The following is a 230686-nucleotide window of genomic DNA, read 5'->3' as shown; positions in this document are numbered from 1 at the left end:
CGGCTTTCCCCGGATTTTTGAATAAAAAGTTTGAGGTGGCCAGTGGTCTTCCAAATCTTAACATATACCAGCAGGAAAATGAAGACTACCTTATCCCATTTACCCCCAGCAGTCATTTCTATTGTAAAAGTGACAGCATATTTCTTTTCCAATCATTAAAAAAGGTGGTCGGATACGCCCATAGGACTAACGATTACTGGTCGTATTTCCGGCTAAATAATACCCTATACCATCTGAAAAAAGACGGGACAATTACCAGATTTGACAAAAAAAGGAAGTGGACAGGAAAACTCCCCTTTTCATTGGGCTCATCTTATAGAATTTATTGGAGTAATGCAACGAATCAGGCATTTGTTTATAGCAATCGCATCCTCTATTATCTCCGAGCCGATTCAAAATCAGGCTTGACAGGCCAAGCCATTTTATCCGATCTGGAGTTGGCTAACATAACCATCAATTCGATATATTATGACGAAAAATCGGAGCAGATTTTTATCGGTAGCAGTGCAAAAGGTTTGTTCGTCTATACGGCAAAAATTTTCCAGGTAGCCCTGGACTCCTCCAAAAATGCAGATAATATCTATTATGGTCAGATCGCCATAAAACCTAATCGTATTCTTACCAGTCAGGGGAATCTATTCACAATACAAAAGGATGGATCATGGACCAATCAATATCTACCCCGTATCAAAAGTGATTTCCGTTATGATAAGTATGCGATAATCAACGACCATAAAGGGAGAATCTGGAGGAAAGAAAGCGATTTGCTCTATGTCTATGATTCTACCGGACAAACCTGCTTAAAGAAAATGAAATTAGCCGATCATATTTCCCAGTTTTATAAGGATACCGATGGTAGAATCTGGCTGGGGATGCTTAGAATAGGACTACACTATATTGATCCTCAAAAGGATAATTTTCACCTCAAAATATTTATTGGTCCTCCATTGACTAAAATTTCATTTATGAGTCAGGACAGCGATTCTACCATGTGGGTAGGTACGGGTGCAGGGCTATTTAAAATTCATTTAAAAAACAAAATTGTCGAGCGATATAAACAATTCGACGGCATATATGTTCGAGGCATGTATACTCCTAATCCAAACGAAATATGGGTCAGCACCTATGAAAATGGATTATTCCTTATTCGGAATGGCTTGGTCACCAAATACCCTGTCGATGAGCGTGGCTATCTGGCCCATGCACATTGCATTACGGAAGACCTGTATGGATTTTTATGGGTACCCACCAACAATGGAATTTTTCAATTTAAAAAACAACAAATGATTGCCTTACAAGAAGGTGATCGACTGCCCTATTATAAATTCTATAACAAATCGAAAGGATTGAGTACCAACGAATTCAATGGAGGATGCCAGTCTTGCAGCCTTACCCTAAGTAATGGTATGCTCTCCTTCCCTTCTATGGATGGATTGGTTTTTTATGAGCCCCGTGCATTCACCAACCATAAAGGAGCTAATAAAATAAGAATTGACCAAATCCGGATCAATGATCGAATCAGTTCCTTTAAGAATGATAGTTTGATACTTACTGATCGACCTGAGCAAATTACCATTAATTATAGTCAGCCCGAATTTAGTAATCAGTTAAATCAACGCTTTTATTATAGTATTTCATCCCAGCAATTTTCTAATGCAGGCTGGTATGAGCAAAAAAGAGGCGATTTCAATATAGTCCTTACTCGACCCAATCCAGGCAATTATACGATACAGATAAAGAGTATTTCAGGTTTTAATAAAAGCCAGGAAGTTATAAAAAGTCTCTATATAAAGATCCCTCCCAAATGGTATGAAACCTGGTGGGCCCTGTCTACTTTGATGATTCTGTTATTATTGCTAACCTACACCATTCTCCAGTCGAGACTCAATAGAGCCCTTCGCCTGAATAGAATATTAGAAGTAAAAGTCAGAAATAAGACACTTACACTGTTACAGACGGTTAGAGAACTAGAGATTAGTCAATCTCAGCTACAAAGACAAAATCAATTAAGTCACTTTATTATAGCCTCACTGACGCACGATATACGATCTCCATTACGCTTTATTAACGAATGGGTACTGAGTATATCCACGGCAAGACGGTTAACTGACCTTCAGACCAACAGTCCAATCATTTATAATACCATTCAAAAAATGCTCCATCTCACGGAGCATATCACAAGCTTTTTGAAAATTCTTAGTAAAGGTTCAAATACCGATCAGCAGCAGCTAAACCTAAGAGATCTGGTGATACAGAATGTGGATTTACTAAGAAGCTTGGATATTGCAGGCACGGACAAGGTACATATTTCTATTGACTCCAAATCAAACATATACACCAACAAGGGGTTATTCGGAATGGTTATTCACAATCTAGTGGATAATGCTATCAAAAATAATGAAGTGGGGGCAGTCCAGATTACTTCTCAGACCAGCCAAGATTACGAAGAGCTTTCTATTAAAAATAATGGAATAGAAATGCCTGCCTATCTAGTAGAATGGATGAACGATCGTTCGGAAAAAGCAGCCCAGCGGCCACCAGAGGACTATAATGGTCTTGGACTCATTATGATCAAAAGAATATGCGAAATGCTGCATGTTGATCTCCAATATCGAGTAAGTTCAGGAACAGAGGTTTTTCTTCGATTACCTAAATTACCACGAAATAATGACTGACCGTTTCTAAACAAAATATTGCAGGGAAATTTTCAACGGTGACAGACCTTTCATGGGTGGTAAGCTTATCAAGGTAAATCAAAAAAAATCCGGTCGTAAATAGGATTCACGACCGGACTGCTAATCAATAATCCCTCAAGGATCTATTTTAGATGTACAAATTTCAGGGTCTGAACTGCCCCATTATGGTAATTAATTCTGAGTATATAGGAACCTTCCACAAAACCTTTAATATTAATAGATTTGCTTCTGGAGGCAATATCCTTATAGACCTGCTTGCCATCAATATGATTGAGCTCAACGGTACTCACCTTAGACCAATCGGGAACATTTAAATTCAAAAATTCCCTGACAGGATTTGGATAAATGCTTATTTCGAAGGCCGCATCCATCTGAACCTGAACCATTCTACTGTAGGCTTGGCTACCATCTTGGTCGATCATTTTTAATCTATAGATATTCCCGCCCTGAAGTGGCTGAAGATCGGCAAATGAATAGTATTGAGTAACAGCGCTGTTCCCGGCGGCCTGGACTAATCCGAGCGATTCCCAGCGTTTACCATTGGCACTCCGTAGTATTTCAAATCGATCCGCACGGGTTTCATCGGCAGTACTCCATTCTAATAACACCCTGTGCTCATTAGCTTTGGCAGAGAAGCCAATGAGGGTCACTGGCAAGGGTGCTCCCCAGCGAATCGTATAATCGACAGGAGCGGAAATAGCTCCTGCCTCATCGACATAGGAGTAACGGTAGGTAGTGCTTGAGTATCCCGATCCAGTAAGCTCAATAGCCGTTTTGGATGGATCGTAATTCTTGATCTGTTGACCGGCAAACACCTGCTGTCCATCATAATAAAGGACACCGTTATCAGGCAAAGTATTAATGATGACGACACGGTTCTTGTTAGAGCCATCCAAGGCACCATCTTCAGAATCAGTCCCCGTCATCTGGTTTGGAGAAGTAGTACCGGCCCCAACTGATACATGCGTCCCATCCAGGGGTACTAGCTGTCCCGTAGTGGGCTGGTCGATCAAATACTCCTTAGGATCTGCTACCGGAGGTTGTTGAATTCCAAAATTAGCATTTATAATATCAAAAGTACTAACCTGAACTGCCGTTAGAACCCCATTAATGGCAGCATCGTTTCCATTGCCCAGTCCCAAATTTTCTCCAGTGTTTAACCAGCCCTCGGGTAAACTAGGTGTTGCTGTCGATGCAGCCCCCTGATGTAAAACAAGATTGTAATGTCCTGGCTCGGTGAGTCCAAAATTATACCCAGCATCGCTGCCGACAGGTACGGTTCTGAGAACGTTCCCATTTTGATCTACCAAAGTTACAAACAAGTTATCTGGTATTGGCAGTGCCGAGCTCATATTCACCTGTGCATCCTTAAGTCCGTTGGCATCATGAAATATATTTCCTGATAAAGCAACTGGGGGCAAACAGGTTTGCGCACTTTTGATAGTCACCGCAACGTTCTTGACCACCTGACATTTACTAGTATTGTCTGTAACCGTTACCTGATAATTCCTACTACTCCCTGTACTCACAGTAGGATTAGCAACATAGGCATTGGATAGTCCCGTGGACGGACTCCAGACATACTGATAGTCGCCGGCAGGGGTCACAGAAAGTGGCAAACTAGTCGCCTCATTAGCGCAGATTTCCAAATTTGAAGAGGTCGCCTGTATATTATTAGGACTTACTACCACTACTACCTCCTTGAAATTGCTACAGCCTGTGCTTCGGTTGGTTTGCGTTAGCCGGTAGGTACCGGTAGCAGCGGGAGTAACAGTCGTGGAAGTGCTATTAGGAGCAGACAATCCTGCAGTGGGGCTCCATTGCCAGGCCGTATTGGGTGCTGCAACCCCTACCAATCCTAGGGTAGTAGTAGAACCTTCGCAAATAGAAGTGTTACCGGCAATGCTGAAATCGGACATAGAATTTACACGTACTTGTACCTGGTCGCTGGTCGTGCAGCCATCCAAGGTTACTGATACGGTATAAGTAGTGGTGTTGGCAGGGTTTACCCTAGGCTGAGCCGTATTAGCTCCGCTTACGATAGGACCTCCAGACCACGAATAGATAGCACCTTCGAGCGCCTCTTTTCCAATGACTGTGGTCTCGCCCGGACAAATTTCCACATCTGATCCTGCATCGGCGGAAGGACGAACCCTTACTTCATCTGTATAGATACAACCACTGGCTAGAGTAACCCGAACCGTATATACTGTTTCCGCAGACACGGTAGCAAGAGGATTGGCCACAGTAGTACTGTTCAGTCCGGCAGAAGGGCTCCAAAGATAAGTAGCTCCGTCGGGGGCAGTAGGATTTCCCGCCGCCCCGTATCCAATGGCTAGGGGACCTGCCGGACATACGACTTGGTCCTTAAGATCTAATTCAGGAAATTCATTAACTGTAACGGCAACAATATCGCTCAATGGGGTACTACAACCAGGATAACTAACCTGAACCACATAATTGTTGGATTCAACAGGATTTGTCAGGGTCGGATTGGCTACTGTATTACTACTTAGCCCCACCGCTGGTGTAACACCATCGGCCATAAACCATTGATATTGTGCATAGGGCTCCGCATTACGGCCCAAGGTCACTGCGACTCCTTCACAGGTTGTTTGAGCTGCTCCCGCATATTCCCCGGCCGTAACGGTATTGCTTAGCACCACCTGATCGGTAGCCGTACAACCCGAAAGAGGATCTGTTACCGTCAGGATAAAGGTCTGAGGCGTCGTAAATGCAAACTCTAGTTGCGGTTGAGCGTCGGTATGAGTGGTCCCGTTGGTCCAGGGCGCCCCTGAAGGTGACCAGGAATACTGCCAATTTGTGCCCGTCGGAGCCGGAGTGCCCAGAGTTACAGTAGCTCCATTACAAATGGCACGGTCGTTGCCAGCGCTTGCTTCAGGTGCCGAAACATTTACCAGTACATTTTCCTTCGTTTTACACCCACTGCTTGTCTCCAAAATCTCGACTGAATAGGTACGCGAGCTAGAAATGGAAGCTGTAGGGTTCGATAAGTTGGGGTTATTCAGACCTTCATAAGGCATCCAGGAATAAGCAAAACCCGCATTGGCTGGATTACCTATTTGTATAGGTTGACCGGGGCAAGTATAACGATCCTGGGCATCAAAGACCGGTAAAGCCCATCCCGGACGATTCACTACGATCGATTTGGTACAGGCTATACCGGGATCATATTTATTGGTTATAGTCAGGCTAATTGTCGCCTCCCGTTCCGAATTAATGGTAACCTCCGCCGCTGAGGGATTATCTACCAGCTGGGCCGGGCTCCATGAAAAATTATAACTTGCTGGGTCTGAAACCGTGGTACCCAGTTGAAGGACCATAGACCCGAATACCTTAGGGCAACCCTGTTCAGATCTGGTTACAATTTCAAAATCACACGCGGGGGCTCCACCGCTACAAGCATCAATAAACACATCTGCCGAACATGAAACTCCATTCAGGGTTACCGATCGACGAAATTGAGTGATGCCGGAGTTGCTCTTCAGATAAGCCCGTTCCCCTCCATTCACCTGATTCAATATAGACCCATTTCCACTAACCACTTCCCAGGAATATGTCGCCTGGGCACAATTCGCCTCTTCAAATTGACCTACCCAAAGAGGGCCACATTTCGTTTCATTCTGGTAGTTTATGGCAGGATTAACCACTGAAACCTTTACCTCATCCGTAAAAACACAACCGCTCTTTTGAGCGCTTACAAGATAATTAATTGCACAATTTGCCACTGACGCCGTCCCAGCGTTAAATATTGGATTGGCGATTTGCGCATTGGAAAGATATTGGCCCGTTGTCCAGGTGTATTGGAAACTAGCATCGTTGGCTTCTCCCAGCGTTACCGTCGTATTTTTACAAATGGTCTTATCCGTTCCTGCAAAAGTTAAGGACCCATTAGGAGCAGATATAGGTGAAACAGTCACCTCATCTGTACTATTGCAGGTGGTACCATCCTTTTGAGTTACGGTTACCATCAGGCGGTAAACCGTTGCTACCGTAGGATTAGCTATGGGCTGAGCACAATTTGTGCAACTTAGACTGCTAACAGGGCTCCCTGAAACACTGGTCCAAGAGTAGTTAACTTGCGGACTAGCCACAGGAGCAGTCCCAATCTGTACACCGTTCCCCCCTTGACAGAGAGATTGATCCTCCCCCGCTTTAGCTATGGCAGGCACCACTGTTACCTGGTCTATATCTACACAGCCAGCCGTATCGGTGACCTTCAAAGTAAAGGTGGTAGCTTCTGTCACGGCAGGAGTAGTCAAATCTGCCGTTTCAACCAGGGCCGTACCAGAACTGGAACTACCTCTATACCACTGGAACCCGTAGCTGCCCGAACCACCACTTGCTGTACCATTCAACATTACAGTGTTATTACCTGGCCCGCAAACATACCATTGAGGTCCATCTGCCTGGGCAATGGGGGAAACACTACTGTTAATATTTACAGTGGCAACCTGAGAACTATCTACGGCTTCCAACATACAATTCTCTCCCAACACCTTGACCAAGCGGCGATAATACATGGTGGAATTGGAAGCTAGAGGCTGCAAATCCTTAAACACTTCTCCTACCAAATCACTCCAGGGACCTGAGAGTTGGCTGGACTGTTGCCATTGGTAGAATATCTTCGAATTATTTCCTTCAGGATAGCTGACCCCTACTGCATTCCCAATAATATTATTGGGAATGCCCAAAATACAAGCATCTTGACTCAAAGGAGCTAGACTACTGGCTGTCACCTTAAATCCGCTCGGTATAGAGCCTACATTAAATTTTGCAAGAACCATATCGGAGCTTCCTGATATGGTTTGTTGATGAGTTCCGGGTGTAGAAAGACCAGAGTTCGAAGTAGTAAGACCCAAACCTACCGATTGATTCGGCAGTAATGCTAAGGTACGCCGGGCCGGCAATTGCCCATAAGAACCACCGCCCGTTAGCCCTACCGTTTCATTGCCGGAAACGCCATAATAAGTTCCCCAAGATCTTTGACCGCTTGCAATATCAAATTTGTTCAAGAACACATCCCAACCACCTGCCGTATTGGGCTGATAGGCGCATTCTGTAGCCAGTTCACTTCCAGTCGTATTGGACTGCCCCAGAATTATAATATTCCCTTGCCCATCTAGCTTGCTGTCTGTAGCCATAGTAGTACCACTCAGTCCTCCCAGGTAAGTGCCTTTTTGATAATGTCCGCCAAGATCAAGGGTCATCCAGTATCCATCACGGGCAGAACCTAAGCTCGATTTATATGAACCCGCAGAAGCAATACCAGCGCTAGCCCTGGTATCTCCCACAATATGAAGGGAGTTATTAGCTTCATCTATACTAACCGAGGCGACAGCTCCATCGATAAACCGTCCCCATATTAGAGTGCCATTCGCACCCGAAATTTTACCCACATATCCATTCTGAACAGTCGTACCTTCACCTACATTCTTTGCCCAATTCACATCATCGGTAGGGTCGGAACCCTGTCCAGATACGTACACATCGCCCGAGGAATCTATTGCTAAATCAAATGCCGCTTCTGTGAATAGTTTCCTAGAATTTTTACCTACCAGAAACGTTCCCCACACTCGCTCCCCAGATGCATTGAATTTCACTAAAAACGAAGTAGAACTTCCTCCGGACGTACGGAAGGTTCCCGGCGTAGCGATATCTCCAGATTGGTCAGGTTGAGAAGGGAATAAATTCAATTCGCTCCCACCTATGGCGAATATATTCCCATCCTTGTCGATGGCTATTTTTTGAAAAAAACCTGCGTGATCCAAGTTTTCAGTCTGGGATGTACGGTTGCCTCCATAATACGTCGCCCACTCAAGCATCCCGGAGGCAGCATTGAAGCGGGCAACAAGGGCCGTTTGCTGATTGGCTATGGTCTGGTGTGCCCCAGCCGTGGCCATATCTGGGCTCTCTGCCGAGGCAGCCAGATATATCTTTCCACTATGGTAGGTCACCCCTAACCCTTGGTCATTATCGGCACCCCCATAATATGTCCCCCAGATTCTTTGCCCGGTAGGACTAAATTTAGCAATGAAAATATCACGGTCATTTGCTTGATTGGGGGTGCCAAAGGTTCCATCATAAGCTCCTGAACTAGCAATATTGGTCGTACTCGTCGTCGAGCCCGTCACATACATGTTCCCTTCCGAATCCGAATCAACTCCGTACACTATTTCAGAATTAGTACCACCATAATAAGTAGCCCATTCCAGATTAGGTGTGGGGTCAATTACCAGTGTCTTACTACGATCATATTCCGGAACTTTAAAGCCAAAGGTATTTTGGCTCAAATGAGCATAGGTGACGGCCAAGGATTCCTTTGTCTGAGTTAGCCAGCTAGCAGGAATATGTTCGCTCAGTTGGCCTTGATTTAACTTCATCACGATACTATCACCATTAAGTCCGATGGAATGAGCCCCATTATATTGAAGACGGATTAAGGATGGATCGGCTCCAGGATGAATGATAAAGTTATACTCTACCAACTTATCATGATTAGGATGAGCAAGAAATTCTAGGTCTATCCCCGGATATATGTTCTGATAAAGAACCTCCTTATATTGATAAACTGATTTGTAGGAAATATCTGATCGAATAAAATTATCCCTCCCTGGCATCTTCTCCTGAGCAATTATTTTAGCATGCGGATTGGCACCCAACAATTCGATATCTATGCGGTGAAAACGTAGAGGTGAACCTCCTTCCTGTACATAGGTATCGTAACTAAATCCTGTTTTGCGAAGTTGTACATTCAAACCTTGCGCCTGCAAGAGGTACTGCACCAAGTTATTCGCCCTGCCGTTTAAATCCCGGATCTGACCTCTATTTTCGATAAAACCGCCAGCATCCACTTTCTTATCTCCATGGGGAGTCCGACTGAGTCCCTCGCTTTTCCTCTGGTCATTGGAAGTAATTATTTTTCTTTCATTCTGTGTAAATGGTGGGAGTCCTGCACCACGACTCCATAAACTGGTTATCGGTGTTAGACTACACATCACTAATAACGTAAGAACACGTACATTTTGTAACATTTGGATCATTAGGGTTAAGTGTGTAAAAAAAAATCAAACTATTCTGGCATCATAGGCAATCGGAAATTGGTTTATAATTAATATATTAAAAGAGTGTCATCTACCCAGTCAGGCATGAGGTTATCGAAACCAGACCAGTACGGCCAATAAAATGAATTTGGGCCAGCTATTAGTTAATTGTAGCAACTGCAAATATATTCTAGGCGAATCGATATAATTATAGATTGGTTTTTACTAATACATTCGTATTATTTCCCTGATAAAACCCTATTTTAATGTTAATTATTACCCTAATTCTTAATTCAAGGAATGCATTATAGTTAGAATATATACAGTAAATAAATAATAGTCAACTCAATACAAAAGGCGCCATCCACTGGGGATAGCGCCTTGTACAGAACCCTAAGTTTTCGATTAGCAAGGGTTTAATGTATCGAACTGATGGTTATTAGAAAGTCAGGATCACTATTAATTTTGAAAATTAATTATTCAGACGCTCAATAAAAATAAATCCCCTTATACATTCCATAGGCTCTGAGGATTGATTGTTCAAGCTTAAGAATATCTTGTCATTGGGTTCATACTCGGAAACAACCGAGAAGGTGCGCATAAAAGAAGTGTTTAGCTTGACGGTTATATTATCTGAAGGATAGTAATAGGCCTCATTTAATACAATAATCCCCTCTTGGTTGGCATTCACGGTGCCCCTGCAACGCATACCGCCCGTTATACGATACATTCCTGCGGCAGGTACAGAAACCGTCCAATCAGAAGAGTTATACCCTGTCCCCAATTTAGTATTCAAAGGAACGGTTCCTACTGTATTACGGTTGATCCATCTGACAGTATTAAAACTTCCGTAATAAACAGGACTCGTAGATTCTTTCCAGGTACCTTTACCATTTGCATCGGAGGTGAAAATCCGCCCATCTCCTTGAGAACCATCCTGAATAGTGACCTTTCCATTAGTCTTGTTAACACTTGTTTTCATACCATTGCTCGCTTCCACCTCCAGACTGTGACTAGGATCGATAATGGTAGGATTAGCACCTATTTTCACCTGAGCGAATAGGGGTCCCGAAAGCATATACATGCATCCAGTTAAGATCGAAATTTTTAAAGTAATCTTGTTCATAGAAATTATAGTTGGGTATAGTTAAACAGTTAAGATTTACTGGAACTAATCTTGTCTGCACATAATCCTTCTACCCCATCCGGAAAATCGGATAAAGTTAAGCAGCAAGTAGACTAACGCATATCAATATACGCCAAGCATCATTTACCTCATCTTGTACCTTTTATGCGACCTCGCAAATCCTTCAATTTAATTATATAATTGAATGAAGGCGCTGATGTTAAGCGCCTGATTTAAAAGTATAGGCCCCTTTCGGAAGCGATACTTCATCTGCCTGACAAAAATAAGTGCAAGGATTTAAGCAGCCATAGTATTATGCTTTCAAATAAATAGAACTAATTCTAATACATATACTATTTTAATAGGATCACACAGAACAAATGATATAATATTTCGAGCCTGTCACTTACGCCTCTTCTAATGCAGAGACTTTTTTGGATAGTTCTAGTATGTTCTCCACTTCAAGTTTCTCAAAAATTCTCGCCTTATGAGTGCTTACAGTTGAAAATTTAATACCTAGGGCATCTGATATTTCTTTCGTCCATTTTCCTTGGAGCATTAATTGCACAATCTCTTTTTCCCGGGGAGAGAGTGACTCTAAGGGATTTACCGGACAAGGGACACCTTCTGCAAAGCGGTTAAGGATACTACGTTGCAGAGAAGGACTTACATAACGCTGGTCATGAATAACCGTATACACGGCCCGCTCCACTTCGTGACTAGACGCTAATTTACTGATAAAACCATTTGCTCCCTTTTGAATATAAATGGGTGCATTTAAATCTTCATTCCTTCCGGTACATATCAGTATGCGGACTCCGCCCTGCACTTTGCGGAGTTCGGTAATCATGGCAGAACCTCGCCCTCCTGGCATATTCAGATCTAATATTACCAAGTCCATCGGCTGCTCCTTAACTTTCAGCAAGGCTTCATTAAAATTTTTACAAAAATGAAAATTACTTTCTCTGAGTACATTTTTTACGATTAACTCCATTCCCAACCAAGTGACTGGCTGATCGTCTACTATCAAAATATGGCTCATACTACGACTAAGTTTACAAGGTATTGAAGAAGGATATTGGAACTCAAACTTAATACATATTGTAGCCTTTACCATGTAGAAACATTTCTAATACCCTTCTCGAAAGAACCAGTAATATTTTAGCATAAAACATAATTATAAGAAAATCATGAGACTTGTTTCCAGAAAAAGTAACTGATTCTGGTAAGAGGCAAAAGACGGGCAAATGATATATGATCAAAAGGACAGCTACTATTCTAACCGTCTGATGAAGTTTCATTTTTTTTTCATAGCTACTTCGGAGACAAAAAACAGCCACTTATCTCAAAATAGAGCATATAATATCAAAATCACCTATTAAATATTTACCTAAGGCAATGAACGAATCTACTACCCGTCAAATTTGACTTGTGACAAATTTGAATTTTACATCTGCCACTCAGTCGATTATACTCTGTAACAAGCCTGGCAACTATTTAGCATAGGGAGCACTTTTTAGCTGAATTTAATTAATAGTCCGCAACTTCCAAGCAAGGGCTACCTTTAAGCATTTAAAATACAAAAAAATTCAAACAGAATTATTACTAATTTCACCCAAATAAATTTGAGATTTTTGCATCTTTTCATTCCGAGAAAAAGACCGTATCCTTAGTATGATTTGCGAGCCTAAAAACTGAGAAGACAATTAAAACCATAACCTTTTTGAACCTATTTTTTTTAATGCCGTACCCTTACATATTCTTGCAGAATTGTTTAAAATCTATTATAATAATTGTTATCTACCTGTCCATCCAGATCCCATCTTATTCTCAGACTACTGATCTGACACAAAACTCATACCATATAGAACAGTACACCGATGAAAATGGACTACCCCAGAACAGCATAAAAAAAATTGTCCAGGATGCCGCCGGATTTCTATGGTTAGGAACTGATGCCGGATTGGCTCGTTTCGATGGACAGCGATTTATCAATTATGATCAATTCAACTCTATCCGGGGAATTCACTCCTTCGAAAGAGGGATACAAGGCGACACGATTTTTGCTGTAAGTGATCAGTTAGACCGAATGGCCATTCATTTTGGAAAGGCTTTTCTTTCACAGGCCGGCATTAACGAAACAAAAACCGCTCTGGATGGAATGAGCAAACCGAGGGACGTCTATAAATCCAGAGGCCTCCCCGACCAGGCCGAAACGCAGATTACTCCTACCAAGATTGAATTCCGCGGAAATGTAGGCAAAACCTTTCTATACCAAACCGACCAAATTCAATATTTCGAGCCGGGAAAAGGCGTAAAAACGATTCCGTTTAAGGGAGCGAATCCATGGCGATTCTTTATCTTAAAAGGCAAGCTCTGTCACTTGAATGCGAATGGGAAAGTCACTCTGATCAGGTCGGATCAAGCAGGAATCCATACCGTTTCGGTACATAATATGCCGACATGGGGACAACAGGTACCCCAGATTTTTTGGAATAATGTCAACAATCAGGTATTTTTTTATCTCAATGACCAACTGTATCATATATCCGAAGAAGGGAATCAAATATATGCCGAAAAAATACTTAGCGGATTTAAGCTAAAAGAAAACCAAATCAGGACCGTTTATTATGACCAGCCCAACGCAAAAGTATTTTTAGGTAGTCTTACCAGAGGTCTTTTTATTGCCCATCAAAAGCCTTTTAGAGTTCTTTTAAATCCAGATCGCTATTCTGACAAGGTATATTATGGTCAGGCATTGCTCAATGACAGCACCATTATGACCAGCCAGGGAGATATATTCAGCCTAGATTCCGATGGAAGAAGCCGACACCGTTTATCCACTTTGTTACAAAAAAATTATGGAATCGATAAATACATGCTTGTCAAAGATCAATCAGGAAATATTTGGAGTAAAAGTGACAAAACCCTGTATCGATATGATAAAAATTTATCTAAGTTGACGGCAAAAATAAAATTAAAGGAAGATATTGCCTGGCTCCACCCTGGAAGAAATAACAGGATGTGGGTCGGAATGCTCTATTCCGGATTGTACTATATTTCCCTTGAGGACAAGGACCTTATCCCTAAAAAATTTATCGGAGCTCCTCTAAAAAATATAACCTGGATTGAGGAGGTTTCAGACAAGCTTATGTGGATAGGAACAGATTCCGGATTATTCACAATCAATCCACAAACGAAAAAAGTCTCCCAAATTAAACAGTTACAAGGAAAATTTATCAGAAGTTTATATATCTCATCCACCCAGGAAATATGGATCACTACGTACAGGAATGGCATTTATTTATTGAAAGATAACCGCCTTATTAAAATACCCATTGACGATAAAAGATACCTGGCTCATGCACATTGCATCATAGAGGACCAGTCTGGTTTCCTTTGGATCAATACCAATCACGGGATCTTTCAGTTTAAGAAACAGGCCCTGTTAAAGTCCGTGATGGAGGGTTCGACCCGCCCTTATTATCGATATTTTAATAAGTCTCAGGGCTTTAATATCAATGAATTTAATGGAGGCTGCCAGCCCTGTGCTGTCGAAGTAGCAAACCGGTTTATTTCATTTCCTTCTATGGAAGGGTTGGTTTTTTTTAGGCCTGAGTATTTCAAAACAGCGCCTGCAAAAACACCATTTGTACTCGACCAGGTACTAATAGACAATGTAAAAGCAACCCCCAAAGGTGATAGTCTTCTACTGGATCACGAGTTCGATCTACTCGAAATTGATTTTAGAAAAGCCTATTTTGGAAACCCCAATAACCAACAAGTATATTATTCTATTATAAACGAAAATAATTCATCCTATGTATTCCATAAACTTCAAGATAATCATTATAGTATTGGAATCCCTAGTCTTAAACCAGGTAATTATATATTGACGATCAAAAGTATCAATGGTTTTGAAGAGAATAATTTCACAGAAAAAAAATTATATATTTCAGTGAAGGAGCCATGGTTTCAGAGTGGGTGGTTTTTGAGCCTAATATTAATAATTTTAGTATTTATATTTATTCTCTTATTTAGATTTCGATTACACCATTTATTGAGGAAAAATGAAATTTTAGAAAGTATAATTAGAGAAAGGACTTTGAATCTTCAAGACACGGTGAAGGATTTGAAAATTTCACAATCGAGATTATTAAGGCAAAACATGTTGAATACCCATATACTGGCCTCTATTTCCCATGATTTCCGGTCTCCTCTCAAACTCGTACATTCTTGGGTAAAAGACATACCTCAAAATATAATTCAAAATGACTTCAAATCACTAAGTGCAAATAGTGAAGTAGTAGAAAAAACGTTAGCGAATATGATGTATCTTACCGATAATATGACCGATTATATGAAGGCCATAAACAGAGGAGCTCAAACTAATCTAGAGAGTCATAATTTGGCCCAATTGATCATGGAAAAAACAGCTATTTTTGATAACATCTTGTGGGTCAAAAAGGGGGTCATCACAATTGAGGTAGAATCTTCATTAATGGTTCGTACTAATTCAAATTTACTTGGCATATTGATAAATAATCTAATTGACAATGCAATCAAAGTTAATTATTCCGGACAAGTTCTGGTACGAGCAAAAACTATTAACATACGAGACTCCTCTGCCGTTCTTCTCATCATTATGGACAACGGTCCCGGAATGCCGTTAGAGCTTATAAGGTGGCTCAACAGCCCGAAACATTTGCATACTAATCCTCCTAAATCTTATCATGGACTTGGACTCGCTATGGTTAAAAGCATAAGTGAACTACTTAACATCACTCTTCAAGTAACGGTAGATCAGGGAACTTCGGTCCAGCTGACACTGCGGTAAACTGATCTAAAATTAGCCTGAACCTTACAAAGGCAACTTATCTACCAAATACGCACTGATAGGATAGCCATAAACATTCCCTCCCAACTTGGCTATAGATCAACATCTTGAAAATCCCAAGCAGGGCACCAATATTTGATTTGATCCAGAATTACTGCGTTCTGTTAGGAGTATAAAGTTTAATGTTCACCAATCAAACGTCTCCACAAGGATCCTATTATTCCAAATTGAAGCTCCTCTCGACTACTCCTCGTTTATTTAGATGCACCCAGAGCAAAAACCAAATTGGAACTGTTTTATTTTCAGTTCAATTACCCCCATTCTAGTAAAATAACCTCTACCCTTTTAGTGCCTATATTCTCCGCAAAGCCATCATTCAAATAGGTAATGAAATAAACCTCCCATCATTTCGAGCATTTCTTAGTAATATTTCTATACATCATTGGACACAGCACCAATGCATACAATTTAATACCAAACTATATTTGATTCATGTTAAAAAAATCAACATCGTGCTATACACACAATAATATCAACCAAAGTATTTTTAAGTATCTATTCACAAAAATCAATTAAACTATAAATCAATTTTACTATGAAAATGAACAGATTATTTACCACTGCAATTGTACTTTGTTTTATCACAGGCACCACGTTATTTGCTCAAGTAAAAATTGGAGCTAATCCTAGCACCATTAACCCAGCAAATAATTTGGAAATCGAAGCTTCTACTGCCGGCCGAGCCGTAGCCGTTGACAAAACTACCGGCAAAGTCACTATAAAGGATGGTTCGGAAGGAAATGAAAAAGTATTGACTAGCGATGCGAATGGGGTGGCTACATGGCAAGTGAATGGAAATGCGTGCTCCTCATTTGAAGCATCGAGATCTACCTCCCAAAATGTTGTTATATCAGGTGGTGTTACTACATTAATTGCAGATACTGAATCGTATGACCCAAATAATGCGTATGATCCTAGTACTGGGCAATACACCATACCCTCTGATGGATTTTATATTTTCAATACACTTGCCAGCAATATATTATCTAGCACCACTGCCAGAACAACAACGATGGATATACACTCTGCTAACAGAGGAGTTTTAACCAATATGTCGGAGCCCGACGTGCCTTATACCTTCACCAATGTATCATCACCTATATCCGCAAATTATTTATTAGCAGGTGATAAAATTTCTATCAGAATTTCCATCACACACGTTGCTGCCAGTGGCACCAAACCAGCTGTAACCATTCCAGTTTCGAATATTAGATTTACAGGTACCCGTGTTGACTGTAACAAGAATTAAATTGTTGGGGCAGTCCACCGAACATTGCAATGCCTCAATAACCAAAAAGGTTGACACAAATGAAGATGGGGCGGCCTTTTCTATTATGGAATCCCTAACTGCTGCCCCAACAAAACCTTCGGTTCCACATTTAATTACCTACTCACTAGCTTATAGTATTCTCAAAATTAAAGTCTAGTGATGGCAGGCTCAAGCAGCTTATTATCAGTTAACTTTTGAACAAACTAAAACCCCTTCTGTCCATTTTTACTCAAAATATTGCCTATGGATTGTATGAAGAGATCTTTAAATTAAGACACTAAAAATATCATCTTATCTTTCCCATCAGACCCTAGTAATATTCTTTATAAACTAGATCATAACACCAAAGCTTACGAAAAATATTTAATGTACATTTTAAGCATCATATCAAGAATATGGTCATTTCGAATATATAAACATTTTAATATTCAGCTTATTAAACGAAGGATATATAAAGCAAATTACCAGTTGAATTTTAATATCTGTCCTATCTAAACATAAATTTAAACATGCTTATGAACCGTTTATCCCCAATGGAAAATTAAGCCAGAACACAGTTTTGTTATTTTAATAAATGGTGCAATGATGATTGAGGGCAGAAGGTCAGAACACACTTACTAAGGGCGCATTGATCTCATTTGGCCCCTTCAGTATCCAATTAGATATAGGCTATACACTGTAAAAAAAAAATGGTGAATCGATTGGTTAATAGTACATAAAGGTAGCTTATACCAGCAATAATTTATTTGTAACCGGTATAATAAATACGATAAATATTGACACTACTAATAAACCAATAAGAAAAGTAATTTATACATGAAAAGAAAAAACAATTCATTCATTAAAAAAACACAATAATGGACAAATTATATTCAGATTCGACCTATACTGGCAAACGGGAGTGGGTAAGTCTTGTAATGCTGACCGCATTAATGATGTTGGCTTATATGGCACGTGCCCAGGAAGGCTCTCAGGGCAACACCACCATTTTCGGCGGAGCTCAGATGACATTTTTTAACAACCACGATTTTGTAGCACCTACAGGTGGCACCCAGCCAGGCGTCATCCTGACGGAACGGGCGGCAGGTAATTTTGGCATCCTTAATTTTGCAGGAGATAATCTTACATCCACAGGTGCGTCAGACGCAAACTATGTAGACGGTTACGTGCGCAAATACGGTACTGGCCAGTTTATATTTCCCGTAGGGGATAACAACAATCTTGGTCAATTTGCTGCTTCAGCAGATGGCACCATGGGGGCCTATTTCCATGCAAACCCGGCAACTGCAGTCACTAGCAATCTTTTTACTGGCGGCAACTATCCAGCACTCCCTACCGGAGGGCCGTTTCCAACAACATCTAAAAGCACTGCAGTAGCAACCGTAAGTACCATTGAGTATTGGGACATTGACGGAGCCAACGCAACACCAATTACACTTACCTGGGATGCTAACAGTACGGTTTCAACTATGACCAATGCTAAATTAGTTTATCTGTCTATTGTCGGATGGGACGGAGCTCAGTGGGTTCGGATACCTTCTCAAGTCGATGCAACTTCGGTTTTAGGTGGCACGAGCGATTTGACAATCGGATCTATTACTACCACGAACTCAATTGTTCCCGATACCTATACTGCCTATACTTTGGCAAGTATTACTGCTCCTGATCTCACCCCTTTCCTTACCATTTCGCCAAATGTAATGGCCGGCCCAACAGTTTTTGATACACGTATAAGAATATTGAACTTGAATACATCAACAGATACTGAAACCTCCGGCACTATTACCGTGAGAATTTTAAAGAATAACACCAGATGGAGCTTTGTATGGGATGGAACACAAACCTCGAACACCTTAGGGCCATTGAGTAACTCGGTTTGGACGTACAGCAGTACAAACCCACTTTATCATATCTGGACCACAACGGATATTCTTGCCAAAGGAAGCTCCAGGTATATTGGTTTTACCAGTACATTTTTACCAGGACAAACTACAGGAAGTCTCCCTATCACTGTTACCATCGACTTTCCAAGCGGTCAGGAGATTTACAACCTGAATCAGACCGACGTTGAAGTAGCGACCTTTTATCCTTGATCTTAATTAAGTTTTAACTTTCAAAAAATTGTAGTATGAAAAATATAATTTTAACCTTTTTATTAAGTTTGCTGGCGTTTGCAAGTATAGCTCAAACAAACCCCACCGTAACAAATGCTGCTGTATCTCCAGATCCTATTCCAGGAAATCAGCCCTATGCTACTCTTGAGTTTCTTTTCGCAAATCTGGGTCCTGATCCAATCAGCCACTTGGATGTGGATGCGTTTCCCGACCCAATAGTATTGACCATTTCTTTACAGAATGGCACATACGATGATGTAAACTTTGCGGACCCAATTGCCGCTATCAGCGGAAGCTATGCCAACTATTTTGACTGGGTTTATAACCCTATTACGGCAACTTACTCAGGCACTCAAAATCAACCTATTGCTGGTTTTGATGGTGGAAATATAAGTATTGGATATAAAGCGACAATTGCCACCCCTCAAGCCACTCCCAATAATGGATTTACGGTCAATTTAACAAGTAATGGTAATGCACCAAACGGACCAGGCACCAACGATACAAACGACGACAACACAGCTGGAACAACTTATATAGACGGTCCACTTCCAGTAACCCTTACAGCATTCACTCTCTCCCTAGAAGGACAGACTGCCTTGCTCAACTGGGCTACCACTGAAGAAACCAATAGTGACCACTTCGACATCGAGCACAGTGTAACGGGAAAGGAATGGGCGAAAGTAGGAGAAGTAGCATCCCATGGGGAAAGTCAAGTAGAGAGAAAATATGACTTTACACATGCTTCACCAGTGAACGGCGAGAACTTGTATCGGCTAAAAATGGTCGATAAAGATCAGACTTTTGCTTACAGTCGAATCCGGAATGTGCAATTTTTAGGATTGGAAGAAAACGACCTGTCGGTATACCCAAACCCAGTTTCGGATGTGTTAAAAATTAGAGATTACAGCCAGATAACAAAAGTCTCGATCAACGACTTGAACGGAAGAACGATATTGGAATCAGGCAAAACCACAACTGGCGAGATCAACGTTCGAAATCTTACAGCAGGTATGTACCTAGTACGGATCATCCGCTCAAACGGACTTACGTCTACACAGAAGGTGGTAATTGGAAAATAATTTCCAGTACCAATCATAATCTGCATTATTCATTTCTATCATACAAAGCCCGTAATAGTCGTTTGTTATGGGCTTTGTATTAAACAGCAACCCTTATCCCTCAGGGCCATGATGCATGCCTTACGCAAACATTTGATTTTTAGTGCCGTCGCAATTTGCTGCGTGGCTCTGCAAATATGCGAAGGAGCATCTGAACCGGCAAAAGCGGGATTGATATATTCGACACCTTGCTTATTGCGAACAATGCCTCCATACATGTACATGGGAATGTATATCTGAAACATGACCATGTTTTAGGAAAAGGAAGGCTGACCATTCAAGGCAATCGCCATATAATATCAATTGGAAATGGACTATGCATCCCATTTGACCTTAGACAAAATTTAGGCTCGAACGGTGTTGAAGCACATCCACCTTTATGTTGCTAAATAAAGGATTCCATCATTGCCCCAAATCAATCATTTTGAAGACGAAGTTACCACCAACTCATCATTATATGTCCACATAAGTTTGACAAGCTCCATAAAGTTATCAACATGAAGCTTCTCCAATATCCTTACCTTGTGAGAACTGACAGTGGACATATTTAGACCTATCAATTCTGCCGTTTCTTTAACAGTATGGCCTTTTAATAATAACATAACAATTTCTCTTTCCCTGACTGTTAGGGTGTGAATCGGATTAAAAACATACTGTTTATTTTCTACCATCGAAAATAAAATCTGGCTTTTAATCTCCTGATTTAAATAAACATCACCCTTTAAAACCTTTGTGATGGCTATGATGATTTGTTTCTCATCACTGAGCTTGGAGATATATCCATTGGCACCCTGATTGATATAATAGGGGGCATGAATCCTCTCATCTCTTCCACTATAAATGAGAATGCAAACTTTGTCCTGTATCCTACGGAATGAGGCAATCATATCTACTTCCTTTCCGTTAGGAATACTCAGATCGAGAATGATTAGATCCATTGATTGCTCGCTTAGGATTTCTTGTGCCTCGAAAAAGTCGCTAGCCTCCTTGAGGGCTACCTGAAAAAGTAAATTACGAATCGTATTCCCTAAGGCAACTCTAAGCAATGGATGATCATCAACTACTAAAATATGTTTCATATATATAGATTGCTATCGTGTTAAACGCTATCACTAATGTAACAATTAAAAGCATTCAGATGCTTCCGAAATCTTTCTACCACCCATTGGCTATATATCCAGAATCACTCTATTTGCTCTCTACGTTAGAATACTACTTATCAATACGATACAGTTATCTATTCTTGGAATAAATTATTTATCGAGCCTAGGAATAGAAATCAGCAAACCATTTACAACAGCCTATTCCATTATTGCCGCATTTTTACTGCCATAGAAAGGGATTCTAAGGTCCCAGCTTTGAGTACCCACATTCACCTTGACGAGCACACCTTCTGCCGTCTCTTCCATGATGTTCGTCTTCACTTCTGGCAATTCTTTTTCGAAGGGGAGCAAAACCCAGACCAGAGTTGTGTCCGAATTAATTTTGGATTCATAACTTCCTGCTGTATTCGGACCGAAAACATTATATTCGGGGCTGTACCAGCCTTGTAGCTCCGGAGTTTCCTGTCCATTGATGAGCCTGGGCGTCCCTTGCATTTTGCCCACCGGAATAACTGCTAGATTGCCACTTTCATTTACCGTTTGTATTCGTCCATCCTGTACACTTACTTTACAATCGGGATGCCAATGCCAAAGTGCCTGCACGCTGCGGGGCCGGTCAGTAGACAGACGGTCAACCACTACCCAGAATTCTCCGCGAACATAAAATAGCGCACGGTGATGTGTAAATGTTCCTTTTATCCCCTTAAAGGAATCCATAGATCCAACGGCAAAATCGTAGGCTTCCGTCACTTTATAATCAGACGTCGACAAGGCTTCCTTAGCCAGCAGAGGTCCGGCCCCTTGTCCTTTTCCATCTATCAACAAAACATTATGCCCTTCACTACCCCTGGCATAGGGCCTGAATTTTTCTGCCACTGCTCCTGTATAGGCGAAACGACCGGCATCCACCAGTAAATCCCTGCCGTAGGCGGCAATGGATAGATGTAATTTATCGTTATGCTGATGACCACTTCCCCAAGGCCCCAGATCGAAAAATGACCAATGCGCTTTCGCGTCATAACCGCTGCGTGAAATTAACTGCCCCGCCCAGGGGAAAAAATAAGATGGGCCCTTTACAGGACGACTCCCTTTACTGCCATTCGCTGCTAAATAGGCCCATTCTGGTTGGTTATATTTTTCTGCAGCCTGTAGTAAAAGCTCTCGATCACTGCCGCGGTCCCCATCGTTATTGAGAATCCGGTGCCCATCGGGCCGAATGGCCCTTGCAATATAATCATACATATCTACTAATGTCTGGTTATAAAAATCAGGTAAACTCTTTCCAGCTCTTAAACAAATATCTTTGAAAAGCTCAAAATTGGCCAAGGATACATTATGGTAGTGGGAGGTTAATTCCGTTTGTACTCCATCGGGGTATATCTGCCCTTTCATACTTTGTACCATCGCATTTACACTGTAATCGAGCCAAGACTCCGATTCTTTATATTCAGGAAAGTTGGTAGCGACAGTAGCCAAAGCAGATATTTCCATGGTTAACCAGTTATTACCTCCATGGAAATTACGATTGTAATGGGCATGATGGGAAAAACTGTGGAGCATTAATAGGCGTGTGGCATCACTGAAGTCCTTACTCGCTAAAAGGGCGTAAAACACCCTGGACCATACCTTCGCACGGGCAGCCACTTCCAGGCCTCTCCATATAGACCCTTCACCTTTGGCCGACGGATAAGGAAGGCTCTTGAGAATGAAGTCTTTCAAAAATGAATCTATATATCGGACATAAATGGGATTGCCAGTTTGAAAGTAAATATCCAAAAGCTGATTGAGTTGGGTATGCCTATTGGACAACCAGGCCCATTCCCGATCCTTATTTGGCCCCTTGTAAAACCAATCTCTATGACCGTCGCTTCCTATTGGAAGTTTTCCACGAACATTTTGAATCTCGAAAATATTCTCTAATAATGTATCTCCCGCTGCTACTCTGCGATCGCTAGAGTCGGGCAATTCTTTTATAAGAAACCCGGCATGATTACCCTCCCTATAGTAATCTAGCAAAGATGTGCAGGCCTGCTCCAACTTTCCTGCTTTCTGGGCAGCATGAACCCTCTCCAACCCTGGGCGGGACAGGTCCAGATCATTGAGTAAGGAATGCATCAGGTGGGGACGCGCAGTAGTAATGTCTTCTACCGAGGTCCAGTTCTGCCACTGACCCTGGCCTAAACCCAAGCCAGGAAGGATCAATAACAAAAGAAGGGTTTGAAAAACAGAGACAATAATTCGCATAATAATGATCAGAATAGGATGGTGTTGATTAGTACCTTTATCTGAATAAGCCCCGAATGGGGCCATATTTACTGCAATTAATTGTCTTTAATTCTCCGATCAGCCCGAATTTAATCCCCCTTTTCGGTCATTGCCTAATCTGTTAACATTGGAGAGGTTATCATTAATTCGTTCTCATAAACTTCAACTTTTTTGGCTAGTTCCATAATATTCTCCACATTCAGCTTTTCGCAGATCCTGAGCTTATGAGTGCTAACCGTAGACATTTTAAGGTCTAGTCGGGCCGCCGTCTCCTTTACGGATATCCCTTTCAATAAGAGTTGCATAATCTCCTTCTCCCTTACAGTAAGGTGGTGAATTGGATTAAACATCATTTGATTATTCTCAACAATAGATGAAAGTATCAAATTTTTTATTTCTTTCCTTAAAAATCGATGTCCATTGAGCACGGTTAAGATAGCCAAAGAAATTTCCGATTCCTCACTCATTTTAGAGACAAAACCATTCGCGCCCTTATTCATATAAAATGGAGCATGTACCCTTTCGTCCCTTCCACTCAGTATCAAAATAGGCACTTCAACTTGAATTTCTCTAATTCCCCTGATCATCTCCGCGTCGCGTCCCTCTGGAATACTCAGGTCCAAGATCACCATTTTCATTGGATGGATTCTGAGCATTTCCTGAGCCTGGGAGTAGCTACCGGCCTCATGAATAACCCCGGTAAAGGGAATTTCTTTAATCAATTTTTTGACCATAACCCGTACCAGGGGATGATCGTCCACCACTAAAATATGCTCCATTAAACTTGAAATTAGACTCTAAAAAAGTAAGATCGAAGTAAACATATATAATCTATTATCACAATCGAAATTTTTCTACAATCAACAAGTCATAAATCTAAAGGTCTTCGGAGCACTCCCCTTACTTTTGATATGATCAACATCCAGTAACATAAACCAAAACCATCCTCGTAAAACTGCTGGGCTATTCCAAATTCAGACTATTACCCATAAAAATAATTTTGATTAAATGAATTAGTTCACATTACCACAAAATTATGGAAACCTACTTAAACTCATCTTAAAACGATCCTGACAGGTTGATGTAAGATAGAACAACCTGGAATCTATCATTTGACAAATACATACACAACAAATCATGTAATATTATGGACTTATCTACTTTTAAAATCCAATATAAACAGGGTTCTTCTTGGACCAAAATGTCAATTTTGCTCCTGACCATTCTCTTGCCGCTTGCATCCTATGCGGCGAACATTACAGTTTCGGTATGGAACGATGGGAATGGAAACGGGCAAAAATCCAATGCGGAAGGAATTGTAGCGGGAAACAGCACTCCCTTATGGATAAATCTGGTAGACCCAGCCACAAGTCAGGTGGTGGGCCAGGCTGCTATCAATAACTCTGGAGTGGCCACCATTACGGGTGCTATCAATAGCGCTAGCTATAGGCTTATTATGACAAGTGTTAAACCAGTTCTGGGATCGACACTCACGGAATCGAGCACCCCAACCAACTTTGTTCACACAGGCATTAACCTTACCTCAGGATCTACCGGAGCGGGGGATACCAATAATAAAACCGGAATAATAGCCATTAATATGCCGGCCAGTGGCAACCTAAACAATATTGCTTTTGGAATAGAACAGCTACCGGCGGCTCTTTCCATTACAGCAGCTCCCCAGCAAAATCCCAATGGCAATTACAAAGTGCCTGTCATCTCCCCCAATGCTTTGGATGCGGAAGATGGAAATATATGGAATACCGGGACGGGGACAGTAGTAATAGAAACCTTACCAGACCAGGGAACACTGTACTATAATGGCACAGCGGTAATAGCAGAACAGATCATCCCTAACTTTAATCGAACCCTGCTTCTAATTGACCCCAATGACGGCCCTGTCTCTGTTGCTTTTGACTATTCCGTAATTGACAAAGCAAATCGACCCAGCCCGAGTACAGGAACCATCACAATGCCATTCGTTGAACCCATTGCCTTTGCCTGTGATTCTTATTTGTATCAGGTAATAGTTCCAGATAATAATTCCTCTAGTATTTTATATCGGTATAATCCATTTACTGGAAATAGAACTGTAATTAAAAACCTGAGCTCTAAATATAATGCGATTGGGTATAACTTAAAAGATAATATGATCTGGGGTTCAGACAACGAATCAAGTCGCCTAGTAAGACTAGACAGCGAAGGCAATGAATTATTTTATAATGTGCCTAACCTACCTAATCTGAGCTATAATGTGGGTGATATCACCAATGATGGTTATTTAACATTATACAATTCTACCGGTTCCAAGTACTATGTTGTTGATTTAAACGTGGAGAGCCATAATTTTATGCAACTAGTGGATCCCAAACTTAACTATTCCTTAGATACTGCCCCTTATGGAAATGATGTAGTAGCTGGTTTAGCTATCTCGGATATGGCTTATAATCCTAGAGATAATAAATTCTATGGGATTATTTCTGCTAATAGATCCAATTCATTTAAGATCATTACAATTAACCCTATTGACTTCTCTTATTCTCTCTCGTCTGTAGCCGTTTCTGGTGGAGGCATTCAAGGTGAAACAAATGGAGCAGGTGCGGTATTCTTCGATCAAAATGGATCTTTCTATATTTTCAATAATAGTCAGGGAAGTTACTATCGGATAAACTTAGATACCTATAAGGCTTCATTATTGTCCACCCGTCAACCCAATTCATCGCATTTACCTGCGACTCTTATTTGTATCAGGTAATCGCTAGCAGCTCCACAGCCAACAGTGTTTTGTATAGATACAACCCCTTTACCGGCACCAGGACTGCAACCAAAACATTAAGTGCCGCTTATAATGCCATAGGTTATAATGTTAAGGATAATATGATATGGGGTTCTGACAATAACTTTAATAGAATAGTTCGAATTGATGCTGAAGGAAATGAAACTCATTTTAGCATTCCCAACCTTCCAAATGAGTCATTCAACGTGGGTGATATTACAGAGGATGGCTATCTCTACCTATATAGAGTTATAGAAAATAAGTTTTATATAATAGATTTAAATGAAAGCAACTCCACCTATTTACAACTAGTTGATCCAGAACTTAGCTACGCACTTGACACGGCCCCTTATGGCAGAGCAACCTACCCGTTTCATATTAATGACATGGCCTATAACCCCAAGGATAAGAAATTTTACAGCATCATCAACACCTCGGGTACCAATGCATTTAAGATACTAGCCATTGACCCTATCGATTTGTCATATAAAGTAGCATCTACTGCCGTATCGGGCGGAGGAATTCAGGGCGAAAGCAGCGGATCTGGGGCCGTATTTTTCGACCAAAATGGCTTCTTTTATACCTTCAGTAATATGTTAGGAAAGTATTATAGAATAAACTTGCAGACGAACACGGCCACTTTGTTATCTACAAACTCGATCGCATTTACCTGCGACTCTTATTTGTATCAAGTAATCGCTCCCAATAATAGTTCAAACAGCACTTTATACAAATATAACCCCTTTACTGGAAGCAGGATGGCAGTTAAACTATTAGAACGTAATTATAATGCCATTGGATACAATCAATTAGATAACATGATTTACGGGGCCGATGTTAACTCATCCGATTTGGTTAGAATAGATTCTGAAGGAAATGAGAGGATTTACACGGTGCCAAATTTACCAATGGGTCCATATAATGTGGCAGATATAACAGACGAAGGTTACTTATATATATATTCAGGATTAGGCACTACATATTTTATTATTGATGTGAATCAGTCACGTCCAACATATATGCAATTAGTTGATCCAAGAATAGCTTATGCAATTGATACCGCTCCATATGGTGTCCCAGTGATTGGCTATGCCATTAGCGATATGGCTTATAATCCCGTTGACAAAATGTTCTATAGTATCATTGTTCCAGGACGAGCAAATTCTTTCAAAATTTTAAAAATCAATCCAGTTGATTTATCGTTTACCCTAAGTACTAGTACAGTAACAGGAGGAGGAATTCAAGGAGAAACAGGTGGGGCCGGTGCGGTATTCTTCGATAAAGACGAATCATTCTATTTATTCAATAATTCTCAAGGTCGATATTACAGAGTAGACCTAGCCACAAATCAAGCTACTTTACTTTCTACATACACCCCAAATGGCTCCAACGATGGTGCATCCTGCCCTATAGCCCCGTCCTTCCAGATCGACCTGGGCGATGCCCCAGATACTTATAAAACTTTGCTTAACAGTGAAGGGCCCTCGCATGTTTTAAGTTCTAACCTGCTTCTGGGACAATATGTAGATGCTGAAGATGATGGTCAACCCACCACCAATGCAGACGGGGATAATCTGTCGGATACACCGAATGACGAGGATGCGCTGGCGGCAGTCCCTGCTCTGGGCACTACCTATACCAGCTATGAGCTCGATGTGAAGGTCACCAACAATACCGGCGCCGATGCTACCCTGAGCGGCTGGGTGGACTTTAATAGAAATGGGGTATTCAACACAGGAGAAAGGGCGCAGGCAACTGTCCCTAACGGTGCCACGTCCGTAAAATTAAACTGGACCGGACTTAGCGGCTTATCGGCCGGACAGAGTTATATCCGCCTAAGAATCGCCTCTGTCCCATCCGAAGTAGCCAACCCCAGTGGAGACGCAGGAGCTGCAGGAGATGGGGAAGTGGAGGACTATTCGGTCAATATCTTCCTGGTTCCACCGCCAACCGCAGTACCCGATGAGCTAACCACCAATTGTGATGCCGGCACAATCGATATTCTCGCTAATGACCTGCCAGGTGGGGCGCCCATCGTAACAGCAAATACCAGATTGCTTAACCCAGCCGACAGCAGCCGAGTGGTATCGGTCATGATCCCAGCAGAAGGCACTTTCCTGCTGAATCCCACAACTGGTATCGTCACTTTCACTCCCGAAGCTGCCTTCCAGGGAACTTCTTCTCTTCGCTATGTCATCGTCGACGAAAATAACCTGGAGTCCATTGCGGCTATCAACGTCACCGTCGACTGCCCACTTCCGGTAAAACTCCTGAACTTCGACCTGAGCATGGAACAGAACATCGTTCAGCTCAACTGGGCTACCACCTCTGAAACCAACAGCGACTACTTCCAAATTGAAAGGAGTCAGAATGCTAAAGATTGGATCACCATAGGTAGCGTGAATGCCCAGGGAGAGAGTGCCCAGCTTAAACAGTACCGATATACAGACGCTATGCCCCTGGCAGGAGAAAACCTATATCGCCTTAAAATGATAGATCAGGATATGACCTTCGCCTATAGCAGAATTCGTAGTTTGAATATCGACTCAGAAGTTGACAGGCTAAGCATTTATCCCAACCCTGCTACCGATTATATTCGTATTCAAGCCCCTGAGCAAGTGGTATCCGTCCATTTGATCGACAAGGCAGGTAAACGAGTACTACCTCATTCGGCTAAAATAGACCAGCTGGGCAAACTAAAGGTCTCAGGTTTAGAGCCTGGTGTTTACATCCTAAATCTGCTTCGCAAGGATGGTACCACAACAAGCCATAAATTGATAATTGACGAAAAATAAGTAAGCAAGTAAGCCTTTACAGCAGTAACAAAAAAGACCTGGAGCTAGAAAGCTCCAGGTCTTTTTTATAGGAGTTGGGGACATAATGATCATTTCTGAAGCAAACCGAATGGCTGTCAGCTTCATTATGGATATATGATGTGCAATTTCCTTCTCCGAGATTACCCAATATCCACTAATCTAATTTCTGCTCAGATTTCAGATTACATAAACCCATACTAATTCTTTCCAATTCCATATACCAAAAACATTCTATATGATATGAGCTACAGATTTAAAACTCCCCTGCCTTACAATAGCTATTTTTGAGTCAGTTACATTAAAAGCGATAACTGCGCTCCACCCTTTAGAGCATATAACTGAGCTTAGTTGATAAGAATCATAGAATTAAATAGGAACTATTAAATATATTTTTCTACAAATAGCTATCTAAATGAATTATAAAATAGACAGTTCCTAGAGCAAAATTAACCTGTAAAAGTTCCGACCTACACACTTTAAAAACATATTCAAGCACACCTTACAATAGCTATTTTTGAGTCAGTTACATCAAGATCAACAGCAACTTACAATCGGCAAAACATAAAATCTCCACTTAGCTCTAATTCATCGAGCCACTGGTAATCAATAGATATTTTTTTACGTAAATCTCATATCCATGAAGCAGCCATCAGACACATCTTAGGGTGAACCTTATATCTGGGAAACACCGAACTACTTTTCTATTAATCAACCTATACGTTTACATCCTAAATCTGCTTCGCAAGGATGGCACCACAACAAGCCATAAATTGATAATTAGTCATTGAAATTCATAAAAACTTAGCACTACTCGAGCCGTCATGTTCAAGCATGGCGGCTTTTTTATAATATATGGTTAAGGAAAACCATTTATCTCAAGCCCTACCGAAACCATTTATATTAGAATGCCGCACAAAATACAAAATCAAACAGTCAAATACTACACATCCATAGCGTTTATTCTTCGTAATATATCCACTCTAAGGAGGCCATATTACTATACATTACAGATCCCTATTTCAATATATTTGTCTGGACTAATCATATTAGTTTTATATCGTGCGAATTAAAACAGGAGATTGAAAGAAATATTTACCCATCTTCCTCATTTGCCCCAAAATTAGGATGTAGAAAAAGGAACTATTATCGTCCGAAGAATGAAGACTAACCCTCATCTCCGAATCGCTCATCTGACTGCTATTATCGCACCTAAGAGGAGAAAGTGTCTTCAAGTAGTAAAATTAGCCCTGTTAAAGCCTATACACCATCTAACCCCATATATGCATGAGAAAAAGGAAGATTCTACAGTTATAAACTGGAAGTAAGTTCAAATTATTTCATTAATCATCAAATTATCATTTACATGACCATTTTTACAAAACCTTTTGAATCCATACGAAAAAGTATAGGATCATATGAAGTCAGATTAATGTCACTGATATTGCTAATGGGGCCCGCGGGCTATTCGCAACAGTCTAGCCAAGGCAATACCACCATTTTCAGTGGGGCCCAGATGACCTTCTTTGGAAATCATGATTTTGCCACCGGCGGATCAGGTACGCAACCGGGCATTATAGGCACCGTTCGTTCGGCCACATATGGTGTACTCAACTATAGTTCGTCTAGCTTAATTGTTACCGGAGCTAATAATGCGAACCATGTTGATGGATATGTCCGAAATTTAGGGGGAGGCAATTTTATTTATCCCGTTGGAGATAATGGAGCCTATCGTCCCTTCGCCGCTGATGGAGCTGGAACAACAGGAGCCTATTTTGGAGTGGATCCCAACTCGTCGGTAACAAGTAATCTGGGAGGCGGCAATTACCCTGTTCTGCCTCCAGGCGCTCCTTTCCCCACTGCCGATAAGCAAACCGCAATACAGTCTGTCAGTACTAAAGAGTATTGGGACATTGACGGAACCAACTCATCTTTGATCACCCTAACCTGGAATGCCAACAGTGATGTGGCCGCCCTTACTGGAAGTAAGCTTCCCTTGCTCACCATTGTAGGCTGGAACCCCTCCACCCTACAATGGGAGGAAATCCCCTCCACCATCGACGCTGTAGGAATACTTGGTGGAGCCAGTACACTCAGTTCAGGTTCCATAACCACCGACCTTGCAGGTACCCCTGGCAATTATACCGTTTATACCCTTGCTGGCAAAACAGATCCTTTACCAGTAACTCTGGCTCAGTTCCAGGCTACCAAGGAAAACAGAAACACTTTGTTGAATTGGGTCACTACCTCAGAAACCAATAGTTCTCATTTCGACATAGAACGTAGTGCAAATGGTAAAATTTGGAATCAAATTGGACGAATCTTTTCTAATCAGGAAACTGCAGTCGAGCAACATTACCATTTTTTAGATAAAAGTCCTCTAAGTGGTGAAAATCTTTACCGCCTGAAGATGGTCGATCGCGATAAGACCTACTCTTATAGCCGGATTAGAAACATAAATTTTGAGACCAGCGAATCTCCATTAGCCATCTACCCTAATCCTGCCAATGAATTTGTTCGGATTGCCGAGCCTGATCAGGTAAGTGGCCTATCGCTAGTAGATGCAAAAGGGGTCCATTTATGGCCCCATACCTCCAAGCTCGATTCGGAGGGCCAGATCAGTGTAGCGAATTTGAATCCTGGAGTCTATACTCTACTGGTTGTTAGGAAAGATGGTTCGAAAAAGAGTCATAAGCTGTTGATTGCACGTTAAATAAGCAAAGGTATCGGTTATTATATGGGGGAGCGCCACGTGGCAACTCCCCCTTTTTTTATGGTTTCCGCGCCCCCTGACCGACCGTATCCTATACATCCCAATGCCTGTCTTAAAATCGGTGACTTCTGCAGCTAGGTTCCTTGTATCAATACTTCCAGTCCTAAGCTATCCGCCCCTCACTGATCCATCAGAACGAATACTTTATAAAAACCCTGTTAATTTCAACCTGGCTGATCGATTTTTTCAGTAGCAGATATTCTAGGAAATAATATTTAGTAATAGCTTTCATCCTACTAATCCTACTGTTCAAAACATGCATCAAGGATCATTCATGATTACTATCCAGTAAAATACTGATCAATATCATTTATTGTACCTACTAGTATATACGGAATAAATTACTAATTTGCAGTCCTACAAATTCGATTGCAGTACGAGTTTCCCTGATCCAAATTATCAAAGTAAAAATGACGCACTGCGAATCGAATTATAGTATAAATCCAGCTACCAAATACCATACTCATCAACATTCTTACCCATTTTGACCCCGTACCAATGAGATTTTTCATATACCCGGTCCGATCGAAGAAACAGCTTCATACTTTATTAATTTTACTTCTTAACTTAATTGCCTGTACAGCACCCCATTCCTGGGCGCAACAAACTATAAAAGAGATAAAACATCGGCGTTTTCATATTCAGCACTTTACTGACGAGGAGGGCTTACCTCAAAACAGTGTCAAAAAAATAGCAGCTGACCGCCATGGTTATATCTGGCTAGGTACCGATGCGGGACTAACCCGTTTTGATGGACAGCATTTTAATCATTATGATGAATTTGCCTCCATTCGAGGAATACATTCAATGGAGCCTGCAGAGACCGAGGATCCGGGCTTTTTCTATGCAATTACTGATCAATATGACCGGATCAGGATTCAAGACGGTTTCGCCAAACTCATCAATACAGATCAGGCAACAAAAAAAAAGAATAAATTAGACTCCTATTTACCCTACCCAGACAGCCTGATAACCAGGGGCTTGCCCGAACCTTATCATGACATTATTTTCCCTCATCATTTAATCATTTCCTTTCCTCCTTCCCAAAGTATCATTTGTTCTGATTCCGCCATATCTATTGTCAATAAAGGGACGACCATAAGTAATTATTTACCCCTAGGAGTTAACAAATGGCGGTATTTTCGAATTGGCAACACGCTCTGCTATTTAAAAAACGACGGAACCCTTATAAGACTGGATCTGTCGAACCCTTCTGCCAAAGGAATTGAACAAAATCTTTCTAATATCAGCGGAGCTAAGCAGGAAGACATTCATCTATTTTGGAGCAATAGTATGGACCAGGCTATGATTGCAAAAGGCCTTGAATTATATATCCTGGAAAAAGAAAAAACCGGAACCATCGCTGCAAGGAAAATCCTGTCTGACTTCGACATCAATGCCAATAAAATAATTTCAATGTATTACGATAAGTTGCATAAAAGATTATTTTTAGGGAGTTCAACGGAAGGGCTTTTTGTAATTACGGAGAAAGAGTTTCTAACCTTAGAAGCTGCAAAAGGCAGCAATATCAATCATAATGTGTATTACGGCCAGATGCTCCTTAACCCTCAGTCCGTTCTTACCACACAAGGCGAAATATTCGAGTGGAAAAATAACTCCACCATTCTAAATTCGGAAAACCTTCTATTAAAGAAACACTTTAATGGGGACAAGTACAGTATACTAAGAGATTCTGATGGGCATATTTGGACAAAGAATTTCGACTATCTGTATAAATATAACAGTCAGGGGACCCAAATGCTGGGCAAACAACATTTTAAAGAAGGGATGACCTGGCTGTATGAAGGCCGGAATAAAACCTTATGGATTGGATTTCGATTTGCTGGCCTTTATCAACTCAATTTGAAAACGGGTGAAATGGTACCAGAAAAATTTATAGGCCCACCCTTGGAAAATATCTCCTGGATGCACCAAGATAGGGATGATCAACTTTGGGTGGGTAACGACAAAGGCCTCTTTCAAATCGATTTAAAAACCAAAAAAGTCTCGAAGATAAAGCAATTAGACGGGCTGTTTATTAGAAGTATCTATAGTCCTGCTCCTAATGAAATGTGGATTACTACATACAAGAATGGGTTTTTCCTTATCCAAAACGGAAAAATTATCAAATTCCCTTTGGATCAGAAACATTATTTGGCCAGAGCACATTGCCTGATCGAAGACAGCCAGGGGTATATGTGGATTACGACCAATAACGGACTTTTTCAGATCAAAAAATCTGCCCTGCTGCGCTATGCTTCAACCAAAACCATGCCCTATTACCGACACTTTGATAAGACCAACGGCTTTCAGATTAACGAATTTAATGGAGGTTGTCAGCCCTGCGGGCTTATTATGCCGAATGGCTATATCTCTTTTCCTTCCATGAACGGGCTTGTATGGTTTCAGCCTAGTCAAATTACTAACATCAAACATTCCACTCCGATCACTATCGATAATATTTTCGTAGACAATAATGAAGTGAGACTGGTTCATGATAGTATAAGCATCAATCATGACTTTAACCGCTTACGACTAAATATTAGTAAGGCCTATTTCGAGCCCCTAAATAACTTACAGTTACAATACGCTCTTACTCCCCGGGGCAGCTCTACCAAACAGTGGTATAAAATTGAGGATAAAGACTTTAAAATAACAATTTCTCTGCTTCAACCAGGCGAATATCAGCTTACGATTCGTGCAGTGGATGGATTTGAAAAAAGCAATGAAATAGAAAGGAAAATCACGATTATGGTGGGTAAACCATGGTATCGCACCTGGTGGGCTTACTCTTTAGGACTTCTGCTACTGGGCACTACCCTCTATCTGGCCCTGGCTCTACGACTAAAAAAGGCATTACGACGAAATGAAATATTGGAAGAAAAAGTGAGAGAACGAACGCTCACCTTAAGAGAAACCATTTTGAATATGAAGTCCTCGCAAAATCAATTGATCAACCAAAACCGTTTACACAGCCATATCATTGCATCCATATCTCATGATGTTCGTTCCCCATTAAAGTTCATTTATGATTGGCTAGAAACCGTTCCCACCAGTCTACAGAAAAATGACAGTAAGACAGTCTCAACTTCAAGCATTATCGTAAAAAAATCGGTGGCTAATATGATGCGACTTACCGACGATATGACACAATATCTTAAGGCCCGCACTTCCGGAGATCAGGATGGATTGAGCAAAACCCATTTGAAAGCACTGGTTGACAAAAAAACTGAACTTTTCAAGAACCTTTCCTGGCTAAATAAAGGCACTATCAGTAATGAAATCGAGGAAGATTTACAGGTATTCACCAACGGTAATCTACTGGGAATTGTCATTCATAATTTACTAGATAATGCGCTGAAGGCCAATCCCACGGGTCAGGTACGTATTCTGACAGACTGGAAACGGATGAATGGGGCCGAATATCTTCACCTTCTCGTTATTGATAATGGTCCTGGCCTGCCCCCACGGTTAACAGAATGGCTGAACTCCCCTACAGGAGATAATACAATTCCTCCCAAAGACTACCAGGGACTAGGTCTGGCCTTAATCAAGAACATTTGCGATATGCTACACATCACTATTCGTGTAACTGTTCGCAATGGAACAAAATTTGAACTAAACTTCCCCAATCCAGATAAACAAAAACATCAAATAGTTTCTACAGACGAGAAGTCATATTCCTAGTATATAAAGAATTACAAAGGTTATATTTGTCGATATATTTACGAGTAGATAAATAAAACGAAAATTACTCGCTCTGATAGATCACTATACACACCTTTATAATAAATATGGTAGGAGGGTACACCTTAATTCAATGCCAGTTTAGGGATACTGATCCAAAACAATAGGACTGAGGCCGTCGGCCTCAGTCCTATTGTTTTGGATGGTCTCTACCCTATCCCAGATCGATAGTGCTAAATCATCAGTTACAGGTGCGAATTTCCAGAAAGCAACGACGTCAACTATCTAGTTTCTCAGATTATATGCTAACTCGATCTGGAATAAACCAGATAGTTTTTCTTCGTGCTCAATTTTCCCGTTCTGCGAATCAATCAATATGCTCCTTCAAACATTTCGACCCGTTTGGAAAGTTCGAGTATATTATCAACCTCCATTTTTTCGAATATCCTGGACTTATGCGTACTCACAGTGGAGAATTTTATCCCTAAAATATCAGAAATTTCTTTTGTCCATTTGCCTTTCAAGAGCAACTCCATAATTTCCTTTTCACGAGGAGAGAGCTGTTCTACCGGATTAAGCGGATAGGTTTTGCCGTCTACAAAGCGTTCTAGAATATGTCGTTGCACATGAGGACTTACATAGCGTTTATCGCTTAACACCATGCGAATTGCCTCTTCTACCTCGTCGTTGGAGGCCGTTTTATTAACAAAGCCATTGGCCCCTTTCTGGATAAAAACGGGAGCATTAGTACTTTCTTCTCTTCCGGTGCAGATCAGAATTCGGACGTCTTTCTGTACTCCTCTCAGTTGACTTATCATTTCGACGCCTTGCCCTCCTGGCAGATTCAAATCCAACATTACTAAATCCATTTTGGTATCGGAGAGTAGTTGAAGTGCATCTGGAAAGGTTGGAGCGAAATAAAAAGCTGCATCTGCAATCACTTTTTTTGCTAAATTCTCCATCCCTATCCAGGTCAATGGTTGATCGTCTACGAGTAGGATATTTTTCATGAGCTTTATTTTGATAGATTCGGCTGAAACGTGATATACTCTCAAATCTAATACTTATTAGAAGACTTACACAATAGAAATTCTTCGATAAATATTTAGGATTTTTATCAGGCTGCCCATATTACCGCAGGTTAGAACCGCCTAATATCCTGTAACCCATTTAAATACTCTAAGTAAATATTCATAGTCCAGCCCATACATGGTCTACCTCATCTGAGCTCCTGGTTTTTCTCCTAATTTAATCTGTCCCTCCTAATACAGCTTATAGAAGCTTATCCTGGCAAATGGAATTTTGTGTAAGACCCGCGTGAAAGTGAAGTAGTCATTTGCCGTCAGACAATACTTTCGGACGGTGATTCCAGGGGAGGGAGAATAAAGACAAAAAAATCCCTCCGACCAAGCAGTCAGAGGGATTCCATCTGTAAAAACCCGTATAATTTTAGTAACCTTTATTTTGGGTTAACTTCTTATTATTTCTGATCTCGGACGTGGGGATGGGGAATAACAACTCACGTTCCTTTATAACGGGCCCATAGGAGAATTTATGTCCCACATAATCTTCAAATTGCTTGGTGTTTACGTTAAATGCCTTCCTCCACCGCACCATATCGAACCAGGTACGATTTTCGAAACTAAGCTCATAGATTCGTTCTTTCATTACGGCAGTACGGAAAGTCTGCTGATTTAGTCCCGTTAACGGAGCTAGTTCCGCTCTTTTTCTAACCAAATTTACCGCTTCATAAGCTGCTTCATTGGGCCCCTGTGCCTCATTGGACGCTTCGGCGAAGATAAGAAGCACGTCTGCATACCGTATAAGCGACCAGTTGAGGTCGGAGCTGGTAGTCGTCAGATGCGCCGCCGTGTCAAAATGCTTATAAATATAGTAGCCTCCCAGATCTACTGTCTTACTCCGATCTGAGCTTAGCGTATAAGTCTTATAATAAAATTCCTTTTCTTTTACCCTTTTATCTCCCGTCTCATAAGATTCCACAAACTCTTTGTTTGCAAATATGGCTCCTGTTTCATCTGAATAAGCTGAAATACCCTGGTTATAAGGTATAATAGAACTCTGCCAGCCGGAGGGTTGGAGAAAAGCCGCAAATTGCACCATAAAGATATTCTCCCCTATATTTTTCTTAGCGGGATCGTGAAGGTCATTATAGCTGGTAAACAAGCTATACTGCTTGGAATCGATCACTTCCTTGGCTTTATCCGCAGCATTCTTATAATATTCAGCACCTTTCTGTAAGGGATAACCGGCCATGGTCAGATAGACATCTGCCAGCACGGACTTGACAGCAGCCATATTAACCCGACCAGTTTTGTCGGTCCAGGGAAGTCCGGATGCCTCAGCCGCTTTTAAGTCGGCAACTATCTGGTTATAAATGGCCTCCACTTCTGCTTGTTCTGGATATAGCGCTTCCGACGTCAACTCAATGGATGTTGTGATCAAGGGCACTTTACCGAAAATACGGACGAGGTTATAGTAATACCAAGCTCTCAGGAAATGTGCCTGACCCATAAACTTTGCTTTGGCTGTCTCATCCATAGTGATTCCAGGAATCTTCTCAATGGCTAAGTTGGCATTGCCTATTCCACGATAAGCACTCTGCCAATAGGTTACGCCATAACCATTATCTGAGTTATTAACCAGGTTCCGTACAAAGATGCTATTTTGTGCCTGCCCTAACTCCGTATTGGCCAGTCCTGTGGCAAATTCGAGCATCATCCAAGGGGCCCCACCAAAGCCCCCGCCTGTGGTGGACTTTAGGGCATCATATATGGAGTTCACTGCACTTTCAGCGTGTGCAGGTTTTGTAAAATAGTTTTCCTTGGTAAAATTTGAGGGATCTGTCTCATCCAGGAAGTCATTGCATCCCGTGGCCCAGAGCATCATAACACTGCAAAGGGCGATCCGGCCAGTAGATTTTAATATATGTTTCATAGTCATATTCGCTTAAGAATTACAGTCCGATATTTAATCCAAACATAAAGACACGAGGCTTAGGGTAGTCGTACAAGGCCACACCCTGGTCGAAAGCACTTCCTGAAGTAGACACCTCAGGATCGTAGCCTTCATATTGTGTAGCCACGAAGAAATTCTGTACGGAAGCATACATACGTAGTCGATTCAGCTTTAGTTTTTCAACCACATCGGGTGAGAAAGTGTAGGCTAGCAAGAGATTTCGTCCGCGCAAGAAAGAGGCCTCACGTACCCGATCGGTATCGTTATTGGTGTTATAACCCGCCGAAACCGGCCGCAACTGAGCAATATTGGTATTCTGGTTCTCTGGAGTCCAGGCATTCAGTACCGTTGCAAAACTATTGGCAATCCCCTGACGATCTTCAGCTGAGTGCTTACTGCGGAACAAAACGTCGTTTCCATACATAAACTGCAAATCGACAGTAAGCTCAAAATTACGGTGGCGGAAGCTATTTAATAAGGTACCAAAACCATCTGGAATACCCTTACCTATAACTACGCGGTCGTTATCATTAATTACTCCGTCCTCATTTACGTCCTTGTATTTAATATCGCCTGGTTTCTTCAGATATTTGGCAGCCAGAGATTCTTCGGCGGTGCTCCAGGTACCTTGGTGAACAAAGCCGAAGAATGATCCTACAGGCTCACCTTCCCGGACAACGGTAGATCCCAGGAATATATCCGCACCTCCCGTGAGTGCCTTTACCTTATTTTTGTTAATGGATACGTTGAAAGTGGTATTCCATCCAAAATTCTCCGTATTTATATTCACGGTATTTATGCCCAGCTCTATACCTTTATTTTCCATGCTTCCCACATTCTGAGATACCTCAGTGAACCCACTGCTCATAGGCACCGGAGCACTTAAGAGCATGTCTGTAGTCAGTTTTCTATATACATCAAATTCTACCGAAAGTCGATTTTGGAACAATCCTAATTCTAGACCAGCGTCAACCTGATGTGTTTTCTCCCATCGTAAATCAGGGTTAGCAAGCCGATTGATACCAATACCTATGGCACGTCCTCCGTTAAATATTACCGAGTAGTTACCCATGCCAGCAAGGGCCTGGTAAGCTGTTATTTCCGAGTTACCTGTTACCCCGTAGCTCGCACGAACCTTCAGATTGGAAATGGCCGGTATATTACGGACAAAGTCCTCTTCAGACAGACGCCATGCCAAGGCGGCAGAAGGGAAAAAAGCGAAGCGGTTAGCAGAGCCAAATTTCGAAGATCCATCAGCACGTCCGGTGAATGTAATCAGATATTTATCTTTCAAGTTATAGTTGACCCTTCCAAAATAAGAGTTTAGCCCATATGCACTCGCTCCTGAGGTAGGTGCCACGGCGGTAGCACCTGCTCCAAGGTTATTATACGCAAAATAATCATCCTGAAAATTCTGTGACCGAGCCTGAGCATAAAACTGGTCGACATGTTGCCATGAAAGACCGAGCAGTGCATTTATATTATGGTCTGTTCCTATCTTCTTATTATAGGTTAGATAATTTTCAAATTGCCAGGAGTTATAGCGATCATTTCTAACATAGGCATCCCCTCCCTGATTCCGGGAAATGTAGTTGAGCGTACGTCCTCCGTAATAATCATTCCGCTGATTGATGATATTCGTACCTAGCGATGTCCGCAACTGTAAATCCTTTCCGAAGGAAATATTCGAATATACATTCCCTAACAGGGTCTGAGTTTTAAGGTAAAACAAGCGCTCCTTGAGTACATTGACTGGGTTACCGCCTCCTTCCATACCCGGATAATCCTCATTACCTCCCCATCGTCCATCCGGATACTTAACAGGAATAATAGGAAGGGCTTCCAATACCTGGCGCATGGCAATAATACCACCTCCACCGAGGGGGTCAATCTGACTTTCATTCTGATCGTTATAACCCATGCTTCCCCCAACTTTCAACCAGGGTTTAATCTGACTATCGAAAACAAAACGGCCAGAATAACGCTTTAACCAGGATTCCCGGATGATTCCATTTTCATTACGATAACCCAGGTACACACCATAACTATCCTTCTGATTTCCGCCAGAAAATGACAATTGATGATTTTGGGTCAAAGCCTTTTGGCTGGCCTCTTTTTGCCAATCGGTATCATAGAGCGGTTTCCCATTTTGGTCAAAAAGCAAAGGGTTATTTCGTTTCGTTTTCGGATCGACATATTTACCACCTGCCCATCCAACCGGATCATATTTGGCAGCATTCCCGTAGGCTATTTCTTCCGTTCTTAAAAATTCTTCCGAATTAAGAAGCTCTATTTTCTTAGCCATTACGCCCACACTCACATCGGCATCATAGTTGATTTGTCCTCCGCGATTAGAGCCTCGCTTGGTAGTTACCAAAATAACACCATTTGCTCCCCTTGCACCATAAATAGCAGTGGCAGATGCATCCTTCAACACTTCAATTGAGGCGATATCGTTAGGACTGATATAATCGATGGGAGTGCTACCATTGGAAAGGCCGGTAGCATTCAAAATAACACCATCGATAACATAGAGCGGATTATTAGCAACACTTACTGATGTGTTACCGCGAATTCGGATATTGGCTCGCCCACCGGGACGACCAGAGTTTACCGAAACATTCACCCCCGTCATTCTCCCTGCCAGTGCTTGATTGAGTGAAGCAGCAGGACGCTCTTGAAGGGTTTCCCCCTTCACCGTACTCACCGCACCGGTCAGATCCGACTTCCGGGCCGTACCATATCCTACTACTACGATTTCATCTAGTGCATTCGTGTCCTGTTCCAGGTCAAGTTCCAGGTTTACCCGGGTTCCCACTGCCACCTCTTTAGGCTTATAACCCACAAAGCTCAATACCAGCACGGCATTATTACCCAGATTATCGGGAAGATCGAGCTGAAAGGTACCATCAGTATTCGTTGAGGTACCCCTTTGTGTTCCTTTCACCACCACACTAACTCCCGGCAGCCCCATTCCCGACTCATCTTTCACGATCCCTTTAATAGTACGATCTACGATGCTCTCCGCCGGAAAGCTATTTCTGAGCACGCTGGTTTCTGCTGTATCAGAAGCTTGATTCTTAACCGGCCTCTGTTCCACGATCACATAGGTATTCGAACGGGTCTTCTTAAACATAAGACCATTTTGTTGAAGCAGTCGTTGCAGATTTTTTTCAACCGGAAGCTTATAGTCCAATTTAGTGGCCCTAACGTTTACCGCACCCACCAGCCTGTCTTCGAAAACTATTTCAACTCCGTAATGTTTTTGCAGATCCAGCAAAACGCTTTTCAGCTTCATTTCCTGATAACCCGTACCGGCATGGGTCGTAGCGGTTAACCTGGCAGCAAAGGCCATGTCCTGGGCACTGACTTGTGGGTTCTGTTGCATGAGGAGCACCACCCCCAACACGGCAACCTGCCTTGCAGATAGTTTTAGAAACATATTATTTAAAATGTTAAGGAATTTAGAAATGAGTAATCAGTATAGTATCTTGATTTATGGGCTCTATCTTTAGATTGAGTACCTCTGAAATGGTCTTTAATAGCTCTTCCACGTCCTGGGTTTTAAAGTTACCCGTAATCTTTCTGCTGAGTATTTCTGGACTCGCCGTGATGACTACCCCAAAATTATCCTCCACCACTTGGGTGACCTCCAGAATTGAAGTTCCGTTAAACACATAACGCTGCTCCTTCCAGGCGGCAAAGGCTTCCGGAAATTGCTGTTGTTGTAGCCTTACTCCTCCCCCCTCTTCCAAAGTGGCCACTTGCCCCGGCTTCATAAGCATCTGCCGGCGACTGTCCTTTTCTGTATAATCGATGCATACACTTCCCGACTTTAAGGCGACTTCTGTAGCCCGCGGTCTGGCCAGCACAGAAAATTGTGTCCCCAGCACTTCCACCTGGAAGGTATCTGAGGTTTCTACGACAAATCGTTTATTATCGCTGGTATGACTGATGCTAAACTCCGCTTCTCCGTGAAGATGTACCCGGCGCACTCCCCCCAAAAAACCTAATCGGGGCACCTGTAACTTAGAGTTTGCATTCAGGGCCACCCGGCTCCCATCTTCCAGATACACTGTGGTGGTCTGTCCGAAATTGGTACAGTAACTTTTATAATAAATATCTTTTCGGAACCAATATCCCACTCCGAACATTACCAGAACTGCGGCCGCTATCTGCCATGTCTGGGAACCGATACGGGGCCAGTACAGCCTTCGGGCCCGGGGGGTATCTATGAATAATTCCTCCCTAGGCTTATCATCCTCAAGCTTACTCTGCAGCAGCGAAAATGCTTTACTGGAATCGGGAACAAATTGAGGATTTTGAATTTCCCATTCTAATATCCACTGATAATAGCGCTCGGCATGATCGGCTTGCTGTATCCATTCCTCCACCCGCTTTCGTTCGAGGGGGTTGGCACGGCCCGCGAGGTATTCAAAAAAAGTATTTTTAGAAATTGACGATTTCATATTAACAATAGGTAGTCGTGATGAAGCACTTGCAGACTAATAAAGCCCAAACAGAGATAGAAGGAAGGTTCCAGAAATCAACCATTCTCCACTCAGGGCTGAGCGTAAGTAGCGCAATGCCTTGGAAACATGAACCTCCACCGTTTTAGGAGATATATTTAGTTCCTGGGCAATTTCATGATACTTTTTATTTTCAAAGCGACTCATTAAAAACACCCGCTGACACTGGCTCGGAAGTTGTCCGATTACTTCATTGATCTTAATACTTAAATGATTGAAGTGTATCTCTGCATCGGGCTGAGGATGACTGCTGGATAGATGCAGATCCTCTGACGCCGATAAAGTGTCGGTTTTATTACACTCCTTTTTCATATAAGTATAACATTCGTTACGTACCGACCTAAATAGATAGCTGGTGTAGGAGCTATTGATGTTTTCGTAAGAACGACTGCGATAAAACTGAAAGAAAACCTCACTTACCAAATCCTCAGCGATCTGACGGGAGTACACGAAGCGCACAGCATGGCTGCAAAGCGGACCATAGAATCTACGAAATAATAGCTCGAGCCCCTTACTGGGACAAGTCTCGAAGGTCGATTTTATAAAGTATGTAGAATCCAATTCTACCCCTGCAGCATCCGCTTCAGATTTTTCAGCAACGAAGGGAGGCTGTAACGGCTTATTTTCGGTAGGATATAGATGGTTCATACGAAACTATATTTTTTGTAACAATAGTAAGACTTTTTTGCACCATCTTTCCCTTAGTCAATAGAACAAATTAACTAAAAAATATTCCTGATCTCAGCCAGATACCTTTTGTTACTACCATTAGCCCTCTGTAAATCCCCCCTCCCAGCCTGCTGCCATCCAATCAGCCCAGCGCATAGAGCCGTAATGCTCCGATATAAAAATCAAATTCTCTGAAGGTCATCCATCATATGTCCTCTTCCTGAGAAAGAAATTTTTTCCGTATTCCGGAGAAATATTAAAATAATACAATTATTAAGAATAAAAACGACAGAAAAATAACTAGTGTCTTATCAATCAGTTATTGTACTTTTGAAATAATCATATAACTATTCCAATATCACTATGCGTCCTTTAAAGAAGTTTCGCATTTCACAATCCTGCCTATTGACTTTATAATAGGTTATTGACTTACTTTGACCTGTCGAAAGAGAAAAAGCAGATAACCTAAAAGTCATTTCAAATCAATTTCGACACTTAAAGTAGAAAAATACAAATCATCAAAATATTCACTCCAAATTTCTATCATTATGAAAAAGTTAATTTTTAGCCTTGCCATTTTATTAAGTCTTTCCGTTACTAACATTTCTTTTGCAAAAGAGAAAGAAGACAACGCAGCAGCCAAAGTAGAACTATCTACCATGGGTGGCCTAAAGTTCAAATTGTCACTTTCAACAGTAGAGAGCAATTCTACTATTGCTATTAAGGACAACTTTGGTGAGGTATTATACCGCGCCAACCTGCCTAAGTCAGAGAATTATACTAAAATATTCGACTTTTCGACACTGACTGATGGTAGCTATATCTTCGTGATCAACAATGGTGGAAGTATCGTAGAAAAGCCTATCTCTATTGAGACGCACGTAACCCGAGTTGCAACTCCAGCTTCTCTATAAGTAAAATTTTAAGCGCATAAAAAAAGGACTGGAATTTTTGATTCCAGTCCTTTTTTTATGTATCTCAATCCTTATAAGTTCTTAGCTTTCATCTGTTTTACGGCATAATCCACCGATCTTGCAGAAAAGGCCATATAGGTCAGGGAAGGATTTTGAGTGGAAGTAGAAGTCATAGCCGCTCCATCGGTAACAAATACATTCTTCACATTATGAAGCTGATTCCATTTATTCAACAAGGAGGTTTTAGGGTCTTTACCCATTCGCACACCGCCCATTTCATGGATATCGTTCCCAGGAATTCTATGGCTATCATGAGTACGGATATTGGTAAACCCAGCCTGGGTATACATTTCCGTCATTTGCTCCATATAGTCCTTCACCATTTTCTCATCGTTATCGTCGTACGCTACATGTATACGTAGTTTAGGCATACCATAAGCATCTTTCTCCGCACCATCCAGGGCTACAAAATTGCTTTCTTTAGGAATGGTCTCTCCCATCATATGAGAGCCTACATGCCAGCCACCATATTTGGTTTCCATCAGGCCGGCTTTCAGATCTTCTCCCATATCGGAACGATCGTTATAACTTACCCTGTTCGCACCAAAGCCAGCGGCATAGCCACGCAGGAAATCAGTTTCTTGTTTATAAACATTTCTAAATCGAGGAATATACCCACTGTTAGGTCGACGCCCATCGGTGGTTGAGTCCAGGAACCCGTCATAATCGGCCGACACCGTTGCCCGATAATTATGAAAGGCTACATATTTCCCCATCAAACCGTTATCGTTCCCCAGACCATTGGGGAAGCGGGTGGAAATGGAGTTCAATAAAATCAAATTGGTATTAAGTGCCGAGGCGTTAACAAAGATAATACGGGCATAAAACTCCATCATCTCTTTGGTAAGGCTATCGACCACTCTTACACCCACGGCTTTCCCTAATTTCTCATCATAAATCAGGGAGTGCACAACCGAATCTGGACGTAGGGTTAGGTTCCCGGTTTTCAGGGCCCAGGGAATCGTCGACGCATTGCTGCTAAAATACCCGCCAAATGGACAACCTCTTTCACACATCGTACGATGCTGACAAGCCGCCCGACCCTGATCAAAATGAATTTGTTTGGCATCGGTAATATGTGCGGCCCGGCCTATTATAATATGTCGGTCTTTATATTGTCTGGCTACTTGTTGCTTAAAATACTTCTCCACACAATTCAAATCATGTGGCTTAAGAAAGTCTCCGTCGGGAAGTGTATCCAACCCATCCTTATTCCCTGTAATACCTGCAAAACGCTCTACATGGGTATACCAGGGCGCCAGCTCCTTATAGCTAATGGGCCACTCTACGGCAAACTGATCCCGAGCAGGGCCATCAAAATCGAACTGACTCCATCGCTGGGTTTGCCGAGCCCATAGCAGAGACTTACCACCTACCTGATAACCTCTTATCCACTGAAACGGCTTTTCCTGTATATAGGGATGTTCATCATCTTTTACAAAAAAATGCGCAGACGATTCCTTGAAATTATAACAGCTGGATGCTATAGGATTTGCATCTACCACCTCTTTGGGCATACGCTCCCGATGGGCAAACTCCCAGGGCATCATATTAGTAGTAGGATAATCTTTGATATGCTCTACATTCCTACCACGCTCCAAAAGTAGGGTCTTCATACCCTTTTCCGTCAACTCTTTGGCCGACCAGCCACCGCTAATCCCAGATCCTATGACGATGGCGTCATACGTCCTATCCTTTTTACTATCTATATTAAAATTCGCCATTCTCAATTTTTTCTAAATAACCTAACTAAAAACCAGATACTGATCCGGCACATTTATCCTTTCACTGGCACACATCCATGATAGCGTGCGGGTACCATCTCATAATGGGTAAGATTGGTCATTACATACTCCGAACTCATATATCCCTGAATGGTTAAGTTTTTAAGCAGGTTAAGAAAGGATTTCTCTTCAGAATTTTCACTTTTCTCCAGCCCTTTCAGTAATTGTAATTTCTCTGGCTGAGGTAGCTTAGAAAAGGAAGTTCCCTGGGCCTTGGCCAATGCCTGTATACGCTCCAGCCCCATTTTGAAGCGATCTTGAGTAGGCTGATCATAACAGTCAACAATCATGAGCTGTACAAAGTCTGCCACGCCAAGTTCTCCCGCCCCGGGGGTATCGGTTTTAGGAATAATAACCTCCACAACCTCTTTTAATAACTGACTAGCCTCTACAGATAAATAATTGGTCGCCTGCAGTTCCGACTGTTTCCAGCTCTGAGCCCAAGTAGGAAGACTGATCATGGCCCCGGCAGCCAGGGCTATATTTTTTAATGCACTCCTTCTTTCCATATTCTTTCTAAGTATCGATTCAGTTAACTCTATGCCGTTTTCAGTAACGCGACTGTCATAAAAATAGGTCAAATTTAACTTTCTTTCACAACATTAACAGCTAATTAACAAAAATGCCGAATTTCCTTCAATAAAACGGTTTACCTCTACATTAATTTTCAATTAAAACTAAGATCTTCCAAGGGAGGCCTTCTGATTACTTTCAATTCTTAATCTTGAGATCAGTTCAGATTCTCAATTATTTTTCCAGAAAATTCAAATCTCTTCCATGCGTTTCGGGAATGGTAAGAATAGAATAGTATCCAATCACAAAACAAATAAGGCCTACCAGAGCTCCAGCGTCCAGAACACTGAACGACTGCTTAAACAAGCCAAATAGGGTGGTCATTCCGATGACCGTACCCCGAACCATATTCGGGATGGTCGTCGCGGCAGTAGCACGGAGGTTGGTGCCAAATTGTTCCGCACCAATGGTGACAAACATCGCCCAGTAACCTATTCCCAGACCGAGCAAAAGCGCTACGGCATAAAGATGTCTGGCTTGCTGAATCCCCCCATAAAGATAGACACTGGAGGCAATCAGTGTGAGTGACATCAGGATAAAAACAGCTTTCTTCCTGGAGGCCAGAAAATGGCTTAAAAAACCACTGGCAAAATCACCTGCAGAGAGTCCTACATAGCACCACATAATGGTTAGTCCGGGCTGAATAGCTTCTTCGATACCCAGGGCCCTTCCAAATTCATCGCTGAAAGTGGCCAAAATACCTATGGCAAACCAGGTAGGAAGGCCCATTCCTATACACTTTAGGTAGCGGCTCAGACGATCACGGTTCGTAAAAAGCATAAAAAAATTACCCTTGGATACCGCACTTTGGTTTTTCATATCTGCAAATACACCAGATTCAAACACTCCTACGCGCAGGAGCAGAAGGCTGATGCCCATCCCCCCACCTACGAAATAAGCAATACGCCAATCGAAAAACTGCACCGTAAAGAACCCTACCACGGCCCCCATAAGGCCTACTCCCGCCACCAGAGATGTCCCGATGGCCCGAAGATGTTTTGGTAAAATCTCGGAAACCAGGGTAATACCAGCTCCTAATTCTCCGGCAAGACCAACCCCCGCAATAAAACGAAGGATCTTATACGTTCCAGGGTCTTGGACGAATCCGCAGGCGATATTGGCTAACGAATAGGTTATAATCGATCCAAAAAGAACAGACAACCGTCCTTTTTTATCGCCCAGAACACCCCACAAAATTCCGCCCACCAATAGCCCCCCCATCTGCCAATTAAGGATGCTGGCTCCTATTTCCGAAATCTCCAATTTAGAAAGGCCCATGGATTCCAGGCTCGGAATTCGGACAATACCGAAAAGCAATAAGTCGTATATATCCACGAAATAGCCCAGAGCAGCCACGATTACCGGGGCGCTAAATAGATGTGAAATATCAGAGCGGCCTTTTATAGGTTGATCCATTTAAAGTAAATAAATTCTGTGCAACGATACAGAAATAGCCGGAAAAATATCCGGCTATTTCTCATTTTTATTAATCAAAGCAAAGTTATATCGCTTTTTGCAGAATAAAAACAGGTTGTTTGACAATTCATCAAACTTTAATTCTGCTAAGGCTCATACACCAATCTTTGCTTCCCTTTTTTCAACTGTGCTTCCAGCCGCTCATAAGGCAGGTCCTGTACGGCCACACCCTCATCAATTGACAACACCGCAGCAGCAGCAGCACTCTGCCCCAGAATCATAAATACCGGTTCCATACGGATAGAACCAAATGCTATATGCGAACTGGACATACATACAGGCACTAGTAAATTTTGACACTCTGCCTTCTTGGGTATCAGAGATTGATAGGAAATACTATATGGTTGCTTGGGATGCACCCCAATGTCCCCTTCATTCTGCACATAACCATCGGCCTTAATATACCGCTGGGCATTATGAGCGTCTAGAGAATATGAACCCATACCCACTGAATTTTTCACGGGGATGCTACCCAGGGTATGCCCTTCTGTCATCACCTCTTCCCCTACCATGCGGCGGGCCTCCCGAACATATATCTGATGGGGCCAGCCTCCGTTATCTTTAAACTCATCCTTGGGAAGTCCCCAACGCTGCATTTCTTGGTGTACATCTGCAGGAACAGACGGATCGTTCGCTAAAAAATACATCAAACCCTTTTGATACAGTTCATGCTCCTTAATAATTTCCTTCCGACGCTCGTAACTAGCATCGGGATAATCATAATTTTGGCCTATAAAATCTGTGCTAAAAGGTCCATGATTATTGGTGTCCGTTTTCTTGTTTGGTATGGGGTCATACTTCTGAAAGGTTTCGTCCCAGCCTGCTCTATATACCCGGGCCAGCAATTCATATTTAGGAGAATCATACCCGGCCGGTTTAGCAAACGGAATACGGTTGTCCGGATTGGCAGATAAGCACATTCTAAAACAATAGGCCTGAATTTTATTGTCACCTGCCCCTTTTTCAGCAATAGGCTCATCGGAAACATAGGCCAAAAGACCGCTGGAAGGATCCCCTTCTACCACATAAGGGCTAATATTTTTCTTAAAATGGTGGCCATGCTGGAATACTTCAGGTTGAACACCATTCCATGTTTCGCCATAAACCGAATTGGCTTCACGACCTACATGGTACGAAACTCCGGCAGCGGCCATCAAATCACCCTCATAGGTAGCGTCAATAAACATTTTAGCAGAAAAAGTCTTACCGGAAAGTGTGGTGATGCTCTCAATTCGACCATCCTTCATCACCACTCCCTTTTCCCGATCCAGCCATTCATCTCGAAGCACCTCAATTTTATTTTCCCCGACGAAATCCTCGAATACTTTCTCGGCAACATGAGGCTCAAAGATCCACATGGTACGTTCGGCACCATCCATGGCTTTTGTACCCTGTCCTTTGTTTCCATACTCCTCCTTCTTCTGCCATTGCCAGGCTTCCGGACTGTCATAATGGTTATATATCCGCTGGTAAAACTCCCTTGCCAATCCACCTATAACCGACTTATTACCGGTGTCGGTATATCCAAGTCCTCCAGAAGATAGTCCTCCCAAATGCTTATCGGGCGAAACTATTAGGACTGTCTTTCCCGACCTGACCACTTCAACTGCTGCCGTGACAGCCGCAGACGTACCACCATAAATGACCACATCAGCCTGCTGAACATTTTTCTTCTCCTCCCCCGAAGAACATGCAGAAACCGTAAGCACGGCCATGGTTAACAAGATACTTCTAAAAATTTGTTTCAAAACTATAAAATTTAAGGGTTAAAATTAATTAGGAATAAAAAGCAACGCATCGGCCATGACGGTACCACCCTTGCCCTCTCTCGGTGCATGTACCTTAATCATAAAGTCCTCCCCGGAGGCCAGGTCATATTCTCCCAAATGATACCATTCCCCAGAGGTCTGTCCCACCACTTCAATATCAGCCTTCCTGATGGTAAGCTGTGTTGATTTGCCTTTTGCTCGGATTGTAACGTTTAGGGTATCCAGCATTTGATGTACCTGGGGGATATAAAGATAGGCGGCGTATTTTCCAGCCCCTTCGATACGCGGTTTATAACCCACCCATGCTTCCTGCTTCGTTGGTGACTCACTGGCTAAGAAATCTGGACCATAACCGCCTTTGCTTTTTTTCACCCATTCGCCTACTACCTCCACCTGACTTTCATCATGATTGTCAACCAATATTTCCGGCGATCGACCGTCGGAAAAAGGATTCGTTTCAAGCTGCTTTTGTAGCTGGGCAACGTCCAAGTCCTGCAGCGCCCGATTGCCGTCGATAGCCATGACAGCCGCCATGGCCGCCGACTGTGCCAAGACCATAAATACGGGTTCCATTCGGATGGAACCGAAAGCAATATGCGTTGCAGACAAACATACCGGTACCAGAAGATTATCACATTCTTCTTTCACTGGGATTATGGAACGGTAAGCAATCGGGTATGGACCAAAACCACCAACCTCGACATTACCTTCGTTTTTAGCCATCCCATCGACGACTATACGCTGGGTATTATGTGAATCCATGGTATATGCTGCCATACCTATTCCATCCTTAACGATAGTCTTACCTTGACAATTAGCCTGGGTCATCACGTACATCCCCTTCATGCGGCGGGCCTCACGGATGTAAAGCTGTGGAGACCAGTTCCCTGTTTCGGTATATTCATCCTTAGGATATCCCCATTGACGCATTTGCGCCCGAAGTACCGCCGGCACACGGGCATCGTTACCAAAGAAATATAGTAAGCCTTTGGTATAATCCTCATGATCTTTCACAATACGCTCCCGAACCTCCCAACTGGCCTCAGGATAGGCATAATTCATACCGATCATGTCGGTAGAAAAGCCATTCCGATTATTAATATCCGTTTTTTGATTGGGCATGATACTCCATATAAAGTAGTCAGCCAATCGGGTTTTCTCAGGCTGTAGTGCGATAAGTCTTGCCAATAACTCGTAGCGCTGAGGATCGTAATTTTCGGGCTTTGAGATAGGAATCATATTCTCAGGACGGTTGGTCAGACAAATCCTGAAATTATATGCCTGAACCAGCGAATCCCCACTTCCCTGAGGCTCGAGCTTTCCGGGCTGAATGCCCCACAGGAGTCCTGAAGATGGCTTTCCTACTTCTTTATAGGGGTCAATTCCGTCGGGCAGTTGGTGCCCTTCCAGCAGTTGAACCCCATTATAATCCTCACCATATTCAGAATTGGCCTCCCGACCCACATGATAAGAGACGCCTGCCGCTGCCATTAAATCCCCTTCATAGGTACAATCTATATACATCCTGGCTTTGACATCCAGCGTTTTACGGTCAGGCTTCCGACCGGTAAAACGTAGGGATCGAATATTGCTTCCTGTCTTACTAACATCCGTTAGCTCCATCTGGTAAACTACCCCCACCTTTGCTTCGTCCAAATACTGCTGCAAATAGTTTTTGGCTACATGCGGCTCAAAGGTCCATTGTTCCAGTCGGCCATAATGCTTACCTATACGCCGGTAAAAGTCTCTGGCCAGTCCTGTAATAGCATATTTATTTCCGATGTCGGTATACCCCAAACCTCCTGTGGTAAGCCCTCCTAAATGGGTGCCGGGGTCTATCAATAGCACCGATTTACCATTTTTTGCAGCGGTGTATGCTGCCATTACACCAGCAGATGTGGCCCCGTAAACTACAATATCATAGGTGGCCGCAGTTTGCCCCTTGACGACCGTCTGCGTAGTAATACTGCTCAGCCACAGTCCTATCAAAAAGATTACTTTCGACTTCTTTATAAACAAAACATTCATCGTTCGTGAATTAATAGCCAGGATTTTGATCCTCAGCGGTGATGGCTTTATTATATAATATCTCGGAATTTGGAATGGGCCACAACATATGTTTTTCGGCTACCTCTATATTTTTAACCTCTTTGATTCGCTGTTTCGCAATCCCCAAACGTTTTAAGTCCAGCCAGCGCTTGCCTTCATACATGGTTTCATATCCCCTTTCCTGCACCACTTTATTTATAAAGGTTTCCAAGTTAAAATCACTAGGCTTAAAGTCTACAGGGGAAGTAGCTTCAGCTGCAAAACCATAGGCCCGTCTATGGACCTTATTAAGACTTTCTACCGCCGCCGCTGTTGGAGCCCCCTGAGCTCGAGCCTCGGCTTCAGCATGGAACAAAAGAAGGTCGGCATACCGATACCAGGGATAGTCGTTCCCCGCGCCTGCAGTAGCATCCGGGTCTCTAAACTTTCTGAACAGACAAGAGTTGGGCCCTAAGCCTATATCTACATTATACAGAATATGTGATTTCCGTAGATCCTTACCATCCCAGTTTTTTATAAAGGAATTAGATACGGAATCGGTATACTGCGCATATACCCCTCCAGGACCATAATAATTATACTGGCTGGTTTTGCGGTGAGCGTAACTGACCAAACCGAATCCCTGCTGGCGATTGTATTTGAAATAGAATATCTCTTCTGGGGTATTGACCACCTCCGGACCGAATATTTTTTGAAAATCCTCAGCTACTGCTGTGGAAACCAATGAGAATTTTCCCGAGGCTATCACTTCTCTGGCCTTGGCGCTCGCCTGATCCCAATCTTCTAAATATAGGTACACCTCAGATAAAAGCGTTTTTGCGGCCCAGTTGGTTGGGCGCCCTATCGCCGCCGGCGTTTCCGGAAGCCCTTTTTCGGCTTCCAATGCATCGGCAACTATTAGCTGATAGACCTCGGAGACGGAGGAACGGGGTAAATCAGCTACGGTCATATTCGCCTCGGTCCGTATAGGAACAGCATCCCAGTTACGTACCAATGCAAAATACAGCAAAGCACGAAGATATTTGGCTTCCGCGACATATTTCACCTTGCTCGCTTCGGAAATATCTACTCCTTTGGGTACATTTTGGATCACCAGATTTGCATTGCGGATAGACTGGTAAAAATTATCCCAAATAACCCCTACCCGATTGGCATTCGTATTGTCTAATCCCTGGTAAAGACTAACGGGTGTTTGGCTCCCTCGGGAATTTCCGTAATCGGCCAGCCCTTCCAGTTGGGCAGGATAATTAATCCCTAGTCCGTTATTGCTTCGCATCGGGCCGTAGATGGCATTTACGGCTGCCTCGGCTTCAGCATCAGTATTATAAAAATTCTCTGAGGCCAGTGACTTAGGCTCCTCAACTAACAAATCACTACAGGAGGCTCCTAAAAGGCAAATTAATATATATATACAGTACTTTTTCATAATCAAAGTCATGGTTAAAATTGAATTATAAACCGATTCGCAGTCCTATGGTACTGGTTTTAGCCACAGGATATACATAATGATCTATCCCCTGTAGAATCGAGTTGCTTCCCCCATAGGAGTTGATCTCTGGATCATACCAAGAGTATTTCGTAATGGTGAACAGGTTTTGAGCACTAATATATATCTGAGCATTTCGCAACCAGGAAAGGTTTAGAGAAGAAACAGGGAGATTATAGCTCAGCTGAATATTTTTCACCCGCAGATAAGACCCGTCTTCCACGAATCGATCGGAAACCTGTGGCTGAGAATTGGTTTTGATAACCGGATATTTGGCATTGGTGTTGGTAGGTGTCCAGTGATCCTTGAATACTTCTACAGGCATATTAAGAGCCTGTCCGTAATCATTGGTTTGATTGACGGCACTCAGATTGAAAATATCATTACCCTTGCTACCTTGGACAAATATGGATAATTCGAAATTCTTAAATTGCATATTAGAATTAAATCCATAAATAAACTTAGGGTTTGGATTGCCAATAATTCTTTTGTCCTCCGAATCCCGGACTCCATTTTCATTAAAATCCATATATTTAGGATAACCATTCTCATCATATCCATTGGAAACATATCCATAGAAGGCACCTAGAGCTTCTCCTTCACGTAGTATATTAATATTGTCATTGACAACAGAAATATTGATAGCATTCCCTAAGATGTCATTGCCTCCATAAAGCTTAACGACCTTATTTTGATTAAAGGAAATATTTCCTGAAAGATCCCACTTAAATCCACCTTCCAACACTTTCCCGGAGGCCGAAAATTCAAAACCCTTGTTCTGTATTTTTCCAATATTCTGAATGGTATAAGTAAAGCCCAGGGAAGAAGGCAGGGCTACATTATTCAACAAATCTCTGGTATTCTTGACATAGTAATCGGCGGTAAAATTCACCCGATTATTAAACAAGCTAATATCGATTCCAGCATCGGTTTGGGCAGTGGTTTCCCAGCGTAACGGTCCAGCCAGGCGGGTACCGGGGGCATAGTAAGTGGTCAGCGCATCTCCAAATACCACTTGATCGGAACTCAATAGATTTAATGTCTGATAGGGACTGATAGCGGTATTGCCTGTTTCGCCATATCCGATACGAACTTTCAGATCGGAAATGGCAGGTATATCTTTTACCCACTGTTCTTCAGAGAGCCTGTAGGCTATAGCAGCAGATGGAAAATAGCCAAACTTCTGGCCCTCACTATAGCGGGACGACCCGTCGGCACGTAGACTTGCAGTAACCAGAATTCTATTGTTAAAACTATAATTAATCCGAGCCAAATAGGAAAGCAGGCTCCATTTCGAGTAATACGAGGATGGTACGGACTGTGTAGCCGCTGCGCCAATATCGTAAGACTGCTGCGTATTACTAATAAATCCAGTTCCCGATGCAGACAACCCCGTGTTGACATAGTCCTGATAAGTAAATCCTGCCACAGCAGAAATACTCTGTTTGCCAAATTCCTTGTTATAGCTTACCGTATTCTCGCTGAGAATACTGCTGATGCGATTGGTGCTATAATCCGCTCTACCTTTGGAATTAACAAATTTATTGGTTGTGTAGCCATTAGTAACATCGTCGGTACTCTCAATCCCGGCCATAGACTTTATGATTAGTCCGGGCAAGGGCTGATATGATAGCGCCAAATTGGCCAGCACCTTATTAGACTTCAACCGGTCGGTCTGCTGATAAAGAAAATTTAAAGGATTCACGATAGCGTTGGACCCCCAGGCATAAGCTTCTCCCAAATTTGAATAGCTACCGTCTGCCTGCGTAGCCGGTATGGTGGGATATCCAGACAAGAGAGCAGAGATCAATGAACTACCCCGGTTTCCCTTGCCAGAATTTTTCCGATCCGTATCAAATTGACTTAATACAGAATTAAGGTCCAGTTTGAAGTTCTTCCCCAAATCCGAATTCAGGTTAAACCTCAGGGAGTTTCGTTTATAATTGCTCCCAATAATAATCCCGTCCTGACTAAAGTTACTCCCAGAAACAGAGAATCGGGTCCGCTCGTTGCCCCCACTTACCGAAATGGAATGATTTTGAATCGGTGCCCTCTGAAATACAAGGTCTTGCCAGTCAGTTCCTTTTCCGAAGCCGGCGATTTGATCTGGGGTAAAATGAGGACTAAGTCCATCATTAGCTGCCTGCTCGTTATAAAACTGCGCATACTGTGTGGCATCCATCATTTCTAATTTCTTACGAATGCTTTGAACTCCGAAGTAACCTTCATAATCGACATTGACCCTCCCCGATTTCCCCCTTTTGGTGGTTATAAGCACAACTCCATTTGCACCTCTTGATCCATAAATAGCGGTAGCCGAAGCATCTTTAAGTACCTCCATCGATTCGATATCGGCATTATTAAGCAAAGTAGGATTTCCTGAATAAGGAAAACCGTCAACGACATACAGGGGTTCATTACTTCCCTGAATAGAATTAGCTCCCCGCACACGAACGCTAATTGCAGCGCCCGGTGCACCCGTAGTCTGAGAGACATACACACCGGCGGCTCTACCGGCCATGGACTGGACCAGGTTGGTCGCCGGATAAGCATTGATCTCAGATGACTTGATAGAGGCAACAGATCCTGTCAAATCACTTTTCTTTACTTGTCCATATCCGATCACCACGATCTCTTGTAACGACCTGTCTTCCAGCTCCATACTCACCTGCAAATCCATTTTATCTCCGAGCAAAATCTCCTGAGTCTTATAGCCAACGAAACTAAATACTAGGATAGCCCTAGATATTTGGCTTGATGCAAGAGATAGCTGAAATTTTCCGCTGGCATCAGTCTGAGTGCCGGACTGCGTACCCTTTATAACCACACTTACACCTGGCAGGCTTTCTCCATTTTCATCCAATATGGTTCCTGTAATGTTTTTATCCTGGTTCTGAATAGAGGCCCCGGGTTTGATAGTTCCGCTGGACCTTTTTATAATTATAATTTTACCAGAAACCTCATAGGTTAGATCTAAGGGATCCAAAACCAGCTCCAATACTTCCTGAAGAGGCTTATTCACGACTTTAGCATCCACCTTTCGTTTGGATTGAATGATTCTGGAACTGAATACGAATTGGGCATCTACCTGTTTTTCAAGTAGACTTAGTACCTCCTTAATGGATAGGCCATTGGCCTCTAAGGATAATTTCTGACTTAATACCGACTGCGCTTTACTCGTATGCGCATAGGTGGTACCCAGAAATAAAATGGCAAATAGTAGCTGGGTAGCGGTTATTCTCATAGTCCAAAGTATTAGCCGATGGAATTGTACCGGTTTTTTCATAGATTTGAATGTTTTGTTAAGTTAACTGTTTGGCAAAACGATCCCGTGCTCCTTTCCAGGAGCTAATGGCGACAACCATTCGGGAACCTTAATTTAGGAGTCGGCAATGCGGGAACATTGTCGACTCTTTCTTATATATGGTTTGTAATCAAATGATATAGGTTTAAGGTGATACATGATTAATATCCTAGCATAAGTTATTGGCAGCCTTTCGAGTGAATAATCACTTGACCTTCCACTATTTCATAGCGCGACTCTACTGCCTTACAGATAATATCCAGCTTCTCATGGAGATTTTGCGATTCCAATACAGCCGTCAAAGGACAGTTGCGAAGCAGTTTCTCATCATATTGTATTTCAATGCCGTAAGCGGCTGCAAGTCGATCAAATACTTCGTTTACCGGTGTCTCTTCGAAGCTAAAGGAAATGGTACCTCGCTGCGACGGAATAAGACTTGGTTCAGCCACCAACGTCTTGACAAGCTTTGCGTCATTCCTGTAGAAAATTATTTGTTGGTTAGGCAAAAGCACATTTCCGCTTAACGCGTTGCCATCCATTTTTTTCTTAAACTCCGGATCTTTCTTTCCTACTACCAGTACCTTGCCGGTTTTTACAGAAATCGTAACATCCTCGGCAGTATCTTCCGCTTCCACCGTAAAGCTGGTACCCAGCACCTTGGTGACCAGGTCTCGGGTATACACCATAAAAGGTCTTGCCGTATCGCGATTTATTTCAAAAAACCCTGTACCCACCAAATAAATAGTCCTATGGTCGTCCGCAAATCCATCCTGATAAGTCAATTTTCCCCCTGGCTGCAGTAATACCCGGCTCCCGTCTGAAAGCGAATAGGATCGTGCTTGCTTCGATTGGTTAAAAATTTCTATGGATGAATTAACAGGTAATGCTTCAGCTGGACCATTTTCCAAAACCAATTCTACGGTATTCTTCCATTGCCCGACACCCCAGACCAATCCTGAAATCAAGAGGATGGCAGCAGCTATTCTCACAAAAAGATCCCGACGCCTGAAATAAACGCTTCCCTGTCTTTTGCGAGAGTCCAGGGTCTGAAGTCGATCCATGGTATTCCGCACCCGTTCCTCTACCTTCTCCGCTGTTAGTTCAGGTTCGTCTACCTGCAGTGCAAGGACAATATTACGTGCCGCAGTCACCCTACGCAAGCGCTCTGGATGGTCCTGTACCCACTCCTGCCAGAGGCGATCACTTTCGCTGGTTGGAGACAATACCCACTGCCGAAAGAAACGATCCCAAACAAAGTCGTTGGTTCGGAAATTTTCATATCTATTCATGATTCAATCTAATACCAACTACCGATAGACTGTTTCCTAGAATACATACCATCTTTTTTTCATATTTTTTTTATGAAAAGGATTAAAATGATCCGTACGCAAGTCAAGAAACTGGAAAAAGGACTATTCATACCACTGAATATCAGAAACCTATATCGATGGGTAGAAGGTTTTATGGTATTTAGCTGGAAACGAGTTCGACGAAATTTTATCCTTTTCGAGTCCTACTAAAACGAATCATATATAATGATGGTAATTCTTTAAAGTTTTAGAAACCCAACGGGCTGGTCTCAGCTAGGTAGCATGCCACTTTCTATTTGGATTAAGAAGCGTAGTTCAAAAGTAGATTTTAAGATTCAATACTCAGGCCTATTTTTATGAATGCAGCAGGACCAGGAAGCAGAATTAACAATTATAATAGTCGCATTCAACCAGCAAAAACTTCTTCAGCATCGCCCAGAAAGCACATTTACGACTTTTACAGTACATATTTTTGTCCTGAACAATAATCAGTAAGACACATACTTGAGCAATTTTTTAAGATAATATTCTATTCAGATTTTACTCCTGATGCTCGACCTTTTTGTCCATCCGCTTAAATTTGCTATACTATCATTCACTTTTTCAATTTTTACTTTCGTTTAGTTTTGCTTGCTCGTGAATCAGACTTATTAATTCTTCTGTCGGTATGTTCTGGTCAAATTTTATCTGAAAGGTTTTCTTCCCTGTTTTAAATCCTTTACCTTCCAATGTTTTACGCATTTCATCTGTAAGAGAGTCTATGCCAAAACTCACATGTTTTTTGGCTAACGAAAATCCAGCCAGGATACCCTTATACTTATAGATAGGCACATTCCAGCTTATACCACCTTCGGCTTTGGGTTCAGCTTCTTCAATCATATTTTTAAGCTTAGTCATAACCTCTCTGGCAACCTCTGGTGATAAATTGATATAGTCATCAACTGTTTTGGGTTTTATGTCTGTCATGCTGATTAGGATATTTTTTCTATTCGTTTCTCTCTCTTTTTAATAACAAACCATTACTAGTCTGGAAATCATGATGGGATTGCGACTACAATTTAATACCCCGGCCTCAAAATTCGAAATGAATGCTTCGGATAATGTAATGAGAAATCCAGTATAAGCCCAATTTCGCAATAGAGGAAAATTAGGACCGAAAATAGTAATAGCACATGCTATTCTACCAGTTCCAAAATACATAACAATTGCAATTTAAAGTTCGGAGGGCAAATAACCGGTATGAAGTTTAATAGCATTAGTAAAATGAGAATGATCGTAATACCCACAATCAAAAGCGATGTCCAACAATGCCTTATATTTCCTTTGTGTTTTTATTAAGCCTAAAGCGTTTTGTAGCCTAATGACATTGGAGTATTCTTTTGGTGTCAATCCTATAGAGTCCTTGAACAGTCTTTCTAATTGCCTTATTGAAATACCGTTTTGTGAAGAAAGCTTATCTATAGTCAAGAGACCCTTCGAAGCCTGTATGGCATCTACAATCCTACTTAACCTCATCGTTTTATCGCTTTTCCTATCAATGAAAAACTGGTTTAAATAGTCGATGTAGTTACTCTTTAAAAATCGATCTTTATCAAGAGACAGTTTTTTATCAAAAAGAATGGTGTTATTTTTTATCTCGCTCAGAGAAGCATATGAGAAAAAAGATACGAAAGCGGCAGGTTTTAGACATATGCCTACCAGATGTGTATTTTCATTTATATAACTTTCCTTAAAAGTGGTCATAGCCCCTACCACATAGGTTTTGCCATGCTCCATTATTACGGCACCCTGATCAGTAATACATTCATCACCAAGATTTATAACTAATCCTGGGCATCCATCAGGAAAAATGCGTTCCCAATGATTGCTTGATGGGTTACCTTTTAATTCCCAATAACTATGAATTCTATTTTGTAAAAGATGACTTGGATTTATTTCTTTATAATTCATAAACACGGCAGTAAACGGCGTAATCTACATCTTAATACCTAATCAACCTACCGCTGGTTAATTGTTCTGAACGCGTATTTAAAATCAAAAAGCATTCGAATCTTACTTTAAAAATATAGAAAAAGCAATATTTAAGGTTTTCCTGTGCCCAGTTCAAATAAGAAAATGTAGAATAAAAAGTGTGAGTAGCTCGACTTTGAAGTATTTCTTTAGCTGCCCCAAGGCCTTTTGCAATAGATTGGAGACGGTCTGGGGAGAAATGCCCATCACCTCCGAAATTTGAGAGCGGTCTAGGTTTTGAAAATATTTTAGATAGATAACCTCTTTCTGCCGTGCGGGAAGCATTTCGAGCGATTGCTGGATTTTCTGAAGGCTATAGCGCGCAGCTTCTTGCTCAATATAGCCCTGTTCTACCGAAAAAGTTAATCCAAATCCTTGTTCCAGCAGATCCAATGACTCCTGAGGCAACCGATTCTGCTGTTTGGTAGTGCGGTGCATCGCCCGTCTTAAACAAGCCATTAGGTAAGCTTTAGCCGGTATGTTTCCGTTAATGGCAGCTCTTTTCTCCCATATACCCAGAAATAAATCTTGGATCGCATCTTCGACAAAACGTTCATCTTTAGAAAATTTGGACCCATAATAGTATAAATCTCTATAATACAGGCCCATAACGCCGGCAAGGGCTTGCATATCTCCCTCCAAAAATTGCTGCCAAAGCAGATCAGCGTCTTGCATGATGTTGAAACATAGATGTTCCTTTCTAAGAAAAGCGTAAAATGAAATTGAATTAACACAAAAAATCAGAAGAAATCAATGAAAATATCAAAAAATAGCCTACTAGGATACAATTTAGATGGTTGCTAATAAACTGCCACCCGTAAACTACGGGGCCATCCCCGATAGATAAAGGTTAGCACATACATGCCGGGCGAAATATTGAATTCCGGATAAAGTAATATTTCCTTGGCTGCTCCTCTTCCATAGGTGCTGGAAACAATCATCCCCCCCTTTGTAAATAAGCGATAATCCGATCCACCTTCTCCATCGTAAATCTGAATTACTCTGCCCTCCGTGGGATTACTGTATACAAAGGGCATTTGCTCTTTTAGATGGCGAAAGACAGTTTTGGTCCCCGAGACTTCCATTAATTTCCCTTCTGCAGTCAGCGCTACAACCCGGTAAAAATAAGCACCTCCGACGTCATCCTGCCCATTATCTATATATTGATAAGCCTCGTCTCCCTGTCCATGACTGTCCAGCATTCCTATTGTCAAAAAATCCTTGCCGTCTGTACTTCTTTGAATCTGATAAATATCAGGTTGCTGAGAACCCCTCCACTGTATTTGCACACTCGACCCAACCAGACTGACAGCAAAGTCGGTAAGATAAACCGGCAAAACCCCATTGATATCCCTAATCAGGATATAGTCCACCCCTAAGGTTCCGAATCCGTCTCGAAAACGGATTTCAAAATTGGTAAGTTTCGAAGGTGAATAGGGATTAGGAGTGCCCGACCCTGGGAGAGGATACCCGGTAGCCTCATCTACTAACAGCATACCATTCACCCAGAGATCGTAACGATAGGGCATCACTTTATAATTGGCCACCGCTGCCGTCTCCGGAAATTTATAAACCTGCCCCCAGGCCGAATTATTCAATACCCAGGTTAGCGTAAACGTTGTATTAGGGGCGATTGGGGCACTATTTACATTTTTCTGGAAATCGTGAACGACTACCCCCGCCCCCGTAAAATTCAAACTAAAACGGGCAAACATCAGGAGATTTCCTGGAATAGTATTGTCATTGGGATTAAAATTTTCCCCTACATAAAAATACACGGCGTTGGATGTAACGGTACTGATATCTTTAACAGACAAGGTTAGTTGAATGTAGAGGGTCTCTGGGGTAGGTAAAAATGCGGAGCTTCGAACCGCCTTAACTATCCCTGAGGTTCCCTTGGGATCTGGATTCTGGCTACGAGTCATTTCCAAGGCACTGTTGGCAAATTGAAAGGAAGAGGTATTCGTTTTCACAATTTTATCGAACTGACCCGATCCAGGCACCCCTGACTCAAATGGACCTGAACCATCGAAGCCCTGTTCGAAATAAGTAATTTGGCTAAAGACTGGTGACCAGCCTAGCAGGCCGAAAATAAATACCCTTAACAAGCTCCTTCCTAGCGCCTCCATCCTTCCTAATTTTAAGTATTCATACCAAAATCTTTACTAAAATAAACATTTTATAAGACATTAATACATAAATATTTTATAGTATAATAATTAATGCCCGAGATCCTGTAAGAATTGCTGATGGTAGAGGGTAAAGCGTAAGTACTAGCTATGGGATTTTTAAATAATATCTAAAGCGGGGATATGATCAGGATCATTTGTGGAACCGCGTAAATCGGTAAATTGCTGCAGAATTATTTACTGATTTCAGGCCTTTCTATAGTCCACTGGGCTGTTCTCAATAATACCGCAATGTAAGAATTGACTGAGACAGACCACTTTTACAAATATTACACTGTCATTTTGACACTTTTTACTGTATTTACCGTAATAAACAAGACATAATTGCAGACTTTGGTAATTAGGAATAAGATTTTTGCAAGCTCTATTATTCAACGAAACTAAATTAGCCCATGAATTTTAACCAATATACCATAAAGGCCCAGGAGGTGATTCAACACGCAGCTCAAATGGCTCAATCGAATCAGCAACAGGCCATAGAAACAGGCCATGTGCTTAAATCTATCTTAGAGGAAGACCCCAATACTTCGGCCTATTTACTAAAAAAACTCAATATCAGCGAATCCATCCTAAATACCAGACTGGCTCAAATTATTGATCAGTACCCTAAGGTATCAGGTGGACAACCTTATTTGGGTAATGATTTGGCAGCAGCCACAGCAAATGCACAAAAATCTTTAAAAGAATTTGGAGATGAATACATTAGCATAGAATTGCTGTTGCTAGGTATAAGTGTCGGAAAAGATAAGACAGCCCTCCTGATGAAGGAGGTAGGATTCAAGGAGAAAGAGTTAATTAATGCCATCAAAGAACTTAGAGGAAAAAACAATCCCGTGAAAGATCAAAATGCAGAGGCTAAATACCAGTCCTTGGAAAGGTTTAGCAAAAACTTAAATGAAATGTCTAAGGCCGGAAAAATAGATCCGGTAATAGGACGAGACGAAGAGATCAGAAGGGTACTTCAGATATTAAGTCGACGCACCAAAAACAACCCGATCTTAATTGGCGAACCTGGAGTAGGAAAAACGGCCATCGTAGAAGGTTTGGCCCAGCGCATTGTGCAAGGGGATGTACCTGAGAACTTAAAATCAAAGATCATCGTATCTCTGGATATGGGACTGCTGATTGCGGGCGCTAAATACAAAGGAGAATTCGAAGAGCGTTTAAAAGCGGTGATCAAAGAAGTTACCGACTCAGATGGGGAAATAATCTTGTTTATTGACGAAATCCATACGCTCATTGGAGCGGGAGGAGGAGGAGAAAGTGCTATGGATGCAGCCAACCTCCTGAAGCCTGCCCTAGCCAGAGGTGAATTGCATGCCATAGGAGCCACCACCCTGAAGGAGTATCAAAAATATGTTGAAAAGGATAAGGCTCTGGAGCGTCGGTTCCAGACTGTAGTAGTAGACGAACCTGATATCCTGGATGCGATAAGTATTCTGAGGGGCATAAAAGAGAAATATGAACTCCACCATGGGGTACGTATTCAGGACGATGCGGTTATCTCGGCAGTAGAACTCTCCAATCGTTATATCAGCGATCGTTTCCTGCCCGACAAAGCCATCGATTTAATGGATGAGGCGGCATCTAAGCTTCGTCTGGAAATGGATAGTGTTCCTGAAGAACTTGACGAGCTAAATCGGAAGATTATGCAGCTAGAAATCGAAAGAGAGGCCATACGCAGGGAAAATAATAAGGACAAAGAGGCCATATTAAAAAAGGATATTGAAGACCTGAGTTCGGTAAGGAACACCCTGAAGGCCCAATGGGAAAATGAAAAGGGGAAGCTAAACGAAATCAGAACGCTAAAAGAAAGCACAGAGCACCTTCGCCTCGAGGCCGAGCAGGCCGAAAGATCTGGGGACCTGGCACGTGTAGCCGAAATACGCTATGGCCGCCTACCAGAAGTGCAGAAAAAACTGGCCGAGCTGGAGGCTGGAGAAATAGAAGGAAGTTTGGTAAAAGAGGAAATCACACCGGAAGATATCGCCGAAGTTGTAGCCAAATGGACGGGAATTCCTGTCAGTAAAATGTTACAAAGCGACCGGGAGAAACTCCTACATCTGGAGGCCCACCTTCACCAACGTGTAGCCGGACAAAATGAAGCAATTGAAGTCGTATCCGATGCAGTAAGACGCAGCAGGGCAGGCCTTCAGGACGCCAGAAAACCCTTAGGTAGCTTTCTCTTTCTAGGCCCTACAGGGGTGGGAAAAACGGAGCTAGCTAAAACCTTGGCGGAATATCTTTTTAATGACGAAAATGCCTTGGTTCGAATCGATATGAGCGAATACCAAGAACGTCACGCTGTAAGCCGACTGGTTGGAGCACCTCCGGGATATGTAGGCTACGACGAAGGGGGACAACTTACTGAAGCCGTACGCCGTAAGCCCTACAGTGTAATCCTGCTCGATGAGATTGAAAAGGCACACCCCGATGTATGGAATATACTTCTCCAGGTTCTGGACGAAGGTAGACTGACTGATAATAAGGGTAGAGTGGCCAATTTCAAAAACACCATTATTATCATGACTTCGAATATGGGTAGCCACATCATCCAGGAAAAATTCGCAGAAGATGAAGGGTGGAACCATAGTCTGGTTATGGAAGAAACAAAAAAGGCGGTGCTTGATTTGTTAAAGGCATCAGTAAGGCCTGAATTCCTGAACCGAATCGATGAGATCGTGCTATTTGAACCATTGAGCATGAAAAACATTCGTAAGATCGTGGATATTCAATTTAAGGGAATCCGTCAGATGTTGCTCGAACAAGGTATTACTTTAGATGCTTCTGAGGAAGCACTTACCAAACTAGGGGAAGAAGGTTTCGATCCGGCGTTTGGAGCACGCCCCCTTAAAAGGGTTTTCCAAAGAAAAATTCTGAATGAATTATCGAAGGGTATTCTAAGCGGAAAGGTAGCTAAAGATGCAGTCATTATGATGGAGCTAAACGCAGATGGGGAACTAGTCTTCGAAAATGTAGAAATTTAGCTACAGAACCAGCAATAAAAAAACAAAGGCGGACGTCAGACCCAGGTCGAGCATCCGCCTTTTTTTGGCTCTGCTTCCTCAATAAGTCCTATATTTCTTGGCTTGTATATGCCTGCTCTGATATTCAGCATGATTTTTGTAACATAAAATTGTTCTAAATCTACCTTTAATATAAATAGAAAAGTATGGAAAAGTCATCGAACTCGATTCATATAGCCATTCTGGTTGCCGATGGCTTCGAAAGGCTTGAACTCGCCTGTCCCCATAATAGCTTAACGCAAGCTGGCGCCGACGTGCATGTAATTTCTGCCAACAAAGACGAAGTAAAAAGTTGGCATCAAGTGGACTGGGGCGACGCATACAAGGTAGATGTCCCATTAACCATGGCCCGGCCCGACTACTACCAGGCATTATTGATTCCCGGTGGCCTCATGAGTCTTACAGAACTTCGAGTAGATCAGCACGCTTTGGACTTTGTAAAACATTTTGTTGAGCAGGAGAAGCCTATTGGAGCAATAGGAACCGGCCAACAATTGCTTATCAGCGCCAATGCATGCCCCGGAAGAAGAATGACCTCAGCCAGGTCTTTACAGATAGACCTAGAAAACGCGGGTGCCACTTGGATAGACCAATCCGTGGTCACCGACAAAGGACTGGTAACCTGTAGAGGGACAGACGATCTGCCGGCATTCATGGAAGAATTGTTGAAGTCAGTTAACCTTCCTCAGATAGCCGAAGTTCAGGTAGAAAATGAATGTCTTCAATAATACGCCCCTTCAATGTATGATAATGACAATGGGGGCCGAAGCCCCCAACCGTCTATTTCCAATCATCCATCGATTATTTCAGATAAACACCCGCCTGTTGGGAATCACTCAAAATTACCTCAACATGCTCACTAATGGTAGTACTCAACGAGTAACCAACATAGTCGGCATGAATGGGGAATAAGTGATGGCTGCGATCTACAATCACCGCTACTTGCACTTTTTTCATTCGCACTTTTAAAAATGGTTCGAGGGCGAAAGCCAGGGTACGACCCGTATTAAGGACATCGTCGACAACCACTGCCACCATATCCTTGACGTCGAAGCCTGGCTCATCGAAGACCACAGGGCTCTGTTGCTTTGTATTTTTATCAAATAAAAGTTGTAATAATTTTACTTTAAGCGGAGAAATATCTTGCAACTCTATCATAAGTCGTTTGGCAAAAGCATATCCTTCACCCGCAATTCCCGCCAGCACAATCTCTGTCTCCTGAAAATTCTGCTCATAAATCTCGAATGCTATTCTGCGTATTTTCTGGCTAGTTTCTAGTGAAGTTAAAATTTGCCGCCGTGTATTGCTTTCTATTTTCGTCATAATATTAAAACTGTAATGAACAGAAGTCGAAATTTAACTAATCGCATCGATTTCTGGAAGGGAAATCATTAATTGGTCTGATTCTCCAGACCATCAATTTCGAATAAAGGTTGCCCTAACAGGGAATCACAATTCTAATATAATTCTCCTTGAACAAAATTTTTGACCCAATTGGCAAAAGTAAGTTCATGAGTAGGCAGTTCCAGACTGGCCAGTCCCTTCAATACAGTGGGCTCTCCCATTCTGTCCACTCTGGCCTGGATCAAAGCTGCATCATATTCTTTTGTAAACTCTGGATGGGCCTGAATACTTAACATATTCTCCCCAATTTGAAACATAGCATGCGGGCAATCGGGGCTTCTGGCCAACAGTAAAGCATCTGTCGGGAGCGTAAGAACCTGATCCTGGCACATCATCAGCAGGTTAAAATTCTCTCGCATGGGTTGCATCCAGGCCTGATGATGGAGTAAAGAAAAAGGATGCACCCCTACACACCACCCTCTTTCCGACTTCTGAACTCTTCCGCCGAGAGCCTCTCCCAATAGCTGGTGTCCGAAGCAAACGCCAATATATTTTCGGTCTGAAAGGGCTATAACCCTGATAAACTCTTTGACCTTACCGATCCATTCCTGCGTATCATAAACCGAATACCTAGATCCTGTGCAAATATAGGCGTCGCACTCAGCTACATCTACAGGGAAATGTCCATTGACCACATCATAGTAAGAGAATTCCCAATGAGGAGCTACTTTTAAGAAGAGCCTGGGAAACATCTCCCGATAATCGCCGGCGATATATTGTAGATCTTCACCAACGTGATCACATTCCAACAATCCGATTTTCATAACCTGCTCAGGTAATTTTTAAATGGAAGGACTTCGGCCTGGTCAACGCTTCATATCCCAGACTTGACAAGGTACATCCCCGGCCAGAATTTTTCACTCCTGTCCAGGCAAGAGCCGGGTCAAGATAGTCGCAGCGATTCATAAACAAGGTACCCGTTTCAATCTGGTCCCCTATGGTTAAGGCGGCCTCCATATCGGTGGTCCATACAGATGCAGTAAGCCCATAGGGGCTGTCATTCATTAAAGTGATAGCCTCTTCATCGCTGTTCACAGCCATAATGCCTACCACCGGGCCAAAAGTCTCCTCCTTCATGATGCGCATGCTGTGATCGACATCCACTAATATCTGCGGACCCATATACGGCGTACCGGCTTGGTCGGCAGGAAAGGTGTCAGGATCCAGGAGAGCTTTAGCCCCATTCTCCAGAGCTTCTGAGATCTGCTTCCGAACAAAATCTGCCGCTCCTGTCCTTACCATGGGACCAATAGTAGTAGCCTCCTCCAGTGGATTTCCCAATTTATAAGTGCTGGTCAGTTCTACAAAACCTCTTACGAAGGGCTCATACACCGATTTGTGAACGTATATTCGCTCCACTCCACAACAAGACTGTCCCGAATTAAAAAAGGCTCCATCCACCAAATTTTCTATAGCTTCTTCCAGGTTTGCATCGCTTCGCACATAGGCAGGATCTTTTCCGCCAAGCTCCAGACCAGCCACTATAAAGCGCTCACCTATGGCACGCTGCACGGCCTTTCCCCCTTCTACCGAGCCTGTAAAAGCCACAAAGTCAACCCTCGAATCGCCAATTACCTGGGCAACCTGCTCATGACTTAGATGTAAAAATTGAAAAACACCCTCGGGTAGTCCAGCATGAGCAAAAGCCTGCGCATAGCGCTCTGCGCAAAGTGGTGTTTGCTGTGCATGCTTGAGAATCACGGCATTGCCTGCCATAATAGCCGGTATCACCGAGTTCACCGAGGTAAGGTATGGATAATTCCAGGGCGCTACCACGAAAACGGTCCCTAGTGGTTCGCGGGTAATAAAACATTCAAAACCGGGCATTTCCTCTACGTCTATATCGGCAAGTGCATCTTCGGCAATGCCGATCATATATTCGGCACGGTCTTTAAAACCCTTTTTAATCTCATTGGCCGTATAGCGAATGGGTCGACCCATTTGCCAGGTAAGCTCCAACCCAATCTCTTCGGCATGGTCAAGAAAATACCCCACCGCCTTCCGACAGATTTCGGCCCGTTCAGCCAAGGTGGTATTTTTCCAGAAAGCCTGAGCAACCTTGGCTTTGACCAATGCCGACTCTAAAGTAAAGTCATCTGCTAATTCTCTTTCCACATACACTGAGCCATCTATGGGGCTTATTGTCCTTTGTATTGCCATCCTATTGATATTTGCTTGATGTAATATACAGGTTTCCCTTGCCAAAATAAAGCAATTCCTTTTGATCGATGTCTAATCTCCCTCCTCCCGATCAGAGTGGAGTTACATAGGCCGCAGTTATTCCGCCATCTACCAGAAAATCGGTACCCGTAACATAGGTAGACTCATCTGATGCCAGGAAAAGTACGGCAGAGGCCATTTCTTTGGCCTCTCCAAAGCGCCCCATGGGAACATGAACAAGCCTCCGTTGTTTCTTTTCCTCTGTGTTCAAAAATTTCATTAATAATTCGGTGCGCAGCGGCCCTGGGCAGAGGGCATTCACGCGGATATTTTCTCGGGCATGAATCACCGCTAGCTCCCGGGTCAATGCCAGGACTGCCCCCTTGCTGGCAGTATATGCGATTTGAGGAGTAGCCGCACCTAGAATTGCGACAAATGAGGCGGTATTAATAACAGATCCACCTCCCGCTCTTTGAAGCGCCGGAATCCCATATTTACAACCCAGAAATACTCCTTTCGCATTGATATTCATAGTAAGATCCCACACCGACTCCTCTGTAGTCATTGCGTTGTCGTCGTCGCTATGCATGATGCCGGCATTATTGAAGAGAATATTCAGTTTGCCAAACTTTTCTTCGGTGAAAGCTACCATCGCCTTACAGTCGGCATCCTTTGAGACATCGGAATAAATAAAATAGGCTTCTCCTCCTTGCTCGACAATCATATCGGCTGTCTGTTGACCCATTTCCTGGTTGACATCCGAAACTACTATCTGTGCACCTTCACGGGCAAATAACAAGGCAGTCTCACGCCCGATCCCGCCGCTTCCGCCGGTGATCAGGGCAACTTTATTTTTTAGGCGCATTTTATGATGGTGTTAAGGTACTAATACTTTTTGGATACTATTATAAGGGTATTAAAGGCTATTTGCAAAATAATATTTCCAATAATACCTCACGATTAAAATAAGCACAAATCACCTTATTGCAACCAGGGTCATAAAATTTCTATATTCGTCCTGCCTTCTCCCGCATAACTTATCAGAAATCTAAAGGATATTGTCCATACCCTGTTTATTGTTTAAGCCCTTGAAAAGAATTACTGGAATTGGAACAGACCTGCACCTGAAAATCTTGTGAATCAGAAACAAATTCCTCGCAAAACACGGTTTAAATGTATGACAATCGAAGGACTCCCCTACAGGTATTAAATCTACTGAGTATTTTACTCCGATCCAATTGAGGGCCCGAATGGGAATCGATTAGAACTTTAGGATAAGCTATGTTTTTACATTTTTATTTTTTGAAAAGAAGAGAGATATCACTTAATAATTTATATCAGGTTTAGAAGCCATACAATAAACATTCCTAATCCGGGGATGGGGAATTGACACAAACCCGTTTTTCAAAAACATCATAAAAAAATGAGGCCCAATCCGATCAGGCCTCATTGTGCTATTAACCGCAATTTTCCGCTAGGGAATCAGCTTATATACCGCACCCTTGGCATCGCCCAGTATGCGCACCAATACATAGAGCTCTCCATCAAGGTCTTCTCCAAAACTGTAAACATGCCAATAGCCAGTACTCTTAGATATCTCCATTTTCTCGCTGGTCCATTTTTTATCCGCACCCTGGCTTAGCTTCCAAATGGGGCCCGACATATCGCCATAGATATAACTCCCTGCTAAATGAGGTATCGACTTTCCACGATAAACATACCCTCCTGTAATACTGATACCTTCCGAATGTGGATATTCAAAAATAGGGTCAATTGGATTTTTGGGCTGGGGGTCCTTGTCGTTAAAGACCTGAAATCCTTCTAGTGCTCTCCAACCATAATTTCCCCCCTTTTCAATAATATCAATCTCCTCATACTTATTCTGACCCACATCTCCCGCAAATAGCCGCTGATCGGCCTTGTCAAAACTAAATCTCCAGGGATTTCGCAAACCATAGGCATATATTTCCGGACGTACATTCTTCTCACTTACAAAGGGGTTGTCACTGGGGATACCATAAGGTTTTTGATTTACATCGATACGAAGGATTTTCCCCAAAAGATTGCTGCGATCCTGAGCATTTCCAATAGTGCCGTGTTTATCACCGGCACCACCCCCATCACCTACCCCAATATAGAGGAAGCCATCATTCCCAAACTTCAACTCTCCTCCATTATGGTTCCCTTCAGGTTGATCGAATTCCAGGACTACACGCTTGGAAGCCTTGTCGGCTACAAGTGGGTTACCGGCTTGCACCTTATACTCCCGAACTTCAGACCGGTGATTAGCACCCTTCGCTTCAACACTACAATAGACATAAAACAAACCATTCGAAGCGTAGTTAGGGTGAAAGGCAAGGCCCAACAAACCCCGCTCGTCATAACCGTCCTTTTTTAACACCTCATTGGTAATATCCAGAAATGGTGCCTGTCTTAACTGCCCATCCTGAATCACTCGGATTCGCCCTTCCTGCTCGGTAACAAATAAAAGCTCCGGTGAGTGGCTGGTTACAGCAAAGGCTGTGGGAAGCGTAAGTTCATCGGTAATCAGCTGAAGGCCTACACCTTTCCCTGACGAAACCTCCTCCTTCTTCTGCTCTGTTTGCGATTGGCAGGACAGATTCAAAAAGAATACAATCGCAAGGGCTAATGGTCCAAATTTTTTCATTTTATAGTTGATTAATGTCTAGTAAAACAATAACGATCAAAAAACTTCAGTACTCTAAAGCTACCGCTGCGTTTATGGCTACAAAACCGTTCCATTAACATCGGATGCGAGGAATAAATAAAATATGGGATTAAAGATACCGAATTATATTCGCTCAAAATACCTTTTGCGCTCCCAGTCCGTCACCGATTCATTATATGCTTTCTGCTCTTGTTTAAAAAAATGTGTGTAATGTTTCACCACCTCCTCGCCGAAAGCTTCGCTGGCGAAAGTACTATTTTCGAAGAGAGGGATGGCCTCTGCCAGGGTATAAGGCACCCTGGGAAGGTGCGCAGCGGCATAGATATCTCCTTCGAATATGGCCGGCGGCTCAATTTTATTCTTAATCCCCGCCAATCCAGATGCCAAGGAAGCCGCAAAGGCCAAGTAAGGATTACAATCGGCCCCAGGAATGCGGCATTCGATGCGCAAACTAGCTCCTGAACCTACCACCCTAAAACCCGCCGTGCGGTTGTCGTAGCTCCATGCCAACCGAGTAGGCGCCCACGAACCGTCTACGAAGCGCTTATAGGAATTTACGGTAGGCGCATAAAAAGGCATCACATCGGGCACATACTTGATCCATCCACCCAGAAACCAGCGAAATAGATCCGAACCTTTTACAGGCCCAAACACCTGATCTCCTATAAAGGCATTCTTCCCATCTTTCCACAGACTCATATGGATATGACTGCTGGACCCTGCCTGGTCAGTGGAATATTTTGCCATAAAAGTGACACTAAGGCCCATTGCGTCAGCTACCTCCTTTAAACACTGTTTATAAACTACGTGATTATCAGCCATGGGTAAGATTTCGGCATAACGCACGTTCAATTCATGCTGCCCCAGGCCCCATTCCCCCTTGGAAGTCTCCACCGGAACCCCTGATTTTTTGAGATGACGACGCACTTTAGAAGTAAAATGCTCATTGCGTGTACCCTGCATGATATGGTAATCTTCCAAATAATATCCAGCGGGTTTAAGATCCTGGTAGTTTTTATCAAAAGCCTCACGGTAATTATTTTCTAAAAGATAATATTCCAGTTCTGAAGCGGCAAAACAGGCTAGCTCATCCTGTGCCACTGCCTCCAACTGCTTTTTTAATATGGATCGTGGGGCGACAATATCTAAAGAATGATTTTTTTCATCTACCAAATCACAAAGGACCATTGCCGTTTTGTCCAGCCAGTCGGCAATTCTCAGCGTGCTCAAGTCGGGTACCATATGAAAATCGCCATAGCCAAGCTCCCAGTTGGCATAAGTGTACCCGGGAACCGGATTCATTTCCATATCCGTCGTAAGCAGATAGTTGCAACCATGAGTACCATCGCGAACCACGCTATCCATAAAATAGTCGGCGTCCACACGCTTGCCCAGCAGCCTGCCATAATGGTCGGTAAAGGCTACAACAATGGTGTCCACACGTTCTTCTTCTATTAATACTGCTAGGTTTTCAAGGGTAATCATAGAATGTAGGTTTTAGGTTTATCTTAATTTATCTACTTGTGCATGGAGGGGGAATTTTAGAACTACTTTTTTTCCAGATGCCTTTTCAAGCATTGGAATCAATATTTTCCGAGCATTTTCACGGGTTTGATCTAAAATTCCCATATCAAGCGCGGAGGTCTGAATTTGTTTTTCTGCCTGGCGATAGGCCTCATCAATCAGTTTTGACTCCTCCATAAAGGCATACTCCAAATTGTATATTTTGGATTTGGTATGATCGATTTTAAAATTACAAAGCTCTGGATCAGGCAGATTGACTACCAGAACCTCTTCTTCGGAACTGATATCCGCTATCACCACCTGGGTAAGGTCGATGCAACCTATGGCTTCCCCCTGCACAATCAATATTGCTTTGGCATTGGGAAGCCAGGTCTTCACGATCTGCTGCTCGACCACATCCTTGAAATTATACTTCACCAATTCTAACTTCCCCATGGCCGTAATTTCCTGTAACAAAACATGATGGGTCGTTTCTTCAGTTTCCTTTCCCGACCACCAACCGGGAAGTCCTTCCCCATTGCTCCATAACAAATACACACTGCGCAGGCCTAAAATCAGCAGGGCAAACACAATCAATCTTACGATCCAGTTGATTAAACGCATAATTTAACAAATTCAAAGCTGTTGTTTTAATCTTAGTTTTTCGGCCATTCTCTGGGCAAGCATACTGGTCATAATCAGCTGCAAGGCATGATAAGTCATAATAGGCAGAAGCATTAAACCGGCTTGAGGGCCCACGAATAACACCCTGGCCATCACGGCACCTTGTACCAATGATTTTTTGGATCCACAAAACACGGCTGTAACCTTATCTTCCCGGTTAAACCTCAGAAATCCGGCTACCATAGTTAAGAGTAAATACATGAACCAGAATAATAATAGCATGCCCGCTGCTAATAACAAAAGTTCGGACATCCCCATTCCACTAAATAAACGCTCGGCGAAAGAGGCACAAAAAGAAGTGTAAACGATCAACAGGATCGATGACTGATCGAGTAACTTAATTCTCTGACGATGGCGATACGCCCACTCACCCCAGCGTCTGTTCATCATAAAGCCCAGTGTCACTGGTAAAAGTACTTGAAAGGCCAGTTTTCCGACTATTGGCCCAAGATCAAAAGACAGGCTGGAGTTACCTAAAACCAGCCCCATCCACAAAGGGGTGAGAAACACCCCCAACAGACTAGAAATACTGGCATTAAAAATAGCCGCGGGTATATTTCCCTGGGCTAATGACACCATGACAACCGATGAAGAAACGGTTGAAGGCAAAGCCGCCAGAAAAAAGATAGAGAGCCATAAGGCATCTTGGCCGGCCTGTTGAAATAGGGGTCTGATCATAAAAACCAGAATAGGGAATAATAGAAATGTGGCTGCATGAACTAAGATATGCAACTTCCAATTTCGGAGGCCTTCCCTTAAACTACTGGGATTTAATTTTAATCCATAAAAGAAAAAAATTAAGGAAACGGCATACATCGACACCACGGGTAGGTGCAGCGGACTCTGCTCGGTTCCTGGATATGGCCACAAATAAGCCAGGCCAATAATGGCGAACAAGGAAAACATAAATCCGTCGAGGCCCACCCTGCGGGCCCCTGTTGCAAGCATACTCCATTTTATCCGGTCTTTAATCATAGCCCCAAAATAAGGGATTGCAGCCTAAGTAAGTCATTAAATATCTATAATTATAAAAAGCGGCCCTTATTAGCGCGGTTCAAGGACAGATGTGAAAGAGGTTGTACCTGCTTTCCCCGAAAAAATCTGTAATTTTGCGGACTTTAATTGATTCGAGCCATATACCCAATTTGTTTAATGCTAACTGTCAACAGCTGTTAGCGCATAATAGATTATGAAATACAATGCCTATAAAAATCTGAGCTACCCACAGGTGGGTGACGAGGTATTAAAATTCTGGAAGGAACAACAAATCTTTGAGGCCTCCGTCTCCTTACGGGAAGGCTCTCCAGGCTTCACTTTTTTTGAAGGTCCACCCTCGGCCAATGGAGCCCCAGGCATTCATCATGTCATGGCTCGCACCATCAAAGATATCTTCTGCCGCTATAAGACCTTACAAGGCTTTCAGGTAAAGCGTAAGGGAGGCTGGGATACGCACGGTCTTCCCGTAGAGTTGCAGGTAGAAAAAGAATTGGGAATCACCAAGGAAGACATTGGAAAGACGATCTCCGTAGCCGAATACAACGAAAGATGTAAGCAAACGGTTATGAAGTTTACCGATCAATGGAACGACCTGACCGAAAAAATGGGCTACTGGGTAGACCTGGACGATCCCTACATCACCTATAAAAGTGACTATATAGAAAGCTTGTGGAGCCTTTTAAAGAAGCTTTACGACAAAGGGCTGCTATATAAAGGTTATACCATTCAGCCCTACTCTCCCGCTGCCGGCACAGGACTCTCCTCTCACGAGCTCAACATGCCTGGCACCTACCAGGATGTGAAGGATACGACCATTGTGGCTATGTTCAAAGTTAAGGAGGCTGCCTCTCAAGCAATTTTTTCCGACTATGCTCAAGAGGACATTCGTATTCTAGCCTGGACCACTACCCCTTGGACACTCCCTGCCAACACGGCCCTGACCGTAGGAGCGGGCATTAATTATGTTCTGGTTAAGACTTTTAATCCATATACGCATAGCCCTGTTTCGGTAGTTTTGGCCAAAGATCTGGTAGGAAAGTATTTCTCTGAAAAAGGGAAAGATGCGGACTTCGACAACTACCAGGCCAGTGATAAAAAGGTACTTCCCTGGACCATCCTAAGCGAATTTAAGGGAAAACAAATGGAAGGCATCCGCTACGAGCAATTGATGCCTTATGTGATTCCCGACAAAGGGCCTACTGGCAAAGAGGCCTTTCAGGTGATCCTTGGCGACTTCGTTACTACTGAAGATGGTACCGGTATCGTCCATACCTCCCCTACCTTTGGGGCCGATGACTTCCGTGTCGCACAGGCCAATGGCATTCCGGCCATAATGGTTCGGGATGAGAGCGGAAAGGAGGTACCCATTGTCGACCGGCAGGGAAGGTTTGTGAAAGAAATAGGCCCCTACGCCGGGCGGTTTGTGAAACCGGAATACTACTCCGCCGAAGATCAGGCAGACCCCGCATTTAAGCCTACGGATGTGCTAATCGCTATTCAGCTGAAAGAAGAGGGTAAAGCCTTTAGGGTAGAAAAATACGAGCACCCTTACCCACACTGCTGGCGTACCGACAAGCCCGTTTTGTACTACCCGCTCGATAGCTGGTTTATCAAAACTACAGCCATGAAAGATCGGTTAGTGGAACTCAATAAGTCCATCAACTGGAAGCCCGAAAGCACTGGGAGCGGACGCTTCGGCAACTGGCTGGAAAACCTGGTAGACTGGAATCTCAGCCGTTCTCGATACTGGGGTACACCCCTGCCTATCTGGAGAAACGACCACGGCGATGAGCTTTGTATTGGTTCTATAGAGGAACTAAAGCATCACCTAGAAGAAACCATTGTTTCAGAGCACCTCACCCGGGAGCAGGCGCTTCACAACTCCGAATATCTCGCTAAGCTGCAGAGTGGAGAATTTGACCTGCACCGGCCTTATGTAGACACCATCTGTCTGGTATCTAAAAATGGCCATCTGATGTTCCGCGAACCCGATCTGATCGACGTCTGGTTCGATTCCGGAGCCATGCCCTATGCCCAGTGGCACTACCCATTCGAAAACCAAGAGATTTTTAATGAAAGCTACCCCGCCGACTTTATATCTGAAGGTGTGGATCAAACCCGTGGCTGGTTTTTCACCCTCCATGCGATATCGGTTATGCTTTTCGACTCTGTTGCCTTCAAAAATGTTGTATCTACTGGACTGGTACTCGACAAAGCGGGCAATAAGATGTCCAAGCGCCTTGGCAATGCGGTAGACCCATTTGAAACCATTGGTCAATATGGCCCTGATGCTACCCGCTGGTATATGATCACCAATGCGGAGCCTTGGGACAACCTTAAATTCAATATTGAAGGAATTGGCGAGGTGCAACGAAAATTTTTTGGCACCTTGTTTAATACTTATAATTTCTTCGCCTTATACGCCAATCTGGATGGGTATGTATTTGACGAGACAAAATCTGTCTCCATGGCCAAGCGCACGGAATTGGATCGCTGGATCCTTTCCAAGCTCAATACCTTGATCGATCAGGTGACGGCTCAGTATGAAGATTATAATCCTACCAAAGCCGGGCGCCTCATTCAGGATTTTGTTACCGACCAACTTTCAAACTGGTATATACGCCTCAACCGCCGCCGTTTCTGGAATCCTTCGCAAGAGCAGGGCGCTGGCCTCACCGACGACAAGGTGGCCGCTTACGAAACCTTGCAGCACTGCCTGGTAACCGTATCCCAGCTGATGTCGCCCATCGCACCTTTCTTTGGAGAATGGCTATACAAGAACCTAACTGACGGATTAAGGGAAACGGCTAAGGCCAATAACAGCCCATTCCGCTTCGAGTCGGTACACCTTACCTTGTTTAGCGAGATTAAAAGGGATGAAATTGACCAGGATCTTGAGAAATCTATGGAGCTAGCCCAATCCATCAGCTCTTTGGTGCATTCTATCCGTAAAGGCAATAAACTCAAAGTTCGTCAGCCTCTATCCAAGATATTGATCCCGGTGTTAAATGCCGATACGCAACGGCAAATCGAGCAGGTGAAAAGTATCATCCTCACCGAGGTGAACGTTAAGGACGTGGAATTTGTGAAAGACGATAGCGGTGTGATCAAGAAAAAGATTAAACCTAATTTTAAGACGCTAGGACCCAAATTCGGGCCTAAGATGAAAGAAGTGGCAGCAGCTATTTCTGCTCTAAAGGAAGAGGATATCAAGAGTCTGGAAAAACATGGCAATATCGAACTTATCGGGCAGTCAGGAATGCTGGAGATCGCCCTCTCCGATGTCGAGATTGTGGCAGAGGACGTACCCGGATGGCTGGTTGCCAGTGCAGACGGGCTCACCGTGGCCCTGGACATCACCGTTACCGACGCCCTACGTAAGGAGGGCATCGCCCGTGACTTTGTCAACAGGGTACAGAACCTGCGCAAAGACAGTGGCTTTGATGTGGTTGATAAGATCAAAATCAATCTACAAGATTCTGACGCACTGCTTTCTGAGGCCATTATGGATAATTCAGCCTATATCCAGCAGGAAGTACAGGCACAAGAGCTAAATATTGTGGCGGACCTGAATGGTGAGGCTACCGAAATTGAAATGGACGAATTCCTGCTTAAACTCAAAATTGAGGTAATAGCCTAGTTCATCCTCGCAATTTTATTTGAAACCGTGTTGATTTCTTTGTCAACACGGTTTTTTTATAACCTTCCGATTCCATCCAATGAATAAGTACCTCGATTATTTTTACTCAAAAAACCATATTTTAACTATATTGAACCCAAATTTATTAGCAATAACCTATGCATCTACGAAATTCGAATGTACTGATAACAGGGGGAGCTTCTGGTCTGGGAGAGGCTACCGCCCGACTCGCCTTGCACCACGGGGCAAAGGTTTGCATTATTGACTTACATGAACTGGCAAAAAAAACGATTGAACACAAATTCCATGACCGGTTTCTGTCCCTCTTGGCCGACGTAACTGTCCCAAAAGATATCGAGACGGCGATAGGAAAAATGATCGAGGTATTCGGCTCTGTGGATGTGGTGGTCAATTGTGCTGGTATCGCTCCCGTAGGCAAGACGGTGGGAAAGTTCGAAGGAGAATACGGACCACACGATCTGGCCCTGTTTGAGAAAACGGTTAAGATCAATCTGGTTGGAAGCTTTAACGTAGCCCGTCTCGCCGCTTTTGCCATGGAAAGAAACCAGCCCAATGAAGTGGGAGAAAGGGGTTTGATCATCAATACCGCCTCTATTGCTGCCTACGACGGGCAGATGGGCCAAGTAGCCTATGCCGCAAGCAAGGGAGGGGTAGCCAGTATGACCCTGCCCATGGCCCGCGATCTCTCCCGGGCAGGCATACGGGTAATGACCATCGCCCCCGGACTTTTCGAAACCCCGATGATGGCAGGCCTACCACAGGAAGCCCAGGGCTCCTTGGGCGAACAAGTTCCCTTTCCACCGCGGTTGGGTAAACCGGCAGAGTATGCGCAGCTGGTAAAATCCATCGTTGAAAACCCCATGCTAAATGGGGAGGTCATCCGCCTGGATGGAGCGCTGCGGATGGGGCCCCGATAAGAGTTAGAGTAGTTTTATTCCTAAATTTTTATACTTCTCAAACAGAACCATATCGCCTATCTGATCGGTCACGATGCTGTGAAGCTCGTCGGCCGGACAGATATAATAGGACTCTGCCGTGTCCATTTTCTCCGTGGACGACAGGGCGACAACTTTTTTGGACACCTGAACCATCGCCGCCTTCACTTGACTTTCCTCGAAATCGGGACCCGTTACACCGTAATCACGATGAATACTGCAGATCCCTAAAAAGCAGATATCCGGACGGAACTTCCGGAAGAAATCAATGGTATCCGCTCCTACGGTAACGAAGGAGCTCTTCATCAGTTGCCCGCCAGCAAAAAGTACCTCTACCCCTTGGTGCTCTTCGAGCACTGAGGCGATGGGAAAACTGTTGGTAATGACCGTTAAACTGATATCCGCAGGTAATAAAGTAGCCAGCAGCAAGGTAGAGGTTCCCCCATCAAGTATTATTACCTGTCCATCTTTGAGTAGCCCTACTGCTTTTTGAGCAATCAGCTTTTTTTGCTCATTACCATAGGTCATTCTATCTTTAAACTGGTGTGGTACCGGGGAAGGAGGTACCGCTCCGCCACGCACAGCCTGCAAGAGACCTTGATCAGAAAGGGCCTTGATATCTCTTCTTACTGTATCCTCGGAGACACCGAGCAGGGCGCTCAGTTCGGTGAGCAGCACCCGATTGTTCTGACCCAGCTGATCGAGGATGACTTGAAATCGTTCTTGTTTTAACATATCAGGAAAATAACCGGCCGGCACAGTGCAAGGAAATGCCCTCCGACCAATAGGCATCGTAGTTCCGAAGTAATCTTAAATTCAAAATTATGGATTTATTTTGGGAGGAGGTAGAAATGTTTTTTAAATGTCTAAAAAAGAGGCATTCCGCAACCTGCCTCCAATGCCCACATCAAAGACAATTGCTCAGCCCATATATAGCTGCTTTGCAAACAGCATATAAAAAAAACTAGCAAGATATTACCATCATATACCAGCCGCACTCTTTATCCAGCGCAGATAAAGTCAATTTATTTTTCCAAAGGATACCATATTATCCGAAAAAGGCCGGTTTATTGCGAGAGAAAAAGGATCAGATCCGCCCCAAGTTGCAATATTTTGCAAATTATAGTCAATGAATTAAATTTATTTGCATAATATTGCATTATTAATCATCATTATCAGTTTATTGATATGAAAAAAAGCATCGCCATCGACATGGACAACGTTTTGGTCGATATAGAACTTAACTGGATCAATTGGTATGAAAAGGCATTTGGACTGCGGGTAGAAAGAGAGGCTATGAGAGGTATCCCTGAAGATGCCGCCTTCCCCGATCCTATAGCTGCCAGAAGTCTGCTATACCAGCCGGGCTTCTTCCTCAACGCCCCTATTATTGAAGGTGCCGCAGAGGCCTTGCAGAGTTTGAAGGAGCATTATGACCTATATATTGTCTCGGCTGCCATGGAGTTCCCTAATTCTCTGATCGAAAAACATGATTGGCTGGCCAGATATCTGCCCTTTATTTCCTGGAGAAATATCGTACTCTGTGGGGATAAAAGTATTATCGGCACCGATATTCTGATCGATGACCATACCAAAAACCTCGATCCGTTTAAGGGAGAAACTATATTATTTACGGCTGGTCATAACATAAATGTGGAGCGTCACACCCGGGTCAATAATTGGGCTGAAGCGTTGGATTTGCTACTCGTAGAAGAGCGCCTTGCACCATAAAGATATTAGGATAAATGGCCATACCCACTGCCGGCATGGCCATTTACCCTATTTTTCTGCTACCCGTTCTTTCAGCTGCAACAGTTCATCCCTAAGGCGGGCTGCTTCCAGAAAATCCATATCCTTGGCAGCGAGTTCCATTTTACGTTGGGTTTCCGCTATGAGTTTTTTAAGCTCGTCTTTGCCCATAAATTGTACAACAGGATCGGCCACAACCTTGAGCTCCTGAGGTTCTACATAAATTTTCCGCACCTTCGAATCGGCGACTGAAGTCTGTTCCATTATAGCCTCTTTCGATTTCAAGATCGTAGTAGGCGTAATACCGTGCAAAGTATTATATTCTATCTGGGCACTGCGGCGACGGTTGGTTTCATCAATGGCCTGGCTCATGGAACCTGTCATTACATCGGCATACATCAACACCTTTCCGTTCTGGTTCCGGGCCGCCCTACCAATAGTCTGAATCATAGATCGTGAATCTCTTAGGAATCCTTCCTTATCGGCATCCATAATGGCGACCAACGAAACTTCGGGTAAGTCCAGCCCCTCTCGGAGCAAGTTGACCCCCACCAATACATCGAATACACCCAGTCGCAACTCCCGTAGAATCTCTACCCGGTCCAGTGTTTTGACCTCGGAGTGGATATAACGACATTTTATACCAACCTTATCCAGATATTTACTTAGTTCCTCTGCCATCCGTTTGGTGAGCGTAGTAATCAGCACCCGCTCCTCTACCTTAATCCGCTCGGTAATTTCCTCCAGCAGGTCATCGATCTGGTTTAGGCTAGGCCGCACCTCGATAATGGGGTCCAACAGTCCGGTGGGGCGTATGATCTGCTCTACCACCACCCCTTCCGATCTTCTTAGCTCATAATCAGCCGGGGTAGCGCTCACGAAAATACTTTGGGATGTAAGCCCTTCAAATTCCTGAAAGGTAAGTGGACGATTATCCATGGCGGAAGGTAGGCGGAAGCCATAATCGACCAAGGATTCTTTTCGGGAACGGTCTCCCCCCCACATGGCCCTAATCTGAGGCATGGTGACATGACTCTCATCGACCACCATCAGAAAGTCATCCGGAAAATAGTCTAGCAGACAGAAGGGCCGCTGTCCAGGACTCCGCCTATCGAAATAGCGGGAATAATTCTCGATACCCGAACAATAACCCAGTTCGCGCATCATCTCGATATCAAATTCGGTTCGCTCTTTAATACGCTCGGCTTCGGCATGACGACCTTGTTCGGTAAAGTACTTGATTTGTCCCACCAAATCGTCTTGAATCTCCTTGATAGACTGCTGAAGCACATCTCTGCCGGTTACGAATAGATTGGCCGGAAATAATGCTACAGCCTTTTCCGAAGAGATTTTTTTTCCAGAATCCGGTTCTATTCGCTGTATTTCTTCTATTTCATCCCCAAAAAAGATGATCCTGTAGGCAAAGTCAGCATACCCAGGAAATATATCTACCGTATCGCCTTTCACTCGAAAAGTACCGCGGGAAAATTCTAGTTCAGTACGGCTGTACAGAATTTCCACCAATCGAAAAAGAAATTGATTCCGGCTGACAATATCCCCCAGCTTTACGCTGACGATACTTTTCTTGTACTCATGTGGGTTACCTGCTCCATAAATGCAGGACACGGAAGCAACCACGAGGACGTCGCGTCGCCCACTCATCAGCGAAGAAACTGAAGCGAGTCTGAGCTTATCGATTTCTTCATTAATCTGCAGGTCTTTTTCTATATAGGTATTACTGCTGGCAATAAATGCTTCAGGCTGATAATAATCGTAATAGCTAATGAAGTATTCTACTGCATTCTCTGGAAAGAATTGCTTGAATTCTCCATAGAGCTGTGCAGCAAGGGTTTTATTATGACTCAACACCAAAGTAGGCCTGTTTACCTGGGCTACCACGTTGGCCACTGTAAAAGTCTTTCCCGACCCGGTTACCCCCAACAAGGTTTGAGCCGGTTCCCCGGCTCTCAATCCTTGTACAAGTTGCTTTATCGCTTCAGGCTGATCGCCTGTCGGCACATATTCTGAAATCAGTTTAAAATCCATAAAAGGGCTTCGTTTAATGTTTAAGCTAACAGCATAACTCCCTTTCCGGTTTCCTTATGACGCAGACCTGGTCCTTATCCTACCATGGTCGATTGCGCATTTTCTACAGCTTTCCGTTCCTTCCAATGCTGCCATTTAAGGCCCAGAAGTGAAGTCATACCACGATCTACAAAGGTATGCCTTACCAAATTCATGCCACCTTGTAGAGCCGTAAATACTGAATTATTGGCACGTAATGCAAGACTGAAACCACCGTCAACATATTTAATATGATGCCACCATAAAGAAGGAATAAAAATGGTTTCTCCATGACCTAAAATGGTTTCATGGCCCACTGCATCCTTCAGTGCCGGGAAACGCTCGTAATCAGGATTCAATGGGTCCACCTTGCTCATTACTGTAAATGGATGGTGATATAGCTTTTTACTTTCTTCAGGAGAAAATAAAATAACCTGTTTGCGGGTCTGGAACTGCGTCAGGAAAACATTAGAGCAATCCATATCATAATGCAAACTGGTGATGGCGTCCTGTCCACCAAAAAAGACGAACTTATAGGATTTGAGGAACCCATCCATAATCGTCGGAAAACGAATATCATCGGCAAGCTCAGGCACTTTCTTGAAAATATCAAATAAGAAGATACGCAAATCGGTAGGCCCTTTTTCAATCATTGAAAGGTATTCTCCAAACTTCATAGTCTTAGCAATCTGAAAATACTTATCTGCATCATGCATATGCTTGTCGACCAAGGGAACATCTAAATCTCCATGGTTCTCACGAAGCCAGTCGAAGGTCCATTTCTGCACGGCCGGCCAGTCCTTAGCCAAATCCGTAAATACGACGGGCTTACTGGGCTTTAGGTAATTTTCAATAAATTCCTCGCGTGTTAGGCCACTACGCTTCTCTATTTGCAATAATTCCATAATAGAAACTAAAAATTTAATACGTTGTACTTTGAATCAAAACATCGGTATTCGACTTTATTGCCTTATCCGAATAAGACAATCTAAATCAAAGTTGCCCCTATCAACAAACGAATGATGATATTTAGTTCTTACTCAGCGTGCAATTTCTGATTCAGTACGTAAAAGTAATTAAGAGATTCCAGATGTGACAGTCTTAGGTTGTATAATATTAAGTATCCGGTTTGCTATTTCCCTAAATAATGAGCAATATCATCATTATGGACTATTTCATATCTTTCACTAAGCCTTAATTTTACTAATATTAAGACCAAAACTCGTTCCGGCAGCTGACCGAGGCCATATTCGGTAAATGGCCGAATGAATAATATTCGCAACAAAAACATTACCAGCTATGATTAACTACCATGAGCGACGATTTACACCTTTATCTAATTCTGAAAATGGCGAATTAGAAGCGGACACTATTTTCGTATATAGACAAACAGATAACATTGTCACCTGTACCTACAAGGGAAAGCATGTACGGCATGGTCAATTACTTGCACTGGTTTTGGATGATGGATCCCTAGAGATGCGTTACCAGCAAATTAATTTCGAGGGAGCGTTACGGACGGGTATATGTCATTCCACTCCTGAACTACTACCCGATGGCCGAATACGTTTATATGAGCGCTGGCAGTGGACCAGTGGGGACCGAAGCTCGGGAAGCTCGGTCTTAGAGGAGATACCGAAATAATATAACTTAAGTAAAATCTGAATTGACCGACCTACTAGAAGATCACCCTGGCCATTTCCTGTCAGAAACCTCTGTTTGGAAATAGCCAGGGGAGAAACCAATTGCATCTGGGAATTCCGGCCTATCTCCTTATCTTTCAAGAATTTCCTTGAGATTAGCCAGTCCCTGATCAAAATCTTTCCCTATAGAATTCTCAATATCCATAAAGGGCATCATTACATTCATAGGAATAGGCATGCTGCCTTCGAAACCCCAGGTTACCTTGGTTTGAGCGGAATCCAGGGCCATTGTCTCCAAATAAGCTTGAGAAACGGATTCGAAGGGCTCTTGAAAGCGAAGTTCATAATCTATTCTTACCCCCTCCTTCATACTTACTATTTCCTGCTCACCTGCTCCTACATCTTTCTCGTCGCTTCTCCATCGGTACACCCTTCCTACCTGGCCTTCGTCGCCCCTATACTCTTTGAACATATTGGGATCCATTTTGGACCATACGCTCCACTTTTCCTGATTTTCGAGGGATCGAAGATATTCATAAACAGCGTCCCTGGGTTGATTCACCACAATGCTTCTGGTGACTTCGTAATCTTTGGGCATTACAAGCCCGGCTACCACCACGGCCGCAATCAATCCAAAAATCACTAGAATGACAGTTTTCATAGTCCATTTTGATTTAGGTGTGTATTTATATTTTAATCTAATCTCATCCTGTAGATCAAATTGATTCTCGAGCTGCATTCCGGCTTTTTCTAATACTCTGATCGATGCTAAATTTCGATTATCTACAAATGCTATTACGGAAGCAACAGGAACATTGGCCAGGGCCAGATGCAGGAGTTCTCTGGCCAACAAGGTGGCCAGCCCCTTTCCCCAGTAGTCCCATATCAGGCGATATCCAATCTCGGCACTGTCTTCATAGGCTTCCAATTTAGCAGAACCAATCAATTCAGCATTCGACTTCAGACTTACGAAGTATCTTCCAAAAATGGGGTGATCCTGCGAAGATTCTACAAACTCTTTCAACATGCGATCCGACTCCTCCCTGGACAAGGCCTTGCCAGTGATATACTGCATGACGCGCTCATCGGTGCATAATGCATGGTATTTTTGCCCATCTTCCAGAGTCATTTTAGAAAGTCTGAAATGGGTCGTTTCCAAAACAACCTTCATATAAATTGCCTCGTGGGGCTTAGTAATGCTGTCCACCTAGGGTACCTAGCGGACATAAAATACACAAGTAATCTAGAAAAATTTAAACATTAATACAAAAACCTTAACAAAAATAATGTTAACACTCATTAACAATGCATAAAATTTGGCTTTTTCGCTCTTATTCTTATATTTGTTAGAATGCGATAATGTATTACTATTCCATTACAATAATATTAACGCATCTTGTTTAGGTTATAAAAGTATGAATTTTTCAATGCCTTGGCCACTCTTAACCCTATGACAAAAAGATTATTCATATTGTTTTTAAGTTTGTTGTCTTTTCTAGCAACAGCTTCCTTATCCTTTCAGGGCGAGGCTATAAAGACAATGGGGGGGATCGATGCCAGGGAAAAACAAGCGACTGAAGCAATAGAATTTGACCATACTTACGATGACAATAATGCAATATTACAAGCAGATGTTTCGGAGTGGAGAGAAAATCTCAACGAACTACTAAGGCATAGAGGTACCTCCTTCCGTTTTATCGGCATCGAACAACTAGCGGTTAACGCCCTTTACTTTGGCTATGCTGGTCCGGGGAACATTGTGGCACTAGGTCGCCAAATCTACGGATACCGGTCAAGTATTTTATCCGATTATTACTGCTTCTTACATCGACTCTGTCCATTCTGACAGGTTCATCTACCAAAATGAATGCTCGGTAAAGGTTTTCGCCCTTTACAATTTCCTATTTTTAATTCCCTTAATTGGCACCTTTCATCGATGGGCCGATCGATACATTATCGACCGTCTGCATTGGAGGTAACGTGCCCGCTACCCAATTTTATCACTACATTTAAAATGAAAAAAATTATCTGGCCTACCCTGATGTTGGCCCTCACGGCATTTTTATCGGCATGTTCTACACAGAGCGAGACAGTTTCCGACAATAAGGACACGGTATTAACCATCCCTGTAGCTCGGTTGTTCCCCCAGCAGACAGAGCTTCACCGGGAATATGTTGGGTCTATCCATGCCCTCAAAAATGTTGAAATTTATGCCCGGGTAAAAGGATACCTAGAAGAAGTATATGTAGATGAAGGGAAACCAGTAAAAAAGGGGCAAGTACTTTTCCGTATCAATAATGAAGAATATTCTGCCGAACTAGCCAAGGCAAAAGCTAACCAGCAAAGCGCCATGGCTCAGGCGAAAGCTGCAGAACTAGAAGTCAAACGGGTAAAGTTGCTCGTGGATAAAGATATTATTTCCAAAACGGAGCTTGAAGTGGCTCAGGCTAATTATTCGGCAGTGAAAGCCAAAATAGAAGAAGCAAATTCTGCCGTCACCAATGCGAGCATTCAATTAGCGCATACCCGGATTCGTGCTCCTTTCAACGGAGTGATCAACAGAATCCCTCTGAAAATTGGTAGTCTTATTAACGAAGGAACCCTGCTTACTTCTATTTCGGACAATACCAATGTAAACGTCTATTTTAATGTCTCTGAGAATGAGTATTTGGAATATGTAAAAGCTCGACGTGAAACAGAGCAAAATGAGAACCTGATTGATCTGGAGCTAGCCGATGGGACCTACTTCCCTGAAAAAGGAAAAATAGAAACCATGGAAGGTCAATTTGATGAGAGTACAGGATCCATTGCCTTTCGGGCACGCTTTGCCAATCCCCAGGGCATACTCAAACATGGTTCGACAGGAACGGTACGTCTTACCAATATGGTAGACGAAGTGTTGCTGGTACCCCAAAAGGCAGTCTTCGATATTCAGGATAAAAGTTTTGTCTATTTGGTAGGAGAAGACAATACCGTAAAATCCAAGATATTCGAGCCTAAGCTAAGAATCGGGGACTATTATATCGTCAAATCGGGATTGGAAACGGGAGACCGCATCGTTTACGAAGGCATCCAGGTGCTAAAAGATGGAATGACTATCAAACCCAAGTTGATTTCCCTTCAGGGCAAGCAGGTGAAGAAAAAAGATAGCAAGACCATCACTTCTTTATAAGCCAGATTAATAGATCCTACTACCTTTCTAAAGCGCAGTCATGTTTCAAAAATTTATAGAGCGACCGGTACTCTCACTGGTCATCTCAATATTCATTACTTTACTTGGAATACTGGCCTTTTTTGGCCTTCCTGTTTCTCAGTTCCCCGATATTGTCCCCCCCTCCGTAGTGGTAACGGCTACCTATACGGGAGCCAACGCCGAAGTTTGTGTCGATGCCGTGGCAGTTCCCCTGGAAAGGGCGATTAACGGGGTTCCCGGTATGACTTATATGTCAACTGTTTCGGGTAACGATGGGGTAACCACCATTACCATTTCCTTTAACGTGGGCATAGACCCTGACCTAGCCGCAGTAAACGTCCAGAACCGAGTCCAGACCGTTATCGATGAGCTACCCGAAGAGGTTATCAAGGCCGGAGTCACTACAGAAAAAGAAGTAAACAGTATGCTGATGTATCTGGACATTATGAGTTCCGATACGGCAGTAGCTGAAGACTTTGTTTACAATTTCGCCGATATCAATATCCTAAAGGAGTTGAAAAGAATTGATGGGGTGGGTAGAGCAGTAATCATGGGTAGTCGTGATTACTCCATGCGGATTTGGTTAAAGCCCGATCGTATGAGCAGTTATAATGTCTCGGCCAATGACGTGGTGGCCGCCATTCGTCAGCAAAGTGTTGTTGCTGCCCCTGGGAAAACCGGAATTAGCTCAGGAAAAGATGTTCAGATGCTTCAGTATGTATTAAAATATACTGGAAAGCTCTTTGAACCCGAGCAGTATGAAAATATCGTTTTAAGAGCTAACCCTGATGGGTCCATGCTCAAGTTAAGGGATGTAGCCGAAGTAGAATTTGGCTCTCTGGAATATGATATGACTTCCATGTCCAATGGAAAACCCTCTGCTTCTATCATGCTTAAGCAGCGGCCGGGTTCTAATGCCCAGGAGGTTATCGAGAATGTAAAAAAGCGGGTAGCGGAACTAAAGGAGACTTCGTTCCCTGCCGGAATGGACTATGCTATTTCCTATGACGTTTCCCGTTTCCTTGATGCTTCCATAGACGAAGTAGTCCGTACCTTGATCGAGGCCTTCATTCTGGTAATCATCATCGTATTTATTTTCCTTCAGGATTTCCGATCTACGGTTATTCCTGCATTGGCCGTACCGGTAGCCCTGGTAGGAACCTTCGCCTTTATGCAGCTATTCGGCTTTTCCATTAACCTACTAACCTTATTTGCACTGGTACTCGCCATCGGTATTGTCGTCGACAATGCCATTGTCGTAGTGGAAGCGGTACACGCTAAAATGGCTGAGAAACATCTGGATGCCCGGGAGGCAACCATAGAGTCGATGAAGGAAATGAGTGGGGCTATTATTGCTATTACTCTGGTAATGTCCGCCGTGTTTGTTCCAGTGGCATTTATGTCTGGACCAGTTGGTATATTCTACCGCCAGTTTTCTATTACTTTAGCTATATCCATCGTAATCTCGGGTATCAATGCCCTAACCCTAACGCCAGCCCTTTGCGCATTGATGCTCAAAAATACCCATGGACAGCCCTCGAAAAACACGCCTTTAGATCGATTCTTCAGGGGGTTCAATAATGGATATGAAGCCGTATCAGGGAAATATCGGAAATTACTCTCCCTCATTATCAATCGCCGGGTAATTACGGTAGGACTCTTAATTGCGTTCTGTATTGGCACCTATGGCATTAATACTATTCTCCCTACCGGATTTATACCTACTGAAGATCAGGGCGTATTAAATGTAAATGTGACGACCCCTCCGGGTGCTACGGTAGAGCGGACTGAAAAAGTATTAAATGAAATTCAGAAAGTCGCTGAAACTCTGGGCCCTGTGGAGTCGGTATCGACCCTGTCGGGCTATAGTTTAATGACAGAATCGGCTGGAGCGTCCTATGGTATGGCCATGATTAACCTGAAGCCCTGGCATGACCGGACAGAGTCGGTCAAGGATGTCATTGTAGAGATGCAACGGCTTACCCGCCATATTACCGATGCCGAAATTCAATATTTCCCTCCTCCTACCGTGCCTGGGTTTGGTAACTCCAGCGGTTTCGAACTTCGGGTTCAGGATCGTACGGGAAGTGATGATCTGCAAAAAACGGCTGAGATCACCAACCAGTTCGTCAAAGAGCTCGCCGCAGCTCCGGAGATTGCCTCGGCCTTTAGTAGTTTCGATGCCAGTTTCCCGCAATATCTCATCCATGTCGATCCCGATATTGCCGCCAAGAAAGGGGTGTCAGTGGATGAGGCCATGAGCACACTACAAACGCTTGTCGGTAGTTTATACGCGTCCAACTTTATACGCTTTGGGCAGATGTACAAGGTAATGGTACAAGCCGATCCTCAGTACCGGAAAAATCCTGAAGATATTCTAAAGCTCTATGTAAAGAATAACCGGGGAGATATGGTACCCTACTCCACCTTTATCAAAATGGAAAGGGTGTACGGACCAGAACTTCTTACCAGATACAATATGTACACCTCGGCTATGATCAACGGGGATGCTGCTCCCGGATATAGTAGTGGAGATGCCATTAAAGCCGTGGAACGGGTCGCAGCTACGAGCCTACCCAAAGGTTTTACCTACGACTGGTCGGGGATGACCCGCGAAGAGATTCTATCGGGTAATCAGGCTATTTTCATCTTTGGAATCTGTCTGCTTTTTGTATACCTACTTCTTGCGGCTCAGTATGAAAGCTTCTTGCTTCCCTTACCAGTTATACTTTCCCTACCGACAGGAATTTTCGGAGCCTTCCTTTCACTTAAATTATTAGGATTGGAGAACAATATCTATGCCCAGGTTTCTCTGGTGATGCTGATTGGTCTGCTCGGAAAGAATGCTATTCTAATTGTAGAATATGCCATCATACGTCAGAAAGAGGGACGATCGGTGGTGGACGCTGCGCTGGAAGGGGCCACAGAACGACTCCGACCTATTTTGATGACTTCCTTCGCTTTTATAGCAGGACTTATCCCGCTGGTTATGGCCTCTGGAGCTGGAGCTATCGGTAACAGATCCATTGGTACTGCCGCCGCCGGGGGCATGCTGATTGGAACCCTGTTTGGCGTCGTGATTATTCCTGGTCTTTATGTGCTATTCGCCAGCTTTGGCACCAAATCGCAGCCCACGCCTCAGGCTAATACTGAGCCAGAATATCTGGCTGACAGCAAAGAAATATAACTTATGTTTCCGCCGGTATCCCAGCCGGCGGAAAATACCCATACGATTTTTATTTATCATGAAGTTAAAAAATACCCTTGCCCCTCTCGTTCTTATGGCGACCCTTTCAGGAGGGCTGACGAGTTGTAAACTAACCGAACCTATTTTACACCAAAAAGCCATGAAAACGCCTGAAGCATTCCAGGCATTTTCCGATTCAACAGGAATAGGCGACCTGAAATGGGATTCCTTATTCAGAGATAAAAAGCTGCTAGCCCTAATCGACACGGCCCTGAGTAATAATCTGGAACTTCAAAGGGCAGTGCAACGAATAGAAATGGCCCGTACCGATGTGCTCCTCCGCAGAGGAGCCCTGTTCCCTACTGTACAGGGAGAGGTGTCGGCAGGGGCCCGAAAATTCGGTAATTATACCATGGATGGAGTTGGAAATTATGATACCAACTTCTCCCCTAATCTTGATGATGATCGTCTGCTCCCCGAGCCAGTATTACCCGATTATTTTTTAGGACTTAAAAGTAGCTGGGAAGTAGATATATGGGGCAAACTCAAAACGCAACGGAAGAGTGCATATTACCGCTTGTTAGCCACTGAAAAAGCGCAGCAGACCATTACCACCGAGCTCGTTGCCGAGGTGGCAAGGCTCTACTATGATTTAGTTTTTCTGGACACAGAGTTGGATATTATACGGAAAAATATCCGTCTACAGGAAACGGCTGTCGAAACCATCAATATTCAGAAAGAAGGTGGCCGGGCTAATGAACTTGGAGTAAGACAATTTATGGCACAATTGCTTAATACCAAGAGCCTGGAGGTACAGTTTCTTCAAGAGATCAACCAAACAGAAAATCGCCTGAACGTACTGTTGGGCCGTTTTCCTCAAAAGATTAATAGAAGTACTAGTCTGGAACAAACAATACCACTTCAGGCCAGTGCAGGAATTCCTGCCACCATGCTTGCCCGAAGACCGGATGTTCAGGAGTCCTTATTAATGCTTTCAGCCTACTACGCTGACCAGCAGGCTGCTCAGCTTTCCTTGTTGCCATCTTTGAATATCACGGCCATGCTGGGTTTCAATGCATTTAAAAGTAAGTTATTATTCTCACCAGGATCCCTGGCATATGGGGCAGCAGGAGGACTCGCTGCGCCACTTATCAATCGTACCGCTTTAAAAGCAGGACTAAAAAGATCTGAAGCCCAGAGCCGGGAAGCTCTTTTAGCTTATAACCAGGTCATCTTACAGAGCTTTCAGGAAGTGAGTACCAACCTTAAAAGAATCGAATATACCCAGCGTATAACAGACTTTAAAAAACAGGAGGTGGAGGTTCTTCAACAAGCCGTGGCTACCTCACAGGATCTGTTTCTAGGCGGATATGCTACGTATTTGGAAATCATAATGGCCCAAAAAAGTGTAATTGAAGCCGAACTTACCCTGGCAGACATTCAAAAGCAACAATACCTGGCCCTTATAGACCTGTTTCGGTCCCTGGGTGGAGGATGGGAATAAAAGATATGGATCATTCAAAACTAAATAGATCCGCAATACTTAACGCCTGCATAATTTTTTATAGAAAGTGATTTATGACTGCCAGTTGGACCAATTCTTCTGCGGTCATTCTCAAACCAGACAAAGGCTCGTTCAACGATCCACCTTGTATGAGTTTATATTCCTTTTCAGATATATCTGTCCTTAATACAACTTGAATAATATTGCCGAAGCTCTTTTATAACTTCGGCAATTATTTTGCCTCGATAACCTTTATCAGCTAATATAACTCTGACTTCACCAAGCATTGATTGTGGAAGCCATCCCTTACCTTCCGTGTTATATCTCCAAGTATAGACCACGGCCAACCTATAGGTAGCTCAAATATTTTGTTGTCTTTACTGGTCTTATATTTTTTCCAATAACTTTATATTTAAAAATTCATGAGCTTCAGTGATTTTGCAGGAAAAATCAGGTCCTAATAACTCTAGCATATCACCTAAAAAATCTGGATCTGATATCTTCTTTCCCTGTTTTCTATGAATTCTATTTGCGACACACTGTTATCTTCTTGCTTCATATAGAATTTCCAAGCTTCACCAATTCTAGTTGAATCAACGTCAGACTGCGTAATGGCAAATCACATATCAAATAAGTCTCTTCCTTTTCGGCTCTGGTACAGGGCATGCATTTGAGTTCCTAACAACTCGGCTAATTCATAGGTAGGTATAAAACTTCACTCGTATACCATTCCGATTGCAAATCTTGATTTACATCCTAAATACCCAAAATAGTATGGTGTTCCCGGCCATTAACCTCAACCTTTAATCTCAATGGAACTCCGCCTTCTGAATCAATGCGGTATACCAATGTATTGTTATGTTGTTTCTGTTTACGAATCGGTTTGACGCCCAGAAACGATAACACCTCTCGAAGTCTATCCATAATTGGTCCCAATGGCTCTGCGGTAATTTGCACTTAATCGATGTCCTCAGAATATCTTGCGGCTGGTGCCAAGTATAATTTGTGTAATGCAGTTGAAGCGCAGTAATAGGAGAATACCGTTTTGCTAGGTCCAGCATTTTATGAGCATCTATGCTCTCGCAGAGTTCTTCTAGCACTGTTGCAACTCTGTTAAGACCACCCGCTTTTTCAAAATAATTCACCAAATCTAAAGCGGGTAACTCCGGAGAGGATACATTATATAACCCGTACCAACCATTTTTTGAACTATATCACTATTTGCCCATTCCTTCTTTATGAAGAAATTTATTTTCAAGTTATCAATGTCAATATTTCTTAAGGTTGATTTCATTGTAATTACCGAGAAGACTGGGGATGTTGGTGTGCGGCTCCATAATAAGCGGCTGCATTTAACAGACTTACGTAATAATCTTACTTTAAAAATTTCATCAGCTTTGAAACAAATAAGGAGGGTGGAAGGATGCCTTTCTTCCTTTGATTTAGACTTCTATAGTTTTTTGCCACAATATGGAAGATTGTGGGTAATCGAATATGAGTTGGGCTATATTTAATTAGATTCATATCCTCACTTCAGTTTAAATAGCATCCTATAATTTGTTTTATCAAATTTCTATTGTTGGAAATTGTGGAAGAACATAACGCCCAAGCTCTTCAACAACCTGCTGTGCGGGACGATGACTGTATTTCAGGCTTAACATCACATGGTTCACGCCAATCTTTTCCAGGACTTCAAGCAGCTTAATCAACTGATTTCTTCCCAGTCGGTAACCCAAATGGATTGGCTGTATTTGAGCATCAGGATCTTTGAGCAGATCAATGTAAAGAGACTGACTAAATGGTTTAAAGACACCTCCGCAATGTTTTCGAACCTCATTATGCCAGTTTTCGATTACAATTTGTTGTTGGTGTGGTGCGCGGGGGTAACTGATCCAGCCATGACCATGCTCGGCAATCCATTCTTGTGACTGCTGACTTCCGCCTGTAATCAATAAAGGAATTTCCTCTGCTACTGGTTTGGGCACCATATCAGCGCCTGAAAGAATTCCCCCACTCCATTTCAATGGTTCATAACTTGTTTTTTGAAGCTGCCGGAATACTTCAATATACTCACGGAATATTTCTCCGCGTCGATCTGATTCCACTCCAAATGCCGGAAATTCTACTGGTCGGTCTCCTGAGGCCACACCCAGCAACAAACGTCCAGAACTGAGTTGGTCTATGCTTGTCGCTGATTTTGCAAGATGCAAAGGATTACGGATAGGCACAACGATAGCGGCTGTACCCAAGGCAATATGGGAAGTTCGTGCTGCGAGGTAGCCCAGATAGACCCAGGGATCAAAAATCTGACCCAGATCGCCAAAATTTGGATCACGAAGAGGCACATCACGTATCCACAGTGCAGCGAAACCAGCAGTTTCGGCTTGTTGAGCTATTTCTATATGTCCAAGCATCGTTGGGGCATCTCCTGAATAGGCCTCAATCGGGTAAAAAAGGCCTAGTGTTAACTTGTTCATCGCATAAGTTCGGGCAAAGCCGGGCTGCGATCTATAAGGTATTTTCGATGGAGTAAGCATAATATAGTTAGAAAAATGCGGCAAAGCCAAGCCGCTTTGTTTAATAATTTTAAATGAAAAAAGTCCGGTTGTAGCTGGTAAGTCGTGATTCTGGGAATCGGACATTGTAATTATCCTTCGACCAATTCCCATTTCAACCGAAAATGTGCAGAGTAATTCCTTTGGGTAAGCTTCTAATCCCTGATCCAGGATATGTAAATAAAATCTCTACATGAGTTATATCAGTACAGAGCTTGGCAGCTCCGGGCAAAAGAATACGCAGTGTTAGATAAGTTTGCATTTACTGTCATGCGGTTCGTCCATTAAAACTTAATAGTTCAGACTAGTAAAATATATGCTGCCCTTCCAGTCACTTTCTTTTGATTCCAAATCTATAAAGCGATGGTCTACGGTAAGCATTGACTTCAAGTGATTATCGGTAATTGATATACGTGTACAAAGTGCAACTACGTGCATAGCATTTAAAAAATGTGTCTCGTTTTGCTGTAAAGCCTTCCGTTACTCTTATCTTTTAATGCCTTCAATTCCCTGAAAGCATGGCGTCATTATATTCTGTAACGAATATTCCTTCATTGGGACCTGGGTTATTGCGGAATGTTTTAACACGTTCAACTAATATCTCCTCATTATCTGCTGCAAGCAGTTCAAATACTTCATTTATAAATTCATCAAATGGCATTGCATTTGGCGCATTGTTACTATTCAGCAAGTCCGTCCGAACCCAGGGAGGTGTGAGTTCTAGAACCTGCACGGAACTATTTTTCAACTGATACCGAAGTGTCAACGTGTAGGAATGAACTGCTGCCTTGGTAGCAGAATATACGGATGCCATACCAAAAGGCACAAATCCCATCCCGGAAGACACATTGATGACCGTGGAGGAATCCTGTTCCTTTAAGTGACCAATTAGCGCAGAGGTCATACGTATCGGACCCGCAAAATTGATTGCCATGCTTGAAATGAGCATTTCTTCATGTATGGTATTTGCGGCATCGTCCAGTTGCATCACACCTGCATTATTAATAAGCACATTGAGCTTTGGATAATCTTTGATTAATTTCTGACTAACTGCTGCAATACTGGCAGGGTCACTTACATCCAATTCAAGGGATTGCATACCCGGATTGGCCAATGTTACCTGATCCAGCTTCGCTTTTCTTCGCCCGGAAATGATAACCTGGTTGCCCAGTCTATGGAATGATTCTGCTAAACCACGGCCGATGCCTGAACCACCGCCAGTGATAAAGATAGTATTTCCTGTTAATTTCATTTTATGATTTAATTAGAGACTGGTAATAAAAATAATTTTAGAATAAAGACTTCATTACCTGAATTAACTCAGGTGACTTCCCCATTTTGGATGCTGATTAACCCGTCGGGTGATATCTTTAAGCACACGTAGCGTACGTTCCAGTTTGTTATAGGCATCTCCGCCTTCGTCCCATCCCGTATAGCCCAGATAACCCTGATATCCCAGTCTGTTGAGCAAGGCCACGATGGCAAAATTATCCATTTCGCCCATGTCAAGAGGTTCGATAGTCCCTACCTGAAAGAAACCCAAAGGTGTACGCCTGCTACCTGAAAGATTGACCTGCTTAAGGTAGGGCATCGCCCTGCGAAGCGTATGGCCAAGACCACTTCCCTCACCCATATACCAGTTGCCACTGCTAAATACTAGGCCCAGGTTTGGATGTGCGATCTTCTCGCAAATGCGAATTGCATCCGTGTGCTTATCTATCCAGTGCGTAATATGGGTATAAAGCAATATCCGGATATTACGGATCTCCGCAATTGCAAGGGCCTGTTTTAACCATGCAGCAACCGGTTTATCTCCGGCCGGATCCGACGGTTTCATTCCGGGTACTACCGATTTTATAGCCAACTCAACTGTGGATCCTTCCATCATAGTTTCAAGCATTTTTAGAATGCCACTATTCCTGATATCACGCTCACCGAGTGACAGATCCAGCACAATATATACCCCAGCCACATCGAGTCCAAAGCGGTCCTTTACCGTTTCTAGCTGCTGAGCTAATGCCCAATTGCGGCCATCCCAAATTGACATATGCATCGCATCGTAGCCAATTTCCTTAATTATTTCACATCGGTCCTCAAAATTATATACGCCCATAGTGCTGTAAAAAGGCATGTCCATTGCATAATATTTTTGGGGTAAATTATTTACCGGAATCGTATCAGTTTGCCCCCCCTCAGAAGAGGCCCGCATTTGTATCTCCATAATAATTGTTATTAAAATTTGTTTTCTAAGAAAGAACCAGATCAGGAGCGATCTTTCGATATGGCAAAATTATACCTTTAATTCGTCCACATAGTGGTACGGATTTGCCAATAACAGGTATCTTTGTATACTATGAAACAAAATCTTTATTACCCATTCGAAATAATATACAAAGAGGCAGAGCACTATGATGAGCTTAGTCAGGGACAGAATTTCTTTGAACTGGTTTACATTTTGGAAGGCAGCGGCAAACAATATATAAATGGGAATTCATTTGATTACAAGGATGGTCATTTGTTTCTGGTTACTCCAAAGGATTTAAATACGTTTGATATTCAGACCCGGACCAAGTTTCTTTTTATCTGTTTTAACGAGATTTACCTTAAATCAGACTTATTGAAAAATGGATCAAAAGAACAATCTGTCTGGCTTCAGAAGCTTGAATTTATCCTCCATAACGCAACGCACGCGCCTGGCTGTATCCTGAAAACGAATCAGGATAAGGAATTGGTAAAGTCTGTTGTTACAAGCATGGTTAATGAACAGCACAAAAGCGACTTATATAGCAAAGAATTGATCCAGCAGTTAATGAATAGCCTTATTGTTTTGGTGGCACGTTCAATTGCCAAGATCCTCCCAGAAAATCTTTCGGACACTACCGACGAAAAAGTGCAGGGTATTTTTCAGTACATACAACTTAATATCTACGAACCCGACAAGCTGCGAACAAGCGTTATCTGTAGCCATTTCAATGTATCACCCAATTACCTGGGCAAGTTTTTTAAGCACCATGCCGAGGATACTCTTCAGCAGTTTATTATAAAATGTAAACTAAAAATTATTGAAACACGTCTTTTGCATAGTAATAGCAGAATCAGTGAGATTGTGGATGAATTACGATTTACAGACATCAGTCACTTAAATAGATTTTTCAAAAAACATAAGGGGATAAGTCCATCATTATTTAGAAAAAAAAATTTTAGTGAACTGAATGAGGAAACAATGCTGCTGCGGATCTGAATCAATTCGTCAATGGTGGGGATAAGGATAGATGGATCGGTGCTATGGACCTTTCCATGTTTTAAGCACCCTTGTTCTTATCCAAGCTGCCCAAAAACACTAGAGGCCGTCTGCAGATCGCAGACGGCCTCTAGCTATTTGGTGCGCATCGCCGCAGTCGACAACGGGCAGCGTTTTATTTCTTTTTAGTACCTGCCAAACTAGGCTCCTTGGTAATCTGGATAAAATCTACCAGCATTCTTCCAGTCTCAGTGATATATATATCTTTTTTCTTTTTAGCCTTGTCTTCCTTAGGAGTTTCAGGAGCACCTTCTTCTAGATCTTCTTCATCGTCTTCTCCTATGGCTTTTAGCGCTAAACGCTTTTTCTCTGCTTCCTCCCTTTCCACTTTCCTCTTGGACTCCTGTAAGGAAACCACTTTATCCTCTCTGGCCTTTTTAAAGTCATCAAGGGTGTTGACGAGGGTCTTCAGGTCTTCATCAGTAGTAAGTCGCTGATTATATTTCTCTTTCACCTTAGTCAATATCTGATCATTGATCATATTGACCGGTTGGAAATTAGAAGAGGCAATTTTATCCCAAGGTAATGCACTAGGCTCCGATCCTTCTCCATACTCATTGGTTTTAAAAGCAGTAGGGAGCTCAAGGTCGGGAGACACCCCTTTTAACTGCGTACTGCTTCCGTTAACTCTATAGAATTTAGCTACTGTAAGCTTTAATTGTCCCAGCTGAGCAGACTCCTGAGGATCCCATTGATTAAGCTCCACCAAGGTCTGAACGGTTCCTTTGCCGTAGGTCTGCTCCCCTACTATAAGGCCACGCTTATAGTCCTGAATAGCCCCGGCGAAAATTTCAGAGGCGGAGGCACTAAAGCGATTCACCATCACGGCCAAAGGACCATCATAGGCAATGGATGGATCAAGGTCGGACTGCACCTCTACCTCACCCTGACTCTCTTTAACCTGCACAACGGGACCTTTATTAATAAACAACCCGGTTAACGAAACAGCCTCGGTCAGTGATCCACCCCCATTATTGCGGAGATCAATTACAATTCCGTCCACATTTTCCGTCTTTAGCTCGGCAATTAGCTTCTTAACATCTCGGGTGGTGCTCGTAAATTCCTTTTCCCTATGCTGTGCTCCTTCGAAATCTCGATAGAAGAGGGGAATGTCAATCACCCCTACTTTATAATCTTTATTACCCGATTTGATGGAAACAATTTCCTTCTTAGCTCGCTGTTCCTCTAATTTTATCTTTTCTCGAACGATCCTGTATTCTTTCGGCGCTGTTCCCGCCAAGGCATCTGCCGATAGCACCTGAAGTCGTACGACGGTGCCCTTAGGGCCTTTAATCAGTTTTACTGCATCATCGACAAACCAACCCACAATATCAACGATTTTACCATCATCACCCTGGGCCACTCCGATGATCTTATCCTCCTTTTTAAGCTGCTTGCCTTTGAAAGCAGGTCCACCGGGGATAACCTCTACGATCTTAATATAATTATCTTCTTCGCGCAGCACGGCACCAATCCCTTCTAAAGATTGACTCATATCCTGCTTAAAACGATCGGCAGAAGTAGGAGCCAGATAATTGGTATGCGGATCCAGGGATTCGGCATAGGCATTCATAAACATTTGAAAAACCTGCTCTGTGCGAATGCGTGCCAAAGCCCTGTCCCGATACTTATAGCGATCGCTTAGGGTGGACAAATAGGATGAATCCGCCTTGCCCGAGAGCTTTAGGTCGAGTGCTTCACTCTTCAGATACCTCCTCCAGGTATCATTCAGCTCCTCCGTATTTTTGGCCCATACCGCCTTCTCTCGATCCGTATTAATGGACTCATTCTCCGAAAAATCGAAAGGCTTTTTTTCTTCTAATAGCGTATGGATATAATCGCTTCGCTCCTGATATCGTTTTCTAAAGACGTTATAGATCTTAAATGGCACGTCCAATTCTCGCTTCAACAGATAATCATCGAAAGCATAGCGATATTGTTCAAATGCCTCAAGGTCTGAGGCCTGATAATACAATTTGCTGGGATCAATACTGTTGATATACCGATCGAACATGGCCGATGAAAGCGAATCATTCAGAGGTATTTTTCTATAATGTGCATTTCCTAAAAGCCTGGTGGCTATTCCCTCGGCCTTGAACTGGGCAGCAATGGGCTTAATATCCTCCGACAAGGAAGTATCGGCAGGTAAAGATATCCCGGTCTCCCTTTCAGGGCCACTTTGCCATCCCAATAATACCACCGGGATAAGCGTTATAAGGTATTTTTTCATTTTCAAGATAATATGAGTGATCGCAGTAGATTAAACTGCTTTTCGAAAATGGCTTACCCACGTTGGCAAACCGACTAACCACCAGGTAATACAACCCTTTCATGGCATTCCCATAAAAATACTAAAACTATGCCATAATATTTGGACATTAACCTCTGAAAGGGTTGTAAAAATTACAATTTAACTACTTTTAACATTTATTAATTGGAAGGAGCAGCAGCCGGCTCCGTCTTTGGAGTCGTTATTTCTAATAGTTCTACCTCAAAAATAAGAGTAGAATACCCCGGAATCTGTGGGCCAGCCTGACGTTCGCCATAGGCTAAATCATAGGGAATAAATAATTTCCATTTAGAGCCAACTGGCATGAGTTGCAAAGCTTCGGTCCACCCTTTTATTACCCCATTGACAGGAAACTCGACGGGCTCCCCTCTTTCTACCGAGCTGTCGAACACGGTACCATCGATCAGTGTACCATGATAGTGGGTCTTTACCTTGTCTGTAGCTAAGGGCTTGGCTCCCGTACCCATCGTGATCACTTGATACTGTAGCCCCGATTCGGTAGTTTGAACACTATCCTTTTTGCCATTTTCTGCTAAGAAATCGGCTCCAATTTTTTTCATGGCGGCCCCTTTCTCTTCCATTTTATTCTGGAAGTATGTTCCTATAAAACTATTAGCCGTTTCAGAAGTAAAAGCCGTGGGCTTTCCTGCCATTGCCGACTTAATGGTTTGCAACAGAACATCAACATTCAAATCTTCAATACCCTGAGAACTAAGTGAGTTAGAAAAACTTACGCCTATTGCGGCAGACAAAGAATCAGAGGTATTTTTGAGTACATTTACTGCTGGCGCCGCTTTGGCAGGAGCTGGAGCCGCCTTTTTTGCGGCAGGAGCTGCAGCAGGAGCCTTCTTGGCAGTTTGTGCAGTGGAGGGTGTAACGGCAAGCGCAGCCATCAGGGCTGCAGCTAAAATGGATTTCTCTAATTTGTACATTCGAATTTTAAAAAAGATCGGATAAGTAGTAATGCAAGGTGCTAAGTTAATTAGGATTGCCTTTTCAACAAAAACACAATAACAATCTAAAAAAGTTTTGAAAAACGTGTGATTAATGAAGATTAACGCCGTAATTTTAAAATAATTATTTGAAAAAATCAGAAACTTGGAAAAGTATAATTTTATATCTAATGTTTTGGGACGAAACTGATTAATTTATAAAATAAAATCCTACCTTTGCGGCTGATTTCAATATCTTACTACTATACTCTAAATTAGTCAATTATACTATGGTATCTGTTAGACCGGACGAAGTGTCGGCAATCCTGCGCGAACAACTTGCAGGCGCTAAATCGGAAGCCGAACTTGAAGAAGTAGGAACAGTTCTTCAGATCGGTGATGGCGTAGCGCGTATTTACGGCCTTTCACAAGTACAAGCGGGTGAGCTTCTTGTATTCGAAAATGGCCTGAAAGCACTTGCCCTTAACCTCGAAGAAGACAATGTTGGAGCCGTATTATTAGGCGACGCCAGTGACATCAAAGAAGGTGCAACCGTTAAGCGAACCAAAGAGATCGCCTCGGTAAAAGTAGGTGAAGGCATTATTGGCCGCGTGGTGAATACCCTTGCCGAACCCATCGATGGTCATGGACCGATCGTTGGTGAAACTTTCGAGATGCCTTTGGAGCGCAAAGCCCCTGGGGTAATCTACCGTCAGCCAGTAACGGAACCTCTTCAAACTGGTATCAAATCCATCGATGCCATGATTCCTATTGGACGTGGACAACGTGAGTTGATCATTGGTGACCGTCAGACAGGTAAAACTGCTGTGGCCATTGATACCATCATCAATCAAAGAGAATACTTCGAAAAAGGCGAGCCTGTTTTCTGTATCTACGTAGCTTGTGGGCAGAAAGCCTCCACTATCAAGAGCATCGAAGCGACGCTACGTCGTTATGGTGCTATGGATTATACGGTTATTGTAGCCGCAGGAGCTTCGGATCCTTCTCCTATGCAGTTTTATGCGCCATTTACCGGTGCTGCTATCGGTGAGTATTTCCGCGATACTGGTCGCCCTGCTTTGGTTGTTTATGATGACCTTTCCAAACAAGCGGTATCTTACCGTGAAGTTTCTCTCTTGCTTCGTCGTCCTCCAGGTCGGGAAGCATACCCTGGTGATGTATTCTATCTTCACAGCCGTCTTTTGGAGCGTGCTGCCAAGATTATCGCCGATGATGGAATCGCCAGGACAATGAACGACTTGCCTCCTTCCCTGAAAGATAAGGTAAAAGGCGGTGGTTCGCTTACAGCCCTTCCAATTATCGAAACTCAGGCTGGTGACGTTTCTGCCTATATCCCGACTAACGTAATTTCGATTACGGATGGTCAGATTTTCCTTGAATCGAACTTATTTAACTCTGGTATCCGTCCCGCAATTAACGTAGGTATCTCGGTATCACGTGTAGGAGGTAATGCTCAGATCAAGTCGATGAAGAAAGTGTCGGGTACTCTGAAGTTGGATCAGGCCCAGTTCCGTGAACTGGAAGCCTTTGCCAAGTTCGGCTCCGACCTAGATGCTGCTACTAAGCTAGCCATCGACCGGGGACGTCGTAACCAGGAGGTTTTGAAACAACCTCAATATGCACCGGTGCCTGTAGCACAACAGGTAGCCATGGTTTATGCTTCCACTAAGGGTCTTCTGGACAAAGTAGATGAAAACCGCGTGAAGGATTTCGAAACAGATTTCTTAAACGTGATGTCTACTCAGTATAGCGATACCCTTGCTGGACTGGCAGCTGGCAAACTTGACAATAGCGTTACGGACGTTTTGGAAAAAGTAGCCAAGCAAATAGCTGATAAATACAAAGCAATTTAATAGCGTTATATGCCGTCACCAAAGCCGGGAATACCGGAACCTGGTGACGGTCTATAATTTTTAACTTACCTCAAATGGCAAGCTTAAAAGAAGTACGTAACCGCATCACCTCGGTAAATTCGACACAGCAGATCACCAAAGCCATGAAGATGGTAGCGGCAGCTAAGTTGAGAAGGGCTCAGGATAATATTATCCAGATGCGCCCCTATGCTCAGAAACTTAATGAAATGCTGGCTACCGTTTCGGCAGGATCCGAAAGTACCCTGGACAGCCCGCTGAAAGCAGCGCGTCCGGTGGAACGTGTGCTCATCGTGGTCGTAACCTCCGACCGTGGACTTTGCGGCGCATTCAATACCAATATTATCAAAGCAGCATTACAACTTATCGAAAGTAAATATCCGGTTCAGGCAAAAAAAGGCCAGGTCGAAATATTTTCTATAGGAAAGAAAGGACTTGAGGCATTTACACGTAGAGGATTTAAAGTACATGCTGCTTATACGGATACCTTCTCCAGACTTAGCTTTCTTACGGTGAAAGATGCTGCAGAAGAGATAATGACCGGATTTACTAATGGAAAGTTTGACGCTGTAGAACTTGTATTTAACGAGTTTAAAAATGTAGCTACTCAAATTATTCATACCGACCCTTATCTGCCTATCGCAGCCGAGTCGGAGGATCGCCCAGGTAAAAGAACTGAAACTAATTATTCGTTCGAGCCCTCAGAAGAAGAAATTCTTACCGAGCTGATTCCAAAATCATTAAAAATACAATTGTACCGGGCTGTGTTGGAATCCAATGCATCGGAACAAGGTGCCCGTATGACAGCCATGGACAAGGCTACGGAAAATGCACAAGAACTCCTGAAGGAACTGAAGTTGGTATACAACAGAACCCGCCAGGCAGCTATTACTACCGAAATCCTCGAGATTGTTGGTGGAGCAGAGGCACTTAAGAATTAATTTTGGCACCAATATTGATCAAGAGCGGGCAGTTTACTGTTCCGCTCTTTTTTATTTTCTAAGTCCAGCTGATAAATAACTATCGGGAATCTCCATCCCAAATTCGCTACTCAGGACTTGCCGGGCCCTCTCCTCCTCTTCCTGATATATATCCCCGTTAAACAGGGCCCCATGCCCCGATCCTTGGCTGCTGGCCCATCCATGCGTAGCCATGCCCTCATAATCCATATGCTTTGGGTAATAACCCCGTGCAAGCATATCCCGGAACCATTGTACCCCCGTTTCAAACTGAAATAATCCTATAGGTCTGGCCTGACCGTATGGCCAAACTAAGGGCCGGGCCATTTTTAAATTAATCAAAGTGATAAATTCGTTTAGGCGGCATTCCGGTAAAGGCCATGAAGGTTCTTTTTGATTGCAAAAAGCCTGATGTATTAGCGCCCTTGCCTCTAAAGGTGGATACTTAGCAAATAATTCGTCCCGCTCATTCTGGTCGGGTCTGAACTTGAGATACTGAGCCCCCTCACATTTTTGAGCCTTATAAGCCGAACAATTCCAGCACTGCCCAATCTTTCCAATTCCTATATGTCCGCCGATCTGGTCTAAATAGCTTCCTACTATGTCCCCACTGATATACATGTCATTATGGATCAATAAAAGGAAATCTTTGTCACTCTTTTCCCAACCATACTGATACCGAATAGAGTGTCGAAATACAGGAAGTGTGAACAAATATCTCCACTCCAACTGATTTCTATAAAACCACCAGACTTTTGGACGATAATATACGAGCCTGGATCCCAAATGCGCCTTTATGAATTCGAAGCTTTCCCCATGGGGTTGCTTATACTCCTCCACAAAGTAAATCTTATCGATCCACTGTCCAGAGTGCTTTAATAAGCTCTTTAAGGTCACTGCCGTCTGATACGGTTTACCGTACACGCTGATGACTACATCTACAAGGTTGGTAGCTTTCATTTCCCAATACATTTAAACAATTACCATCAACAGGCATTACCCCCAATGTCAATTATTGAGGATATAAACTTTATTAAATGTGTGGGTTAACTCTATACAAAAATAGAAAGAAACCTTATAGACACAAAAAATACTCATCAAGATTTATCTATACGCAAATCAATTAGGCAAAGACAGCCCGGAGTCATCAATTCTTTTTTTTCCAATTCCGGGAATTAATCAGGATATTTAAATGTATATACATTATATGTATGTACAATCAAATAAATATTAATTATGGCTACTAACACAACCTGGGTTATTGACCCTACCCATTCCGAAATTCAGTTCAAAGTAAAACACTTGGTAATTTCCACAGTAACCGGCTCTTTCAAGGAGTTCGAAGGGACAATACAGAGCACAGATGGTGCGTTTGAAGGCGCCTCAGTTAGTTTCAGTGCGGAAACTTCCAGCATAGACACCAATCAAGTGCAGCGTGATGAGCATTTAAAATCGGCTGATTTCTTCGATTCGGTCGCACACCCTAAACTCACCTTCACCAATGGAAAGCTTGTAAAGAAAAGTGGAGACAGCTATTCTTTGGAGGGTTTACTTACCATCAAAGGAGTTAGTAAATCGGTGGTTCTTGACGTCGATTTTGGTGGAAATATGACTGACTTCTATGGGAATGTCAAGTCTGGTTTTGAAGTAACAGGAAAAATAAACAGAAAGGACTTTGGCCTTACCTGGGGAGCTGTGACGGAAGCAGGTGGAGTGGTTGTAGGCGACGAGGTAAAGTTAATAGCCAATATACAGGTAATAAAGCAATAAACAGATTAGCCAGAAATGGGTTGGATTATAAGAATGTTCACAGGCTCAAAGTAGGCTCGGCATTCTTTGAGTCCAACCTACTTTTACTATTTATTTAATACTGTTTATCTTAAAATTTTAGCCATTTGCCTACCTTTGGCAAGTTCATCGACCAGTTTGTCCAACATGCGAATTTGTTGGGTAAGTGGATTCTCGATTTCTTCTATACGATACCCGCAGATCACTCCTCTTATGAGATGAGCGTTGGGGTGTAAATGTGCTTCTTTGAAAAAGAGCTCAAAGGTGACATTGGCTTCAATCAGTGACAAAATCTTCTCTTCGTCGAAACTGGTCAACCAACTTATAACCTGATGCAATTCCTGCAAGGTCCTTCCCTTTTTTTGAATTTTTGCGACATAATGAGGATAGACTGAAGCAAAAGTCAGTTTGGCTATTTTTCGGTGATGCTCCTCCGATGCTTTCATATTGCGAAAAGTTTAATAATACCACAATATCAATTGACTCTAAATACGTAATAACCATCATTCCTTCGAAATCATTAATTGAAGAGTAAATCCTCCGTTATAAATGAATAGTATTTTTATGAGATGTACAAATTAAATGTTTGCATACCAAGAGGAACACCCAACTTATTTTCTTCCAGGAATCACAATGTCCAGGAGCTCTACCCCCTAAATTTTAGACTTCATGAGCCTTGAGAATGATTTTTTTGATAAAAATTAAAATCAACCCATAGATTATCTGGCAAACATGCTTTATCATTACATCTGACAATCAAAATACTGTTACATTGATTATTGAAACACGAGCCTATGCCCGGGCAGGACTTTTAGGCAATCCTTCAGATGGTTTCTTTGGAAAAACCATTTCTATTTCAGTACGAAATTTTGGGGCCTCTATTTCACTTTATGAGTCTCCGGAGTTACAAATAGTTCCTGAACCCCAGGACGGAAGCACCTTTAAAAGTGTCTTTCACTTACGCGATTCGGTCAGTATGCTGGGCTACAATGGAGGAATACCATTAATTAAAGCCGGTATCAAAAAGTTTGGTGACTATTGCGAGCATAACCAGATCAGACTGCCAAACCGAAACTTTACAGTTCGGTACCGCTCTTCTATCCCTCGTCAGGTAGGCATGTCTGGCTCCAGTGCCATTTTGGTAGCCTTATTCAGAGCTTTAATGCAGTTTTATAAGGTGGAAATCCCCCTACCTCTACTTCCACAGCTGGTGATGGAGAGTGAGACAGAGGAGCTCGGCATCGCCGCCGGACTTCAAGACCGGGTGATCCAGTGTTATGAAGGCTGTGTTTATATGGACTTCGATCAGGAAATGATCAAATCCGCTGGTCATGGACGTTACGAGCGCATTGATCCCGCCTCCCTCCCAAAGCTATATGTGGCTTATAATACCAATCTAAGTAAGGTCTCAGGCAAGGTACACAGTGATGTACGGGCACGTTTTGACAGAGGAGAGCCCGAGGTCATCAAGGTTCTAGGCCAGATCGCTGACAAAGCACGACAGGGTTTTGAGGCCCTTAAGGAAGGGCGATCTGATGATCTCCATGGCTTAATGAACGAAAATTTCGATCTGCGTTGCCAGATCTACAATGTCCCGGAGTCCAATAAAAAACTCATCAATGCCGCCCGAAGCTGCGGTGCCTCTGCCAAATTTGCTGGTTCAGGAGGTACGATAATTGGACTCTATCAAGACGATGATATGCTGAATCAATTATTCATTAAGCTCAAGCAATTCAATGCTAGGGTCATCCGTCCCTTTGTCGTCTAACTGAGTAAGCGTATGAGCGCTGATGCTATTTAATTTTTAAAATAATATACCTATAAATCCGACCATTCCAAAGCGCTAATTACGCTCTAACTGGTCTCATGCCTATAATCCATATGATTCGTAAAGCCGTCATTCCTGCCGCCGGACTCGGCACTCGCTTTTTGCCTGCCACCAAGTCCATGCCCAAGGAGATGCTCCCCATTATCGATATCCCTACCATTCAATATGTGGTACAGGAGGCCGTTGACTCGGGAATAGAAGATATACTCATTATTTCTGGAAAGGGTAAACGCGCCATTGAAGACCATTTCGACAGGAATGTTGAGCTGGAAAGCCGTTTGGAAGAAAAAGAAGACCTAATCTGGTTTAACGAAATGCGACGCCTGGCCGATATGGCCAACGTTCATTTTGTACGCCAGAAAGAAGCCAATGGTCTGGGTGATGCTATTAACTATGCCCGTCATCATGTGGGCAATGAGCCCTTCGCCGTCCTACTGGGTGATACCATTATGGACTCCGTAATTCCCGTAACGCAACAACTGATGGACACCTATGAGCAATATGGGGGATCGGTGATAGCCGTCGAACAAGTTCCCAGCAATAAGGTAGATCGATATGGTATTGTGGGGGGTAATGCTTTAAGTGATACCATCCTGGAGCTAACCACCCTTATAGAAAAACCTGCGCTCGATATGGCACCTTCCAATCTGGCCATTGCGGGTCGCTATATTCTAAGTCCAGAGATTTTCCAAGCCATTGATCAGACTCCTAAGGGAAAAAACAACGAGATTCAACTGACAGATTCCCTGCTCCTGTTATTGAAGAGAGAAAGTATTTTTGCCCATCATATCGAAGGCAAACGCCACGATATTGGCAATAAATTAGATTATCTGAAAACCACCGTCGAATTTGCCCTCAAAAGAAAAGAATTTGCCGCACCTTTCCGCAAATTTCTAGAAGAGATACTAGCGCAATAGTCCCTATGCCCGTCCATATTCAGCTAAAACTGAATATGAACGGGCATATCTACACTTAATTCTATCGAAAATCCCAGCATCTGTAAGGCATTTACTTCGTGTGTTGTATTTTTTAAAATTTTTTAATTAAATTTAAAAAAAGAGAATCAATCCACGATACCATTGTCCAGTAATATGCCTACTTCAAAGGATAATCCTGACATTGAAAAGGTCTGGGAACAATTTCGCTTTGGCAATAAAGAGGCTATGGAACAACTAGCAGCACTCTTCTACCGGAGCTTGTATAACTATGGCCTAAAACTAAGCCAAGATTCCGAAATGGTTCAGGATGGTATTCAGGAATTGTTTCTGGAATTATGGACGCGAGGCCGGAAGTTACCCAACACACCTTTCGTAAAGACCTACTTGTTACGTGCCTTGCGCAATAAAATAGTTAAGGAGAGTCTGAGGCTGAAGCGCATTCGAGAGGCAGAGGACCTGGCCTTCTACGCCCGTCATGAACCCTCTATCGAAAGCAAATGGATGGAAAATGAATCGGAACGGGAACAAATAGAACGACTAAAATTACTAATCTCCGGTCTCGCCAAGCGCCAGCAGGAAGTAATTTATCTGAGATTTTACCAAAATCAGAGTCAGGAGGAGATAGCACATATAATGAACCTAAACAAGCAAAGTGTTGCCAATCTACTTCATAGAACCTTGTCGGACCTTCGCAACAGATGGCCTCAGGTAATATTCGCTCTCTGGAGCTGGAGTCAGCTGAAGCTTCATCCAACCACTCTTTAAATTTTTTCAATTTCTTTTTCTTTTTTATGGGTATCAGTCCAGGCTTTTGAGAACTATAGTAAAAAGACAAGATGGTTTCCATCAGAGTCATCCCTTTACGCATAGCAGACCATGGATGAAAAGGCCCTTATAGAAGCAGAAGATCTGATTTTGGTTCCTCAATTTCAGCAACATATTCGTAGCGCCACGGCCGAGTCAGAACGATACTGGCAAGCCTGGCGAGAGCATTCTGCGCTACATGAGAACCAATACAGCAAAGCCCGACTATTACTGTTAGCCTTGGACGAACAATACCGTGACGACCTTTCCGAGGAAGATTTGAACCGAAGTCTGCAAATTTTGTCCGAGAAGGCTTTAAATTTTGAATCCAGAAGCCCCTCTTTGAAAATCCCATTTACCTGGTGGAAAGTAGCAGCCCTACTCATTTTCGGTATGGGCCTCGGCTATTGGTGGTATCGTAATACCGAGACGATGGCCCCGCAAAACCAAATGGCGGAAGTTACCGATATAAATGCTTCAGGCGAAAAAATTATACGCAACCTATCGGATTCCGCACAAACTACCTTATTGGACGATGGGTCGGTCGTCATACTTTCTGCCAATAGCTCAATGAAGATTGGCACCGATTATGACTTGAAAGATCGGAGGGTACAGATTTGGGGAGAGGCCTACTTTGAAGTATTTCCTAATCCTAACAAACCCTTCGTAGTGCTCCTGGGGCAAACCATGACCAGGGTACTGGGCACGAAATTTACCCTAAGCACTCAGAAAGATCGGAATTCTGTGCACTTATCAGTGCATTCCGGAAAAGTGGCTTTTTATAAGTCCGATGAAAACGCTTCTTTCGAAAAGTCTATTGGCTTAATTCTGACTGCGAATCAGCAAGCCCTTTACCGGGCTCAAGATCAGAGCATGCAACGGTTACGGGTCCCAACGAAGGCGCCGGAATCCTTGCAGGAATACATATACGACGACACACCCGTGGCTGTAGTGCTTATGCAACTGGAGCAACAATATGGAATGGAGATTATTTTCGAGAAAGAGATATTTTCTGACTGTCCGATTACCACTTCCTTTACCAAGGAGTCCCTGCTGGAGCGTATCGATATTATTTGCCAGGCCGTTGCTGCACATTATGAAATCGAAAATGGCAAAATTCGCATTAGCGGACCGGGCTGCCCAGCTCACTAAAACTAGTAACTATTCCTAAACCTATATAATTATTTTAAATTCCTAACCCTTAATTTTCTTACAGCTAAACCACCTGCCTATGAGAGACAATACCTAATAAATGATGGGTGATGTTGACAGCATCACCCACCCAATATCCCTAAACATTTCAATGTGCTTCACAACTTTTTGACAGAAAGTTGAACGGGATACTATTGCCCTATACCGAAACTGTATCAAACAATAATCAAATTTATGGAAAAACTTAGACAAGTGCTTCGGCTCCTGCGTGTTGTTATGAAAATATCATTACCACAATTCCTACTGATCGCCTTATTTGCAGGGATATGCCTGGCCAAACCGGTAGAGGCCCAGACTTCTCTGGATCAGAAAATAAGTATTCATACCGGCAACGTTTACCTAAAACAGGCCTTAAATGAAATACAGAAAAAGGCCAATATAAGATTCACTTACAGCTCGGCTATCATACCGGCTCGGCAGAAGGTTACTCTGGATATGGACGACAAACCACTTTCAGAAGTGCTCCATCATCTTTTCTCCCCCCTGCATGTCAATTATAGTGTTAAGGGCAACCAAATCATCCTTCGTCAGAAGGAGTCTGTACCCAGTAAGGTAGAACCTTTGACGGTAGTCCGAAAAATGGCAGAACGACTGGTGAAAGGCACCGTAAAGGACGCGCAAGGAGAACCACTGCCCGGTGTCAGTGTCAAACTGATGGGCTCATTGCTTGGAACGATCACAGATCCCGAAGGAGCGTTTCAGCTTTTAGTGCCCGAGAAAGACGGTACCCTGCTCTTTAGCTTTGTAGGATTCGAGGCCAAAGAGATTCCATTCAGTAATCAATCGATTCTGGAGGTGGTACTGCAGGCCGACATAAAGGCTTTGAACGAGGTTGTGGTAATAGGATATGGCACCCAGAAAAAAGGCAATGTCACCGGGGCCGTTACGACTGTAAAGATGGATGAGATAGTAGGAGATCGGCCAACTAATAATACAGCTCAGGCATTACAAGGGGCTATTCCCGGACTTCAAATTGCACCCAGCACAGGGAAACCCGGAGATACCGCAGGTTTACAAATCCGCGGATTCGAATCCATAAACGGTGGTAACCCTCTTGTGCTGGTTGATAATGTTCCTATGAATATTAACGACATCAATCCCAGAGATATAGAAACCGTAACCGTGCTGAAAGATGCGGCCGCCTCGGCCATATATGGAGGACGTGCAGCATTCGGGGTGGTATTGATCACGACCAAACAAGGAAAGAGAAATCAGCCTATCAAATTTGATTATTCCACAAATATTGCTGTCAGCAGTGCGGTATCGCTGCCAGAAAAGGTCTCTGCGTTACAGTTTGCCCAAACCCTTCAAGATTATGGACAGACCAGGTATTATACGGGGCAGGTTCTTACCGACTGGGTAGGCTATTTGAACGATTATAAGGTCAATCCATCCAAATATCCTAATGGGATAGCCGTAGATGCCAATAACCAGGAATATCCCTTAAGAGAACACGATCTTGTTAAGGATTTTATGGGTAAGGGGTTCGAACAGCTTCATAACCTTTCCTTCTCAGGAGGCTCAGAAAATTCGAGCTACCGAGTTTCCATGGGCTATTCCAATGAAGATGGTATCATGGTAACGGACAAGGACAACTTTAAGAAATTCAACGTAAATGCCTTGCTCAATACCCAGTTGACTAGAAAGCTGGAAAGCAGTATCAATGTATTTTATAAGAATCAGCAGCAGCAGACGCCATATGGGACGCAAAATATATTCCGCATTGCTTCAACTTATGGAAATTTCAATGGTCAGGGCTATAGGGAAATGTCAGATGGGCGCAGCATCCCCTACTACACCCCTTATAATTTGCTACAGTTAGAGCCTGCTATTAAAAATTTCGGTGACAATCTCCGGCTATTTGGTAAGCTAACTTATGAGCCCATTGCCAACTTAAAAATTAACGGGGAATATACCTTTAGTAAAACGGGCAATAATACCCGGGAATACAACGCCAATAACGCTTATATTTCTGCTCCCATAGAGGTGTACCAGTTCAACACCCGTACCCGCTATTTCCGCTCAACAGCCAACACGGATTATCATGCTGTGAACCTATACGGAAATTATCAGAAATCGTTTGGCCCACATATTCTAGACTTCACTGCCGGTACCAATTACGAAAACAGCAGATATGAAACCTTCAGCGCCGCCCGCCTGGACGTATTCAGTGCACAAGTACCCTCCTTAAGCACCGCTGATAATGCTAATATGACCAACGGAGACGGATTTAGCGAGTATGCCATTATGGGGGCTTTTGGGCGGGTAGCCTACAACTATCAAGACAAATATCTTTTCGAAGCCAATGGCCGTTACGATGGCTCGTCCCGTTTTGCCAAAACCAATCGATATGGATTTTTCCCTTCCTTCTCAGCAGGCTGGGTACTAAGTGAAGAGTCCTTTATGAAGCCTTTACAACCTATCGTCTCCAACCTGAAAATCAGGGCCTCCTGGGGTGAAATAGGGAATCAGGTAGTGGGAAATGATTACCCATATATTCCGGGGATGAACAGTACCCAGGCGAGCTGGATCAATTACGATACGAACTTACGCCCCATTACCCTATCTCCTCCTTCTCTGGTGAGTGCCAATTTCACCTGGGAAACGGTACGCTCCGCCAATTTAGGCTTGGATGTAACCTTGCTAAAGGGGAAAATGAACACCTCGATCGATCTGTTTAAACGACAAACCCTTAATATGCTTCGTCAGGGAGTCGAACTCCCCGCAGTATTGGGCACTTCTGCTCCTCTGCAGAATGTCGCCGATCTGGAATCCAAGGGCTGGGAATGGAATGTGAGCTGGAAGGAGCGTCATGGAGACTTCTCTTATTCGGTAGGCTTCAACCTGTCTGACAATAAAGCCTTCATAACTAAAATACAAAATGAATCGGGAAATATTAATGATCCCTATTATAATGGGTATCAAATAGGCCAAATATGGGGATATGAAACGGACGGTTTCTATACTGCTAACGATTTTAATGAAGGGACTCTTGATGACCGATTGATGATTAAAACCCTTGCCAATCATTTAAAAGATGGCTTACCAAGGGTAGAAGGAGTATTTCATAATCCTGGTGATGTGCGCTATGTCGACCTGAATGGGGACGGGATTATCAATCCTGGTAATAACACGCTGGAAAATCCGGGAGACCGGAAGATAATAGGAAATAGCAATAGAAGATTCCAATATGGGTTGAATGCTCATCTGGCCTATAAGGGATTCGATCTTAGCCTTTTCGCTCAAGGCGTTGGTAAGAGAGACTTATGGATTAGCAATAGTTTGTTCTGGCCTGGAGCAGGTTTTGACATGGTTTACAAACATCAGCTCGACTATTGGACTCCACAGACTCCAGATGCCTATTTCGCCCGGACCTATACCGATGGAGGAAATAATACCGCTGTCAACCGAAGAGTACAATCGAAATACCTGACCAACGGAGCCTATCTTCGCCTTAAAAATATACAATTCGGTTATAATATCCCGGCCTCTTTACTGGAGCCTATTTTCGTCAAAAGACTTCGGCTTTTCTTTTCTGGTGAAAACCTGCTCACCCTGGATCATCTACCCAATGGTATGGAGGCCGATTTGGCAGTGATAAACAGTGGTTTTTCCTACCCATTTTTGAAGAAGTATAGCTTCGGTGTTAACATCTCCTTTTGACCATTAAATTGACCATTATGAAATATATAGCAATTATCTCTTCCGGAATTCTCCTCTTACTTGGGCTTCTCGGTTGTAATAACGATTCTCTGGATTTACTTCCTAAAGATCAGTTGACAGAGAAATCAGTTTTTGCCAATTATGAAAATACCAAAAGTTATACCTGGCAGTTCTACAATGTATTGGATGGTTATACGGGTGAAAGCAACCAAAATGCAGAATGGAACGGAGACCTGGGTTTTCGCAGCGAAGAATCCTATACCAATCCCTGGATCTGGCAGACCGTCATCGTCCCGAATGCCGATGAGGTTTATAATGCGGCCTTTGTAAATATCAGGAGTATCAATATTATGCTGGACAACCTGGAGCAGACCGGAAGTAGTCTTTCTGCAGCTGAAAAAGACCATTTCAGAAGCATTGGTTATTTCTTTAAGGCCTATAATTACATGAATCTCCTCAACAGATACGGGGATATTACCTGGGTGGAGAATGCCCTGACAGATGGGGATCAGGAAACTTTATTTGGACCACGAATGCCTCGCGACCAGGTGGCAAAGAAAATTCTGGACATGTTGATATTCGCTAAAGATCATATTAAGCCCAACGGGGATGGACCCAATACCATCAATAAGCATACCGTGCTAGCCCTAATTTCCCGGTTTGGTCTTCGAGAAGGCACCTGGAGAAAATATCATCAGTTATCGGAATCAGAATCCTATTTACAAGCCAGCTGGGAAGCCTCATCCAGCCTTATCCAGGCCTTTCCAAGCTTACATCCTCATTATGATGAACTCTTTAACAGCGAGTCACTGAGAGGGATTCCGGGCATGATCCTCTTTAAAGAGTATAATACATCCATACTTACACATCGATTGGCTACCTGGGCGCGAAGCTCCTCGGGCAGGCACGATCTCACCAAGAAGGCTGCCGATATGTATCTGATGACGGATGGGCAAACGCGCTGGACCAGCCCCCTATTCCAAGGAGATAAAACACCAAATTCCGAAATGCGGCAACGGGACAAACGGATGTTATATACTATAGGAGTACCCTATAAAGTAAAGACTCCTACCAGCAGTACCTGGGCCCATACCGGAGTGGCAGCCGATGCTGAATATTTTGAGTATATGTCCAGCATTTCCGACGACAAACACAAAACTCTGCCCGCTCTAAACTGGGGGGGACAAGTGTTACCCCAGGAACCCAACTTTCTTAAAAACAGTGTAAAACCATACTCTATTACGATGACGGGTTACAGGCTCACCAAGTTCTCTAACAAGTCCAATACAGGGATCTCCTCTCAGGACATTACGGATGCACCTATTTTCCGTATGGGGGAGGTGCTGGTCAATCATGCAGAAGCGGCCTATGAGCTCAACAAACTGGATCAAACCGTTTTAGATCAGACCATTAATAAACTCCGTCAGCGGGGAGCCGTGGCGTCCCTTCAGCTCCTTTCCATTCCCAACGATCCGACTCGTGATCAGACGGTGGCACCCGTATTATGGGAAATACGCCGCGAGAGGGCTATAGAGCTCATGTATGAAGGTTTCCGATTCGACGATTTACGACGCTGGAAAAAACTTGCTTACATTACCGAGGAGTCTCTAGGACGCTGGGTTAAAAATGCGGATTATGCCAATAAGTTAAAAATTCAGAATGGCGCACCTGAAGGATATATTTCTGAAAGAGGAATCCCCCCACAGACCGTCCTGGAGCACTATTACTTATTTCCCATGCCCCTAGGGCAATTGATCCTGAATCCGAAACTTACCCAGAATCCCGGATGGAAGTAAAGATGCAGTAAATTATTTAATTAGGTTTGATAACGAATAGGCTTTTAGAAGCCTATTCGTTAAACGTCTCCCTATGAATCCAAAATTTCTCAAAAAAAGTTACAGTACTCTGGCTATCTTCCTGATAGCCTGCTCCACCTGGGCGCAGCCAGTGACCAAGCCTCTCCAAATTATCCTGATTGTAGCCGACGATCTAGGTTGGAAGGATCTGGGCTTTATGGGTTCTCAGTACTACAAAACACCCAACCTGGATAAGCTGGCTAGTCAATCCACATTTTTTACACAGGCCTATGCCAACTCTTCTAACTGTGCTCCTAGCAGGGCAAGTTTACTTACAGGTAGCCTTACGCCTCGCCATGGGATCTATACAGTGGGAAGCTCGGAGCGTGGCAGAAGTGAAACCCGCAAGCTCATCCCTACGCCCAATCGAGACGATCTGGATACGGCTACAGTAACTTTTGGAGAAATATTTCAAAAGAATGGTTTCAAAACCGCTGCTTTTGGCAAATGGCACCTGGGGGAACATCCTTCCCTGCACGGTTTCGATGAGCACAAAGGTGGTGGACCGGCTGGCCATCCCAAGACCTATTTCAGTCCCTATAACCTTAAATACTTGGCCAACGGCCCCCAAGGAGAAGAACTCACAGATCGGCTTACAACAGAAGCCCTGGATTATATTCAGCAAAATAAAGAGAATCCATTTTTGTTATATCTACCTTACTTTGCTATCCATACCCCACTGGAAGGGAAGTCAGATCTGATGGAGAAATATCGCCATAAAAAACCATCTGATGGCCAAGGAGAACATCCTGCCTATGCCGCTTTGATTGAAAATATGGATCAAAACATAGGGCGCATCATGGCGCAGATAGAGAAGTTGGGACTCGAAAATGTCCTGCTCCTTTTTACCTCCGACAATGGAGGTATAGCCAAGCTCTCCAGACAATGGCCCCTACGAGCCGGAAAAGGATCTTATTATGAAGGGGGAACCCGCGTGCCCCTACTTATCTATGATAGTCAGCATAGGGCAAAAGGAAATACAGCAGTAGAAGTCCCAGTTCAACTCGTGGACTTGCTGCCAACCATGGTAGAGCGGGCTAACCTGGAATTGCCTGGCCAGGCTCCTTTTGATGGCCGGAGTTTACTGCCCTTGCTACGAGGAGAAATTGCTCCTTCCTGGGCCGCCAGATCCTTATTCTGGCATTTCCCCATTTATCTGGAGGCCTATCAAAAAGGTGGTGACGACAGCCAGGATTCACTGTTTCGCACCCGGCCGGGAAGCTCCCTGCGAGCAGGACAATGGAAAATTATACAGTACTTCGAAGACAATCAACTGGAATTATACGATCTGCTAAACGATCCGGGAGAACGAATCAATCTGGCAAATATTCAAGTAGAAGAAACCAAAAGGATGCTGATGATGCTTCAGCAAAAACAGAAGGAGTTAAATGCTCCTATTCCCCATCAGCTTAATCCTCAATACAAATCCACCAACCAGGTCGAATAACACCTTGTAATTCAATACCTGTTATATTTATCACTATTCCTAACCTATCCAACATGCGAATACTACTTTTCTGTTGTTACTTTCTGTCCTTATTCACTAACCACGTCACGGCTCAAAATAAGCAGAACAAAAAATCAAAACTACCTAATATCATTTACATCTATGCAGATGACCTCGGCTATGGAGAGCTGGGGAGCTATGGGCAAAAGAAAATCAAGACCCCGCACCTCGATCGCATGGCTAAGGAAGGAATGCGATTTACAGAGCATTACACCGGAACGCCTGTATGTGCCCCCGCTCGGGCGATGCTTATGCTAGGCCTTCATGGAGGCCATGTGCCTATCCGAGGAAATTACGAACTGGGAGGCTTTAAGGATGAAGAGGAACGAGGCCAGAAACCCCTGCCCGACCAGGCCTTCACGGTGGCTGAGTTATTAAAGAAAAAAGGCTATGCCACGGCCCTTACGGGCAAGTGGGGATTGGGTATGGGTGACACGGAAGGCACACCCACCAACCAGGGTTTTGACTATTATTATGGCTACCTCGACCAGAAACAGGCTCATAACTTATACCCTTCTCATCTCTGGGAAAATAATGTATGGGACACCCTCAGCCAGGCCTGGTTTAATGTACATGTAAAATTGGATCCTAAAACGGCTACCAAGGCCGATTTCGATGCTTTTAAAGGTCAGGATTATGCACCTCAAAAAATGACAGATAAAGCATTGAAGTTCATTGACAGGAGTAAAGATGGTCCATTTTTTCTGTATATGCCCTACTCCCTACCTCATGTCTCCTTGCAAGCTCCCGAAAAATATATTGAACAATACAAGGGTCTGTTTAACGAAGAACCCTATTATGGACAGCAAGGCTATGCGCCTACCCAATATCCATTTTCTACCTATGCAGCTATGATTACCTTTTTGGATGCACAGGTGGGCGTGGTAATGGATAAAATCAAGGCACTCGGGCTCGATGAAAATACCATAATCATGTTTTCCAGCGATAATGGAACTACTTTTAACGGTGGAGTCGACGCCAAATATTTCAACAGTGTGGGCGATCTTAGAGGTCTAAAAATGGACGTCTATGAAGGCGGGATCAGAGAACCTTTTATCGTGAGATGGCCAGGAAAAATAAAACCCAACAGCACCAGTGAACATATTTCGGCTCAGTACGACCTCATGGCAACTCTGGCCGAAATTACCGGCCAACCGACGCCTCCAACTGACGGAATCTCCTTTTTGCCAGAATTACTCGGAAAGAAAAACAAACAGCAGAAACATGAATACCTCTATTTTGAATACCCTGAAAAAGGAGGTCAGCTGGCCATTCGCATGGGAAAATGGAAAGGGGTGAAAGTGGATTTAAAAAAGAACCCTGATAATCCATGGCAGTTATTCGACCTGGAAGCAGACCGAAACGAGACGCAGGATATAGCGAAAAAGTATCCTCATATTCTTAGTCGCATGGACGCTATTGTAAAGAAAGAGCACGTGGAATCAGATGTTAAGAATTGGCAATTTGTAGACAAGGTAATTGCGGCCAACGAAAAATAAAAAATGTAAGATCAAAATTTCCAATTCAAAAAAAGGGCCCCGGATTGATCCGAAGGCCCTTTTTTGATTTTATAATCATTCCATCAGCGTGAAATATGCAATCAGACTATTCCTTGTCATGAACCCTTTTGTCATCCATTGGGCCCCGAAGATGAATCACCAGTCCATTTAGAAAATTACGCAGAATCTGGTCACCACATTCCTTGTACAAAGGATGGTCGGCCTTGCGAAATAGGGCACCTAGCTCACTGGCCGACACCTTAAAGTCAACCAAACTAAGAATATGAATAATATCATCGTTTCGCAAATGAAGGGCTACACGAAGTTTCTTAAGTATATCGTTATTGCTCATAATAGTATTTTTGACGCAAGCTGCCAATATCTTCGAACATATCCAATTTCCGCTATAAGAAGATTCAACAAAAAACTGGCCAGACCTCATGGTAAGGTCTGACCAGTACGATTTCAATTATTCAATTTATTTAAACATCCAGGTCTTCTGACTTATCAAATCTTTCCCCTCTCCAAATTGTGCTTTAATGGCGGAAGCGACATTTTCGGAATTGACATTATATTCATTCTGAGGATAAATCCACCGAAAAGGAAGGGCTACCCCTGCCGGCCGACGGTAGTCAGGATATCCCGTGCGCAGAGTGTTATAATAAGCAGTCCATCCCGACTGAAAGAAAGAACGCAGATATCGCTGCATGGCAATACGCTCTATTTTCTGCTCGGCCGTTAGGGCTTGCGACAGATCATTGATAGGCCTGGCCAGATACTGATCGGCTTTTGCTTCGGTAACATAAGAAGGCATGACACCTTTGGAATAGGTTTCATAGAATTTGAAGGAGGCCTTCACACCCTTGTTATAGTAAGTATTAGCATCTCCCGTAATCCAGCCGCGCACTACGGCTTCGGCAAGAATAAACTGTAATTCAGAATAACCTAATAAAACTCTGGGTTCAGTAGTTGGATCCTTATGGTAGCGATCGTTGACCTTAGAGGTTTTACCGGCTGTGGCCTTGATATTTACCTGTGCATAAGGAGCCGCAGGGTCACCCCCTTCATAAGCCGTAAAATCGGTAAGCGCCTTTCCTGCCTCGCTGGCTAGCTTGGTTTGGGTGCTGTATATAAAGAGTCGGGGATCCTCCCTATCTTGTAACCGGCGAATAAATGTTGAGTCCATATACATACCAGAACCGAAACTGCTGGAATTAAACTCGGGATAACGGTTTCCTTGTTGATCTAAAAATACCAGTTGCCCATCGTCTGCAGCACTCTCAATGATAGGTTCTGAATTTACTATTTGGGCGAAAGCAGATTTTATCTTCAGATCGGCATCTGACTCTTTACTGGAAAGCGAAAGTAAGACCTTTAACCGAAAGCTATTGATTAGCTTCTGCCACTTTTGAATGCTTCCCTTATAAATAATATCACCAGCAATGATATTGTTTTCTGATTTCAAAAGGGTGTTAGCCTCCTCCAGTTCCTTAAGAACTCCCAGAAAGACAGCCTTTTGAGAATCGTATGGAGCCGGAACGTAGGTATCCTGAACCTCCGCCAGCAAGGCTTGGCTATAGGGTACATCACCAAAGGTCAGGGCCAGGTCGAAGAAGTAGTAGGCTCTGAAAAACTTTCCCAAAGCCAAATAGGAATTATCCTTAATACGGGTAGCCTCTTCCATCATTTTGGTTACGTTCCGCAGCTGATAGTAAGTATCAAAGCTTCCTCTATCCCATTTGTAATATTGGGATGTATTCTCGCCATCGGTCTGTACCAACATCTTCTGAGCATATAGGGGGCTCGTGCCACCGAAGGCTTGAAAAGCACTCCATTCAATATTTGTCAGCAGTAGTTGCGGATGGGCTTGTGTAGGGCGATTGGGGTCGACATTCATCTCTTCAAAATCCTTGCAGGAAGTGACGAATAGTGCCAGCGCAATTATATATATAGTTAAATTTTTCATATGGTCAATCGTTAAATCTTGTGATATATATCCCTTTTCAGTCGATAGATTATAATTTCAGATTGAGTGAAAATCCTAGGAACCGGGAAGAAGGGTCTTGAAGATTGTCATCATCCCCGTAGTCGGGATCCAGAATTGGCATTTTCTTTAGCATCATCAGGTTGTAGCCAAATACGGAAGCCTCCAGACCCTTAACATTCGGACCGAAACTAAAAACCTTCGCAAGGTCATAGCTAACCGAGACTCTTCTAAGCTTGACATAAGAACGATCGAAAACATTGGCAAATTTTTTGTTCTCCGACTCCGTCACAGCGGCTCGATAGGGATATTGCTGACTCCAGGTCTGCCAGTCTACGGCCGTCGTATTAGGCGCATAGGTGCGGGTATCGTTAATAATATTTCCATTCACATCGCGGCTAAATTCACCGCCGGTAACCACTACCCCCTGAGGAACATAAACCGGCTTGCCGGCAGCATACTCCTGATCGCGGAATTCGGTGGAGTTAGGATGCTTCCCCCCCCACCACATTTTCTCAATGGTTAGCGAGCGAATTATCCCCCCCGATACACCATCAAAGTCTACGGCGATATTGAAATCGTGGACCTTAAATTTATTTTGGAAACCAAAACGGAAATTAGGCTCCGTATGTCCTAGGTTGGCTGGATAAGGGTCACGAGTAGGCAAGCCCCGGCTGTCCAATATCACCTGTCCATCGGCACTTTTCTGCCATACCGTGGCATAATAACTATCCGCTCTATCGCCTTCTCTTAGATTTCCAAACTTAGCCTGTCCACCGTAAATATCTGTTATCTTCCGGACAAAACGGCTAAAGTTCATACCTAAATCATAGGTGAAATTACTAGCCCGTACTGCTTTAATATTGGCCATAATTTCCAGACCGTTGGTCTTATAGACATTTCCATTCACTTTCCGAGTTTTAAAACCTGAGGACTGAGAAACGCCCAGGTCGATGATCTGGTTTTCGTCCGTTACATTATAATAAGTAATGTCCAGACCTAAACGATTCTTGAAGAAGGCTGAGGAAACACCAAATTCTATTGAGGTCGTTTGCTCCGGTTTGATATTCGGATTAATCAGACCATCCGGGTAAAATACCGAAGGGGTACTTCCATAAGTTACGCCTTTAGAATATGCCGAAAAGATACTATATGGGTCCAGATCGCTGGAAACCTGAGCCCAAGAACCATAAACCTTTAGGAAGTCTACTACGTTCGGCATTTTTACATATTGCGACACCAAAGTACTTAACGAAGCGGAAGGGTAAAAATAAGAATTATTGACCTTCGGAAGAGTGGACGACCAGTCATTCCTAGCCGTCAGGTTAAGAAATACAGCGTCATAAAAATCGAAATTGGCTGAACCATAAACACTTCGAATAGCTCTTTCCTCAAACTTATTGGAAGCCTGCACGGGGCCGGCTGTATTGTTGAGACTATATACATTGGGGACGATTAGCCCATCCGTTGACTGATATTCCTGCTGAAAAGTTTTGTAGAAACTCGAGGCTCCGGCATTCATGCTAAATTGGATATTGGAGGTGATGGCCTGAGAGTAAGAAGCCAATACATCCATATCTACATTCTTTTGAGCAGTGTTCCAGATTTTATAATCACCGTTTCTGGAATCTCCATAATTCAGGTAAGTCTTCGGACTTTGCATATTCTCAAATACACTTTTATCCCTGACATTGGCCCGTCCCTGTAAACTGAGGTTGGGAAGAATTTGCCAATTCAATTTCACCTGCCCATCCAAAACCTTTCTTTTATGCTCCTGATTTAACTCATAAGCGGCAAAATATGGGTTGTTGTACCATGCATAATTATAGTTTGCCTGTCTGTATCCCTCTTGTCCAGGAACCCAAAGATGATTTTTAAGGTCTTCCCCATTAACATCATCGCTCATCCAGATCAGAATAGTATACATATGATTTTTAGGACCGTAACCATAGCGGGGGTAATTCGGTGAGGTTACCGAAGTATAGGCAAGGGAAGCATCTAAAACTAAATTTTTGGTCAGATCGAAGGATGCGTTGAAGTTCATCCCGCCGGTCGAGAGCGCTGAGTTAGGCGTCTGTCCTTTTTGATAGGCATATTTCCCGGAAGCATAAAAACGTGAACGCTCTCCTTTATAGGCTAAAGAAAGGTTATTTGTGGTAACCAGTCCGGTCCCTAAAAAATTCTTTAAATTATCGTGCTGAACCCAGTCAGTAGGAACCCGCTCATAGGTAGAGCGGTCGTCATATACGGTTCCTTTCACATCACCCCACCAGTCAATAGTTTCTCCCGTAATCTTATTGCGGATCGGGCTATTCCATTGGGGTATCTTAACACCGGGCTCAAACTTGGGTCCCCAAGTCATGTCCCCATCGGAAATACCTCCATCAGCACCATCCCAGAATTCATATTTCCCATTGGAACCACTGCCATATTCAGTCTGTGTTTTCGGAAACACGGTATAACCAGCCGTTACCATGTTATTGGTGGAAAGATTGATGCTTAGCCCTTCCTTTTTCGCCTGCTTACTGGTGATGAGCACGGCACCATTTTTTCCTCTGGACCCATATAAAGCCGAAGCTGCCGTTCCCTTCAGAACGTTAATATTTTCTATATCTTCGGAAGCGATATCGTAAAAATCTGTTTCTACCGGAATTCCATCCAATACAATTAAAGGCGTCTTCCCCCTCAAGGTGAAAGTAGGGGTTTGAAATATACCTGTTGGATTAGTAACAGTAAGTCCCGCTACCTGCCCCGCCAAAGCACTACCTACATTCATGGTTTTAGCCTGCTCAATAGCTTGACTGTTTACCTCTTGAGTGGTGTAACCTAGCTTTTTCTTTTGTTGTTTAATTCCTATGGCCGTTACGACCACCTCATCCAAATTCTGCAAATCTTCCTTCATTTCTACATTCACAGTTGAACGTCCGTCAATTTTTACTTCTTGAGCGGAGTAACCGATAAAAGAAAATACCAGTGTCCCATTAGTAGGAGCACTCAAGCTAAAATTACCTTCTGCATCGGTAATCGTTCCTGTTGTCGTATTCTTCAACAGAATATTTACACCAGGCAGGCTTATCCCTTTGCTATCTTTCACCTGTCCGTTCACAACATTTTGGGCCATGGCTAGCCCGGGCAGCATTAGTAACATGCACCATAGTAAAGTAGCGAGTTTTTTCATAAACTAATTAGAGTTGGAGTTAAAAATGGAAATACCAATCGAAACCAAAGAATAGATAATTTCGGTTACAAAATAAACGCCCGCGCCCATACGCAGATCAGATAGATGCCTAAAGCAGTTTCACCTTCTTGAATAAGGCGATTTGATTTACTGTATTCTTGCGTTGCTCCCTAAGTGCCTTTTCAAAAGAATCGGTATGCTGAGCGAAAAGCACGGCCAGGGCAACGCGCAGGATATATTCGTAGTCGGACTTCAGACGGTCCTGATCCTGCCCCTGTTTGCTAACCTCTTTTTTGTAATATTTCCCAATATTCCGAACCGCCTTGTAGATATCGGGTTTCACTAAATGGGTTCGCACCGTAGGATCTCCAGGGACTGGCTGCTCTTTCTCATTATAACGATCGTCCACGTGGGTTCGTAAACACGCTATGTTGACACCAAATACAGGATCTGTCAAATTTTGACAAAGAGGCGATTGATTGAAAGACTCCGACACCTGATAGTATTCCCATACGTAATCCGGACCCGTGGCCTTGGTATTTCTGAAGTTCTGATCCAAGGAAGCCATATCGGGACTATTACCTTCTGACCTTACCTGGCAATGGCTGTGGGAAATAGTGAGCAGGGAGAATATAATCAGAAGTGCGCTCGTTCTGTAGAACATCGTTATTACTGATTTTGTTTTCATGATGCAAAACTATAAAAATTGAACATGCCTGATAAGGCAATAAAAACAATCTATATCAATAACATCCTCACGGATAGCAATTTACAAAATCAACTTAACAATTTCATTACTTTAGCGAGCAAAAGTTCAATTTCGCTTAACAAAACAAGCTATAAAATCATCTTTTGGCTTTCTTAGTATACGGTAAAATTAAAAAATAGGCTAATATTTTATCATAGAAGCAGATATAATTAAAGTGTCAAATAGACGCTATTTAGAATAATTGCCTTATTTTTACAAAAAATGATACTTAGACTATAACGAGACGAATGCAAGCAAAAAACTTCTACTTCAAAAAAATACTGGGGTCGGCCATGCTGGGAGCGATCGTGCTTTCCTGTGTAAAGAGTGGCCCTTCCTCAAAGGATAAGTTACCTTCGGGAGCCGTTTTTATTAAAGAAGATGGACCATCTGCCCGCAAGAAAGCTCAGGAAATCAGGGAAAATACCGTAATCAAAATCGCCGATGGGCTCAAATTAGATTTGTGGGCTACAGATTCCCTCGCCCCTGATCCCGTAGCCATCGATGTAGATGCCTATGGTAGAGTATTTCTAAACAGAACCAATCGTCAAAAAAATTCTGAGTTCGATATACGTGGACATCGCAATTGGATGACACCCTCTATAGCTCTACAATCTGTAGCTGACCGTCGTCAGTTTTTGCATGAAACCTTCGCGACAGAGAAAAGTGAGGAAAATTCATGGCTCAAAGACCTTAATGGGGATGGAAAACACGATTGGAAGGATTTAACCGTAGAAAAAGACGAGGTTTGGCGCCTTGATGATACCGATCATGATGGTATGGCCGATATCTCCCTAAGGGTCATTAATGACTTTTTCGAAGAAGTGAGCGACGTGGCGGGAGGTATATTAGTCCGGGCCAAAGACGCTTTTGTGACCATCGCTCCCGATCTGTGGCGTTTTACAGATACTAACAGAGATGGAATCTATGATAAAAAAACTTCTATCGCCACGGGTTATGGGGTACATATCGGCTTTGGAGGCCACGGAATGTCCAACCCTATAGAAGGTCCAGATGGTAAGATATATTGGAATATAGGAGATATAGGATCCAACGTGACTACCCCTGAAGGAGTTCAACACAATAGGGCCAATGAAGGAACTATAGCCCGATGCAATCCCGACGGCTCCGAATTTGAAATCTTCGCCGCAGGACACCGAAATACCCATGAATTTGTTTTTGACAGCTACGGAAACCTGATCAGCTCCGATAACGACGGAGATCACCCGGGAGAGAGTGAGCGCCTCGTGCATATTGTAGAAGGCTCAGATGCGGGCTGGCGTGCCAATTGGCAATATGGAAAATATACCGACCCAAGAAATAATGACTACAAGGTATGGATGGACGAAAAGCTATATGTGCCCCATTGGGAAGGACAGGCCGCCTATATTATTCCCCCCATTCAAAATTTCCATAATGGCCCCACCGGAATGCAGTATAACCCAGGAACGGCATTGGGTTCGGCCTGGAAGAATAAGTTTTTCCTGGTAGAATTTGTGGGCAATCCGTCCCGTTCTCCCATTTGGGCCTTTGGACTTAAACCCAAAGGAGCCTCCTTCGTCTTGGATGGAGAGCAAAATATACTGCAAGGTATTCTCCCAACGGGAATCCGTTTCGGTCCCGACGGTGCTCTGTATATTTCCGACTGGATCAATGGCTGGGATACCAAAGATTACGGCAGGGTATGGCGTATGGATGTTACAGACGATAAAAATGATTTGAAAGCCATACGTTTGGAAACAAACCGCCTTATGCGTTTGGACTATGAGAAACAGAAAGATAGCAAGCTCCATGACTTATTATCATATGATGATATGCGTATCCGTCAAAAAGCACAATTTGAGCTCGCCAACCGGGGAGCCAAAGGGGCTGCTGAATTCAGAAAGGCCTTGTCTGCTGACAATCAGCTAGCACGTATTCATGCTATCTGGGGCTTGGGGCAACTTTCCAGGCAGGATAAAGCCTATGCCAACGCACTCTTTCCTCTCTTGAAGGATGCCGATGAAGAAATTATCGCTCAGGCTGCCAAGATTCTAGGCGATTCGAAGATTGCCGAAGCGGGCCCTATGTTAATACCATTACTCGGAAGTAAAGCACCAAGAGTACAATTTTTTGCGGCCCAGGCTTTAGGCCGGATTCGCCAGGAGACGGCTATCGCCCCCTTGCTAACCATGATCGAAAAAAATAAGGATCAAGACCTATATCTACGCCATGCGGCAGTATTGGCCCTTTCCCGCATAGGCAAGACGAAGCCAATTCTGGCCTTGTCCACCAGCCCCAGTCGCTCTCTTCGTATCGCTGCTGTGCTTGTCCTGCGTCGGTTGGGAAGCGACCGTATCAGCACATTTTTGACGGACTCCGATGAATATATCGTTACCGAGGCTGCTCGAGCCATCAACGATGACCTTTCTATCCCCGGAGCTCTGCCTGCCCTAGCCGCTACCCTTCGGGAAAACCGGTTTTCTGCCGAACCCCTGTTGCGTCGGGCCATCAACGCAGCCCTTCGGGTGGGAGGTAAAACCCAGCTGGACGACTTAATTGCTTTTGCCCAAAATAAACGAGTGAACGACGAACTCAGGGCGGAAGCCTTAGCAACCCTAGGTACCTGGTCTAATCCCTCTGTTCTGGATCGGGTAGATGGACGCTACCGTGGCCCAATCACTCGTGATGCCGCAATGGTTCGGAATGCAGTAATGCCGTTGACGAGCAATTTGCTCGCCTCCACCAAGGCACCCATTCTGATCGCTACGGCACAGATGTTGGCAGAGCTCGATATTACGGCATATAATGCCACGCTGGCGCAACTAATGTATCAGCAAAACAGCCCCGAAGTAAGGGTTGCATTACTGACAGCCCTTAGCACACTGCGCTATGAGGGCATGGAGGCTATTATGAAAAAAGGCATGGAAGACACCAGTCCGGATGTTCGTGCAGCAGCATTGAATATGGTGAACCGTTTGGATCTGTCTACCCCAGCTTTGGAAAATATTTCCCGGTCCGTATTCAAAATCGGGTCTGTTAAAGAACAACAGCAGATGCTGAAAGTGTTAGGCGAACTGCCCTTAACCAAAACCAAGCCCATACTCATGGGTCTTATTGGAGAAATGAAATCGGGCAACCTTTCTAAAAGTGTAGCCCTCGACTTAAATGAGGCCATCGATGCCACCAAGTCCGAAGAGTTACTCAATCAATTGGCCCCTCTTCGTTCCAAAGGCGAGACGGCAGCCGACTATCAGGATGCGCTTTATGGAGGAAATGTACAGGCCGGAAGGCGATACTTTCTCACCAGTTCTGAAGCCGAATGTTCCCGCTGCCATGCCATTGGAGGCAAAGGAGGAGAAGTGGGTCCCGATCTTTCCAAAATCGGAAGTGTGCTCAGCTCTCAACAGATTCTGCAAGCGCTTATAGAACCGAGTGCTCGTTTGGCTCCAGGCTATGGCATGGTAATGCTCACCCTCTCCGATGGCAGCACCGCTGCAGGTATCCTAATGGAAGAGCATGAGAACGAACTAGTGCTCAAAACTTCCGAAGCGGAGCCATTAAAAATCGCAACGGCACGCATCAGTAAGCGTGACAACCTTCCTTCCAGTATGCCGGCCATGGGTCATATTATGTCTAAACGGGATATCCGCGATGTCGTAGCTTTCTTAAGTACCTTAAAATAATAATTAGCCTCCCGAATAAAAATCCTGAAGCGAGCCAGAAAAACCCACTGGCTCGCTTTTTATATACAATAACAATCCCCGTACAGCCTCATACCCTGCCTCAAGGCTGGATTTTATTCATCCTTACGAAATCTTAGTACATTTGAAAAACAGTATGTACATTCGAAAAAAGTATGTAGCGTAATCCAATTTTATGAAGGTAAACAAAGAGGAAGATGAAATTATAAAAAAAGCGCTACGGCACTGGGAAGAAAGGGAATTAATTACTTCAGAGCAGGTCAACCGTTTAGGCAATGCCTACGAAGTGGAGCCCGGAAGTATGGCAGCGATTGCCAGGTACGCCCTTATTGCCGCTATCTCCTGTGGACTACTGGCTTTTGGTTCTCTGATTATTGACGAAAAGTGGATCGAGCTCCTTCGTAAGCAATACGGATACTCAGAATGGGTAGTAGCCCTGATTTTCAGCGCTTTCAGCTTGATTCTCATTTACTTTGCTAGAAAGCGAAGGCATCGTAACCCTGGAGATTCTGCTAGTATAGAGAGTATGAATATTGGCCTAGGCCTTTCTATTGGGATCGCAATTGCCTACTGGGTCAGAAGCTTCCCCTCCTTGGCCGACCACTATGAGTTACCTCTGCTGCTGGCTACTATATCCTTCTTTGCCGTATCAATTTACTTGCGCTCTGCTACTTTATGGGTAATAATGCTCCTTGCCGCAACAGGCTGGTGGGCTGCTCAGACGCACTACTGGGCCGGTGGTAGCTATCGTTTTGCCGGCATGAACTATCCCTTGCGGATGACCCTGTTTGGTTTGGCAGTCTGGGGACTTTCCGCAGTAGTGGATAAGTCAACAGCGCTAAAACACTTTTCGGCCCTAACCTATAGGGTAGGCTTATTTATGTTTCTAACTGCCGCTTGGACTCTTTCTATTTTTGGAAATTATGATGACCTGGAACGCTGGACCCAGGTAAAACAACATGACTTTTGGTTCTGGGCCTTGGGCTTTACAATATTACTTTCAGGACTGATCACTTATGCCATCAAAAAGCATCTGGATACACTCAGAGATGTTGGATTATTATTCTTTCTGGTCAATATTTACACCCGCTATTTTGAATATTTTTGGGACCGAACCAATAAGGGTATTTTCTTTGCTCTTCTGGCAATCTCTTTCTGGTTTGTTGCCAAAAAAGCCGGGGAATGGATCAATAGACAGAAGACCTGACGCAGTATAAATAAAACAAATACCGAATAATTCGCAACCCTATCTTATGCAATCCTTAAGAGCTATAAAACCCGAAGAAGTCAATCTTATCAATTTTCTTTTAGAAAAACTTAAGCTAAATCCTTCTGACCATCCTTTACCCGAGTTGGCCGATGAATATGAAGGAGGGAAAATGGGGAGTATAGGCCTGCAGCTTCAGCCACAAGAGTATGCAGGAGACCTGATTCGGGTGGAATACATAGATCAGGACCAGACCCCTGTGGTAATCACTTTAACGCAGGACGTCAATGGTAATTTGCTTGATCTGGATTTCTGGAAAACCGATTTCAGCAAGTTGCTGCAATATCCAAAACCTGAACAAATTATTTTCCCATAGTTACCAAAAGAAATGGAGCCGAAACAAGGTCCCGGCTCCATCATTCAGGTATTCAAAAGATAGCTATATCTACAATTTCACAAACTTCAACTTCTCAACGAAGTTTAGCCCCTGCACTACCACATTATATATACCGACGGGTAAACTACTAATATCGACGGGTACACCATTGGCATAATCCGGGCTGAACGGCAAAGATTTTACCATCTGTCCGTTTTGGTCGAATATTAAAATCCCCATCGACTGACCTTTGTATTTCCCGGTCAATACCTTTAATTGTCCTTTAGTTGGATTGGGGTAAAGGGAAAGTGTCTGGTCGGGGTTGCGCAACTCTAAAGCCCGGATGGTCGAATATTCAAACTGCCCATCGTGATCTATTTGCTTTAATCTAAAATAGTAGATCCCCCCGGACAACTCCGTTATAATATGGCTGTAATGCGCTATGCCATTGGAGTCTCCTTTACCATCTACCTGTCCAACTTTCAGGAAGGTCCGGGCATCGGCACTCATTTCTATTTCAAAACCAGCATTATTCTTTTCAGAAGCAGTGGTCCAGCTCAGGTTTACCGCATTTTTTCCTTCTGCCTTGGCCGAAAATTCTACCAATGAAACGGGAAGGGGCCCAGTGATGGTGAAGTTTGAATTGGAAATATCGAAGAAAATATTCGGCGTGTTGATCAAGGCACGTCCATTAAGGGCTGGTAAGGCTCCCGAAGTGCTTGGAGCGATTTTAATCCGAGCCGTTTCAGTCTCTCCTATGGGCAAAATCACCACTGCGGTACCTATATTCGGGGCGGTCGTCAGCAAAGTTGGGAATGTTTGTCCTCCATCGGTAGACAAGAATATATCTACCAAAGTACAGTTGATTGGTGGAAGATTGGTATTGTTCACAGCCCAGGTAATGGTCTGTGTACTCAAGGCTTTATAACTCCCGGCCAAATCATTGGTAACGACGAAGGGGCCGGAATTGCCATCGATGGTCACGGTAACATCGGCCATGGAAAATAAGCCTCCCAGCGGATGGTTGTCTCGAACAGTTAATTTATGCGTGGTGACTACACCTACGGATGGTAACTTATCTCCTTTTGCATGATTCGTTCCGTCAAGAATACTGGCTAGAGGAGGAAAGAACCGGGTTCCGGAGTTAGTCGGAGGGTAAGATCTGAAGAAGGGAGGAATGGCTGTATTCTCCAAAACCGTTAGATCAGGAGCCGTCTCCAGACCAATATTGGTACCTTCCCAAGAATAGGTAACATCGTCATTGTCCGTTGCATTTGCTGTTAAAGAAAATGGCGTCGACTTTGGAATTACAAATGACGTGGTCATGGGAGCAATCTCGGGAAAGTCAGTATTGCTATTTGCCACTCTGGTGTGGCAAGTAGTGGTTTGAAGGAAATTCTTGGCCTGGATAAGATTCACTGCATGAAAATTCATAAAGAGCCCCCCCGTCATGGTAGGAAAATAATCTTCTGAATCACATATAAAGCCATAACTCATTAAGGATGCGCCCGAACCTGGCTCTACCGAAGTAGCACGGTTACGCGTACTACATGGTCCATAATTGCTATTATAACTGTGCGACATGCTAAACTGATGGCCCGTTTCATGGAATAAAACCTGATCGGTAAATAATTGGGTCCAATAAGTATTGTCTCCTTCTTTGGTCACCCCCATTCCCTTGGAGTCGGGGTCGCAAACGGCAGGAGTAGAGGCAATGCCCCCAGAACTCGACCCCTCGGGCTCCTCCCCAAAGACATGCCCAATATCATAGTGAGTAGCCCCCAAATAATTTATATCATCCAGTACTGCCTGATTTTCATCTAACATCTTCTCGTCATCCTCATTGGTATATGGATCCGTCAAGGGGTCCGTAAATACGACCCTGTGGTCACTTACGAGCGTAAAGGTTACATTCAATTCATTTCGAAATACGGCCGTCATCCGATTGGCATATTCAACCAAAGCCGCATAAGCAAGGGCTTTCGTACCTCCATTTTTTTGAGTAAATTCCCCGTTTGCAGCAAAGGCCAACCGAAAATTCCGGATATCGGTATCTATGATATTGGCACGCAGATTGCGTCCTTCTGTTGGGTAGGTGTCTACCGGAGCACTTTTCACACCACAATGCACCGCCATTTTTTTGCTATCTACCGGAACATCCTTGGTGAAATAAGAGTAATAAGTTTCCGATTTGTCCTCAGTCAACTTCTGAAAATATACATTATCTACCCCAGCATTGAGGATAATGGCATTAAAGCCCTTTGAGGTAAGACTGAGCCGGATTACCGCCTGGGTATAATGGGTTCCTTTTCCGGAATAGGTCTTAATTTCTGGATAACGCTCTGCAAGCTCTGGTGATAAAATGGGAGATTCAAAAATCTGAAATGTCTCCATCTCACCGCTAGGAAGGGGCACCTCCAAGGCCAGACCGGTTCCCAGAGACTTATTATTTTCCAGGACGGCCTTACTAAGATAGCTTCGCAAGTCTTCCGTTCTTAACTGATAGGTAGCGATCTTTTCTACCTGTTTAGAAAGGCTCTGATCCATCCGCAGTCGGTTTTTCTGAGGTTGGAAGAATCCCTTCTGGGCAATCGTCGTAGTAAGGCCTATCGCCGACAGAAGCAAGGTAAGGCCTAGTTTTCGGTACAATTTTGTCTGCATAGTGCTGCTGGTAAATGTTTAGAGTGATTTATGAAAATAAGATTCAAGCGAAATCATATTCTCAACCATATTAGCTACTAAATAATAGTAGAAAATATATTTTTTAATAGAATTTGATTCAACAATAAATACTTTTTTCGACGACAATATTACAAACACCAATCTAAAGAATACTAAGAAAATCGTAAAAAAATTACGTATTAATTAATCATTAATTTCAGTCTTATTTTTAGCATAAAATAGTTTGAACATACAATAACCTCCAAACAAAATAAAGATTATACGTAACACTAAGCTGGACTAACTAAATTAGACTAAGAAGTAACTAAAACTATAATTCTATTGAGTATACAACTATCAGCCTATTTGTTTGTAATAGACTAATTTTAAGTGATCATGGTTTTCCTTATACTTTGACTGTCATCCATCAAAGCAGCATGATGAATTAATTTTACATTCTTATCTGAACATACGTACAGCTTATTAAAAGCCGTTTATCAGCTGCTAATAGTTCCAGAAAGAGGAAAGAAATAAGATCGTGAGCGGCTCTATTTGGGTAAGCGTAAACTGCAATTTCTATCGGGTAATATTAAATAATTCTTCTAAAAGACGCTCTCCGGTATACGTTTACTTCACTTTTTCATTTTTCAGATGTTATTACTGAACCCAAATGGCTAAAACCTTAAATAGAAATATGTGTACATATGTAGTAATTTATGAGATTGGGGCTGGTACAATCCTTTTGTAATTATATAAGGGTGGATCATAATTATGTAATTCAGTAAAGCGCCTCACATATTATTTTTGTGGTATCAAAAAAACGATAAAATAATGGAAACGTTAGACCCTATAAAGCATCTTACTATACCGGTATCGGGCATGTCCTGCGCCTCCTGTGCCGTAAGTGTAGAATCGATGCTTAAACATACCCCTGGCGTCCAGGATGCAAACGTAAATTATGCCAACCAATCGGTACGGATTGACTTTGATCCGGCGATTGCTTCTCTAGACAAATTGGACGAAGTGTTACAGGAAATTGGCTATGGCCTTATTATAGAAGAAGATGAGGAAGCTGGCTTAGCACAACAAGAAGAAACTCAGAAAAGACAGTATAAAGCCTTAAAAACGAAAACAGTCTGGGCCGGTCTGCTCTCTGTCCCTATCGTGCTGATAGGAATGGTTTGGATGAACCTACCCTATGGAAATTTCATTATGTTGATCCTTTCCTTGGTAGTATTAAGTGTCTTTGGCCGAAGTTTCTTTACGAATGCTATCGCTCAGGCTAAAAATGGGAAGGCCAATATGGATTCTCTTGTGGCCCTCAGCACAGGTATTGCCTTTATTTTCAGCACTTTTAACACCTTTTTCCCAGAATTTTGGCTTAGCAGAGGTTTAGAGCCTCATGTGTATTTCGAAGCAGCAGCCGTGATCATCTTCTTTATTCTATTGGGCAAACTACTAGAAGAAAGAGCCAAATCAAATACCTCCCAGGCCCTAAAAAAACTCATGGGACTCCAACCCAAAACCGTAAGGGTAATGCGTATGGGCATGGCCATAGAAATTCCTATCCGGGAGATTCAAAAAAACGATGAAGTGGTTATCAAGTCCGGAGAGAGAATTCCTGTTGATGGGCTGGTAACGAGTGGCCATTCTTATGTAGACGAGAGTTTGATGACCGGAGAGCCAATACCCGCCGAAAAAAAAGAAGGAGAACGGGTTTATGCAGGGACCATTAATCAAACGGGTAGTTTTAATTTTTCTGCCCAAAAAATTGGTAAACACACCGTATTGGCCCAGATAATTAAAACGGTACAAGCCGCTCAAGGAAGCAAAGCACCCGTTCAGAAGTTAGTAGATAAAATTGCGGGAATATTCGTACCAGTTGTCATGGGTATTGCCATACTCGCCTTTGTGGCATGGATGATACTGGGGGGCGATAATGCCCTCACCCACGCTATGTTAGCCGCTGTGTCTGTACTCGTGATAGCCTGCCCTTGTGCCCTAGGTCTGGCAACTCCGACAGCTATCATGGTAGGTGTGGGAAAAGGAGCCGAACATAATATTCTGATCAGAGATGCCGATAGTTTGGAAAATACCTATAAAGTCGATAGCATCATCCTGGACAAAACCGGAACATTAACGGAAGGGAAACCCAAAGTTACCGACTGGAAATGGGCCGAGGCTGCGACCGACAAAAATCTGCATTTAGATGCCATACAAGCCCTTGAAAATCGTTCCGAACACCCGTTGGCTCAGGCCATCGTTCAGTATATCGATAGCAAGACCGAGCTCCATGCAACCCATTATGAAACCGTATCCGGAAGTGGAATCGTCGGGGAAGTAGGCCTGCACCGGTATTTGATAGGCACCTCCCCCTACCTCCAAGCCGAAGGTGTAGTACCGGATAAGGCCCTGCAACAAGAGGCAGAGCGTCTGCAGGCAGGGGCAAAAACCGTCGTCAGTATCGCCGTAGATGGGGAGCACATAGCCATAGCCGCCATAGCCGATCAGCTAAAGGCCACCTCAGTAGAGGCAGTAGCCAGGCTCCGGCACTTGGGCCTGGAGGTCTATATGCTCACAGGAGACAATCCTCAAACCGCCGCAGCCGTGGCAGCTGAAGTCGGAATCACCAACTATCAGGCAGAAGTGAAACCGGATGACAAAATGAATTTCGTAAAACAACTGCAGCAGAAAGGTAAAATAGTGGCCATGGTAGGTGACGGAATCAACGATTCCCAGGCCTTAGCTCAGGCTGACGTTAGCATTGCTATGGGAAAAGGCTCTGACATTGCCATGGATGTGGCCAAACTGACCCTGATTACCTCAGACTTACTGGTTCTACCTAAGGCCATACGCCTGAGTAAACAAACGGTTCGAACGATTCGCCAAAATTTATTCTGGGCCTTTATTTACAATCTGATCGGGATACCTGTTGCCGCAGGAATACTTTACCCCATCAATGGATTTCTGCTCGACCCTATGATTGCTGGGGCCGCCATGGCACTTAGCTCGGTATCGGTAGTGACCAACAGTTTACGGCTCAAAGCAATGAAACTCTAATACCTTTTGCTTCAGGAAACCTGAAGCAAACCATTTCCAAAAAAACTGTATGTTTAATTAAAAATAATGTAATTCTGAATGGTTCGGCAGGACCGATATTTGTAAACGTTAATTATCATGACCATGAATAACTTAAAATTTAAGACTAATCTGAAATGCGATGGATGTGTTCAGGCTATTAAACCAGCATTGGACCAGGACAACAAGATTTCTTCCTGGGAAGTAGATCTGGCCGACCCTAACAAAACGCTTACTGTGGTTACCGACCATAATCCGTTAGCAATAAGACAGCTGCTGGAGTCAGCCGGCTATCAGGCTGAAAATATTTCCGCATAATTTCGTATATTTGTCCCGTCTCAACCTGATATGAGACGGGATAAAATTCACTTCAGCATACTAATGAAGAACATAATATACCGATCACTAACCATCGTAATGGCCTTTCTGGTACTGCTCAGCAGCACAGGAGTTGGTCTTACCGAACACCAATGCCTGGTGAGTGGAAAGTCGGTACGTTCTTTTTTTGAAGACAAGGGGGACACCTTAAAACCCATATCCAAATCGGGCTGTTGCGCAAAAACCAGGGTTACGGCTAGCGACGGAAGAACTTTTTTCAAGAAGGCCGAGTGTTGCAGAGAGCAGCAAACCTTTCAAAAAACGGAGATTGTTAACACACAACTTCAATCAAAGTCGATTAAGGTAGGGCAACAGGCATTGATTTTTAAGACCTCCTCCCTTACCTTTCTGTGGGCCTACTGGCAACAGCTCCCCTCCCCGTTACAAGGGCGTAATCCCAATCCATTCAGCTTTCTGTTTCATGGGAAAGCTATGCTCATTTTTATTCAGTCTTTCTTAATTTGATACCTTGATAACCCTTAGAATTCTATTTTTTCAAGCAGTTTATGCTTGGAATATGTAGAGAAAAAATGGATTATCAACACCTATCAAATTATCATGAAACTTTATTTTCTTGGGGCATTACTCTTTATATGCCCTTTCCTGGTCCTAGGCCAACGGGTGCATGGGACCGTCAACGAAGCCAATGCCGATAAAACAGGAATAATACCCATTACCGGCGCCAATGTGTATTGGGCAGGAAATTCCCAGGCTACCAGTACAGACAGTTTAGGGCGCTTCAGCATACCTCGCCGTTCCGACTCCAACCTGCTCGTCATCAGCTTCGTAGGATATCTTAACGATACGGTAAAAATAGGCGCTGAGAGTGAGTTACAGGTGGTTCTCAGAAACGACCTTTCACTTAAAGAGGTAACAATTCGAGGAGATGCCTCTGCATTAGATCGCCTTTCTCCACACCAAACCGAAATCATTACTACCAAAGCCCTAGCCAAAGCAGCCTGCTGTAACCTTTCTGAGAGTTTTGAAACCAATGCTTCTATTTCTGTTTCTTATTCAGATGCAGTAACGGGCTCAAAGCAGATTCAAATGCTTGGTCTTAGCGGAACCTATATACAAACCAATGTGGAAAGCATCCCTAATATCAGAGGGTTAGCAACTACCTTTGGTATGAACTTCATCCCTGGCACCTGGATACAATCTATAGATATCGGAAAGGGCACGGGTTCCGTAGTAAACGGATATGAATCCATGACCGGGCAAATAAATGTAGAACTTCAAAAACCTGACACCCATGAAAAACTATATTTAAATGCGTATGCTAATAGTTTTGGACGAGGAGAACTGAATCTTAATCTGAGCCACCAAATTAATGACAAATGGAGCACCGGCTTACTTACTCATGGAAGCAGTCTGAAAAATAGAATGGATCAGAATGGAGATGGCTTTCTTGACCTTCCCCTTTATCAGCAATTCAATGGATTGAACAGATGGAAGTATCAGGGAGAAAGACTGACCGCGCAATTCGGATTAAAAGCATTGTATGAGGACAGATTGGGAGGTCAGACCAATTTCCAGAAGTCCGATAAAGGCAGTGACCAGATTTATGGATTTGGAGCCAAAATAAACCGATATGAGTTTTTCTCTAAAACCGCCGTACTATTCCCCGATAAGCCCTACCAGGGATTAGGATTAGTCATTAATGCTACCCTTCATGATTCTAAAAGTTATTTTGGACAGACCCATTATGATGGCAGACAAAATTCTATTTATGGAAATCTGGTTTTCCAATCCATTATTGGCAATACCAATCATAGCTACAAAGCCGGACTGAGTTACCTCCTGGATGACTATAATGAACTTTATGGGCCTTTACGACTGAATCGCCAGGAGTCGGTGCCTGGAGCATTTATAGAGTATAGTTACAGCCACTTGGATAAGTTTTTGCTGGTAGCAGGAGGACGTGTGGATCAGCATAACCTCTACGGCACCCAATGGACCCCACGACTTCACCTGAAATATGACATTACGCCAGAAACCATACTCCGCGCCTCTGCCGGCAAAGGTTTCCGAGTAGCCAATCCCTTAGCAGAGTACTATGGAAACCTGGTGAGCTCCAGATCTGTTGTATTTAAAGAGGCCATTCAACCGGAGATCACCTGGAACTATGGTGCCAGCCTGACTCATGAATTATATCTAGGGGATATGAAAGGCAGCTTTATATTGGATTTTTACCGCACCGATTTCGACAACCAGTTGGTAGCCGACATGGAAGATGCCCGATATATTCAGTTTTACAACCTCAAAGGGCGTTCTTTTGCCAACAGCTTTCAGGCAGAACTCAACCTGACACCTGTACCCCGCCTAGATGTTAAATTGGCCTACCGGCTTTTCGATGTAAAACAAAGCCTGGTAGATGCTGAAGGCAACCAACAGCTTACTCAAAGGATGATGATTAGTAGAGATAGGGTGTTGATCAATGCAGGCTATGCACTACCCTATGACAAATGGAAATTCGATGCTACCTTACAATGGAATGGCAAAAAGCGCATCCCATATTTAGGGGAAGTTCATCAGGGCCATAGCATGGACCAATCGACCTGGGCTCCTTCTTTTGCAAATATCAATGCCCAGATCACCCGAACCTTCCCTAAGTGGGACATCTATCTTGGGGGAGAAAACCTAGGGAATTTCACACAAAAAAGCCCAATATCCGGAGCCGATCGCCCCTTTAGCGATGGGTTCGACGGTGGCATGGCCTGGGGGCCCGTTACCGGAGCTATGGCTTATATTGGTGTTAGGTATAAAATGATACGATAAATATCAGTTCCAGTTAAGCGTTGAACGATTAGGGCAATATGTGCGCAATATGCGTTTAAACACCATCAGGCAATGAAACTACATATTAAAAATATGGTCTGTGACCGATGTAAAAAAGTGATAAAAGAAGAATTCACTAAACTGAATATCACAGCCACCATCCTACAGCTGGGCGAAATAGAAACGGATCGAGAACTGGAGCCCGAGGAAATTAGTGCGGTAAGAGCGATGCTGGAGACCAACGGTTTCGAATTATTGGAAGACAAGAAAAAGACCCTCATTGAACAGATTAAGACCCTGTTAATTGAGGAAATACAATATTTGAAAGGTCATAAACCGGAATCGGTCAATTACTCTGACTATCTGGCACAGAAAACAGGTTACGACTATGCCTATTTGAGCTCTCTATTTTCAGCCGAAGTGGGGCAAACGATAGAACATTATATTATTTCGCAAAAGATAGAAAAAACCAAGGAATGGCTCTCCTATAATGAACTTACCTTGTCGGAGATAGCCTGGCGCCTGCAATATAGCAGCACCGCCCATTTAAGCAATCAGTTTAAAAAAATAACGGGCATGACCCCAGGTGCATTTAAGAAAAGCCGGGTCCAGGACCGTAAGACTTTGGATAAAGTAGGATAACTTATAATTAATAAAACATGTTTAAAATGAAATCACTATTATTTCTGGCCTGTATGGCATTCTTGGCATCCTGTTCGAATACTGGGCAGCAGACAGAGACTACAGACCAATTGCCGACGGACGAACAGCAGGAACTGGTAGCCGCCGGCACCTATTCCTGCCCCATGTCCTGCGAGGGAGATAAAACCTATGCACAGTCAGGAACTTGTCCTGTGTGTAAAATGGACCTTACCGAAGTCGCTATGGCAGAACCCGATTCCACCGCTCACAACAACCAATAATAAAATTACCTCACTATTTAAAAAACACATGATTATGAAAAAAAACATCATCACCTTGATTGCCAGCTTTTTTCTACTTTCGGGCATGGCGTATGCTCAGTCGGATAAGGAGGTAAAAATAAAAACGTCGGCCGTATGCAAAATGTGTAAAGATCGCATTGAACGTAACCTGGGGCTTTCAAAAGGAGTGAAGGACTCTAATTTAAGCCTGGACGACATGGTAGTAACCGTGCGCTATAACCCTAAAAAAACCAGTGAAGAGGCAATACGCAAAACCATTATCGAGACTGGTTATGACGCAGATAAAGAATTAGGAAACCAAAAAGCCCACGATCGCCTCCCCGATTGCTGCCAGAAAACAGTAAAACCGCATTAAGTTCGGCTAGGTATTCCCTATTACAGCCCAAACAAGATTATGAAAATCTTGCTTGGGCTGTTTTGGTATTTACCAAATTAAATTATTAGGATTACTCACGATTTGCCCCCCGTTCCACTTAATGGTTTCATAATAAATCGGACATACCGACATAATAGGGCCACATTACTTTTGCGGCCTATTATCTCACTATTCAATTTTATGAAACTAAAGTGTACCTTATGGACCGTTCTTATGTCCATACTCTTTTGCACCGGTTTGTACGCACAGACCAACCAGGCAACTATCCGAGGCTTTGTTTCCGATGGAAGCTCAGCAGGATTACCGGGGGCAACCATCCTGGTAAAAAATGAATCTACGGGTTTTACCTCCGCCACCACCACCAATGAAAAGGGAGAGTACATCATCAAACAACTTCCCTTAGGAAAGCCCTATACGGTCTCAGTGACCTATATCGGCCATGCCGAGCAGAGTAAAACGGGGTATTCTCTTAATCAGGGCGATTTGATCACGGTAGATTTTGAAGTAGCCGAGTCGGCTATGGAACTTGAAGCCATCCAGATTTCTGGTTCGGGTTTGAAAAATACCGTTACCAACTTTGGAGCGGCAACTTCGGTAACAGCCCGCGACATTGCCAAGCTTCCTGTAAATGGTCGGAATTTCACTTCTCTGATCGACCTATCTCCCCTAAGCAAAGGGGGTGGTGGAAGTATTGCCGGACAGCTAGCCTCATCCACCAATTACACCATCGATGGCATGACGGCTAAAAACGCTACTTCTGGAGGTACTACCAACCGGAACGGCTCTCCTTATGCGATATCTATGGAAGCTATCCGAGAATTTAAGGTGGTCACCAATCAATACGACGTTTCTTATGGGCGGACAGGTGGAGGTGCGGTAAGTACGGTTACCAAGTCGGGAACCAATACTTTTGGAGGTAGTGCCTTCTTATTTGCCCGTACCAACTGGTTGTCTAGCCCCTATGACATTCGCGGAAACAGGATTGATCTTCCCTTCTCAACTTACCAGTATGGCTTCTCTTTGAGTGGCCCGATCATTAAAGACAAAGTACATTTTTTTGTAGCATGGGACCATCAGGCCGACGCACGCCCCTTGCAGATTGCAGATATACAGGACCCCTCCGACGAGAAACGCTATAATGTTTCCCAAAGCTCCCTGGACCGTTATGTCTCCATCGCTCGCAACAAATATGGGGTAGCTAATTCACCTCAATTTGGTTCTTTCGATAAGAGGGAAGGAACAGAGTCTATTTTTACCCGTATTGACTGGCAGCTGAACAAGAAAAACTTGCTTACTGTACGCAATAATTTCGGCTTCGATAAAAACAACCAGAATATCGGTGACAATAGCGCAATAAATCTCTTCGAAACCTATGGATCATCCAAAGGACTCGACAACAGTCTGTTGTTCACACTTCGCTCGGTCGTAAACCCTCGGTTGATCAATGAGGCCAAACTTCAGCATATGTACACCAGAGAAAATAACGTACCCAATTCTCAACTCCCCGCACAAAATATTCCCCGGGCCATTGTAGAACGTGTGGGCTCTGTTGTGGAGGACAAAAACGTCTTTACCACCATTCAGCTAGGTGGGCAGCGGTATGTTCCAGAATATTTTTATAATAATACCCTTCAGTTTACCGACAATATATATCTCACCGCCAACAATGTGAGCTATACCTTCGGTACAGATCTGATGTATACCCATATGAAGTCGCTCTATGGAAGTGAAATGAACGGCCGATTCTATTTTACCGGTCTGGACAATTTCGAAAACTTGAAGCCTTACCGGTATGCTCGCGAAATCGCACTTTCTCCCGATCATAGCGTCAATCAGAATATTCTAAACATGACCCTGTTTGCCCAAATGCAAACAAAGTTATTTACAGGCTTCGAGCTGATGGCCGGGATACGCGCCGACTATGCCAATTATCTTAGCAAAGCCAATTTCAACCAGACGGTATATGATGCTTTGAAACTCAATACCGACAATGGCATTGCTACTTTCCAGCTTCAACCCCGCGCACAGATCACCTGGGACGTACAAGAGCGTGGTCGGGATATCATCCGAGTTGGCGCAGGTATTTTCGGATCGGATCTGAACAATTATGCCATGATCAACAATATGCTCTTCGATGGTACAAAGGTAGCCTCTGTTGACATACAGGGTGCAAATGTTCCTACACCAGACTTTGTGGGATACCGCAACAATCCGGCTACTGCCCCTGGAGTAGAACTTCTGGACCTTCCAGGTGTGCAAAATAATGCCACCATCAATATGAACGGGAAGGACGCCAAGGTGCCTACGGTTTATAAAGCCAATGCCTCGTACAGTCGCTTTATCAATGATCGGTTGAAGGTAGGGATTACTGGCTACCTTACCCTGGCCCGTAATAACTACATGTATACCGATGCCAATATGGTAGACCAACCTTTCTTTACCCTTTCCAATGAAGGAAACAGGGGTGTTTTCGTGCCTGCTGAAAGTATAGCGCCTAGTAACGGAGCCACCGACTGGCAAAAAGGTAGAAAGTCAGATCAGGTGGGGCGGGTAATGGAGCTTAACAGCAAAGGTAAGGTAAACCATTATGCCGTGGTACTAGATGCCACCTATCAATATTTTAAAGATGGAGAGATTACTGTGAGCTATACTTATAACGACGTAAAAGACAATACCTCCTATAATGGAAACGTAGCGAACACGGCCACCCTGGCACTGATGGTCCGTGATGACCCCCGGGACCTTAGCCGTTTAAGTTATTCCGATAATCAATTCCGCAATAAGCTCGTGGTATACGGAACCCTTCCCACCTTTTACGGTGTGAGCGTAGGACTGCGCTATTCGGGCACAGGAGGCACCCGCTATTCTCTGGCTGTGAGTGGTAACGTCAATGGAGACTTCGTCAATTCCAACGATCTGGCCTATATATTTGATCCCAACAATGCTGCCGTGGATGAAAAATACCGCACAGGCATCCAGACACTCCTGGACAATCCAGAGGTGAATAGTGGCTTGAAGGACTATGTACGTAAAAGCATAGGAGAAATTGCCGAAAGAAACGGAGGTATCAATGGATTCTATGGCACCTGGGACCTTCGTCTGGCCAAACGATTCCGGACCTACAAAACTCAGAGTATAGAAGTATCTGCCGACATATTCAATGTTGCCAACTTACTGAATAAAAAATGGGGCACCCAGGATTTGCTGGGCAAGCAGAATATATATTCTCTAAAGGGTTTCGATGCTGCCTCTAAAAACTATAACTATGATTTCAACCCCAATGCAGGTATCGTCGTGCCATCTGGCAAGCCATATCAAATCCAGTTGGGCTTACGTTATGCATTTTAGAAACGTATAGATTGCGCTTTTAAAAACCGAAAGCCGCCAGGATGTTCTTCCTGGTGGCTTTCTGGTTTTTAGAGGTCTTTATGTTTTTTAGACTACTTTTGTACAATAAAAATATCCACATCTTAACTACCGCTATTTTGGCTTGGTATCATCAATATTTTAAAGGTCTGCCGCAGCGTGCCTGGAAGCTACATCAGGACGAAGATTTTACACTTCATGAGGCCGATTTTCTATGGGACGTATTAGAGCTTGAAGCAGGCAGTCGCGTACTGGATGTGTTAGCCGGCTATGGCCGCCATGCCGTCCCCTTGGCCAAAGATGGGTGCGAGCTCACCTGCATCGATATATCTCAGGAATATTGCGAGGAATTGGAAGCTTTGCGCATCGCCTCCAAATTGCCCATTACCGTTCGCTGCGAAGACGTGTTGGAAAGCAACTTCGCCGACGCGCCCTTCGATGCTGCCTATTGTTTTGGCAATAGTTTTAGCTTTTTTCCCGGAAAGGATCTGCAGAAAATGGTCGCCATGGTCGCTGGTAAGCTGAAACCTGGCGGGTGTTTTGCCATTCATACCCAAAATCTGGCAGAATCGGTATTTACCAACTTCCAAACCAGGAACTGGATGCCGGTCAACGATACCATAACGTATCTCGCCGAAAATGAATATAACGCTTTGGAAGGATGTATTGAAGCTGAGCAAACCTTCCTTTCGGGAGATGAAAAAATCACCCATCAGGTAAAACAATATATCTTTACCCTGGCAGAGATTAGAGCAATCTTCGAAAATTGCGGCTTCACCATCTTAGGTGCCTATTCCAGCATCGAAGCCGATCAGTATCTTCTGGGCGACGAGGCCCTGTATCTGGTAGCACGAAAAAAATGAAAAAAGTCACCGGGGAGCCTGGCATTTACTCCCCGATGACTTTCACTATACTTTTACCAACTTCCATCTGCCCAGCCGGAACCTCCAAATGCTAAACCCAGCCAGAAATGCCTCCGAAATGGGCACTGCCGCAAATACCCCCAAAGGCCCTAATCCACCGAGTACCGAAAGACCATAGGCCAGAGGAATCTGGATCAACCAGAAACAAACTAAGTTTAGCACTGTGGGAGTGGTGGTGTCTCCAGCCCCGTTTAGCGATTGGCTCACTACCATTCCATAAGCCCAAAAACCATAACCCAAACAGAGCACTTGTAAGGCCTGCTTCCCGGTGGCGATGGCTTGTTCATTGGCAGTAAACCAGCCCACCATCGTTTCAGCCCCGGCAAAAAGGACGGCTGCTATTCCCAGGAGAAATACCAGATTCATTCGGGCACATTGCCATACCGATTCCACCGCTCTCTGAGGCTTACCAGCCCCCAGATTCTGGCCGACCAGGGTAGCAGCGGCATTTGCTAACCCCCAGGCAGGCAATAAAGTAAACATAATCACTCTGATGGCAATGGTATACCCGCCAACTACATCGCTTCCAAATTCTGCCAATATACGTGTCAGGAAAATCCAGCTTGCCGAGGACACCAAAAACTGTCCGGTTCCTCCGGCAGCAATCCTGCTGATGTTCACAAGCATCTTTCGGTAGGGAATCATATCGGCTAACGAAAATGCGAAGCGAGACTTTGATAGCGCATACAACTGGTAGGCCACCCCCACACTTCGCCCGATGACCGTCGCTAATGCGGCTCCCGTAACTCCCATAGCGGGTATAGGCCCTAAGCCGAATATCAGCACAGGATCAAGAAGCATATTCAGCCCATTGGCCACGATGAGCGAGCGCATAGCGGTTGAAGCATTTCCAGCCCCCCGCAACGCCCCGCTGAGGGAGTACAATAAAATGATTATCGGACTGCTGAGATACTGAATTCTTGCAAAGGAGGTTCCCTGACTGATAACCATATCATCGGCACCCATCAGTCGAAGTATATCCGGAGCATAATAACCTCCTAAGAGCGCCAGCACTCCAGAAATAATCAGCGACAAAGTAATGACCTGCCCTATCGCGCGGCGTGCCAGATCGGGATTCCCCTCTCCTACTCTACGGGCGATGGTGGCAGCCGCCGCCGTGCTAAGCCCTATGGCTACTGAATAGACCAGGGTAATTACCGACTCCGTAAGTCCTACTATGGCTACAGCTTCGATACTGATTTGTGAAACAAAAAATATGTCGACTACGGCAAATAAAGACTCCATAATCATCTCCATGATCATGGGAATGGCTAACAGAAAAATAGCCTTGTTGATACTACCACTGGTAAAGCTTTCCTCAGTCCCAGCAAGGGCCTGACGAAATAGTGTGAACCACTTTTTCATGGATGCAAAAAATTAATAATTAAGATAATACACGGTTGTTCCAATACGCAGGAAGCGTCTGGCGAAAATCGCTGAAGGATCAGCTTAAAATGGAGTGGGTATAATCAACCCTAACGTACAACCAACATAGGCAGAAAGAATTTGTGCAAAGGTAAGAAGGTATGATCCTTAAATTCAAGAAAAAAATTAAAAAAAATAAAAGCAAAGTCTTACCTTCACACTCTGAAGCCGCTACACTTCAGGACTCTGAACTTTTGAAAGCGAAGTAGCGTTGTCCTCTTACGACAAAAAAATTCGACACCCAGGCCTTCTATGGCCTTTGATTTACGGACATGATTTAAGATCGACTACCCAATCCATGGGCCTACCTGTTAAGCTGGCCCGAAAATTTTAAGACTCCCCTTATCCATTCTGGCTACTCCAGAACCTGGGAGCATCTGATCACCATGACATCCTTACTGAATGATAGAGAAAAAACAACTGCACAGCACCGCCATTGAACGCGAAAAGGCAGTATTGGTTGCTGTTAGTACACAAAAACAAGGTTCCGAAAAAACCAAGGAATATCTGGACGAGCTGGCTTTTCTAGCCACTACTCTAGGCATTGAAACCCTCCAGCGCTTTACCCAAAATCTGGAACGGGCAGATAATAAAACCTATACCGGCAAAGGGAAACTAGAAGAAATTGTCGCCTATGTAAAGGCCTTCCCCGTTGATATGATTATCTACGACGACGACCTGACACCTGCGCAAGTGCGTAACTTAGAGAAGGTCTTCGAAGACATCAAAGTAATCGATCGCAGCTTGCTGATTCTGGATATCTTCGCCATGAGGGCGCAAACAGCCCAGTCGAAACTTCAGGTAGAACTGGCCCAATACCAATTTATGTACCCCCGGTTGACCCGCTTATGGACCCACCTTAGCCGCCAGTCGGGTGCTGGTGTCGGGATGCGTGGACCCGGTGAAAAAGAATTGGAAACGGATAGACGTATTGTAAAAGACCGGATCGCCTTTTTAAAGGAAAAGCTCGAAAAGGTAGACATCCAGAGTGCTACCCGTCGCAAGGAGCGCGACCGACTGGTTCGGGTGGCTATTGTAGGCTATACTAACGTGGGAAAATCTACCCTGATGCGCAGTCTGTCCAAGGCCGATGTATTTGCCGAAAACAAACTTTTCGCTACCGTGGATTCCACCGTGCGGAAGGTGAATATGGAAAACATCCCCTTTCTGCTTACCGACACGGTAGGATTTATCCGCAAGTTGCCTACCACCCTGATCGAATCATTTAAATCTACCCTGGATGAAGTCCGGGAAGCCGATGTATTGATTCATGTTGTAGACATTGCCCATGTCGGCTTCGAGGAGCATCTGGAAGTGGTTAACAAAACCCTGGTAGAAATCGGCGCTTCCGATAAGCCGACAATCTTGGTATTTAACAAAATTGACCTCTACAAGCCGGACTTCAACAAAGACGAAGACGACCTGCCCTTCGAAGAAGCCGAAGGTCAGGAGGAAGCATCCGTATTGGAACAGCTTAAAAAGAGCTATATCGCTAAGAAATCCGACAAGGTGGTCTTTATTTCTGCCGAGAAAAAGGAGAATATTGAGGAACTTAGAAGTACACTTTTCAATTTGGTAAAAGAAAAACATTTCGCTATTTACCCGAACTGGCTGGATCTGGGCTACACGCCGGTAACAGCAGATGAATAAGTGTTTGCTATTGTAACAGTTTTTAAGCAATTTTGCACCCTGAAAAGATTTCCCGGAAACGGGAGATCTTTTTTTAGACTGCGTAGTTCAACGGATAGAATAGGAGTTTCCTAAACTCTAGATATGGGTTCGATTCCCGTCGCGGTCACAAAAAAGGTTGTCTTTTCAGGCAGCCTCTTTTTTTGAAACAATTATTCTAGGGCAATTCTCTACTAAACTCTAGATATGGCCGGGGGCGCGTTCGCCTTCGATTCCCGTCGGAGTCGCGCACGACCGCGGTCACATTAGAGGCTGTCTTTCCAGGCAGCCTCTTTTTTTGAAACTATTACTTTAGGGCAATTCTCTACTAAACTCTAGATATCGCCGGGGGCGCGTTCGCCTTCGATTCCCGTCGGAGTCGCGCACGACCGCGGTCACAATAGAGGTTGTCTTATCCAGGCAGCCTCTTTTTTTGAAACTATTACTCTAGGGCAATTCTCTACTAAACTCTAGATATCGCCGGGGGCGCGTTCGCCTTCGGTGATCCGGTATCGTTGGAAGACCTTGATACATTAGAGGAATAACATAGCAGCATTAGGCTTTTAACCAATGTAAGGTTATCGGTAATAAGTTCTCCTGATCCATTCTACTGCAATATATACCAGGTGAAGCTCCTACCGTTGGCAAATCTTTTTATGAAAACCACAGATGGAAAGGGCTATTTCAGTAAATTTGTCTATGCCTGAGTTCAGCCCCTGGCACCACCCTCAGAATACAGGATTTATGGGAGTCAGGAATTTTATTCATAGCGCTAGGAGGACATTTGTATTGTTAATACCTGAATTACCCAGATCATGATGCGCTTTGTAAAATACTTCCCGACCCCACCATTACAACCTTATATTAAACACTTCATCGTGTCGGAGAATGATTGTGCTTTGGAGTATAGGGTATTCCCTACTGCAGGGCTCGTCATGGGCTTCCAGTATCAGGGAGCTCTTTCCCTCGTGCAGGATTGTGGACTTTCCAATTTGGATGCGGCCGGCATTTCAGGAATTTCCGATACCTATAAAACATTCAGAAACTCAGCCAGAATTGGAACCTTGTTGGTTTTCTTTTCGGAAACTGGCTTTGCCCATTTCGCGGCCTCTCCAGCCCATGAATTGTTTGACCAAAGTATTGCACTCCAGGATATTTTTGAGAAAAACCATATTATTCAGGTACAGGAAGAACTGTCACTTGCCGGCACCGACATTCAAAGGATACAAATTATGGAACACTTCCTTTTATCACAGAGAAAGGATATCCAGCCCGATCTGTTGGTTCAGGAGGCAGTAAGCTTGATAAATCGATGCCAGGGAAGCCTCAGAATAAAGGAATTAAACAAAAAATTGTCTATTAGTCCCAGCGCATTGGAAAAAAGATTTCGAAAAGTCGTGGGCACTACTCCTAAAAAATTCGCTTCTATAGTAAGGTTTAATACGGTTCTGGAAAATCTCTCTCAGGCAGAATCTCTTACAGAGCTATGCTACGAGCATTCGTTTTTCGATCAAGCCCATTTTATCAAAGACTTTAAACAATATGCAGGGGTGAGTCCGGAGCGTTTTAAAAAATCCTTCTAAACGATTTTTTACAATTCTGAAAGATATCTCAACACTAAGTTTGCATAGTGATTTTTCCTGAAAGCATCGGAGCCTATGGCGATCTACGGCTTATATCGCCATAGGCTCCTGCTTTGGGGCTTCACCAGTCAGATGTTTTACCAATAAATCAATAGAAGCATGTTTACCATACACCAAATCACTGCGGCTCACAGCCGGGTCCGGTCAGGGGCGGATTTCCCTTCCTATATTCAGAAAATCAAGGAATTGGGAGTAAGGCACTATGATGCCTTCGTTGCTGATGGGCATATTAATTATTATGGGGCCGACAATCATATTGCTAAATCACCTCCAAAATATGCACCGTTGGAGGTTGCATTAAAGCCCCGCATCTCAGATTTTATGTTGGGGTTAAAAGCGCATCAGGAAGGGAAGAGCGATTACCTGACCTTTATCCATTTATGTGCTCAATTGGGCATTGACAAATGGCAAGTCCGAATGGATGTAATGACTTGCACATATTTTGATCGGGAAGGTAACATCATTCTGGAAGAGGCTATTCCTCAATGACGAGCCGGCCCTACTTAATTAGCTTATCTCCCAAAGCTCCCCCGGGCTGTATTGGCCAAAAGTCCATAGCAACCGGGGGACCTCCATCCTGCTGCTTACAACATTTTAATCAATAATATAATATTTCTAATATACTTAAGTTTATTAAGCAGTTTTTTGTAATATTGTTTATATTTAGTCTAATTACATAGCATGTATATTACTGATTCTAGATGGGGAGGTAAAATGGACCGGAAAGCATATTATGGAAGAGTTGGAAAACAGGGTGGTGACCAGAGAAGGTCAAATTGAAGAGCAAAACCACTGGAATTTCCCGGGTTTTACCAATTGTCAGGAAGATATACCAATTGAAAATAAGGGAGATCATCGGCAAGCTTCCTGGATAGGACCCTACAAAGAAATTATCCTGCAGGATATCTACATATGGCATGGCCAATTCCGTTCCCCTTCGGAAGCGCCTTTGCCTATCTGCATTAAACGGCCCTTTATTCAATTATTATTTTGTTTGGGTGGCAGCATAACATTCCGGAATTCTGCCCGTCAGCCGCTGTTTGCGAACTTTGCCTACCACCAGCAAAACACTGTATTAGTACCCGAGGGGAATATTTTTGTAGACTGCCCCAGGGATGTGGATCATGAAGTATTTGCGCTCCACCTTAGCCCAGAACTCTTTTTCCGTATCCTCTCTGAGAGCCATTTCCTTCAGAAGCAATTCCATGAAGCTATCAGGAAGGGCGTACCTTCCATATTAAGCAAGGGACATATGCCCCTATCCCCCCGAATGCTGGCAGTGCTATTCGAAATCCTTCATTACGACTACGGGGGACCAGAGAAAGGGATATATATTAAAGCCAAGGTACTGGAGCTAATAGTCCTTCAAATGACCCAGTATGAGCAACTTCCTAGCCCTCAGACAGTAGATACCTTGCAAGATGCCGATCTGTTAAAGATGCAGCATGCCCGGGATATTTTAATCAAAAATCTGGAATCCACTGTTTCGCTGAAAGAACTGGCCCGACAGGTTGGAACGAATGAGTTTAATTTGAAAAAGAAGTTCAAGATTCAATATGGAGAGACTGTGTTTGGCTATCTGCACAAATATCGCATGGAGAAAGCTCGGGAGCTACTATGTCTTGAAGAAAACAAAATTGCCGATGTAGCACAGCGGGTGGGTTATAAGCATGCCACACATTTCACTGCTGCGTTTAAAAAGTATTTCGGCTATGTACCAAATAAAATTCGCATCTCTCTCCTCTACCTCCTGGAGTCTATGACCCCTGTTTGGGAATGTATTACCGATGCGTTCATACCGCTACCCTATCTATAACACCTAATTTATCGGGGCAGTAACGGCATAAAGATGGGGAAAGGATATCAGATACCCCTTCCCCATTTTCAGTTACATAATAGAAACATGCTAATATGAACCGATATAACTCGACCCGGTTTGTCCGGTCAGTATGGCTCCTTTAATTACCTCCTTTGTTTTCCAGTTGATCACATACAGGCGACCTGCCTCTCCTTCAGGGGTGAGTGGAACATATACGTGGTCGGCGCCTACCGCAATATTCTGATACTGACGGAAGTTTAGGGTAGCCTCATAATCGCTGCTTATTTTGGTAGCTGTTTTTGCATTCAAATCGACCAATGCGATATATCCTCCGTTTCCGCCAACATTATACAATACAATGCCAATCCCATCTTTGATGTACCTGAATGCCTGGATATTAGTACCAGAAAGCCCCAAGGCCTGGTCTAAGTCAAAATGGTAACCATTGTCATAATCATTTGTGCTCTTGCTTATCCGTAGTATATCCTTACCTCCTGTTGCAGTAGCCTGATAGATATGGCCATCAGTACCGACATACTGCGTCATGGTACGGTAAGAATGATTATTGGTTTTAGAAACCGAAGAATAAAGCACTTTAGGATTTTGTAGGGAAGGATAATCGACCACTAAAGTCGCAGTACCAATGCTTCTGTTATCTGCATCATTGGCCCAGGTAGGATTACCACTCTCGTCATATGAGAGTTTATTCGGGTCAATTTTACTTACATTACATCCAATAAATATTTTTGACTGATCGTCATTGAGGACAGGCACATCGATACGACCTACCGAATAGCCCTGAGCCTCCAGATCGGTAGACAAGGGAAAGTCAAACTCAGTGGAATTTGGTACTCTTGCATTTTTCAAATCAATAACAGCAATCCTTACCTTACCTCTTGTATATTTATAAACATGGTTGGGTGCAGAGCCTTCAGTGACTGTAGTACTTCCGGTGAGATGTACGCCAATACCAATATTTTCTGATGCCTTGGTCCAGCGGGGAGAGGTACCTATGATATCCGACAGATCCAATTCGTTACCCGTATCCATATAATTACTTGCGCCTTTAACCAGATATTTGTTAAAAACTCCTCCATCCTCTCCGGTATATTGAATATTATATAGCTCAGCACCATTCTCAGAAGCTTGTACCCGGGCGGTACGTGCCGAGCGTAGACCAAATCCATTTTGATATATATTCACGGAAAAATTCTGATCGACAGCTTGGTCATGGGTCAAGGCATAGGCCATGGTCCCACCATTCCCAGCCGTTCCGGCAGCATCCGGTATGGAAGCAGTCAGGGAGATAAACGCTCTAGATTCTACCGGCTCGCCTCCCCCAGTATCTGGATCGGTTACGTCATCTTTACATCCGGCAAAAGAAATGGCAATACCCAATATACATGCCTTTAACAGATTTTTGTTCATCTTGATAATCATTATAAAAATTTACTAATTGTATAATTTAACTTAACTGAAAAACTCCTCCCCGGCTTTTGCACGCCGAAATTGTCATATACCTCTGCATTAAACATATTTTTGATATCGCAGCTCACTACCATTTTCCCATTAGGTAACCGATAGCTGGCCCCTAGATCGTGGTAAAGCTGAGTGGGTGTGGTAAACCAATCAGACTCCATCCAAACGGTACGGAAGGGCGCTACGAACCCTGAATTATAGTAAACGTTAAGGATGGACTCCTTCTGGAATACATCTTTAAAGCGATACTGAAGGCTTCCATTCATCGTAAAGAAGGGTTCATTAGGCAGCTGGAGGTTATACAGATCGTGGGGATTGCCCTTTTCATCGAATTCCTGTTTGAATAGTGAATTGAACTTTGAGAAATTAAAAAGGGCATTGAAACGGTTATCATAAGCATAAATCAGTTCACCTTCGAATCCCCTCGACTGTGTTTTAGATAAATTGACAAATTTGGTCACCTGAATATCCGCATCGCTTTCTCTTCCCTGTACAATGGCATCTTCCACCGCCTGCAGGGTGATTTTATTAAAACCATTTCTCCAGAACAGGCTCCCATATAAGGTCAGCTGGTGCTTCCCTTTCTTAAGGGTTCCGTAGCGGAAACCTATATTATAATTCACATTTTTTTCGGGTATCAATCCTGGATTATCGAGTATATTATTTTCAGGATCCCCGTATAATTGGCTCTCAGTAGCGGAAAGATAAGAATCCTGAGTGGAACCGATGAGGTAGAACTTGGGTATAATATTGTAGGAAAGCGTAGCACCGTACCCTATATTATTATTGACCATCTTATTCTGAACCCGGTTGACTCTATTAACGCCATCCTGTTCAACGAGTTCTGGCCGAGTCTGCATCGTCCGGTTGGAGGTATATTTGAACATCAGGTTAGTTTTCAACTTATTATTCAGTACCTGTGATTCGTAATTCGCCGCCAGAATATTATTCATTACCGTGCTCACGGTCATCATTTCCTTATTTACCGGCATCAGCAGGTCTTTATCGTCCCGATCGGTTGTTTCTAATTTATGATTGATAGACAATCGATGACCAGGCACTAAGGTGTAAATCAGATTGGTACGCATATTGGTAATCCTCCGATCTACCTCTACCATACTAGCCTCTCCCTGCTGCCCCATTCCCGGAATGGCGGGCACCGGAATTTCTATCCCATTTCTGATCAACATCCTGGGTTTTCCATCCCAATTATAAACCTGGCCTACCGTATCCTGAACATATGTATTTCTATAACTTCTTACTGCATTTAACTGCAGGGCGAGGTTCTTTACCAAAAAGGAATTTTTCTGATAGTTTAAGCTCACCACATGCGCCTGGTATTCTCCAAACCGCCCTACATAGGGTCTGGCCATGGTGGTGCCATGCGGAATCTCACTATAGGTATCCGAGACATTATAACCTAGGAAAAACTGGTCGGCCCACTTTACATTGGTATAGCCTACTTCGAATCGCCCACCGATAGATTTATAAGTGTTATTAAATCGTTTGGCCTTATAATACCGCTCCAGGGTTCTATCGGGGTGTACATACTTAGAAAACTTCCCCCAGGTGGTATAGCTATTATCGGTGTACGTATAAAAACCCGAAGCCCGCGTGGTAAGTCCTGTCCTCTGGTTCCGATAAATACCGGAAAGATTACCTTGGAACGTATTGAAGGATCCATATGCTGCCGCAGCGGTAATGTTATTTTGAGACGCATCCTTTTTCAAAACCACGTTGATAGCCCCGCCAACATAATCTCCGGAAAGGTGAGAGGGCAGTACCCCTTTATATACCTCAATACGCTCAATCATGGCAGGAGGAATATTATTCAAATTAAATGACGAGCCATAAGTGGAGATTTCTATACCATCTAAGAACATCCCTACTGCACTTCCCGACATACCATTCAGGTTGTACTCTACCTTGGAGCCTACCCCTCCATTTTGCCGTACCCGTACCCCCACTGCCCGGTTTAGCAACTCATTGGTGGTCACGTTTCGCAGGGATGCCTCTTTGGTTTCTATGACTGCAACGGCAAAACCCTCAGTTTCCAATGCTTTCTTTTCTGTCTTTTGCACAATCTGAACCTCATTCAGATCTAACGCCGATTTGGAAACTACAATCGGAAACCGGTGAGTGGGCTTATCCAGCTGTACCCGCAACGTTTTGCTTTTTATCTCCATGGAGGTCAGCATTATGTCGTAGGCCCCATATGGTATTTCTTTGATCATAAAGCTTCCGTCTTCTTCGGTAAAAGTGGCCAAATTGGTCTCCCCTACCCGCACCGTTACATAACCTACAGGGCTACCCTTTTCATCCTTAACCTGACCCATAATAGTAGCTATTCCTAGCCCTTTGAGCTGAGCAATCGCCCCTTTTTGCACCAATAGCAAGAGTGTGCTGATTAGTATAAAATATCTCAATAACATTTTGTTTTAATTCCTGTAAAAACTGTTGAATAAATATGTTTTTTACATCAGGCTCTGACTAATTATTAGCCTAGTCTTATTTAGACCAATTATAATTTGTGCAAATATAGGAGGCATATCCCTCTAAAAATGACGTGAAAGGGAATACCACTGACGTAAGAAGGATTATATAAAAATTATCTATTTAGAACAGTTTACCTGATTCTATTTAGACTAATTATTATTAACTTGCACCAATTATCAGGACCACCCTGATGATAAACTGCATATTCTTTCAATAGTTTTTATCTTATATGAGAAGATTCCTGTATACCATTTGTGCCTTTTCCTGGTTCACCGTTCAGGCACAACAGAACTTGCTTCTGGAGCAATCATTTTGGAAAAATAGTCCAGATGTAGCTACTGTAAAATCTGCCATTGAGAAAGGCAACGATCCGGCAGCATTTAACGATAACAGTTTCGATGCCACCGTGATGGCCATCAATTCGGGAGCTCCTACCGAAACGATCAAATTCTTGCTGGCACAGCCCGGAAACAGTGTAACGAAGCTTACTCATGACAGCCGCACCTATCTCCATTGGGCCGCCAATCGGGGGAACGTGGAGATCATGGAATATCTTGTCAGCAAAGGAGCGAAGGATAATGTAGTCGATAGCCATGGATCTACTGCCTTAAATTTTGCTGCAGGTGGAGGGCAAACGAATACCAAGGTTTATGAAATATGCCTGGCCAACGGAGCGAACCTTCAAAAAGACGTCAATCACGATGGAGCTAACGCCTTACTGATTGCAGTAGCAAACGATAAAGATCTGACATTAACAAAATATTTCATGTCTAAAGGGCTGGACCTGAAAAGCGTTGATGCCTCTGGTGCCAATGCTTTTAGCTATGCCGCTCGTGCCGGTAATATTGACTTGCTCAACAAACTTAAGGCCATGGGTGTCGAACCCAATGGTACGGCTATGCTGATGGCGGCACGTGGCTCACGCCGGGGTGCCAATACGCTGGACGTTTATCAGTATTTGGAAAAACAAGGTTTAAAACCAGGAATAATCGGAGAAAATGGACAGAATGCATTACATTCTATCGTGCGACGAGCCGGCCAAGACGAGATCATCCAATACTTTTTGTCGAAAGGGCTTGATGTCAATCAAGCGGACGAAGACGGGAATACTGTACTGATGAGTGCTGCAGAGTCTAACGGCGATTTGGCGACTTTGAAGCTATTATTGCCAAAAGTGAAAAATATCAATCATACCAATGCTCAGGGTGTGTCAGCCCTGATGCTGGCCACCAAAAGCAACTCCGCAGAAGTTGTTGACTATCTCATCGAAAAGGGAGCCTCTATTGATATCACTGATAAAAATGGGGATAACCTTTCATACTATCTCATACAGTCCTACAATTCTCGTCGTCCCCAGGAATTTAAAGAAAAATTACAGGTTCTTAAAGATAAGGGGTATAAAGTGGCCACTCCACAGCAAAATGGCAGCACCCTCTATCACCTGGCCGTTGCCAAAAATGAACTGGAGTTGCTGAAGTTAATCGCACCCTTTCAGATAGATGTCAATGCCAAAGACAATCAGGGTTTAACGGCCTTGCATAAAGCCGCTTTGGTATCCTCAAACGATGAAATGCTCAAGTATCTGATCGCTCAGGGTGCGAAAAAAGATGCGATGACAGGTTTTGACGAAACGCCTTATGACCTGGCAATGGAAAATGAAACGCTGAGCAAAAATAAAGTTGATCTTAATTTCTTGAAATAAAATATGAAGGCTTCCCTTATTAAAACTGCATGGCTGCTCCTTGCATTTATTTTGGTTACCCCAACGGTAATGCAAGCACAGAAGGCACCTACTTCTAAATATAAATGCATGATCCAGATGACGAACTACCTAGGTGAGGGTGCCTATATCGTCATTTCGTTGATCAATCCTAAAGGAGCATACGAGAAAACGCTTTATGTACTGGGCCCGGACAAGGAGTGGTACAACAGCCTTAAAGAATGGCATAAATTTCAAGCCAAGAAGCCTACCAATATCAGTGCCATTACCGGCGCGTCGGTAACCGGAGGCGACCGGGCTGTTAATGTATTGGAAATAGAATCTTCTAAAATCAACAGCGGTTATTCCCTCCGTTTTGAAAGTGCGGTAGAGGACAAAAAATATCATATGAAAGACTTGGAAGTCCCCCTAACCACCGAAGGGCTTGCCGCAAAAAGTGAAGGAGCTGGCTACATACGCTATGTACGCTTCAGCCCTAACTAATACCATACAGATATGACCATTTCAATTTGGAGATACAGCCACTTAGCTTTGGCTGTATCTTCTTTTATTCTACTCACGTTAGCATCCGTAACAGGGGTGATATTGGCCTTTAAACCAATTCAGGAAAAAATCAATCCTTACCGTTCAGATCAGTTTGAGGCATTGTATCTTTCGGATGTAATCCCACAACTTAGGAGTCAATATCCTGGAATCACCAAACTCTCTATTGACGCAAATCAGTTCGTCCAGATGAAGGGGACGGATCAAGAGGGGGAAAACATGCTCGTCTTTGTCGATCCAAAGACGGGTAATCTACTCGGTAAGCCTGAAGCTCCTTCAGAATTTTTCGAATGGGTTACCGCCTTGCATCGTTCCCTATTTTTACATGAGACAGGGCGTTTTTTTATAGGATTAACGTCCTTTTTGCTCCTGCTAATTACCATCTCGGGCACGGTGCTCATTATTCAAAGACAGAGAGGCGTCAGGCGCTTTCTTACACGAATCGTTCGAGAGAATTTCGCTCAATACTACCATGTAGTACTGGGTCGACTTTCACTGATTCCAATATTCCTTCTGGCCCTAACGGGTACCTATCTCTCTCTGGCTCGATTTGAATTAATCGACACGGCATATATCCTTCCGGATGTGGATTATGATGCCATTCAAGATGGCCCTCCTAGAGATGCTACCAGTTTTGATATTTTTAAAAATACCCCGTTGTCCGAAATACAATCCGTCGACTTTCCTTTTTCGGAAGATGTGGAGGATTATTATACATTGCAACTCAAAGACCGAGCCCTGCATGTCAACCAGGTAACAGGGGAAATTCTTTCAGAGGTTAAATATCCTGTATCTGTCGTGCTTACCGAATGGAGTGTTGACCTGCATACAGGAAGAACCAACGCCTTCTGGGCCATATTACTCGCATTAGCATCTGGCAATATCCTCTTTTTTATTTACTCGGGTTTTGCAATAACCCTGAAAAGACGCTCAGGCAGGATAAAAAATAACTTTACTGCGGAAGAGAGTAATTTCATAATATTGACGGGCTCCGAGAACGGCAGTACCTTCCGATTCGCTCAGGAGATTTATAAACAACTTTTGCAGCAAGGGAAAAAGGTATATGCCTGCGAATTAAATGATTTTCAAGAGTTCCCTAAGGCTACACATATCATCGTCATGACGGCTACCTATGGGTTGGGCAATCCGCCTACCAATGCAGCCCAATTTGCTATTAAGTTAGCAGCACGTCCACAAGTACGGCAGATTCATTATTCCGTAGTGGGTTTTGGCTCTCATGCCTACCCCGACTTCTGCAAATTCGCCTTTGAAGTCGACAACCTGCTATCACGTCAGGACTGGGCTACTCCCCTGGTGGAGATTCATACCATCAACGACAAATCCCCACAAGAGTTTGGTCAGTGGGCATCCGTATGGGCTCAACATGCTGGGGTAACCTTGGATTTGTCCACAGATCTTGGTCAGGATCAGCATACTTGTCCACATAACTTTACCGTAACGGAAAAGACGGTGCTTACTGTACCCCTGGATGCTTTTCGCCTTCGATTACGACCCGAAGGTCCTTACTCGTATGCTTCTGGCGATCTGCTTGCAATTTACCCAGGAAACGATCATCGAGAACGCTTGTATTCTATTGGCAAGGTAGCCGGAGAAATACAGCTGAGTATCAAGCTCCACCCGGGTGGACTGGGGTCTGAGTATCTCTATGGATTGCAGGTAGGCGATCGTATACATGGGCGGATAGATGCAAACCCCCACTTTCATTTTCCAGAAAAAGCCCGTCAGGTGGTGATGGTATCCAATGGTACGGGCATAGCGCCATTCCTAGGAATGATAGACGAGGAGGCCGGGGACAGGGAGCGCTATCTCTATTGTGGTTTCCGCGACCAGGCCTCTTTCTCTTTATACGAATCGAGTATACGAGAGCATCTTAATACTGGAAATCTTGCATCGTTTCGCCTAGCCCGATCCAGAGAAGGATCCAGGCAATATGTTAAAGATTTGCTAGCACAAGATCAGGAACTGATCGTAGAAGTGCTGAAAAATAATGGAGTTATTATGCTCTGTGGCTCTTTGGCAATGCAGCAAGATGTTGTGGAATTACTAGACGGTCTATGCACCACAATTCTGGGCAAAACGGTAAGTTATTATCAATCACATGGCCAAATCCTAATGGACTGCTACTAAACCAGTCTATTAGTTAGGGATGCGGAATTGTGCCAGATCAAAGTTGGGAGAACTGTAAAGATTACCGTCGTCTGCAATCATCAGGCACTTATATAAAGGGAAAAGGTCTAGAAGTGCAAGGCCTTTTTCCTTTCCCAAAACCATCAGAGAGGTGCTCAGCCCATTGGCCTGCTCCGCACTCGGTCCAAATACCGTGACGCTTGTAAGCCCCGTGGCCGGATATCCTGTGGCGGGGTTTATAATATGCGCATACCTTTTTCCCCCAAAGGAAACAAACTTTTCGTAGCTACCCGAGGTCACTACCGCCAGGTCTCTCAAGGGTACTACGGCAATAAGCTCTCCTCGACGGGCAGGATCGTTGATTCCTATTCTCCAGTCGGTCCCATCGGGTTGCCCACCCCAGGCGCTCATATCTCCTGTGGCATTGACAATGCCCGACAGAATGCCTCGGTCCAACATCAACGCACGACATCGGTCGACAGCATAACCTTCCCCCAAAGCACCAAATCCTATTTTCATCCCTTTCTTTTTAAGAAAAACAGTGCTATCGTTCCGGTTTATAATGATATTTTGATAACCCACCTTCTCCACTGATTTGCGAATGGCTTCGGGAGATGGCATGGCCGTCATAGTACCGTCGAATTTCCAGACCCTATCCATTGAGGCAAAACTAATATCGAATGCCCCTTTGGTAACCTTCGAAAGGGTAAGCGCACGCTCAGTTAGCAGCAGGAGCTCCCAATCTACCTTTACCGGGGCAATACCGGCCATGTCGTTAACCATAGAAACCTGCGACGCTGGTATCCAGTCGGAAATAAGATTTTCTATCCTGGCTATCTCGGCAATAACCGTATCGATATTGGTTTCGGCCGTTAAGGAGTCCTGAGCCACCAAAGTAATATCGAACCTGCCACCCATTAAAATGGTAGAACGTTTTCGCAAAACCTGCGCCTGAGCACCGATCACGATTAAAATCAAAAGGATAGTTAGTAGCTTCTTCATATGGATAATAAAAACCAAAGATAAGCATCCTCCGTCATTTGACCGTCCGAGACAATAGCCAGGTCATTTAAGGCATACTACTTTCCATCCAAAGTACATTTTTTAACTGGTCATTGGAGTCACACCAGATTTTCGTTATTGATCATTAAGAGGGTTGCCATTTAGCAGCCTGCACATGAGCGGCTAGAGCTTTCTCGTCAGTAAGGTCGAGCCTCAAGGGTGTTATGGATACCTGGTCATTTTCTACCGCCCAACGATCGGTACCCTCCTCGGCAGGCTCCAATGGCGAAACGGTAAACCAATAATGTTTCCTGCCCATTGGATCGATACCCGGCTCAATGCGCCCGTCGTATAGCCGTACGGACTGTCGCGTCCACATCATGCCTTTAGGCTCCCGGGGCAAATTAACGTTGTATAGCCCTAGATCACCATCATGGATCAGCAGTTCCAGCACTTTCTCTACGAATGGGTCTAGATGTTCAAAATCTGGATCCTGCTTGTCGGCAAAAGTACTGAAGGCGATAGATTTCACCCCTAGCAGCACGCCCTGTTTGGCTGCCGCCAGCGTACCCGAATGCCACATAGAGTTCCCCAAGTTGGGGCCCATATTAATTCCCGACAGTACCAAATCCGTCTTACTCCACAGATGGGTGCCTATAGCGACGCAATCGGCCGGTGTGCCGTTCACCTTATACGCCTCTGCACCTGGAAACTCTATAGGTGATTTTTTATAGGACAAGGGACGTGAGGCTGTAATAGCATGTCCCATAGAGGATTGTTCTACGTCGGGAGCTACCACGCGAACATTGCCAAAGCGGGTGGCCACCCTAGCCAGTGCGGCAATTCCAGGACTATAGATACCATCATCATTAGCGATCAGAATATTCATAACTCATTCTCCGTTTTTAGTTAAATAAAAATGCTGTAGCTGCAAATTATGTACCAAGGTAAAATAGGTCTGGAACACTTTTTTGAAGTGCTTTTGAAAAATCAGTTACTATATGGCAATTGTTCAGATATTTCATAATCCTGGAGCCGGCACCGAGGACCACTCTAAAAAATGGCTTATTCGTACGTTAAACGAGCAAGGCTTCACGAGTGTTTACCGATCTACAGCCGAGAAGAACTGGCAAAAGCTTGACGCTTCGGCCGACTTCATCGTGTTAGCCGGAGGTGATGGCACCGTGCGTAAAGTAGCCTCGGAACTGCTCAACCGAAAGCTTATCGAGAAGAAATACCCCATCGCGCTTCACCCCCTAGGAACTGCTAATAATGTGGCACGCACCCTCGGACTTAGCACCTGCATAGAAGAGCTTAGCACCAACTGGTGGACCGGAGATGTAAAGAGTTTCGATATAGGCCTGGTTGAAGGGCTCGATGAGCCTGCCTTTTTCCTAGAGAGCCTGGGCTTCGGCCTTTTTCCTAAATTATTAAAAAATCTCGAATCGCAAGATCAGCCAGAACATGAATCCCCAAAAGAAGAGATACGCCATGTGTTAAAAGTGTTCCATCAACTGGTAGAAAGCTATGAGCCTAAGGAATGCCATATAGAGATTGATGGAGAGGACTACTCCGGGGAATATTTATGGGTGGAGGTTATGAACACACCATATATGGGATCAAATCTTCATTTAGCGCCGGGAGCTGACCCGGGAGATGGATACTTAGACGTGGTGATGATCGCCGAAAAAGACCGTAAAAATCTCTTAAAATATTTGGCAGGCAAAATTATTGGAAAAGAGCCGGAATGGTCCCCTCCTTGCCAGAAAGCTAGCAAAGTGAAGCTCGCTTATAATGGAGTCCACGGCCATATAGATGACAAATATCTCAAATTAAAGAAGTTTACTGAGCTTAAAGTACATATTCAAAGAGGAATTCTGGACTTTATTGTACCGGCATAAGGAAGTCCGAATTAAGGGTAAAGTAATGGCTCTATTACGACGCCCGTAAGTGGTAAAAACAAAAAAATATTAAAAAAAATCAATTTTGACTGAGTAAACATAGGCTTTCTTTTGTCCTTCCAGTAAATCCTTGAATAATTTCGAGAACTGAAAGCGCCAAAGAAAGCAGTATGTCTCTATCTATATCACAGAAAAGCTCCGATGAGGGTTTATCGAACGGTTCAAAGATCGTTGCAAAAAAAACGCAATTGGGAGCAAATAATCATGACTCCGAACTAAGAGAGGACAACGAATCCTTTGTAAAAGGGGTCTTCAAAGTGGACCCTGCTAAGGGCTGCGAACTACTCTTTCGGCTTTACTATCAACCACTGTGTTCCTATTCAGCCCGATTCGTCTATTCCAGGGAAGCAGCAGAAGATATAGTAAGCGAAATTTTCTACAACTTATGGAATTCCCAATCCTATAAGGCCATAACGGTCTCTTATCGGGCCTACTTATTTCGATCGGTTAGAAATAGATCCTATAATTATCTGGCTTCCGACGTTCGAAACAAAACTCCTATAAGCAGTTTGGAGCTAGAGGAGCTACCTTCAGCCGAGTCACCTGAGGAGATGATGCAGATAGATGAACTCCTGTGCAAAATTCATAACGTGGTCAACGGTCTTCCTCCAAAATGCAAGGAGATCTTTGTAATGAGTCGTTTTGAAGGCCACAAGCCAAAACAAATCGCAATCAAATTAGACCTATCTGTTCGCACCGTGGAGAATCATCTCTTCAAAGCACTATGCATTTTAAGAAATGCATTAAAGGAATATTGGTTGTGGGCAACACTACTTTTGATACAGTAAATCTCAAAGCATCAGCTATATAGCACTACTTAGACTCGGACCCCTTCTCGATATGAAATCATCAATCAATAAAGATCTGCTTATAAACCACTTCCTGGGAAAAAGCAGTCCGCTTCAGAAACGGATGATCCAGGAGTGGCTTCAATTAGCCAAAAACCAGGAACGGTACTATGAATGGTTGGCAGAATTTGAGCGCCAACACCCTCAGTTTATCCCAGACCCTTCAGAAAAAATTGAAACCTACGTGAAGCATATGCAAATGCATCCAGACGGTTTGGCTCTCTCGTCTGGGTCAATGGAAGATACAAATAGGGAAGCGTCACAACTAAAGACCCAACATAAAACTTGGCTCGCTGCAGCTGCAATGGTGCTCATACTTTTAGTATGGAGTGTCAGCCTAAAAGACAATTTGTGGTATCACACCTATCGGACAGCTTATAATAATTTAAAAAAAGTGACTTTGGAAGACGGAAGCCAAATCGTTATGAATTCAAATACTACCCTGATGATTCCACGTTTTTCATTTTACCCCAAGGAGCGTCGGGTTATTTTAAAAGGCGAAGCCAGCTTCTCCGTTTCACACCGGTCCAATCATGCAAAATTTGTCGTCGAAACAGATAATAATCTTCATGTGGTGGTCTTAGGTACCGAATTCACAGTAAATTCCCGTAAACGAGGTGATCAGATACACTTGAGCAAAGGGAGTATTCGACTGGAATATCGACACGATAAAGAAAAAAAGACTCTGTTGATGAGTCCTGGTGATTTGGTCATGCGTAACGGAGAAGGAAAAGTCGAAAAAAGAAAGGTAACAGTCCATCAGGGTTTATCCGATTGGATTCATCATCGATTTACATTTGATGGGGCTAGCATGCAGGAGCTCCAGTTTATGCTTGAAGACAATTACGGCATAAATTTAAAACTAGCAGGAAAAGAACTTGAGGAATTTTCATTACACGGCTCCTACCGTGCCAGCAGTGCAGAAGAATTGATTATGGCACTTACAAAAGCTGCGCAATTAAAATATCACAAAAGCAATGATACTATTACGATAACCTATCCCTAATCCCTTTTTATTTTTCCACTCTAAGCCTTTAACTCAATGAGAACAACATTATTTGTGATGCTTTTGGCGGGGCATCTCACAGGCGCACTATGCCCTACCCAAGCTCAGCTATTAGCTCAAACATCAGGAGTAAAAGTCAGAACAAACTCCTCAGGCATAGCACAAGTAAAAACAATCAAGCTCAAAGAAGCACTCCTTCTTCTCAAAAAGCAATATGGTATCGACCTGTTATTTTTCGGAAAAGGTCTTGATACCTATAAAGTTCCGGCATCGGCAATAAACCCAAAGAAGTCCTTAGAGAGCAATCTGGATCAACTACTTCTCCCCTTGAATCTTAATTACCAAAGGATGGAACAGGGTGGGAGTTATATGATTACGGAATCGAAGACCAATGAGACTAGTCAGAATTCTGGCAAGTCAAATTCAACCGAAAAAAAAGAGTCAGGAGAACAAGTAGACCGACCTAAGAGAGGAGCCGATGATATTACGGTAACAGGAAATGTTAGTGATATGGAAAATCGCCAGGCACTACCTGGCGTAAGCGTGGTAATCAAAGGGACTCAAACGGGTACTACTACAGATATCAATGGCGATTTCAGTATAGATGTCACGAGTTCCTCTGATATCTTGGTTTTCAGTTATGTTGGATATTCGTCTCAGGAAGTTACTGTCGGAAACTCCACCAGACTCACCCTCCGTTTGAAGACGGACAACAAAGCATTGGAGGAAATTGTAGTGATTGGCTATAGCTCCAAAAATCAGACACAATTATCCAGTTCCGTCTCGGTTGTAAATGCTGAAAAGCTCGCAGGGGTTACTAGCCCTAGTCTGGGCAACTTGTTACAGGGTAAAGCGTCAGGACTTATGATTTCCTCAGGTACTGGCCAACCTGGTACAGATCCTGCCATTCGAATTCGAGGTACTGGAACCATCACTGCTGGAGCTAGCCCACTTTATGTTGTAGACGGCGTTATAGGAGGCACGGCAAATCCTAGTGACATCGAGTCGGTAACGGTACTGAAAGATGCCGCAGCCACGGGACTTTATGGATCTCGGGCCGCCAATGGTGTCATCGTCATTACCACTAAGAGTGGTAAATCCGGAAAAACCAATGTTCAAATAAATAGCTCAATCGGAGTGAGTAATATATCGAGAGGAAAATTCAGAATGATGAATTCTCAAGAATATTATGACTATACCCGACCATTATATGTAAACGACTACAATGGAAAAAGAAATAGTTATATCAAAGAACTTGAAGCTAATGTTCCTAACCCGAGCCCAGTACAAATTGCCGAATATCTAAGTTCAAAAAAACTCCCTGCAAGTCTGGAGGATTACCTTCAATTAAATTTCCCTGACAACTTACTGAATTATGATACCGATTGGAGTGATTTGGTGTATCGTCAGGGGCTTACCCAAAACTACGATATCTCGGTTTCTGGAGGGGAGGAAAAAACTAAATTTTATATTGGTGGTAATTATTATAACGAAAAGGGGACCATCACGACCTCAGCCTACGAAAGATATAATGTCCGAATGAATCTCGACCATCGGATCACGGAGCGTCTGCGACTTACCGGACGGATTAACGGTCGTATGGATAATACCAATTATGACTATTCTGGTGACAGAGGCGGTGCTTACACTACCTATTATAATCTTCCTACTGACCGCCCTTATAACGAAGACGGCAGCATTCGTATTGGAACAGAATCTGACTGGATGGGCCGGGATCGCTTCAACTTTCTTTACCCGATGCAGTTCAATTATAGCAAATCCAGATCCAGTGATATTCAAGCAGACATGGTCCTGAGCTATGACTTTAACGACTGGCTCAGCTTTTCCAGCACTAACAGGATTGGGCTTAAAAATCAGCGTTCTGAAATCTATGACGATCCCAGAACCCTCACGGGAGGCATTCGAAAGGGGCTGTTAAGAAATAACAACTTATATGATCAAAGTCTGCTTAATTCCAATCTTATCAAAGCCAGTCATAATTTGGGCTCACACGTTATTTCCGGGCTTATAGGAGTAGAATTCCAAACCAATTACGGTGATTTCACTAACAGCATTGGAGGTGGGGTTCCCATAGGCCTGCACGTGATGGACGTTTCGGCCACACCGGTGGCCATTATGGGTTCCAAGTACCGAAGCGCATTCAACTCCTACTTCACCCAAGCAGACTATAATTACGATAACAAATATTTTGCAACAGCCTCCTTACGCCGGGACGGTTCTTCCAAGTTCGGGCAGAATAACCAGTATGGAAATTTCTGGGCCATAGGAGGGTCTTGGATACTTTCCAATGAGGATTTTATAAAGAAGCTCCCATATCTATCCTTACTAAAGCTTCGCGCCAGCTATGGTACTACCGGGAATGCCAATATAACCGATTTCATCAGTAGGGCTTTATATAGCTATTCTACTCAATATAATGGCATACCCGGTGCCATTCCTGCACGACTGGAGAATCCAGATCTGACTTGGGAAAAGGCATATACTTCTAATATTGGATTGAATGTGGGGCTATTCAATAAAATTGAAGTTTCCATAGATGCTTACCAGCGCGACACCAAAAATCTTCTCTTTGACGTTCCGCTTTCCTCTGCTACTGGCTTTAAAACTCAGATTCAAAACGTGGGACAGATACGTAACCAAGGGCTTGATCTGGAGCTCAATACCTCCAATATTCGAAACGACCGCTTTACCTGGACTTCAAGCTTTAATATTGGTTTCAATCGTAACAGAGTAGTTGCCCTCTACCAAGGGCAGGATATCGATTTGGGCACTAGAAGGGTGATTGTAGGCCAACCGCTGGGTACTTGGTTTATGCGAAAATGGCTCGGTGTAGATCCCGCCACAGGAGACCCACAATGGGAAATGGTTGACTATAACGAGGACGGCAGTGTAAAAAATAGAGAGGCTACCAACAATTATAATTTGGCTACCAGGCAAATTGTAGGAACAAGCTTCCCTAAATTTACCGGAGGCTTAGCTAACAACCTCTCTTATCACGGATTGCATCTGGATATTTTCCTAACCTTTACACAGGGAAACCAAATCAATCATGCACTTCGCGAAAACTTGGGAGCCGACGGTGCCTTCCCTACCACGAATAGCATTGCCTTACGGGCTGGTGATGTACGCTGGGAGAAGCCTGGTGACATCGCCAATTACCCCAGAGCGGTGCTTGGAGGCAATCTCAATTCAAACAAAATGTCATCGCGTTACTTGGAAAATGGCAGTTATATACGACTTCGAAACGTACGATTGGGATATGACATCCCAGGAAATATACTTGAAAAGATTAAAATGAGGAGTGTTAACTTCTTTCTCTCTGGAGATAATCTGCTTACATGGACCAAGTTTTCGGGAATGGATCCAGAAGTATCCCTCGACAATCCTACTGCAAATCTCACCAATTATTTTATTAGTAAGAAGATTCTTTTCGGAATCAATATAGGACTGTAATCTAAACCATCTTATCATTATGAACCGTTTATTACCCCTCATGCTACTTTGGACGGCGTGCCTGATATCTTCCTGCGAGCTTGGACTGGAACCATATAATGGAAAAGAAGCACAAACTCTTTTCAATTCTGTAGAAGGAGTAGCCGAGGCTACCACCGGAAATTATAGCCAGCTTAAAACTGTAGAATACGCTAGTTTCTATCATTTCCTTACGGAATATGCAAGTGATAATGTAACCCTTAGCGGCTCTACTGGCAATACCTTCTTTTTCGCATATAATTACAGGCATATCGTTGATATGACTCAAACGTCCGGATTCTGGAGAAAAGCCTATGAGATTATTTACGGAGCTAATAAGGTAATTGAAAATATTGCTCCGCAAACTTCTCCAGCCCTAGATCAACTGCTGGGAGAAAATCTGTATTTAAGAGCAATGGCTCATTTCGACCTCGTAAACACCTTTGGCAGGCCCTACACTCAAAATGAGGGAACCGGACTGGGTGTAATGATCAGAAAGGATACCGATGTCAATAATCTTCCTGAACGCAGCACGGTAAAAGAAGTCTACGACTTCATCATAACGGACCTACTTCAGGCAGCAACTTTAATGACCGTCAATAAAAGCAGCAGCTATGCTTCCAAAGAAGTGGCATATGCCTTGCTCTCCAGAGTCTATCTATTTAAAGGAGAGAATGCAAAGGCAGTTGAATATGCTAACAAGGTTATAGAGAGTGGGCGTTATGCTCTGGTAGATTCTGATGCCTACAAGAAGTTCTTTTCTCAATCAAACGAAAGCAATAATGAGACCATTTTTGCCATCAAACATACCCCGGTTGATGATCTGGGCAAAAATGCTATAGGTTCTATGTACGATGGCACAGGAGGATTAGGATGGGGAGAAATGTATGCTTCACAAACGTTCAGGAATCTAGTCGGACAATATCCCAACGACATAAGAAACACTTTTTTCGCTCCATTTTATATTAAAGACTCCAACGGCAATCAGGTATTGGCCACCAGAAACGGTATTCCAAAATACTTTATTTACAAATACTCCGGTCAGGACGGAATCCAGACGCTTAGTTCGCCCATTTACCTAAGACTGGCCGATATCTTCCTGATCAGGGCAGAAGCTCAGGCAAAGTTGGGCAACGACACGGAAGCGCTTGCCGATGTCAACCGGATTCGTAGCCGTGCAGGCCTGTCGGGAACCTCCCTTTACACGCTCGGGAATCTACATGGTAAAAAGTCAATATTGGAGGTAGTACTTGAAGAAAGACAGCTCGAACTCGCCTTCGAATCCCAGCGCAAATTCGACTTGTTTCGCAATAATTTACCTTTAGTTCGAGACTACCCGGGATATCACCTTTTAAGTGGACAGAATACCCAAATCATCCAACCAACTGATCCACGGGTCATTTATTTCATACCCCAGCAAGAGTTAGTTTTAAACCCAAAACTCGTACAAAACCCTTGACAATACTTGGTTGAGTGAAAGATCTTTAATCAGATAGCCTCATGGGACATAAATATCAAATAATATTCTGAATTTTAAAATGCTATTCTACTCGAACAAATATGAATTCTACTCTTAAATACCTCTTCTTTCTGCTGGAGCTATTACCCTTATTAGCAATCTCCGTTGATACCGTGGGACAAAATGTCAGCAATCAACCAAACATATTATTTTGTATTGCCGACGATGCCTCTTACCAACATATGAGTGCTTATGGCCTTACTAAATGGGTGCATACACCTGCCTTCGATGAGGTGGCTGCGGAGGGTGTCTTGTTTTTGAATGCTTATACCCCCAATGCCAAATGCGCCCCTTCACGCTCGTGCATCCTTACTGGTCGCAATCCTTGGCAGCTGGAAGAGGCTGCTAATCATGTGCCATTTTTCCCCGCCAAATTTACAACTTGGGTAGAGGCCCTAAGTCATAATGGTTATGAGGTGGGCTACACCGGTAAAGGCTGGTCGCCAGGGAATCCGGGTACCAAAGACGGAAAGCCGAGATTGCTGACTGGTAAAGCCTACCAGAATAAAAAACTAACGGCACCAACTGAGTCAATATCCACCACCGATTATGCCGCTAACTTTGAAGACTTTCTCGATCAACGTAATGGCAGTAAACCGTTCTGTTTTTGGTATGGTGGCCACGAGCCCCACAGAGCCTATGCCCAAGGTTCCGGACTCGCCAAGAGTAATAAAAAGCTTTCGGACATTGACCGTGTTCCCGCCTACTGGCCCGACAATGAAACCGTGAGAAACGATATGCTCGACTATGCCTTTGAGGTTGAATATTTCGATCAAAATTTGGGAAGAATCCTTGCCGTTTTAAAAGAAAGGGGAGAATTGGAAAACACCATCGTTATTGTCACCTCCGACAATGGCATGCCTTTCCCACGGGTAAAAGGCCACGTCTACGAATATGATAACCACCTACCTCTGGCTATCATGTGGCCTAAGGGGATAGAACATAAAGGCCGTAAAATTGAAGATTTCGTAAGTTTTAATGACTTCGCTCCTACCATTCTGGAGGCGGCAGGTGTGAGCCATGCAAAAAGTACAATGCAAGCAGTAGAAGGCAAATCGCTCCTCCCACTGCTACGCTCCAGCAAATCGGGTAAGACAGGTTTGGGCCGCGACCATATGCTGGTAGGCAAAGAAAGAACAGATGTGGGCCGCCCTCATGACCACGGCTATCCGGTAAGGGGCATCATTAAGAATAACTTTATCTACACCATCAATTACCACCCGGAAAGATGGCCCGGAGGGAATCCAGAAACGGGATATCTGGATACCGATGGCAGCCCTACCAAAACCGAGGTACTGAATGCACGACGCAATGGAAGCAATCCTACTTATTGGAACTATTCCTTCGGAAAGAAAGGGGGCGAAGAACTCTACCGCTACGATCTGGATCCCGATGGGATAAAAAACTTAGCCTCCCTACCAGAGTATAAAAAAATAAAAGCCGCCTTAAAGAAGCAATTAGAGGAAGAGCTAAAAAAACAACAGGATCCCCGAATGTTTGGGAAAGGAGATATCTTCGATAACTACCCTTATTCTGAAGCCAGCTCAAAAAATTTCTATGAACGCTACATGGAGGGAGAAAAGTTGAAGGCAGGATGGGTAAATAAATCTGATTTTGAGAAAATTGAGGAATAATTGCATGAAAATATTAGGCGTTAGTATTCTGTTTTTCTGCTGTGTATCGGCCGTCATTTCGGCCAAGGCGCAGCAGAAACCAAATATACTCTGGATTACAATTGAAGATACTTCCCCGCAGTTTATCGGTTGCTACGGCAATAAAGATGCGCGAACACCCACCATCGATCGGCTTGCCAAAGAGGGAATACGCTTTACCAATGCCTTTTCTACGGGTACCGTATGCTCACCAAGCCGCACAGCCCTGATCACCGGCGTAAAAACCTACGAGGCTGGAACTGGAAACCACCGCAGCAGCTACCCCGTTCCTGCTTACATTCATGGCTTCCCCTATTATCTAAAAGAAAAGGGATACTATACCAGTAATAATAGTAAGACTGATTATAACGTAAAAGACCCAAAATCCTTTATTGAGCAGGCCTGGGACGAAAGCTCCAATCAGGCTGGCTGGTGGAAACGAAGCCCGGGGCAGCCCTTCTTTGCCGTATTCAACATCATGGACTCCCATCAGTCACGTACCATGACCGATAGTTATCCGCAATACGTAAAAGAGGTTTTAGACCAAATGCCCAAGGAGGAACATATAGGAGAAAAGGATTTCAAAATGCCTCCCTTCTATAAGGATAGCCCCGAAATGCGTAAACAGATGGCTCGGGTATACAATGCCATCCATTTGACCGATAACAAAATCGCTGCTATTCTGGACCGTCTTGAGCAAGACAACCTCCGTGACAGCACCATCATTTTCTTTTTCGCGGACCATGGTGAAGGCATCCCACGCGGGAAAACCAACGGGATTAATCTCGGATACCGGGTGCCTTTCGTACTTTGGATACCCCCCATGTACGCCCATTTGAACCCTTGGGGAAAACAGGGGATTATCACCGAAGAACTTGTAGACTTCACCGACCTGGCCCCTACCCTGATCAGCATAGCAGGTGGCATAGCCCCCGCGCATATGACGGGAAGAGCCATACTGGGAGCCCAGAGGAAGCCAACTCCTGACCATTTAATTTTGTCGTCGGACCGCTCAGATAATGGAATCGATATGGTGCGTACCCTAACCGATGGACGTTATATTTATTCCCGCAACTATATGCCTTATATGCCCGAGGCACGTTACATTCGGTATATGGAAATCGGAGATATCAAGCAGCAAATGCGACAAGACCTTGCCTCTGGAAAATTGAATCCACTCCAAACGCAGCTATTCACTCCGCGCCCTGCCGAATCCCTGTATGACATCCAAAATGATCTTTGGGAAACAAAAAACCTTATGGATGACCCTGCCTTAGAATCCAAAGCACGACGGCTCAAAACGCAGCTAGGTCAGGAGTTGACCCGGTCCAGAGACGTATTATTTTTACCCGAATACGAAATTGCCAAAATATCGGAACAAACCAGCCCTTATGAATTCCGACAGGAGGAAAGTCGTTATCCCTTCAAAGAAATCTATGCGGCAGCATCCTGGTCGGGTATCCGCAATGCAAAAGCGGCGAAAAAGCAAATCGCTCTTCTCAAGGACAAAAATAAAATAGTTCGTTATTGGGCGGCTGTGGGGCTACGGTCCCAGACGGCAGCAACGCTTAGATCCTACCAAAAAGAGCTGATAGCGGCCATACAAGACGAATACCCTCCCGTTCAAGCCCTAATTTCTGCCCTATGTTTCGATCATTTTAAGGAGGACGAGGCTGAGAAAACTTTGAAGTTACTTTGCCTTTCTGAACAACGTGAGCTGGCACTCATGGCCATAAACGAACTCTTATATCTGAACAATCGCCGACCATTCGTGGAAACGGTCAAGGCTAAGCACGCAAGCCTCTCGGCCATGCCTAAGTCGGCACAAGCTGGCAATTATGAGGTTAAAGCCGCTTGTATGGATGTATTAGGTAGCCTAGGGTTGGTTGCTAATAATCCCGATTTCAAAGAGTAAACCTGCGTTATTCAATCAGCAGGAGCCGTCGGTCTTCCAGACTTGCAGCTCTGGTATTTTTATTTAGAAAATTTCCTTTCAAGCGGGTGATATGAAAATGTTGGGTGTCGGTAAGGAGTTTGGCATTCCAACCTTCGGCAACCAGACTATCGGCTATGTCTGCACGGGTATATAGTATGACTGGTTTTTGGCGGATAAACCTATCCAGTTCCTTTTCATTATTTAATAACTCTACTTCCCCGGTTGCATAAAATTCGAAAGCGTAGGAAAAGCTATGATAGGAACCTATTGGTAAGTGCTTTGCGTCGTCTGGAATCGCCTTGACCGCCTCACTCCCCGATTGATATTGAAAAAGAAAGGGATAAAAGGTTAAGAAAAGGAATCCACTAATTAATACAAAAGTTGCAACTCCTTTCATAAGACTGTTGGCAAGGAGGTCTTCATGATCCCAGACAAATACGCCTGTAATGGAGAGCAATATCAAACCCAGCAATAATGGCCAATGGGGCAGGTTGGCAAAGTAGGTTAGGCCTATGAATAAAAGAGCAATAATAATGACCATACCCTTCTGAATATTCAGGACGGGCCGGATCTTCCCATTCCTGGCAAGCCGGTCCAAGGCATAGGCTGTCATCAGAGCGAAATAAGGAAAACTGATGATGATATAATGTGGAAGCTGAAACTTAGAAAGAGAAAATAACAGAAAGGTGATGGCTGCGCTTCCTATAATCACCCAACGAAGTGGCTCCTCCCGCAATGCGCTTCGCAAACCATAAAACAGGGATACCAGAAGGCCCACAGTCCATGGCAAAAAGGCCCATAGAGTGGTATGAACAAAGAAGGTAGGGTCGCCCGATCCCTTGATAGGCCCCGTATTAAAGAATCGTCCAAACTGACTGTCCCAAAAGAAAAAACGGATGCCAGAAACGTTATTCCTACCAAACACAACTTTTTCGGGGTGGAGGTCAAACTGTTGATAAAGTGCGAAAAGCTCGGGACCTATTAGTACGAAACTAAGAACGAGCCAGGCCCACCAGCGCCAGTCTACAAGCGCCTTCCATTGTCTGGTAACCATCCAATAAATGCCCCAGCCTGCTCCAATACTAATCAGGACGAAAAGGCCCTTGGTCATCATGGCCATGGCCGTAAAGGCCGCTGCCCAGAAAAGTTGCCGCCAATTAAATTGGTGGTCCATCATCAACATATGATATATGGCTGCAATAATACACGTAGTCAGATAGGGCTCGGCGCGTACGTCAAAATTGGCTAGGGTGGTATGTAATGCTGTTGCCTGAATCAGGACGGCAGCTTGGGCAACAATACGACTGTAGAGCAATCGCCCGGTAAGGTAGGTATAGCGCAGACCTAGAAGCCAGAATATAAATGCAGGCAGCTTGTAGGCAAAACTATTAATACCGAAGATGGAGTAGCTTAATGCGGTGACCCAAAAAGGAAAATGGGGTTTATCCAACCAGTCACTTCCATTTCCATACATATTAAGCCAGTCTCCATCCAGGACCATCTTCTTGGCGATGGTTGCATAAAGCGCACCGTCTGGCTCGATAATGGGCAACCACAGAGCGGGAATATTGAGTAGAATAGAAACCAATAATAACCAGCCAAACTTGGGCAGACCTGCCCCATTGTCGGCAGAGGATTGAGCCATATTCTGCTTCAATCGATTCAACTCTAATAACATGCTTGTATATTAATTATTTCGATAATAAAAGCCTGAAAATTCCATTTTACTCCTTCTATGAAACAGTAAAGAAAGAGACCAGGACATCCAAATCCTGACTTTATAAATTATGAAATGATTAAACATTCCATAACCTATACCCCTTCCTTATGTCATTTGTGACAAAAGAATTTTATAAAAAATCGATCCAGAGAGAACAAAGTGCTTAAATTGCCAATAATATATTGACCAAAACTCACTCATATCAACATTCAGTGAAGCATCAAATTCTACTTGCTGCCACCATCGCTAGTCTTGCGGTCGGCTGCAAAACATCCAAACAAACAGGGGGTAATGCCAAGGTTTCCGAATCGTCCAAAACGTCCCCGGTAGAAAAAAAGAGCGATAAAAAATCCTATACGGATATTATCACAAAAATGGCAAAATCAGATGAAGGGCTCTTTTCCGTACATGAGGTACAGGGAAAATACTATTACGAAATCCCGGCAAACCTATTGGGGAAAGACATGCTACTAATTACCCGTATTGCCCAGATTCCGGCCAACCTCAGCCCCTACCTTAACGCCGGTTCTTCTGTCAACGAACAAGTGGTACGGTGGGAAGTCCAGAACGACAAGATACTGCTCAAATCTATTTCCTTCGACAACGTGGCCAACGATGGCTTGCCCTTGCAGCGTTCGGTGATGCAAAATAATTTCGCTCCTATTCTGTATGGTTTCGACATCGAACACCCAGCCAGCGACAGCACAGGCTATCTGATCCAGATTGGTAAACTTTTCGAAGAAGATATCCCCTCACTATCAGGACTTAACCCAACGCTGCGTAAGGATTATAAGGTTACCAAATTCGACAAAAGCCGGTCCTTTATTGACAGCATTAAGTCCTTTCCAACGAATATCGAGATCAGGCATACGACCACCTTTGCTGCCGGAGCTCCACCTGCCAACAAAGATGCTGAAACGCTAACCCTGCAGATGAACCAGTCGATGATCCTTTTGCCAGAGCAAAAAATGATCTCCCGCCTGTACGACGAGCGCGTAGGCTGGTTTACGACCCGTAAAATAGATTATAGTTCAGAAGCACTTAAATCGGACACGAAAACGTATCTGCGTCGGTGGAGGCTGGAGCCCAAAGATAAGGAGGCCTATATGCGCGGCGAGCTCGTAGAGCCTGTCAAGCCCATCGTTTACTATCTGGATCCTGCTACGCCGGAGAAATTCCGTAAGTATTTCAAACAAGGTATTGAAGACTGGCAGGTAGCCTTCGAGGCTGCCGGATTCAAAAATGCCATCATCGCCAAAGATCCTCCTAGCCCTCAGGAAGATCCGGATTTCAGTCCGGAGGATGCCCGTTATTCTGTCGTGCGCTATGTAGCCAGTACTACCCGAAATGCAGTAGGCCCTAGTGTCTCGGATCCTCGAACCGGAGAGATCATCGAAAGTGATATCATCTGGTACCACAACCACCTGCGCTCCTACCGCAACCGTTATCTGATTGAGACAGGCGCTGCCAACCCTGACGCCCGCACGCTGGACACAAGCCCCGAAGCCATCGGCGAGATGATGCGCCGGGTAATTTGTCACGAAGTAGGCCATGCCTTGGGACTTCCACATAATATGAAAGCCAGCTCGGCTTACCCTACCGATAGCCTGCGATCTGGGACTTTCACTCAGAAATATGGCATCGCTACCACCATCATGGACTATGCCCGCTTCAACTATGTGGCACAGCCTGGCGATGAAAATATTCGTTTTGTAAGACAGCTGGGACCCTATGACTCTTATGCCATTGAATACGGCTATCGCTGGTATCCTAATATAACTGCCCCCGAACAGGAAAAAGGAAAGCTTCATGCATTTGTTAGCAAGCATTCCGAGAATCCGATCTATCAGTTTGGTTCCGGATCCCAAGGCTTCGACCCCAACTCGCAAACCGAGTCAATAGGTGCCGATGCCATAAAAGCGAGTACTTACGGTGTTAAAAACTTGAAAGTGGTAGCCAAAAACCTCATTTCCTGGACGGCGAGTGAAAATAACAATTATGCCGATTTAGAGGAGCTTTATGGTGAACTATTAGGGATCTATAGCCGATATATCGGCCATGTAGCCACCAATGTAGGAGGGGTTTACGAAACTTTGCGTACCCAGGACCAAGATGGCCCTATCTACGTGCCGGTACCGGCAAAAACCCAAAAGGAGGCCACAAAATGGATGATTGATCAGGCACTAGCCACACCTGACTGGCTTATAGACCCACAGATTATTCAGCGCATCAGCTACAAAGGAGTGATGGATAAAGTGGGTTCCGTGCACGGCAGAGCCCTGGCCGGTCTCCTTGACGTAGACGCCATGAGCCGTATGCTCGACAATGAGCTGATGCACGCCTCCAAAGATGTCTACAGCCTTAAGGCCATGCTGGACGATCTGTCCCAGGGTGTATTTTCAAAAAACAGTACTGATGCCATTCAACGCCAGCTGCAGCGCAGCTATATTGGCAGAATAGAGTCCATACTTAAAGACAAGAAAAGTGTTTCGAGCTCTAATGACATCGACGCCCTGCTAAAGGCCAATCTACGGCAGATCAAGTCGCAATTAATTCTCAAAGGAGCCCCAAGCATACGTGCGGCTCACCACCAGGATCTGGCCGATCGGATCGATCATATTCTGGAAGGGAAGGAGTCGTAAGCGAATCTTCCTAAAAAAGTGAAGGCGCTCGTCATCCCGGACGAGCGCCTTCGCTTTATTAGCCATGAAGTATCAGGGCATAATGTCCTCCCATCTGTAGTAATGAAAGACTTTCCCCTCCGACATCACAACAAAAACTCCCCGCTTAAATTTTGGTAAAAATGGGATATTAGTTACTTCAGAACCATCGCTCTTATGAGCGGCGACCTTCACCGTTTTAACCAATTGATGCTGATGTGGATTGTCAGCAGTGCCTTCCCGCTTATAAATATGAAACTTATCGGCCCCTTGATCCGATACCAGAATATAGCCGGTAGTAGCATCTGTTTTATAAATGGAAATTCCTTCGTTATCTTCAGTAAAACCCGTATTAGCAAACAATGCAAGTTCCTGATTGCTACTGTCAGGATGGGCGTAATATTTACGGACACCAACTTGCTCATCGGAGTAATAAACATATCCCAAATCATCGTCTACCGCAATAGATTCTATTTCCTTTTTGCCGCTGTATTTTCCAAACTTACGTACCACAAGCCCCTTTACCGTTCCCTGATCATCGCCACGAAGCTGGTACGTCCACAAATACCCTTCTTCAGGGCCTGATTTCCTGCTGACAATGGCAAATATGGCTTGGTCTGTCGGACGGGTATAAAGGGCGATACCCATGGGTGCACGTTCTGTCTCTCCGTCAAATACAGATATACCTCCGTTATCAATAGCCTTCATTTCAGGAAGACTAAAAACTCTTATTTTATTAGCCTCTCTTTCAGTAACCACCGCGATATCGGTTTTATGTCCGCCAAGATTCAGACCATAGGCTACATCGATATTATTGGGCCGTTTTAAACCCCTGACCACCTTACTTTCCTGCACCTTTCCTTCCAAATCAAAAACATACACCGCGCCATCTTCATTTTTATCGGTCCCTAAAACCAAACTCTGGGCAGTATCAGAGGTATTGATCCAGATAGCCGGATCATCGGTATCAAAACGGACACTATCAGAAATTATAACAGGCTGAATAACGGCCATACTATCAGTCGACCCGGTGGCCACTCCTTCTGACTGTCCTGACCGGCATGAAGTCCATATCACCGTCGAACTGGCGAATAGGAGGAAAAAAAATTGTCTCATCTCAAAAAAGGAAAAAAAATCGTGATCAGTTTCTAGCCCCGATCACGATAAGGGAAACATAATTATTAGTTTGTCAAATCAAATTTGATACCGAAATTATAACGAGGCCGGTAGTATTCGGCTTGAACGGTTCGGGCCGATACACTTTGATAATAGCGCAGGGGCTGATTGGTAAGGTTATTGGCCTCAGCGAAGAAACGTAGATTTTTTGTAAATCGATAAGCCACGTTAGCATCGAGGAAAAACTGTTTGTCATAATAAATATCATCAAATTTATTGCCACCAATCGCATCTAAATAGGCTGCAGTATAGTTAGCTGACAGGCGCGAAGAGAATCGTTTGTTTTCCCAGGAAAGGGAGGCATTAAACATATGTGGGGCCGTGCCTGGGAGAGAAACATCGGTTCGTTCATCACCATCTTCATTAAATACGCCGTCGGCAAACGACTTGGTAAATGTGTAATTGGCATAGATTCCGAAGTTTTTCATGAATCCAGGCAAGAAATCAAGTTGTCGCTGCAAGGCAATCTCGAAACCCATGACGTTGACATTATTACCATTTCGAGATTGATAAAAATTCCATTTCTCGCCCTCTTGAATAGGATTTTCCGCAGTAGGGAAGTCAGCAGCAAAGCTAGCCTTATTATATTGCTGATTGCGGTAGGTGTAAATAAAATTTTTGAGATTTTTATAAAAGACACCTCCCGACAAAATACCCACGGATTCGAAATAGTTTTCAACCATCAAATCAAAGTTCCAGGAATACGTGGCTTTAAGATCCGGATTTCCTGCACGAATTTCCAGGTCTCCTGGCAGAATATTAATATAAGGAGCCAGGGCATAGTAATTGGGTCGAGCCAATGCCGTAGTTGCTGCCACTCTTATAATTGTATTTTGGGAAATATTATACTTGAAATTAAGGCTAGGAAGGATATTCAAGTAGCTATTCTGAATGCTGCGTTGTCCAGTCAAATTTTCTTCATCTTCCACAACGTTTCCAGTATAGTCAATGCTGGTATGTTCCACCCGGGCCCCAACGATCATAGTCAACTTACTGGTCAGATCTTGGTCCCAACGCAGATACCCTGCTGAGATATTCTCATTAGCCTGATAATTGACACCCAGATACTCACTAGGAATGGCTTCCGATTCAAAATCGCTCGAATTGTTCAGATTCAGGCTACCCAAATATTCTTTGCTGGTAAATAAACCCGGGATAATTCCTCCACCTGTTTGAAAGTTATTCCCTGTCCAATCAACCGTGGGCGTATCTCCCAAATTTCCTAAGGCGTCTGAATTAACCGGCTCATAAGCATAAAATACATTATTTCGGTCCTTGGTTTTTACCCGCAATCGAGCACCTACACGTACACGACCTTTCTGTTGCGCAATTACTGTAAATGGAAAACGTATATTTAACTTCGCACCCAATTCCGTTTCGTCGGTATAGTCATGGTTCTCAGAAAGTTCGTTTAGTCCTATGGACATCGGATCGAGTTCGTAGGCAGTAAATGAGGGAGCCGCTGAGTCATTATTGAAATTCAATTTATTGCCGCTTTTCCGGAAAGTAATATATCGCTCACCGGGGCGATCTTCACTGGCAATTGAATAACTAACGGACCAGTCTAAATCGAGCTTTGCATTGAGGATATGGTCTCCACGCAGAGCGTAGTTTTGAACCCGCTGATCCTCTAATCTCGTATTTTTATTGCGTTCACTATCTATTCCTCCTTTGGTTTGCCGGCTTACCCGACCCTCGTAACCAATAATGGCATGATCCTCACTATAGAGAGGCTCAATATTATCCGTCCGGAGTCTGTAACGATTTTCCCGGTCGTCACGCCAGTTATACATAGCATTGGCAGTAATGGTACTTTTTTCTCCTAATTTAAAATCAAATGAACCAGAAATGCTTCTCCTGATCCTTTGAACATCGTATTTTCTAACGTCATTACTGTTTATATATACATTCCCATAGTCATCTTCCGTCCATGTCGCCTCGACATTATCCGAACCATAGGTGTTATTATTATAGGATCCACTCAAAACCATCCCTATGGTATTTTTTGCAAAGCGATTGGCATATACAATACCTCCGGTATACAAGGCCTTGCCACGAATAGGGTTGAGCCCACCCGATAATGTGGCCGATAAGCGCTGTCCGTTTGGAGCAGCCCTGGTGACTAAGTTCACCGAGCCTCCAATGGCATCGGCATCCATATCTGGTGTTAAGGTCTTATTGACTTCAATGGTGGCAATCATATCAGAAGGTATCAGATCCATTTGAACCCGTCGGTTATCACCTTCGGCAGAAGGGATCCGATCGCCATTTAATGTTACAGCGTTCAGCTCTGGAGCCAGACCTCTGACGATAATATTACGAGCCTCTCCCTGGTCATTCTGCATGGTTATGCCAGGAACCCGTTTTAAAGCATCCCCAATATTGGCATCGGGAAACCTACCTACTTGGTCAGAAGAAATTATATTACTAATATTTTCATTATTACGCTGCTGGTTAAGGGCCTTTGCCTGTCCCTTCAGCCGGTCTCCCATAATCACGAGCTCCTTCATATTCAGCCCACCTTCCTGCATTACCAACGCCAAATTTTGTGCAGTGGACTGAGAAATGGTTATTTCACGCTCCAGTTCCTGATAACCCATATAGGTTACTATCAGCTTGTAAGTTCCTAAGGGGACGTTAAGAAATTCAAACTTGCCCCTGACATCAGAAATCGTGTAAATATTACCAGGCATAAGTTTGAGGGTCGCACCTGGTAAAGAAAGTTTCTGGGTGTCCATGATCGTCCCCGACAGCAGGCCGGTTTGCCCATAAAGAGCGGCCGGGAGGGCACAGAATAACAGGCAAAAAGTTATTCTTTTAAAGATTGTAAAAATTCCCATAATTGCAGATTTGGTTGTAACTGCAAAGATTCTCCGCATAGACTAAAGTTGGATTATGGAATCATTATCAAATCGTTACCACAATATGAGTTTTAACATTTTTCTCTTTCATAATCCCAGCTTAATGAGTTCGACACTTAGCCCCCATGAGAGAATTATCCTAAATTGGAATAACGGATCATTCGCACCTAGGGGTCTATATGATTTTATAGAAAAACTGAAATATGAAATGCCTACCTCTCTCCCAGCTCAGGATCATACTCCACAAAAATGCTGATCCAGATGGCTCGGCCTAGGCGGATGATGATGGGCTGTAAGGAAAAAAGAAAAAGGGTGAGTACCGCAAAAAATGGATAGAGGTCCATTTTGACAATAACCAATAAAATAATGGAAAGAGAAGTCATTAAAAAAATGACAATAGGAAAGCTCGTCCAGAGGGCGCCGATATAGAAACCGGGCTCCATTTTAAAGTCCTGACCACAGACAGCACAGCGATCAGGCATTTTCAACGCGTCATTCAGGGCATAGGGGTTCTTCTTGACAAACAGATTACCCTTTCTGCAACGGGGACATTTCTGATGGACAATAGCCGACGCCAATGACATACTAGCAAGTGCGATTAAGGTAAGAAGCGCCCAAAGTAGCTTTTTTTGGAGTAAAAAAGAAGCGCTTCTTACCTTTCCTGAAACTAGTCGACGACATGGCCTACGAATTGCGCCGTATTATCGAGGATTTTCCCTCCTCTTCGAAACCCTAAGCCGCAAGCCTCCCCGGCGTAAAATACGCCGGCCTGGTAACTACGACCTGATGCATCTTGCTGCAAGGAGGTATATTCCTGATATATGCTGGCCTGATCGGCATATTCACCTCCTACCGATTCGACAACGGTACCATCTTTCTCAATAATGGAGACATTGGCTCCTTCCCGACCCAGGATTACCTTTTTGACATGCTGTTTATAAGTCAGGGCCCGGGTCTCGGTCTGCAACAACAGGGGATGATAAGGGAAAAGATCCCATAAAAGCTTCATGATGTACTTAGACTGAAACAACAGGGTATATGCCGGGTTAAGTATCAATACTTTTCTGTCCTTAGCGAGCTGGGTGAGGAGCTGAGTAAGCTCAGGCTCATCTGCGCCAATTTGCTCCCAGGGAACCAGTTTAAACCAAAAATCGAAACGAACAAAATGCCCCGTGTCAGGTTCTTGTTTGAAAATACCCTGTTCAGTAGAAAATTCTACATCCTGAATATATGCCTTATCAACGTCGAATCCAGCTTCTTTAGCAGCTTCCATCAAAACAGCGACATTCGCCTCGTCTTCGGGATAGCCTTCTAAGGAAGAAAAAAGTATGGTAGGGGTTAGATCGGTATTGCCCCTGCGTACATAGCGAAACTGCTCTACCAAACTTTCATATACCGTGTTGAACTGCATGGACTCGTCCAGGCCATTCATTTTTAGCTGAGCCCACTGCACAATGGCAGTCTCGGGGATACAGGTCGCCGTATCTGCATTGAACTCAAGTAGCTTGATAGGCTCACCCTCAAGCCCTCCAGCCAAGTCGAAGCGTCCATACAAATGGGTATGGCGATCGTCCTCCCAGCTAAGTTTTACGAGTTCAATCAGATTTTCAGAAATACCCATTTCCTTAAACAAATTCTGATCGATCGCATATTGCCCCGCCTCAATAAACATCTCATATAGGGTATTAGCCGCTTCATAGTATTGCTCTGTAGCCGCCAGATCCAATGAGACAACCTGGTCCACCAGATACGGGATGGTATCCTGACCAATCATCCAGTCCCAGCCCGCATTTCTCAATGCTTCAGTTGGGGGAACTGGCATATTCTTCAGTTCAATCATGTTATTTTCAAACAAAAACAAATATAAAAATGAGCGTATCGCAGTGATCAACCTCCACTACGATTCGCAGAGCGACCGAAAAATCCACTTCTACCTCCTGCAGGCCGTGTATTAACGGTACGAGTCGAGCGGGAAGCATCTACATTACTTACCGCAGACTGGGCCTTGGAATAGGTAGCCGGATTGGCATAGCTAGCCCCGGGATTGGGATTATTGTTTCTGAAATTATTGATGTAGCCATTGCCCATTCCACGTCCCAGCATATAGCCCATGCCCCCATACAGCAGCATGGAGCTTAATCCGCTGCTGTGGTGAGAGGAAACCTGAGACTGGTTGCCACTAAGTTCCTTATCGATAAGAGCCTTGGAGGCGGCTATCGAAAGGGAATCGGTATGCCCATCCAAATAGCTCACAATAGCGACCGATTGATCGACTTCTACTGCTTCTTCGTCTATAATCTTAAATTCGCCAGGCGATACTTCTTTAATATGGGAACGTATCCCCTTAGAATAAGTCGTTTCCTCATAGCTATAATCGGCCTCATTTTCTTGTTGCGATGAACATCCGGTAAGGAATGTCGGCCCCGAAAACAAAGCCACAGCCAAGGCTGTGCCTACTCCAATATCCTGAATCTTCTTAACAAAAGCACCTTTTCTAATCTTTGACATGAGTTCTCACTATTGATGAATGGGAATACTCAAATATAGCTAGATATTTTCGCTCAGCGACAATGGATGTGAGAAAAGGACAAAAATCAGGTGCAACCAAAGAAGAAGCAGTGACGACTGGTTACACCTTCCGGGCAATCGTGTCGAGTGCCTCCAGCAAATGATCCAGATCTGCCAGACTGGTATATACATGTGGTGTGACACGTACGCAGCTCACGTTCTTATAAACCATTGCCGTTGTATGTATTTTAAAATCCTTAAAAAATGCCTTATCAAGCTCCTGCGGGGTAAGGCCGTCGACTGTAACGCCTGCAATGGCACAGGAATATTCAGGTTTAAGAGAGGTATGAAGCCGTACGCCTGGAATTTTCAAGGCCTGACTCCCCCAATAGTTCTTCAAAAAATGTACTCGTTCTTCTTTTCTTTTAGCTCCTATGGCTTCCTGAAAATTAATTGCTTCGCCAATGGCTTGCTCTATACAAAAACTGCGGGTTCCTAAGGTTTCGAACTTACGAATGTCTGGACTCTGTGGATGCTCACTTCCTGACAGAGGGAAAATTTTAGCGATCTTTTCCTTTTTAATCCACATCATGCCAGTTCCCAGAGGGGCACTTAAAAACTTATGAAGGCTAGTACCAAAATAATCGCATTCCAAATCAGGAATTTTAAAGTCGAGCAGGCCAAAGGAATGCGCACCATCCACGATCACCTCAATACCATGTTTATGCGCCATCTGACTAATCTTCTTAACAGGCATAATCTGCCCAACCCAATTAATAATATGGGTAATATGAATGATCTTGGTTCTGGGAGTAATGGCTTTTTCATAGGCTTGCACAATGATATCATCATTCTCAATGGGGAAGTCGAACACTAGTTGCTTGTAAATAATACCATCCCGAAGTTTACGCTGATTCCAGGCATGCATCATATTGGGATAGTCCAAGGTAGTCCCAATCACTTCGTCCCCTTTCTGTAAGGGCAGACCAAATATGACGGTATTAAGCGCTTCCGTTGCGTTGCGATTGATGGCCAGCTCATCGGCATCTACACCAGCCAGACTAGCAAGTCGTTGTCGCAAGGGCTCCCTCCCCTTGTCCATTATTCGCCACATATAATAAGAGGGACCTTGCGCAGCTGTCATATTATAGCGCTCCAATGCCACCTGTACTGCAGTGGGAGAAGGAGATACGCCTCCATTATTCAAAATCAGAATATCGCTTTTACTAGCCGTATAGGCCTGCTGTATGACCGACCAGTAAGATTCGTTGGACTCACCTTCTCCATTCCAATGTTGTTCCGCACTTTTAAATGCTTCTGCATGTAAATGATTGAATAAACTATGGGCTCCAAAGGCTCCCAAGCCAACAGCGGCCGACCTTTTAAAAAAGTTTCTGCGATGATTCATTCGATAGGGTTTAGAAAAATATTTTTACTACAAAACATAAAAATACCCTATAAATATGAAGTTAAACAATAAAAACGAAGATTAATCCTTGGTAATAGCCTCCATTAGCCAATCATAAGTATCATCAGGCTCGGGCAAGCCGTCCCTATTGATCTTAAGGTACATGAAATGCAGATGGGTCGGCGATCGGGATTTATGTGCACTGAACCCTGTGCGGCCCATTTCAGCAATTTTTTCTCCAGCCTCCACCCATTGTCCGGGCTCTACCACTACGGTTTTATTATGGGCATAATAGAAAATACCTTTCAGGCAGGGGTCATATATCCATATCCAGTTCCCACCCCTTCTGTCACTATCGAACTGCCAGTTTTTTTCGCTGGCCAGCACCATGCCCGTAGTAAATGCAAGCACGTCTACAGGCTCTCCTGTAGCATCGTCCAATTGATCTTTATCCCGATCCCGAATGAAGATATCATGGGCAGGGTGACTCCCCCGCACCTGCATGTCAAAGAGATCGAAGCCCTCGGGCCGGTAACCCTTTCCCCGGCCTCCAATGGATTCGCGGGGGCTATATCCCTTAACGGGAAAAACAAAATCCTGCCCAGTACGGCGAGAACAGCTGTCGTCACCAAAGAGCTTGCCGAGCTGTAGCATATTGACCTGAAATGCCCTGGCCGCACTATCCGGACTTATATTACAATCCCGGATATCGATCTGTATCTGTTTGAAATTCTCACAATACTGCATAATCAGGCTACTGGCTGAGGGCTGCTCTCTCGTCCAGGCCGAAAAAATCAGAATCAATAAAACTCCTAACATGCGCATTATACTCATTCTAAACCACTGCTTATATCTCATTTTCGCCAAACGACCCCCACTCTTTCGCATACTATTCATTAAAAATAAACGTAATTTTCGAACAAAAGTATTCCTTTCGTCATTAAATACAGAGGAACCAACGCTTTAATAAGAAACACTTTTAAAAACAGAAACAATATGCAATACCGCCGTTTTGGACGTAGCGACTGGAAGGTCAGCGAGATAGGATATGGAATGTGGGGGCTGGCCGGCTGGACTGGCTCGGATAGAAAAGAAACGGACGACTCATTAGACCTAGCGGTAGAATCGGGTGTCAATTTTTTTGATACTGCCTGGGGATATGGAGAAGGACTTTCTGAACGCATTCTGGGGGATCTGATCCGTCGTTTCCCTGAGCAAAAAATTTATGCAGCCACCAAAATTCCACCTAAAAACAGGATCTGGCCTTCGAAATCTGATTTCAAATTAGATGCTGTATTTCCGGCTGACTACATCCGGGAATATGCCGAGATAAGCCTTAGAAACCTGGGTACTGAGCAAATCGATTTGCTTCAATTTCATGTATGGGAGGATGCATGGGCCGATCGGGACGACTGGAAAGAGGTGGTTACCAAACTTACCCAAGAAGGAAAGGTAGCCCGCTGGGGAATTAGTGTGAACCGCTGGGAACCGAATAATTCCTTAAAAACCATAGAGACCGGACTCATAGATGCAGTACAAGTAATTTACAACATTTTTGACCAGGCTCCTGAAGACAAACTCTTTCCTCTTTGCAGAAAACACGATATCGGAGTCATTGCCCGGGTACCTTTCGATGAAGGCACCCTTACTGGCACCTTTACCAAAGAGACTACTTTCCCGGCCGACGACTGGCGCTCTACCTATTTCGTGCCCGAAAATTTAAATTCGAGTGTAGACCACGCAGAGGCCCTGAGGGCCGATCTTCCAGATGGGATGACCATGCCAGAATTGGCACTTCGATTTATCTTACAGAATGACGACGTACAGACCACTATCCCAGGGATGCGCAAACTGCCACATGTACGATCCAATGTCGCCAACAGTGGAAAGGAACCTCTTTCCAAAGAGTTGATGCAAAAACTTAAAACCCATCGTTGGGATAGAGAACCTACAGAGTGGTCGCAATAATCACAAGATGTGATCAGCCTGAACCCTCAAGCTGATCACATCAAACTCCACATAAAGAGCTAAACCCGAGCCCAATAGAGCTATGTCAACCTGAGCTTGTCGAAGGCCGGGCAATGCTCCCGGAGAGGACATACTTTGCAATACGCAGCATTTCACACGATCAACAATCTCCCTTTGAGGCTCTATATCAATAGGTACTAATCCTATACGTATTTCCAAATAACATTTGATCGACGGAGTATCTTCCTGGCCCAGTGAATAATAAAGCTAAATAAACTAATCCATACATGAATGCGGGCTCTTTCACCTTAAATTCGTCGGGTGCATGGACTACGAACACAATCACCACCATGGTAATTAATAAGGGTATAAGGATGGCTCTTGTAAATAAGCCCAATATCAGCAATATAGAACATATCATCTCCACAAAGATCGCCATCATCAAAGTAGCTTCCTGTCCCATGCCTATCGGATCGGCAAAGGTGCGCTTTCCGTCCAGATAACCCATTAGCTTTTGAAGTCCGTGTCCCATCATTAAGAGGGAAATGCCACTCCTCAGAAATAATAAACCGGTGTCGGCTAACTTGGACGCAGGTTCGGGAGCAAAAAAATTCTTGGCAATCATGGCTGATTCAGTATTTAATGGTCAATAAAAACTATTTGATCATCTGCAAAAACGGGAATTGTTTTCAAGAATTGAAATTTTTGCCGGAATAGTTTCTCAAAGCCACTCCTGAGCACCTCGTTTGAACGCCTTCTCGCCAAGAAAACCCATATTATTTTAGAGGAGTTACAAAGACTATTGATCCAGACCATAGTAGTCACCTGCATGTCGTGAAACTTTAAGCTACATTACCTGCAAGAAATTATCACCAAATAAGTTGTCCTAACCGTTTCGGCAACCCTTTCTTATCCATTCTTCCCTCTAACCAACTTATTAGAACTCCTCAGGATGGCAGTTGCCCAATACATTCTCCTGGGCATTCCCGGAAGTCACCCACCCTATACTCCTAAATTATTTTTTTTCGAATTGCAGCAGATTAATTCATATTGCAAAAGTTTATTTTTAGATTTGTCTAAATTTTAAATAAACACGAATCGAATAAAAATTTCATATAGATGAAAATCTTCTTTACACTACTGATCATAGGCCTTCATATTACAGCCACGGCTCAGCACACCCTATCTGGAAAGATATTGTTGCCGGGCCGCGAGCCGGCCTTTGGTGCATCCGTATACATCAACGGATTAAACAAAGGAGCTACTGCTGACACTTCCGGATATTATCGGATCGACGATATACCTGAGGGCATTTATACAATACGTGTGGGTTACGTGGCCGCACCCACTATTACGGTCAGGAATCTGAAAATTAATCAGAAACTTGTTCAAGATTTTCAATTTGAGAAAGGTGATCAAGATCTGGGAGAAGTGGTGGTCACCGGTACCATGAAAGAAGTTTCCAAGCTCGATAGTCCCGTCCCAGTAGACATTATTACGGCAAAATTTATTTATAAAAACCCAGTTCCGAGCATATTTGAGGGTCTTAGTTACGTCAATGGTGTAAGACCTCAGCTCAATTGCAATGTCTGTAATACGGGAGATATTCATATTAATGGTTTGGAGGGCCCTTATACCATGGTACTCATTGATGGCATGCCCATGGTCAGTGGCCTGTCTACAGTGTATGGTCTGTCCGGCATTCCCAATAGTTTAATAGACCGGGTGGAGATTGTAAAAGGACCTGCATCCACCTTATATGGTTCCGAAGCGGTGGGGGGACTCATCAATATCATCACCAAAAATCCTAATAAGGCTCCGATTTTTTCTGCAGACGCATTCAGCACCTCCTGGCTCGACTATAATCTTGATCTGGGCGTAAAACTTAAAGTAGGAAAGCGAGCCCATTCCATACTGGGGGTAAATTATTTTAATTACCAAAACAAGCTAGACAAGAATAATGATGGCTTCACGGATCTGACACTTCAAAACCGAATTTCTATTTTCAACAAATGGAGCTTCGAGCGCCTGGATAATAAACAGAGCAGTATTGCCGCTCGATACTTCTATGAAGATCGTTGGGGAGGACAAATGAATTGGAACAAAAGCTTCAGAGGAGGAGACGAAATATATGGAGAGAGTATTTATACCAAACGCTTCGAGCTACTGGGTACTTACGACCTTCCCACGACAGAAAACATAAAATTTCAGTATTCATTCAGTAGTCATAATCAGAACTCATATTATGGAAATGTCCCTTTTATGGCCGATCAGAAAATCGCATTTGCACAACTCCTTTGGGACAAAACCCTGAGTAACCATAGCTTACTTTTTGGAACACCTTTACGCTACACCTATTATAATGACAATACGGTGGCCACTGAGACTATTGATCAGGTTGACAAAGCCGACAAAATTGTACTTCCAGGCTTTTTTGCTCAGGATGAGATCACCCTGGGTGATCATACTCTGTTATTGGGTGCCCGTTACGATTATAATAGCCGCCATGGAAGCATATTTACACCCCGAGTGGCCTATAAATATAAGTTCAATCAGACCGATGTAATTCGTTTCAATTTCGGAAGAGGCTTCCGGGTGGTCAACTTATTCACTGAAGATCACGCTGCATTAACGGGTGCCCGCCAGGTGGTCGTTGAAGAAAAGCTAAAACCAGAACAGAGCTGGAATGCCAATATTAATTTTGTAAAAAAAATGGTCATTGGAAACTCATTTATTGGTATCGATGCTTCGGCATTTTACACCTATTTTACCAACCGTATCTTACCGGATTACGAAACAAACCCTAATCAGATTATTTATAATAATTTGAATGGCTATGCCGTGTCGAAGGGCCTATCTTTGAATCTCGATTTCAACTTCCCCTTTCCGCTCACTATTTTCACTGGCGTAACCCTGATGGACAACTTCCAGTACGAAAATTATTCCCGCACCCGCCCTATGCTCACCGAAAAAGTAACTGGGGTATGGACAGTTTCCTATGAAATTCCTAAGTCAGGAATTTCCTTCGATTATACTGGCAATCTATATGGGCCCATGCGTCTACCTACCCTAGGACCTCTGGACCCACGAGCCTCTATGTCGGGAGTTTGGTCCCTGCAAAATGTACAAATCACCAAAAAATTCCGAAGTGGGCTTGAAATTTATGGTGGAGTAAAAAATATTTTGAATTTCACTCCTCCAGCCAATTCTATTGCACGTTCTATGGATCCCTTCGATAAGAATGTACTATTCAATGATGCTGGTGAGGCAGTCCCTACAACCGACAATCCCTACGGTCTGACCTTCGATCCGTCCTATGTTTTTGCACCTAACCAAGGGATAAGAGGCTTCTTGGGACTACGATATACGATTGACTAATAGGAAGATGATATAGGGCCCAAATCCTACAATCAAAACAATATATATAAATATTTAAAGATTGTTTATTTTTAGCGAACTGATATTCATTGCATTGTATAATTATAGATAGTATATTTGTTTCATCAACCAAATAACACTACTTAATTATGGCATTATCAAAAACATTCGTAAAGAGCCGTTCTTTGTTTAAGGTAACATTTACCTTACCAGCAGAAGAGGTAGATTCGGCAAAAAAAGTAGCAGTAGTAGGTGAGTTCAATGGCTGGGATCCTGAGCAAGCTACTACTCTGAAAAAGCAAAAGGATGGATCATTCAAAGGCACTGTAGAATTAACGGCTGGAGAATATCAATTCCGTTATCTATTGGATAACGAAAAATGGCAAAACGACGGAGCCGCTGATAAATACGTACCTGCAGGCGTGAACGCTGAAGAAAACTCAGTGGTGGTTTTGTAAATCCAGTAGCAATATCCTTAAAGGCCAGTATCATGATGATACTGGCCTTTTTGCATTATTTCACCTCCCTTAATTCCTTTTCCAATACCGCTTATGAGTGCTCATTGGCCTGTACCTTCTAAACGACCAACATAGATTGTCTTCCTCCCTGTACTATTCGGAATAATACTAAGCCCCTTGCCAATAGAGGTACAAAAAATAGAGACTGCCAAATCAATGACAATCTCTATTTTTCCTGTATCTAGGGCACTTTCCGTGCATAATCCATCCATTCTATTTTAACCCGATGGATGGCATATTGCCTATAGCATAAGGCTTAAAGCCTATTAAACCGCAAAGCTGTCACTTTCCTGATAGGCCTTAATAAGGTCCATTTCACCCACTTTGCCAGGTTTAGAATTCCCATGCTCCATCCCCATGATAAACTCACGTCCTTCTTTTTTGCTCCGGTCGTAGATATATTTAAATACATTTTTATAATTGATTTCTCCTGTGGTAGGCTCTTTGCGACCAGGCTCATCGCCAATCTGGAAATAGTCGATCTCCGACCAAGTCATATCGATATTATGGATGATACGCCCCTCATTCTTCTGCATATGATAGATATCATACAGGATCTTACAAGACTTGCTGTTCACGCCCCGGCAGATCTCGTAGGTCTGATCGGAGGTTCTTAAAAACAAGTCGGGAGTATCACTTAGTGGCTCCAGCACCATCACCAATCCATGAGGTTCAAGTATTTCAGCACCTCTGCGTAGGGCATCAATCACATGACCCGTCTGAACCCCGATAGGCAATTTCCTTTCGAAATTACCCGGCACAACGGTCATATATTTGGCATTGACACGCTTGGCTACTTCGACGGCTTTTTTGCATCCATTCAGAAAAATATCGATATGTTCTTGCTTGCCGGCGGCAAGGGTATTGGCACCATTCCCTCCTTTGTCTACCACAAAAACACCCATCTCCATACCCAGGCGAGACATTTCCTTGGCAATTTTTTCTTGATCGGCCACAGAACGGCCCATCATTCCATTATCTTCCAGAGCCATAAATCCTTGGTCAGCCATAAATTTCAGCTGATCGATCAAATCTTTACCGGCATGATTGGTAAACATTCCGAAGTGAGAAGCATATTTCAATTTATAATTATGCTTGGCTTTGGGGCCAATGGGGGAAGCCATGGCGTCGACAGCAACCAAGGCTGCACCAGCAAGGCCCAAGGTAGACTTTACAAAATTTCTGCGCTGCATATCAAAAAAGGTATTTAGGTTATTCAGGACTAAAAGCCTGGCCCCGACGGAATATACCCCATCCCGGAGAAAAATATCCTTTCAGGAATCCTTCTTTCTTCTTTTCCTTCGTTTTCTATCCTTGCCCTCATCAGAAATAGCACTTTCAGGCTCGGCCTGTTTCTCGACCATAGTCGGATAATATGGAGCCAGAGCAAGTCTAATCTCTTCTCTGAATGCATCCTGTACACCCTCCAGAGCGGCTTCTTTAACGGAGTGATTGATTCTATTCTCTTTTAATAGGTTTACTACTGCCTCTTCTCCAGGCCAACTAGCTCCCAGACAGCGGGCCGCCTGCTCACGTACCAATAAGGAATGGCCGGCGTTGAGTGCAATAGAGCGAAGTACATAAACGGCCTCCGGTGTACCGGCAGTTTGGATCGATGCCAGTAAAGCCAGCTTTTGGCTCTGCCCCAAGCTGGACAACCGCTCATTCATATAGGTCACCCCAGCAAGGTCCAGCAGTAATGCTCCTGCATCGCGCCCTATCACTTCTCCTGACTTAGATATAGCAAGTTGAAGCAAGCGTTCTGTTTCGGTCCGAGGCTGGTAGCGGGTGACCAGATCGATATAATCTTCGGTACCATAGGTATCGTCCAACAAACGGTTCAGCACAGAGAGCCCTTGTTGAGAATTGGCCACAAAAGAACGATCTAAGTGCAAAAGTGCTTGTTTAGCGACCTGAATTCGGTCGGCTGCAGGCACATTTACCATATTGAGTAATGCTTGGTTTTTCTCGTATCCTGCATGAAAGAAGTCAAAGGCTCTAAAATATCTCAGGCGACTTTTAAAACTTACGCTGGTATCAGCCGCCAGTCTCTCCAGATAAGGGATGCTTTTTCTTGTTCTTGCAAGCCAGATCAGATCACTACCACCAGGTATTTTCTCTGGATGGCTTCCTGCCCGGGCTAGCCATGCCGGAAATATCCGCTCCCATTGCCCTATTGCTCCTATACTTAAAGCCTCTACCGACCAGCGATCATTCCCCTTGTGCTGCCCAGCAAGCTGAAGCCAGACATCCAGGGCCTCATAGGTATGATTGTGATTAATGGCCAATGCCGCTTCCCTACGCACCTGTGGATGTGGGTCGGCGGCCAGTCTTTTGATATATTCTATAGGATCGCTATTACGCTGGCGCACGGCGCGTAGCGTAGTAATTCTCAGATTATGGTTCAGCTCCCTAAAACCTATGTCCAGATTCCGGCTATTAAATCCTTCGATGCGATTGAGCACCCAGAGTGCGCGGGCCCGAAGCTTGGGATTGGCATTATATTGACGAAATAGAGCTTCCAGCATAGGCTCTGCTGCCCAGCCATGGTCCACACAGGCATTCCAGGCCAAATAGCGCATCGATAAGTTAGGACTTTGAAGGGCCTGAACGGCCTGTTCAGGTATACTCAGATCGAATTGTGGAATAACATATGGGGTATTGGGTGGAGCAACCCTAAAGATACGCCCCCGGCTACGGTCCTTCATTCGATGCTCCCCTACCACCTCGTCGTACCAGTCTGAAACAATCAAGGAGCCATCGGGTGCTACGGCCACATCGCTGGGCCTAAACCATTTGTCTCTCAAGCCATCCAATATTGGCAGGACCCCTGTAGAGCGATACCCTGCGCCCTGGTCCACCACAGGATAGGCCCGTAGGGAATTAAGCCCTGCATCGGCGACAATTACTTGATCCCAATATTTCCGAGGCAGCAATTCACCCTCATAGACTATGGTACCCATAGGCAAGCCAGAGCCCGTCTCCAATAAGTTGGGCACCACCCCCGGATCGTTTTGATGCCAATGGCGCTTAGGTATTTCGTCTTCCAGATTCGTACGATCGACACGCCAGCTGTTACCATTCATTTCGTCGATATAACCAAAGTTCCCGTTCTCCATTACATAGGATACCCGATCACTCTCATTGCCCGGCTCCCCCCTATCTGCTTGCCACATGGTGCCATAGCTGTCAACAGCGGTTTCGAAAGAATTATTAAAATTTTCGGCAAGAATTTCTACTTTTCTAAAATCTTGATCACATCGAAATACAACTCCTTGACGATAGGGACGAAAATTGATTGGTCTTTCGTATTTATCTAATAGCGGACGATTCCGCCCATCAACGAGTTGACCACCGGCATTCCCATAATTGAAATAAAACTTCCCATCTGGCCCAAACACAAAAGCATGTATGCCTGCATCTTGCTGGATCCCGCCAATACCTTTGAATAAAACCTCCTTTTTATCGGCCACATCATCCCCATCAGTGTCGGTAAATAGCCATACATAAGGGCTTTGAGAGACGATAGCCTTATTCCCCATCACCCATATTCCTAATGGAGCCTGGAGTTCGGGACCCTGATAGAATACCTTGGTCTTATCGGCTACTCCATCTTGATTGGTATCTTCCAGAATCACTATCCGATCGCCCATCCCCAGTTCAGACTTCCCATTCACTGCTGGCCTATAGTTATAGGCCTCTAAGGCCCATACTCTTCCCTTATGATCAACATCAATATTGATGGGGTTAATCACGTTGGGTTCCGAAGCAAAGAGTTGGACCTGCAAGCCGTCGGCTGGGGCGAGTCCTGCCACTGCATTCACCGCCATGCGACGTTCCCGTTCAGACAATCTCAAATAGACACTGTCAGGGTGCATAGACCTCAGTGAGTCAGCAAGTTGTGCCCATACAGATGTCCAAGAAAATAGAATCAGAGAAATACAAAGCAGGATAGCCTTGTTAGATAAGAATGATTTCAAAATGTACTTTACTATTACGCCTTCAGCCAGTTCCAAAAAAACTTCTAAAAGTAAGAACTTTACACTACAATGTAAAAACCGGGTTTCAAAAATAGTAGAATTCACCCTCTCAACGGAGCAATCTTGGCAAGTTGAAAAAGGGATGAAATTTATCATTCTCAGTTATAAAATAATTTTATCCCCGACCCTTGCACCTATCTCCCCGGTCTGTAGTATGCAGGATTAGACTGAAAGTTTTATAACTTGTGAAGGCAAATCTGGTACTTACTAAATCTGATTTTTATGAAAACTGCATCTCTTTTAGTCATTTTGCTTTCAACCCTAATACCGGCAATGGGGCAAACTGACGGTCCTGGCACGGAAATACAAATTCATACTGCTACTTTAGCTGCTCCTAGCGACCAACGGCAGGGAGCTGCCGTGTACAGTCCCGCAACGGATGGCACTTATACCTTGATCCGAAAAGGCAGTAACGACATGGTGTGCCTGGCTGATGACCCCTCCAAGGCTGACATCAATGTAACCTGTTACCATACCAGTCTTCAACCATTTATGGAAAGAGGATGGGCACTTAAAAAGGAAGGTAAAAATGCCAAAGAAATTTTTGACATCCGTGAGTCAGAAGTAAAATCTGGCCAACTGGTCATGCCCAGGCAAAACGCTACCCTCTACGCCTTATCGGGCTCCCAGGCGGACTATGACCCTCAAACCGGGGAGTTAAAAAACGGCTATCTGCGCTATGTGGTATACATACCATATGCCACTTCTGAAACGACCGGACTCCCGCTTAAACCTGATGTGCCAGGACAGCCATGGATCATGGATCCGGGGACGCACAGGGCCCATATTATGATCAACCCGGCCAGGAATTAGGTAATATAGGCAGAAAACACTTGAGGTTTCTCCTGGAACAGTGCTTTGGTTCTACCCCAGACTTCTCGAAAGAAAGGGGTAGAGCGATAGGCATTAAGACTCTCACGATCGACCCAATGGCTATGCGTTATCATCACAGCGGGTTCATCGGCATCCTGCCATAATTCTACCATCAAACAACCTGGCATTTCTAAGATATAAGGTTTTGATTCTTCAAAAATTTGCCGAAAATTATTCAGTTGCTCTGGCTGGAAATGCATTCGAACGATACGTATAAGCATATAATCATTATTTGGGATCCAAAATCTACTTATAAATAGGGTAATAACGAGACTTAATCATCTTTTAATCTGAAACCATTCACACAAACGATGCAACTAAGAAAGCTATTTCTGAGCGGAATGCTCTTATTCTCATTTCAAATAACCATGGCTCAATCAGATGCCCTCCCTTTATGGCCGGAAGGCCAAATTCCTAATTATATTAAAAATGATATTGAGGAAAAGCATGTAACGGATGCCAATGAAATTCTTCGTATCAGCGGCGTTACGGTCCCCACCATTACACCTTATCTGGTAGCCAAGGAAAAGGCTACAGGGGCGGCTGTGATGATCTGTCCCGGAGGAGGTTATGCAATTCTTGCAGCTTCTCATGAAGGGAGCGATTTAGCCAAATGGTTTAACCAGCGTGGCATTTCCGCCTTTGTGCTAAAATACCGTCTTCCCAACCCAAAAGGCATGATGCACCAGCATGAAGTACCTCTTATGGATGCTATGCAAGGCATGACCCTGATCCGTCAACATGCTTCAGAGTGGAATATTGACCCACAAAAAATAGGTGTAATGGGCTTTTCAGCAGGTGGTCACCTGGCAGCGACCCTTTCTACACATCATAATAAAGGCCCGAAAGCTTCCGAAGACGCTCGTCCTAATTTCTCAATTCTGGCTTACCCGGTAATTTCCTTAAAGCCAGAATTGGCACATGGGGGATCCAGAGATAACCTATTGGGTAGTGAAAAATCGGAGGAACTTATTCAATACTATTCCAACGAGTTACAAGTAGATGACAAAACCCCTACGGCATTCCTCGTGCATAGTATGAACGATGGCTCTGTGGGAGTAGAAAATAGCATTGCTTACTTTCTGGAATTAAAAAAATATAAAATACCAGCTGAGATGCACCTTTATCCTGAGGGGGGGCATGGTTATGGTCTCCGTACCAAGGGCAAAGGATCATTGGTAGGATGGCCGCAGGCCCTTCATACCTGGCTATCGGAGCTAGGATATGCAAAAAAATAAGCTCATGAGGCTAGCCGCCTATGGCAATCATAGTGCGGTTGGCCTCATAGGTCTCTTTGGCATTTTCAGCAGTAAACTGGCCGTGTCCGCCATGGGCGAAATGTTTTTTGTCAAAATGATCATGGATTAAGCCCTGGACATCGGAACCATTCCGTAATGCAGTGAGCAAATCTACTTCAGAAGTATCAAAAAGGCAGTTTTTTAGCTTCCCGTCTGCTGTGAGACGTATGCGGTTGCAGCCTGAGCAAAAAGGATGGGTAACCGTTCCAATTATTCCAAAGCTTCCTTTTCCTCCTTCTACCTGAAACTGATGTGCAGTATCGTGACGATCGCCGGGCAAACGTGAAAACCGGTACTGATCCGAAATACCTGCCAGTAATTCATTATAAGAAACTATTTTAGACATATCCCATTCATTGCCATTGAAGGGCATAAATTCGATAAATCGGACATGCAACCTTTCATTCAGAAGCGACATGCCTACAAATTCGTTGACTTCCATATCGTTGATCCCTTTCATGACCACCATATTGATTTTTACCACAAAGCCCTCTTCAAGCAATAGATCAATATGATCTAATGTCTTTTGTAACTGATCGCGACGGGTGATTGCCTTGAAACGGCTCGCATGAAGTGAGTCCAAACTGACGTTAAGACTTTTAATGCCGGCTTTTTTTAAGGTAGGAAGATATTGATCTACATATATGGCATTGGTCGTAAGGGTAAGGGCCGAATCTAAAGCACCGAGGCGCTCCGCAATAGAACTGAAGTCCTGCCTAACGAGGGGTTCCCCTCCAGTCAATCTAATTTTATCCACGCCTAAACCAACAAATATTCGGGCAAGTTCAACTATTTCGTCGGCCTGCATAAGATGTTTATTTGGCATAAACAGCATGTTCTCCTGCGGCATGCAGTAGGTACATCGCAAATTACACTTATCTGTTAGCGATATGCGTAAATAACTATGCTTACGTCCGAAACGATCTAAAATAGGTGTTGTCATCGCGATTATTGTCTTCTTCTAGCTAGTGCTTATCCCCTCCTAAATATTCACTTCAATGACCCTGGCCCTGCATGACCCCATACAGATGAAAAACATGCGGAAACAAGGCGTCCATATATTCGGTCACTGCTCCCTTGCTACCGGGCATGGTCAATATTAAGGTATGGCCCATGAGACCAGCTACCGATCTCGATAGCATGGCGAGAGGCATCCTTTCCTGTCCATACCGGCGAGCTTCCTCTGCTATCCCGGGAATTTCCCGGTCTATCAGGGTTAGTACTGCCTCAGGGGTAACGTCACGGGATGATACCCCGGTTCCGCCAGTCAGTATTATGAGTCCATATGCTTCCTGATGAAGCCGTTTTATATTTTCCTGAATGCGTTCAATCACATCGGGAACGACGCTAAAGTCCCCTACCGAAAGTCCGTATTCTCCGAGTTTCTCTACGATAAGGGCACCGGACCGGTCTTCAGCTTCTCCCGCCGAAACCCGATCAGAACAGACAATCACCGCGGTTCTCAAATGTTCAGGAGGCCCCTTTCTATCGCTTTTTCCACCCGTTTTCTTGAGCAACCTGATCTGGTGAATTTCAACTCCCTTATCTATGGGCTTGAGCATGTCATACATCGTGAGGGCAACCACAGAGGCCCCATGCATGGCTTCTACCTCCACCCCAGTTTTATAAATGGTCTTAACGGTAAGCTCAATGATTATCTTGAGCCCTTCAATGCGGTACTGAACACCCGTATATTCCACTGGTATGGGGTGACAGTCAGGAAGCAGGTCGGGCGTCTTTTTAACTGCCAGGAAACCGGCTGCCTTGGCCATTTCAAACACGTCCCCCTTCGGCACTGCCCTATTCTGGATAGCCTGCACGGTATCCTGACTACTGACCAATACGGTTGCCTCAGCTGTTGCGATACGCAGTGTATTCCTTTTATGAGTAATATCGACCATTTTATCCCTTAGATTCGTCAAATGAGCTCCAGCCCTTATTTATTTTCCTTCCATACATATTGATCCGCTTCTCCCACAAGCTCCTTTCCAAATACGGGAACGTCCTTTTTAATCTGCTCCACGATAAAATCCACAGCCTCAATGGCCGCTCTTCGATGTGCCGACGACACGAATACAAATAGGCTGATCATACCCACGGGTACCAGCCCCAGACTGTGATAGAGATGCATGCAGGTAAGATCATATTTCTGAAAGGCAGCTTCTCTAATCCGGTGAAAGACCTCTTCTGCCATAGGTTCATAGGCCGAATAATCTATTCCTGTAACAAGCCCTTCCGACTTTTGATCGGCCCGGATTTGACCTAAAAACAGGCTATGCGCACCAATATCTGTTTTGGATTGGTGCTTGGCTATGGAATCTGCCACAAATTGCGGACTAATAGGGCCATGCACCAAAACCTTTTTCCTCTTATGTTCTTTCTTCATAACTACTAAACTGGTAAGTTATAGCTCACCCGCCTGCAAAAGGGGGTAAACAAGCAATTTCAGCTTGCAAAGGTATGTCCATCTCCTCTGCAGCCAATTGCTGATTAATAGCAATTTTAAATTTCTCTCCTCCCAAAAATGGGTACTTATTTAAAAGTATCTGGCGGAATTCCGATACGTTCAGGCTTCTGGTCAGATCCATTGTCTCACTGGAAAGGCCAATCCGATCGGCCAGCAATCCAAAATATAATATTTGTATTTGCATAAGAATTTCTGCTGAGTTTAAGGCAAAAGATGCACTTCTACCAATTCACCTTTTTTAACTTCTTGCTGACTTACGGGCAGATACACCAACGCATTTGCCAAGGCAAAAGATCGTAGGGCAAAAGACTCCTGCCCAAACAGCGGCGTAACCCTCCCCTCTTCAACAAAAGCTTTCAAAAATTCGTCCCGTTCTCCTGAAAAAGAATAGTCTTTAAGGGATGGAAGTCGAAAAGAGGGAAGAAACAGATCGCTACGGCCATATAAACCCCGCAGGGCTGGGAGCACATACTCATAAAAACAGACCAGAGAAGAAGCCGGGTTACCTGGCAAAGCGAAGAGAAGTTTACCCGAAAGTGTACCAAAGAATAAGGGTTTCCCCGGCCGTTGGCGTACTTTATAGAATATCTTCTTTACATCCAGATGCTCCATAGCCGCCGCTACATAATCATAGTCACCGACAGATATCCCACCTGAAGTCAGAACTAGATCCGCCCAGTCGATAAGGTCGGCTAGCCTTTCGGTAACTTCATCGGGCTGATCTTCTGCTGAATCGATACGAATATCGACTATACCCTCCTTATGTAAGGCTCCTTCTAACATCACCGAATTTGATTCGAATATCATCCCGGGCTTCAGTGCCTGACCAGGATCTACGAGCTCGTCACCGGTCAATAGTATGCCTACCCGAGGTTTGCGAATTACTTCCACGTGTGTAATCCCGAACCCAGCCAGAAAACCCAATGCTCCGGCAGTAAGCAATGTCCCGGCCGACAGTGCCACTTCTCCGGCCTGTATTTGCTGGCCCTGATAGCGCACATGCTGCCCCGCAGCAATGGAAATAGAATTTAATATAATATGCCCGTCTCGAACGGTTACATACTCCTGCATCACCACTGTGGTAGCCCCCTTGGGCATGGGTGCACCCGTAAAAATCCTCATGGCCTCTCCTCTGGCAATTTCCTGTTCCACTCCATACCCCGCCTTGCTCTCGCCTTTCACTCGGAGCGAAGTATGGGCACCGGATACATCCAAGTGACAAATGGCATACCCATCCATGGCCGATTGAGTAAAAATAGGAAGCGGTACAGCTGCCTGAACATCCACTGCCAGTACGTATCCGATAGCCCCTGTAAGGGTACGTGTTTCTGTAGGTAAAGGGCGGACCGACGCTACAATTTTATCTTTGGCAACTTGTACTGCGATCATTTTATTCGCTGGTTTAGTCTTGCAAGTTAATATTTATTGATTCAGCTCCTAAATCTAAAAATCACGGCCAACTGAGCCAAATCGCCATTTTTTTGCCTTATAATACAGTTACAATATTATTAAAAAACTATTTAACTAATTGACAATCAGTTCATTGCTATTTTTTACACTATACAGGTTATTCTTATAATACAATTTTACTTATAAAATTACCGTTTGGAAAAGTATTATATGCTCCAACGAAAATTGCCTCTACATTTCAAAATCGGCCATTTTTTTAAGTCAAACCCAAAAATCGCCAAATTATAAAATATCAAATTAGTACAAATTAACAACACTACAATCGACTGTATTTCAAGTTTTTAGACAATAATGAAACATTATTAATACTAATAGCGTTATCTTTGTCGCCAAGTCAGCCTTCAAGGGCTGGTGGGTAATATGTTTCACGAACCAAAAAATGAATGATCAGATTTATCTTTATCGCCTTTGCGATTTCAATGTTAGGAGCTTACTCCTTTCGGACCAAGAAGGTAGAAAAGAAAGAATTGACTATTACAGTAGAAGAGTTCAATTCAGATCTTTTAGCGATTGATTTTTGTGGCGAAGCCATCCCAGTTAAGGAGCTACAAATCGCGAAGAAGTATCAAAACACCATCAGAAATTACGACAATCCATCGTTTCGTAATTTGATGACTAGGACAGAAAAGAGGATGAAGGTAATAGAACCCATCCTAAAGAAGTACGGAGTACCAGCCGATTTCAAGTATATTCCCATTATAGAGAGTGCAATGAGTAACGAAGCCACTTCCCACAAAGGTGCTGGAGGATATTGGCAGTTTATGCCATCGACGGCACGCTCTCTCGGCCTGGTAGTAAATGATAGTATAGACGACAGGAGGCACCTGATTAAATCCACCCATGCTGCCGCCAAATATTTGGTACGACTGCACAAGCAGTTGGGGTCATGGACACTGGTAGCTGCCGCCTATAATGCGGGTCCCAGTCATATTAAAAGTGTGATGAAGGCTCAAAAAAAGAATGACTATTATCGTCTTAAACTCAACTCCGAAACCAATCGCTATTTATACAAATTGATCGCGGTGAAGGAGTGGTTTTCAAACCCCGAACGCAGCCGAGAATGGGGAAGTGGAGCCATCGTAGAACAGTTGGCAAAGATCGATCTGGATCAGAAGAACGCTGCCAAAACGGTTAGCATCAAGGCCGGAATCGATTCATGATCCGGAAACCTCCGATTATTTATAGATAAAAGCGTAAAAAAGGAAACATCTTGCTTTCTTTGCTGTTAAATATCCATATCCTTAGGGTATGGATATTTATTTTTATTATTACAAACAATACTAATTACGAGATGACTAAGGCAGAAATGGTTACGGACAAGGGAACCATGCTCATCGAATTTTACGATGAAGAGACTCCCAATACTGTCAAAAATTTCGTAGAACTTTCTAAAAAAGGATTCTACGATGGATTGATTTTCCATAGAGTCATTCCCGACTTTATGGTTCAGGGTGGTGACCCCACCGGAACAGGTCGTGGAGGACCGGGCTACAAAATCGATTGTGAACTTACGGGAGGTAAACAACATCACGATCGTGGCGTATTATCTATGGCCCATGCTGGCCGGAATACGGGTGGATCACAATTTTTCATCTGCCATAGCCGTAATAACACTGCCCACCTGGATGGCAACCACACCTGCTTCGGAAAAGTTGTGGAAGGTGTTGATACTGTGGACCTGATCAGACAGGGCGATAAGATCCAGAAGATCACTATTATCGAAGATACAGTAGCTTAAGCTATAGTTAATACCTAAAAAAGCCTGCTTCCATAATAGAAAGCAGGCTTTTTTAGGTATCTAAGATGTCGGATTACCAGAAATTGGTATACAACATTACAATAATCAAAAGAACGATAGCGGCTCCTACGGCAAAGGTGGTATCCACCTTGAACATGCTTACATCGATCTCCAGACCCTTTTTCTCATCGGGAAGTAGGAAACCTAGAATAAACATCACAACCACGCAGATCAAAAATACCCAGCCCATGCGGTCTAAGAATGGGATTTGAGACCAATCGGCTCCCGGCAACCAGTTGTTATGCATACCTAAAGCCAGGATAAACCCTCCAACAATTGCAAATAAAGCTCCGGCAGAATTGGTTCGTTTCCAGAAGAATCCCATGATAAAGGCCGCAAAAACCCCTGGCGATACCAGTCCGGTCATCTCCTGAATAAACTGGAAACCACCTTTTTTATCGATTCCCATATAAGGAGAAACGACGATAGCCAGCAACATGGAGATCACAATCACGATCCGACCAATTCTAACCAATTGCTCTTCCGATTTATTTTTTCCGAAATACTCCTTAAAAATATCGAGGGTAAAAATGGTAGAAATAGAATTGGCTTTCCCGGCTAAGGAGGCTACTACGGCGGCAGTCAATGCGGCGAATGATAATCCTTTTAGCCCCATTGGCAAGAGACTAAGCAAAACAGGATAGGCTTTATCCGCAACGATTTCTCCATTCTCAGTAAGTTCATTTACAAACATCCCTTTGCTGTATAATGCATAGGCGGCAATACCAGGAATTACTACTAACGCGGGCATAAGAAGCTTTAAGGCGGCAGCAAATAAAAGTCCCTTACGGGCAGTGGGCAGGTCGGCTCCCAATGCTCTTTGGGTGATGTATTGATTACAGCCCCAATAGTTTAGATTCACAATCCACATCCCACCAAACAGAACTGTTAAACCCGGCAATTGAGAGTAAAATTGATTCCCCTCTTTAAATATCATATGAAAGTGATCGTCATGATTGGCTTTCATTTGTTTGAAGCCATCCATCATTCCTCCTACGGTAATGCCCGCATCTCCCGCAACCAGATTTAATGCCAGATAAGAAGTCGCTAATCCACCTATTATCAAGAAAAACACTTGTATAACATCCGTATAACCTATCACCTTCATTCCACCTATCGTAATGATGATGGCGAAAGCTGCAAGCGCCCACATGCAGAACCAGAAGTTCAAACCAGAGATTCCTGATACCGCCAGGGCTCCCAAATAAAGGATTGAGGTTAGGTTCACCATAATATACAGACCAAGCCAGAAGATGGCCATAATCAAACTTACCTGCTTGTTATAGCGCTGAGTAAGAAACTGAGGCATGGTCCAAATCTTGTTTTTCAAATAGATAGGCATGAAAAAAACCGCTACAACGATCAAAGTTGCTGCCGCCATCCATTCGTAGGTAGAAATGGCTAATCCCATGGTGAATCCGTTTCCGGACATGCCTATAAACTGCTCGGCAGAAATATTAGAAGCGATTAAGGAGGCCCCGATAGCCCACCAGGTGAGGGACCCTTCGGCAAGAAAAAAGTCCTTAGTGGACTCTGAAGAGGCTTTCTTTCTGTTATAAATCCAGTATCCGTAAACGGCTACGATGATGAAATAAACAAAGAAAATGACGTAGTCTAATAATTGTAATTGTTGCATCTCAAATCCTTATAAAGGTTAAGTGGTGGATGAATAATAATAGGTTCCGATCCGAAAGGTACAGTATTTTAAGAAAATTGTGCAAGTCAAAATTAAAAAGAATAAGATTGTTTTTTGATTTTTTTAAGATATTGTGCCAATATGACACAATTATCAAAATAAGATCATCTAGCCCCTCCAATAGGTGTGCTCCTACCCACGATCAATTTTTCATGGCCGCAATCTATAGGCCTGATTGAAACGCTCTCCCTTATTGACCGAATCGATCAAAATGCGTAACCCTTGGTTCTGAGTACTCAGAAGCCAGCTCGAGACTTCTTTACCGGCCATCATATAGGCAAATAACACACGATCGGGATCACCACCGCTGAAAGCTTCCATACCTTCCAGCTCCTTCAGGCTCAAATCTTCTGCGTATTTGCCCGCATATCGGCTGTATTCCTCTGCATAGCCTCGGGCACGTCTGCGTGGGTGTGTGCTGCTCACAAAGCGTCTGTCCACCATTAGGGCTACACCTTCATTAAACCATTGAGGAATATCAGATAAAACGGTCCACCACCCCAAGCGTTGCAATAATTCGATATGGCTCATCTCGTGGCTCAGTACATCGGTGTTGATACCTTGAAAATGCACCACGACGAAATCAATTCCCCAGGGCGTTCCTACACTACAACCCGCTCCGACATTGCTATTGCAATACTTTCGATACTCGGCATCGGTACCACAGATAATAATCCGGGGGCTGGAGCTAACGGAGCCGTACAGATTCGCTATTCTATTTTCAGCCTGGAGTACCAGATCGGATATTTGTCGATACTGACTGGCATCTAAATGTTCACTGATATATATTCTTTCGCCCACTCGCTGCAAACTGGAAAAATATAGGGTATGTGTATAAAGGATTTGAGGGTAAAGAAAAAATAAACTTCCCCAGATCAGGCCCAAAGCGAGCAATATATACCGAACTGTTTTCAAAAATGGCCTCACATTTAATGACTCTAAAAGGGAAAGATAAGGGGTTCGTAATAAATTTGAGATAGGCAATCGCAAAAAAGTAGAAATATCCGCGATAAGAGCTTCTTTGGACGAATAAAAAAAACCAGGCACCTGCTCCAATGGAGTAAGTGCCTGGTGGGTTCTATAGAAAGGGCTGCGCCTACCTATCTACTTTTCAGTGTTTAAAATGGCGCACCCCTGTCGTTACCATGGATATACCGTGGTTGTCGCAGTAGGCAATAGAATCCTTGTCACGAATGGATCCTCCGGGCTGAACCACAGCAGTTATACCAGCCAGGTGAGCGATCTCAACACAGTCAGGGAACGGAAAGAAGGCATCGGAAGCCATCACAGCACCATTAAGATCGAAGCCAAAGGCTTTGGCCTTATCTATAGCCTGACGAAGAGCGTCTACACGGGAAGTCTGCCCGGTTCCGCTGGCCAAGAGCTGATTTTCTTTGGCCAGAACAATGGTATTAGATTTGGTATGCTTACAAATTTTAAGGGCAAACTCCAGAGCGCTAATTTCGGCAGGCGACGGTGATTTGGTAGTTACAGTCGTAAAACCTTCGGCTATTTCAGTTACCAGGTCCTTATCCTGAAGCAATACACCGTTCAATAAAGTTTTGAACATTACGGCAGGCAATTGCTGTGGATTACGCTTCAGCAGAATTCTATTCTTCTTGGACTTCAAAAGTTCCAGGGCATCGGCATCGTAAGCAGGAGCTATCAGAATTTCCATAAATAGCTTGTTCAACTCTTCTGCAGTAGCCAAATCGACTTTCGCATTGGTGATTACCACACCTCCAAAAGCCGAAACCGGATCGCAGGCCAGGGCGTTATCATAAGCTTGCTTGGCAGTAGAAGCCGTAGCAATACCACAGGCATTGGTATGCTTGATGATGGCGAAAGTAGGCTCTGCACCTATAAATTCGTCTATCAGACTCACACAGGCATCTACATCGACTAGGTTATTATAAGAAAGCTCTTTTCCATGCAATTTTTCAAATATTGCTTCAAGGTCTCCGTAATATGTAGCTTTCTGGTGCGGGTTTTCACCATAGCGCAGCGTTTGAGCGGGCAAGCCGGTGAACCCATATAAGGCCGCATCTTCACGTCCTAGGAAGAAGCTATTGATGGCGCCGTCGTACTGAGCCGAAACGCCAAAGGCCTTACCCGCGAATAAACGGCGGTCTTCCAGGTCTGTGCTGGCCGCTTTGTTAGCCAGTAGCTCTACGACTTCGGCATATTGGCTACGAGAAGAAACGATCAGGGTATCTTTGAAATTTTTTGCAGTAGCGCGGATGAGAGAGATTCCACCAATATCAATTTTTTCAATAATATCTTCTTCAGAAGCACCTGATGCCACGGTTTCTTCGAAGGGGTATAAGTCCACAACCACCATATCGATGGCTGGAATATTATATTGCTCGGCTTGAGCTACGTCTCCGGCATCGTCGCGACGATACAAGATCCCTCCCATAATAGCAGGGTGTAAAGTCTTTACCCGTCCGCCAAAAATAGATGGATAGCCTGTTAGCTCCTCAGCAGCAGTTACCGGAATACCCAGATTCTCAATAAAGGTTTGGGTACCCCCAGTTGAATAGAGCTTTACATCGTTTTGATGCAAGATACGAACCAATGGCTCAAGCCCATCCTTATAGTATACAGAGATAAGCGCGGATTGTATTTTTTTGGACATGGTAAAAATTATGTAATATTATGTTTTACGAATCGAGCAGTCGCTGGACGACTGGCGGGACAGCCAGAAATGCGGATTCCCTGTCAATATTAAAAATAAACCGCAAATATAACCGAAAATTAGACAAAAGACATACAACACCGGCCAGTGGCGGTGGAACAGTTCTTTTCAACAACGATAGTATCAGGGAATATACCCTATTTATAGCAGGAAATGGGGACTTATCAATATAGAACTAAAACAATAAATACATATGGATTTAAACCTTAAAAGTAAAACAGCCATAGTCTGCGGAAGCACGCAGGGAATAGGCAGAGCGACCGCCATGGAGCTGGCGCTACTAGGGGCTAATGTCACCCTTATCGCCCGCAATGAGGATGCCCTACGCCAGACAGTAGAACGCTTGGATAGTACACAAGGGCAAATCCATCGATATGTAGTAGCCGATTTTTCCCGCAAGGGCGAAGTGAAAGAAGCCATAGACAATTACCTTCGGCTCTGCCCTGAGGTACATATTCTTATCAATAACACGGGAGGCCCGTCGGGCGGACCCATTATAGAGGCCGATGTCGATCAATTCCTGCTTACATTCCAGATGCATGTAATCAACAATCAGATCCTGTCTCAGGCGGTAATCCCCTTTATGAAAGAGGCAGGTTACGGCCGGATAGTGAATATCGTGAGTACTTCCGTGAAACAGCCTATTCCAGGCCTTGGGGTATCCAATACCATTAGAGGAGCGGTAGCTAGCTGGGCCAAAACAATGTCTATAGAGCTGGGTCCCTATGGAATCACTACCAATAATGTGCTTCCCGGTTTCACCAAAACCTCCCGGTTAGAAAATGTAATGACCATGCGAAGCAAGGCTCAGGACAAGACCTTGTCCGAGGTGGAACAAGAAATGACGGAGAGTATCCCCATACGCCGCTTTAGCGAAGCACAGGAAGTAGCGGCAGCAGTAGCCTTCCTCTGTACTCCAGCAGCCGCCAGCATCAACGGGGTAAATCTACCCGTGGATGGGGGAAAGACGGAGAGTTTGTAACCTACTAACAGGCATAATGGGGGCAGATTATGCAAATTAATTTTGGTGTGCACTCATTATGACCTTACCTTGTATTATTCACTTTCTATTGCCATCAAATTACCATTATTTCGAGCAATCAGGAACAAGCGCTTTCCACCTACCATTATTGATCTTATTTTTTTCACCTGACCATTTATTACAAGACCTGGTATGGGCTCAACTTCAAAATGACCTCCTCCCCGATTGCGAAGTATAGAGCCATAGTTGGCATCATACCGGCCCATTTGAATGTTGCTGTCAAAAAAATTTCCCATAACCATCAGATCAGGCAGATCTCCTTTTTTACCTTCGAGAGCTGCCGCTGCATACAAGGGGCTCCACTGTCCCTTAAAAGGGAGTGCTATACATTGAAATGAACCCCTTCCATTATTTATAAATACACTAGACTCGAAATAATTTGCTTCTCTGACCTCTGCTTCTTTTATTTTATCAGGGCCTAATATTTCTCTAAAATTGGCCTGAGCAAACTTAGAAGCACGACTGTATTTTTTTCGTATAAAAGGTATTTGTTTCTCTAACTCCATTTTCGTAGGAAAAAGAGACTCAACCCCATTAAGGTAGTAAGTAAGAATAGGCTCTGCTCTTCCATTATTATCATAATCATTCACATAGACTCTTAGGGGTTGCTCCTTACTAGCTTTTAATCTACTGTTCAAACCCAGATTCCCTGAAAGTAGATCCATATCTCCATCCCCATCCAAATCGACTGGGTATATAAAGTTCCACCATCCCTTCTTATCGGTAAGTTGACTTGGTACAAAACTTTTCTTTTGATTGGTAAAAACATAGATACCGTCCCATTCCAGGGCGACTACGAGGTCTTTATTCCCATCAGAATTCATATCCACCCATTCGGCATCTCTGACAAAGCCTATACTTTTTAATGTTTTGGCATATTGTTCAGTCACATCGCTAAATGTGCCATCACCATTATTAGCCAAAAGATAGGATTTAGGTCGGTCACCATAATTCAGTGGTTCAGATCTTCCGCCAATGAATAAATCGGGCTTCCCGTCCCCCGTAAAATCGCACACTTTGACACAAGAAGCCGTGACATAAATATTCTCAAATGCATTATCTTTTACTGCCAGCCCACCCCGTCTGTCATTGAGGTAGAGTCTTGGTTGCTGATATTCCGATCGATTAAAAAACTCGTTACCCCCTGTTGCCACAACCAGATCCAAGTAGCCATCTCCATTCGCATCCAACCATTGGGCGTCAATCTCTTCATAGGTCGAATCCTGGCGTAGAGCGGCCTGAAAAGATTCTTCAAACTGGCCTAAGCTATTTTGTATAAATAAACGGCTCTGTGTCTTTTTAGAAGACCCTAGAAAGACATCTTCCAAGCCATCCTTATTAAAATCACCTACTGCTAAAGCAGGGCCATCGGCCGTGGTCTCAAACGGTATTAAAGAGTTTCTATCAAACTCTACGAAATTATTTTCTTTATGTGTGGCATGAAGTCCTAGTTTGCCTGCAATATCCTTATAAGTTGGATGGCTTACGCTTTGATTTAATTCAGGACGTAATTGATCATAATCCAATATTGGAAGTTGACTATTATAACTAATGGAGATGGAATCGTTAAGGCCATCGGAATAGATCATCTGATAGCGGTGGTCGGGCCAGACACACATCACCGAATCGACTTCCTGTTTTTTACCTAAACCAATATGAACTGGAATTTCCATGCTGGAAAGGAAGCCTCTTACGGGAAACTTCTCATACAGCAAGACTGCATTTTCTTTTTTATAAACGACAATTTTTGCTCCGATAGCATTTCTATTTCCTTTTGCTCCCTGAAGATATATGCGCAGATAATCGTTTGGTGACGATTGCTCATTGGCTAAATTTTCATAAACAAATACAGGATCATTAATATTATTAGTCACCAAATCCAAATCTCCGTCATTATCCAGATCGGCATAAACAGCACCGTTAGAGTAAGATATCTGATTGCCATCTATCTTGAGCTCGACATCTTCAAAACTTAAATCGCCAAGATTTCTGAAAAATTTGTTTTTTAATTTGATCTCGGGAAGCTTATCGGCAAGTCCGGGGTCATTTTCATCGAAATTCCGATCATTAATCTTTTGCTGAACCACATCATTAGACACATATTTAATATAGTCTATATCATTCATACGCTTGGGTATGCCATTGGAAATAAACAGGTCTTTTAGGCCATCGTTATCAAAATCGGTAAATAAAGATGCCCACGACCAGTCGGATGCATGTATTCCGGCATAGGTACCCACTTCACTATAGGTTCCATTCCCATTATTTCGTTGTAAGTTATTTCGGGCGTACTGTCGGCTATATCCTTGCTCTAGCTTGTACCGGGAAATACTATAGGAATCCTCACCTTCCGATTTTTTCAGTATTTCGTAGTCATCCGGTAGCATATCCAGGGAGATAATCTCCGGGAAGAGATCATTATCCAGATCTGCAATATCCACCCCCATCGAAAACTGACTGGTATGGCCAAAGGCCCTGTCAGACTCATCCTTAAACCGGCCATTTTTTTGATTAATGTATAGGTAATCATTTTCATGGAAATCGTTTCCGATATAGAGGTCAGGATAACCGTCCAAATTCACGTCTCCCACTCCAAGTCCCAGACCATATCCCAGAGCGTTACTATGAATTCCCGCCTTGGGCGTCACATCAACAAATTTTTGATTTTTATTTTCAAAAAGTCGATCGCCGGCCATAGGATGGAATGTCTTCAAAAACTGATCTCTACGTCCAAACGTCCCATTTTGATGGACTGAATGATTCAACTGAAACATATCCAAATCGCCATCTAGGTCATAATCGAAAAACAAGGCCTGTGTTCCAAAGACTACGAGGTCTAAGCCATATTCCTTGGATTTCTCCCGATATATCGGAATCCCCTCCGAATTAATACGCTCACATACATAGAGTAGATTGTGTCCTTTCATGCTCTCAAAATCACCAACCTGGCTGATATATATATCCATTAAGCCATCTTGATTGATATCTATCACCGACACGCCCGTGGACCAGGCCTTGCCTTCGGACAGATTGGCCTTATCCGTAATATCTTCAAATTTCAAACTTCCTTTGTTCAGATACATCCGGCTTGGCTCCTGATTGGCCGAGAAAAATAAATCTACTAACCCATCATTATTGAAATCTGCGGCACCTATCCCAGCCCCATTATAGAAATACATATAATAAAAAATATTGAAGGACTTGGAAGAGGTCAGCCTATTGGAGAAATCAATGCCCGTACTCGAAGCTGGCAGTAGACGGAAAAGATCAGGTGTAGCATCCGCCTTCGGCTTACAATTTGAAAATGTCAGCAGAAGGCCGGTCAAAGACAGTATCCATATGATCGCAGCAGGATAGCCATTTAAAGATTTAGAAGGCCAGTAATTCATTTCATTTGTTTTTTAAATAAGACAGGCTGCTGATTATTTATCAATCCCATCAAGTGAGGTTGCCCTCCTATGCCTATTACGTTAATTTGTTTCACATCTCCATCCAGCCGCAACCCACTGGCTTTTGAATTCAGTACTAAAAACTGCCCTTTACCCTTATTAATTAATACATGCCCGGCGCTAGCATCCAGCGCACCGAGCTGCGGTATAAAATGAGTGAAATTTCCTCCTAAAATCAAATCTTGTTTTCCGTCCTGGTCGACATCCATACTAGCGATGGCATTTATACAGGAGGTCTGGACCATTTCGGGAAGGGGTATTATTTCAAACTTTCCTTTACCATTATTAATGGCCAGGACCGATTCTAAATAATTTACCGACTTCAACTTGGAAGTTTTTATAAGTGTACCCGGGAAAAGATCTGTAATTGATTTAGTTGCAAATTCACTGTGTTTTAGGCTCTTTTTCTTTAGGAAAGGGAATTGAGTAGTGAGTTCTCGTTTTAATAGGACTGGCATATCCTTGGTGTCCACTGTTTTGGTCAGAACTTTTTCTATGGTTCCGTTCGAATTGAAGTCGTTAATCCAAATTTTCAGTGGTTCTGATTCACTGGCCTTTAGAGAAAAATTAGTTCCAAGATTTCCAAAAACAAAATCCTGATCCCCATCTCCGTCTATATCAATTCCCAGAGCACTTCCCCAAAATCCCTGATACTGTTCTAATCCAGTTTCCAGCTCTTTAAACTTGGAAGTAGTATATTTAAATACCCTCGGACTCATCCAGTCACCTACTACTATCAGTTCTTCAAAGTCGTCGCCATCTATATCCCGCCATAAGGCATCCCGAATCATGCCCATATTCTGAATCTCAGGGAGGACATTTTTGCTGACATCTTTGAAAATGCCCTGACCATTATTATTATAAATTACGCTCTTAGGAGTAGAGCCATATTCTTTTGGCACGCTGCGGGCACCAATAAAAAGATCTAGGTCGCCATCACCATCATAGTCATGAGCCGTTATCACCGCTGTATTCATTGCATTTGGAGGTAAAGCGGAACGCTGTAATGTAAAATTACCCTTACCATCATTAAGATAAAGCCTCGAAGGAAGTTCTGGGGTTCGGCCGGAAGCTTCATTACCGCCACTGCCCACAATAAGATCTAAATCACCATCTCTGTCGCAATCAAAAAATAAAGCTGCCGTATCCTCAAAATCGGCAAGTTCGGTAAAAATAGGTTGATCGGATTTGATAAAAGCACCATTCTTCTGAAAATACAATTGGCCGGCTTGTCCTTTGGCACCACAGATATAAAGGTCGGAGCTGCCATCCCGATTCACGTCTCCTATAGCGGCTTTTGGCCCCTCTCGCGACAGTAAGTACGGAATATTACGTTCGCCATAATAATCATCATAGCTATTCTCCTGATGCTTTACTAAGGCAGTACCAATTTTCTGAAAATATGGATGAGACCTATCTTCCAAATAAGGATCCTGTAGATTCGTTGCGTCTTTTATGTTTACCTGAACTAATTTATTTATTGCTGGATTTTTCTGTCGTGTCACCATTCGATTAGGCCAAATGACAAGGAGTGAATCTACTCGTTGAACTCCGCCTAAGCCAATAGTCAGGGGGTATTCGGTACTGGACTGAAAGCCCTTCGAAGGAAACAACTGTCTACTAAAAACCTGGTCGCCAACATATAGCTTGACCATGGCACCAATCGCTTTGGTATTTTTTTCATCACCCGTTAGCTGGATTTTGAAGTAATTTCCAGGGCTAGCCATTTTTTCTGACTTATTTTCATAGATAGAAGCGGGTTGGTTGACATTATTTATTACTAAATCCAAATCGCCGTCATTGTCCAAATCTGCATAGGCAGCGCCATTAGAAAACGTTTTGGCCCCAAAGCCAAAGTCTTCCGCCTTTTCAACAAATTTATTGCTGCCGACATTATGAAAAAAAACATTGGGGATGGGCGTGGACGGCATTTTATTGACAATTTCCTGCATAGACGCTTTCTCCCCCGATACCACCATTTTCTGGGCAATATCGTTAGCAAAAAAATCTATAAAATCCTGATCTATTACATCATGATAAATTCCATTGCATACATAGATATCATTTAAGCCGTCGTTATCCGCATCAAACATCAGGGCTCCCCAACTCCAGTCACTAGCCGCCACTCCAGCGAAATGCGCAATCTCGCTGAAGGTGCCATCCTGATTATTCAGTTGAAGGCTGTTTTGCATATACTGCCTTGCAAATCCTTTTTCTTGCTTCAAATCAAATACATAATGATTTTCAAATGATGTTGATGTTCGCAGTCTATATTCATCCCGGGGCAACATGTCTGTTGCAAATAGTTCCGGATAGCCGTCATTATTAATGTCGGCCATATCGGCGCCCATCGAAGCCAGGCTGGTATGTTTAATTCTGGCCTCCAGTTCCTCAGAAAACTTTCCATTTCCCTGGTTGATATAGAGATAATCCCTTTCAAAAAAGTCGTTCGATATATATATATCCGGAAATTGATCGTCATTAATGTCCCCTACAGTAACGCCGAGTCCAAAACCAATCAGGCTCCCATATATCCCCGCTTCTTCGCTCACATCGATAAAATGTCCATCCACATTTTGCAATAACTTATCCCCTCCGCCCTTCAGAAAATCCTTTACGGGCCAATCCTTAGCCCTTAATTCCCGATTATTGGCATAGTTCAATGTATTGACAGGGATAAAGCTATTATTGAGTATATAGACATCCAAATCACCGTCCAGATCATAATCGAAGAAAGCAGCGTGCGTGCTATAACCATTATCGTTCAGGCCATATTTCCTAGCAGCTTCTGTAAAGGTTCCATCTCCATTATTGATAAAAAGTTCGTTTTCCTGACCGATACCTTTTTGGAACCCTGCATTGCAAACGTAAATATCCAACCAATTATCATGATTAATATCCACCATCACTACTCCCGTACTCCACTTACCCTCGGCACCGGCAACCCCGGCCTCTAGAGGAGCCTCTTCGAATTTAAGATTCCCTTTATTGATAAATAGTTTATTGGGGCCCATATTGGCCGTTAAATAAATATCCGGCAGACCGTCATTATTGATGTCTCCTGTGGCAACTCCTCCCCCATTATAGAAATTTCGGTAAGTGAAAATATTAAAATCTTCCTGATTACGAACAACATTTTCAAATACCACCCCGGATTGTCCCGGGTCCAGTAACTGGAAACGCTTGTTGTCAGCATCTTTTTTGCAACCAATCTGAATTATTATGAGGAATACCCAGTAGCACGGGTATGGAAACTTTGATTCCCAAAATTTTTGCATTGAAATTATATGGTTAAGGAAGGAGGTCCTTCCAAGTCAAATCGTCAAGAGCCACAACCGGTTTCTTAATAGTTATGCTCCCCTCTACTGGAATTTTTTGAGTTGAAAGTCCTTCAGCACCATACTTCCCCGCCATTCCAACTACAGATATGATCAACGCCTGCTGATCGAATCGGGCAACTGTAATTTGGCCCTGTGTCATTACATAGCCTAATCCCTTACGGGCAGATTTATCTATGATTTTGCCCACTAACAAACTTCCAGATCGTTGGTCCCTTTCGTTCAGACTATGGATCCATGGTCTTTTCGGCAAGTCGGATGGCAACTGAAACGATAATATAATCTGGCCTTCTGATTGATCCTTTAAATTTACTGCCATGGTCCCATGACTGATAGAAGTTGATCCCTGGAAAATGCTGGAATCTGCATAAAAGAGGTTCTCTCCAATCGTAATATCTACCCGTCCTTGCCCGTCCTGCAATTGATCCAAGGTAACTATAGGTATAGAGTCGTTATTACCACTTCCTTGACACCCAGCAAATAGGATCGATATCAGTAATAATCTAAGTGTAAAATTCATCAATTGTTATTATGTAAAAATGCTCGAAGATTCGAGCATTTTTACATAAGCATTAAGTGATTAAAAGTTTAATAGCCCGGGTTTTGTTCCAAGTTAGGATTGGACACAATTGCGGTAGAGGGAATTGGATATAAAACCGTATGAGGAGCATTAACTGTAGCCCCTTGCCCGTTAACAAACTTCCCGAAACGTATTTCTATCGTACGTTTTCCACCTTCCCAATACAATTCCCGCCCTATTTCCTCAAAAAGATTATCGGCGGTCAGGCTTGCCAATGCGGTGGCTTTATTTTTGGTTCTTAAAGCATTAATCATAACCAGAGCTTCTGCCGCCTTTCCTCCACGGAACATCGCCTCGGCTTTCATCAAATATGCCTCTCCGAAGCGCATCAAAATATATTTACCAGCATCGGCAGGGTGATATTTAATGACCCGAATCCCCTTATCAGTAGCTGCACCCGCCAAGGGTACATCACGGGTAAATTTAAGTGGTTTCTTAGAACGGGAGTCTATGATATCTTCAATTTTTATTTTCCCGGTCGCATCCGTTACGTATTCGCCCTTAGAATCCTTAACAGGGCCTCTTTGCTGCCCGAAAAGAAAGCCCTTTCCCAGCCAGGAATATTTTGTCCCGTCCTCAGTCGGGGGCAAACCTTTACGCACATCTTTATCTTCAAAGGTATCATAAAAGTCTGCAAGCGTAGTAAATCCATTCCATCCACTAGGATCCTGGTCATAGTGCATCGTCATCATCCAACGATTTTGAGGAGTTCCTTCCAAAGACACCAGAATAATTTCGTTGGAAGCGTTGGCAGTAAAATTCTTAAAATAGGCGCTTTCCAGGCTATAACCATCCTTTTCAATAGCATCGACATAGGCAATTACTTTGTCCATATCAGCCTGATCGAAGGTATACGAAACCTCGCCCATATTGCTTTTATATACGGCCTTGTTCAGATAAAGCTTGGCCAACAGAAAGTTAGCCGCAGCCTTAGACGCTACTCCATTATTGGGTCCCGGACCAATTTTGGCCAGATTCGGCAGGGCTTCTTCAAGGTCTTTCACGATAAAGTCAAAGGCCTCAGAACGTGTAAAGACCTTGGGTAAGTCATCAGGCCCCTGGGTTACTTCCCGAATTGGTGCCACTCCCCAATAATCCATTACATGAAACATATTGAAAGCCCGCAGAAATAGAGCTTGTGCCTTCTGCTCGGGAGAGGGGTTGGAGGCTATAATCTCATTAGCTTTATATACCCTCTGATTCAAATTATTCCAGGCATCTCTAATATAGGAGTGAGAGGCATCCCAAGTGTGAGAATCCAGAGTACGCCATACCCCGTTATCCCCCCAGTCCACTCCACGCGTCGGAGGAATCATTTCCGCGGACGTATGTACCCCCAGCGCATAGATCCCAGCCTGATCGGTATAGGTTCCTAAGTCCTTATAGGCAGAGGCTAATAATTCGGTAGGATTTCCTGGTGTAAATCCGCCTCCTTCAGAGGTTCTTACAATCGAATCCTTTTCTTCGTTTACTAGATCGGTACAGCCTGTCAGCATAGCCAAACAAGCAGTGGTAACTAAGACCTGATATATTGATAACTTTTTCATTTTGAATGCTTTTTTTAGTTAAAATGACACATTGACTCCAATCGTCCAAGTTCTAGCTCTTGGATAGGCGGTGTAATCGATTCCGAATGAAGGAATGTCATTTAATGATTTATTTGTGGTTACTTCAGGATCTTGCCCGTCGTACTTGGTAAAGGTCAATAGATTTTGACCGGTGATATAAACTCTGGCAGAAGAGATAATCTTATTCTCCCCTAGAGGCACTCTATATCCTACCGATAAGTTTTGAAGTCTGACAAAATCACCTTTTTGAAGGAACCTGGTACTTACTTCCGGAGCATTTAAAGAGCCTTCTCCGTTATTGATAACATTCTTAGTAACATTACGACCATTTGCAAAAGACCCCTGCGTAAAGAAAGCATTTTCAGTGTTGGAATATAAATAATTACCGAATACACCGTTGAAGAAGACGCTTGCATCGAAATTCTTATACCGGAAATTATTTGTCAATCCACTAGTCAACTTTGGAAGAGGACTTTTTCCTCCTAAGAATTGCTGAAAGTCTCCATTAGGATAAATACTATTGCCCGACTCATCGAAGCCTGCAAACTCTCTAAGGAAGAAAGCGAATAAGGGTTGTCCTTCAGCAAGGCGTTGAGCGAAAGCTCCTGACAGCCCCTGACCATTAATTTCTCCTGTATCATACGTTCCCTTTAGATTTTTAACAAGGTTCTTATTATAGGCTAGGTTGAGTAGAACCTCCCACGAAAAATCCTTGCGATCCATAGCAACAGCATTCAGGGCTAACTCTACCCCCTGATTTTGGATATCAGTATCCAAGTTTTGAAATACGAAGGGATTAGGTGCTGGTTGAGCGGCAACGACTTTAAACAGAAGGTCTCTCGTAGACTTCGAGTATAGGTCAATTGACCCCGAAAGTTTGCTCTTAAATATTGCAAAGTCCAACCCCAAATTCAAGGCTGTCGTTGATTCCCATTTCAGATTAGGATTATTGAATGCAACTGCGTTCAATCCCCCTCCTTCTATTTTATTAGCGTCTTGGTTAATGGTATAATCGCTATAACGGTCTCTTCTATCGTATACGTTATGCGGTATTGCCTGATTACCCGTAATCCCATAGCCGACACGTAAGGCAAGGTCATCAAACATTGTTTTAGGAATAAAATCTTCTTCCATCAGTTTCCACTTGAAGGCTCCTGAAGGGAAGTAGCCATATTTATTATTGCCACCAAACTTAGATGATCCATCAACCCTCAGGGTGGCCGTAAATAAATACTTGCTCCTAATTCCCACGTTGACCCTACCAAAATAAGATTGTAACTCATCTTTGGTATAATTGGAATTCTGAACCACAGAACCTACTGACTCTAGGTTAGAGGCATCTTTTATTAGTATGCTTCCAGCTGATCCAAGGTTATTGATCATTACATCCATATCCGTGGTTCTGAAATTGGCTGCGGCAATACTTTTCCCAGAGTTTTCAAAACTTTGATAGGAATAACCTAATAATCCGTTGAAAGAGACATCTCCAAACTCCTTATCGTAGGTAAAATAATTTTCCCAGAGTTGGTTATCCGCCTCTACATCGCGTATATATACACGCCCTTTACCTGTAATCCCAGTAGCCACCAGGTCTCCGGACAGTGCCTGCTTTCTACTCGCCATGGATTTATCAAACCCAAGTACGGTTTTGAATTTCAATCCATTTATAATCTGCAGTTCTGCGTTAATATTACCCAATGCACGAAGGGTATTATTATTATCTTTCGAATAGGCCAAAAATGCCATGGGATTGGGTTCCGTATTCCCAGGTTGGTTATAAGAACCATCTTCGTTGAATACGGTACGGGTAGGATTCGATTTTAATATTGCTCCCATCAGGTCGCCCTCAAAGCCGGAATTCTCGGAAATGGGAACGCCCGCATCTTGCGTATTAGCGAAGCTTAAGTTACTTCCAATGGTTAGTTTATCATTAACAAATTTCTTCTGGCCATTGAAACTCACACTATAGCGCTTCACATTAGACTTTTCTACAATTCCGTCCTGATTCATATAACCCAGAGAAAAGCGGTAATTACCCGTCTGATCACCCCCGCCATAAGAAAGATTATGCTGATGTGTCAGAGCAGTCCGGAAGGCTTCATCCTGCCAATCTGTACTTGCTTCGTAGTCTTGGCCACCTGCCGCCCGGTATTCATCCGCCGATAGCAGGTCATATTTTTTAGTGATATTACTAACCCCTAAAGAATAGCTATAATCCAGAGAGCCCGAGCCCTTACCTTTCTTAGTAGTAATGAGTACAACTCCATTGGCACCCCTGGATCCATAGATAGCGGTTGCTGAGGCATCTTTCAGAATATCTATGCTCGCAATATCATCTGGATTTAAGAAATTCAAAGGGTTCTTCGCTGCCTGACGCCCTACCCCTTGTGAGTTTCCGCTACCGGAGGTATTGTCCCCACTAAGCGGTACACCATCAATTACAAATAAAGGGTTATTTCCACCTAATACGGAAGAGGTTCCACGAATACGAACGTTTATACCTCCTCCAGGCTCTCCACTGGACTGGGAAATTTGTACCCCAGCTACTCTACCTTGCATAAGCTGTTCTGGGGAAGTTACTACTCCCTTCTGAAAGTCTTTGGCCCCAATTGCTGAAACTGATCCGGTAGCATCCTTCTTCTTAACCGTACCATATCCTACTACCACAACTTCCTCTAAGGCTCTTATATCTTCCTTGAGAACGACATTAATTACGGACTTATTTCCAACCGCAATGTCTTGAGATACGAAGCCTATGGCAGAGAAAGTCAGTGTGGCGTTGGCCGGAGCCGATAAGGTGTAGCCTCCATCAATATCCGTATTTGTTCCGGTAGTGGTACCTTTCACCGTTACGGTGACCCCGGGAATACCTTCTGATTTTGAGTCAGTAACTTTACCGGATAAATTAACATTCTGGGCAATGGCAGAACCCGAGCCACAGATGGTAATTATTAGTAGAATTAAATAGATTTTATAAAGCAAAGTTGTCTCAGATTTTGCTTTACGGCTGAGGCCTCGTAATACGTCCCTCTGCCAATCATAGGAGCATAAATTCTTCATAGGTTTTCGTTTGGTTTGTTATATAGCACTATTATTTTCATACCAATTTAATATGGTACAATATCACTATAAACTTGGTTCTTAAGAACGATAATATGCATTTAATATAATCAAACATTAAAATAATACCATGTTTACAGATAATTTAAAGTAAATTTGTACAATTATTCCTTCTAATACAACAATAGCAATTTAATTTTTGGACATTTCATTACGATTGAATTATTAAAATATTTTAGCAAATACTTATACTATCTAAGCATCTTTCCGAATTATTGGCGGTATCCAGACGAGTACATCGAAAAGTCCTATTTACAAATGTCGATTTTTGAAATTTTAGCTTTTTCCTTAATGCTTCAAAGCCTGTTACTTCGTAACTTTGTCTTACGACATTTTATATTAAATAGTACCTATGACCACCTCGCCAGAGCAGTTATCCCTGAACTTAAAATCATTGGCAGATCAGATCGAAGGCGATCTCCACTTAGATAATACCATACGTACCCTTTATGCCACTGATGCATCGGCTTACCGCGAGATGCCCCTTGGAGTAGCCATACCCAAGCATAAGAAAGACCTGAAGGCGATTATTGATTTTGCTATACGAGAAAAAATTTCCCTGATACCCCGTACGGCAGGGACGTCACTGGCCGGGCAAGTGGTAGGTAGCGGACTCGTTGTCGACGTTTCTAAACATTTCAATAAAATACTAGAAATCAACCCGCAGGAGCGCTGGGTAAGGGTGCAACCTGGAGTGGTAAGGGATGAATTAAACTTTGCCTTGAAGGAATATGGTCTTTATTATGGTCCCGAAACTTCTACAGCCAACAGGGCTATGATTGGTGGCATGGTAGGTAATAACTCCTGTGGGTCCAACAGCATTGTATATGGTAGTGCAAGGGAGCACACCCTGGAAGTCCACGCCCTGCTTGCTGATGGGAGCGAGGCACATTTCCATAATCTGAGCAGGGAAGAGTATAATCGGAGAATTCAGGAAGCCCAGGCAAAAAATGGTTCGGCAACCCTGGAGGACAAAATATACCTAAAGACTCATGACATACTCCAGGATAGTCGTAACAAGGAGGAGATTCGTAAAAATTTCCCCAAACCCAGTATTAGTCGCAGGAATACGGGGTATGCCTTGGATATGCTGTTAAACATGCAACCCTTCAACGAACCCGGGCAGGAGTCACTCCCCTTTAATATGTGTAGCTTAATAGCCGGCTCCGAAGGCACTCTCTGCTTTTTGACAGAAATAAAGGTTAATCTGGTTGCCCTGCCGCCTAAGACCCAGGGACTACTTTGCATCCATTGCGACACCATTGATGAGGCCTTAAGGACAACTATCCTCACCCTCAAATACCAGCCGCAGGCCGTAGAATTAATAGACGATTATATACTGGAATGTGCCGCTACAAATGTGGAGCAGAAAAAAAATGCCTTCTTTGTCAAAAACAAGCCTGATGGTAAATTCCCTGCAATCCTGGTGGTCGATCTCTCCCGTGAAACACAGGCAGAGGTAGAGGAAAGCTGCGAGCAACTCGTAAAGGAACTTAAAGAAGCAGGCATGGGCTTTCACTATCCGCTGCTTTTTGGAGAAGATACCAAAAAAGTATGGGCCTTGCGAAAGGCAGGTCTGGGTCTTCTGGCTAATTTGCCCGGAGATGAAAAAGCCGTAGCCGTCATCGAGGATACGGCAGTAGACGTCCTGGATCAGCCGCAATATATCCGAGATTTCAATGAGATTCTTAAGCAACATGGCATGTCGTCCGTTCATTATGCACATGCAGGAACCGGAGAGATACATTTACGCCCCATTATAAATTTGAAGACCAAGGAAGGCCATCAACAGTTCCGAATGATTGCCGAAGAAATTGCTACGCTTGTAAAGAAATACGATGGCTCACTATCTGGAGAGCATGGCGATGGACGGCTCAGAGGTGAATTTATTCCTAAAATGGTAGGGGAGCATAATTATCAACTCTTTAAGGAAATCAAAAAACTTTGGGACCCCTACAATTTATTCAATCCGGGAAAAATTGTTGACACGGCTCCGATGGATACCTTTTTACGCTACGAGGCCGACCAGAAAACTCCTGAATTTAAAACCAATTTCCGATTCCACGATCAGAACATCCTTCAACATGCCGAGCAATGTAACGGAGCGGGAGACTGTCGGAAAACAAAACTGAGTGGAGGTACTATGTGTCCTAGCTTTATGGCCACTCGGAACGAAAAGGATACCACCCGGGCACGAGCCAATATACTCCGGGAGATGCTAACCCATTCCACCAAAGAAAACCGTTTCGATCATCCAGAAATCAAGGAAGTTTTTGATCTATGTCTTGCCTGTAAGGGCTGCAAAGGGGAGTGTCCTTCCAATGTGGATGTTGCTAAACTCAAAATGGAATTCCTGCAACAATATCACGATGCCAATGGGGTTCCATTACGGTCGTGGATGATCGGAAATTTTTCGAAAATGACGAGCATGGCGAGTTATGTGCCTTGGGCCTATAATATGGTTTTCAAAAATGCCCCACTGAGGCGCATGGCCAATAAATTGGTAGGCTTCCATCCAGACAGAACCATGCCTCTACTCCACAGAACCACCCTAAAATCATGGTGGAAAAAGCATAGCCAGGCGAGTTCTGATACCAACAGTCCAGTTGTATACCTGTTTTGTGATGAATTCACTAATTATAATGATGTCGAAATAGGTAAAAAGGCCATTCTAACGCTGGAGAAACTCGGCTATGAGGTGATTATTCCGGCTCATAAACCCTCCGGACGGCCTCAACTATCAAAAGGCCTGCTCCGCGATGCCAAAGCACTTGCTGAAGAAAACGTGCGACTGTTAAAAGACCTGATTGCCCATGATACCCCATTAATAGGTATCGAACCTTCTGCTATTCTTACTTTCCGGGATGAATACCCCGACCTGGTGGACGACAGCCTTCTCGAAGACGCCAAAAGGCTCGGAAGCAATGCATTACAGTTTGATGAATTTATTGCCCGGGAGATAGCCCTTAAGAAAATCGACAGAAACCGCTTTACCAAGGAAAAAAGATTGATAAAACTCCACGGCCACTGCCAGCAGAAAGCGATATCCAGCTTAGTTCCAACCAAGATTATGCTGTCATTACCAGAAAATTATAACGTTCAGTTAATCCCTTCAGGCTGCTGTGGCATGGCCGGTTCATTTGGCTATGAGCAAGAACATTACGATCTATCAATGCAAATAGGTGAACTTGTTTTATTCCCAACGGTACGTCAACAACCTCAGGAAGTGATTATTGCAGCCCCTGGCACCAGCTGTAGGCACCAGATCCATGATGGAACCGGCAGAAAGGCCCTCCACCCTGCCGAAATATTATTCGAGGCACTGCTATAATTAATGATTCCCCTTTATCTTCGGTACATGCGTGTATAGGAATAAAGGGGAGCCATTTACAACTCAATATCCGGTTTTCCACGCATTAATTTCGTAGCAGAACGTTTCTTTTTCCCCTTGAGGCGCTTTAGTTTACTCGCAAAGGTTGGTTTGGTCGATTTCCTGGGTTTTTCAGCCTGAAAAGCTCTTTCCAATAAGTTCTTAAACTTTTCGATCACCCCTTTTTTATTGGCCAGCTGAGTCCGGGACGACTGATCAAAAAGAATCAATACACCCTCCTGCGTGAGCCTATTTTTCAGTTTGTCAATAATAATATCCCTTTGCTCGTTAGTCAAAAGGGAAGAACCCTGAACATCGAAGCGTAGCTCTACCTTCGTTTCTAACTTATTTACATGCTGTCCCCCACTCCCTCCACTACGGGCCGTCTGAAATACTACCTCCTGCAGTAGCAGGACGGGATCGGGACTTTCTATACTTACCATTTTTAAATCAGATTCAATTGTACGAATGACCGGCAACCAGTCGTTTTTTATACATCGCCACCAAAGTTATTCCCCAACTGTTTTGTTAATACATGTTAAAGATCAAGGCCTTATCCGGGCAACAGGCTGCTGAATTGTCATTGCTCTGGATTATTTTGATTGCTTGAGCACCCCTATAAATTACTACATGCCAACTATTTACCAAAAATACGCATCTAATTAGCAAAATAGTCATGAGAAGTAAGCTAAAAATCCTCCTGCAAGGCCCAGACGAAACGCGTTAAACTATTTTTATGATATTCTGTCCTACTACCATAAAACGACATTTCCATTCATTTTTAAATATATAGCCATGAAAGCCAGACGATCCATTCAATTATTAGCCTTAACCCTACTGCTGTTGGGGGGCATCACATTCCCTAAAAGTGGAAATGCTCAGCCCAATGTGCGACTCACTTTTCAAACCTTTTACCATGAACTATCTCCTTACGGACGGTGGACCACTTCGCCGCAGTACGGCTCCGTATGGTCTCCCTACGTATCCCAGGATTTTCAACCTTATTCTACCAATGGATATTGGGAGATGACAGAATACGGCAATACCTGGATTTCGGATTACGAATGGGGCTGGGCCGCCTTTCATTACGGGCGTTGGTCCTTCGATGATTATTTAGGCTGGTTCTGGATTCCTGGGTACGAATGGGGTCCGGCCTGGGTCAATTGGCGTTCGGGAGGAGGCTATTATGGGTGGGCACCACTGGGCCCTGGAATGAATATTAATGTTTCTATTAACATTCCGTCTTTCTGGTGGGTTTTCGTTCCTAATAGACATTTTTACACGCCCAACTGGCATCGCTACTGGGTTCCGCGAAATAGAATTTCCAGAATTTATAACCAAACAACGATCATCAACAATTATTATCGTTACGACAACCGCACCTATGTCTACGGCCCACGCCGCGATGATATCGAGCGCTATACCCGCCGCTCAGTGCCGGTACGTGATATCGTCGTAAATGATCGGGGCAGGACTGTAGTGAACCAATCGAGTAGAAGCAATGATCGTACAGACTTGTACCAAAGAACCCCTTCGACCCGAAACGGAGCTACGGATAGCAGATATAATGGTCGTACGAGCAGTGAATATAGCAGTCCCAGAGGAAGCACTAACTCTGGATCTGAGCGTACAGGAAGCAGAACAGGAGCAGACTACAATGTTCCCGAACGTTCGACTATCCCTAGCAATTCGAGAGGTAGCATAGAATATAATAGACCTTCGGAGCCTAATAACAGTCGCAGCTATCCATCTCAGAGACAGACGCCAACCCGATCGAACACGGAGAGTTTACCTTCCCGATCGACCTATGAGGGACGTTCATCGGAGCGAGTGGCAGCCCCGGAGCAGAATAGCAGCCGATCCAGTCGGCAGCCAGCGAGCCGAAGCTATCCAACTCAGGAAAGTTCGTCTACGCCCAATGTACGCTCAGCACCGACGCCATCTGCCCCCTCTCGCTCGTCCCGGACCGAAAGTTCTCCTACCCGCTCGCGATCCTCTTCCAGCTCTGAGCGAAGTGGTTCTTCTTCGGAACGTAGCAGCCGCAACCCCCAATAATCCGCTTTGCGGAGAGGTAAGGCGGAAGTCCCCGGATGTATCACGGGGACTTCCGCCTTAAATTTTATATATGGTTTTTTATGGTTAATATTTGCTATTTTTAGACTCTTACAAAAAAACAACATCCAGAAATGGAAATACAATTTGATATAGAATTTAAAGAAAGCGCTCCTAAGTATGTACAAATCATCAACTCTCTACTCCAAGCCATAAGTAAGGGTAAGCTTAAAAGAGGTGATAAAATACCCTCTATTAATCAGTTGAGTGAGGAGTTTTTACTTTCCAGAGATACTGTAGAAAAGGCCTATAAGCATATGATCAAGGATGGTGTGCTTATTTCGGTGCGGGGAAAAGGGTATTTTATCAATCGGGTAGATGTAGAAAACACCACCCGTGTGCTGCTGGTAATGAATAAGATCAGCAATTATAAAAAACAGGTATATAACGCCTTCGTAGAACAGGTAGGGAAAAATGTGAATGTCGACTTACATATCCATCATTCCAATATTAATATTTTTAAGAATTTAATCAAAAACAGCATCGGTGAATATGACCATTATGTTGTGATGCCACATTTTTACGAAAAAAATGAGGAGGCGATAGAGATTCTGAAGCTTCTACCTCCTGAGAAGCTCATACTATTGGACAAAGACATTGACTTTCCAGGAAAAAAACATTCTTGTGTCTACCAGAATTTCGAGAAAGATATTGTAGAGGCGTTAAATGAAGCAGAAAGCCTGCTAAAGGCCTACTCTAAACTCATTCTTATTTTTCCTACCATCATTCCTTACCCAAAGGAAATCGTAAAAGGCTTTAGAATATTTTGTATTCAGCAAGAAATAGAACACGAGATTATCTATGACTTTCAGGAGACTAATGTGGTTACAGAGCAGGCAGCATACATCGTCGTAGAAGAGAACGACCTGGTAGAGTTGATAAAAAAATGTCGCCAGCAAGCCCTGGACGTAGGTAAAGATGTAGGAATTATATCTTACAACGAAACGCCTCTTAAAGAAATATTACTGAATGGCATTACCACCATCTCCACTGATCATGAGCAAATGGGGCGGACAGCCGCAAACCTGATCATTAATGGTGAACAGGCATTTGTGAAAAATCCATTCACCCTTACCATTCGTAAATCCTTATAAACAACAGGGAGTGCTCAGGAATAATCATCCCGGCACTCCCTGTTATTTTTTGAACAAAAAGTGATCTACAGGCCAGTAGCTATAGTCGTATTTCCACGCTCCTTGGTCAGCTGGGCCCTTACCTCCAGGGCCCGGAATAATCCAAGCGGATCGATAGCGCCTCCATTCCGCCGCATCATTTCGCGTACCAACGGACGAACATCCGTCCTGAAGGCATGTTGCAGAATCTGTTGCGCTTCCACCGCATCGTTATTTATGCGTGCATACTCTAAGGCGGGTCGGTCTACCAGTAAAGCTTGCGCATAAGCGATCAGTATTGCTTCCACCGATTGAAGCAGATCCTCGAGTGGATCCTTCACGTTATGGCTGGCATCAATCATCCAGGCATAGGCATCACTCCCACGTCCAGCGGTTTGCATTCCGGCAACCAATTCATTAAAGATCAAAAACAGCATATAGGGCCGAATACTTCCTACCGTCAGATCGTCGTCGCCATATTTGGAGTCATTGAAATGAAAACCTGCCAATCGATCTTCCATCATCAACATGGCCACAATCTGTTCGATATTAGCATTTGGCAGATGGTGCCCCAAGTCTACTAGTACATCGGCCTTAGGTCCCAGTTTCTGACATAGCATCAGGGAGCTTCCCCAGTCCTGAATTACTGTTGAATAGAAATTAGGTTCGTAAGCCTTATATTCCACAAACATTTTCCAGTCTTCGGGCAGTGCTTTATAAATCTCCTGCAGAGAAGCCAGGGTATTCTGAAAAGAACGTGCGAATTGTGCCTGGCCCGGAAAACAAGACCCATCAGATAACCAGATGGAAAGGGACTTGGAACCTAACTCCTTTCCATATTTTATTACTTCTATATTATGGTCTACCGCCTGCTTACGAACTGAGGGGTCGGTATGAGACAAAGAGCCAAACTTATAGGATAATTTTTGATCTTTCTGATCCTGGAAGGTATTAGAATTTACAGCATCGAATTTCAGATCTAACGAAGCAGCCAGCGCCATAATTTCCTCAGCTTGTTGGGGAATATCCCAAGGGATATGCAGGGAAATAGCACCACTAGAGCGGTTCAAGGCATGCAATAGGCCAACATCCGAAACTTTATGTTCCAGAGTGCCCGGCTCTCCTGTTCCCGAAAACCGTCCAAATCGCGTCCCACCTGTTCCTAGGGCCCAACTAGGAATAGCCACTTGAAAGTCGGCCAATTCGGCTATCACCCGATCTACATCGATTCCTTGCTCGGCGAGCTGTTCCTTGAGAAAGATAAACTGATTATTATGTCTGGAAAACAAACCGTCGTTATACTGATCGATCTGCTGCTGTTGAATCTTCATAATAAGAATTATTGGAGAATAAAAAAAGGGAATCGTGCAAGGTAGACCGTGGACTGAAAGCTATCCGGCAGCAAAATGCTACCGGAAGCTATTGTAGCCCTATTGCCATCCACTGCGATACGACTCCCTTTTTTAGGTTAATTAACGTACAAAGGCAGCAGGAACTCCACCATCTACATTGATGACATTCCCTGTACTCTTATTGAGCATACCACTTACGAAAATATATACACCATTAGCGATGTCTTCCGTATGGATTTCGGCATTCAATACGGTTCGCTTGGCATAATAGGCCGGAAGCTCCTCGATCTTGATACCATAGGCTTTGGCACGGCCTGCAGCCCAGCCACTTTCCCAAATTTTACTACCTGCAATTACGGCATCAGGATTTACAATATTGACCCGGATCTTATCACCACCGAGCTCTGCAGCAAGCAAACGACTCATATGTTGCTGAGCCGCTTTGGCAGTACCATAAGCCACGTTATTAGGACCGGATACAAGGCCATTTTTAGAAGCAATATTGACAATATCTCCCCCCATACCTTGTTGGCGCATTATCGCTACCGACTCCTGAGACACCAGGAACTGCCCCTTTACGAGTACGTCGTGCAGGATATCCCAGTCCTTAATAGTCGTATCGGCGATAGGTTTCGAAATGGATAGACCTGCGCAGTTAACGACGATATCAAGGCCTCCAAATCTTAATTTTGTTTTCTCCATTGCCGCTTTTATCTGGTCAGGATCTAAAACATTAGCATTAGCTATTTCCGAATAATCTTTACCAAATTTGGCATCAAATTCCGCTTTCGTCTCGGCCAGAGCCGCATCGTCGATATCAGAAATCACCACGCAGGCACCTTCC

Annotated in this window: 152 protein-coding genes, 1 tRNA gene and 1 pseudogene (2 of these 154 cut by a window edge); 72 read left to right on the top strand and 82 right to left on the bottom strand. The window is 43.6% G+C overall.

Annotation, left to right across the window (positions count from 1 at the left end):
* Positions 1 to 2675 carry the 3' portion of a sensor histidine kinase gene (locus tag X939_RS0111455; protein ID WP_198034393.1) on the top strand. 325 nt of this gene lie to the left of the window's left edge, so 2675 of the gene's 3000 nt are visible here — the last part of the coding sequence; the start codon falls outside the window, past its left edge; it ends in the stop codon at positions 2673 to 2675.
* Between the two features lie 143 nt (positions 2676 to 2818).
* Here the strand turns inward: X939_RS0111455 and X939_RS0111450 are convergent, their stop codons facing one another.
* The 3 genes from X939_RS0111450 to X939_RS0111440 all read right to left on the bottom strand — a co-directional run bounded on the left by X939_RS0111450 (position 2819) and on the right by X939_RS0111440 (position 11928).
* Entirely contained in the window at positions 2819 to 9751 is a 6933-nt protein-coding gene (locus tag X939_RS0111450; protein ID WP_198034392.1) for a DUF7948 domain-containing protein, read from the bottom strand.
* Between the two features lie 481 nt (positions 9752 to 10232).
* Positions 10233 to 10886 (bottom strand): hypothetical protein, encoded by a 654-nt coding sequence (locus tag X939_RS23060; protein ID WP_131694823.1) that lies wholly within the window; start codon positions 10884 to 10886, stop codon positions 10233 to 10235.
* Positions 10887 to 11292: 406 nt separating this feature from the next.
* Positions 11293 to 11928, bottom strand: a complete 636-nt coding sequence (locus tag X939_RS0111440) for a response regulator (RefSeq protein WP_025763407.1) — start codon at positions 11926 to 11928, stop codon at positions 11293 to 11295.
* A 720-nt stretch (positions 11929 to 12648) separates the two neighbouring features.
* On the opposite strand from X939_RS0111440, the gene X939_RS0111435 reads away from it, so the two are divergent.
* The 4 genes from X939_RS0111435 to X939_RS23050 all read left to right on the top strand — a co-directional run bounded on the left by X939_RS0111435 (position 12649) and on the right by X939_RS23050 (position 20249).
* Entirely contained in the window at positions 12649 to 15723 is a 3075-nt protein-coding gene (locus X939_RS0111435; RefSeq protein WP_198034391.1) for a two-component regulator propeller domain-containing protein, read from the top strand.
* 595 nt (positions 15724 to 16318) lie between these two features.
* Positions 16319 to 17032, top strand: a complete 714-nt coding sequence (locus X939_RS23055) for a complement C1q domain-containing protein (protein ID WP_025763405.1) — start codon at positions 16319 to 16321, stop codon at positions 17030 to 17032.
* 878 nt (positions 17033 to 17910) lie between these two features.
* A complete protein-coding gene (locus tag X939_RS23920) occupies positions 17911 to 19146 on the top strand; it encodes a hypothetical protein (protein WP_025763404.1) in 1236 nt (411 codons plus the stop codon).
* Between the two features lie 35 nt (positions 19147 to 19181).
* Positions 19182 to 20249 (top strand): T9SS type A sorting domain-containing protein, encoded by a 1068-nt coding sequence (locus tag X939_RS23050; protein ID WP_025763403.1) that lies wholly within the window; start codon positions 19182 to 19184, stop codon positions 20247 to 20249.
* A 65-nt stretch (positions 20250 to 20314) separates the two neighbouring features.
* Here X939_RS23050 and X939_RS0111415 read toward each other — a convergent pair whose 3' ends face one another.
* From X939_RS0111415 to X939_RS0111400, 4 genes are all read right to left on the bottom strand, one after another.
* Positions 20315 to 20533: a hypothetical protein gene (locus X939_RS0111415; RefSeq protein WP_131694822.1), complete on the bottom strand. Its 219-nt coding sequence runs from the start codon at positions 20531 to 20533 to the stop codon at positions 20315 to 20317.
* Positions 20534 to 20707: 174 nt separating this feature from the next.
* Positions 20708 to 21367, bottom strand: a complete 660-nt coding sequence (locus X939_RS0111410; protein WP_025763401.1) for a response regulator — start codon at positions 21365 to 21367, stop codon at positions 20708 to 20710.
* A 222-nt stretch (positions 21368 to 21589) separates the two neighbouring features.
* The gene (locus X939_RS0111405) at positions 21590 to 23701 is read right to left on the bottom strand and encodes an alginate lyase family protein (RefSeq protein ID WP_025763400.1); all 2112 of its coding nucleotides are present in this window, start codon (positions 23699 to 23701) and stop codon (positions 21590 to 21592) included.
* A 68-nt stretch (positions 23702 to 23769) separates the two neighbouring features.
* Positions 23770 to 24435: a response regulator transcription factor gene (locus tag X939_RS0111400; protein ID WP_025763399.1), complete on the bottom strand. Its 666-nt coding sequence runs from the start codon at positions 24433 to 24435 to the stop codon at positions 23770 to 23772.
* A 368-nt stretch (positions 24436 to 24803) separates the two neighbouring features.
* Here X939_RS0111400 and X939_RS23045 point away from each other — a divergent pair, with 368 nt between their 5' ends.
* The 4 genes from X939_RS23045 (at position 24804) to X939_RS0111380 (ending at position 35705) form a co-directional block, all read left to right on the top strand.
* Entirely contained in the window at positions 24804 to 26411 is a 1608-nt protein-coding gene (locus tag X939_RS23045) for a DUF6923 family protein (protein WP_025763398.1), read from the top strand.
* On the top strand, positions 26399 to 29227 hold the full coding sequence (locus X939_RS0111390; RefSeq protein WP_025763397.1) for a DUF6923 family protein: 2829 nt from the start codon (positions 26399 to 26401) through the stop codon (positions 29225 to 29227). Before X939_RS23045 ends, X939_RS0111390 begins: the two co-directional genes overlap by 13 nt.
* Positions 29228 to 30611: 1384 nt before the next feature.
* Positions 30612 to 31958, top strand: a complete 1347-nt coding sequence (locus X939_RS23040) for a T9SS type A sorting domain-containing protein (RefSeq protein WP_025763396.1) — start codon at positions 30612 to 30614, stop codon at positions 31956 to 31958.
* 558 nt (positions 31959 to 32516) lie between these two features.
* Positions 32517 to 35705 (top strand): sensor histidine kinase, encoded by a 3189-nt coding sequence (locus tag X939_RS0111380; RefSeq protein ID WP_025763395.1) that lies wholly within the window; start codon positions 32517 to 32519, stop codon positions 35703 to 35705.
* A gap of 371 nt (positions 35706 to 36076) precedes the next feature.
* Here the strand turns inward: X939_RS0111380 and X939_RS0111375 are convergent, their stop codons facing one another.
* From X939_RS0111375 to X939_RS0111355, 5 genes are all read right to left on the bottom strand, one after another.
* The gene (locus tag X939_RS0111375) at positions 36077 to 36715 is read right to left on the bottom strand and encodes a response regulator (RefSeq protein ID WP_025763394.1); all 639 of its coding nucleotides are present in this window, start codon (positions 36713 to 36715) and stop codon (positions 36077 to 36079) included.
* Positions 36716 to 37154: 439 nt separating this feature from the next.
* Positions 37155 to 38660 carry a RagB/SusD family nutrient uptake outer membrane protein gene (locus X939_RS0111370; RefSeq protein WP_025763393.1) on the bottom strand — a complete coding sequence of 502 codons (1506 nt, stop codon included), beginning with the start codon at positions 38658 to 38660 and terminating at the stop codon, positions 37155 to 37157.
* A gap of 19 nt (positions 38661 to 38679) precedes the next feature.
* Positions 38680 to 42123, bottom strand: coding sequence for a SusC/RagA family TonB-linked outer membrane protein (locus X939_RS0111365; protein ID WP_025763392.1), 3444 nt, complete (start codon positions 42121 to 42123; stop codon positions 38680 to 38682).
* A gap of 22 nt (positions 42124 to 42145) precedes the next feature.
* A complete protein-coding gene (locus tag X939_RS0111360; protein ID WP_025763391.1) occupies positions 42146 to 43150 on the bottom strand; it encodes a FecR family protein in 1005 nt (334 codons plus the stop codon).
* 36 nt (positions 43151 to 43186) lie between these two features.
* Positions 43187 to 43858: an RNA polymerase sigma-70 factor gene (locus X939_RS0111355; protein WP_025763390.1), complete on the bottom strand. Its 672-nt coding sequence runs from the start codon at positions 43856 to 43858 to the stop codon at positions 43187 to 43189.
* 569 nt (positions 43859 to 44427) lie between these two features.
* Between X939_RS0111355 and X939_RS0111350 the strand changes: the two genes are divergently transcribed.
* Positions 44428 to 44793 carry a T9SS type A sorting domain-containing protein gene (locus tag X939_RS0111350; protein WP_025763389.1) on the top strand — a complete coding sequence of 122 codons (366 nt, stop codon included), beginning with the start codon at positions 44428 to 44430 and terminating at the stop codon, positions 44791 to 44793.
* Between the two features lie 71 nt (positions 44794 to 44864).
* Here X939_RS0111350 and X939_RS0111345 read toward each other — a convergent pair whose 3' ends face one another.
* From X939_RS0111345 to X939_RS23035, 12 genes are all read right to left on the bottom strand, one after another.
* The gene (locus tag X939_RS0111345) at positions 44865 to 46577 is read right to left on the bottom strand and encodes a GMC oxidoreductase (RefSeq protein ID WP_025763388.1); all 1713 of its coding nucleotides are present in this window, start codon (positions 46575 to 46577) and stop codon (positions 44865 to 44867) included.
* A 53-nt stretch (positions 46578 to 46630) separates the two neighbouring features.
* Positions 46631 to 47146, bottom strand: a complete 516-nt coding sequence (locus X939_RS0111340) for a gluconate 2-dehydrogenase subunit 3 family protein (RefSeq protein WP_044198940.1) — start codon at positions 47144 to 47146, stop codon at positions 46631 to 46633.
* Between the two features lie 238 nt (positions 47147 to 47384).
* Positions 47385 to 48626 (bottom strand): MFS transporter, encoded by a 1242-nt coding sequence (locus tag X939_RS0111335; protein ID WP_025763385.1) that lies wholly within the window; start codon positions 48624 to 48626, stop codon positions 47385 to 47387.
* Positions 48627 to 48772: 146 nt separating this feature from the next.
* Positions 48773 to 50401 carry an FAD-dependent oxidoreductase gene (locus tag X939_RS0111330; RefSeq protein ID WP_044198938.1) on the bottom strand — a complete coding sequence of 543 codons (1629 nt, stop codon included), beginning with the start codon at positions 50399 to 50401 and terminating at the stop codon, positions 48773 to 48775.
* Positions 50402 to 50458: 57 nt separating this feature from the next.
* On the bottom strand, positions 50459 to 52483 hold the full coding sequence (locus tag X939_RS0111325; protein WP_052353440.1) for an FAD-dependent oxidoreductase: 2025 nt from the start codon (positions 52481 to 52483) through the stop codon (positions 50459 to 50461).
* A 10-nt stretch (positions 52484 to 52493) separates the two neighbouring features.
* The gene (locus X939_RS0111320) at positions 52494 to 53930 is read right to left on the bottom strand and encodes a RagB/SusD family nutrient uptake outer membrane protein (RefSeq protein ID WP_025763382.1); all 1437 of its coding nucleotides are present in this window, start codon (positions 53928 to 53930) and stop codon (positions 52494 to 52496) included.
* Between the two features lie 25 nt (positions 53931 to 53955).
* Positions 53956 to 57276: a TonB-dependent receptor gene (locus X939_RS0111315; RefSeq protein WP_229236042.1), complete on the bottom strand. Its 3321-nt coding sequence runs from the start codon at positions 57274 to 57276 to the stop codon at positions 53956 to 53958.
* A 197-nt stretch (positions 57277 to 57473) separates the two neighbouring features.
* A complete protein-coding gene (locus X939_RS0111310) occupies positions 57474 to 58583 on the bottom strand; it encodes a FecR family protein (RefSeq protein WP_025763380.1) in 1110 nt (369 codons plus the stop codon).
* Positions 58584 to 59207: 624 nt separating this feature from the next.
* Positions 59208 to 59570: an iron chaperone gene (locus X939_RS0111295; protein WP_025763379.1), complete on the bottom strand. Its 363-nt coding sequence runs from the start codon at positions 59568 to 59570 to the stop codon at positions 59208 to 59210.
* 246 nt (positions 59571 to 59816) lie between these two features.
* Positions 59817 to 60554: a helix-turn-helix transcriptional regulator gene (locus X939_RS0111290; RefSeq protein WP_025763378.1), complete on the bottom strand. Its 738-nt coding sequence runs from the start codon at positions 60552 to 60554 to the stop codon at positions 59817 to 59819.
* Positions 60555 to 60707: 153 nt separating this feature from the next.
* A complete protein-coding gene (locus X939_RS0111285) occupies positions 60708 to 61289 on the bottom strand; it encodes an RNA polymerase sigma factor (protein ID WP_025763377.1) in 582 nt (193 codons plus the stop codon).
* Positions 61290 to 61414: 125 nt separating this feature from the next.
* The gene (locus X939_RS23035) at positions 61415 to 62743 is read right to left on the bottom strand and encodes a hypothetical protein (protein ID WP_025763376.1); all 1329 of its coding nucleotides are present in this window, start codon (positions 62741 to 62743) and stop codon (positions 61415 to 61417) included.
* A 452-nt stretch (positions 62744 to 63195) separates the two neighbouring features.
* Between X939_RS23035 and clpB the strand changes: the two genes are divergently transcribed.
* Both clpB and X939_RS0111270 read left to right on the top strand, forming a co-directional pair.
* Entirely contained in the window at positions 63196 to 65790 is a 2595-nt protein-coding gene (gene clpB, locus X939_RS0111275) for an ATP-dependent chaperone ClpB (RefSeq protein ID WP_025763375.1), read from the top strand.
* A 185-nt stretch (positions 65791 to 65975) separates the two neighbouring features.
* Positions 65976 to 66557 (top strand): DJ-1/PfpI family protein, encoded by a 582-nt coding sequence (locus X939_RS0111270; RefSeq protein ID WP_025763374.1) that lies wholly within the window; start codon positions 65976 to 65978, stop codon positions 66555 to 66557.
* 73 nt (positions 66558 to 66630) lie between these two features.
* Here X939_RS0111270 and X939_RS0111265 read toward each other — a convergent pair whose 3' ends face one another.
* The 8 genes from X939_RS0111265 to X939_RS0111230 all read right to left on the bottom strand — a co-directional run bounded on the left by X939_RS0111265 (position 66631) and on the right by X939_RS0111230 (position 75217).
* Positions 66631 to 67152 (bottom strand): phosphoribosyltransferase family protein, encoded by a 522-nt coding sequence (locus tag X939_RS0111265; RefSeq protein WP_025763373.1) that lies wholly within the window; start codon positions 67150 to 67152, stop codon positions 66631 to 66633.
* Between the two features lie 134 nt (positions 67153 to 67286).
* Positions 67287 to 67997, bottom strand: a complete 711-nt coding sequence (locus X939_RS0111260) for a glutamine amidotransferase-related protein (RefSeq protein ID WP_025763372.1) — start codon at positions 67995 to 67997, stop codon at positions 67287 to 67289.
* Between the two features lie 7 nt (positions 67998 to 68004).
* Positions 68005 to 69393 carry an aldehyde dehydrogenase family protein gene (locus X939_RS0111255; protein WP_025763371.1) on the bottom strand — a complete coding sequence of 463 codons (1389 nt, stop codon included), beginning with the start codon at positions 69391 to 69393 and terminating at the stop codon, positions 68005 to 68007.
* 91 nt (positions 69394 to 69484) lie between these two features.
* Positions 69485 to 70258: a glucose 1-dehydrogenase gene (locus tag X939_RS0111250; protein ID WP_025763370.1), complete on the bottom strand. Its 774-nt coding sequence runs from the start codon at positions 70256 to 70258 to the stop codon at positions 69485 to 69487.
* Between the two features lie 609 nt (positions 70259 to 70867).
* The gene (locus X939_RS0111245; protein WP_025763369.1) at positions 70868 to 72061 is read right to left on the bottom strand and encodes a PQQ-dependent sugar dehydrogenase; all 1194 of its coding nucleotides are present in this window, start codon (positions 72059 to 72061) and stop codon (positions 70868 to 70870) included.
* A 144-nt stretch (positions 72062 to 72205) separates the two neighbouring features.
* Positions 72206 to 73567, bottom strand: coding sequence for a glutamine synthetase family protein (locus X939_RS0111240; RefSeq protein ID WP_025763368.1), 1362 nt, complete (start codon positions 73565 to 73567; stop codon positions 72206 to 72208).
* Positions 73568 to 73585: 18 nt separating this feature from the next.
* The gene (locus X939_RS0111235; RefSeq protein ID WP_044198935.1) at positions 73586 to 74209 is read right to left on the bottom strand and encodes a DUF4230 domain-containing protein; all 624 of its coding nucleotides are present in this window, start codon (positions 74207 to 74209) and stop codon (positions 73586 to 73588) included.
* Between the two features lie 12 nt (positions 74210 to 74221).
* Complete coding sequence (locus tag X939_RS0111230) at positions 74222 to 75217, bottom strand: bile acid:sodium symporter family protein (RefSeq protein ID WP_044199202.1); 996 nt, start codon at positions 75215 to 75217, stop codon at positions 74222 to 74224.
* Positions 75218 to 75458: 241 nt separating this feature from the next.
* Between X939_RS0111230 and ileS the strand changes: the two genes are divergently transcribed.
* Both ileS and X939_RS0111220 read left to right on the top strand, forming a co-directional pair.
* A complete protein-coding gene (gene ileS, locus X939_RS0111225) occupies positions 75459 to 78905 on the top strand; it encodes an isoleucine--tRNA ligase (protein ID WP_025763364.1) in 3447 nt (1148 codons plus the stop codon).
* A 158-nt stretch (positions 78906 to 79063) separates the two neighbouring features.
* On the top strand, positions 79064 to 79843 hold the full coding sequence (locus X939_RS0111220; protein ID WP_025763363.1) for an SDR family NAD(P)-dependent oxidoreductase: 780 nt from the start codon (positions 79064 to 79066) through the stop codon (positions 79841 to 79843).
* A gap of 3 nt (positions 79844 to 79846) precedes the next feature.
* Here X939_RS0111220 and X939_RS0111215 read toward each other — a convergent pair whose 3' ends face one another.
* Positions 79847 to 80596, bottom strand: coding sequence for a DeoR/GlpR family DNA-binding transcription regulator (locus X939_RS0111215; RefSeq protein ID WP_025763362.1), 750 nt, complete (start codon positions 80594 to 80596; stop codon positions 79847 to 79849).
* 453 nt (positions 80597 to 81049) lie between these two features.
* Between X939_RS0111215 and X939_RS0111210 the strand changes: the two genes are divergently transcribed.
* Positions 81050 to 81592, top strand: coding sequence for a 5' nucleotidase, NT5C type (locus tag X939_RS0111210; RefSeq protein ID WP_025763361.1), 543 nt, complete (start codon positions 81050 to 81052; stop codon positions 81590 to 81592).
* A 48-nt stretch (positions 81593 to 81640) separates the two neighbouring features.
* Here the strand turns inward: X939_RS0111210 and uvrB are convergent, their stop codons facing one another.
* Together uvrB and X939_RS0111200 are read right to left on the bottom strand one after the other, a co-directional pair.
* Positions 81641 to 83656: an excinuclease ABC subunit UvrB gene (gene uvrB, locus X939_RS0111205; protein ID WP_025763360.1), complete on the bottom strand. Its 2016-nt coding sequence runs from the start codon at positions 83654 to 83656 to the stop codon at positions 81641 to 81643.
* A gap of 74 nt (positions 83657 to 83730) precedes the next feature.
* Entirely contained in the window at positions 83731 to 84579 is an 849-nt protein-coding gene (locus tag X939_RS0111200; protein ID WP_025763359.1) for a cupin-like domain-containing protein, read from the bottom strand.
* Between the two features lie 394 nt (positions 84580 to 84973).
* Here X939_RS0111200 and X939_RS0111195 point away from each other — a divergent pair, with 394 nt between their 5' ends.
* On the top strand, positions 84974 to 85318 hold the full coding sequence (locus tag X939_RS0111195; RefSeq protein ID WP_025763358.1) for an avidin-fold protein: 345 nt from the start codon (positions 84974 to 84976) through the stop codon (positions 85316 to 85318).
* Between the two features lie 129 nt (positions 85319 to 85447).
* Here the strand turns inward: X939_RS0111195 and X939_RS23325 are convergent, their stop codons facing one another.
* Positions 85448 to 86488 (bottom strand): GNAT family N-acetyltransferase, encoded by a 1041-nt coding sequence (locus tag X939_RS23325; RefSeq protein ID WP_084299429.1) that lies wholly within the window; start codon positions 86486 to 86488, stop codon positions 85448 to 85450.
* Positions 86489 to 86767: 279 nt separating this feature from the next.
* On the opposite strand from X939_RS23325, the gene X939_RS0111185 reads away from it, so the two are divergent.
* The 4 genes from X939_RS0111185 to X939_RS0111170 all read left to right on the top strand — a co-directional run bounded on the left by X939_RS0111185 (position 86768) and on the right by X939_RS0111170 (position 93201).
* Positions 86768 to 87163: a hypothetical protein gene (locus tag X939_RS0111185; RefSeq protein WP_025763356.1), complete on the top strand. Its 396-nt coding sequence runs from the start codon at positions 86768 to 86770 to the stop codon at positions 87161 to 87163.
* A gap of 168 nt (positions 87164 to 87331) precedes the next feature.
* Entirely contained in the window at positions 87332 to 88489 is a 1158-nt protein-coding gene (locus X939_RS0111180) for an efflux RND transporter periplasmic adaptor subunit (protein WP_025763355.1), read from the top strand.
* A 40-nt stretch (positions 88490 to 88529) separates the two neighbouring features.
* Positions 88530 to 91697, top strand: a complete 3168-nt coding sequence (locus X939_RS0111175) for an efflux RND transporter permease subunit (RefSeq protein ID WP_025763354.1) — start codon at positions 88530 to 88532, stop codon at positions 91695 to 91697.
* A gap of 58 nt (positions 91698 to 91755) precedes the next feature.
* Positions 91756 to 93201 (top strand): TolC family protein, encoded by a 1446-nt coding sequence (locus tag X939_RS0111170; protein WP_025763353.1) that lies wholly within the window; start codon positions 91756 to 91758, stop codon positions 93199 to 93201.
* Between the two features lie 809 nt (positions 93202 to 94010).
* On the opposite strand, the pseudogene X939_RS0111165 reads toward X939_RS0111170, so the two are convergent.
* The 4 genes and pseudogenes from X939_RS0111165 to X939_RS0111145 form a co-directional block, all read right to left on the bottom strand.
* Positions 94011 to 94379 (bottom strand): annotated as a pseudogene (locus X939_RS0111165) (type IV toxin-antitoxin system AbiEi family antitoxin); the annotation flags it as partial.
* A gap of 387 nt (positions 94380 to 94766) precedes the next feature.
* Entirely contained in the window at positions 94767 to 95738 is a 972-nt protein-coding gene (locus X939_RS0111155; RefSeq protein WP_025763350.1) for an LLM class oxidoreductase, read from the bottom strand.
* A gap of 520 nt (positions 95739 to 96258) precedes the next feature.
* The gene (locus X939_RS0111150; protein WP_025763349.1) at positions 96259 to 97008 is read right to left on the bottom strand and encodes an SDR family oxidoreductase; all 750 of its coding nucleotides are present in this window, start codon (positions 97006 to 97008) and stop codon (positions 96259 to 96261) included.
* A gap of 63 nt (positions 97009 to 97071) precedes the next feature.
* Positions 97072 to 97977 carry a sugar phosphate isomerase/epimerase family protein gene (locus X939_RS0111145; protein WP_025763348.1) on the bottom strand — a complete coding sequence of 302 codons (906 nt, stop codon included), beginning with the start codon at positions 97975 to 97977 and terminating at the stop codon, positions 97072 to 97074.
* Positions 97978 to 98109: 132 nt separating this feature from the next.
* On the opposite strand from X939_RS0111145, the gene X939_RS0111140 reads away from it, so the two are divergent.
* Complete coding sequence (locus X939_RS0111140; RefSeq protein ID WP_025763347.1) at positions 98110 to 98997, top strand: AraC family transcriptional regulator; 888 nt, start codon at positions 98110 to 98112, stop codon at positions 98995 to 98997.
* A 175-nt stretch (positions 98998 to 99172) separates the two neighbouring features.
* Here the strand turns inward: X939_RS0111140 and X939_RS0111135 are convergent, their stop codons facing one another.
* Together X939_RS0111135 and bamJ are read right to left on the bottom strand one after the other, a co-directional pair.
* Positions 99173 to 101287 (bottom strand): carboxy terminal-processing peptidase, encoded by a 2115-nt coding sequence (locus tag X939_RS0111135; protein ID WP_025763346.1) that lies wholly within the window; start codon positions 101285 to 101287, stop codon positions 99173 to 99175.
* Positions 101288 to 101487: 200 nt separating this feature from the next.
* A complete protein-coding gene (bamJ, locus tag X939_RS0111130) occupies positions 101488 to 102279 on the bottom strand; it encodes a BamJ family beta-barrel-assembly machinery protein (protein ID WP_025763345.1) in 792 nt (263 codons plus the stop codon).
* Between the two features lie 290 nt (positions 102280 to 102569).
* On the opposite strand from bamJ, the gene atpA reads away from it, so the two are divergent.
* On the top strand, positions 102570 to 104153 hold the full coding sequence (atpA, locus tag X939_RS0111125; protein ID WP_025763344.1) for a F0F1 ATP synthase subunit alpha: 1584 nt from the start codon (positions 102570 to 102572) through the stop codon (positions 104151 to 104153).
* Positions 104154 to 104227: 74 nt separating this feature from the next.
* Positions 104228 to 105112, top strand: a complete 885-nt coding sequence (atpG, locus tag X939_RS0111120) for an ATP synthase F1 subunit gamma (RefSeq protein WP_025763343.1) — start codon at positions 104228 to 104230, stop codon at positions 105110 to 105112.
* A 51-nt stretch (positions 105113 to 105163) separates the two neighbouring features.
* Here the strand turns inward: atpG and X939_RS0111115 are convergent, their stop codons facing one another.
* Positions 105164 to 106090 (bottom strand): hypothetical protein, encoded by a 927-nt coding sequence (locus X939_RS0111115; RefSeq protein ID WP_025763342.1) that lies wholly within the window; start codon positions 106088 to 106090, stop codon positions 105164 to 105166.
* 276 nt (positions 106091 to 106366) lie between these two features.
* On the opposite strand from X939_RS0111115, the gene X939_RS0111110 reads away from it, so the two are divergent.
* Positions 106367 to 106900 carry a YceI family protein gene (locus X939_RS0111110; protein WP_025763341.1) on the top strand — a complete coding sequence of 178 codons (534 nt, stop codon included), beginning with the start codon at positions 106367 to 106369 and terminating at the stop codon, positions 106898 to 106900.
* Between the two features lie 104 nt (positions 106901 to 107004).
* On the opposite strand, the gene X939_RS0111105 is transcribed toward X939_RS0111110, so the two are convergent.
* Complete coding sequence (locus X939_RS0111105; protein ID WP_025763340.1) at positions 107005 to 107364, bottom strand: DUF2200 domain-containing protein; 360 nt, start codon at positions 107362 to 107364, stop codon at positions 107005 to 107007.
* A gap of 326 nt (positions 107365 to 107690) precedes the next feature.
* On the opposite strand from X939_RS0111105, the gene X939_RS0111100 reads away from it, so the two are divergent.
* The 8 genes from X939_RS0111100 (at position 107691) to X939_RS0111065 (ending at position 120225) form a co-directional block, all read left to right on the top strand.
* Positions 107691 to 108686 carry a mevalonate kinase family protein gene (locus tag X939_RS0111100; protein WP_025763339.1) on the top strand — a complete coding sequence of 332 codons (996 nt, stop codon included), beginning with the start codon at positions 107691 to 107693 and terminating at the stop codon, positions 108684 to 108686.
* Between the two features lie 113 nt (positions 108687 to 108799).
* On the top strand, positions 108800 to 109663 hold the full coding sequence (gene galU / locus X939_RS0111095) for a UTP--glucose-1-phosphate uridylyltransferase GalU (RefSeq protein WP_025763338.1): 864 nt from the start codon (positions 108800 to 108802) through the stop codon (positions 109661 to 109663).
* A gap of 174 nt (positions 109664 to 109837) precedes the next feature.
* Positions 109838 to 110449, top strand: a complete 612-nt coding sequence (locus X939_RS0111090) for an RNA polymerase sigma factor (RefSeq protein ID WP_025763337.1) — start codon at positions 109838 to 109840, stop codon at positions 110447 to 110449.
* Between the two features lie 111 nt (positions 110450 to 110560).
* Positions 110561 to 111640: a FecR family protein gene (locus X939_RS0111085; RefSeq protein ID WP_025763336.1), complete on the top strand. Its 1080-nt coding sequence runs from the start codon at positions 110561 to 110563 to the stop codon at positions 111638 to 111640.
* Between the two features lie 234 nt (positions 111641 to 111874).
* On the top strand, positions 111875 to 115363 hold the full coding sequence (locus tag X939_RS0111080) for a TonB-dependent receptor (RefSeq protein ID WP_084299428.1): 3489 nt from the start codon (positions 111875 to 111877) through the stop codon (positions 115361 to 115363).
* 17 nt (positions 115364 to 115380) lie between these two features.
* Positions 115381 to 117159 carry a RagB/SusD family nutrient uptake outer membrane protein gene (locus X939_RS0111075; protein WP_052353456.1) on the top strand — a complete coding sequence of 593 codons (1779 nt, stop codon included), beginning with the start codon at positions 115381 to 115383 and terminating at the stop codon, positions 117157 to 117159.
* 73 nt (positions 117160 to 117232) lie between these two features.
* On the top strand, positions 117233 to 118666 hold the full coding sequence (locus tag X939_RS0111070) for a sulfatase (protein ID WP_025763333.1): 1434 nt from the start codon (positions 117233 to 117235) through the stop codon (positions 118664 to 118666).
* 53 nt (positions 118667 to 118719) lie between these two features.
* Positions 118720 to 120225 (top strand): arylsulfatase, encoded by a 1506-nt coding sequence (locus X939_RS0111065; RefSeq protein ID WP_025763332.1) that lies wholly within the window; start codon positions 118720 to 118722, stop codon positions 120223 to 120225.
* A 106-nt stretch (positions 120226 to 120331) separates the two neighbouring features.
* On the opposite strand, the gene X939_RS0111060 is transcribed toward X939_RS0111065, so the two are convergent.
* The 4 genes from X939_RS0111060 to X939_RS23030 all read right to left on the bottom strand — a co-directional run bounded on the left by X939_RS0111060 (position 120332) and on the right by X939_RS23030 (position 126075).
* The gene (locus X939_RS0111060) at positions 120332 to 120577 is read right to left on the bottom strand and encodes a DUF1456 family protein (protein WP_025763331.1); all 246 of its coding nucleotides are present in this window, start codon (positions 120575 to 120577) and stop codon (positions 120332 to 120334) included.
* A gap of 126 nt (positions 120578 to 120703) precedes the next feature.
* On the bottom strand, positions 120704 to 122191 hold the full coding sequence (locus tag X939_RS0111055) for a SusD/RagB family nutrient-binding outer membrane lipoprotein (protein WP_025763330.1): 1488 nt from the start codon (positions 122189 to 122191) through the stop codon (positions 120704 to 120706).
* A 49-nt stretch (positions 122192 to 122240) separates the two neighbouring features.
* Positions 122241 to 125387 carry a SusC/RagA family TonB-linked outer membrane protein gene (locus tag X939_RS0111050; protein ID WP_025763329.1) on the bottom strand — a complete coding sequence of 1049 codons (3147 nt, stop codon included), beginning with the start codon at positions 125385 to 125387 and terminating at the stop codon, positions 122241 to 122243.
* A gap of 109 nt (positions 125388 to 125496) precedes the next feature.
* Positions 125497 to 126075 carry a hypothetical protein gene (locus X939_RS23030; RefSeq protein WP_131694815.1) on the bottom strand — a complete coding sequence of 193 codons (579 nt, stop codon included), beginning with the start codon at positions 126073 to 126075 and terminating at the stop codon, positions 125497 to 125499.
* Positions 126076 to 126383: 308 nt separating this feature from the next.
* Between X939_RS23030 and X939_RS0111040 the strand changes: the two genes are divergently transcribed.
* From X939_RS0111040 to X939_RS0111030, 3 genes are all read left to right on the top strand, one after another.
* Complete coding sequence (locus tag X939_RS0111040) at positions 126384 to 129800, top strand: DUF7133 domain-containing protein (RefSeq protein ID WP_025763326.1); 3417 nt, start codon at positions 126384 to 126386, stop codon at positions 129798 to 129800.
* A gap of 193 nt (positions 129801 to 129993) precedes the next feature.
* The gene (locus X939_RS0111035) at positions 129994 to 131025 is read left to right on the top strand and encodes a hypothetical protein (protein ID WP_025763325.1); all 1032 of its coding nucleotides are present in this window, start codon (positions 129994 to 129996) and stop codon (positions 131023 to 131025) included.
* Positions 131026 to 131071: 46 nt separating this feature from the next.
* Entirely contained in the window at positions 131072 to 131401 is a 330-nt protein-coding gene (locus tag X939_RS0111030) for a DUF6984 family protein (protein WP_025763324.1), read from the top strand.
* A 69-nt stretch (positions 131402 to 131470) separates the two neighbouring features.
* Here X939_RS0111030 and X939_RS0111025 read toward each other — a convergent pair whose 3' ends face one another.
* Positions 131471 to 134062: a reprolysin-like metallopeptidase gene (locus X939_RS0111025; protein ID WP_025763323.1), complete on the bottom strand. Its 2592-nt coding sequence runs from the start codon at positions 134060 to 134062 to the stop codon at positions 131471 to 131473.
* A gap of 831 nt (positions 134063 to 134893) precedes the next feature.
* On the opposite strand from X939_RS0111025, the gene X939_RS0111020 reads away from it, so the two are divergent.
* The 9 genes from X939_RS0111020 to X939_RS0110980 all read left to right on the top strand — a co-directional run bounded on the left by X939_RS0111020 (position 134894) and on the right by X939_RS0110980 (position 145845).
* Positions 134894 to 137122, top strand: a complete 2229-nt coding sequence (locus tag X939_RS0111020) for a heavy metal translocating P-type ATPase (protein ID WP_025763321.1) — start codon at positions 134894 to 134896, stop codon at positions 137120 to 137122.
* Positions 137123 to 137245: 123 nt separating this feature from the next.
* Positions 137246 to 137458, top strand: a complete 213-nt coding sequence (locus X939_RS0111015) for a heavy-metal-associated domain-containing protein (protein WP_025763320.1) — start codon at positions 137246 to 137248, stop codon at positions 137456 to 137458.
* Between the two features lie 63 nt (positions 137459 to 137521).
* Positions 137522 to 137983: a hypothetical protein gene (locus X939_RS0111010; protein WP_044199183.1), complete on the top strand. Its 462-nt coding sequence runs from the start codon at positions 137522 to 137524 to the stop codon at positions 137981 to 137983.
* A gap of 93 nt (positions 137984 to 138076) precedes the next feature.
* Positions 138077 to 140296, top strand: a complete 2220-nt coding sequence (locus tag X939_RS0111005) for a TonB-dependent receptor (protein WP_025763318.1) — start codon at positions 138077 to 138079, stop codon at positions 140294 to 140296.
* 72 nt (positions 140297 to 140368) lie between these two features.
* Positions 140369 to 140938: a helix-turn-helix domain-containing protein gene (locus X939_RS0111000; protein WP_025763317.1), complete on the top strand. Its 570-nt coding sequence runs from the start codon at positions 140369 to 140371 to the stop codon at positions 140936 to 140938.
* Positions 140939 to 140964: 26 nt separating this feature from the next.
* Positions 140965 to 141219, top strand: coding sequence for a heavy metal-binding domain-containing protein (locus X939_RS0110995; RefSeq protein ID WP_044199180.1), 255 nt, complete (start codon positions 140965 to 140967; stop codon positions 141217 to 141219).
* 34 nt (positions 141220 to 141253) lie between these two features.
* The gene (locus tag X939_RS0110990) at positions 141254 to 141595 is read left to right on the top strand and encodes a heavy-metal-associated domain-containing protein (RefSeq protein WP_025763315.1); all 342 of its coding nucleotides are present in this window, start codon (positions 141254 to 141256) and stop codon (positions 141593 to 141595) included.
* A 201-nt stretch (positions 141596 to 141796) separates the two neighbouring features.
* Positions 141797 to 144964, top strand: coding sequence for a TonB-dependent receptor (locus tag X939_RS0110985; RefSeq protein WP_084299424.1), 3168 nt, complete (start codon positions 141797 to 141799; stop codon positions 144962 to 144964).
* Positions 144965 to 145044: 80 nt separating this feature from the next.
* Positions 145045 to 145845 carry a class I SAM-dependent methyltransferase gene (locus X939_RS0110980; protein ID WP_229236041.1) on the top strand — a complete coding sequence of 267 codons (801 nt, stop codon included), beginning with the start codon at positions 145045 to 145047 and terminating at the stop codon, positions 145843 to 145845.
* A gap of 45 nt (positions 145846 to 145890) precedes the next feature.
* On the opposite strand, the gene X939_RS0110975 is transcribed toward X939_RS0110980, so the two are convergent.
* Complete coding sequence (locus tag X939_RS0110975; protein ID WP_025763312.1) at positions 145891 to 147270, bottom strand: MATE family efflux transporter; 1380 nt, start codon at positions 147268 to 147270, stop codon at positions 145891 to 145893.
* Between the two features lie 462 nt (positions 147271 to 147732).
* On the opposite strand from X939_RS0110975, the gene hflX reads away from it, so the two are divergent.
* From hflX to X939_RS23025, 5 genes are all read left to right on the top strand, one after another.
* Positions 147733 to 148980 (top strand): GTPase HflX, encoded by a 1248-nt coding sequence (gene hflX, locus X939_RS0110965; protein ID WP_044198927.1) that lies wholly within the window; start codon positions 147733 to 147735, stop codon positions 148978 to 148980.
* Positions 148981 to 149056: 76 nt separating this feature from the next.
* Positions 149057 to 149128, top strand: a tRNA-Arg gene (locus tag X939_RS0110960).
* Positions 149129 to 149813: 685 nt separating this feature from the next.
* Positions 149814 to 150581 carry a helix-turn-helix transcriptional regulator gene (locus tag X939_RS0110955; protein ID WP_229236040.1) on the top strand — a complete coding sequence of 256 codons (768 nt, stop codon included), beginning with the start codon at positions 149814 to 149816 and terminating at the stop codon, positions 150579 to 150581.
* A 159-nt stretch (positions 150582 to 150740) separates the two neighbouring features.
* Complete coding sequence (locus X939_RS0110950) at positions 150741 to 151130, top strand: DUF1398 domain-containing protein (protein ID WP_025763309.1); 390 nt, start codon at positions 150741 to 150743, stop codon at positions 151128 to 151130.
* A gap of 244 nt (positions 151131 to 151374) precedes the next feature.
* A complete protein-coding gene (locus tag X939_RS23025; RefSeq protein WP_025763308.1) occupies positions 151375 to 152457 on the top strand; it encodes a helix-turn-helix transcriptional regulator in 1083 nt (360 codons plus the stop codon).
* Between the two features lie 90 nt (positions 152458 to 152547).
* Here X939_RS23025 and X939_RS0110940 read toward each other — a convergent pair whose 3' ends face one another.
* The gene (locus X939_RS0110940; RefSeq protein ID WP_025763307.1) at positions 152548 to 153888 is read right to left on the bottom strand and encodes a DUF4374 domain-containing protein; all 1341 of its coding nucleotides are present in this window, start codon (positions 153886 to 153888) and stop codon (positions 152548 to 152550) included.
* An 11-nt stretch (positions 153889 to 153899) separates the two neighbouring features.
* Positions 153900 to 156371, bottom strand: coding sequence for a TonB-dependent receptor (locus X939_RS0110935; protein WP_025763306.1), 2472 nt, complete (start codon positions 156369 to 156371; stop codon positions 153900 to 153902).
* Positions 156372 to 156664: 293 nt separating this feature from the next.
* Between X939_RS0110935 and X939_RS0110930 the strand changes: the two genes are divergently transcribed.
* From X939_RS0110930 to X939_RS0110920, 3 genes are read left to right on the top strand one after another with little or no spacing between them, the layout of a single operon-like run.
* Positions 156665 to 158137, top strand: a complete 1473-nt coding sequence (locus tag X939_RS0110930) for an ankyrin repeat domain-containing protein (RefSeq protein WP_025763305.1) — start codon at positions 156665 to 156667, stop codon at positions 158135 to 158137.
* A 3-nt stretch (positions 158138 to 158140) separates the two neighbouring features.
* Positions 158141 to 158638: a DUF2271 domain-containing protein gene (locus tag X939_RS0110925; protein ID WP_025763304.1), complete on the top strand. Its 498-nt coding sequence runs from the start codon at positions 158141 to 158143 to the stop codon at positions 158636 to 158638.
* 12 nt (positions 158639 to 158650) lie between these two features.
* Positions 158651 to 160846: a PepSY domain-containing protein gene (locus X939_RS0110920; protein ID WP_025763303.1), complete on the top strand. Its 2196-nt coding sequence runs from the start codon at positions 158651 to 158653 to the stop codon at positions 160844 to 160846.
* A gap of 9 nt (positions 160847 to 160855) precedes the next feature.
* On the opposite strand, the gene X939_RS0110915 is transcribed toward X939_RS0110920, so the two are convergent.
* Positions 160856 to 161848: an FAD:protein FMN transferase gene (locus tag X939_RS0110915; RefSeq protein ID WP_025763302.1), complete on the bottom strand. Its 993-nt coding sequence runs from the start codon at positions 161846 to 161848 to the stop codon at positions 160856 to 160858.
* 145 nt (positions 161849 to 161993) lie between these two features.
* Positions 161994 to 162737 (bottom strand): 5'/3'-nucleotidase SurE, encoded by a 744-nt coding sequence (surE, locus tag X939_RS0110910; RefSeq protein ID WP_025763301.1) that lies wholly within the window; start codon positions 162735 to 162737, stop codon positions 161994 to 161996.
* A gap of 112 nt (positions 162738 to 162849) precedes the next feature.
* On the opposite strand from surE, the gene X939_RS0110905 reads away from it, so the two are divergent.
* From X939_RS0110905 to X939_RS0110875, 7 genes are all read left to right on the top strand, one after another.
* Entirely contained in the window at positions 162850 to 163749 is a 900-nt protein-coding gene (locus X939_RS0110905) for a diacylglycerol/lipid kinase family protein (protein WP_025763300.1), read from the top strand.
* A 170-nt stretch (positions 163750 to 163919) separates the two neighbouring features.
* A complete protein-coding gene (locus tag X939_RS0110900) occupies positions 163920 to 164597 on the top strand; it encodes an RNA polymerase sigma-70 factor (RefSeq protein WP_025763298.1) in 678 nt (225 codons plus the stop codon).
* A 52-nt stretch (positions 164598 to 164649) separates the two neighbouring features.
* Positions 164650 to 165663, top strand: a complete 1014-nt coding sequence (locus X939_RS0110895; RefSeq protein WP_025763297.1) for a FecR family protein — start codon at positions 164650 to 164652, stop codon at positions 165661 to 165663.
* A gap of 36 nt (positions 165664 to 165699) precedes the next feature.
* A complete protein-coding gene (locus tag X939_RS0110890; protein WP_084299422.1) occupies positions 165700 to 169137 on the top strand; it encodes a SusC/RagA family TonB-linked outer membrane protein in 3438 nt (1145 codons plus the stop codon).
* 19 nt (positions 169138 to 169156) lie between these two features.
* Entirely contained in the window at positions 169157 to 170614 is a 1458-nt protein-coding gene (locus X939_RS0110885) for a RagB/SusD family nutrient uptake outer membrane protein (RefSeq protein ID WP_025763295.1), read from the top strand.
* Between the two features lie 101 nt (positions 170615 to 170715).
* The gene (locus X939_RS0110880; RefSeq protein WP_025763294.1) at positions 170716 to 172308 is read left to right on the top strand and encodes a sulfatase family protein; all 1593 of its coding nucleotides are present in this window, start codon (positions 170716 to 170718) and stop codon (positions 172306 to 172308) included.
* Positions 172309 to 172312: 4 nt separating this feature from the next.
* On the top strand, positions 172313 to 174241 hold the full coding sequence (locus X939_RS0110875) for a sulfatase family protein (protein ID WP_025763292.1): 1929 nt from the start codon (positions 172313 to 172315) through the stop codon (positions 174239 to 174241).
* A 7-nt stretch (positions 174242 to 174248) separates the two neighbouring features.
* Here X939_RS0110875 and X939_RS0110870 read toward each other — a convergent pair whose 3' ends face one another.
* Positions 174249 to 175940, bottom strand: a complete 1692-nt coding sequence (locus X939_RS0110870; protein ID WP_025763291.1) for an ArnT family glycosyltransferase — start codon at positions 175938 to 175940, stop codon at positions 174249 to 174251.
* Between the two features lie 254 nt (positions 175941 to 176194).
* Between X939_RS0110870 and X939_RS0110865 the strand changes: the two genes are divergently transcribed.
* Positions 176195 to 178624, top strand: coding sequence for a zinc-dependent metalloprotease (locus X939_RS0110865; protein ID WP_025763290.1), 2430 nt, complete (start codon positions 176195 to 176197; stop codon positions 178622 to 178624).
* 72 nt (positions 178625 to 178696) lie between these two features.
* Here X939_RS0110865 and X939_RS0110860 read toward each other — a convergent pair whose 3' ends face one another.
* The 7 genes from X939_RS0110860 to X939_RS0110830 form a co-directional block, all read right to left on the bottom strand.
* Positions 178697 to 179758, bottom strand: coding sequence for a phytase (locus X939_RS0110860; protein WP_025763289.1), 1062 nt, complete (start codon positions 179756 to 179758; stop codon positions 178697 to 178699).
* Between the two features lie 65 nt (positions 179759 to 179823).
* Positions 179824 to 182658, bottom strand: a complete 2835-nt coding sequence (locus X939_RS0110855) for a TonB-dependent receptor (RefSeq protein ID WP_025763288.1) — start codon at positions 182656 to 182658, stop codon at positions 179824 to 179826.
* Positions 182659 to 182891: 233 nt separating this feature from the next.
* Entirely contained in the window at positions 182892 to 183263 is a 372-nt protein-coding gene (locus X939_RS0110850; protein ID WP_025763287.1) for a DUF983 domain-containing protein, read from the bottom strand.
* 83 nt (positions 183264 to 183346) lie between these two features.
* Positions 183347 to 184519 carry a glutathionylspermidine synthase family protein gene (locus X939_RS0110845; protein WP_025763286.1) on the bottom strand — a complete coding sequence of 391 codons (1173 nt, stop codon included), beginning with the start codon at positions 184517 to 184519 and terminating at the stop codon, positions 183347 to 183349.
* Between the two features lie 47 nt (positions 184520 to 184566).
* Positions 184567 to 185187, bottom strand: coding sequence for a Cj0371 family chemotaxis-regulating polar lipoprotein (locus X939_RS0110840; RefSeq protein WP_025763285.1), 621 nt, complete (start codon positions 185185 to 185187; stop codon positions 184567 to 184569).
* A gap of 121 nt (positions 185188 to 185308) precedes the next feature.
* Positions 185309 to 186595 carry an aminotransferase class V-fold PLP-dependent enzyme gene (locus X939_RS0110835; protein ID WP_025763284.1) on the bottom strand — a complete coding sequence of 429 codons (1287 nt, stop codon included), beginning with the start codon at positions 186593 to 186595 and terminating at the stop codon, positions 185309 to 185311.
* An 81-nt stretch (positions 186596 to 186676) separates the two neighbouring features.
* On the bottom strand, positions 186677 to 187429 hold the full coding sequence (locus tag X939_RS0110830) for a M23 family metallopeptidase (protein WP_025763283.1): 753 nt from the start codon (positions 187427 to 187429) through the stop codon (positions 186677 to 186679).
* Positions 187430 to 187591: 162 nt separating this feature from the next.
* Between X939_RS0110830 and X939_RS0110825 the strand changes: the two genes are divergently transcribed.
* Positions 187592 to 188563: an aldo/keto reductase gene (locus X939_RS0110825; protein ID WP_025763282.1), complete on the top strand. Its 972-nt coding sequence runs from the start codon at positions 187592 to 187594 to the stop codon at positions 188561 to 188563.
* Positions 188564 to 188750: 187 nt separating this feature from the next.
* Here X939_RS0110825 and X939_RS0110820 read toward each other — a convergent pair whose 3' ends face one another.
* A complete protein-coding gene (locus X939_RS0110820; protein ID WP_025763281.1) occupies positions 188751 to 189188 on the bottom strand; it encodes a DoxX family protein in 438 nt (145 codons plus the stop codon).
* 494 nt (positions 189189 to 189682) lie between these two features.
* Between X939_RS0110820 and X939_RS0110810 the strand changes: the two genes are divergently transcribed.
* Positions 189683 to 191941 carry a TonB-dependent receptor gene (locus tag X939_RS0110810; protein ID WP_025763279.1) on the top strand — a complete coding sequence of 753 codons (2259 nt, stop codon included), beginning with the start codon at positions 189683 to 189685 and terminating at the stop codon, positions 191939 to 191941.
* Between the two features lie 149 nt (positions 191942 to 192090).
* Positions 192091 to 192399, top strand: coding sequence for an isoamylase early set domain-containing protein (locus tag X939_RS0110805; RefSeq protein WP_025763278.1), 309 nt, complete (start codon positions 192091 to 192093; stop codon positions 192397 to 192399).
* A gap of 326 nt (positions 192400 to 192725) precedes the next feature.
* Here the strand turns inward: X939_RS0110805 and X939_RS0110800 are convergent, their stop codons facing one another.
* Positions 192726 to 193652 (bottom strand): hydroxypyruvate isomerase family protein, encoded by a 927-nt coding sequence (locus X939_RS0110800; protein WP_025763277.1) that lies wholly within the window; start codon positions 193650 to 193652, stop codon positions 192726 to 192728.
* Positions 193653 to 193733: 81 nt separating this feature from the next.
* Positions 193734 to 196337 (bottom strand): PVC-type heme-binding CxxCH protein, encoded by a 2604-nt coding sequence (locus X939_RS0110795; protein ID WP_044199161.1) that lies wholly within the window; start codon positions 196335 to 196337, stop codon positions 193734 to 193736.
* Between the two features lie 384 nt (positions 196338 to 196721).
* On the opposite strand from X939_RS0110795, the gene X939_RS0110790 reads away from it, so the two are divergent.
* On the top strand, positions 196722 to 197312 hold the full coding sequence (locus X939_RS0110790; protein WP_025763275.1) for a hypothetical protein: 591 nt from the start codon (positions 196722 to 196724) through the stop codon (positions 197310 to 197312).
* Here X939_RS0110790 and X939_RS0110785 read toward each other — a convergent pair.
* Positions 197309 to 197593 (bottom strand): putative quinol monooxygenase, encoded by a 285-nt coding sequence (locus X939_RS0110785; protein WP_025763274.1) that lies wholly within the window; start codon positions 197591 to 197593, stop codon positions 197309 to 197311. The genes X939_RS0110790 and X939_RS0110785 overlap by 4 nt on opposite strands.
* 90 nt (positions 197594 to 197683) lie before the next feature.
* On the opposite strand from X939_RS0110785, the gene X939_RS0110780 reads away from it, so the two are divergent.
* Positions 197684 to 198610, top strand: a complete 927-nt coding sequence (locus tag X939_RS0110780) for an alpha/beta hydrolase (protein ID WP_025763273.1) — start codon at positions 197684 to 197686, stop codon at positions 198608 to 198610.
* A gap of 10 nt (positions 198611 to 198620) precedes the next feature.
* Here the strand turns inward: X939_RS0110780 and moaA are convergent, their stop codons facing one another.
* The 5 genes from moaA to X939_RS0110755 are packed head-to-tail and all read right to left on the bottom strand — an operon-like array spanning position 198621 to position 202526.
* The gene (moaA, locus tag X939_RS0110775) at positions 198621 to 199613 is read right to left on the bottom strand and encodes a GTP 3',8-cyclase MoaA (protein ID WP_052353437.1); all 993 of its coding nucleotides are present in this window, start codon (positions 199611 to 199613) and stop codon (positions 198621 to 198623) included.
* Positions 199614 to 199665: 52 nt separating this feature from the next.
* On the bottom strand, positions 199666 to 200571 hold the full coding sequence (moaCB, locus tag X939_RS0110770; RefSeq protein ID WP_025763271.1) for a bifunctional molybdenum cofactor biosynthesis protein MoaC/MoaB: 906 nt from the start codon (positions 200569 to 200571) through the stop codon (positions 199666 to 199668).
* 35 nt (positions 200572 to 200606) lie between these two features.
* Entirely contained in the window at positions 200607 to 201056 is a 450-nt protein-coding gene (locus X939_RS0110765) for a molybdenum cofactor biosynthesis protein MoaE (RefSeq protein WP_025763270.1), read from the bottom strand.
* Between the two features lie 25 nt (positions 201057 to 201081).
* Positions 201082 to 201321 (bottom strand): MoaD/ThiS family protein, encoded by a 240-nt coding sequence (locus X939_RS0110760; RefSeq protein ID WP_025763269.1) that lies wholly within the window; start codon positions 201319 to 201321, stop codon positions 201082 to 201084.
* Between the two features lie 17 nt (positions 201322 to 201338).
* Complete coding sequence (locus X939_RS0110755) at positions 201339 to 202526, bottom strand: molybdopterin molybdotransferase MoeA (RefSeq protein WP_025763268.1); 1188 nt, start codon at positions 202524 to 202526, stop codon at positions 201339 to 201341.
* Between the two features lie 464 nt (positions 202527 to 202990).
* Here X939_RS0110755 and X939_RS0110750 point away from each other — a divergent pair, with 464 nt between their 5' ends.
* Together X939_RS0110750 and X939_RS0110745 are read left to right on the top strand one after the other, a co-directional pair.
* Positions 202991 to 203767 carry a lytic transglycosylase domain-containing protein gene (locus X939_RS0110750; RefSeq protein ID WP_025763267.1) on the top strand — a complete coding sequence of 259 codons (777 nt, stop codon included), beginning with the start codon at positions 202991 to 202993 and terminating at the stop codon, positions 203765 to 203767.
* A gap of 131 nt (positions 203768 to 203898) precedes the next feature.
* Positions 203899 to 204345 (top strand): peptidylprolyl isomerase, encoded by a 447-nt coding sequence (locus tag X939_RS0110745; RefSeq protein ID WP_025763266.1) that lies wholly within the window; start codon positions 203899 to 203901, stop codon positions 204343 to 204345.
* 73 nt (positions 204346 to 204418) lie between these two features.
* Here the strand turns inward: X939_RS0110745 and X939_RS0110740 are convergent, their stop codons facing one another.
* From X939_RS0110740 to purH, 3 genes are all read right to left on the bottom strand, one after another.
* Positions 204419 to 206041 carry a sodium:solute symporter family transporter gene (locus X939_RS0110740; protein WP_025763265.1) on the bottom strand — a complete coding sequence of 541 codons (1623 nt, stop codon included), beginning with the start codon at positions 206039 to 206041 and terminating at the stop codon, positions 204419 to 204421.
* A gap of 210 nt (positions 206042 to 206251) precedes the next feature.
* Complete coding sequence (locus tag X939_RS0110735) at positions 206252 to 207016, bottom strand: hypothetical protein (RefSeq protein ID WP_131694816.1); 765 nt, start codon at positions 207014 to 207016, stop codon at positions 206252 to 206254.
* A 196-nt stretch (positions 207017 to 207212) separates the two neighbouring features.
* Positions 207213 to 208739, bottom strand: coding sequence for a bifunctional phosphoribosylaminoimidazolecarboxamide formyltransferase/IMP cyclohydrolase (gene purH, locus X939_RS0110730; RefSeq protein ID WP_025763262.1), 1527 nt, complete (start codon positions 208737 to 208739; stop codon positions 207213 to 207215).
* 20 nt (positions 208740 to 208759) lie between these two features.
* On the opposite strand from purH, the gene X939_RS0110725 reads away from it, so the two are divergent.
* Both X939_RS0110725 and X939_RS0110720 read left to right on the top strand, forming a co-directional pair.
* Positions 208760 to 208972 carry a hypothetical protein gene (locus X939_RS0110725; RefSeq protein WP_025763261.1) on the top strand — a complete coding sequence of 71 codons (213 nt, stop codon included), beginning with the start codon at positions 208760 to 208762 and terminating at the stop codon, positions 208970 to 208972.
* A gap of 20 nt (positions 208973 to 208992) precedes the next feature.
* Entirely contained in the window at positions 208993 to 209781 is a 789-nt protein-coding gene (locus X939_RS0110720) for an SDR family oxidoreductase (protein WP_025763260.1), read from the top strand.
* A gap of 74 nt (positions 209782 to 209855) precedes the next feature.
* Here X939_RS0110720 and X939_RS0110715 read toward each other — a convergent pair whose 3' ends face one another.
* From X939_RS0110715 to X939_RS0110695, 5 genes are all read right to left on the bottom strand, one after another.
* A complete protein-coding gene (locus tag X939_RS0110715; RefSeq protein ID WP_025763259.1) occupies positions 209856 to 213230 on the bottom strand; it encodes a VCBS repeat-containing protein in 3375 nt (1124 codons plus the stop codon).
* A complete protein-coding gene (locus X939_RS0110710; RefSeq protein ID WP_025763258.1) occupies positions 213227 to 216568 on the bottom strand; it encodes a VCBS repeat-containing protein in 3342 nt (1113 codons plus the stop codon). Before X939_RS0110710 ends, X939_RS0110715 begins: the two co-directional genes overlap by 4 nt.
* A 13-nt stretch (positions 216569 to 216581) precedes the next feature.
* Positions 216582 to 217148 (bottom strand): hypothetical protein, encoded by a 567-nt coding sequence (locus X939_RS0110705; protein WP_025763257.1) that lies wholly within the window; start codon positions 217146 to 217148, stop codon positions 216582 to 216584.
* Positions 217149 to 217216: 68 nt separating this feature from the next.
* A complete protein-coding gene (locus tag X939_RS0110700) occupies positions 217217 to 218755 on the bottom strand; it encodes a RagB/SusD family nutrient uptake outer membrane protein (protein WP_025763256.1) in 1539 nt (512 codons plus the stop codon).
* An 18-nt stretch (positions 218756 to 218773) separates the two neighbouring features.
* Positions 218774 to 221836: a SusC/RagA family TonB-linked outer membrane protein gene (locus X939_RS0110695; protein WP_025763255.1), complete on the bottom strand. Its 3063-nt coding sequence runs from the start codon at positions 221834 to 221836 to the stop codon at positions 218774 to 218776.
* Positions 221837 to 222248: 412 nt separating this feature from the next.
* Here X939_RS0110695 and X939_RS0110690 point away from each other — a divergent pair, with 412 nt between their 5' ends.
* Entirely contained in the window at positions 222249 to 225227 is a 2979-nt protein-coding gene (locus tag X939_RS0110690) for an FAD-binding and (Fe-S)-binding domain-containing protein (protein WP_025763254.1), read from the top strand.
* A 56-nt stretch (positions 225228 to 225283) separates the two neighbouring features.
* Here the strand turns inward: X939_RS0110690 and arfB are convergent, their stop codons facing one another.
* Positions 225284 to 225709: an alternative ribosome rescue aminoacyl-tRNA hydrolase ArfB gene (arfB, locus tag X939_RS0110685; RefSeq protein WP_025763253.1), complete on the bottom strand. Its 426-nt coding sequence runs from the start codon at positions 225707 to 225709 to the stop codon at positions 225284 to 225286.
* 352 nt (positions 225710 to 226061) lie between these two features.
* Here arfB and X939_RS0110680 point away from each other — a divergent pair, with 352 nt between their 5' ends.
* Entirely contained in the window at positions 226062 to 227321 is a 1260-nt protein-coding gene (locus X939_RS0110680) for a DUF6600 domain-containing protein (protein ID WP_025763252.1), read from the top strand.
* A 131-nt stretch (positions 227322 to 227452) separates the two neighbouring features.
* On the top strand, positions 227453 to 228472 hold the full coding sequence (locus X939_RS0110675; RefSeq protein ID WP_025763251.1) for a GntR family transcriptional regulator: 1020 nt from the start codon (positions 227453 to 227455) through the stop codon (positions 228470 to 228472).
* Positions 228473 to 228537: 65 nt separating this feature from the next.
* Here the strand turns inward: X939_RS0110675 and X939_RS0110670 are convergent, their stop codons facing one another.
* Entirely contained in the window at positions 228538 to 229821 is a 1284-nt protein-coding gene (locus tag X939_RS0110670) for a sugar isomerase (protein ID WP_025763249.1), read from the bottom strand.
* A gap of 141 nt (positions 229822 to 229962) precedes the next feature.
* Positions 229963 to 230686: the final stretch of a bifunctional rhamnulose-1-phosphate aldolase/short-chain dehydrogenase gene (locus tag X939_RS0110665; protein WP_025763248.1), read on the bottom strand. The gene runs 1400 nt beyond the window's last position; the window shows 724 of its 2124 coding nt (coding positions 1401-2124); its start codon lies off the right edge, out of view — the gene reads right to left on this strand; the stop codon is at positions 229963 to 229965.

It is taken from the genome of Dyadobacter tibetensis Y620-1, from assembly GCF_000566685.1.
GTDB classification, from domain to species: Bacteria; Bacteroidota; Bacteroidia; order Cytophagales; family Spirosomataceae; genus Dyadobacter; species Dyadobacter tibetensis.
This window is presented reverse-complemented; position numbering and strand designations above follow the sequence as displayed.

Bases quoted from the DNA above. Each gene is read 5' to 3' on its own strand.
- X939_RS0111450 (WP_198034392.1), bottom strand. From the start codon at position 9,751: ATGTTACAAAATGTACGTGTTCTTACGTTATTAGTGATGTGTAGTCTA.
- X939_RS23060 (WP_131694823.1), bottom strand. From the start codon at position 10,886: ATGAACAAGATTACTTTAAAAATTTCGATCTTAACTGGATGCATGTAT.
- X939_RS0111440 (WP_025763407.1), bottom strand. From the start codon at position 11,928: ATGAGCCATATTTTGATAGTAGACGATCAGCCAGTCACTTGGTTGGGA.
- X939_RS23055 (WP_025763405.1), top strand. From the start codon at position 16,319: ATGAAAATGAACAGATTATTTACCACTGCAATTGTACTTTGTTTTATC.
- X939_RS23920 (WP_025763404.1), top strand. From the start codon at position 17,911: ATGGACAAATTATATTCAGATTCGACCTATACTGGCAAACGGGAGTGG.
- X939_RS23050 (WP_025763403.1), top strand. From the start codon at position 19,182: ATGAAAAATATAATTTTAACCTTTTTATTAAGTTTGCTGGCGTTTGCA.
- X939_RS0111415 (WP_131694822.1), bottom strand. From the start codon at position 20,533: ATGTTTCAGATATACATTCCCATGTACATGTATGGAGGCATTGTTCGC.
- X939_RS0111410 (WP_025763401.1), bottom strand. From the start codon at position 21,367: ATGAAACATATTTTAGTAGTTGATGATCATCCATTGCTTAGAGTTGCC.
- X939_RS0111405 (WP_025763400.1), bottom strand. From the start codon at position 23,701: ATGGCCCCATTCGGGGCTTATTCAGATAAAGGTACTAATCAACACCAT.
- X939_RS0111400 (WP_025763399.1), bottom strand. From the start codon at position 24,435: ATGGAGCATATTTTAGTGGTGGACGATCATCCCCTGGTACGGGTTATG.
- X939_RS23045 (WP_025763398.1), top strand. From the start codon at position 24,804: ATGGACTTATCTACTTTTAAAATCCAATATAAACAGGGTTCTTCTTGG.
- X939_RS23040 (WP_025763396.1), top strand. From the start codon at position 30,612: ATGACCATTTTTACAAAACCTTTTGAATCCATACGAAAAAGTATAGGA.
- X939_RS0111380 (WP_025763395.1), top strand. From the start codon at position 32,517: ATGAGATTTTTCATATACCCGGTCCGATCGAAGAAACAGCTTCATACT.
- X939_RS0111375 (WP_025763394.1), bottom strand. From the start codon at position 36,715: ATGAAAAATATCCTACTCGTAGACGATCAACCATTGACCTGGATAGGG.
- X939_RS0111370 (WP_025763393.1), bottom strand. From the start codon at position 38,660: ATGAAACATATATTAAAATCTACTGGCCGGATCGCCCTTTGCAGTGTT.
- X939_RS0111365 (WP_025763392.1), bottom strand. From the start codon at position 42,123: ATGTTTCTAAAACTATCTGCAAGGCAGGTTGCCGTGTTGGGGGTGGTG.
- X939_RS0111360 (WP_025763391.1), bottom strand. From the start codon at position 43,150: ATGAAATCGTCAATTTCTAAAAATACTTTTTTTGAATACCTCGCGGGC.
- X939_RS0111355 (WP_025763390.1), bottom strand. From the start codon at position 43,858: ATGAACCATCTATATCCTACCGAAAATAAGCCGTTACAGCCTCCCTTC.
- X939_RS0111350 (WP_025763389.1), top strand. From the start codon at position 44,428: ATGAAAAAGTTAATTTTTAGCCTTGCCATTTTATTAAGTCTTTCCGTT.
- X939_RS0111345 (WP_025763388.1), bottom strand. From the start codon at position 46,577: ATGGCGAATTTTAATATAGATAGTAAAAAGGATAGGACGTATGACGCC.
- X939_RS0111340 (WP_044198940.1), bottom strand. From the start codon at position 47,146: ATGGAAAGAAGGAGTGCATTAAAAAATATAGCCCTGGCTGCCGGGGCC.
- X939_RS0111335 (WP_025763385.1), bottom strand. From the start codon at position 48,626: ATGGATCAACCTATAAAAGGCCGCTCTGATATTTCACATCTATTTAGC.
- X939_RS0111330 (WP_044198938.1), bottom strand. From the start codon at position 50,401: ATGGCCGTGCTTACGGTTTCTGCATGTTCTTCGGGGGAGGAGAAGAAA.
- X939_RS0111325 (WP_052353440.1), bottom strand. From the start codon at position 52,483: ATGAATGTTTTGTTTATAAAGAAGTCGAAAGTAATCTTTTTGATAGGA.
- X939_RS0111320 (WP_025763382.1), bottom strand. From the start codon at position 53,930: ATGAAAAAGTACTGTATATATATATTAATTTGCCTTTTAGGAGCCTCC.
- X939_RS0111315 (WP_229236042.1), bottom strand. From the start codon at position 57,276: ATGAAAAAACCGGTACAATTCCATCGGCTAATACTTTGGACTATGAGA.
- X939_RS0111310 (WP_025763380.1), bottom strand. From the start codon at position 58,583: ATGAATAGATATGAAAATTTCCGAACCAACGACTTTGTTTGGGATCGT.
- X939_RS0111295 (WP_025763379.1), bottom strand. From the start codon at position 59,570: ATGACAGACATAAAACCCAAAACAGTTGATGACTATATCAATTTATCA.
- X939_RS0111290 (WP_025763378.1), bottom strand. From the start codon at position 60,554: ATGAATTATAAAGAAATAAATCCAAGTCATCTTTTACAAAATAGAATT.
- X939_RS0111285 (WP_025763377.1), bottom strand. From the start codon at position 61,289: ATGCAAGACGCTGATCTGCTTTGGCAGCAATTTTTGGAGGGAGATATG.
- X939_RS23035 (WP_025763376.1), bottom strand. From the start codon at position 62,743: ATGGAGGCGCTAGGAAGGAGCTTGTTAAGGGTATTTATTTTCGGCCTG.
- clpB (WP_025763375.1), top strand. From the start codon at position 63,196: ATGAATTTTAACCAATATACCATAAAGGCCCAGGAGGTGATTCAACAC.
- X939_RS0111270 (WP_025763374.1), top strand. From the start codon at position 65,976: ATGGAAAAGTCATCGAACTCGATTCATATAGCCATTCTGGTTGCCGAT.
- X939_RS0111265 (WP_025763373.1), bottom strand. From the start codon at position 67,152: ATGACGAAAATAGAAAGCAATACACGGCGGCAAATTTTAACTTCACTA.
- X939_RS0111260 (WP_025763372.1), bottom strand. From the start codon at position 67,997: ATGAAAATCGGATTGTTGGAATGTGATCACGTTGGTGAAGATCTACAA.
- X939_RS0111255 (WP_025763371.1), bottom strand. From the start codon at position 69,393: ATGGCAATACAAAGGACAATAAGCCCCATAGATGGCTCAGTGTATGTG.
- X939_RS0111250 (WP_025763370.1), bottom strand. From the start codon at position 70,258: ATGCGCCTAAAAAATAAAGTTGCCCTGATCACCGGCGGAAGCGGCGGG.
- X939_RS0111245 (WP_025763369.1), bottom strand. From the start codon at position 72,061: ATGAAAAAATTTGGACCATTAGCCCTTGCGATTGTATTCTTTTTGAAT.
- X939_RS0111240 (WP_025763368.1), bottom strand. From the start codon at position 73,567: ATGATTACCCTTGAAAACCTAGCAGTATTAATAGAAGAAGAACGTGTG.
- X939_RS0111235 (WP_044198935.1), bottom strand. From the start codon at position 74,209: ATGCGTTTAATCAACTGGATCGTAAGATTGATTGTGTTTGCCCTGCTG.
- X939_RS0111230 (WP_044199202.1), bottom strand. From the start codon at position 75,217: ATGCTTGCAACAGGGGCCCGCAGGGTGGGCCTCGACGGATTTATGTTT.
- ileS (WP_025763364.1), top strand. From the start codon at position 75,459: ATGAAATACAATGCCTATAAAAATCTGAGCTACCCACAGGTGGGTGAC.
- X939_RS0111220 (WP_025763363.1), top strand. From the start codon at position 79,064: ATGCATCTACGAAATTCGAATGTACTGATAACAGGGGGAGCTTCTGGT.
- X939_RS0111215 (WP_025763362.1), bottom strand. From the start codon at position 80,596: ATGTTAAAACAAGAACGATTTCAAGTCATCCTCGATCAGCTGGGTCAG.
- X939_RS0111210 (WP_025763361.1), top strand. From the start codon at position 81,050: ATGAAAAAAAGCATCGCCATCGACATGGACAACGTTTTGGTCGATATA.
- uvrB (WP_025763360.1), bottom strand. From the start codon at position 83,656: ATGGATTTTAAACTGATTTCAGAATATGTGCCGACAGGCGATCAGCCT.
- X939_RS0111200 (WP_025763359.1), bottom strand. From the start codon at position 84,579: ATGGAATTATTGCAAATAGAGAAGCGTAGTGGCCTAACACGCGAGGAA.
- X939_RS0111195 (WP_025763358.1), top strand. From the start codon at position 84,974: ATGATTAACTACCATGAGCGACGATTTACACCTTTATCTAATTCTGAA.
- X939_RS23325 (WP_084299429.1), bottom strand. From the start codon at position 86,488: ATGAAGGTTGTTTTGGAAACGACCCATTTCAGACTTTCTAAAATGACT.
- X939_RS0111185 (WP_025763356.1), top strand. From the start codon at position 86,768: ATGACAAAAAGATTATTCATATTGTTTTTAAGTTTGTTGTCTTTTCTA.
- X939_RS0111180 (WP_025763355.1), top strand. From the start codon at position 87,332: ATGAAAAAAATTATCTGGCCTACCCTGATGTTGGCCCTCACGGCATTT.
- X939_RS0111175 (WP_025763354.1), top strand. From the start codon at position 88,530: ATGTTTCAAAAATTTATAGAGCGACCGGTACTCTCACTGGTCATCTCA.
- X939_RS0111170 (WP_025763353.1), top strand. From the start codon at position 91,756: ATGAAGTTAAAAAATACCCTTGCCCCTCTCGTTCTTATGGCGACCCTT.
- X939_RS0111155 (WP_025763350.1), bottom strand. From the start codon at position 95,738: ATGCTTACTCCATCGAAAATACCTTATAGATCGCAGCCCGGCTTTGCC.
- X939_RS0111150 (WP_025763349.1), bottom strand. From the start codon at position 97,008: ATGAAATTAACAGGAAATACTATCTTTATCACTGGCGGTGGTTCAGGC.
- X939_RS0111145 (WP_025763348.1), bottom strand. From the start codon at position 97,977: ATGGAGATACAAATGCGGGCCTCTTCTGAGGGGGGGCAAACTGATACG.
- X939_RS0111140 (WP_025763347.1), top strand. From the start codon at position 98,110: ATGAAACAAAATCTTTATTACCCATTCGAAATAATATACAAAGAGGCA.
- X939_RS0111135 (WP_025763346.1), bottom strand. From the start codon at position 101,287: ATGAAAAAATACCTTATAACGCTTATCCCGGTGGTATTATTGGGATGG.
- bamJ (WP_025763345.1), bottom strand. From the start codon at position 102,279: ATGTACAAATTAGAGAAATCCATTTTAGCTGCAGCCCTGATGGCTGCG.
- atpA (WP_025763344.1), top strand. From the start codon at position 102,570: ATGGTATCTGTTAGACCGGACGAAGTGTCGGCAATCCTGCGCGAACAA.
- atpG (WP_025763343.1), top strand. From the start codon at position 104,228: ATGGCAAGCTTAAAAGAAGTACGTAACCGCATCACCTCGGTAAATTCG.
- X939_RS0111115 (WP_025763342.1), bottom strand. From the start codon at position 106,090: ATGAAAGCTACCAACCTTGTAGATGTAGTCATCAGCGTGTACGGTAAA.
- X939_RS0111110 (WP_025763341.1), top strand. From the start codon at position 106,367: ATGGCTACTAACACAACCTGGGTTATTGACCCTACCCATTCCGAAATT.
- X939_RS0111105 (WP_025763340.1), bottom strand. From the start codon at position 107,364: ATGAAAGCATCGGAGGAGCATCACCGAAAAATAGCCAAACTGACTTTT.
- galU (WP_025763338.1), top strand. From the start codon at position 108,800: ATGATTCGTAAAGCCGTCATTCCTGCCGCCGGACTCGGCACTCGCTTT.
- X939_RS0111090 (WP_025763337.1), top strand. From the start codon at position 109,838: ATGCCTACTTCAAAGGATAATCCTGACATTGAAAAGGTCTGGGAACAA.
- X939_RS0111085 (WP_025763336.1), top strand. From the start codon at position 110,561: ATGGATGAAAAGGCCCTTATAGAAGCAGAAGATCTGATTTTGGTTCCT.
- X939_RS0111080 (WP_084299428.1), top strand. From the start codon at position 111,875: ATGGAAAAACTTAGACAAGTGCTTCGGCTCCTGCGTGTTGTTATGAAA.
- X939_RS0111075 (WP_052353456.1), top strand. From the start codon at position 115,381: ATGAAATATATAGCAATTATCTCTTCCGGAATTCTCCTCTTACTTGGG.
- X939_RS0111070 (WP_025763333.1), top strand. From the start codon at position 117,233: ATGAATCCAAAATTTCTCAAAAAAAGTTACAGTACTCTGGCTATCTTC.
- X939_RS0111065 (WP_025763332.1), top strand. From the start codon at position 118,720: ATGCGAATACTACTTTTCTGTTGTTACTTTCTGTCCTTATTCACTAAC.
- X939_RS0111060 (WP_025763331.1), bottom strand. From the start codon at position 120,577: ATGAGCAATAACGATATACTTAAGAAACTTCGTGTAGCCCTTCATTTG.
- X939_RS0111055 (WP_025763330.1), bottom strand. From the start codon at position 122,191: ATGAAAAATTTAACTATATATATAATTGCGCTGGCACTATTCGTCACT.
- X939_RS0111050 (WP_025763329.1), bottom strand. From the start codon at position 125,387: ATGAAAAAACTCGCTACTTTACTATGGTGCATGTTACTAATGCTGCCC.
- X939_RS23030 (WP_131694815.1), bottom strand. From the start codon at position 126,075: ATGAAAACAAAATCAGTAATAACGATGTTCTACAGAACGAGCGCACTT.
- X939_RS0111040 (WP_025763326.1), top strand. From the start codon at position 126,384: ATGCAAGCAAAAAACTTCTACTTCAAAAAAATACTGGGGTCGGCCATG.
- X939_RS0111035 (WP_025763325.1), top strand. From the start codon at position 129,994: ATGAAGGTAAACAAAGAGGAAGATGAAATTATAAAAAAAGCGCTACGG.
- X939_RS0111030 (WP_025763324.1), top strand. From the start codon at position 131,072: ATGCAATCCTTAAGAGCTATAAAACCCGAAGAAGTCAATCTTATCAAT.
- X939_RS0111025 (WP_025763323.1), bottom strand. From the start codon at position 134,062: ATGCAGACAAAATTGTACCGAAAACTAGGCCTTACCTTGCTTCTGTCG.
- X939_RS0111020 (WP_025763321.1), top strand. From the start codon at position 134,894: ATGGAAACGTTAGACCCTATAAAGCATCTTACTATACCGGTATCGGGC.
- X939_RS0111015 (WP_025763320.1), top strand. From the start codon at position 137,246: ATGAATAACTTAAAATTTAAGACTAATCTGAAATGCGATGGATGTGTT.
- X939_RS0111010 (WP_044199183.1), top strand. From the start codon at position 137,522: ATGAAGAACATAATATACCGATCACTAACCATCGTAATGGCCTTTCTG.
- X939_RS0111005 (WP_025763318.1), top strand. From the start codon at position 138,077: ATGAAACTTTATTTTCTTGGGGCATTACTCTTTATATGCCCTTTCCTG.
- X939_RS0111000 (WP_025763317.1), top strand. From the start codon at position 140,369: ATGAAACTACATATTAAAAATATGGTCTGTGACCGATGTAAAAAAGTG.
- X939_RS0110995 (WP_044199180.1), top strand. From the start codon at position 140,965: ATGAAATCACTATTATTTCTGGCCTGTATGGCATTCTTGGCATCCTGT.
- X939_RS0110990 (WP_025763315.1), top strand. From the start codon at position 141,254: ATGAAAAAAAACATCATCACCTTGATTGCCAGCTTTTTTCTACTTTCG.
- X939_RS0110985 (WP_084299424.1), top strand. From the start codon at position 141,797: ATGAAACTAAAGTGTACCTTATGGACCGTTCTTATGTCCATACTCTTT.
- X939_RS0110980 (WP_229236041.1), top strand. From the start codon at position 145,045: ATGTTTTTTAGACTACTTTTGTACAATAAAAATATCCACATCTTAACT.
- X939_RS0110975 (WP_025763312.1), bottom strand. From the start codon at position 147,270: ATGAAAAAGTGGTTCACACTATTTCGTCAGGCCCTTGCTGGGACTGAG.
- hflX (WP_044198927.1), top strand. From the start codon at position 147,733: ATGATAGAGAAAAAACAACTGCACAGCACCGCCATTGAACGCGAAAAG.
- X939_RS0110955 (WP_229236040.1), top strand. From the start codon at position 149,814: ATGATGCGCTTTGTAAAATACTTCCCGACCCCACCATTACAACCTTAT.
- X939_RS0110950 (WP_025763309.1), top strand. From the start codon at position 150,741: ATGTTTACCATACACCAAATCACTGCGGCTCACAGCCGGGTCCGGTCA.
- X939_RS23025 (WP_025763308.1), top strand. From the start codon at position 151,375: ATGGAAGAGTTGGAAAACAGGGTGGTGACCAGAGAAGGTCAAATTGAA.
- X939_RS0110940 (WP_025763307.1), bottom strand. From the start codon at position 153,888: ATGAACAAAAATCTGTTAAAGGCATGTATATTGGGTATTGCCATTTCT.
- X939_RS0110935 (WP_025763306.1), bottom strand. From the start codon at position 156,371: ATGTTATTGAGATATTTTATACTAATCAGCACACTCTTGCTATTGGTG.
- X939_RS0110930 (WP_025763305.1), top strand. From the start codon at position 156,665: ATGAGAAGATTCCTGTATACCATTTGTGCCTTTTCCTGGTTCACCGTT.
- X939_RS0110925 (WP_025763304.1), top strand. From the start codon at position 158,141: ATGAAGGCTTCCCTTATTAAAACTGCATGGCTGCTCCTTGCATTTATT.
- X939_RS0110920 (WP_025763303.1), top strand. From the start codon at position 158,651: ATGACCATTTCAATTTGGAGATACAGCCACTTAGCTTTGGCTGTATCT.
- X939_RS0110915 (WP_025763302.1), bottom strand. From the start codon at position 161,848: ATGAAGAAGCTACTAACTATCCTTTTGATTTTAATCGTGATCGGTGCT.
- surE (WP_025763301.1), bottom strand. From the start codon at position 162,737: ATGAATATTCTGATCGCTAATGATGATGGTATCTATAGTCCTGGAATT.
- X939_RS0110905 (WP_025763300.1), top strand. From the start codon at position 162,850: ATGGCAATTGTTCAGATATTTCATAATCCTGGAGCCGGCACCGAGGAC.
- X939_RS0110900 (WP_025763298.1), top strand. From the start codon at position 163,920: ATGTCTCTATCTATATCACAGAAAAGCTCCGATGAGGGTTTATCGAAC.
- X939_RS0110895 (WP_025763297.1), top strand. From the start codon at position 164,650: ATGAAATCATCAATCAATAAAGATCTGCTTATAAACCACTTCCTGGGA.
- X939_RS0110890 (WP_084299422.1), top strand. From the start codon at position 165,700: ATGAGAACAACATTATTTGTGATGCTTTTGGCGGGGCATCTCACAGGC.
- X939_RS0110885 (WP_025763295.1), top strand. From the start codon at position 169,157: ATGAACCGTTTATTACCCCTCATGCTACTTTGGACGGCGTGCCTGATA.
- X939_RS0110880 (WP_025763294.1), top strand. From the start codon at position 170,716: ATGAATTCTACTCTTAAATACCTCTTCTTTCTGCTGGAGCTATTACCC.
- X939_RS0110875 (WP_025763292.1), top strand. From the start codon at position 172,313: ATGAAAATATTAGGCGTTAGTATTCTGTTTTTCTGCTGTGTATCGGCC.
- X939_RS0110870 (WP_025763291.1), bottom strand. From the start codon at position 175,940: ATGTTATTAGAGTTGAATCGATTGAAGCAGAATATGGCTCAATCCTCT.
- X939_RS0110860 (WP_025763289.1), bottom strand. From the start codon at position 179,758: ATGAGACAATTTTTTTTCCTCCTATTCGCCAGTTCGACGGTGATATGG.
- X939_RS0110855 (WP_025763288.1), bottom strand. From the start codon at position 182,658: ATGGGAATTTTTACAATCTTTAAAAGAATAACTTTTTGCCTGTTATTC.
- X939_RS0110850 (WP_025763287.1), bottom strand. From the start codon at position 183,263: ATGTCATTGGCGTCGGCTATTGTCCATCAGAAATGTCCCCGTTGCAGA.
- X939_RS0110845 (WP_025763286.1), bottom strand. From the start codon at position 184,519: ATGATTGAACTGAAGAATATGCCAGTTCCCCCAACTGAAGCATTGAGA.
- X939_RS0110840 (WP_025763285.1), bottom strand. From the start codon at position 185,187: ATGTCAAAGATTAGAAAAGGTGCTTTTGTTAAGAAGATTCAGGATATT.
- X939_RS0110835 (WP_025763284.1), bottom strand. From the start codon at position 186,595: ATGAATCATCGCAGAAACTTTTTTAAAAGGTCGGCCGCTGTTGGCTTG.
- X939_RS0110830 (WP_025763283.1), bottom strand. From the start codon at position 187,429: ATGAGTATAATGCGCATGTTAGGAGTTTTATTGATTCTGATTTTTTCG.
- X939_RS0110825 (WP_025763282.1), top strand. From the start codon at position 187,592: ATGCAATACCGCCGTTTTGGACGTAGCGACTGGAAGGTCAGCGAGATA.
- X939_RS0110820 (WP_025763281.1), bottom strand. From the start codon at position 189,188: ATGATTGCCAAGAATTTTTTTGCTCCCGAACCTGCGTCCAAGTTAGCC.
- X939_RS0110810 (WP_025763279.1), top strand. From the start codon at position 189,683: ATGAAAATCTTCTTTACACTACTGATCATAGGCCTTCATATTACAGCC.
- X939_RS0110805 (WP_025763278.1), top strand. From the start codon at position 192,091: ATGGCATTATCAAAAACATTCGTAAAGAGCCGTTCTTTGTTTAAGGTA.
- X939_RS0110800 (WP_025763277.1), bottom strand. From the start codon at position 193,652: ATGCAGCGCAGAAATTTTGTAAAGTCTACCTTGGGCCTTGCTGGTGCA.
- X939_RS0110795 (WP_044199161.1), bottom strand. From the start codon at position 196,337: ATGCACCCTGACAGTGTCTATTTGAGATTGTCTGAACGGGAACGTCGC.
- X939_RS0110790 (WP_025763275.1), top strand. From the start codon at position 196,722: ATGAAAACTGCATCTCTTTTAGTCATTTTGCTTTCAACCCTAATACCG.
- X939_RS0110785 (WP_025763274.1), bottom strand. From the start codon at position 197,593: ATGCTTATACGTATCGTTCGAATGCATTTCCAGCCAGAGCAACTGAAT.
- X939_RS0110780 (WP_025763273.1), top strand. From the start codon at position 197,684: ATGCAACTAAGAAAGCTATTTCTGAGCGGAATGCTCTTATTCTCATTT.
- moaA (WP_052353437.1), bottom strand. From the start codon at position 199,613: ATGACAACACCTATTTTAGATCGTTTCGGACGTAAGCATAGTTATTTA.
- moaCB (WP_025763271.1), bottom strand. From the start codon at position 200,571: ATGGTCGATATTACTCATAAAAGGAATACACTGCGTATCGCAACAGCT.
- X939_RS0110765 (WP_025763270.1), bottom strand. From the start codon at position 201,056: ATGAAGAAAGAACATAAGAGGAAAAAGGTTTTGGTGCATGGCCCTATT.
- X939_RS0110760 (WP_025763269.1), bottom strand. From the start codon at position 201,321: ATGCAAATACAAATATTATATTTTGGATTGCTGGCCGATCGGATTGGC.
- X939_RS0110755 (WP_025763268.1), bottom strand. From the start codon at position 202,526: ATGATCGCAGTACAAGTTGCCAAAGATAAAATTGTAGCGTCGGTCCGC.
- X939_RS0110750 (WP_025763267.1), top strand. From the start codon at position 202,991: ATGATCAGATTTATCTTTATCGCCTTTGCGATTTCAATGTTAGGAGCT.
- X939_RS0110745 (WP_025763266.1), top strand. From the start codon at position 203,899: ATGACTAAGGCAGAAATGGTTACGGACAAGGGAACCATGCTCATCGAA.
- X939_RS0110740 (WP_025763265.1), bottom strand. From the start codon at position 206,041: ATGCAACAATTACAATTATTAGACTACGTCATTTTCTTTGTTTATTTC.
- purH (WP_025763262.1), bottom strand. From the start codon at position 208,739: ATGTCCAAAAAAATACAATCCGCGCTTATCTCTGTATACTATAAGGAT.
- X939_RS0110725 (WP_025763261.1), top strand. From the start codon at position 208,760: ATGTTTTACGAATCGAGCAGTCGCTGGACGACTGGCGGGACAGCCAGA.
- X939_RS0110720 (WP_025763260.1), top strand. From the start codon at position 208,993: ATGGATTTAAACCTTAAAAGTAAAACAGCCATAGTCTGCGGAAGCACG.
- X939_RS0110715 (WP_025763259.1), bottom strand. From the start codon at position 213,230: ATGAATTACTGGCCTTCTAAATCTTTAAATGGCTATCCTGCTGCGATC.
- X939_RS0110710 (WP_025763258.1), bottom strand. From the start codon at position 216,568: ATGCAAAAATTTTGGGAATCAAAGTTTCCATACCCGTGCTACTGGGTA.
- X939_RS0110705 (WP_025763257.1), bottom strand. From the start codon at position 217,148: ATGAATTTTACACTTAGATTATTACTGATATCGATCCTATTTGCTGGG.
- X939_RS0110700 (WP_025763256.1), bottom strand. From the start codon at position 218,755: ATGAAAAAGTTATCAATATATCAGGTCTTAGTTACCACTGCTTGTTTG.
- X939_RS0110695 (WP_025763255.1), bottom strand. From the start codon at position 221,836: ATGAAGAATTTATGCTCCTATGATTGGCAGAGGGACGTATTACGAGGC.
- X939_RS0110690 (WP_025763254.1), top strand. From the start codon at position 222,249: ATGACCACCTCGCCAGAGCAGTTATCCCTGAACTTAAAATCATTGGCA.
- arfB (WP_025763253.1), bottom strand. From the start codon at position 225,709: ATGGTAAGTATAGAAAGTCCCGATCCCGTCCTGCTACTGCAGGAGGTA.
- X939_RS0110680 (WP_025763252.1), top strand. From the start codon at position 226,062: ATGAAAGCCAGACGATCCATTCAATTATTAGCCTTAACCCTACTGCTG.
- X939_RS0110675 (WP_025763251.1), top strand. From the start codon at position 227,453: ATGGAAATACAATTTGATATAGAATTTAAAGAAAGCGCTCCTAAGTAT.
- X939_RS0110670 (WP_025763249.1), bottom strand. From the start codon at position 229,821: ATGAAGATTCAACAGCAGCAGATCGATCAGTATAACGACGGTTTGTTT.